Genomic DNA, 230,686 nt, shown 5'->3' with positions numbered 1-230,686 from the left:
CAGCGCCAGATTGAGCAGCTGTGTCACCACGAGCACGACCACCGCAATGCGCACCGGCGTCTTGATGTCCTGGCTGGCATAAAAACCGGGCGCCAGCACCTTGATGGCCACCAGTCCCAGCAGGCCCGCGCCGTAACCCATCAAGGCCGTGGTGGTCTGCTGCACGTCGCGGTCGGTAAAAGCACCATAGTGATAAAGCGTGGCGACCAGCGGCTGGGCAAACGTCATCAGGGCCACGGCACAGGGAACAGCCAGCAGCACCACTATGCGCAGGCCCCAGTCCAGCATGGCCGAGTAGCGGGCCGCATCGCCGGCGGCTTTGGCGGCCGACAGCTGCGGCATCAGCACTACGCCGATGGCCACGCCCAGCATGGCGGTCGGGAACTCCATCAGGCGGTCGGCATAAGTGAGCCAGCTCACGCTGCCGGGCGTGAGGTGCGAGGCAATCTGCGTATTGATAAGAAGCGAAATCTGCGCCACGCTGACGCCCAGCAAGGCTGGCACCATGAGTCTGGTGATGTTTTGGGTGGCCGGATCAGCCCAGGCCGCCTTGATCGCGGAAGGGTTCCAGCCGATGCGCGGCAGCAGCCCCAGCCTGAACAGCGCTGGCACCTGCACCGCCAGCTGGAGGATGCCGCCCACCATGACGCCGCCGCCCAGGGCGTAAACCGGCTCGATCCCGTGCGCCTTGAACCAGGGAGCGCCCAGCCAGGCCGCCAGAATCATGGAAAGGTTGAGCAATACCGGCGTGGCAGCCGGCACGGCAAACCGGCGCCAGGTGTTGAGCACGCCCGAGGACAGCGCGACCAGCGACATGAAGCCGATGTAAGGAAACATCCAGCGTGTCATGAACACGGCAGCTTCGAAACCACGCGCCTCCTGCTTCAGGCCGCTGGCCATGGCCCAGACCAGCACCGGGGCTGCCGCCACGCCGGCCACACAGGTCAAAAGCAGCGCCCAGGCCAGTAAAGTGGCGACCCGGTCTATCAGCAGTTTGGTCTCGGCGTCGCCGTTTTGGGCCTTGCTGGCGGCCAGCACCGGTACAAAAGCCTGGCTGAAAGCCCCTTCGGCAAACAGCCGCCGGAACAGGTTGGGAATGCGAAATGCCACATTGAAAGCATCCGTCATGGCGCTGGCGCCAAAAGTCGAGGCAATCAGCAGTTCCCGCACCAAACCGGTGATTCGGGAGACCAGGGTCAGAAGGGAGACGGTAGAAGCGGATTTGAAAAGTGACACGCATGGAGTTTAGCCCCCGCCAGTCGCCCAGCCCCCTCCCATACCAGCAGGGGCCGCGGAACCGGCTTTGCCGGGCCGCAGGCGCAGCGGCCCCCTCGGGGGGCAGGGAGCTACACGCAGTGAGCGACCGTGGGGGTATATAATCGTGGGCTTTGCTGCAACATCCACAGACTCCTCCCCAGGATTAAAGGAATACATATATGGCTACCGCCAAACCCAAGAAAAAGAACCCGCGCCTTGCGTCGGGCCGTAAACGCGTCCGCCAGGACGTCAAACTCAACGCTGCGAACACCTCGCTGCGCTCCAAATACCGCACCGCTGTGAAAAACGTCGAAAAAGCCGTTGCAGCCGGTGACAAAGACAAAGCCAAGGACCTGTTCGCCAAGGCCCAAAGCATTGTGGACACGGTTGCCGACAAGGGCATCTTCCACAAGAACAAGGCAGCGCGCGACAAGAGCCGCCTGTCCGCCAAGGTGAAAGCCCTGGCACTGGCCCCCGCAAAGGCCGCCTGAGCAATCAGGAAAATCGCCCGGACGGCATCTTGAAAATACCGTCCGCCGTTTTGTAGGGTGCGCTGCAGCAAAGCAAAAAAGCCGTCGAAAGACGGCTTTTTTGTTGGGCGCTTCGAAAACCTCAGTCTTTGCGCGGGGGATCCGGAATTAAACAGGCTTCGGCCACCTGTAAATCGTTGTCTTTGGCAAAGTTGATGGCGAAGTCCCAGGCCATGGGCTCGGCCTCGCGCAGTTCTGAGTTAACGACCACACACTTCACGCCGTTGATGACGGTGGGCACGCACCAGGGGGAGTAGGTCAGGTGGCTGCCAGGCTGCGGGCCGCCCGGGCGGAAATGACTCATCACGCCGCACAACCTGTCAGCCCAGTCGCTGGGCCGGAAGGTTTTGCCGTCGCGGGTAATACCCTGAATGAAGACTTCTTTGGCGGTGTTGGAGACCATCGGATGGAGGGTTTTTTGCGGCGCCTGACGTGGGAGGGGGGATCGTATTCAACCCATGCTGCACCGCACAACAATTCTATCTTATTTGCGACTCTTATATAAGACTTGGCATTTCATTTTCAACATCCGCAGACGCCAGGCGCCTGCATTGCAGTGATGCAGGATCGTCACAAAAGCCTGCAAACTCTGCGCCTAAAATCAGCCCAGGCCTGCTTCACTTGTTGCGGGCCTCCGATTTTCAGCCCTGTTACAGCCCTTGTTCCGGAGTTCTCCATGACCGCAGCCCTTCCCAAGCACATCGAAGCCGCCTCCCCTCACGTGATGAACACCTACGGCCGCCTGCCCATCGCGCTGGACCATGGCCAGGGTTGCCGCGTGTGGGACGTTAACGGCAAGGCCTACCTCGACGCACTGGGCGGCATCGCCGTCAACACGCTGGGCCATAACCATCCCAGGCTGGTGCCGGCCCTGCAGGAGCAGATCGCCAAGCTCATCCACAGCTCCAATTACTACCATGTGCCGCTGCAGGAAACCCTGGCGGCCAAACTGGTGGAGCTGTCGGGCCTGGAAAACGTGTTTTTCTGCTCCACGGGCCTGGAAGCCAATGAAGCCGCGCTCAAGCTGGCGCGCAAGTTCGGCCATGACAAGGGCATTGAGCGTCCCGAAATCGTTGTCTATGAGAAAGCCTTTCACGGCCGCAGCATCGCCACCCTGAGCGCCACCGGCAACCCCAAGGTGCAGGCCGGCTTCGGCCCGCTGGTGGAGGGATTTATCCGCGTACCGCTCAACAACATCGATGCGCTGAAAGCCGCTACGGCCAATAACCCCAATGTGGTCGCCGTATTCTTTGAAGCCATCCAGGGCGAAGGCGGCATCAACAGCATGAAGGACGAATACCTGCGCGACGTGCGGGCGCTGTGCGACGAGCGCGACTGGCTGCTGATGATCGACGAAGTGCAATGCGGCATGGGCCGCACCGGCAAATGGTTTGCCCACCAATGGTCGGGCATCATGCCCGACGTGATGCCGCTGGCCAAGGGCCTGGGCTCGGGTGTGCCGATTGGCGCGGTGGTGGCCGGTCCCAAGGCTGCACATATCTTTGGCCCCGGCAACCACGGCACCACTTTTGGCGGCAACCCGCTGGCAATGCGTGCGGGGGTGGAAACCATCCGCATCATGGAAGAAGATGGCCTGCTCGCCAACGCCGTGAAGGTGGGCGACCACCTGCGCGCGGCGCTGACGCGCGAGCTGGCCGGCGAAAAAGGTTTGAAAGAAATCCGCGGCCGCGGCCTGATGCTGGGCATTGAGCTGACAGTGCCGTGCGGCGAGCTGCTCGCCCGCGCCGCCGAAAACGGCCTGCTGCTGAGCGTGACCGCTGACACCGTGATCCGCATGGTGCCTTCGCTGATCATGACCACGGCTGAAGCCGACGAAGCGGTGGCCATCCTGGTTCCGCTGATCAAGCAGCTTTTGAAAGAGAAAAACGCGTGACCACTGCGATCCCCTCCACGCCTGCTGCCGTGCGGCACTATTTGCAGTTCAGCGACCTGAACGCGGCCGAATACGCCTATGTTTTCGAGCGCGCCGCCATCATCAAGAAGAAGTTCAAGGCCTACGAAAAACACCAGCCCCTGGTCGACCGCACGCTGGCGATGATTTTCGAAAAAGCTTCGACGCGCACGCGCGTGAGCTTTGAAGCCGGCATGTACCAGTTGGGCGGCAGTGTGGTGCACCTGACCACCGGCGACAGCCAGCTGGGCCGTGCCGAGCCGATTGAAGACAGCGCCAAGGTCATCAGCCGCATGGTCGACCTGGTGATGATCCGCACCTTCGAGCAAACCAAGATCGACCGCTTTGCCGAGCACTCACGCGTGCCGGTCATCAACGGCCTGACCAACGAATTCCATCCCTGCCAGATCCTGGCCGACATATTCACCTACATCGAGCACCGCGGCTCCATCAAGGGCAAGACAGTGGCGTGGGTGGGCGACGGCAACAACATGGCCAATACCTGGCTGCAGGCCAGCGAAATCCTCGGCTTCAAGGTGCATGTGAGCACCCCGGGCGGCTACGAGGTCGACCAGTCCATCGCCGGCATCCGTTCGGCCGAAAGCTACAAGGTCTTCAAGGACCCGATGCAGGCGTGCGCTGGTGCCGACCTGGTCACCACCGACGTATGGACCAGCATGGGCTATGAGGCCGAAAACGAAGCACGCAAGAAAGCTTTTGCCGACTGGTGTGTGGACGCCGAGATGATGGCCGCAGCCAAGCCTGATGCGCTTTTCATGCACTGCCTGCCTGCCCACCGCGGAGAAGAAGTCGAAGCCGACGTGATCGACGGCCCGCAGTCCGTGGTGTGGGATGAAGCTGAAAACAGGATGCACGCACAAAAGGCACTCATGGAGTTCCTTTTGCTCGGTCAGATTGCGTAAACGCTGAGGGATCAACGATAGAGCGTGAGTTCTATCGGCACCGCGAGCCGCGTCACCCGTCTCGCGGAACACCAGGCGCTGAAGCGGGCGGACTGTCCAACGCAATTGCGGCACCGCGAAGCGCAGGTGATTGCCCGGACTGAATGACGTACACCGGCACGTCTGCCAGGAACTGTGCAAAGCGGCCCTTTGCCTTGAAGCGTTGCCCAAACGCCGTACGCTCGAAAACTTCTCCCATGCGCGGAACGATGCCGCCGCCGATAAATACCCCGCCGCGAGCGCCGAGCGTCAGCGCCAGATTACCCGCGACCGTTCCGAGGAATGCGCAGAAAAGATCGAGTGCCTCGCGACACCAGGGATCACCCCCATCCAGTGCTGCCGACGCTACGGTCGCAGCATCAAGCCCGGCGTCAGGTGCACAGCCGTCAACTTCTTTGATAGCCAGGTAAATATCGACCAAGCCCTGGCCGCACACGGCTCTCTCGGCCGAAACATGGCCGTAGCGGCGGCTTAGCCAATGGAGTACCGCTTGCTCACGCGGGGTGCAAGCCGCCAAAGTGGCATGCCCTCCCTCCCCCTCGATCGGAATCCAGCCGCCCTGCCCGTCGGGCAACAGCCCCGAAACGCCCAAACCGGTACCGGGCCCGATCAAACCCATCGCAGCGAAAGGGGCGGCCTTTGTGCCCTGAACCTGACGCAACTCCCCTGGCTTCAGCGTGGGCAGCGCCAGGGCCAGCGCCGTAAAGTCATTCAGCACCCGCAGCTTCGCGAATCCGAATTGCTCTTTCAGCGCCTTGATCGAGAAAGTCCAACGATGGTTGGTCATTCGCACCTGATCCCCATGCACTGGATTGGCAATCGCGATTGCGCAGCCAGGAGGGGGGCTTCGCCCCACAACGCCCAGGTAATGCCGGATTGCATCCGCAAGGCTGGCATATCCGGCACAAGGCAATATCACCAGGTCATCGATGGATGCCCCGGCACCGGCCTGCCACGCGAAGCGTGCGTTGGTCCCGCCGATGTCGGCCAAAAGCCGCCCACCGCCGCCAGGACTACCGGGCAATGCAGTCATCTTTTTTTATCGCAACCGGGCCAGGATGAGCCGCTTGTCATTCCATGGTGATTTTTGCGGTCTTCACAATATCGCGGTACAGCGCGGCCTGAGGGCCGACGAACGCACGAAGCTCACGGCCGGTCATCGGAGCGACCGTGATACCGGCTTCCGCCAGCTTTGTGCGCACGTCGGGCTGCGCGAGGGCGTCCAGCAATGCCTTTTCATAAGCGGCCACGATAGAGGGGGACGTTCCCGCTTTCACAAACAGGCCTTGCCAGAGCGGCAGTGAAATTCCGTTGAAGCCCTCTTCCTCGCCAATGCGCCTGACATTCGGCAGTTGCGGGACGCGTGCACTATCCGACACCGACAGGGCCTTGATCTTGCCCTCCTTGAGAAAGGGCATCGCCGTCGACAAGACCAGCACCGCACTGTCCACCTGGCCACCAACAAGGTCATTCACGATCTGGGCACCACCACGGTACGGGATATGCAGCATTTCCACCTTCGCCCGCTTATTGATCAGCGACCCGTAGAGATGTTGCATCGTCGCAATTCCGGGCGTTGCGTAATTGAAGTTTTCTTTCCCGCTTTTGCGCAGCGCGCCTGCCAGGTCGGAAAGCGTCGCGTGGGGCGAACCCGCGGGAACAGCGAATATCAGGGGCACCGTGGTCATGCGCCCAACCGGCAGAAGGTCCTTCTCCCAATCAAGCCTGGTCTTCGGATTGACCATGGGCACCAGCACGGTATCCGTGCCTCCCATGTAGATGAGGTTACCGTCGGCTGGCGCATTGAGCACTTTTTGCGCGGCAATCATGCCGCTGGCGCCCGCAACGTTCTCGACGATGACCTGACGCCCCAGGCGCTTTGACAACTCGGTACCCACAACGCGGGCGACCAGGTCGGCGCTGCCGCCGGCAGAGTACCCGACTATCAGCGATACAGGCTTGTCCGATTGTGCGCGGCCAATGCCCGGTAATAACGCGCCGGCGCCCAGCAAGGCAAGCTGGTTCAACAGCCTGCGACGCCCGGCGCGCTGGCGAGCAAAAAGATCTTCCATGACGTGTCTCCATGTTTTATGTATCCGCTGAATGCAGGGAAATTATATTGTATTTATATTTATTGTAATTGTATTAATTTTAAATTTATTCTATATAAAACATTGAATTACACAAATACAATATGCATCAATAAAAAATTTGTCGGGCATGCCAATAGGCTTGCCGCGTCACAACCCAAGCGTCCATGAATACCAGTATGTTTGAATCATTTATTACCGGCCACTGGTTCAGCGGCGAAGCCAAGCGCATCTGGAGCGACAGGGCCACGTTGCAGGCATGGCTCGATGTTGAAGCGGCACTGGCTCATGCCCAGGCCGAACTCGGCGTCATTCCCACCGAGGCTGCGCAAATCATCGGGAAGAAGGCCGATGCCCGGCTCTTCGATCTGGATCGCCTGTCCAGGGACATCGCGTTTGCACAACATCCACTCGTTCCCGTCCTGTCCCAGTTCGAGGAACTGTGCGGTGAACCAGCCGCGGGCTATATCCATTGGGGGGCGACGACCCAGAACATCTTCGATACCGCCAGTTCACTGCAGATGCGTGAGGCACACCACTTGTTGACGGGTCATCTGGATGCAGCCATCGCCGCACTTGGCTGGCTGGCGCAGGAACACCGGGCAACAGTGATGGCGGGCCGTACACACGGCCAACATGCGTTGCCAATGACGTTCGGCTTCAAGCTTGCCGGCTGGATTGACGAACTGGACAGGGACCGCGACCGACTGATGCGGCGCCTGGCGTCGTCGTTCGTCGCGTCCATGGGCGGTGCGATAGGCACTTTCGCGGCGATGGGCAGCAAAGGCCGGGCCGTGGAAGCCCGCATGGCTGAGCAACTCGGGTTACCTGCAGCCGGACTGCCCAGCCGCTCGTCCTACGACCGCGTGTGCGACTACATTTCGGCACTGGGATTGCTTGCAGGTACTGCGCAGAAAATCGCGCAAGACATCGTATTCATGCAGCGCACAGAAATCGGGGAGGTTGCGGAAGCGTTTCACATGGGCAAGGTAGGCAGCTCGACCATGGCGCAGAAACGCAACCCTTCCACCGCGCTGCTGCTGGTCAGCCTTGCGCGCATGATGCGGATGCGGGTGCCTGCGGCCCTTGAAGCCATGGTGCGCATGGATGAAGGCGATTCGTCGGCAACCAACGTGACCGACACCTTGCTTCCAGAAATCGCCATCATCTCGGCGTCCATTGCCGAGACCCTTGCCAGGCTGGCAAAGGGTCTTACCGTGAACACTGAGGCGATGCGGCACAATCTTGAACTATCGAATGGCCTGATCGCTTCGGAAGCCGTCATGATGCGGCTGACCAGGCTGATGGGACGCCACGAGGCGCACAAGGTGCTCTACGAAGCAGCACAACGGTCCCAATCGGAAGGGGTTCCGTTTATAACAAGCATCGGTGAGCATCCGATGTTTGCAAAACATGGGCTTCCCGAGGGCCTGGCCCAGGCACTTGTAGCGAGCAACTATGTGGGCGAATCGGCGGCAATCACGATTGAGACGGTCGAGCGCGTGACGCAACCTCGATAAGCGGTCAACCTAAAAGGGGCACCTAGTGCTTAAAACTCTCTCCGTTGGCATCGTCGGTTACGGTTACGCGACCAAAACGTTTCATGCGCCTTTGATAGCTGGAGTCCCGGGGCTCAGACTTGCCGCGATTTCAAGCAGCGATCCTTCCAAGGTGTATGCGGATTGGCCCGATGTGCAGGTCGAAGCAACTGCAGAGCGGCTTTTTGCGCGTCCGGACATTGACCTTGTGGTGATACCAACACCCAACGACACACATTTTTCGCTCGCTTGCGCAGGGCTGGCCGCAGGCAAGCATGTGGTGGTCGACAAACCCTTTACGGTCACGTTGGACGAAGCGCGGCAATTGCAGGCAAAAGCACAAGCCACTGGGCGCTTGCTTTCGGTCTTCCACAACCGTCGCTGGGATGCAGACTTCCTGACGCTGCGCCAGGTCATTGCCTCCGGTGAGCTGGGGAAAATCGTTCATTTTGAATCCCACTTCGATCGCTACCGGCCGGAAGTTCTTGCCCGTTGGCGTGAACAAGCCGATACAGGCGGCGGACTGTGGTACGACCTTGGAGCACATTTGCTGGATCAGGCGCTGCAGCTATTCGGGCTTCCCGAATCGATTGCGCTCGACCTCGCACAGCAACGCGATGGTGCAAAGACTCCCGACTGGTTTCACGCCGTGTTGCGCTATGGCCAAAGCCGGATCATTCTGCATGGCAGTGCCCTTGCTCTGACCCCGGGGCCGCGCTTCACAGTGCATGGAAGCCTGGGCAGTTTCGTCAAGATGGGTCTTGATCCACAAGAGGATGCGCTGAAGGCCGGAAAGCGTCCGCCCGCCCTGGACTGGGGAGTTGATCACTTGCCTGCCGAGGTTTCAGTTTGGACTGATGGCGCTTGTGCAAGGCGCGAAATAAACTGCGTTGCGGGTGACTACCCTGCCTACTACAGCGCAGTACGCGATGCCATCCACGGCAAGGGAGTCAACCCCGTCACGGCCAATGATGCGATGCAGGTCATCGGTTTGATTGAGCTGGGACTGCGGAGTGCACGAGAGGGTCGCACCATGCCCGTTTCTGCCATCGAATTCCAGGCATGACAGCACGCGTTCGGCAAAATGATCAGGAACCGGTAGCAAGCGCCTCGCCGCGAGTTTTGGCGGACTTCCGCAAACCCTGCTCGTGCGGCTCACCAGCCATCGGCAGGGTGGCTATCGATTGGCCGGCGTAAGTCGTTACAGGAATCAGGCGTACGCCATAGGGGATTGAGGGGTCGGCCCATCGTGCATTGATGGCCTGATACAAATAGTCGATCTGATCGGCCACGCTGCATCCGATCGTGTCAAAGAAGTTGGCGTGCTCGTTCGCAAGATCCGTACGTCCCAGCAACACCACGCTCAGCAGTGCGGGTATGCCAACGCCAGCCTCTTGCAGCAGTTCCCGAAATCTGGCGCCATCTTCGATGCCCCATGCCACCAACGCGGTGAAAGGTAGCTGCCCCGAGGCATCCAGACTGGCCTTGACCATCCTCACAAGCACCGCTTCGTAGTTCTCGTCAGGCAGGTGCGGCACGGTGATCGTCTGCAGCTCAATTCCTGTCAGGGTGGTCTGCAGGTAGTCGAACCGCCGCCGTCCCATCTGGGTTGCCAGGAATGGGTGCGACGTCGTTGCATACGCAATGCACCTATGGCCTTGCTGCTGCAAAAGCGTGATCGCCGCAGCCAGCGGCTCTCCCCATTCCATGCCGACCACCTCGACGTCGGCTCCAGCGAGGGCCGCGCCATCCACGGCCAACGCATCACATTTCTCTTTCAGCGCTGCGAGTAAATCAATCGTGATGGTTTTGTAGCTCGACTGAACCACGCAGGCGTCAAAGCGGGGCGAGCCCTTCAATACAGTCCGCGCGTGGGCGGGGTCGGTGTAGGAAACTTCCAGTACGCGGTGGCCGTCGGCGGTAAAGCGGCGCTGAAGCCCTTCTATCAACACACGGCCGCGGGCAATGCTGATGGAACGGCGCAGCAGCAGCACCGACCTTCCGGCCGGCGGCGAGACGCCCGGGCCGACACCAGCTTCGCCTTCCACGCGAAAATAGGTCCCCCGCCCTACCTGCGATGCAATCAGCCCCCTGGCTTTCAGGCCCTGAAAGGCCCGCTGAATCACCATCTGGGACACCGCGAACCGGCGCATCAAATCCCGAATGGTCGGAAGGCGATCCCCGGGGTGGGCAGTACGTGCCAACTCTTCGAGGTACTGTTCCAGATCAGATGCTGTATTGCTCATATACATACAATACAACACATTTCACGCAACCCTCAATTGCCCTGGCTATGCGCCATGCATACCTTGAGCAATATGCGCCGGGCTCAACACAACATCCCTCAACCGCGGCCCACAAACGGCATCTTCGTGGCCATGATGGTCATGAACTGCACATTCGTTGACAACGGCAACGATGCCATGTGCACCACCGCATCGGCCACTTCTTTCGCATCCATCATCGGCTCAATGGCGATCTCGCCGTTGGCCTGGGGCACGCCCTTGGCCATGCGGGCCGCAAGCTCCGTCATGGCATTGCCGATATCGATCTGGCCGCAGGCAATGTTGTACTTGCGCCCGTCCAGCGAGATCGACTTGGTCAGGCCCGTGATGGCGTGCTTGGTTGAGGTGTAGGGCGCTGAGTTAGGCCGTGGCGCGTGGGCGGAAATCGAGCCATTGTTGATGATGCGGCCGCCCTGGGGCAACTGGTCTTTCATCAACCTGATGGCGGCCTGCGCGCAGAGGAAGGAGCCGGTCAGGTTGATGTTGACCACATTGGTCCACTGCTCAAACGTGATGTCTTCGAGGTTGACGGGCGGCGCGCCCACACCAGCGTTGTTGAACAGCAAGTCCAGCCGGCCGAACTTTTCCTTGACCCTGGCGAATGCCGCCGCCACGGAGTCGGGCTGGCTCACGTCGGTCGGCAAAGCCAGCGCGCGGTCTGTGCCCGACTCTTTGGCAACCTCGTTGAGCGGCTCGGCGCGACGGCCCACCAGCGCCACGCTGTAGCCTTCACGCAGCAGGGCCAGGGCCACAGCCTTGCCAATGCCGGTGCCCGCGCCGGTGACGAGTGCGACTTTGCCGCTGAACTTGTTCTCGGAATTCATGTTGTGCCTTTGTCTCTTTGAAGGGGTTGTAAAGGCGCTCTGGTCAATCGGTGCCGCAACGAGCGCTACAGCCTTTAATTGTGCCCGAGGCTGACGGGTTCCACAGGCCGCACCCGACGACTGCGCGGCCCGCTTTTGCCGGGTACTTTAGGTTTCAACTATTTTTGAGATTGTTGGAAATAACCGACACCACGGCTTTTTTGCCGGTGCTACCTTTGCACCCATGACAGCCCGCACCTCCGCTTCCACCACTTCACCACCGCGAAAACTCTGGGACATCTCACCGTCGGTGGATGAAAACGCCGCGGTGTTCCCCGGCGACACGGCCTATTCGCAGCAGTTGCATTTTTCACTGGCGCCGGACTGCCCGGTCAACGTCAACAGCATCACACTATCGCCCCACACCGGCGCGCATGCCGATGCGCCGCTGCACTATGCCAACGGTGAAACCAGCGTCGGCGAGCTCGACCTCGCGCCCTACCTCGGGCCGTGCCGCGTGATCCACTGCATGGACTGCGGCCCGCTGGTGCAGCCGGAACACATCGCCCATGCGCTGGAAAACCTGCCGCCCCGCGTGCTGCTGCGTACCTCAGCGGCAGCCAGTCAGTCATGGGGATCATTTACGGCCATAGCCCCCGCCACGCTTGCGCTGTTAGCTACCAAAAACATAGCACTTGTCGGCATTGACACGCCCAGCGTGGACCCCGCCACCAGCCAGGATCTGCCCAGCCACCACCAGTTGCTGGCGCACGGCCTGCGCGTGCTCGAAAACCTGGTGCTCGACGACGTGGCCGAAGGCGACTACGAACTCATTGCCCTGCCGCTCAAACTCACCCGGGCCGACGCCTCACCCGTTCGCGCAGTCCTGCGTGAACTTCCATGAAGACCACTCCATGACCACTCTGCAAGACTGCCGCGCCCTCGATGCGCAAGACCCGCTGCGCACGCTGCGCCAGCAATTCACATTGCCCGAAGATGTGATCTACCTCGACGGCAATTCGCTGGGCGTGCTGCCCAAAACGGCTGCCGCCCGCGTCGCTGAAGCTGTGACCGCCGAATGGGGCCAAGGCCTGATCCGCTCATGGAACAGCGCCGGCTGGTTTGAACTGCCACAACGCCTGGGCAACAAGATTGCCCGGCTGATAGGTGCTGCCCCCGGCGAAGTGGTGGCCACCGACAGCACCTCCATCAACCTCTACAAGGTGCTGAGCGCCGCACTGCACATCGCGGCCCAGGACGCGCCCACGCGCAAGATCATCGTCAGCGAGCGCAGCAACTTCCCGACCGACCTCTACATCGCCGAAGCCCTGTGCCGTGAACGCGGCTTTCGGCTGCGACTGGTCGAGCCCGAAGAGATTGCCGCCGCGCTCACCAGCGAAGTGGCCGTGCTGATGCTGACCCACGTGAACTACCGCACCGGCGCCATGCACAACATGGCCGCCGTCACCGCCGCAGCGCATGCAGCAGGCGTACTCACCGTCTGGGACCTGGCGCACAGCGCGGGCGCCGTGCCGGTAGACCTGAATGCGGCGAAAGCCGATTTCTCGATTGGCTGCGGCTACAAATACCTTAACGGGGGCCCCGGCGCGCCGGCCTTTGTCTGGGTCAACCCCAAACACGCCGACCGCTTCTGGCAACCACTCGCCGGCTGGTGGGGCCATGCGGCGCCATTCGAGTTCACGCCCGACTACCGGCCCGCCACAGGCATCTCCCGCTATCTCTGCGGCACCCAGCCCATCCTGAGCATGACGGCGCTCGAATGCGGGCTGGACACGGTGCTGGCTGCCGAAGCGATGGGCGGCATGCAGGCTTTGCGCAAAAAATCGCTGGCACTGACCGATCTGTTTATTCAACTCGTGGAGGAACGCTGCGCAGGCCACGGCCTGGGTCTGGCCACGCCACGTGAGCACGCAATGCGTGGCTCGCAGGTTTGCCTGACAAGAACTCAGGGCGCGTACGCCATCGTGCAGGCGCTGATCGCGCGCGGCGTCATCGGCGACTTCCGCGCCGGTGACGGCGATGTCGGCAAGCACCTCGACATCCTGCGCTTCGGCTTCACACCGCTTTACATCGGCTTTGAGGACGTCTGGAACGCGGTCGAGCATCTAAAGCAGGTGCTGGAAACCGCCGAATGGCAACAAGCCCAGTTCAATCAGAAGCACGCGGTCACATGATGACATGGGCCCCATGGTCGTCCACTGCGTGCAGTCTGCGGCTTCTCCCTGCCCCTTTCATCACAAGAGGGACCGCTGCGCCTGCGGCCCGGCAAAGCCGGTTCCGCGGCCCCTGCTTGTTTCAATACCCAGATTGCTTTTCCGTGAAAGATCATCCATGAACACACAACGGCCGGCAGACATCGTGCGCGACGAAAAAGCGCAACTCGACTTCAGTCAGTCGATGAGCTATGGCGACTACCTGCAGCTCGACGCGATCCTCGGCGCGCAAAAGCCGCTCTCGCCCGACCACAACGAAATGCTGTTCATCATCCAGCACCAGACCAGCGAGCTCTGGATGAAGCTGATGCTGCACGAGCTGCGTGCGGCAATAGCCAATGTGGCCAAAGACGAGCTGGGCACCGCTTTCAAGATGCTGGCCCGCGTGAGCAGGATCATGGAGCAGCTGGTGCATGCCTGGGACGTGCTGGCCACCATGACACCGCCCGAGTACAGCGCGATACGCCCTTACCTGGCCAACTCCAGCGGCTTTCAAAGCGCGCAGTACCGCTGCATCGAATTCGCGCTCGGCAACAAGAATGCCGCCATGCTCAAGCCCCATGCGCACCGGCCCGACCTGCTCGCACAGGTACAAGCCGCGTATGAAGCTCCATCGCTCTACGACGAAGCCCTGCGCCTGCTGGCCCGCCGCGGCCTGGCCGTGCCGGCCAGCCACACGCAGCGCGACTGGACGCAAGGCTATGCCGAAAGCGATGAGGTTGAGCAGGCCTGGCTCATGGTGTATCGCGACCCCAAGAAGTACTGGGACCTGTACCAACTCGGCGAAGAACTCACCGACCTGGAAGACGCCTTCCGGCTCTGGCGATTCCGGCATGTGACCACGGTGGAGCGCGTGATCGGGTTCAAGCGCGGCACCGGTGGGACCGGTGGAGTGAGTTATTTGCGCAAGATGCTGGATGTGGTCCTGTTCCCGGAGATCTGGAAGTTACGGACTGACTTATAGGCGCGATGGATACAGGTGGGGGACCCGGGGCTTTGGTGATCAGCAAGCGCCGCTGGCGCGATTACGCGCTGCGGCCGCTGTCCTGGAAATGCCCCGGGTCGATCCGGTATGCCTCTGGACTTCCTTCCCCGACAGACGCCCTGAGCTGGCGAGGATTTCCGCCTGTTCACACCGCAAGCTGTTGAGTGCGGCTATGGGGCCCATACTGAAGTTTTCCGCAAACTTGCGCTGAAAAGTGCGCCGGGACATATTGCACATATCCGCCATCTCGTCGACGGACCATTCATGATCAAGCCGGGCCTGCAACAACTCGATCAACTGGCGAAATGGTGCAACGGCCCGATCCTGAATCCTCAGGGCCTGGCTGTACTGGCGCTGATCGCCGTCCCTGCGTAAATAGACAAGCAGCCGCCGCGCAACACGCTGCGAGATGTCGGCGCCATGGTCGCGCTCGATAAGGGCCAGCGCGAGGTCGATACCGGCGGTAACACCCGCCGTGGTCCAGTACTTGCCGCTTTCGCAGTAGATCTTGTCGTCGTTAACCCTGAGGTCCGGGAAGTCCCGCTGCAATCTCTCGGCGGATCGCCAGTGGGTGGTGACCTCCCGGCCACTCAACAGCCCGGTGGCGGCGAGCAGGAAGGCCCCCGTGCAAACGCTGCAGGTTCTACGTGTGGCCTGGTCTCTTTCCCGCAGCCAGTTGACCAATTGAAGATCGGCACATGCCGCATGGATACCGCCACCGCCCGGCACCACCATCGCATCGATCGGCAAAGCCGCGGTACCCTCCAGATCATGGTCCACATGGATTTTCAGTGCACCATCGGCGCTCGTTACAGCGCCCTTTTGTGCCACGGTGATCAGGCGATACGCCGGAACGCCCACCTCTTCATTTGCCGTGGCAAATGCCTGCCACGGCCCGGCGAGGTCAATGGGCTGGAAGCCGTCAAACAAAAGAAATGCCACCCATTTTGGCGCACATTCGCCCGCTTTTGGCACTTGCCCTGCAGCACCTGGCCTTACCGTCAGCGTCTTAAGGAGGGTGTTCATGAAAGTTAATATTATTCTCTTCAATGCCTTGACACAACTTGATTTGACAGGGCCTTTTGAAGTCCTGGCACGTGTGCCGGGGGTGCATGTCGAGCTCGTAGGGAGGTCACTGGAGCCAGTCCGCTCGGACCGCGGCCTCATGTTGATACCCACCACGACCATCGCAAACGCACCGCCCTGCGACCTCCTGGTGGTGCCGGGGGGACCTGGAACCGACGACGCCATACTGGATGCCGAGTGGGTCAATTTCACCCGCCGGCAAGCAAAGTCGGCGAAGTACATCTTCGGCATCTGTACGGGCTCGCTGCTGCTCGGCGCCGCGGGCCTTCTCAAGGGCCGGCGAAGCACCTGCCACTGGCAGGCCATTGATTTTCTGCCGGCGTTCGGTGCCATCGTCACCAGAGAGCGCATGTGTGTGGACGGAAATATCTTCACTGCTGGCGGCGTGACATCCGGCATCGACATGGCCTTGAAAGTCGTCGCAACGCTGATGGGAGACGAAGCAGCCAAGCAAATCCAGCTCCAGATCGAATACGACCCCAAGCCGCCCTTTCCGGGTGGTACACCCTTTACATCGGAGCCGGCCATCATCGAGAAATGCCTGGCAGCGACTCAGGCGCGACGGGCCCTGCGGGCCTCGGCTGTCGGCCATGCGGCCCTTCGCATGCCAGCCTGAAAAGTACCGGTAACCCTGGAGAAACTTATGAGCAAGAAACTGTTTTCACTGGTTTTTTGGGCCTTGCTGGCATGCGGCATGGGCGCGCAGGCGCAAGGTGTTTACCCCTCGAAACCGGTGACATTGATTGTTCCCTACCCCGCAGGCGGTCCTATGGACAAGCTCGCGCGGGAGCTGGCCTTACCGCTGGAAAAGCAGTTAGGGCAATCCGTCATCATCCAGAACCTGTCAGGCGCCGGAGGCAACCTGGGCAGTACCATCGCCTTGCGTGCGACTGCCGACGGCTATACCCTGCTGTTGAACCACATCGGGATGGCGACAGCCCCTGCGCTATACCGCCGCCTCGGTTTCAACCCGGAAACAGATTTCGAACCTTTGGGCATCATGGCTGAATCGCCGCTGATGCTGGTGACGCGTCCACAGATAGCTACGGGCTCAGCGGTTGAGCTGGTGCGGTGGATAGCCACGCAACCACAGGTCAAGCTTGCCAACGGCGGCATTGGGTCGGCGTCACATCTGTGCGGCCTTCTCCTCCAGTCTTCGCTGGGCATCGGCATGACCACCGTTCCCTATCGTGGGACCGCTCCGGCGTTGGCGGATTTACTGGGGGGCCATGTAGACCTGATGTGCGATTTGACAGCCAATGTGCTCCCTCATGTATTTAACGGAAAAACCAGGCCCGTCGGCGTGACATCAGCCAAGCCGCTCAACGTTCCCGGTGCCTCGGCGATCCCGACGCTCGAGAAATTCGGGATTCCCTCCGTCCGGCTTGGCGTCTGGTACGGCTTGTATGCGCCGAAGAACACGCCTCAGGCGGTACAAACCAGAATCAACGCTGCTTTGCTGGGCGCAATCCAGACGGACGCATTCAAACGGGCACAGCTCGCTTCAGGAATCGATGTGGTTCGGGATGCGCGCAACACGCCCGCGGGTCATCGCGAATACTTGCGCAGCGAAATTGCACGCTGGACGCCGGTGATCAAGGCAGCAGGGGCGTACGCGGACTAGGGCTGGCCGGAAACGTAATCCATAACAACCGAAGAAAATCCAACATCTTCTCCCCCAACACCTTCATCGCCACATCCCGCCCCATCGCACCATCCCGCGGCCCACGGCATGCTGGCGGGCACCCGATCAGGTTGCGAATCAGCGTGCCGGCAATGGCGTAGGCCACCACCAGCAGCGGCATCGGCGGCGTCAGCTACCTGCGCAAGATGCCGGATGTCGTGTTGTTTCCCCAGATATGGAAGCTGCGCACGGATTTTCAGGAAATCCGTAAGAATAGTAGCCAGAGCCTTTGCAGGACGTGCGCAAGCAGCTACTATTTTTATAGCAAATACCATAACAAAGCGTTCCAGAAATCGCCATTTTCATTGTCGATCTACCATTGCAATGCATCATCCAGGATGACGCGAGTCGGGGGGGAAACCTCGAGCGCCGACTTTGCTTTAGGGTGATTCGATCCATGCTTGAACGCAATCCTGTCCCGTTGTGCCAGTCAAAATAGTCAGCGATACTTCGGCGGTCCGTTTCAATTCTTGACTGTATTTCACGATAGCTGCCCTTCCATCAGCAGACTTGTTCGTCTGTTGCCTTAAATACCTGCACCCATCTGATCCATGAATTTTTCGACGCTATCCAGGACCAAAAAGACTTTAGCGGCGCTTGCATTGCTTGTGTTTGCGCTCGCCTGTTTTTTTGCCAAGAACGATTTTGAATATTTCAAACACTACGTCTACGACTTTACGCACGAAGCGGATAGATATGCCGTGTTGGCGGATACGACAGGAAATACAACGGGAAATACAACGGGAGATGCGGCGGCAAGGGCTGTCGCCGAGTCAAAGACACTTGCCATTTTTACCGGTGATACCGGTCATATCACCAAGGGCAAGCTCCTGGATGCAAGCTACAAAAAAGAGTACGACCAGCTTCCTGAAAAACTCCACACCCTCAGTTTTGGTGAAACCATTTATTGCGCTACCTGCAAAGACGGCAAAGGCGAAAAGCAACGCGGGTACTCCGTGATTGAAACAAATACGCTGCAGGATCTGGAAAAGTATCAACCGAAGGTCGGCCAGGAAAACTGGAAAGCGTATTTAAAGCTCGCGATGAAAGGGGCTGTCGAATACCCCACCCTGCTGCCCGCCCTGCTTAATGACAACTACCTGATTTCAGCAGAAGACTTCAGCAGAAAATACGGCAGCGACTTCGATGCGTTTTATCTCAAGGAATTGCCGTACGGCGTCAAGGAAAAGCTTCTCGATTTCTATTCATCCGATGAAGGAGCGGCCTATCGGTTCGTGAATTCCGGAAATCTCAAATACTCAAGCCTGTTAAGGGAAGGCGATTTCAGCGGCCAGGACAAGAAAGAAATCGCCATTCTGCTCAAGGACACGCGGGAAGGACTGAACGATGCCTACCTCCTCCTGGTACTCCTCAGAAAGAACGATCCCTCCCTTCATCCGGAGTACTACATCGCATTTAACGAAGTTTTCCCAGGCAAGGTCATCATCGAAACTGTTTATAAAGACCCGGAAGAGCGGTGGGATCACAAGATTTTTATGAACACTGAAGAGAAAGTGGAAACCAGGTACAACAGCTTGAGAATTCTGCGGCCCGAACAGAGGGACGTTGTGCTGGTTTACGATGAAAAATTCGACAGGATGAGGAAGTACATACAAGTTCCAAAGTCCGAGAAAAACAAGATCCCGTGAATAAATAGCGACCGCATCCGAGCGTCCCCAAAACTTCACCCAGGCGTGACCGCGGTCCCGCGAATTTTTTCCCAGTCCGGGCGGAATTCCTTGCCGTCATGAAGCCCGGACCACAAATTGACGCACCGCCCGCGGTGAAAGCGCGTATCAACCGTGCAAGGCCTGCGCAAACAGCCGTCGTCCTATGGGCTCAATGCCCATCAAGGTAGGTTGGGCTTGCCCCGTAGAGCCAGGGCATATCCAGCAGCTTCTCACCCAACAGACGCATTGCGGTATCCCTGCCCCACCGTGACACCCCACTGGCGTGAAATATCTGCCCATTACGCAAAGCCCGCGCCTGCACGCGCGCATTGCGCTGCCAGCGGTTGAGCGCATAGCGCTGCATCATGGTGGGTACGTCAAACGCCGGATCCAGCGCCTGGGCCAAAACATGGCCTAGCTCGGCGGCGTCTTCGATCGCCATGCCGGCGCCTTGCGCGAGGTAAGGCCGCATCGGATGGGCGGCATCGCCCAATAAGGCCACACGGCCTACGGCGTGCTGATGGGCGCCTTGCATGGGCGGGCGGTCGTGCAGCACCCACAAGCGCCAGCCCCCGATGGCATCCAGTACTTCGCGCAGCGCGGCACAGCAGCCGGCCGTCGCCGCGCCCAGATCGGAGGTGTTGGCACTGTGGTCCCAGAGGTCGGCTTCGGCAGCGGCTTCACCCTGCACGATGGCCACCACATTGAGCCATTCACCGCCGCGCACCGGGTACTGCACCACGTGCATGCGCGGCCCCAGCCAGACCGTGATCTGCCGGCTCCTGAGCAATTCAGGTAGATCGGATTGCCGCACCAAGGCGCGGTAAGCCAGGTGGCCGGTGCGGCGTGGCAGACCGTCACCCAGCAGCTCCTGGCGCACTGTGCTCCAGATGCCGTCAGCACCTATGAGGGCGTCGCCTTCAATGCCAGGACCGTCGTCGGCCTGCACCGTGACGGCTTGCGCGGTCTGGCTGAAGGACTGCAGAGGCCGGCTCAGGTGCAGCCTTACGTCGGCATGCTGCTGCACGGCCTGCAGCAGCAGGCCGTGAAGGTCGGCGCGATGAATGGAGAGATAAGGCGCGCCATACCGCTGGACCATTGCCGCACCCAGGCCCAATTCACCCAGCTGCTTTCCGGACATCGCACTGCGTATCTGCAAGCGTTCCGGAAAGGCGGCCACGGCCTGCAGTGCATCAGCCAATCCCCAGCTGTGCAGTATCTTGACCACATTCGGGCCGAGCTGAATGCCGGCACCGACCTCACTGAACGCGCTTGCGCGTTCAAACAGGCGCACATCCCAGCCCGCGCGCGACACTGCCAGTGCAGCCGCGAGCCCTCCGATGCCGCCACCGGCTATCAGGGCTTGTCTGAACATCAAGCGAGCAACTGCCGCAGCACAAAAGGCAAGATGCCGCCGTTGCGGTAGTAATCCACCTCGATGGGCGTGTCGACACGCAGTATCACGGTCACTTCTTCACGCGAACCATCGGCGCGCGTGATGACCAGTTTGGCTTCGCTTTGCGGCTTGAGCTCAGGGTGCGGAATCACGTCAATGACTTCATTGCCGGTGAGCTTCAAGGTCTGCCACGAATCACCCGGCTTGAACTGCAGGGGCAGCACGCCCATGCCGACCAGGTTGCTGCGGTGGATGCGTTCAAAGCTGCGCGCCACCACGGCCTTGATGCCGAGCAGCTGCGTGCCTTTGGCGGCCCAGTCGCGCGACGAACCTGTGCCGTATTCCTCGCCGGCAAAGATCACGGTGGGCGTGCCTTGGTCCATGTACTTCATGGCGGCGTCGTAGATGAACATCTTTTCGTTGCCGGGCTGGAACAACGTGACGCCGCCTTCTTCGCGCGAGCCTTCCGCATCGGGCGGGATCATCAAATTCTTGATGCGCACATTGGCAAACGTGCCGCGCATCATCACGTCGTGGTTGCCGCGGCGCGCACCGTAGCTGTTGAAGTCGGCCTTCTGCACGCCGTTGGCCTGCAGCCAGAGGCCTGCCGGCGAGCTGGCCTTGATGGAGCCGGCCGGCGAGATGTGGTCGGTGGTGATGGAGTCGCCAAACAGCGCCATGATGCGCGCGCCCTTGACCGACACGCTGCCGGCCTCGCCCGCCTTCATGGTGAAGTCCTTGAAGAAAGGCGGCTCGGCGATGTAGGTGCTGGCCGGCCAGGTGTAAGACGTGCCTTTGACGCCCTTAATGTTTTCCCAGAGCTTGCCAGGCTCGGTCTTGACCTTGGCGTAATTGGCGCGAAAGGCCTTGCCGTTCATGGCGTACTTCATGAGCTTGTAGATTTCGTCGCTGGTCGGCCAGATGTCGCCCAGGTAGACGTCCTTGCCGCCCTTGCCTTTGCCGACGGGTTCGGTCATCAGGTCGCGCATCACCGTGCCGGCAATGGCGTAAGCCACCACCAGCGGCGGGCTGGCCAGAAAGTTGGCCTTGAGGTTGGGGTGGATTCGAGCCTCGAAGTTGCGGTTGCCCGACAGCACGGCCGCGCAGACCAGGTCGCTCTTGCTGATGGCCTCATTGAGTTCGGGCGTCAGGTCGCCGGCATTGCCGATGCAGGTGGTGCAACCGTAGCCGGCCAGTGCGAAGCCGAGCTTCTCCAGGTAAGGCAGCAGGCCGGTCTCGGTGAGGTACTCGGTCACGATGCGCGAGCCGGGCGCGAGCGAGGTCTTGATATGCGGCTGTACCTTCAGGCCCGCTTCCACCGCCTTCTTGGCCAGCAGGCCCGCGGCCAGCAGCACACTGGGATTGGAGGTGTTGGTGCAACTGGTGATGGCGGCGATCAGCACATCGCCGTTGCCTACCGTGATGCCGGGGGCGGAATGCACCACCTCGGTCTGTGCCTTGGCGGGCGCGTCGGTGGTGTTGCTGGCGCGTGCGTGCGCCAGCGTGGGGCGGTTGCCTTCCATCTCCATCACGGGGCGTGCGGCACCGGCCGGTGTGGGCGGTGCAGACGGCAGCGTGTCCAGCCGGCCTTCGTCGGTGCGGCGCACCAGGTGGCGGGTGTTGAGCATGCCGGCGGGCTGGTTAAAGCCGTTCTCGGCAATCGATTTGCTGAAGAGCGATTTGAACTGGCTTGCGACGTTGCCAAGCTCGATGCGGTCTTGCGGGCGCTTGGGGCCGGCCAGGCTGGGCGTGACGTCGCCCAGGTCGAGTTTGACCACGTGCGAATAATCAATCTCGCCGGCCTTGGCCACGCCGAAGAGGCCCTGCGCCTTGAAGTAGGCCTCGAAGGCTTCGATCTCTTCCTTGGTGCGGCCCGTGCCCTTGAAGTAGTCAATGGTTTTTTCGTCGACCGGGAAGAAGCCCATGGTGGCGCCGTATTCGGGCGCCATGTTGCCGATGGTGGCGCGGTCCGGCAGGGCCAGCGTGCGCGTGCCTTCGCCGAAAAATTCGACAAACTTGCCGACGACCTTTTCCTTGCGCAATTGCTCGGTCACACGCAGTACCAGATCGGTGGCGGTGACGCCTTCGCGCAGGCGGCCGGTCAGCTCAAAGCCGACCACGTCGGGCGTGAGGAAGTAGACCGGCTGGCCCAGCATGGCGGCTTCGGCCTCAATGCCGCCGCAGCCCCAGGCCACCACACCGATGCCGTTGATCATGGTGGTGTGGCTGTCGGTGCCCACCAGCGAGTCGGGGTAGTACACGCCATCCTTGCTTTTATGCACGCCGCGCGAGAGGTATTCAAGGTTGACCTGGTGCACGATGCCGAAGCCCGGCGGTACCACGCCAAAGGTGTCAAAAGCCTGCATGCCCCATTTCATGAACTCGTAGCGCTCGCGGTTGCGCTGGAACTCCAGCTTCATGTTGAGGTCCAGCGAATTTTTCTTGCCGTAGTAGTCGACCATGATGGAGTGGTCGACCACCAGGTCGACCGGTACCAGCGGCTCGATGGCTTTGGGGTTCTTGCCCAGCTTCAGCGCCACGCTGCGCATGGCGGCCAGGTCGGCCAAGAGCGGCACACCGGTGAAATCCTGCAGCACCACGCGCGAGACAACAAACGGGATTTCTTCGGTGCGCTCGGCCTGGGGCAGCCAGTGGGCCAGTTGCGCCACGTGTTCGGCCGTGACCTTTTTGCCGTCGCAATTGCGCAGCACCGACTCAAGCACGATGCGCATGGACACTGGCAGGCGGGAAACTTTGGGAAACTGTTTGGCGAGTTCCGGCAGGGAGTAGAACTTGCCGGTTTTGCCGGAGGCGGTCTTGAAGCTTTTGAGCGTGGAGGAAAAAGCGTGGGGAGGCGGTTTGGCCATGGCGGACTCCTTTTTATTGACGGCAGCCCCCATTCTGGCAGGCACTGCGGCCCCGTGGGAGTCCGGCGCCGCATACCCTGCCCCTCTACCGAGTCTTGTGCGTTCTCACCAGGCCGGCTGCGGCGCTGCGCGGCGCAAGCCGAAGTACTGCAGTTCGGCCAGCACCGCCACCGTCAGAGCCTGCATCACCACATAGGCCACACCCAGCATGGAGGGCGACACACGGCCGCTGGCCAGCATCAGCACGCAGGCCAGCGCCCAGCCGATATTGCCCGCCACCAGCGCCCAGATAACGCCACGCGGCAAAGGATTACGCGTTGAAACAAACGCAACGACTGCCGCATAGACCAGCAGGAACTCCCCGGTGTAGGCAATCAGCCCCTCGGGCAGGTTCAGCAAGCGGGCCATCGCAGCCGGAAAGGCGACCTGCAATACACCGCAAGCAATGCACGACAGCGCATCCACACGCAGCACATTGCGCAGGAAGTTGGGAGAGGAAAGGATGGAACTCGAAGACATGGCAAAACTCCTGAAAGTAGCAGCCGGTGATATTGATCAGCGCTCCGGGCCGCCGGTCGGTGCGCATGGAGGTCATCATTCCTGCGCAGCAGCGACCCGTCGATAACCTGGCAGGTAATGGAAAACTGCTCACATAGCTTTACGATGTGACCATGACCGCCAGCACCCACCACCCCAGCCGCCCCGCGCAGCGCAGTGCGCCCCAGCCTTTTGGCGACCACCTGCGCCACTGGCGGCAGCACCGGCGCCTGAGCCAGCTGGACCTGGCCCAGGAGGCGGACATTTCGACACGCCATTTGAGTTTTGTGGAAACGGGGCGCTCGGTGCCCAGCCGCGAGATGGTGCTGCGCCTTTCAGAACGGCTGGACATCCCGCTGCGCGAGCGCAATGCGCTGCTGGTGGCGGCCGGCTACGCACCCATGTACCGCGAACGGCCGCTGAATGACCCCGCGCTGGATTCGGCCCGCCAGGCGGTGGAGCTGCTGCTCAAAAGCCATGAGCCCTACCCGGCGCTGGCGGTGGACCGGCACTGGAACCTCGTGGCTGCCAACCGCATGGTGCCGCACCTGATGGAGGGCGCCGATGCCTCGCTGCTGCAGGGGCCAGTGAATGTGTTGCGCCTGAGCCTGCATCCTTTGGGCCTGGCGCCGCGCATCGCCAACCTGCTGCAGTGGCGCGCGCATATATTTGAACGGCTGCGCCAACAGGTCGCGGCCACCGCCGACGCGGTGCTGGCGGCCTTGCTCGAGGAACTCAAGGCCTACCCGGTGCCTGACGAAGCGAAAAACGAACACCTCGAAGGCGAGCACCCGGGCGTGGTCATGCCTTTCCTGTTCAAGACACCCGCCGGCATGCTGAGCTTCATCAGCACGACCACCATCTTCGGCTCACCAGTGGATGTGACGCTGCAGGAGCTGGCGATGGAGACCTTTTTCCCGGCGGATGATTTCACGCGCCAGGCGCTGCACGCGCTGGCGGCGCAGAGCTAGAGCCCACGCGCCCGGGCTTTAAAGCTCGACGATGGTCTTGAAGCCGCCAAAAATCATCCGCTTGCCATCGAATGGCAGATTCTTCGGATCCATCATGGCCTCCAGGCGTGGGTCGGACATGACCTTTTTGTTGACGCTGTCGCGCTGCTTGCGTGACTTGTAGGTGATCCACGAGAACACCACCACCTCGCCGGCCTTGAGCTTGACGCTTTGCGGAAAGGACGTGACCTTGCCGGGTTTCACGTCGTCGGCGATGCACTCGGTGTATTCGATCGCGCCGTACTCCTTCCAGATCTTGCCGGCCTTGCGGGACAGCTTGCGGTAGTCCTCCACTTTCTTGGCGGGGACGGCAACAATGAATCCATCTACGTAACGGGCCATGGGAAATCTCCTTGGGTAAGCGGTTGTCACCTGAAACGCTGCAACAACCGATCAAGCTGCCGGCGTGCAAGTGCACAACCATTAATTTGTGTACACCGTACACAATATACCCAAAGACCTGTGTAAGACGCCTTAAAGATTCGTAACAAGGCATGTACTGGTCGAGCCATGCCCCTTTGCGCGGGGCGTGCCGGGTAAACGTCCGCCTCCAGCTGGGTTCATCGCATCCGTAGAAGTAGGAAAAATGCTATTAATTTAATAGCTGCTTGCGCCCGTTCTTATTGGGCTACGGCCACTATTTGCTTAAATTCCCGGGAACCGGCACGCAGGCCGGTCTATCCGAACACATGGGCCTGGCCAGCCACCGTGATGCGGACCATGGCGCCCGGCGCCGGGACATGCAGGCCGGAGCTGCGCACCAGCAGCGGCGCGTCCCACGCAGCAAGCTCCGTCGCCGCGGGTGTTTCTTCTGCCGTGCCCAGTCCAGCGCCGCGCACCAGGCGCACCGACAGCACGCAGACCGGACCGCCAAAATCGCTGTCGATGACCGCGCCGTAGCACGCGGCGGCATCCGCACTGTGCGCGGCCGCCTGCGCCGGGACTTCAGCCACCTGCAGTTGCTCTGGCCGCAGCATGATCTGCGCCGCACCACTGCGCTGGCCGTCGTTGACCGCGATTCGCCCCAGCGCGCAGTCGGCCCAGCCGCCCGCCAGCTGCGCGGGCAGCACGATGGCTTCGCCCAGGAAGCCGGCCACCGCGGCATCACGGGGCCGCAGATAAAGATCCACCGGGCGGCCAGCCTGCACCAGCTGTCCTTCACGCATCACGGCCACCTGGTCGGCAAATGACAGGGCTTCCGCCTGGTCGTGCGTGACCAGGATGGTGGTGATGCCGGCACCGCTGAGCAATTGCGCGACGGCCTTGCGGGTGCTGGCGCGCAGGCCCGTGTCCAGGGCGGAAAAAGGCTCGTCGAGCAACATCAGCTGCGGGCGCTGGGCCAGCGCGCGGGCCAGCGCCACGCGCTGCTGCTGGCCGCCAGACAACTCATGCGGGCGACGGCTGAGCATGGCGATGTCGAGCGCGACCATGTCCATCAGTTCGGCAATGCGTTCAGCGCGCCGGGGCGTATTGCGCGGCAGGCCAAAGCCGACATTGCCCTCAATCGTCAGGTGCGGAAACAGCGCGCCGTCCTGCGGCACAAAACCGATGCCGCGCTGGTGTGCCGGCACGGCTTCCGGCCCGTCTGCCAGCTGCCGCCCACCCAGCACGACGCGGCCGGCGTCGGGCACTTCGAAGCCGGCAATGATGCGCAGCAAGGTGGTTTTACCGGAACCCGACGGACCCACGATGGCGGTGCGGCTGCCGGCCGGCACGTGCAAGTGAACGCCGCACAGTGCTTCCACGGGACCATAGTGTTTGCGCAGGCCGTTCAGTTCAAGAGAAGTTGTCATCGTCCCGCCGTGCGTTTGGATTGGGTATAGAGCAGCCAGGTCATGGGCAGCGACAGCAGCATCATGATGAGCGCATAGGGCGCGGCGGCGGCGTAGTCGATCTCGCTGCTGTAGGCCCAAAAGGAAGTTGCCAGGGTACGCGTGCCGTTGGGCGCGAGCATCAGCGTGGCGGTGAGCTCATTGGTAATGCCCAGGCCCACCAGGGCCGCGCCGGCCGCTGCGCTGGGCGCAGCCAACCGCAGGGTGATGGCCCACAGCGCCTGCGCGGGCGTGCGGCCCAGGCTGCGCGCGGCCTGCTCCAGCTCCACCGGGGCCTGCGCAATGCCGGCGCGCAGGCTGATGAGGGCGCGCGGCAAAAACATCAGCAGATAGGCCAGCAGCACCGTGATTGCCGTCTGGTAAATCGGCAGGCGCACCGTCACCGTGACGAGGGCCAGCGCCACCACCACACCGGGCAGCGAACCGACCATGTAGTTGCAGGCCTCCAGCACACGCTGCAGCCGGCCCGGTGAGCGTATCGACAGCCAGGCCATGGGCACGGCAGCCAGTGTGGTCAGCAACGCACCGGCCAGCGCCAGCCCCAGGGTCTGGAAAATCGCCGGGCCGATTTCATCCACGCGCCATACGGCAGCCCCGCCGGCCACCAGCCAGCGGCCCAGGGTAACCAGCGGCACGCCCAGCGCCAGAGCGGTGACCAGCGCGGGCAGCAGCAGGCACAAGCCAGCAAAGCGGCCCAGCTTGCGTTTGAAAGGCATGCGCGCCGCGCCGGAACCTACGCGCGCATAACGTTCCTTGCCGCGCGCGACCGACTCCAGGCCCAGCAACGCGAAGCAGCACACCACCAGCACGCCGGAAAGCATGTTGGCCGCAGGCCCGTTGTAGGTCGACTGGAACTGGTCGACGATGGCCGTGGTGAAGGTGTCGAAGCGGATCATCACGTAAAGACCGTACTCGGCCAGCAAGTGGAGTCCCACCAGCAGCGAGCCGCCGCATACCGCCAGCCGCAGCTGCGGCAGCACCACGCGGAAAAACACCGCCAAAGGGCTCAAGCCCAGCGAGGCGGCGCTGTCTTCCATACCCGGATCCAGCCGCCGCAAGGCTGCGGCCACAGGCAAATACAAAAATGGAAAGTAAGCGATCACCGAAACCATCACGCCGGCGGGCAAGCCGTGCAGGCCGGGGGCGACCGTCATCCAGGCATAGCTGTGCACAAAAGCCGGCACGGCCAGCGGCGCGACGGCCAGCCAGGCCCAGGTGCGTGCACCGGGCAGGTCGCTACGCTCAGTGAGCCAGGCCAGGGCCACGGCCAGCACGGCGCATAACGGCACTGTCAGCGCCACCAGCAACGCAGTGTTGACGAGCAGTTCACCCACACGGGGCCGGAAGATCAACGCAAAGGCCGTGTCCCAACCCGCCTGGATGCCGACCCAGATGACAAAACCCAACGGCAACAAAGCCAGCAACGAGACCAGCAGGGCCGCGCTACCCACCCACGACAGGCGCCAGCCGCCGCGCCCGGCCGCAGGCAAAGGCCGCAGAGCCACACTCGCCGGCTTCAGGGAGTCGGCGCCGACATCAAAGGGCAAGGCACTCAAGGCAGGTGTCAGATCCGCGGACCTGAAATGGTTGGAAGCGATTGGAGGTGGTTTACAGCAGGCCGGCCTGGGTCATCAGGTCGGTGACTTTTTTGCTGTTGAGTTTGGAAGGCTCCACCTTGGGCGCCTGCAGCTCAGCCAAAGGTACCAGTTTGGGGTTGGAGGCCGCGCCCGTGCCCACGGCGTACTCATACGCGTCGCCGGTTTTCAGGATGTCCTGTCCGCCTTTGCCGGCGATCCACTTCACGAAGGCCTGGGCTTCGGGCTGGTGCTTGCTCGAGGCCAGCACGCCGCCACCGGAAATGCTCACAAAAGCGCCAGGGTCCTGGTTGCGGAAGTAATGCAGCTGGGCGTTGTTGCTGTTCTCGCCGGTCTTGGCCTGGTCGCCGTAGTAGTAATAGTGGTAAATCACGCCGCCTTCGATCTGGCCGGCATTGACGGCCTTGAGCACCGTGCCGTTGCCTTTGTAAGGCGTGGCGTTTTCCTTCATGGCCTTGAGCCAGGCGGCGGTGGCGGCCTCACCTTTGAGCTCGAGCAATGCGCTCACGATGGCCTGGAAGTCGGCGCCGGAAGGCGATGCGGCCCAGCGGCCCTTCCAGGCGGGCGTGGCCAGGTCCAGCATGGACTTGGGCAACTGCGCCGGCGTGAGCTTGGCCTTGTTGTAGACAAACACCGTGCTGCGCGCGGCGATGCCCGTCCAGCGGCCGTGCGCGGGGCGGAAGTTGGCAGGCACTTCAGACAGCGTGGCCGCGTCCAGCGGAGCGAACAGCCCTGCCGTGTCGACCAGCGCCATGGCGGGCGAATTCTCGGTCAGGAACACGTCTGCGGGCGAGGCTTTGCCTTCCTGCACGATCTGGTTGCCCAGCTCGGTGTCGCTGCCGTTGCGCAGGGTGACCTTGATGCCGGTTTCCTTGCTGAAGGCTTCAGCCCAGGCCTTGGTCAGGCTGACATGCTGGGCGTTGTAGACCACGATGCCTTCGGCGGTGGGCGTGACGGTTTGGGCGGTGGAGGCCAGAGGCGCGGCCAGCAGGCCGACGGCCAGCACGGCGCCGGCAAAAGAGGGGAACGACAGTTTCATGAAACACCTTTTAGAGATGAAAGCGGCCCGGTTCGCCCGAACTGGGCCGGGCGCGAAGGCCTTGAAGCCCTTGGGCGTCTGTAAGCAAGCCGTAATACAAATACGAATTACTTGCATCTATCTATATGGTAACCGCTCGCGCCATTAGTTCCCCTGTAGAGCGATGGTTTACACAGGCTGCGGCTGGAAGCCGGGGGCTGTCGGCACTTGCTGACAGCTGCCCGCGCCGCCCGCTGATGAGCGGCCCGCGGCATGATGCCTAGCATCGACGCATTGGCCACCACCCACGGGAGTTTTCATGAGCACAACAAAATCAGACCACGACACCCTTTGGGAGCTGATCCAGGGCATCAAGTTCGGCATGCTGACCCACCGCCAGGCCAGCGGCATGTTGCACGCCCATCCCCTGACCACGCAGAACCAGTCGCTTGACGCGGAATCGCATCTGTATTTCTTCATCTCACGCAAAAGCGAGATGGCCCAGCGGCTGCAGCAGGACGGCAATGTCAACGTGTCCTACGCCGACCCGGGCGCCGACAGCTACGTATCGGTGTCGGGCCAGGCGGCGATCGCGGAAGACCAGGCCAAAAAAGAAGAACTCTGGTCACCGCTTGCCCGCGCCTGGTTTCCTGCGGGCGTCAACGACCCGGACCTGGCGCTGCTGGAAGTGCGCATTCATCACGCCGAATACTGGGACGTGAAGGAAAGCAAGATGGTGCAGCTGGCCAAAATGGCCAGGGCGGCCATCCTGGGCGAGTTGCCGCGCAAGCTGGGTGAGCACAAAGAGCTGCATATTTCCTGAGAATTCGCCCGAAAACCTGTCCCCAACCGGCCCTATCCATGCCCTTTATCTCTTTCAACAAAGCCACTGAGCCCAGCGCCCCCGACGATTTGCGCATCAATACCGCGGCAGTCTTGTACATAGAAGCCTCACGTCCCGACCTGATGGGCCAGACCACCATCCACATGCTGGGCCAGGGCACCACCGTCAATGCTGTCACCGAGTCGATAGGCACCGTGGTTTCCACCATAGGCGGGTTGGTGGCGGTCAAGCGCCACTACCTGGCACCCCCGCCCGACGACGGCGCGAGCACGGTCTATGTGCTGCCCGCCAATGTCAGCCACATACGCCCCAACCTGCCGCTGTCACCGGAGTTCTGGTACCTGAAGTTTGTCGACGGCTCGGAATTGCGGGTGGTAGACCCGCTGCCGTCGGGGCTATAGCCTCCCCCAATGAAAAATCCCCGCAGGAAACTGCGGGGATTTTTTGCATACGCAAGGGGCAAGCCCACTTCACTTCTTTTCAGTCTGCGCCGGCACATAGCGCACGGGCTCATCACCCACGCGCAGGTAATTCACCACGCCCATCACGTCATCGACCAGCCAGACGGCTTTTTCAAGCGCCTCTGATTGCTCGCGCGTCTTGACGCAACCCTTGAGAAAGACCAAACGCCGCTCGCCCTGCACCCACACACTGGTGTCGTCGAACCGGCCGTCAAGCTTGATGTATTGCGATACGCGCGGAATGATTTCCTGGTCGTACCAATACGAGTTGGCCAGGCGGCAACGCCCCACCCGATAGCAACTGCCGCCGTGCTGCGCCCGCACATGGGCCACGTCGCGCACTTCCTGCTCGGTATAGAGCGGCCCCTCCGGCACAGGGCATGGGTTGATTGCCGAAGTGACCTGCAGGAAGGGGTCATTGAAGGCGTTCTTGCGCGCTTCCTGAGCTTGAGCGGCTGAACCGGTGGCAAAAAAAAGAACAAAAAAAAGGAAGGAAAGAAGTGACGGTTTCTTCATCACTTCATCCTTCCATTTCAGCTTGCGGCTGTCAAGCCGCCGGCAGGGTGTCCACTTAAGCGGCCACGCCGTCCTTCACAGTGTCAGCCATGTCGGTGTAGTCCTTGACCTGGTCGAAGTTGAGGTACTGGTAGATCTTGTCGCTGGCGGCGGTCAGCACACCCATGTCGGCCATGTATTCGGCCTTGGTGGGGATGCGGCCCAGCTTGGAGCAGATCGCGGCCAGCTCGGCGGAACCGAGATAGACGTTGGAGTTTTTCCCGAGTCGGTTCGGGAAGTTGCGGGTGGAGGTGGAAAACACCGTCGCGCCCTCTTTCACCTGCGCCTGGTTGCCCATGCACAGGCTGCAACCCGGCATTTCCATGCGGGCACCGGCCGAGCCGAGCACGCCGTAGTGACCTTCTTCGGTCAGCTGCTTGGCATCCATCTTGGTCGGCGGCGCCATCCACAGTTTGACGGGGATGTCGCGCTTGTTTTCGAGCAGCTTGGAGGCCGCGCGGAAATGGCCGATATTGGTCATGCAGCTGCCGATAAAGACTTCGTCGATCTTGCTGCCGGCCACTTCGCTCAGCGTCTTCACGTCGTCAGGGTCGTTCGGGCAGGCCACGATAGGCTCATGAATGTCGGCCAGATCGATCTCGATGACGGCGGCGTATTCGGCGTCCGCATCGCCCTTGAGCAACTGCGGGTCGGCCAGCCAGGCTTCCATGGCGGCGATGCGGCGCTTGATGGTGCGCACATCCGAGTAACCCGTCGCGATCATCCATTTCAGCATGGTGATGTTGCTGTTGATGTATTCGATGATGGGTTCCTTGTTCAGGTGCACCGTGCAGCCGCCGGCAGAGCGCTCTGCGGAAGCGTCGGAGAGCTCAAACGCCTGTTCGACCTTCAGGTCGGGCAAGCCTTCGATTTCCAGGATGCGGCCGGAGAAGATGTTCTTCTTGCCTTGCTTGGCGACCGTCAACAGACCGGCCTTGATGGCGTACAGCGGGATCGCATTCACCAGGTCACGCAGTGTGATGCCGGGTTGCATTTCACCCTTGAAGCGCACCAGCACGGATTCAGGCATGTCCAGCGGCATGACGCCGGTGGCTGCGCCGAAAGCCACCAGGCCGGAACCCGCGGGGAAGCTGATGCCGATGGGAAAACGCGTGTGGCTGTCGCCGCCGGTGCCAACGGTGTCGGGCAGCAGCATGCGGTTGAGCCAGCTATGGATGATGCCGTCGCCCGGACGCAGTGGAATGCCGCCGCGGTCGCTCATGAACTCGGGCAGCTCGTGGTGCATCTTCACATCGACCGGCTTGGGATAAGCCGCCGTGTGGCAGAAAGACTGCATCACCAGGTCGGCGCTGAAACCCAGGCAGGCCAGGTCTTTCAGTTCGTCGCGCGTCATCGGGCCGGTGGTGTCCTGCGAGCCGACAGAAGTCATCTTGGGCTCGCAGTAAGTGCCGGGGCGTACGCCCTGGCCTTCGGGCAGGCCGACCGCACGGCCAACCATTTTTTGTGCCAGCGTAAAGCCGCGGCCGTTGTCGGCCGGATTCTGCGGCAGGCGGAACTGGGTAGACACGGGAAGGCCCAGCGCAAAACGTGCCTTGGCCGTGAGGCCGCGGCCGACGATCAGCGGAATGCGGCCACCGGCGCGCACTTCGTCAAACAGCACGTCGCTCTTGAGTTTGAACTCGGCGATGACCTTGCCGTCTTTCAGCGCCTTGCCGTCGTAGGGGCGCAGTTCGATCACATCGCCCATGGCCATCTGGCTCACATCGAGTTCGATCGGCAGCGCGCCCGAATCTTCCATGGTGTTGTAGAAAATCGGGGCGATTTTCGAGCCGAGGCAGACGCCGCCGAAACGCTTGTTCGGCACATAGGGGATGTCTTCACCGGTGAACCACAACACCGAGTTGGTCGCGGACTTGCGCGAGGAGCCGGTACCGACCACGTCGCCCACATAGGCCACCAGGTTGCCCTTGGCTTTCAGCTCTTCAATGAACTTGACCGGGCCGCGCTTGCCGTCTTCTTCGGGCGTCACGCCGGGGCGGGCATTCTTGTGCATGGCCAGCGCGTGCAGCGGAATGTCGGGGCGGCTCCAGGCATCGGGTGCGGGCGACAGGTCATCGGTGTTGATCTCGCCGGCCACCTTGAAGATGGTGAGCTTGATCGACTCGGGCACTTCCGGACGGCTGGTAAACCACTCGGCATCGGCCCAGCTTTGCAGCACGGCCTTGGCGTATTTGTTGCCCTTGCCGGCCTTTTCCTGCACGTCGTGGAACTGGTCGAACATCAGCAGCGTGTGCTTCAGGCCGTTGGCCGCTTGCGTGGCCACGCTGTCTTCTGCGTCGTCGAGCAGCTCGACCATCGGGCTGATGTTGTAGCCGCCCAGCATGGTGCCAAGCAGTTGCACGGCTTTTTCGCGCGAGATCAGTGAGCACTTTTCGGTGCCGTGCGCCACGGCAGCGAGATAGCTGGCCTTGACCTTGGCGGCCGCATCGACCCCGGCCGGCACGCGGTGCGTGATCAGCTCCACCAGAAAGGCCTCTTCGCCCTTGGGTGGGTTCTTCAGCAGCTCAATGACCTCACCGGTCTGCTGGGCCGACAACGGCAGCGGGGGAATACCCAGCGCGGCGCGCTCGGCCACGTGGTTGCGGTAGGTTTGTATGAACTCGGGCATCATGGTTTTCTTCTCCTGTACTCAAATATTTGCACGGTCGATGCGCGTGCGGTCGCGGTCTGTGTCTGTATTGGGCTTTATGGGGCTTTACGGGGCTTTGGCCGGGGCAGTTTCTGGCTGAGCAGAACCCGTGCCAGCCTGAGCTGGCGCGGCTTTGGCAGGCAAGGCCTCCAGAATGCTGGTCGGGGGGTTCTTCTTCATGTCGTCGGCAAAAGTCACCTGCGCCGGGCTCATGCACTCGTCAGCCAGACGCTGGCCCATTTTCTGGCTCATCAGCATCGACTTGTTGCCCAACTGGAGCCACATGGCGCCTGCACGGCCGTCTTCCAGGCGGATGGCACCGGTGCGGCTTCCGACCGGGTGCATGCGAAAGCGCATCTTGCCCGTCTGCACCAGGAAGAAGCCCGGGCGTTTTTCATTCGGCGTGATGGTGACGGAGGCACCCAGTTCGCAGGGAATCGTGCCGATGTAAACCCGCTTGGCGAGCTCCAGGTCTTCAGGGGTCAAGGTGACAGACGGGTCATCGTCAATGGGCGTCCTTTCTTCGACCACCTTGGCGGCAGAGCGCCTGATCGGTGCGCGCTTGGCGGCCTGGGCGGGCTGGTCAGCTGTGGCGGCAGCCTTGGGCGCGGCAGCTTTAGGGGCTGCCGTCTGGGCCAGCAACAGGGCCGGGGCGGCCAGCATCAGGGCAGAGAGAGCGAAATGTTTCATGGGGGTCCTTTGGAACGGTCAACAGTCAATCGGGGAAATCAGTGAAGCGGCGCAGAAAAATACGCCTGCGCCTCGTGCGGCAAAACACGGCCGGTCTGGTGCGCGCGCTCCAGAACCTGCCAGAAGTAGCGGTAGCTCGCGCGGTCGTGCAGCTTGCCTTCAAAACTGATGGGAGCCCAGTCTGAACGTGCGGCAGCAGCTATTATTTTTGTAGCACTTTCAATCTCGCCTTCGGTAGGCGCAAAAGCCGCCAGGATAGGCCGGATCTGGTTGGGGTGGATGCTCCACATGCGGGTGTAGCCCAGTTCACGGGCAGCATGGCGTGCGGCGGAAGTCATGGCCTCAGTGTCATTGAACTCTGTGACAACACAATGCGACGGCACTTTGCCGTGGGCATGGCAAGCCGACGCGATTTCGAGCTTGGCGCGCATCACCAGCGGATGTGTGAACTGGCCGCGGCTGCTCATGCCGTCGGCGGGAATCGCACCGCCATGCGCCGAGACAAAATCCATCAGGCCAAAACTCAACGACTGCACGCGCGGATGCGCCGCAATGTCGAAAGCGTTTCGCACCGCGAGTGGAGACTCGATCAGCACGTGCAGTGGCAGGCCGCCGGCCGATGCCGCGAGCAGAGCCTGCTCGGCCCGGACTACATCGGCAACCGACTCCACCTTGGGGACCATGATGTGTGAGAGATGGCGGGACAGCTTTCCGGCAATGACAGCCATGTCGGCATCAAAGGCGGGGTGGTCCACCGAATGGATGCGTACCGCAACGCGGGCCTTGTCGCTGGCCAGGGCCGCCAGCGCCACGACCATTGCGGCATGGTCGGCTTCGCCGCCCACGGGTGCGCCGTCTTCGCAATCCAGCGTCACGTCAAACACGCAGGCGCCGAACTCCTCGATCATTTCGGCCTGCAACTGCAGGCTTTTGCGCATGCGGGCTTCGACACCGCTGTAGTGATCGCAGACCGGAAGAAACCCGGCTTGCGCTTGGGCACCCAACAGAACGTCGCGCGGATGTTTCATTGAATAAACGCAAGTTCTCGGGCCGTAGCGAGCGGCTCGCGGGCCAGGCGCGGGTGGCAGGCAACCGGAGTGCACTTAAGGTGCATGAGGATTGCCTGACGGGCTCCGCAACAACGCCCCCGAGTCGCGCAGTAGGCCATTACAAGAGGTGTTTGACGCCGTCTTGCTCACCCTTAAGCTCGTCCAGGGTCTTGGTGATGCGTTCCTGGCTGAACGCATCGATCTCCAGGCCTTCGACCAGTTTGTATTCGCCGTTTTCGCAGGTCACGGGGAAGCCAAACATGACATCCTTCGGGATGCCGTACTGGCCATCGGACGGGATACCCATGGTGACCCACTTGCCGTTGGTGCCCAGGGCCCAGTCGCGCATGTGGTCGATGGCGGCGTTGGCTGCGGATGCAGCCGAGGAGAGGCCGCGCGCTTCAATGATGGCGGCGCCGCGCTTGCCGACGGTGGGCAGAAACACGTTGGCGTTCCATTCCTGGTCGTTGATCATCTTGGCGACGCTTTCACCCTTGATGGTGGCAAAACGGTAGTCAGCATACATCGTGGGCGAGTGGTTGCCCCAGACGGTGAGTTTTTCAATGTCGGCCACGGCCTTGCCGGTCTTGGCGGCAATCTGGCTGGCGGCGCGGTTGTGGTCCAGGCGCAGCATGGCGGTGAAGTTCTTGCGCGGCAGGTCAGGGGCGCTCTTCATGGCGATGTAGGCATTGGTGTTGGCGGGGTTGCCGACCACCAGCACCTTGACGTTGCGGCTGGCCACGGCGTTGAGCGCCTTGCCCTGCGCCGTGAAGATGGCGCCGTTGACGGCCAGCAGCTCGGCACGTTCCATGCCGGGGCCGCGTGGGCGCGAGCCGACCAGCAGCGCGTAGTCGGCGTCCTTGAAGGCGGTCATTGGGTCGCTGTGGGCTTCCATGCCGACCAGCAGCGGGAACGCGCAGTCGTCGAGTTCCATCATCACGCCCTTGAGCGCTTTTTGCGGGCCTTCAACCGGCACTTCGAGCAGTTGCAGGATGACGGGCTGGTCTTTGCCGAGCATTTCGCCGGAAGCAATACGGAACAACAACGCGTAACCGATTTGGCCTGCTGCACCGGTGACTGCAACGCGGACGGGTTTTTTGCTCATGATGGGAGGACTCCAGGAAGTTGAAAATCGGTTGAATGAGGGATGTAGCGTGAGATGTCTGGCGCGACCCTGGAATATCTGGAAGTGATTGCTAACGGGTCTTATGCTTTTACCCGTCAAAATCACCGCAAAACAGCAGGCCGCGCGCTGGCTCAGCCAAAGATTTTACGCTTGAAAAGCAGCGGGCGTCAATTTGTCTTATGTCTTATATAAGATATGATACGGCCAGCCAGAATCCAACCCATGACCGCCATTCCCGCCCTACCCGCCGATGACTTTGCAGGTGCCACGCCGGCGTTCAGTCCGCTGTACCAGCAGATCAAGGCCCTGATCCTGCAAAGCCTGCAATCAGGCGAATGGAAACCGGGCGAAGCCATCCCTTCCGAGATGGACCTGGCAGCGCGCTACCGTGTCAGCCAGGGCACGGTGCGTAAGGCCATCGACGAGCTGGCCACCGACAACCTGGTGGTCCGCCGCCAGGGCAAGGGCACCTTTGTTGCCACCCACGCCGAGCAGCATGTCCAGTTCCGCTTTCTCAAGCTGGTCCCCGACAGCGGCACGCCGGGCAGCGAAGGCCCGGCCCAACGCGACATCATCGACTGCCGGCGCGTGCGCGCCAGCGCCGAGATTGCACGCACGCTGGCCTTGCGCACCGGGGACGCCGTGCTGCAGGCCCGACGCGTGCTGAGCTTTGCCGGCACACCGACCATTCTTGAAGACATCTGGCTTCCCGCCGCGCCCTTCAAGGGCCTGACGGCCGAGCGGCTGGCCGACTACCACGGCCCCATGTATGCGCTGTTTGAGACCGAATTCAACGTGCGGATGGTTCGCGCCGAAGAGAAAATACGCGCCGAAGCAGCCACCGACGGGCGCGAGCTGCTATTAAAAGTAGAGCACGGAGCACCGCTTTTGAGCGTGGAGCGCATCGCCTACACCTACAACGATGCGCCCATGGAGCTGCGCCGCGGCTACTACCGCACCGACACACATCACTATCACAACACCCTGAACTGAACAGCGCCAGCAGGCTCAAGGGCAACAGAAAACCCTGCCAGGCAAACCTGCCGCGGCATGGCCGCGAGAGCCCGGCGGTGCAACCATAACAACATGACCGACGATGAAATCCCTTCAAGCCATGACACCGCCGAAGCGCCAGCAACGGCATATGCGCGCCGCTGAATTGCCGTCCGGATGGGGTGATTTGTAATCGTCATGTCAGTTACGACGACCTTCGCGCAGCAATTGCGAACTGTTGTGCCGGCAAACGCGCTTTTCCCGACAAAAATTTCCGGCCATCACCCGAAGCAGCCGGGATTGTTGCTGCATTGCAATAGAATTTCGGGTTGAGCCGCTTTGGCAGTTACAAAGCCGTTACTCAAAAACACAGAAAGCCAAGTATGTCCGAATCAGCGACAACCGTAGCGAAGAAGCGGCCCGAGTTCCGCAACATCAACGCCCTGACCGATCTCCCCTCCTATCGCCTCCCCCTCGCAGGCATTGTCTCCATCCTTCACCGTATCAGCGGGTTCATCATGTTTTTGCTGATGCCCTTCATCATCTGGATGTTCGACACCTCGATCTCTTCGGAAATCTCCTTCGAGAAATTCAAGGCAGCCTTCAACGTCGGCATGCTGGGCCTTCCCGGCATCATCTGGAAGCTGGTGGCACTGGCCCTCATCTGGGCTTACCTGCACCATTTCATCGCCGGCCTGCGCCACTTGTGGATGGACGTGAGTCATGCCGCCGTCAGCAAGGAGTTCGGCAAGTCGTCCGCCCTCTTCACGCTAGCCGTGAGCGTCATCCTGACGCTCGTCCTGGCCATCAAGCTGTTCGGCTTTTACTGATCTGAAGGAGCACAAAAAATGGCAGTTAACTACGGCTCCAAGCGCATCGTTGTCGGTGCCCACTATGGCTTGCGCGACTGGCTCGCGCAGCGCATCACGGCCGCCCTGATGGCCCTCTTCACCTTGCTGGTCCTGGCCCAGGTCATCTTCAGCAAAGGCCCCATCGGCTACGACAAATGGGCCGGCATCTTCTCGTCCCAGTGGATGAAGACGCTGACGTTTGTGGTCATCGTCGCACTGCTTTACCACGTGTGGGTCGGCATGCGCGACATCTGGATGGACTACGTCAAGCCGGCCTCCATCAAGCTGGTCCTGAATGTTTTCACGATTGTCTGGCTGGTGGCCTGCGCCGGCTGGGGCATCCAGGTCCTGTGGCGCCTTTAAGCCCTCGCTGACTCCACAGACCCGACAAGAAGACCGACACCCCACAAAAATCATGACAGCAACATCCAAACTCCCAAAGCGCAAATTTGACGTCGTCATCGTCGGTGCCGGCGGCTCCGGCATGCGCGCATCGCTGCAACTGGCACGCGCCGGCCTCAACGTGGCCGTGCTTTCCAAAGTGTTCCCTACCCGCTCGCACACCGTTGCAGCCCAGGGCGGCATCGGCGCATCGCTCGGCAACATGAGCGAAGACAACTGGCACTACCACTTCTATGACACCGTCAAGGGCTCCGACTGGCTCGGCGACCAGGATGCCATTGAATACATGTGCCGCGAAGCACCCAAGGTCGTGTATGACCTCGAGCACATGGGCATGCCTTTCGACCGCAACCCCGACGGCACGATTTACCAGCGCCCCTTCGGCGGCCACACCGCCAACTACGGCGAAAAGCCCGTGCAACGCGCCTGCGCGGCGGCCGACCGCACCGGCCACGCCATGCTGCACACGCTGTACCAGCAAAATGTCAAGGAAAAAACCAGCTTCTTCGTCGAGTGGATGGCGCTGGACCTGATCCGCGACTCGGCTGGTGACGTCGTGGGCGTGACCGCCCTCGAAATGGAAACCGGCGACGTCCACATTTTTGAAGCCAAGACCACGCTGCTGGCCACCGGCGGCGCAGGGCGCATTTTTGCCGCGTCAACGAACGCCTTCATCAACACTGGCGACGGCCTGGGCATGGCGGCACGTGCCGGCATCCCGCTGGAAGACATGGAGTTCTGGCAATTCCATCCCACCGGCGTGGCCGGCGCCGGCGTGCTGCTGACCGAAGGCTGCCGCGGCGAAGGCGCAATTCTGCGCAACAGCAACGGTGAGCGTTTCATGGAGCGTTATGCGCCCACGCTGAAAGACCTGGCACCGCGCGACTTCGTCTCGCGCTCCATGGACCAGGAAATCAAGGAAGGCCGCGGCTGCGGCCCCAACAAGGATTACATCCTGCTGGACATGACCCACCTGGGCGTGGACGCCATCATGAAGCGCCTGCCCTCGGTGTTCGAGATCGGCCACAACTTCGCCAACGTCGACATCACCAAGGAACCGATTCCCGTGGTGCCCACCATCCACTACCAGATGGGCGGCATCCCGACCAACATCCATGGCCAGGTTGTCACGCAGGACGCCAACAACCAGAGCCAGGTGGTCAACGGCCTGTATGCGGTGGGCGAATGCTCCTGCGTCAGCGTGCACGGCGCCAACCGCCTGGGCACCAACTCGCTGCTCGACCTGCTGGTGTTCGGCAAGGCCGCCGGCAACCACATCGTCGAGTTCGCCAAGACCACCACGCACAAACCGCTGCCGGCGGATGCCGCCGACAAAACCCTGGCCCGCATCGCGCGCCTGGACAACGCCACCGACGGCGAATACGCGCAAGATGTGGCCAACGACCTGCGCGCCGCCATGCAGCAGCACGCCGGTGTGTTCCGCACACAGGCCATCATGAACGAAGGCGTGACGAAAATCGCCGCGCTGCGTGCCCGCGTCAACAGCATCGGCCTCAAAGACAAGTCGAAGATTTTCAACACCGCGCGCATCGAAGCGCTGGAAGTGGAAAACCTGATCGAAGCAGCGCAGGCCACCATCGTGTCCGCCGCAGCCCGCCAGGAAAGCCGCGGTGCGCACTCCGTCGACGACTACGGCGACACGCCCGCGCACCCGAACGGCCGCAACGACACCGACTGGCACAAACACACGCTCTGGTACAGCGAAGGCAGCCGCCTGGCTTACAAGCCGGTGCAGATGAAACCCCTGACGGTCGATTCGGTACCGCTCAAGACGCGTACTTTCTGAAGACGTTGCCCTGACTGCCCTGACGCCCTGCGACCCCACAAGAAGCGAGAACCCCATGACCAAACGCACCTTCAAGATCTACCGCTACGACCCGGACACCGATGCCAAGCCCTACATGCAGACCATCGAGGTGGAGCTCGACGGCCACGAGCGCATGCTGCTGGACGCGTTGATGAAGCTGAAGGCGCAGGATCCGACCATCAGCTTTCGCCGCTCGTGCCGCGAAGGCGTGTGTGGCTCCGATGCGATGAACATCAACGGCAAGAACGGCCTGGCGTGCCTGACCAACATGCGCACGCTGCCCGAGGTCATCATCCTCAAGCCCCTGCCCGGCCTGCCTGTGGTGCGCGACCTGATCGTCGACATGACGCAGTTCTTCAAGCAGTACAACTCGATCAAGCCCTACCTGATCAACGACAACGTGCCGCCCGAAAAAGAGCGCCTGCAAAGCCCCGAAGAGCGCGATGAGCTGAACGGCCTCTACGAGTGCATCTTGTGCGCCAGCTGCTCCACCTCCTGCCCCAGCTTCTGGTGGAACCCCGACAAGTTCGTCGGCCCGGCCGGCCTGCTGCAGGCCTACCGCTTCATCGCCGACTCCAGAGACGAAGCCACCGCCGAGCGCCTGGACAACCTGGAAGACCCGTACCGCCTGTTCCGCTGCCACACCATCATGAATTGCGTCGACGTCTGCCCCAAGGGCCTGAACCCGACGAAAGCCATCGGCAAGATCAAGGAAATGATGGTTTTGCGGACAGTCTAAATATGGCCCCCACGCTCGTCACTTCGTGTACTTCGCTGCCCCCCGAGGGGGCGCGTTTCGCCTTGGGGCGGCCCGGCGGCGAAACCTCCACGGTCTGAACGATATGGAAACCACCGACGCCCTGTTGGACGAGCGAGCCCTGAGCAAGCTCAAGTGGCGTTGCCGGCGCGGCCTGCTGGAAAACGATTTGCTGATCGAGCGCTTCTTTTTGGCACACGAAGCCACGCTAACCGTCAGGCAGGCTAAAGGGTTAAATGATTTAATGGATTTGTCCGACAACGATTTGCTGGACCTGCTGTTAAAACGAAAAGTTGCCGGCCAGCTGCCCGATGAAGCGGCCAAGGCAAGTGCCTCTACTTCTGAAGCCCATGAAGTTTTAAAGTTGCTGCAGCCCGCAGCGCCGGCCCCCGATTACGCGTCCGTCCTCCATTGACACTGATACGAAAGAAAGAAGCACGAAATGAAGCTAGCTGACAACAAAGCCACCCTGTCCTTCAGTAACGGCAGCCCCAGCATCGAGTTGCCGGTGTACCAGGGCAGCGTTGGTCCGGACGTCGTTGATATCCGCAAGCTGTATGCCCAGACCGGCATGTTCACCTATGACCCCGGTTTCCTGTCGACCGCCGCCTGCCAGTCGGCCATCACTTATATCGACGGCGACAAGGGCGAGCTGCTGTACCGCGGCTACCCCATCGAGCAGCTGGCCACCAACTGCGATTACATGGAAACCTGCAACCTGCTGCTGTACGGAGAGCTGCCCAATGTCGAGCAGAAGAAAGATTTCGTCAGCCGCGTGACCAACCACACCATGGTCAACGAGCAGATGCAGTTTTTTCTGCGCGGTTTCCGCCGTGACGCGCATCCGATGGCCATCATGACCGGCCTGGTCGGCGCCTTGTCAGCCTTCTACCATGACAGCACCGACATCACGAACCCAGAGCACCGCGACATCTCCGCCATCCGCCTGATCGCCAAGATGCCGACACTGGTCGCCATGGCTTACAAGTACACCGTGGGCCAGCCCTACATGTACCCCAAGAACAACCTGAGCTACGCCGGCAACTTCCTGCACATGATGTTCGCCACGCCGTGCGAAGAGTACAAGGTCAACCCGGTGCTCGAACGCGCGCTGGACCGCATCTTCATCCTGCACGCCGACCACGAGCAAAACGCCTCGACCTCCACGGTGCGCCTGTGCGGTTCGTCCGGCACCAACCCGTTTGCAGCGATTGCCGCCGGCGTGGCTTGCCTCTGGGGCCCGGCACACGGCGGCGCCAACGAAGCGGCACTCAACATGCTGGGCGACATCCAGAAAGCCGGCGGCATCGAGAAAATCGGTGACTTCATCAAGCAGGTCAAGGACAAGAACTCCGGCGTCAAGCTGATGGGTTTTGGTCACCGCGTCTACAAGAACTACGACCCGCGCGCCAAGCTGATGCAGGAAACCTGCAAGGAAGTGCTCAAGGAAATGGGCCTGGAAAACGATCCGCTGTTCAAGCTCGCCATGGCGCTGGAAAAAATTGCCCTGGAAGACGAATACTTCGTGTCGCGCAAGCTCTACCCCAACGTCGATTTCTACTCCGGCATCGTGCAGCGTGCCATCGGCATCCCGGTGCCACTGTTCACGGCGATTTTTGCGCTGGCCCGCACCGTCGGCTGGATTGCCCAGCTCAACGAAATGATCGGCGACCCCGAGTACAAGATCGGCCGTCCACGCCAGTTGTTCACCGGCTCCACGACCCGTCAGGTGTTGCCGCTGGCCAAGCGCTAAGCCGCCTCGCGTTGACACAAAGCCCGCCCGTGGCAGCATCGGCGGGCTTTTTTACGCCCCAGGCTTTTTATCGCGCAACCCAAGAAGTCGCGATATACCTGTCATTTGCTATACTTTTGATAGCTGCTTGCGCCCGTCGTTATTGGGCTTTAGCCTTAAAATATCCAAAATTTCCGGCGATCTGGGCTGAAAACGCCTCTCGGCAAGCAGGTCATCGCGTTTTGCGATGGCAAAACACCAAGCGCAGTTGCAAAATAGCGCCTACCCATCGTTCAGCACGATGACACTGCGCCCATGCCCATGAAAAGCTCCGAACGCAACTTTGCCCGCCGCATTGACCTGACCTCGCTTCAGCTCTTTGTGGCCGTGTGCGAGCTCGGCAGCATCGGTAAAGCGGCCGAGCGCGAATTCATTGCCGCCTCAGCCGTGAGCAAACGCCTTTCCGACCTCGAAGCCACGCTGGACACGCCGCTGCTGTACCGCCACACCCGCGGTGTTGACCTGACGCCCGCCGGCGAAAGCCTGCTCCACCACGCACGCTCGGTGCTGTTCAGCCTCGAGAAAATGCAGAGCGAGCTCAGCGAATACGCCGACGGTGTGCGCGGCCATGTGCGCGTGCACGCCAGCATCTCGGCCATCGTGCAGTTTTTGCCGGAAGACCTGGGCGCCTTCACCCGTGAGCATTCGGGCATCAAGATCGACCTGGAAGAGCATCTGAGCACCGAGGTGGTCCGCGCGGTGCAGGAAGGCGCGGCCGACCTGGGCATCTGCAATACTGCCGACGGCGCGGGTGACCTGCAGGTACTGCCCTACCGCAGCGATAAATTGGTGTTGATTGTGCCAAGAGGCCACGCCCTGTGTTCGCAAGGCGCTATCAAATTTGAAGCAGCACTGGACTACGACCAGGTCGGCCTGCACTCCAACAGCTCGATTTACCTGGCCATGCGCGAAGCGGCCGCCCGGCTGGGCCGCACCATCAAGCTGCGCATCCACGTCACCGGCCTGGACGCCATGTGCCGCATGATCCACAACGGCCTGGGCGTGGGCGTGATGCCGCAGCGCGCCTTTGAGCTCATGCATGGTGTCGGCGAGCTCGAGTCCATCCCGCTGCTGGATGCCTGGGCCGAGCGCCAGATCCAGCTGGTGGCGCGCGACTTTTCCACCCTGCCCCTGACGGCGCGGCTGCTGGTGGAACACCTCACGCAGCCCGCCGCACCGCACACCAGTGCAATCCAACCCGCCAAAACCGCAGCCATGGCTGCGGGTGCAGCGGCCTAAAATCACCCCCCTACGACAGACGATAACGAGAGACCACGAAAGAAACCCATGGGACGCACCCTCTACGACAAAATCTGGGACGAGCACGTCGTTCATACCGAAGACGACGGCACGGCCATCCTCTACATCGACCGCCACCTGGTGCACGAAGTCACCAGCCCGCAGGCTTTTGAAGGCCTGCGCGAGGCCAGCCGCAAGGTCTGGCGCATCAGCTCCATCGTCGCCACGGCCGACCACAACACGCCGACCACCGGCTGGGAGCTGGGCTACGACGGCATCACCGACCTGGTGAGCAAGGAACAGATCACCACGCTGGACAGCAACATCAAGGAATTCGGCGCGGCCGCCTTCTTCCCCTTCCTCTCCAAACGCCAGGGCATCGTGCACGTCATCGGCCCCGAAAGCGGCGCCACGCTGCCCGGCATGACGGTGGTCTGCGGTGACTCGCACACCTCCACGCACGGCGCTTTCGGCGCGCTGGCGCACGGCATCGGCACCAGCGAAGTCGAGCACGTGATGGCGACGCAAACCCTGCTGGCCAAAAAAGCCAAAAACATGCTCGTGAAGGTTGAAGGCAAGCTCGCCCCCGGCCTGACGGGCAAGGACATCGTGCTGGCCATCATCGGCAAGATCGGCACGGCAGGCGGCACGGGTTACACCATTGAATTCGCCGGATCGGCGATTCGTGCGCTCAGCATGGAAGGCCGCATGACGGTCTGCAACATGGCGATTGAAGCCGGCGCCCGCGCCGGCCTGGTGGCGGTCGACCAGAAAACCATTGATTACGTCAAAGGCCGCTTGCTCTCGCCCACCGGCGTCGAATGGGATATGGCCGCCAAATACTGGAACACGCTGCACTCGGACGCCGACGCGAAGTTCGACGCCGTCGTCGAGCTCGACGCCAGCCAGATCCTGCCGCAGGTCACCTGGGGCACCTCGCCCGAGATGGTGCTGTCGATTGACGACCGCGTGCCCGACCCCGACAAGGAAAAAGACGCCAACAAGCGCGATGCCATCGAACGCGCACTGAAGTACATGGGCCTGGAGCCCGGCAAGGCGCTGAACGACCTGTACATCGACAAGGTGTTCATTGGTTCCTGCACCAACAGCCGCATCGAGGACATGCGCGAGGCAGCCGCCGTCATCAAGAAGATCGGCCAGAAGGTTGCCAAGAACGTCAAGCTCGCACTGGTCGTTCCGGGCTCAGGCCTGGTCAAGGAACAGGCCGAGCGCGAAGGCCTGGACAAGATTTTTGTGGCCGCCGGCTTTGAATGGCGCGAACCAGGCTGCTCGATGTGCCTGGCCATGAACGCTGACCGGCTGGAGCCGGGCGAGCGCTGCGCATCGACATCCAACCGCAACTTCGAAGGCCGGCAAGGCGCTGGCGGGCGTACGCATTTGGTCAGCCCGGCCATGGCCGCGGCGGCGGCAGTGCACGGTCACTTCGTTGACATCAGAAAATTCTCTTAAAGAGCCGCACCATGCAGAAATTCACCGTACACAAGGGCCTCGTCGCCCCGATGGACCGCGAGAACGTCGACACCGACGCCATCATCCCCAAGCAGTTCCTCAAGTCCATCCGCAAGACGGGCTTTGGCCCCAACCTGTTTGACGAATGGCGCTACCTGGACGCGGGCTTTCCCGGCCAGGACCCGGCCACACGCAAGCCCAACCCCGACTTCGTGCTGAACCAGCCGCGTTATGCCGGCGCCTCCATCCTGCTGGCGCGCAAGAACTTCGGCTGCGGCTCCTCCCGCGAACACGCGCCCTGGGCGCTGGACCAATACGGTTTTCGCGCCATCATCGCGCCCAGCTATGCCGACATCTTCTTCAACAACAGCTTCAAGAACGGCTTGCTGCCCATCGTGCTGCCCGAAGCGCAGGTGGCCCAGCTGTTCGACGAAGCGCTGGCCTTCCCCGGCTACCAGCTCACGGTCGACCTTGAACGGCAAGTGATCGTCAAGCCGCAGGGTGAAGAACTGCCGTTCGACGTGCAGGCTTTCCGCAAGTACTGCCTGCTCAACGGCCTGGACGACATTGGCCTGACCTTGCGCCAAAGCGACAAGATCAAGGCCTTTGAAGCCGAGCGCCTGGCAACCAAACCCTGGCTGAACCACACGGTGGCGGGCTAAATTAACAACAAAATCGCGCTCCAGCCCAATAAGGTCGGGCGCAAGCAGCTATAAAAAAGATAGTAAAAATGAAAATCGCAATCCTCCCTGGTGACGGCATCGGCACCGAAATCGTCGCTGAAGCCGTCAAGGTATTGAAGGCGCTCGACCTGAAGTTTGAAACCGAAAGCGCACTGGTCGGCGGCGCAGCATACGAGGCCCATGGCCATCCCTTGCCCGAAAGCACGCTCAAATTAGCCAAGGAAGCTGACGCCGTGCTGTTTGGCGCGGTCGGCGACTGGAAATACGACACGCTGGACCGGCCGTTGCGGCCCGAGCAGGCCATCCTGGGCCTGCGCAAAAACCTTGGCCTGTTTGCCAACTTCCGTCCGGCGATTTGTTATGCCCAGCTGGTAGATGCTTCCAGCCTCAAGCGCGAGCTGGTGTCAGGCCTGGACATCCTCATCATCCGCGAGCTGACCGGCGACATCTACTTCGGTCAGCCCCGAGGCCGGCGCGTCTCACCCGACGGGCATTTCCCCGGATCAGAAGAAGCTTTTGACACCATGCGCTACTCGCGTCCCGAGATCGAACGCATCGCCCACGTCGCCTTCCAGGCTGCCCGCAAGCGTGACAAGCGCGTCACCAGCGTCGACAAGGCCAACGTGCTGGAAACCTTCCAGCTCTGGAAAGACGTGGTCACCGAAGTCGGCAAGCAGTATCCCGACGTCGCGCTGGACCACATGTATGTGGACAACGCCGCGATGCAGCTGGTGAAGGCGCCCAAGAAGTTTGACGTGGTCGTCACCGGCAACATGTTCGGCGACATCCTGTCTGATGCCGCCGCCATGCTCACCGGCTCCATCGGCATGCTGCCTTCGGCCAGCCTGAACGACAAAAACCAGGGCCTGTACGAGCCCAGCCACGGCAGCGCACCCGACATTGCCGGCAAAGGCGTGGCGAATCCACTGGCCACCATCCTGAGCGCGGCCATGATGCTGCGCTTCAGCCTGAACCAGCCCGAAGCCGCCGCCCGCATCGAAAAAGCCGTGGACGCCGTGTTGAGCCAGGGCCTGCGCACGCCTGACATCTATAGCGAAGGTACGACAAAAGTCGGCACGGTGGAGATGGGCAACGCAGTCGTAAAAGCGCTGGGATAACTGGAGCCCCCACGCTTTTTCACTGCGTGTAATGCGCTGCCCCCCCGAGGGGGCGCATTTTTCCTTGGGGCGGCCCGGCGGAAAAACACCTCTGACGTTTTTTTGCAGCAAACCACCTCAAACCAGCGCCAAAACACGGGTTTGAGGCGGCTGTCAGCCCCGATAAAGCCAAGCCTGGCTACAATTAACACCATGCGTAAAAACCCCGCACCCACCCGCCTGATCGCCGCTTCGCGCGCGATCGGCGCTGCGCCGGTTTTTGCCCAGATCACCAAAACGACCACCATTAAAGGCTAGCAAGCCTGGTTCGTCGTGCCCTGCCGGCTCGATGAGCCGGGCCAAAAAGCCTTATTTTTGACTTTTTGAAGGGCAGTTCCAATGAAACTCAAAGGCAACCTCACAGGACTCGTCGGCTGGCGCGGCATGGTCGGCTCGGTCCTGATCGACCGCATGCAGGCCGAAGGCGACTTCGACCTGATCGAGCCGGTTTTCTTCTCGACCTCCAACGCCGGCGGCAAGGCCCCGGCCCAGGCCAGGAACGAAACCACGCTGAAAAACGCCTTCGACATTGAAGCCCTGAAGAAGTGCGACATCATCATCACCGCCCAGGGCGGCGATTACACCTCCGAGGTTTTCCCCAAGTTGCGTGCAGCCGGCTGGAACGGCCACTGGATTGACGCCGCCTCCACGCTGCGCATGAACGACGACGCCATCATCATCCTGGATCCGGTTAATCTCCCGGTCATCCAGAACGCCATGGCCAAGGGCGGCAAGAACTGGATTGGCGGCAACTGCACGGTGAGCTGCATGCTGATGGGCGTGGGTGCGCTGTACAAGGCGGGCCTCGTCGAATGGATGACCAGCATGACCTACCAGGCGGCGTCCGGCGGCGGCGCCCAGCACATGCGCGAGCTGCTGACGCAATATGGCACGCTCAATAGCGAAGTCCGCGCCTTGCTGGACGATCCCAAATCAGCCATCCTGGAAATCGACCGCCGCGTGCTGGCCAAACAGCAATCACTGAATAGCGATGAGACGGCCAATTTCGGCGTGCCGCTAGGTGGCTCGCTGATCCCCTGGATCGACAAGGACCTGGGTAACGGCATGAGCAGGGAAGAATGGAAGGGCGGCGCAGAAACCAACAAGATTCTGGGCCAGGGCGCTGGTTTCGGCACGGCCGAAACGCCGGTCGACGGCTTCTGTGTGCGCATAGGCGCGATGCGCTGCCACAGTCAGGCCCTGACCTTCAAGCTGAAGAAGGACGTGCCGCTGGCCGATATCGAGGCCATGATCGCCGCAGACAACCAGTGGGTCAAAGTTGTACCCAACACACGCGAGGCCTCCATCAAGGACCTCACACCAGTCGCCGTGACGGGCACCATGCAGATTCCGGTGGGTCGCCTGCGCAAACTGGCCATGGGTCCCGACTACCTCGGTGCCTTCACCGTGGGCGATCAGTTGCTCTGGGGTGCGGCCGAACCGCTGCGCCGCATGCTCCGTATACTGCTTCAGGGGTGAATAATTCGGGGTGAGCGGTTGCCAACATGCGGCCACTCATCCGTAACCACTTGTTTCCGTGCGTTGTCGTCTGACAACATCCTGAACATGTAAGTTGATGCTAACTCGATGTGTCAAAACTTAAGTGGTGTCTTAGCTTGTCAGCCTAATGCCTTGATGTTAAGGTTGTTTTTCGAAAATTCGCATCGAGGTTTTTGTGCGCTTAAGCAGAATAAAGTTACATGCAGACCGAGCACTGGAGGCTCCCAACCCCATGAATAAACGCGGTCGTTGGCGTATTGGCGCCCTGGCGAGTGCCATTGCATTGCTGGGCAGCCTGGCAAGTCTTGAAGCCCATGCGCTTGCGCTGGGCCGGATCACCGTTCAATCGGCACTGGGTGAACCCCTTCGCGCCGAAATCGAGATCACGGACCTCAAGCCCGATGAAGCAGCCAGCCTTCGGGCCGGCGTTGCACCGGCAGAAGCCTTCAGGGCAGCAGGCATGGAATACGGCACGGTGGTCACCGGCGTCGAAGTCAGCCTGCAACGCCGGACGGACGGACGGTCTTTCCTGCGATTGAGCAGCAACCGCCCCGTTACCGAGCCTTTCGTGGACCTCATCCTGGAGGCCAATTGGTCGAACGGGCGAATTACACGCGACTACACCATGCTGTTTGACCCGCCGGCCCTGCGGTCCGGCAGTAGCGGCACAGCAGCTGCGCCAACTGCACCTGTGCTGTCGCGCCCCGGTTCGCCCAATGCCGCGCCGCCCGCCAAAGGCATTTCGTCCATCCCCTATTCCCCGTCAGGCCCCGGCTCCAGTGCTACCAGGCCCGCCCCCGTAGCCAAGGCACCTGCGGCAAAGGCGGAAAAAGCCCCCGCCGGCGACACGCAGGTCACCGTCAAATCCGGTGACACCGCAGGCAAAATCGCTGCCCAGAACAAGCCGTCCAGTATTTCACTGGACCAGATGCTGGTCGCCTTGCTCCGAAGCAACCCGGATGCCTTCATCGGCGGCAATGTCAACCGCATCAAGTCCGGCGCCGTGCTGGACATCCCGACCGCCGAATCGGCCGGCGCCGTCTCCCCCGGCGAGGCTACCCAGACCATCGTCGCGCAAAGCAAGGACTTCAACACTTTCCGCCGAAAACTCGCAGAAGGCGTGCCGGCGGCACAGGTAGCCGGCGCAGACCGCCAGGCCGGCGGCAAGGTAGAAGCCAAGGTGGAAGACCGGGCACCTGCCAGCACCACCCCCGACAAGCTCACCCTGTCCAAGGGAGCCGTCAAGGGCAAGGCAGCGACAGCCGCCGAAGAAAAGATTGCCAAGGAACGGCAAGCCAAAGAAGCCTCGACACGGGTCGCGGAGCTGTCCAAAAATATCAACGAGCTCAACAAACTCGGAAGCGGTCCGGCAGCGGCACCCGCGGTCAGCGCGGCCAGCGCGGCCAAAACGCCAGGTGTGGCTGTTCCAGCCCCGTCCAGCGTCACGGTGCCCGCGGCGGCTCCGGCAGCTTCGGCGCCTTCCATCGCCGCATCATCGGCAACCTCCACCAAAGCAGCCGCTACAGCCACACAAGCGGCCAGCGCAGCAGCAGTTGGCACGACGCCTGCGATTGCCATGGCACCCGCCTCTGCAGCCTCAGCGACGGCCGCAAGCGCCGAGCCGCTTGTAGCGGCTTCACAACCAGCCCCTGCGGCCAGTGAACCCGCCGCTCCGGTCGCAGCCGCTCCAGTAGCGCCCAAAAAGCCGGTTGTTGCGCCACCGCCGCCGCCACCTGAACCCAGCCTGCTCGACGAACTGATGGAGAACCCCCTGGTATTGCCGGGCGTAGGCCTTCTGGTCGCGTTGCTCGCCGGATTCGGCTTTTACCGGTACCGCCAGCGTGCCGGCGGGGCCCAGGTTGACAGCTCTTTCCTTGAAAGCAGGTTGCAGCCCGATTCTTTTTTCGGCGCCAGCGGCGGCCAAAGAATTGACACGAATGAAGGCAACGCCACGGGCTCATCCCTGGTGTATTCGCCCAGTCAATTGGACGCCGCTGGCGACGTAGACCCCGTAGCCGAAGCCGATGTGTACCTCGCTTATGGACGCGACCTGCAAGCGGAAGAAATCCTCAAGGAGGCGATGCGCACCAGCCCCATGCGCGTGGCAATTCACGCCAAGCTGATGGAAATCTATGCAAAACGCCGCGACGGCAAGGCATTTGAAACTGTCGCCATCGAAGCCTTCAACCTGACCCACGGCAATGGCCCGGAATGGGCGTACATCACCGAGATGGGCCGCGAGCTCGACCCTTCGAACCCGATGTACCAGCCTGGCGGACAGCCCGCCGGCACAGCCTCTGCCGCCGGGACATCGGCGTTCAGCCCGGGCGGTACCGTGGCCATGGTGGCTCAACCGGTCAATGTCCCTGCGCCAACACCCGCCGTGGACGTTGATCTTGACCTGGATTTCTCACTCGGTGATGAGCCTGATACAGCCACAACCCCTGCGGCAATATCAGCGCCCGTTGCACCAAAACCAGTTGCCCCGCCCGTTGCCAAGAAACCGGAACCCGCCGCCCTGAACATGGATTTCAGCAGCGCAACGGTTGCCATGCCTGCGGCCACGCCACCGGCACCTGCTGCGGCCAAGCCCGCCGAAGCTGCCCCCGAGATTTCCTTTCTGTCCGAAGGCCTGAACTTCGAACCCGAGCCGTTCGTCCCGCCAGCCAAACCGGTCCCGCCGGTCAAGGCTGCTCCGGCCCCGGCCCCGGCAGTAGCCGACAGCGGCATGCTGGAATTCGACCTGGGCGCGCTTTCACTTGACCTGAATGGCCCAACAACGGAGAGTCCCGCTCCTGAGTTTGAAGTATCTTCTTCGTCGGATGACCCGCTTGAAACCAAGTTCATGCTGGCCGAAGAATTCCGCTCGCTGGGCGACACTGACGGTGCCCGCTCGCTGGCCGAAGAAGTGCTGGCCGAAGCCAGCGGCCCGCTGAAAGTCAAGGCGCAGGCGTTTCTGAACGCCTTGGCGTGAGCGCAGCCTGAACGCACCGCGTTCACTGCGCGCCGGCCGGGGTTCAACCGTGAGGATTGCCCTCGGCGTCAGCTACAGCGGTAGTGCTTATGAGGGCTGGCAAAGCCAGCTCTCGGGCAATACCGTGCAAGACAAGCTCGAGCTGGCTTTGGCCAAGTTTGCTGCCCAGCCAATCCGTACCCTCTGCTGCGGGCGCACTGACGCTGGCGTGCATGCGCTGATGCAGGTCGTGCACTTTGACACGCCGCTGCAGCGCGACATTGCCTCATGGGTGCGCGGCACCAACACCTTTTTGCCCGGTGACATCGCAGTGCAATGGGCACGCGAGGTTCCCGACGAATTCCATTGCCGCGGCAGCGCCATCGCACGCAGGTACGCCTACGTGGTGCTGGAATCGCCGGTGCGGCCCAGCGTGGAAGCCGGGCGTGTCGGCTGGGTGTACCGGCCACTGGACGGCGCTGCGATGCGACAGGCCGTCACGCACCTCATTGGCGAGCACGATTTCAGCTCTTTCCGGGCTGCGCAGTGCCAAGCCAAGTCTCCCGTCAAAACCATCAGCCGGATCGACATTTCCGAGCGCGCGGGTCATGGGTCCAAATATTGGCGCTTCGAGTTCGAGGCCAACGCCTTTTTGCACCACATGATCCGCAACATCATGGGCTGCCTGGTCGCAGTCGGCCAGGGCAACTATCCGCCGGGCTGGCTGGCCGAGGTAAGAGACGCGCGCAGCAGGGATGTTGCGGCGCCCACCTTTTCACCAGATGGCCTGTACTTCCTGGGACCGATTTACGAAGACCACTACGGCCTCCCAAATCGCACAGCAGCCTATGATTGGTTGCCATGACACCCACCACCCGCACCCGAATCAAGATCTGCGGCCTCACCCGTGAGGAAGACGTGGATGCAGCCGTGGCGGCCGGAGCCGATGCGGTCGGCTTTGTGATGTACGAGGCCAGCCCACGTTACGTGACGGCCGGACGCGCTGCCGAGCTGGCTCGGCGCCTGCCCCCCTTTGTCACGCCGGTGCTGCTTTTTGTGAATGCGCCTGCTACAAAAATCATAGCTACGTGTGCAGGCATACCAACGGCTTTACTGCAATTTCATGGTGATGAAACACCCGAAACCTGCCTGGAGGCGGGCCGGCCCTTCATGCGCGCCGCACGCATCCCATTAGGTGAAGAAAACACTGAAAACACGCCGAAAACCCCTGCCGGCTTCGATCTCGTAAAATACGCACAAGACTTCAAGGCCGCACAAGCCATCCTGCTCGACGCTCATGTCGAAGGTTATGGCGGCGGCGGGAAAACATTCAATTGGTCACTTCTTCCTCCAAACGTCAACGCTCACCTCGTTTTGTCTGGTGGATTGACGCCTGCAAACGTGATCGATGGCATTTTGCAAGTCAGGCCGCGTTGCACAACGCTGGCCGTTGATGTCAGTTCGGGCGTCGAGATTTCCAAGGGAATCAAAAGCGCCGACAAGATCAACCAGTTTGTAGCGGCCGTTCGCGCCGCCGACGAACTACTTGCAAAGAGTCTTAACCATGTACGAGTACCACCAGCCTGACGTTTCAGGCCATTTCGGAATTTACGGCGGCAGTTTTGTTTCAGAAACCCTGACGCATGCCATCAACGAGCTCAAAGACGCTTACGCCAAATACCAGCACGACCCGGAGTTCCTCGCTGAATTCCACTCCGAGCTGGCGCATTTCGTAGGCCGCCCCTCTCCGATCTACCATGCCGCACGCATGAGCCGTGAACAGGGGGGCGCGCAGATTTACCTCAAACGCGAAGACCTCAACCATACCGGCGCGCACAAGATCAACAACACCATAGGCCAAGCCATGCTGGCACGCCGCATGGGCAAGCCGCGTGTCATCGCCGAAACCGGCGCCGGCCAGCACGGTGTGGCCACGGCCACCATCTGCGCGCGCTACGGCCTCGAATGCGTGGTCTACATGGGCAGCGAAGACGTCAAGCGCCAAAGCCCTAATGTCTACCGAATGAACCTCCTGGGCGCCACCGTGGTGCCGGTCGAAAGCGGCAGCAAGACGCTCAAAGACGCGCTCAACGAAGCCATGCGCGACTGGGTTGCCAACGTGGACAACACCTTCTACATCATCGGCACGGTGGCGGGCCCCCACCCCTACCCCATGATGGTTCGCGACTTCCAGAGCGTGATCGGCACGGAATGCCTGCAGCAGATGCCGGAGTTCATCGGCACCAAACAACCCGACGCAGTGATCGCCTGCGTGGGCGGCGGCAGCAATGCCATGGGCATCTTCCATCCCTACATCCAGCACGCCAAAACCCGCCTGATCGGCGTCGAGGCTGCCGGTGAAGGCCTGGACAGCGGCAAGCACTCGGCGTCGCTGCAGCGGGGCTTGCCCGGCGTGCTGCACGGCAACCGCACCTATGTGCTGCAAAACGACGATGGCCAGGTCACTGAAACACACAGCATCAGCGCGGGCCTCGACTACCCGGGTGTCGGCCCCGAGCATGCCTTCCTCAAAGACATCGGCCGTGCCGAATACGTCGGCATCACCGACACCGAAGCGCTGGAAGCCTTTCACTACCTGTGCCGCACCGAAGGCATCATCCCGGCGCTTGAATCCAGCCATGCCGTGGCCTGCGCGATGAAGATGGCGCGCACCATGCGTCCTGACCAGAGCCTGCTCGTGAATCTCTCGGGCCGGGGCGACAAGGACATCGGAACCGTGGCGGATCTCTCAGGCGCTGAGTTTTACGACCGGCCTTCCATGCGCGGCTTTTCCGTCAAGGGCGGCGCGGCTTCGGCCGCATCGTTCGACGCCAGCGGCGCCAAGGGCAGCGGGGTGCAATCATGAGCCGCATAGCCACTACTTTCTCCGCGCTGAAGAGCCAGGGCCGCAAAGCCTTGATTCCTTATGTCACGGCAGGCTTTCCCTTTGCCGACATCACCCCCGAGCTGATGCACAGCATGGTGGCTGGCGGCGCCGACGTCATTGAGCTGGGCGTGCCTTTTTCCGACCCGAGCGCCGATGGTCCGGTCATCCAGAAGGCCGGTGAAAAGGCCTTGTCCCTTGGTATCGGCCTGGCTCAGGTGCTGGAGATGGTGCGCCAGTTCCGCACCAAAGACAGCACCACTCCCGTGGTGTTGATGGGTTACGCCAACCCGGTTGAGCGCTATGACATCAAGCATGGCGACAGCAAAACCGAAAGCGCCTTTATCCGCGATGCCGCGCAGGCCGGCGTGGACGGCGTGCTCATCGTTGACTACCCGCCTGAAGAGTGCGTGGAATTCGCCGCCCGGCTGCGCGTCCACGGTATGGACCTGATCTTTCTGCTGGCCCCCACCAGCACCGATGCACGCATGGCCCAGGTGGCCGAAGTCGCCAGCGGCTACGTGTATTACGTGTCGCTCAAGGGCGTAACAGGCGCCGGCACGCTGGACGTGGACGCCGTGGAAGCCATGCTACCGCGCATCCGCAAGCATGTGAACGTGCCCGTGGGCGTGGGCTTCGGCATCCGCGACGCTGCCACAGCCAAAGCCATCGGCAAGGTGGCCGACGCCGTCGTGATCGGCAGCAAGATCATCCAGCTGATTGAAAACCAGCCGCGTGACAAGGTGGCGACGGTCGCCCATGACTTTTTGAAAGAAATCCGTACTGCTTTAGGCTGACTTTCGGTGCCTCTTTTACTGGGTGAAACCGGCGCATAATTGCGCTTTTCGCCCGGCAAAAAGCCCAAAAGGCATTGAAGCGATAGGCGCCCAGGCGCTGCACGACACAACAAGGACTGACACATGTCTTGGTTAGAAAAACTCCTCCCGCCCAAAATCAGCCCCACTGACCCGACCGAGCGCCGCAGTGTGCCCGAAGGCCTTTGGATCAAATGCCCGAGTTGCGAGGCCGTGCTCTACAAGACCGACCTGGAGAAAAACCAGAATGTCTGCCCGCAGTGCAGCCACCACCACCGCATAGGGGCACGCGCCCGGCTGGACGCCTTTCTGGACCCCGAAGGCCGCTATGAACTCGGCCAGGAAGTGCTGCCCGTAGACGCCCTCAAGTTCAAGGACAGCCGCAAGTACCCTGAGCGCCTGAAAGAAGCCCTCGAAAACACCCAGGAAACCGACGCGCTGGTGGTGATGGGCGGCGCCGTTCACAGCATCGGCGTGGTGGTCGCCTGCTTTGAGTTTGACTTCATGGGCGGCAGCATGGGCAGCGTGGTGGGCGAGCGCTTTGTGCGCGGCGTGCATGCGGCCATTGAGCAAAAAGTGCCCTTCATCTGCTTTACCGCCACCGGCGGCGCACGCATGCAGGAAGGCCTGCTAAGCCTGATGCAAATGGCCAAAACCAATGCATCGCTGACCCGCCTGGCCAAAAAAGGCCTGCCCTACATCAGCGTGCTGACCGACCCGACCATGGGCGGTGTGAGCGCCGGCTTTGCTTTCGTGGGCGACATCGTGATCGCCGAGCCCAAGGCCCTGATCGGTTTTGCCGGCCCGCGCGTCATTGAGTCCACCGTGCGCGTCACGCTGCCTGAAGGCTTTCAGCGCGCCGAGTTTTTGCAGACCAAAGGCGCGGTTGACCTAATCTGCGATCGCAGGGAACTGCGCAGGACCGTGGCCAATTCCCTGGCCATGCTGCTGCGCCAACCGGCTGATGCCGTCAGCTGAGAACCTCCCCTCGAAAAGCCCCTGGAGCAAAGCGTATTAGACGCACGAGAAGTTCACCGCTCGGGTCACATGGGATGATGTGGTTCACCGCACTCCAAAGCACGATGAGACCATGCCAGAAGCCTTGACGCTGAGCTCCCTCCCCCTCTTCCCGCTGGGTGCGGTGCTGTACCCCGGCGGCGTGCTGCCGCTGCGCATCTTTGAGGTCCGCTACCTTGACATGATCGGCAAATGCCACAAGGCCGGCGCGCCTTTCGGCGTTGTCTCGCTCACCGAAGGCTCCGAGGTGCGCCGGCCCGCCGATGCCGGAGCTCCCACGGGCGACGGCTTTGCAAACGAGGCCTTCAGCACCGTGGGCACCCTGGCCACCATCACTGAATTTTCCATCCCCCAGCCGGGCCTGATGGTCATACGCTGCACCGGTGCACAGCGCTTTGAAATCACCCGCCGCGAAAAACTCAGGCATGGCCTGTGGATTGCCGACGTCACCCGGCTCCAGGACGACCAGCCCGTCGCGATTCCGCCCGACCTGCAGGGCACCGCCGACGCGCTGGGCAGTTTGATCAAAAGCCTGCAGGTGCGCGACATACCGCAGGCCCAGATGCCGCTGCTGGTGCCCTACCGGCTGGACGATTGCGGCTGGGTGTCCAACCGCTGGTGCGAGCTGTTACCCATCCCGCTGGAGCTCAAGCAGCGCCTGATGGCGCTGGACAACCCCTTGATGAGGCTGGAGCTGGTGAGCGACATTCTGGAACGCACAGGAATTTCGCTGTAGGATCTCAATAGATTTGGGGGCGATATTCCGGCAAGTGGCTGCAGAGCCAAGCCCGAAGATCGCTACTCAGAGGCGACGGACCCGCCTTAGCGATCCAATCCGTTACGCTTTCAATGGCAACCGCTTGACGCCCCGATATCTTGGCAATGCGCAGTTTGGGATGGGGTGTCGGTTCGGTAGTCTCGTCATCAGCCAATAATTCCTCATAAAGCTTTTCTCCCGGTCGCAAGCCGGTAAATGCGAGAGGGATATCCTGTTCAGTCTTTCCGGAAAGTCGAATCATCATGCGCGCGAGATCGGCGATCTTGACCGGCTCACCCATGTCCAGCACGTATATTTGCCCGCTTTTTCCCATTAGCCCAGCCTGCAGCACAAGCTGGGCCGCCTCCGGTATGGTCATGAAATAGCGCACGATATCAGGATGGGTGACAGTGATCGGCCCTCCCCGTGCAATCTGCTCCGTAAATAGTGGAACAACCGAACCACTGGAACCAAGCACATTGCCAAAACGGACGGAAACAAATTGGGTTGTTGAGTGATCCAATGCAACCCCCCCCACGACCAGTTCGGCCATGCGTTTGGTTGCACCCATGATATTGGTCGGATTGACCGCCTTGTCCGTAGAAATCAGTACAAACCGCGCAGCGCCGCATTCGCCAGCGACTTTCGCCACATTCAAAGTCCCCAAAATATTGGTGCGGACCGCTTCGATTTCATTGTGATACTCCATCAATGGCACATGTTTATAGGCCGCGGCATGGAACACCACAGATGGTTTGTACAGCACCGCGATAGCGCGTATGCGCTCGATCTCGCGCACATTTGCCGTATAGTAAAGACCCTGCATTTGGGGATAGGCCTGCCGCAAATCCTGTTCCAGCTTGTAAATCGCAATCTCGGAAGAGTCTATGCACACCATTCGCGCGACGCCGAGCCGCGCGATCTGGCGGCACAATTCAGAGCCAATAGACCCCCCCGCACCCGAAATCATCACCGTCTTACCGGAAAAAAGCTCTGCGAGGGTTTTGACGTCGAGTTGTACCGAATCCCGACCCAACAAATCCTCGAGTTCGATTTTTCTGACGGCATTGTCTCCACCTCCAAGCCATTCGTCAGCCCGCGGCATTGTCAGCAAAGGCAGTCCGGCTGCGCTAGCTTGAAGCATCAGGGCTTGCCGTCCCAGTGTTCCCTGTGGGCAAGCAATCAACGCTGCTTTGGCATCAGTGGTCTTGACAATATCTGCAATGTTTTCGGCCACTCCCAAAACTGGAATCTGGTGCACATAACGTCCCTGCTCGGACATTAGCGGCGACACGATACCGACCGGATACCATTGCCGCGACTGACGCAACGCGTTAAATGCTGACGAGGCATTTTGCATGGTACCGACTATAAGAATAGGGTTGGCACCGATGATTGAATGCTTCTGCTCAAAAAGCATCCGCCAACCAACGCGTGTTCCACCAAGCAGCATCAACACCAAAATCGGATGCAATAGCAGCACCGAACGCGGAAAACTGGGTAAGCGCAGCATAAGTACGATGGCAGCTGTCAGCAACGAACCGACGACGCAGGCCATCATCAATCGTCGTAGCTCAGGAATGCCCGTGTAACGCCAGACATGGCGATACAGGCCTCCAAACATCAGGGGGATACCGTAGCCAACAACGACCAGAGCGTAACTGCTGCGGATTAGAGCGTCAAAGTCCTCTGGAATATCGAGGTTGAAGCGAAACCAGAATGCCAACCACCAGCTGACCAGCAAAAACGCTACATCAAACGAAAGCATGGAAAGGCTGGCAGAGTGATAGTTTATTTTTTTCACGCTTTTAATTCCGAGGCGATAAAAACCGCAGGCGCCCAGCGGCCATTCATATAATGGCCAGGACTTCATACATTGTGCTCGTACCCGCTATCCTCCTGAGCTAGGGAGCATTTATCCGGCCATCCTATGCTGAACAACAAATCCATTCTAATTACCGGCGGCACGGGGTCGTTCGGCAAAGCTTTTGTGCGAACAGTGCTGGAGCGCTACCCCGAGGTACGCCGCCTGGTGATCTTTTCGCGCGACGAACTCAAGCAATACGAAATGCAGCAGGTATTTTCGGAACGCCAGTATCCAGCCCTTCGGTATTTTATTGGCGACGTCCGTGACGAGTCGCGTCTTACTCGAGCGCTGGAGGGCATCGACATCGTGGTTCACGCTGCGGCACTCAAACAAGTGCCAGCCGCCGAATACAACCCCTTTGAATGTATTAAGACCAATGTACTTGGCGCACAAAATCTGATCGAAGCTTGCTTCTCCAACGGCGTTCAACGCGTTGTGGCGCTATCGACCGACAAGGCTGCGGCGCCGATCAACCTATATGGAGCGACCAAGCTTTGCTCCGATAAGCTATTCACGGCTGCAAACAACATACGCGGCAACCGCGACATACGATTGTCAGTTGTGCGCTACGGGAATGTAATGGGAAGCCGGGGTTCTGTAATTCCTTTTTTCCTCGAGCGGCGTAAAACCGGCGTTCTGCCAATAACCGATGAACGTATGACCCGTTTTAACATCTCCCTACAGGAAGGTGTCGATATGGTGCTGTGGTCACTTGAGAATGCCTGGGGTGGCGAAGTACTCGTTCCCAAGATACCGTCCTATCGCATTACGGATGTGGCCACGGCGATTGCGCCCGAATGCCGTCAGGAGATAGTCGGGATTCGGCCCGGTGAGAAGATCCATGAAGAAATGATCACGTCGAGCGACGGTCCGAATACGGTCGACATTGGCCGTTATTACGCAATTCTGCCTTCGGCCGGCGCTTTCTCGATCGAGTCCTATTGCGAGGCTTTCAAGGCCAGCAGGGTTCTCCCCGGTTTTGCTTACGACAGCGGCAGCAACCCTGACTACCTCAGTGTAGATCAGCTTAGACGATTGATCGGAGAACAGGTTGGGAAGATCGAGGCATGAAAATCGCCATTATTCCCGCGCGTGGCGGCAGTAAACGCATTCCACGCAAAAACATCAAGCCGTTCTATGGCACGCCAATGATCGCGCGCACGATATCCTCTGCACTACAAAGCGGCCTGTTCGAGCATGTGGTGGTCTCGACTGACGACGCCGAAATTCTGGCGATTGCACGTTCGGCCGGAGCCGAAGCGCCGTTCACACGGCCAGCCGAGCTCGCTGATGATTTCACGCCGACCGTACCGGTGATCGCCCATGCGGTGCAGGCCTGCAGGGATTATGGCTGGCAAGTCGAACATGCATGCTGCATCTACCCCTGCGTGCCGCTGCTCAGCGGCGAAGACATGGCTCGCGCGTTACGCCTTTGCCTGGAGCGCGACGCCGACTTCGTGTACCCGGTGACCGAATATGCGCACCCGATCCAGCGTGCTATGCGCCGGCTCGACAGCGGGCAGATGACATTTTTCAGTCCGGAACACGAAATGACGCGAACCCAGGATCTCGAGAAGAGTTTTCACGACGCCGGCCAGTTTTACTGGGGCAAGGCCGCAGCCTGGTTGGCGCACAAAAAAATGCATACGGCAGGGCTTGGGCTGCCGATTCCACACTGGCGCGTCGTCGATATAGACTCTGAAGACGACTGGCGCCGCGCTGAACTGATTTACCAGGCTCTCGGCTCCAGTCTGCGTTGACGATGAAGATATTGGTGCTAGGCGCAAGTGGCATGCTCGGTACCTGTCTCGTGCCGCACCTGACGGCGCACGGCCACAGCGTTGGCAGCCACGGCCGATGTGGCGCGATGGCCGCCGATCTGGGCGACGCGGTCGCGACCTTGGCGCTGATGCGCCGGGTTTCTCCGGAAGTGGTCATTAACTTAGCTGGATTGACCGACGTAGACCGCTGCGAGACGCATCCACAGGAAGCCTGGCGGGCCAATGTCCTGGGCGCGGAAAATGCCGCAGCCGCTAGCACAGCAGTCGGCGCGCACCTGATCCATATCTCGACAGACCAAGTCTACAACCGCGATCCTTCGAGCGATGAGAGCCAGGCTTGCCCCGGTAACTACTATGCGATGAGCAAGTACGCAGGCGAACTGGCTGCGCTGGGCGCAGATGCAACCGTGCTGCGAAGTAATTTTTTTGGCCTGAGCCGGCATCCGACCCGGCGCAGCTTGACTGACTGGCTATTCGATGCGCTGAGTGAAGGCCGGCCGCTGCAGGTATTCGACGACGTACGCTTTTCTCCCTTGTCGATGGCCACCCTTTGCGAGATGATTGCAATTGTCGCGTCGCAGCGTAAGCACGGTGTCTTCAATCTGGGCTCGCATGGAGGCATGAGCAAGGCGGACTTTGCGTTCGCGTTCGCCACTGCTCTCGGCCTGCCGACCGCAGCGATGAGCCGGAGCCTTGCTGCCAATGCGACCTTTCTAAAAGCTTGGCGGCCCAAAGCAATGTGCATGGACAGCCGTCGTTTCGAAGAGATCTTTGGCCAAGCCTTACCTAACCTCGGATCCGAGATTCAACTCGCCGCAAAGGATTACCGTGAGCTTCACTGAAAACACCCTCAATATCAACGGCAAGGCGATTGGCAAGGGCTTCCCAACCTACTTTATCGCCGACATCGCAGCCAATCACGACGGCGATCTCAAGCGCGCAAAGGACCTGATACATCTTTGTGCCGAGGCCGGTGCCGATGCCGCCAAGTTCCAACACTTCACCGCCGCAACGATTGTCAGTGACCACGGTTTTCGGAGTCTGGGCGGGGACCAGTCGCACCAGGCAAGCTGGAAAAAATCGGTGTTCGAGGTCTACAAGGACGCGAGCGTGAGCCTCGACTGGACTGAGACGCTCAAGGAAACCTGCGACCAGGCTGGCATCGCTTTTTTCACGAGCCCCTATTCGATGGCGCTGGTCGAGCATATCGACCCCTTCGTGCCGGCCTACAAGATCGGCTCGGGCGACATCACCTGGACCGCGATGGTCGAATACATCGCTCGCAAGGGCAAGCCCTATATCCTGGCCACTGGTGCATCAACCTTCGACGACGTGCACCGCGCGGTGTCGGCCGGACTCGCGATCAATCCACAGATGTGCCTGATGCAATGTAATACCAACTACACGGCCAGCCTCGAGAACTTCCATTACATCAAGCTCAACGTGCTGAACGCCTACCGTTCCATGTACCCAGACCTTGTGCTCGGCCTGAGTGACCACACACCCGGCCACGCGACGGTGCTCGGCGCCGTGACGCTAGGTGCGCGCATGATCGAAAAACATTTCACCGACGACATCGGCAGGATTGGTCCCGACCACAAGTTCTCGATGGACCCTCGCAGCTGGCGTGAGATGGTCGAGCGCACGCGCGAGCTTGAGAACGCGCTTGGTGACGGCGTCAAGGTGGTCGAACCCAACGAGCGCCAGACAGTCGTACTGCAGCGCCGTGCGATCCGCGCGAAAGCTGCGCTGGGCGCTGGCGCGCTCCTCACGGATGCCGACCTTGAGGTATTGCGGCCCTGCCCGGCCGATGCCATCCCACCCTACCACCTGTCCGAATTGCTTGGACGCAAGCTGCGTCACGACGTTGCCGCCGGAGGCCACCTGAAGTGGACCGATCTCGAATAGCCCTTGTGATCCCGGCGCTCAACGAGGCGGCGAGCATCGCCGCTGTAGTGAGCGGTGCGCGCTGCTACGGTCAATGCATCGTCGTCGATGACGGCTCCACCGACGATACTGCCGAAGCCGCGCGTGTGGCCGGTGCGCTGGTCGTTAGCCATGCGGTCAATCGCGGCTATGACGCAGCACTCAGCAGCGGGTTTGCCCAAGCCGACCGGCTCGGATGCGAAGCCGTCATCACACTAGACGCCGACGGTCAGCACAATCCGGAGCTTCTGCTTGACTTCATCGCCGGCCTCGAATCCGGCGCCGACGTGGTGCTCGGCGTGCGCGACCGAAAGCCGCGGGTGGCAGAGCATGTGTTCGCCTGGTACACACAGCGCTTCGGCATCGCCGACCCGCTCTGCGGCATGAAGGCCTACCGCATCGGTGTTTACCGCGCACTCGGACATTTCGACGCCTACCGCTCGATCGGTGCGGAACTCGCGCTATTCGCGGCGCGCAATGGCTACCGGCTCGCGAACGTGCCGGTCAAGGTACGCGACCGGACAGGGGAGCCGCGCTTTGGTCGCAAGCTCTCGGCGAACCTGAAGATTTTTCGCGCGCTCGCGCTCTCCTTATGAACGAAAAGGCAGACAAACTCCGGGTGTTGCTGATCGGTTGCGGCAATATCGCCGGTGGTTTTGACGCTGACACCGCAACCGGTGCCCCACCGCGCACGCACGCCGGCGCTTACCTTGCCCACGGTGGTTTCAGCCTTGACGCATGCGTGGAACCCAACGCACCGAAACGCGCTGCCTTCATGCGGCGCTGGGGCGTTGCGCTTGGCTATGCGAACATCGCCGAAGCCAAGTCGGCCGGCGCCAGATTTGATGTAGTCAGCATCTGCTCGCCCACTGCAACCCATCACAATGATGGCATCGCAGCGCTGGCGTTGGACCCGCGGCTGCTATTCTGCGAAAAACCGGTCTGCGCCGGCCTCCCGCAAGCGGAAGACTTGGTGCAACGCTGCGCCACGCAACAGGTGCTGCTTGCAGTCAACCACAACCGGCGCTGGGATGCCGAGGTGGTGCGCTTGCGCGGCGAACTCGCGAGCGGCCACTGGGGAGCGCTTCGTTCGGTCAGCGGCCACTACAACAAGGGCGTGCTCAACAACGGCAGCCACATGATCGACCTGCTGCACGACCTGCTCGGCCCGCTCGAGGCGCGCCACGCGGGCGCACCGCTTTACGATCACTGGCCTGCCGACCCGACTGTGCCAGCGCTGCTGCGCACACGCGACGGCGTCGAGGTCAGCCTCAACGCCGGCCACGCGGCCGACTATTCGCTGTTCGAATTGCAGTTCGTGACCGAGCGCGCAGTGATCGCGATGGAGGACGGCGGCATGCGCTGGCGCCACCGGCTTGCCGAACCGAGCCCGCAGTTTGCTGGCTACCGCGCGCTGCCCGAAGGCGAAATCCGACCCGGCGGCTACCTCGCGACGATGTCGAACGCAGTAACCAACATCCATCGAGCGCTGCGCGCGGACACCGCGCTCGCCAGTGACGGCGACAGCGCGCTGATTGCGCAGCGCCTCTGTGAACTCCTGCGCGCCATGTCACTAGAATCATCACCGTCAACCCCCCCCGGGACACCCGGACCCTTTCAGGCCACCGCATGAACACACAGACCCTCGCCCTGCTCGGCGGCACCCCCGCAGTACAAACCCATTTCAAGCCCTTCAATACTATCGGCGAGGAAGAGCTCGCGGCCGCAACCGCAGTGATCCGCAGCGGCGTGCTGTCGGCCTATATCGGCGCGCCGGGCGCGGCATTCATGGGAGGTCCACGTGTGCGCGCATTTGAGGACGCCGCCGCGAAACATTTCGGCGTCAAGCACGCAATCGCTGTCAACTCCTGGACCTCGGGCCTGATCGCAGCGGTCGGCGCGATCGGCCTGGAGCCCGGCGACGAGGTCATCACCAGCCCCTGGACCATGGTCGCAACCGCGACCGCGGTGCTGCAGTGGAACGGCATACCGGTATTCGCCGACATCGATCCGCAGACCTTCAACATCGATCCGGCAAGCGTCGAAAAACTCATCACGCCGCGCACGCGCGCGATCATGGCGGTCGATATCTTCGGCCAGTCCTGCAACATGCGGGCGCTGCGCGAGATCGCTACGCGCCACAACGTCAAACTGCTCTGCGACACTGCACAGTCCCCCGGCGCGACCTACTACGGCCAAGCTACCGGCACGCTGGCCGACATCGGCGGCTTCAGCCTGAACTACCATAAACACATCCACTGTGGCGAGGGGGGCATCCTGGTCACCGGAGACGACCGCTACGCCGAGCGCCTGCGCCTGATCCGCAACCACGCCGAGGCCGTGATCGACAGCAACGATCCGCACGAGCTCTCCAACATGCTCGGCTACAACTTCCGGCTCGGCGAGATCGAGGCGGCGATTGCTACCGAACAACTCAAGAAGCTTGGCCCCAACATCGAGGGCCGGCAGCGCGTCGCGGTCCAGCTCAACGCCGGCCTGGCCGCGCTGCCGGGCCTGACCACACCAAAGGTTTCCGACGGCTGCACCCATGTCTACTACGTCTACGGCATCACGCTCGATACCGCCTTGCTCGACGTCCCGCGCGAGAAGATCGTCGCCGCGCTGCGCGCCGAAGGCCTGCCCGGCATCATGAACGGCTACCAGAACGTCCACCTCTACCCACTATTCCAGAACCGCATCGCCTACGGCAGCAAGGGCTTTCCATGGAACTCGCCGTACTGCGAGCGCGAGGTTAGTTACGCGCACGGCATCTGCCCTGTCGCCGAAAAACTCCACAGCGAGACCTTCATGGGCATCAACATCTGCCTCAACGATTACTCGAGCGACGACGTCAAAGTCGTGATCGGCGCGTTCGAGAAGGTCTGGCGTAACCTCGACGCGCTGCGCGCGGCGACCTGAGCCCGATGTCACAGCCGTTGATCGAAGGCGACAAGGTCGTGCTACGGCCGTTCAGCGCGCACGACATCGCCGACGACTACCTTGGCTGGCTCAACGATCCGCTGCTGATGCGCTACAGCAACCAGCGCTTCGTGCGACACGACCGGGATAGCAGCCTGCGCTACCTCGCTTCATTTGAGGACTCGCCGAACTTTTTTTTCGGCGTGTGCGATCGGGTCGACGAGCGCCTGCTGGGCACCATGACGGCTTATGTCGCGTCCCAGCACGGCACCGCCGACATGGGCATCATGATCGGGGCGCCCGCCGCGCGCGGCCGCGGTTTCGGCTTTGACGCCTGGTCGACCCTGATGACCTGGCTGCTCGAGGCACGCGGCCTGCGCAAGGTCACGGCCGGCACGCTGGGCTGCAACACGCCGATGCTGCGCCTAATGCACGGCTCCGGCATGCAGCCCGACGGCGTACGTCGCGGCCAGGAGATCGTGGACGGCGCAGCCCAGGACATCCTTTATTTCGCGCGTTTCGGCGATGCTTGAGCTGCCCGCTCCGGTCGCCGTGGTGTGTCACGACGCGGGCGCCGCCAACATCATCGTCGCGGCGCTGCGAGTCGAAACCCAAAAGGTCTGGTTGCCTGTGATGCAAGGGCCGGCCGCCGCGATCTGGCGCGCCAGCGGCTTGGCGCCGCTGCAGCCGCTCGAGCTCGACAGCGCGCTCGCCAGTGCCGGCTCGCTGCTCAGTGGCACAGGCTGGGCCAGCGATCTCGAACATGAGGCACGGCGACGTGCGCGCTCCTTAGGCCTGCAGAGCGTCGCGCTGATCGACCACTGGGTAAACTACGCGGCGCGTTTCGAACGTGCCGGCGAGCGGGTGCTGCCCGACGAGATCTGGGTCGCCGACGCCGACGCGCTGGCGATCGCCGCCAGCACATTCCCCGGCATGCCCCTGCGGCAGGTCGAGAACCTTTATCTGCGTGATCAGGTCGCGGCGATCGCTGCGCCGGCACCGACGCAGGCCGGTCGCATCCTCTATGTGCTCGAGCCTCTGCGTTATAGCTGGCCTGGCCTGGCTCAGCCCGGTGAATTCGAGGCGCTCGATTATTTCGTCACAAATCTGGCGCGGCTCGGCGCGCGGCGTGACTGGTCGATTCGGCTGCGTCCGCACCCGTCCGACGAAGCCGGTAAATACGACGCCTGGCTGACACGCCAGAATGGCCTGGACGTCGCACTCGACGATGCGCCCAACCTCGCAGAGGCCATCAGCCGCGCTGAATGGGTGGTTGGCTGTGAAAGCACGGCGCTGGTGATTGCGCTGGCCGCCGGGCGCAGGACTCTGTCGACTCTGCCGCCGGAAGCGCCACCCTGTAGGCTACCGCAGGCCGGCCTGTGCCACATGCGCGAGCTCGTCGCGCTCTAGATTAGACCGGCGCGGTCGGCGTCAGCAGCCCATGCGTACCGGCTTCAGCGATAAAGCGGAACAGCAGGGGGTCGTTGTACCGGCGCGCCACCAGTTGCAACCCGAATGGCAGACCCTCGGGCGACGAAAACACCGGCGCGCTGACGGCCGCAAGCTGCGTCAGGGTCCACATGAGCGCCGAATCGGGCGCCTCTTCCTGATCGCGCGGCGGCGCCACGCCGGCCGTGCTGAGCGTGACGATCACGTCGGCATCGGCGAAGAAGGCGTCCATGTCGCGCGCCATCGCGACCTGCTCGTCGAGCGCTGCCTGGTATTCGGCCGGCGTCACGAGCTGGCCGGCCGTGATGAGGCGGTTCATCACAGGCGAAATCAGCTCGGCGCGCTTGAACTCTTCCTGGAAATAGTAGGCCAGCGCCTTGTTGTAGATCGTCTCGTGCACGATATGCGAACGCAGCATCGACGGCGGCAGCGCCGCCTCGCACAGCTCGAAGCGCGGGTTGCGGGCCAGGCGCGAGCACCAAGCGTCAAACGCCTTCGTCGCGTAGGCTGGCGCGTGACGCCAGACATGCGGGCGCACCACAGCGATCCGCCAGGGCCGGCCGACGGGCGCCGCCTGACGCGCCACGTCGCTGAGCGCCGCATCGCTGATTGGAAAGTTGCGACCATGCACGCGCAGCGCCTCGAATACCGGTTCGAGGTCGGCTGCGTGGTTGACGAAGAAACCGATGCTGTCTAGGCTATCGGTGGTTTTGAGGGTACCTGTGCGCGGTACCAGCCCGAACGAGGGCTTGCAGCCCCAGATACCGCAGAAGCTCGCGGGTCGGATGATCGAGCCGGCAGTCTGCGTGCCGAGAGCGACCGGTGCCATGCCAGTGGCGACCGCGACTGCCGAGCCGCTCGAGGAGGTGCCCGGCGTGCGGTCAGCCGCGTGCGGGTTGATGGTCTTGCCGAGCGAATGCACGGCGAACTCGGCCGTCACGGTCTTGCCGGGCACGATCGCGCCGAGGCGCTTGATGTCGTAAAGCACGCGCGCATCATTGCCAGGGGTGAACCCGCGCCAAAGTTCGCTACCCATCTGGGTCGGGAAGTCGGCCGTGTTGAAGATGTCCTTGACCGCGAACGGGATGCCTTCGAGCGCGCGCGGCGCCTCGCCCGCGTGCAGGCGCTCGGTCGCGGCACGGGCGGCCGTCAGGAACAACTCAGGGTCGAAGCATTCCCAGGCGTGGTAGCGCGGCTCCTGCGCGGTGTAGACCTCGATGTAATGGCGCGCGACGTCGAGCGGTGTCAGGCTGCCGTCGCGGTAACCCTGCAGGATCGCGGCGATGCTGGGCAAGCGGCCGCTCATGCGGCGGCCTCGTCGTCAGCCGCTGGCGCACCGGTATCGGCCTGCACGCGCGCTATCAGCTGCTGCGGATGCGGCACGAGTTTTTCTTCGTTCGGCGCCGGCTTCGGGTAAATAGGGATCACCACATTTTTCATTTCGGGCCGACGGTGGCCTTCCATCGTGGCATGGAACTCCCCTTCGGTCATACCGGTGATCTTCAGGTAATAGTCGAGGCCCTCGGGGCGCACGCCGTCGTTGTCCCGAATCAGCTGCCAGGCCTCGTCGCGGCTCAGCAGGCCGGCGCGCACGTCGACGCTCGAATGGAAGGTCGCCCGGCCGTAACCGCGCTTGAGGTAGTTCGTGTAGTCGTGCACGCCCGGCATGATGCATTCGGCGCTCTTGTAGCGCTTATAGGATCCCTCTATCTGGGTTTCACGCCAGCCATAAACGTCGCGCACGAATTCGGTCTGGCGCTCGTCGTCCCAGAAGATGTAGTCGCCGAGGTGGATGCCGTAGACGCCGACGCGCTCGCACTCCTCAGCCGATGGCACGTTGAACGGGTAGAGATCGCGTTCGCTGAGGTCGTCGCGCACCATCTGGTCGGGCCGCAGCTTGGCCGAGACCTTGGTGAAGTACTCCCTGTCGAACTTGCGCACCGGATTCTTGTAGGAGGCACGGCCCGAGCTCTCGGCGATCGACTCGCCCCAGACCAGCAGCGGAATGTTGAAGCGAACCGCCGCCTGGAGCGGGAATGCGCCGACGCCGGCATGGCAGTGCCAGCAGGAATCACCGATGCCGGCCAGCGAATGTTTCGCGATGCGGTTCACGACGCTTCGGTTCGGCGTGAACATGATGTGGTCAACGTTGAACTGCTCGAGCGAGTTTTGCAGGTTGTACCAGCCAGTCTCGCTGTACCAGTTGTGGCTGAAGGTCACGGCCAGCGGTTTCATGCCGTAGATCTTGGTCAGCACATGCAGCTGAAAGGTGCTGTCTTTTCCACCGCTGATCGGGATGATGCAGTCGTAATTATTGCCGGCCGAGGCCTTCGCGGCCTCCAGGGTCGCGCGCAGGTCGCGCTCACGCGCGGCCCAGTCGATGTGGATCTTCTGCTCCGCCGACTGGCAGGCCTGGCAGACGCCAAGCTCGTCGAACACTACGCCCTCCTGCGTCTGCGGCACGCAGCAGCGTACGCAGTACTGGAGATGAGGGAAAGGTTTATCGGCAAACGGTGGGGTCATGGAGCGCTCGCTGAAAATAGGGATATCAAGTCGGAAGCGGAAACTGCCGGTCACGCGCACTGGCCAGTGCCAGGATCTCCGCCGCTACGCGCGGCGTCGCAAGCCCCGGCGGCGGAAACACAGAACGGTCGATCGGACGAAACGGCTCGCGTTCGAGAGTCGGCAGCAGATCCGCGGCGCATGCCACGGATTCTCCCAAACCGAGCCGACCATAGTCAAAATCAAGGTTAATGACCATCGGCGACCAGGACAGGCTCAGCACGCGCCGGCCGATCAGTGCTGCCTCGAAACCGACCGTGCTGGTCTGCACCACCAGCGTGTCGGCCAGGTGCAACTGCGGCGCCAGTGCGTCCTCTGTCGGCACGCTCCGGTAGATCCGGGGATGCGCGCCCAGGTCCGGAAACAGATGGTATTGGCTCGGATGATAGCGGATCAACAACGCGACGTCGGGACGCGCCTCGACCCATGTGCGCAGCCGGCGTTCGACGTCGAGCGCCAAGCCTGTACCGAGGTTCTCCGCGCTCACACCGGGGCCGGGTTCCTCGAAATTGCCGGCCCACATGACCGCCTTGAGGCCCTGCCAGCCAAGAGTGCGGCGAAGCACCTCGCCGGCCAGCGCATGCGCCGGATCGAACAGGCCTTCGTAGGCGGGACAGCCAGTCACCGCAATGCGCGAATCGGCGATCCCCGCGGCCAGCAAGTTGCGCCGCACAAAATCCGACAACACCGTGATGCGGTCCGCGAACACCTCGTTGCGCAAGTAGGCGTCGTGCGGCAGGCCGAACAAGTCGACCATCGTCAGGCTGGGCACGCCGCGCTGAACGGCGGCCTCGATCGCGGCCTGTTCGGAGCGCGGCGACCCGGTGCTCACGACCACCGCAGGGCGCAGTTCGTCAATCACGCTGCCGATGAAGCGCACCGGCAGAAAACCGCGGCGGCCCGTGCTGGCGTATCGGCGTGCGGCCTCGGCCTCACCATGGGTCTGCACCCACTCCTCGTAGTTGATCCCCAGATAACACTGACTTTCGAACGGGTCGACGTCGGGGTGGCTGTTGCCATCGAGCAATTGGCGGCCGCGCGCGAGCACCGCTTCGCGGTCGACCAGGTGCAGGAAATCCGCGTAGCCGCGCGGCTCAACACCAAGCCGCCGAGCTTGCTGGTAGCCCAAGGTCAGCGCCAGTAATTCGCAACGGGCGCCCAGTGACTGCAGGTGCTTCATGACTGGAGCCACCTTGCCGATATGGCCGCTGCCGTAGACCACGAAAAGCACGTCGCAGCCGGTGGCGGAAACAGCGACATCGCTCATGAGATCGGCCGGTCGGGCATCTTCAGAAAAAATCGACGTAACGCCGGAACTCGGCCGGCGATACATTGAGCAGCAGTTCGTCGCATTCGAGGCGCTTGAGCCTCGCGAATTCGTCGACGAACCGCTGGCCGAGAGCGGCGCACAGGGCGGTGTCGGCTTCGAGAGCATCAAGCGCGTCGGGTAGCGAGGCCGGCAGCCGCGCGATGCCGCGCGCGGAGAGTTCGTCAAGGTTCAACGCGTAGAGGTTTTCGTTGCAGGCTTGGCCCGGGTCGAGCTTGCGGCGGATGCCATCGAGGCCGGCGTGCACGATCGCCGCCGTCAGCAGGTAGGGATTGGCCGAAGCGTCCGGTACGCGCAGTTCGAGCCGGCCGCCCGGCACCCGTACGAAAGCGGTGCGGTTGTTGTCGCCCCAGGCGATGTTGACCGGCGCCCAAGTCGCGCCGGAACGCGACCCGCGTGAGACCAGCCGCTTGTACGAGTTGACACAGGGCGCGGCGATCGCGGTCAGGCCGCGCGCGTGCGCCATCAGACCGCCAAGGAAATGGCGAGCGAGCGCGCTGAGCCGCATGCCGCTGGGGTCAGCTGGATCCTCGAACGCGTTATCGCCGAAAGCCTTGCCGGCCGACATGTGCATGTGCAGACCACTGCCGGAGCGTTCGGCGAATGGCTTCGGCATGAAGCTGCAGAGCATGTCGTGCTTCTTCGCGATCGCCTGTGCAGCCATCTTGAAATAGGTCAGGTTGTCTGCCGTGCGCAGCCCGTCGGCGTAAGTGAAGTTCATCTCGAACTGGCCGTTCGCGTCCTCATGGTCAATCTGGTAGACATCAATGCCTGCGCCCTCGAGCGCAGCACGAAGTTCCATGAGGAACGGCGTAACCGAGGAAAGGTGGCGGAAGTCGTAGCAGGGTTTGTCGAGCGACTCAGACTCGGTGGCAACGGCATAGGAGCCGCTATCGTCCTTGCGCAATAGGAAGAACTCGGGCTCAAGGCCGGAGAAGAAGGTTAGCCCGGTCTCCTCACGGAATTCGGCCAGCGCTTTCTTCGCAATCACGCGCGAATCGAGCGCGTGCGGCTTGCCCTGGACATGACCATCGCAGGCGACGACCGCAGTACCCGGCAACCAGGGTACCGGCCGCACATCGCCGCGATCGCCGATCGCCATGAACTCCTGGCCGTGAGGCCCCATGCCCATGCCGGCAATGGCAAAGCCGGCAAAGCCGGCGCCGGCGCCAAAGATCATGTCCTTGTGCTTGCCGGGTACCAGTTTGGCCTTGGGCCGCCCATGAATGTCGACAAACTGCGCCAGGTAGTAATCAAAATCCGCCATGTCCAGCCTATGTTTTTGTTTATGCGTTTTCGGGAAAAAACTCCTGCAGCCAGAGTTTGGTCATCAACAGAGTACGCAGCTGTTTCGTGTGGTTGTGTAGACCACTACGGTGCTCCTCCAGCATTACCAGCAGCTCATTACGGTCGAAACGGCCACCATCAGGCAGATTCAGTACATCGCGTGCCCAGGTATAAAGTGGTCCTTTGATCCATTCGCCAATCGGCAGGGTCGGCATGGTCTTGGGGCGGAAGACGAAATCGTGGTCGAAATAGCTCGCTGCGGCCTGCTTCAGAAAATGCTTGCCGATGCCATCACGGAATTTTGAAGTCACCGGAAGGCGTGCAAACATTTCGCTAACGCGGTGGTCGAGAAAAGGCGCGCGACCCTCAATTGACCAGCAGGCCCCCATACGGTCACCCTTGACCGAATTGTTGCCCGGCATCAGCGAGTTGAGTTCATAGGCTGCAACCTGCTCTGCCGGCTCAAGGTCGCCGAACGGTTCGATGATTTCCATGAATCTGTCGAGGGCGCCCTGAGTGTGCGGGAAAAAAGTCGGGCTCATCATCCGATGACGGTCTTTTTCGGTGCTGTAGCTGATCAGGTCGAAGTAGCTGCGCATCGGAAAATTGGTGCGTGTCATTTCCGAGAAAAACTGTTCGTTGTGACGGAAGCCGAGCATGACCTCGTCAGGCCCGTCACCCGTGAACATCACGATCTTCCCCTGCTTGTGAGCCTCGCGTGAGAGAAGGAAGAATAAAAAGAATGAAAAATCACCGTGTGGCTGTTCCGCGTGCCGCACCACAGTTTGTGCAATCTCAGGAATGTCGGCTGGCTTGATATCAAGCGGCTTCAGATTGATATCGAGCTCCGACGCCACGCGCTCAGCATAGGAGTACTCCGAAAATCCTTTGTCCTCGATGCGCAAGCCGATTGCATCGAGCTGCGGCCGGTTCCATTGCGGCACCAGCCGATTGGCGATCACCGACGAGTCGACACCGCCAGAAAGAAACAGGCCACCGTCGACGTCAAACCTCATCTGCAGCTTGATTGCCTCGTTGAGTGCCTGCTCAAGCTGTTCCTGAGACGCATCAACACGAGGGCCATCGAGAGGCCAGTTCCAGTAGCGCACCGGCTCGGAGAGCTTGCCCGCACCGTAACGCATAAAAGTGCCGGGCGGCAGATGGCGAATGCCCTCAAAGCAAGTCTCCGGCGGAGGGCAATAGTTGAAGGTAAAGACATTGCCAAGCGCGGATTCATTGACTTTGCGTTTAAATTTCGGCAACGCAAGGATGGCCTTTATTTCACTGGCGAAAGCCAGGCCCCCTTGATAAGAGGCATAAAAGCACGGCTTGATACCTTGACGATCTCGCGCAAGCATGCCGGTTTCCGTTCGCTGATCCCAGATAAAAAAAGCGAACATGCCGACCAGGTCGTCGAGCATTTTTTCGCCCTTTTCGCACCACAGATGCACCAGCACCTCGGTGTCGCAGCGCGACTTGAACTTGTAGCCCTTGGCCTTGAGCTGTTCGCGCAACTCAATGAAATTGAAGATTTCGCCGTTGAAAACAACCCAGACCTTGCCGTCGGTACTCGACATGGGCTGCATGCCGTTTTCGGGATCCACCACCGCAAGTCGTGCGTGACCCAGCACCGCCTGCCCAAGGTCCTCCACACCCTGCTCATCGACCCCACGATACTTGATGCAGTCGATCATCTTCCAGACATCATCTTTGGTCGTACCCGCAGCGTTGACCACGCCAGCTATTCCACACATGGCAAATCCTTAAGTCTTCAAATCAATTCGTGCAATTTTTCGGCTCAGCGGTGCACTTTCGACAAGCGCTTCGTCGGTAGCATCCTCATCAAAGACCCGCTGGAAAATTTCCACCTGGTAGTCCAGGCTGGCCTTGGTCTCTGTTTCGGTCGGCTCGATCAACATCGCAGACTTGAGGTCACCCGGGAAATAAACGCAGCCCGCACCTACCAGCGTTGGCGGATGGATGCCGTAATCGATGAGCCGCTTGGCGAACTGGCGTGCCGATGTATTGAGCTTCTCGCCCGACAACAGGGTTTCATGCTTGCAGAACTGGTCGTAAACCGGCGGCAACATTGGCGCCAGCCGGTGCTGCAGGTAATTGGCATTCAGCACCGCGTTTTCGGACGCCTGTCGCAAGCCGGCCCCACCCATAGTGCGCAAGTAGCCGTAAGCACGCAGCAACACACCAACATGGCCGTGGAAGTTTTTCATGCGACCGATGGAAAGCGGCCTGTCATCGTCTCGTTGAGCCACGCCGTTCTTTCGAACTGCGACCGGGCTCGGCAGATAGGCAGCCAGCGCGCCCTTGACCGCGACCGGACCGGCGCCCGGTCCACCGCCGCCATGCGGCGTTGAAAAAGTCTTGTGCACATTGACATGAACCACATCAAAACCCATGTCGCCGGGACGCACGATACCCATCAACGCGTTGAGGTTGGCACCATCGTAATAGAGCAACGAGCCATTGGCATGAACCGCGTCAGCAATCTCGACGATCTGGTCCTCAAACAGGCCCAGGGTTGAAGGATTGGTCAGCATGAAAGCCGCGACATCGGGAGTCAGCATTCCGCGCAGCACTGCAAGATCGACCCGGCCCTTGACGTCGGATGGCACGATACGGCAGTCAAAACCCGCCATGGCAGCCGACGCCGGATTAGTGCCATGCGCCGAGTCGGGTACCAGCACCACTGGACGACGGTTATTCAGCTGTGCAAAATGTGCGCGGATCACCAGCAGGCCTGCGAGTTCGCCATGGGCACCGGCAGCGGGCGCCAGGCAGCAGGCGTCCATACCCGTAATCTCGCAAATCATGGCCTGCAACCGCTCGTACATCTCCCATACGCCGCCCAGCGTGTCGGTGTCCTGCATCGGGTGGGCATTGGCAAAGCCCGAGAGGCGTGCAAGCTCGTCATTGCGCTTCGGGTTGTATTTCATCGTGCAGGAGCCAAGCGGATACGGTCCGTTGTCAACGCCGTGCGACTCCTGGCTCAGGCGGGTGAAATGCCTGACGACGTCGACCTCGCTGACTTCGGGAAGTCCAATGGCGGTACGGGCTCGTGCAAAAGCCGGCGGCGCAGGGGTCTTCCCGGACAGGCGTCCGGCAAAAACATCGCTGGCCGCGCCAGAGCGGTGCAATTCAGTGATGGTCTGGGAAGCGGACGTAGCGGCCATCTCAGCACTCCTGCAGGCAAGCCCGCGCATGCGCGGCATAAGCCTCGATATCGGCGCGTGATTTGGTTTCAGTGACCGCAACCAGCAGGCCACGCTCGTGGCCCGCCAACTCAGCCGCGACTGGCACACCCGCAAAAAGTCCGAGCTTGCGCATGCGCGCACAAAAGACCGTGGCGGCAACAGGCAACTCGATCGAAAATTCGTTGAAAAAAGCGCCACTGCGCAGCGGCTTGACGCCGTGAAGCGCAACCAGCAGTTCATGCAGCAGGGCCGCATTGGCCGCATTGGTCTCGGCGATTCGCATGAAATTTGCATCACCCAGACAAACTAGGTAGATCGCAACGCGAATCGCATTGAGTGCCTGGTTGGAGCAGATGTGGCTGGTAGCCTTGTCGCGTGCCACGTGCTGCTCGCGGTCTTCCTTGACCAGCGCATAACCAAGTTTGCCGTTGAGGTCGTGCACCCGGCCGACAAGCCGACCCGGCAGATACCGTTCAAGCGGCTTGCTGCAAGCAATGATGCCGACATAAGGCCCGCCTGCACTGAGCGGCAAGCCAAGAGGTTGGCCTTCGCAGACGACGATGTCGGCTCCGAGTCTGCCAGGCGCTTCGATCCACCCGCAAAGCAGCGGGTTGACACATACGCCAAGCAGTGCCCGCCCCTGTTTGCAAATCGGGGAAAGTGCTGCAACGTCCTCGATAACGCCAAGGGCATTGGGGCTTTGCAACACGACGCCGGCAGTATCGCCGGACGCCAACAATGCGGCCACGGCCGCCGCGTCGATCCGGCCAGTGCCAGCGTCATTCCCTACGCTGTCGAGCCGCACACCACGCGGCTCCAGATAGGTTGTCAGCACTTCGCGGTATTCGGTCCAGAGGGCTTGCGCGACCACGATGCGGCGCTTGCCGCTGGCTGAACACATCATCCAGCACGATTCGGCAAGCGCCGTCGCGCCGTCATAAACCGAGCAATTGACGGATTCCTGGCCCAGCAACCTGCCCACGAGCACCTGAAACTCGAACAGGGCTTGCAACAGGCCCTGGCTCATTTCGGGTTGATAAGGCGTATAGGCCGTTAGGAACTCGCCGCGGGAGACGATGGCGTCGACAACGGCTGGGATGTAATGTTCGTAGGCACCGCTACCGAGAAAATTCGAATGCGTGAGCACTGTCTGGTTCAGCCCGGCCATCGCCATGACATCACGCATCAGCTCCCATTCACTGAGCGCGGGAGGGATGTCAAGCTCGCGCCGAAGGCGAACCTGCTTCGGCACGTCCGCAAATAACTGCTCCACCGAAAAAAGCCCTATGGCCTCAAGCATCGCCCGCCGGTCGGAGCCCGTGTGAACGTTGTAGCCGATCGGCTTTTGCTCCATGACGGATTCAGCTTGTCTTTGGTTCACGTAATTGCAGCGGTCGAGGCGCTGTTGGGAATCGCGATAGCCGGATTATAGGGTTTGGCACCTGAGTATGCGCCGTGCACGCAACGATGGACCGTTCAGTTGGACTGCTTCCCACCGAGCTGGCGCGCGGTCATCCACATAATCTGCAAGTCGCGCCACCAGGTTGCCTGGCCGACGTATTCAAGATCAAAGTGTAGACGCAACTCGAACGTACTGTCCGAACGGCCATTCACCTGCGCCAATCCAGTGATTCCTGGCCGCACACTACAGCGCCGCGCCCAGTCATCAGCGGTATAGAGGCCACGCTGGGCCGGCACATCGGGCCTCGGGCCTACCAGGCTCATATCGCCGCGCAGGACATTGATTATTTGAGGCAGTTCGTCAATGCTTGTACGGCGGATTAGGCGACCGACCCGGGTTATCCGGACATCATTTGTCTCGGTGAAATAGGGGCCGGTGGCCGCGGCATTCTTCCTCATGCTTCGAAATTTGAACATCTCGAACTCGCGTCCGCCCAGACCAATACGAGTCTGCCGGAAAATCACCGGGAAACCCCCTTCCATTGCGATAGCCATGGCCGTCAGAATCAATATCGGGCTTAAGGCAAGCAACGCGGCCAGCGAAAAGACAATATCCATCAGCCGCTTCATGCGCCTTGTCCAACAGGTTTAGCCAGCAAGCGGATCAAGTCCGCAATTCTGGCGCGATCAGCCTCGACCTGAGCAACGGTCCGGTCTGCAAGCGCCTGCTCGGCTTTGCGAAGTTCCTCAACCCCCTGGCGGAAAGAACGCTCCCCGCCGCCGCCGCTGAAGGTGCGAGACAAGATAACCGCCCGCGATCCCAGCCGCAGGTGTTCGGCCAGCACGTCCTGCCCCGGCAACTGTCCCTCCCCGACACGCGCAATGCCGCCAAAGCCAAAACGGAGATTTTGTTTGTGCGCGGCAACCGCAACCCGCTCCACGTGCCCTCGCAACAGCGGTTCGAACATAAAGTGGTGTCCCAATGAAAGGTGCAGGTCGTTAAGGCCCACGAAGACCTCATGGAGCCCTGGCGTGGCTATCCATTCATCCAGCGACGCCAGCGCTCCTGCGGTTTCCAGCAATGCCACAACAGGCACACGCCCAGCCACCAGACCAATAAACGCCTGAAGTTCACTTGCATTGGTAAACATCGGCAGCATCACCAGGTCAGCACCTGCAGCAAGCACTTCATCCACCTCGGTTTTACTGGCGTTCGGGTCCGATGGTTGGTAGGGATTGACGCGAACCATCAGCGGCGACCGCTGCAGTACATCCCGGATGACCGACACATCATCCATCCGGTGCGTACTGATAAAGGTGTTTCGCCCTGCCTGGCGTTCTGCCTTGCCGTTGCGTTCTAGGTCCACAAAGATGCGTATGCCCGGCATCTGGTCGCACTGTTGCGCGAAGTCGGCTTGGTTGGTAATGGCTAGAAAATCAATCATGGGACAGCTTTGGCGCAATTATTGAACACGTCCGGCCGCTTTATGCCCTACTCTGGAGAGAACCAATCCCCGCAGAATTGGGCTGGCCGCCACCGCAGCAGCCATCACGGCAGTCGCATATAAAAAGCAGGCCAGCAACATCCCTGGCTGGCTCCATATGGGTAACCAGGGTTTCAAGGCGACCAGCCCTACGCAAACCAGCAGCGGCGCCAGCATAGCACCCCATGGCAAGGCCCGAGAAAGGCTGCGGCGCTCGATCAGCATCATCATGACCGCCACACTGCCAAGCACTGTATTAAGGGTCCACATGACCCGCATCCCGCTGGCCAACCCGGCCCAGGCAGTAAGGGCCAACGCCAGAGCACCGGCAGCATATGCCCAAACCGCGATATGCATACGCCGCTCTGTAGCCATAACGGTCAGCAGCACGGCCATCAGGGCCTGCGGCAGCAATGACCATATACCAACAGCGCCCCCATCTGCAATTACCTGCAAATACGCAGCATTCATGCGGCCCCAGCCAAACAGCACCGCGGCGATCGGGAACGAAAACGTGGTAACCACAGCGATCGACATGCAGGCCAGCGTCCAGGCCAGCAAAAAGGCCGTCTGCAGTGCCCTCTCGCGCGCGCCCGTGCCTGACTTGGTACGTGCAATGGCGGGAAAGGCCAGAGCGGCTACCAGCTGTATCGCCAGCACCAGCGGCAACTCCACCAGCTTCCACGCATAGTTAAAGCTTGCCAGTACGCCCTCCCCGGCCTGGGAAGCCATACTGCGGCCCATCAGTGGAAGCAATAGCAGCAACCCTGAAGACAGCGCGGCCCAAAGCCAGATGCTAGCGCCGGGCAAGGAAGCGGCAGGCTGATCGGCATCTACGGTATCGCGGGCCGCTTTCGGCAGCCGCCAGGCAAGCCAGCCGAGGCGGCCCGCCATGGCCAGCCACAGCACGCAGCCTAGTCCCATCACAATCTGCCCGCCCGGCACTGCAGACGGAACAAGAAACAATGCGCCCACCAGCATCAGGTTGATGATCAGGTTACCCGCATACATACCGGCAAAATCGCGCTCGTGTTGCAGGCGTGTGGCCCACAGAGCCCCAAGAAGGGCCAGCGGCAAGGCGGCTGCGCTCCATCCCAGGGAACTGGCACCAAGTGCCGCCATCTCGCCGCGAAGGCCCGGCGCCAATGCACAAACCACAGCATCCCGGAGCAACCAGATCAGCAAAGCCAGAACAAGACCGGTTCCGAGCAGCACCCGCGCAACCTTTTTCTGGCTGGCATCCTGTTGCGCAGGCGTTTGGCGCGCCCATTCCGGCAACAACACATAACCCAGGGCGCCGCTGAACAATATGCCGACCAGCAAGTCCGGCAGGGTGAACATCACAATCACCGCGTCGCCAAGTCCGGTGGCGCCAAAAGCAGCGGCCTGGGCCGATTCCCGCAGGAGGCCGAGCAGGCGGCTGGCCATGAGCAAACCCAGGGAAAAAACGCCGGCGCGCAGGTACATAGGCGGGATTATCAAGGCTTAAATGGGGGCAGCCGGCCCTGAATGGGGAAACCAGCCACTTAAAAAACTAAAATCAACGGTTTGGCGCTTTGTCCGCAACAGCTGCAAACCGGCTTTGGCAGCGCCCCCGATCGTTTTTACACCTTCTGACCATGTCCGATAACAACACCGTGCCCCCTGTCCAAGACGAGAACCAGCTGATCGCCGAACGCCGCGAAAAGCTCAAGGCCATGCGCCAACGGCAGGCCGAAGGCCGGGGCGTCGCCTTCCCCAACGACGTCAAGCCGACGCACCGGGCGGCAGAGGTTTTCGAAAAGTACAGCGACAAGACCAACGAGGAACTCGAGCCGCTGGCGATCAAGGTTCATGTCGCAGGCCGCATGATGCTCAAGCGAGTGATGGGCAAGGCGAGCTTTGCGACGCTGCAGGATGCTTCGTTCGGCCCTACCGGCGGCCGCATCCAGCTCTATATCAACAATGAGGGCGTCGGCGAGGAAGTCCACAGCGCCTTCAAGCACTGGGACCTGGGCGATATCGTCGAGGCGACCGGCACGGTGTTCCGGACCCGGACCGGTGAACTTTCGATCCATGCGACCAGCCTGCGCCTGGTCACCAAAAGCCTGCGCCCCCTGCCCGACAAATTCCACGGCATGGCCGACCAGGAAGTCAAATACCGCCAGCGTTATGTCGACCTGATCATGGATGCGGACGCGCGCAAACGGTTCATGGCGCGCAGCAAGGCGGTCAGCAGCATCCGTGAATTCATGGTCGCAAACGATTTCCTTGAAGTCGAAACCCCCATGCTGCACCCCATCCCGGGCGGCGCCAATGCCAAGCCGTTCAAGACGCACCACAACGCGCTGGACCAGGAGATGTTTTTGCGCATCGCGCCTGAGCTCTACCTCAAGCGCCTCATCGTCGGCGGTTTCGAGCGTGTTTTTGAGATCAACCGCAGCTACCGCAACGAAGGCATCAGCGTCCGCCACAACCCCGAGTTCACCATGATGGAGTTCTACGCCGCCTGGTGGAATTACTCGGACCTGATGACGTTTACCGAAGCGCTGATCCGTGACGTGGCACAAAAAGTTTGCGGGTCGCTCGAGCTGAACTATGGAACCGGCCGGCTCGGGGGACCAATTGATCTGAGCAAGCCCTTTGAACGCCTGACGATCCGTGAAGCCATCCTCAAGCACACCGAGGCCGGCAAGCATGTGGACGATGCGGCCTGGCTGATGAACGCCCTCAAGAAGCTCGGCATGAGCGAGGAAAAAGACCGCCTCTCGACCCGTTCGCTGGCCAGCCTGCAGGTGCTTTATTTTGAGGAAACGGTGGAAGAAAAGCTCTGGCAGCCGACCTTCATCATGGAGCACCCGACCGAAATCTCCCCCCTGGCACGCGCAAACGACAGCCGCCCGGAGGTGACGGAACGCTTTGAGCTCTACATCACCGGCCGCGAATTCGGCAATGGTTTCAGTGAGCTGAACGACGCTGAAGAGCAGGCCGCGCGCTTTAACGCCCAGGTAGCCGCCAAGGACAGCGGTGACGACGAAGCCATGTTTTATGACCACGACTTCATCCGCGCGCTGGAATACGGCATGCCGCCGACCGGCGGCTGCGGGGTCGGCATAGACCGGCTGATGATGCTGCTGACCGACAGCCCCAGCATCCGCGATGTGATTCTGTTCCCCGCGCTGCGACGTGAGGTTTAGCCCACGATCGCGCACTTCGCCATACGCGATTCCACACCAGCAGGGGCCGCGGGACTGGCTTTGCCAGACCGCTGGCGCCGCCCCCTTGAGGGGGGAACAGGCTACACGCAGTGAGTCTGGACGGGGGTGAACCATATGCCACTCAAATACCTTCTCGGCTACCCCGACAGTCTTCAGACGCAGGTGCGGCAGCTGCTGGCACAAGGCCGGTTGGGTGCGATGCTGCTTGCCAAATACCCCCTCGCCCATGGCGTGCGGACGGACAAGGCCCTGTACGACTACGTGATGGGGCTCAAAAGCGAGTTTTTGCGCAGCTCGGAACCGCTCTCCAAAGTCGCGTTTGACAGCAAGCTGCACGTGATTGCCCATGCGCTGGGCACGCACACCACCGTCTCCAGGGTTCAGGGCAGCAAGCTCAAGGCCAAGCGCGAAATCCGCGTGGCCACGCTGTTCAGGGAAGTGCCCGAAGAGTTTTTGCGGATGATTGCGGTGCACGAACTGGCCCACATGAAGGAAAAAGCGCACGACAAGGCTTTCTACCAGCTCTGTACCCATATGGAGCCGCACTACCACCAGTATGAATTTGACCTGCGGGTGTACCTGACGCACATGGATGCGGTGGGCCGGCTGGAGTGGCCTTCAGCCTGAAGATGACGGCTCCGTCAGGTTCGATTCGTACGGACCTGCAGTGGGGCCATATTTATGAAAAATAGGCCTGAAAGCCAATGCGAACGGGCGCAAGCAGCTATATATTTAATAGCAACCTGGAGCCGCCTCAAGGCACTCTCAGGGAATCAGTCCCATCGCGTGCATATAGGCAGGGTGCAGCATCAGCTCATCCCATTCGTGGGCAGGCGTTGCAGGCAGCAGGTCCAGCCGGCGCAGCTCGCTGGACTCCAGCGCTTCCCACCGACCCTTGAGCAGCGCCTCGGCCATACCGTCCAGCAGTTCGTCCACCGGCTTGCCCTCCCCTACCGACTGGTTGCACAGCAGGACCATGTCGCAGCCGGCGTTCAGCGCAGTGATGGCAGCCTCGGTGTAGCTGACTTCCTTGCCGTCGATGAGCCGGGCGCCAGCCATGCTCAGGTCGTCGCTGAAAATCGCGCCGCCAAAACCCAGCTGGCCGCGCAGGATGTAAGTAAGCCATTTTTCCGAAAAACCTGCCGGCCGGGCGTCCACCTTGGGGTAGATCACATGCGCCGGCATCACGCTGGTGAGCGTGGTGTTCAACCATTCATAAGGCGCGGCGTCGTCGGCCAAGAGGGCCTTCAGGCTGCGTTTGTCGACCGGGATGTCGGTGTGTGAATCAGCCTTGACGAACCCATGGCCGGGGAAGTGCTTGCCGCAATTGGCGACGCCGGCTTGCAGCAAGCCGTGCATCAGGCTTTTGGCCAGCAGCGTGACGACGCGCGGGTCGCGTCCAAAGGCGCGGTCGCCGATGACGCCGCTTTCACCCCAATCGAGATCCAGCACCGGCGTGAAACTGAAATCAACGCCGCAAGCGCGCAACTCGGCGCCCAGCACGTAGCCACAGGCGGTGGCGGCGTTGGTGGCCGCAAGCTGGTCCTTCATCCACAGCGAGCCCAGCGCGCGCATGGGCGGCAGGTGGGTAAAACCATCCGTCCTGAAGCGTTGCACGCGGCCGCCCTCGTGGTCCACGCAAATCAGCAAGTCCGGCCGGATGCTCTTGATCTCAGCACAGAGCGCGCTCAGTTGCCGGCGGTCTTGCCAGTTGCGGCCAAACAGGATGATCCCGCCGGTCAATGGGTCCTTGAGGCGCCGGCGGTCGGCTTTGGTCAGCGTAAGGCCGGCGATGTCGATGATGAGGGGGGCGTGCTGGGTCATGGGATTGAAACTCAGGAATGAATTACTATTAAATTGATAGCTGGTGGCGCACGGCTGGCGGGCGCTAGAGGCTGTTTTTCTCTACAACCACAAAACTGGCGGCGTAATCGGTTTCATCGGTGACGGACACATGGGCGGTGAGTTGGCGGGCTTCAAACCAGGCCTTGAGCGTGCCGTGCAGCACGATCTCGGGTTTGCCGCTGGGCGCCTTGGCGATTTCGCAGCTGCGCCATGTCATGGGCATGCGCATGCCGGTGCCGATCGCCTTGCTGAAAGCTTCTTTGGCCGAAAACCGGGTGGCAAGGTAGCTGACGCCGCGGTCGGGCCAGCGCGCGCTGCGGTGTTTCCAGGTGGCGAGTTCACCGTCGCTCAGGATCCTGCGGGCAAAACGTTCGCCATGCCTCTCAAGGCTGGCGCGGATGCGGCGCACGTCGCAGATGTCAGTTCCAATACCGTAAATCATCTAGCACCCAGTCGCCGCAAAGTGACACGCAAAAAGCCAGCATGAGCCGTGGAACCGGCTTTGCCGGGCCACAGGCGGGCGGCCCCTTTCGTGATGAAAGGGGCAGGGAGATGCCGCAGGCTGCGCGCAGTGGGCGACCGTGGGGGCTCCAATCATGCGGGGGCAAACGCCTGGGAGATGCAATGCAGGTAACGCCTGGTGGTCGCGGCGTAACCCAACTCGAGCGCGTCGGCAACAAAAGCGTGGCCTATCGACACCTCCAGCACGTTGGGGACTTCGCGTACAAACTCCGTGAGGTTGTCGCAGTTCAGGTCGTGGCCGGCGTTGATGCCCAGGCCGGCTGCGGCAGCGGCCTGGCCCGCACGGGTAAAGCGTGCGAGGACTTCGGCCTTTTCAGGGGTTGCCCAGGCGCGGGCGTAGGTTTCGGTATAAAACTCCACCCGGTCGGCGCCCACGGCCTTGGCCGCTGCCATGGCTTCGGGAATCGGGTCCATGAACAGACTGACCCGCACACGGCGGTCATGCACCTGTTCTATCAGGGGCAGCAGGCGCTCAGCATCTTCGGGGAAATTCCAGCCGTGGTCGCTGGTGAACTGGTCCTCGCTGTCCGGCACAAAGGTGCACTGGTGCAGCGGCAGGCCCCGGGCGGCCAGGTCGTGCACAAAGCCCATCAGGTTCTGGAACGGGTTGCCTTCGATGTTGAATTCGCGGTCGGGCCAGTCTTTCATCAGCGCAGCGAGTTCAAAGACGTCGTCAGGGCGAATATGGCGCTCGTCGGGCCGCGGGTGCACCGTGATGCCCTGGGCCCCAGCCTCCAGGCAAAGCTCGGCGGCGCGGCGCACGCTGGGAATATCCAGGTGGCGGGAGTTGCGCAGCAAGGCGACCTTGTTGACATTGACCGACAGTGCGGTCTTGTCGTAGGTGTGGGACACGAGGGGAGCGGGTGAAAGAAGTTTCATGGCGGTTGCTCGTTAGAAAGCTTGCAGGTCCATCATCATCTGCCGGGTTTTCAGGACCTTGACGCCACAATGGTAGTGCAGCAGGCTGCGCAACTGGGTTTTGAGCTCATTAAAACCGGGGATACAGGCCCGTACGGTGTCGGAAAACAGGGCCTCGTCGCCCAGCGCCTGCTGCAGCGCCTGCCATTGCCCGCCGGGCAGGCTGACGCGGTCGTCGTCATGCGCCTGCCGTAGCCCGGCCTCGGGTACAAGTACATAGCGGGTGCCCGGGACCAGCGGCGCCAGCGTGGCGGTTTCGGCGTCCAGCAGGGGTAAAAGACCGATGTCGCGCAGCAGCCGCAACTCGAATGCGCGCAGCGCCAGCTGCAGGGTTTCGGCACTTTGTGCAGCGATCAATTGCACCGTGGCGGCGTAGGCGTCAAACAGCACGGGATGCGGGTCGTCACGCGCCATCAGGCGCATGAGCAGCTCGTTGAGGTAATAACCCGACAGCAAGGCATCGCCAGTGGGCATGACATGGCCACCCTGCCATTCGGCGCTTTTGAGGGTACGGATTTCTGCGTCACCGCCGAAGGCGATGTGCAGCGGCTGCAGCGGCAACAAGATCGGCCGGAAACTGGAACTCGGCTTTTTGGCCCCCCGCGCCACCAGAGCCACCCGGCCATATTTGCGGGTGAACACCTCCAGGATCAGGCTGGATTCACTCCAGTCGTAGCGGTGCAGGACGTAGGCGGGCTCGTCACCTATACGCTTGGTGGCCATGTTCAGGGATTCAAACGGTTTAAAGAAGGCAGGCCAGCATGAGCCGCGGAACTGGCTTTGCCAGGCCGCAGGCGAGCGGCCCCCAAGGGGCTGGAGCCCGCGGCTCCGAGCCTGCCTGCGCAGGCTTGGACGGGCGACAGAGGCGAAGCGTCTCGCGAGCCGCGGCCTGCAAGGCCTCGGGAGCTACACGAAGTGAGCGACCGTGGGGGCCTCATTCATACCCGAAGGTCTTGACCCTTGCCTCATCGTCCGCCCAACCCGAGCGCACCTTGACCCAGATCTCCAGGAACACCTTGCCGCCAGTGAGGGTTTCAAGCTCATGCCGGGCTTCAGTGCCGATGCGTTTGAGCTTTTCGCCCTTCTCGCCAATGATCATGCCTTTGTGCCCGTCGCGCTCCACCACGATGGTGGCGGCAATCTTGCGCAGGGCACCCTCTTCTTCATACTGGTCAATGATGACGGTGGAGGTATAGGGAAGCTCGTCGCCCGTCAGGCGGAACAGCTTTTCGCGGATGATTTCGGCCGCCATGAAGCGATCACTGCGGTCGGTCAATTCGTCGGCACCGTACATCCAGGGCTGCACCGGCAGGTATTTTTCGCAGATGCCGAACAGGCGCTCGATGTCCTTGGCATTGTTGGCCGACATGGGCACGAACTCGGCGAAATTGTGCCGCTCCTGCATTTCCTTGAGCCAAGGCGCGATTTCGGCACGGCGGTGAATCAAATCGAACTTGTTGGCCAACAAAATTGCGGGTGTCTTTTCGGGCAGCAGGGCCAGAACCTTGGCGTCGGCCTGGTTGAACTGGCCGGCTTCCACCACAAAGACAATGAGGTCCACATCATTGACGGCACCGACCACGGTGCGGTTCAGTGAACGGTTCAGCGCGTTGCCGTGCCGGGTCTGAAAGCCCGGCGTGTCCACGAAGACATACTGCGTCCCCTTGACCGTGCGCATGCCGGTGATGCGGTGGCGCGTGGTCTGGGCCTTGCGTGAGGTGATGCTGATCTTTTGCCCCACCAGGGCATTGAGCAGGGTGGACTTGCCCACGTTGGGCTTGCCGACAATGGCGATCAGGCCGCAACGCTGCTCGCCGGCGGGAGGTGTGCCAGTGCCGGTGGGCACGGCCGCGCCGCGCGAGGACAGCGCCTGCGCCAGCATGGCTTCCAGCGCATCGGGCGGCTGCACGGCTTCCGGGGCTTTGGCTTGACGCTTTTTCGGCGCGACTGCAGAGGGAGTCGCCGCAGCAGCTACCGGGGTTTTCGGTTCTTTTTTACCTGTACTCATAATCTTGGTGTGTTGGCCTGCGGCCTTCGGGCGGCTGCCGGCGAGGAGTCAGGAATCCAGTGTCTTGACAAACATCAGCATGGCGGCGGCGGCGGCTTGTTCGCCGGCCCGGCGGGAGCCGCCGATCCCGCGCTCGGCCCGGCCATACTCGGTGATCTCGCATTCCACATCGAAGGTCTGCTTGTGGGCCGCACCCATGGTGCCCACCACGCGGTAAATCGGCAGGTTCATTTTGCGCCCCTGCAGCCACTCCTGCAATTCGGTTTTCGGATCTTTGCCGATGGCCTGCATCTGGGGGTTGATTTCCACGTCCTTGAACAGCCGGTGCACCAGCAGGTTGGCCGCCTCAAAGCCGGCGTCCAGGTAAACGGCGCCTATCACAGCTTCCAGCGCGTCAGCGAGGATGGAGGGCCGTTTCTGCCCGCCGGATTTCGCCTCACCTTCACCCAGCCGTACCAGGTCCGGCAAGCCAAGCACGACGGCAAGTTTATGCAGGGTGTCCTGCTTGACCAGGTTGGCCCGTACGCGCGAAAGGTCGCCCTCAGGCAGGGTACTCAGTTGCTCGAAGAGCAGCCCCGCGACAGCCAGGTTCAGGACGGAATCGCCCAGAAATTCGATACGCTCATTATGGTCGGTCGAGAAGCTGCGGTGCGTCAGCGCCTGCTGGAGCAGCCTTGGGTCGGAAAAATCATGCTGCAGGCGCTTTTGCAGTGCCAGCAGACCAGGACTTGAGGTAGCACTCGCTCGCACTTACTTGGCACGGCCGTTGTACTTGAGCAGCAGATAAGCTGGGCCAACCATGTGAATTTCCTTGTTATAGGCGAAAGCCACCACGGTTTTGTCGCCCTCCTTGGTCACTTCCAAGTCCTTACCGGTAATCGACTTGATATCGTCAATCTGGGCGGCCTTGTCAAATATTGACTTGGCTTCGCCGACAGTGCTGCCCTCCCTGGCTTTGCCCGCAGCTTTAAGAATGGCCTGGTACTCCACCAGCGTCGGAAGAACCTGGGCGGCCAGAATACCGCTACACACCAGAACGACGCCTACAAACAGAATGCCAATAAAGGAAATTCCACGTTGACGATGTTTCATTTTTTCTCCTGCTTTGACTAGGAAGTTCTGTCGCATTGCCTCTTGGTACACCAAAGTGTGCCAAAAAGGGGGCTATTCGAAAGAACCGATACGCTTGAGGTTGCCGAAATTCATCCAGACAAAAAAGGCCTTGCCGACAATGTTTTTATCGGGAACAAACCCCCAATAGCGGGAGTCCAGCGAATTATCGCGGTTATCGCCCATCATGAAATACTGCCCCTCAGGCACCTTGCAGACAACGCCCTCGCTACTGTAACGGCAATTTTCCTTGAAAGGAAAGTCCATGACCTCCCGCTCATCGAGGCCCGCCCGCCGGGAGTCGTCATTCAGCAAGCGGTATTTCTTTGTCCCATTGACCTCTTCGAACTGTTTGGCGTAACGCAAAATATCTTCGTCAAAAAAGTCGGGCAAAGGCGTCTTGACCAGAGGCTTGCCGTTAATGGTCAGCTTCTTGTTCAGGTAGGCCACCTCATCCCCGGGCACACCCACCACCCGCTTGATGTAATCCAGGCTCGGTTTTGGGGGATAGCGAAACACCATCACATCCCCGCGCTGCGGGGTGTTGTTGTCCAGTACCTTGATATTGAGCACCGGCAGGCGAACGCCGTAATGGAATTTGTTGACCAAGATCAGGTCGTTGACGAGCAGCGTCGGGATCATGGAGCCGGAAGGAATCTTGAAGGGCTCAAACAGGAAGGAGCGCAACAGGAAAACCACCACGATCACCGGGAAAAGACCGGCGGTCCAGTCCAGCCACCAGGGCTGCATGATGAGGCGGGTTCTGGCTTCGTCAACATGGTTGTCGACCTGGCTGATGCCTTTGCCGGCGAGTTCAGCCTGCCGCCTGGCAGCACTTTCCTCGAATGCCGCCGCCGCACGGTAGCGCTGCGGCAAAAAGTAAAACCGCTCGGCCAGCCAGTAAATCCCGGTGACCACCGACGCCAGAAACAGCAGCAGGGAAAAGTTTCCGTCCACGACGCCGAAGTACCAGGCAGCGCCATAACCCACAAAGGCGGCCAGCACCACGGCCGTGATCGTGCTCATTGCGCCGCGCATCAATCTTCCACCTGCAAAATGGCCAGGAAGGCTTCTTGGGGGACTTCAACGGAACCGATTTGTTTCATGCGTTTTTTACCCGCTTTTTGTTTTTCAAGGAGCTTGCGTTTGCGTGAAATATCGCCTCCGTAGCACTTGGCGATCACGTTTTTGCGCAGCGCCTTGATTGTCTCACGCGCAATAATGTTGGCCCCGATCGCCGCCTGGATGGCCACATCGAATTGCTGCCGGGAGATGATCTCGCGCATTTTGGCCACCACCGCCCGGCCGCGGTAGGCTGACTGGCTGCGGTGGACGATGATGGACAGCGCATCGACCTTCTCGCCATTCAGCAGGATGTCCACCTTCACCACATCGGATGCCCGGAACTCCTTGAATTCGTAGTCCATCGACGCATAGCCGCGGGAGACGGACTTGAGCTTGTCGAAGAAGTCCAGCACGATCTCGCCCAGCGGCATTTCATAGGTCAGCATGACCTGCTTGCCGTGGTAAGCCATGTTCAGCTGGACGCCACGCTTCTGGTTGGCCAGCGTCATCACGGCGCCCACGTAGTCCTGCGGCATATACAAGTGCACGGTCACGATGGGCTCGCGGATCTCGTTAACCTTTCCACCGTCGGGAATTTTGGAGGGATTTTCAACCTTGAGGAGGGTTCCGTCGGATTGGAGAACTTCATAGACCACACTGGGGGCCGTCGTGATCAGATCCTGGTCGAATTCCCGCTCGAGCCGCTCCTGGACGATCTCCATGTGCAGCAGCCCCAGGAACCCGCAGCGAAACCCAAAACCCAGCGCCTCGCTGACTTCCGGCTCATAGTGCAGCGACGCATCATTGAGCTTGAGTTTTTCCAGTGCGTCGCGCAGGGATTCGTATTCACTGGCCTCTGAGGGATACAGGCCGGCAAACACCGCAGGCTGGATTTCCTTGAAGCCGGGCAAGGCCTCGGTGGCAGTAAAGGCTGCGCCGCCTGTCCCGGGCTTGATCAGGGTCACGGTGTCGCCGACCCGCGCCGCCTGGAGCTCCTTGATCCCAGCGATGACAAAACCCACCTCGCCGGATTCGAGCGCCTGGCGAGGCTCGGTATGCGGAGTAAAGACGCCTAATTGCTCGGCGTTGTACATCGCCTCGCTGGCCATCAGCTTGATACGGTCACCCTTGGCAAGCCGGCCGTCCACAACACGCACCAGCATGACGACGCCCACATAAGCGTCGTACCAACTGTCAATGATCATGGCGCGTAACGGGCCGCCTGGATTACCTTTGGGCGGCGGAATCCTGGCAACGACGGCCTCCAGGATTTCATCGATGCCCATGCCCGTCTTGGCACTACAGGGAATCGCATCGGTCGCGTCGATGCCGATCACTTCTTCGATTTCCTGCTTGGCGTTATCAGGGTCGGCTTGCGGCAAGTCCATCTTGTTGAGCACCGGCACGACTTCCACGCCGAGGTCCAGCGCGGTGTAGCAGTTGGCGACGGTCTGCGCTTCCACACCCTGGCTGGCGTCCACCACCAGCAGCGCCCCCTCGCATGCGGACAGCGAGCGGCTCACTTCATAAGAGAAGTCGACGTGGCCCGGCGTGTCGATCAGATTGAGGTTGTAGACCTCGCCGTTGAGTGCCTTGTATTTGAGCGCAGCGGTCTGCGCCTTGATGGTTATCCCACGCTCTTTTTCAATATCCATCGAATCCAGAACCTGCGCACTCATCTCTCTGTCCTGCAAACCGCCGCAACGCTGGATGAGACGGTCAGCCAGCGTGGATTTGCCGTGATCAATGTGGGCAATGATCGAAAAATTTCTGATGTGATTCATCAACGAGAACGCCTAAGTACTTGAAAGTATTGCGAAGAGATTGGATGGAATTCGCGAGGGCCATAAAAAAGGGCGCGTCGAGTAGCGACGCGCCCTGAACCAACAATCTATGGCAACTGCGATAGTTGGAACTTCATTGTAGGCAAAAAGCTGGAGCCGAACAGTCCCGAAATGGCCATATTTTTGTCGTTGCAGGCTAGCAACATGGATCTTATGCACAACTTATTCACAATTTTATACTGCTTGTCTCTGGACAACTTGTGGGTGATCTGTGGAGCGTTCGGTATTACTCAAAATAAAGAGAGAAACCGGGTCTTTAGCCATTCCGATATATCGAAATAGCGCAGAGGGGAGCTCATATTCTACCGAAAATGGTCCATGGACCACTTTATTGTGAGTAATCACTAACAAAAATCAGGTCTGGTCCCTCGCAAAAATATATTTTTGCGAAGCACCAGATTCCGCGTCAGGCGGCAAAAACCCCCATAGCCCGGCAGGGTATGGGGGTTAAAGGCAGCTTCACACGCTCCTTGCCGCGCCGCCGCGGGAAAGCGCCCCTAGGTAGCGCCTTCAGCGGGAAGGCCTGATCAATGCGTATTGCGCCCACTCGCCCCGGCGGAACAATACGTTGATGGCCTTGGACTTGTCGATTTTGGCAAGGGCCGCTTCAAATTCCTTGACGCTGGTGACTTCGGAGTTGGCAATCGCCACAATCACGTCGCCTTCTTTCAGGCCGGCCCGCGCAGCAACCCCTTCAGCGGTGTCCACCTTGACGCCACCCTTGATCTTCAGCTCTTTCTTCTGCGCGTCGGGCACTTCACTGACGGCCAGACCTAAAGCTTGTGCGGCCCCCGCCACCGGAGGCTTGGGTTCGGGTCCAGCCGAAGCCTTGCGCGCGGGTCTTTCGGCCTCGACCTCACCGATCGTGACCGAAAGGTCCTTGCTCGCACCGCGCCTGAAGACAGTCACCACGGCCTTGGTACCCGGCTTCACGTTGCCGACCATGCGCGGCAAGTCGCTGGATTTTTCAATCGGCTTGCCGTCGAACTTGATGATGATGTCGCCAGCCTCAATGCCCGCTTTTTCTGCAGGTGCGCCGCTCTCAACACCCCTGACCAGTGCACCCTGGGCCTTGCCCAGGCCAATCGATTCCGCCACCTCTTTGGTGACCTGGTCGATCTGCACACCGATACGGCCCCGCGTGACCTTGCCGCTCGTGCGCAGCTGATCGGACACGCGCGCTGCCTCATCTATGGGAATGGAAAAGGAAATGCCCTGGAAGCCGCCGGAGCGCGAATAAATTTGGCTGTTGATGCCAACCACCTCACCGCGCATATTGATCAGGGGCCCGCCGGAGTTGCCGGGGTTGATGGCCACGTCGGTCTGGATAAACGGCAGGTAGTCGCCGGTATCCCGCTGCTTGGCACTCACGATACCTGCGGTCACGGTGTTTTCCAGGCCAAATGGCGAACCGATGGCCATCACCCATTCCCCGACCTTGAGGCGGTTGATGTCGCCGATCTTCACTGCGGGCAGCCCCGTCGCCTCAATCTTGACGACGGCAACGTCACTGCGCTTGTCCGCACCGATGATTTTGGCTTTGAATTCGCGCTTGTCGGTCAACGTGACGATGACTTCATCGGCGCCTTCGACCACATGCGCGTTGGTCATCACAAAGCCGTCGGCCGTCAGGATGAAACCCGACCCGACGCCGCGTGGCTGATCTTCGTCAGGCTGAGGGCTGCGGTCCGGCCGGGGTGCGCGGGGCATATTGGGGGGGATCGGTATGCCAAAACGCTTGAAGAATTCCAGCATCTGTTCGTCGGCACTTCCGGAAGCCGCTGCCTTGACTTTCTCCAGGGTGCGGATATTGACCACCGAAGGACCCACCTGCTCCACCAGGTCCGTGAAATCCGGCAATGTGCGGTTCTGCGCCCAGACCGGCACGACCGGCAGCACCGCCAGGACCGCAGTGCTTCCCACGATGGCCGCCGTCAGGCAGGAGCGCAGGGGTTTCCAGTTCAATTCAAGCATCATCAGCCTCGTCATAAATGTTGTCATCCGGCAATCACACCCGGCGGCAACCCAAGGCCGGCGCCGGAGAAAACTGTTGCTGCACGTGGGCCCCGAGAAAGGTATCAGGACACCAGAGCATATTATTTCTTGCGCTCCAGCCCGCCCGCAAAAAGCTTCAAGGTACCCATGGGGACTTCACCCATCACGGTGACCCAATAGGCGTCGAGCTGCCGGGTAATCGTCTGGGTGGCGCCCATCGACAGGCTCGATTCCTGACCGTGGCGCTGGCGGTCGAATGGTTCTACAAAAATCGACACCGATGCCAAACCATCCGAAAAAATCCACTGCAGGGGCTCTTCACCGGCCGCAGTGCCAGCAGGCGCCAGTGCCGTCGCCGGTCGCTTGTAGCAACTCATGGGTTTAAAGCCCGCCACAGGCGCCTTCAGGAGCCAGCCTTCCGCGCTTGCCGTGGTCTTCATGAGAACAGGCTTTTCCACACGGTAACCGTCGACCTTGCCCATCATCTGGAGGAGCTTGTCCATTTTGACCGGAGCATCGAGCTGCAATTCTGAAAATGCCGCCTGTTCCAGGACCTTGCCGTCGGTATCGAGCGTCTGCAGCTTCACGACCAGGCCTTTCTTCTGTTCTGTCCAGACCCGGTAGCCAAACCGCATATTGTCTTTGGGCGCCAGCAGCACGATATCGGCCTCGACGCCCGCCACGCGCTCGGTACCCTCCTGACGGACCTTGTAATAGTCGGCAATCCGGTTATCGGTTGACTGCAGCAACTGGGGGAACATACCCAGCGACTCACGCTTTTCACTGCGAACCACCTTGTGGTCCGGCATGAAGGTGACCACCTGGTCGTTATGGCGAAAAATCGAGCGTGGTGCCCCCGTCAGCGTTTCTACCCGCTCCATTTGCTGGTCGCCCTCGCAAACATGCCAAATCTTCGCACTGGACATGGCGCCACCGGAAGAGACGACAAAGGTGCCAATGTACGAGCGCTTTTTGGAAGCCTCGTGCATGCGCATCAGCCAATCGTTGATGTTGCGGGATTCCACGGGCGTCGCAGCAGGGGCCGGCGGCGGCACCTGTGCCGCTACAAAATTCATAGCTGGCAGCGCACATCCCGCAAGGGCTAGAAGGCGAAATAGCTTGAATTTCATGAAGTTTCCAAAGCCCGGCAGCAAGCAAGCGTCCGCTCAGCGTCCTGCATTTTGCGGCGTTTCAAAGGTGGCATTGCGCAAGAAACCCGAAGGCTCCTGCAGGGCCGACGTGCCCCCCAGCTGCTTGTGCGCAGCCAGCAGTTCCTCCAGCCGGGCATCCCGCACCATTGGGCCTTGGGGCGAAGCAACCAACACCTGTTGTGACAGTGGCGCCTGGGCAAGCTGCGGCGCCGAGCCAGGTGCCAGCAAGCCAGAGGCATTCCACGCAATGGCAGCCACCGCGGCGAGTGAGGCAAATCCTGCTACCAGCTTCCAGCGGAAATCGCTGTCATTGGCGGCTTCGCCATGCGGTTGAGACATTGCTTGCACGGGGACCTGAACAACATCCAGAGCCGGAGCACCAGGATGAAAACTCGAACCGGCCGGAGTTTCCTGGGCAAGGCGCTGGTTCAGGCGCGCCAAAAAGGCCATGTCCGCCCCTTTGGTCCGAAGCGCAGGAGATCGCAAAGCATCGCCAATCAGGTGATAGGTGTCCCAGGCGGCGACCGCTGAATCGTCGTGCCGGCTGGCATCGAGCGCAGCCACAAGTTCTTCCCCGTTCAATTGACCATCGGCCAGGGCAGACATGAGTTCACTGGTTTGCATTGACGGTTTCATCATGTTCGTGGGCAGCGGAACTGCCGTTTTGAAAGGCTCAAAATACAGGATCTGATTCGTGGGTTCATAGATGGCTCCTGGGTGCTGCGGCTTCACCAGCGCTTGCCGCTCTGGTTTTCCAGCAACGGTTTCACCTTCTGCGAAATTGCCTCGCGCGCCCTGAAAATCCGGGACCGCACTGTACCGATGGGGCAATCCATCGCCTCTGAAATCTCTTCGTAGCTCAGCCCTTCTATTTCACGCAGGGTAATGGCCTGGCGAAGCTCCTCAGGCAAGGCTTCCATGGCGGCATTGATGATTTCCGCAATTTCCTTGGTGGCCAGCACGGCTTCCGGCGTTTCCGAGCTTGTTAGTTCGTTTTCAAGCGGGGAAGTTTCATCGCTTTCATCGCTTTGGCCCGATTTAAAGGAGTTTTCAGAGACGGTTGGATCCCGTTTAAGGTCCATCAGGGCCTTTTTGGCGGTATTCACCGCAATCCGGTAAAGCCATGTGTAGAACTGGGCCTCGCCCCTGAACTGCGCCAGGGCCCTGTAGGCGCGGATGAACGTTTCCTGGGCGATATCTTCCACCAGGTCCACATCGCGCACCATACGGCCTATCAGGCGCTGGATGCGCCGCTGGTATTTGATGACCAGCAGCTCATATGCCTTCTGGTCGCCTGCAACGGTGCGCTCCACCAGCATGGCATCGCTGTCGGTTGCTTTTTCCAGTTGCGGCGGAGGCAGGTCAGCGCTCATGGGTTTTGTGACGTGACTTCAACTGGGCGCATAGACCCCGATACTGCCACAGCCGGCACGGGTTCTGCCGGCAGAAAATCGTGCGGCGATAAGGTGGAAGATGACTTGTGCGGCGAGTAGACCGCCCGGCGCAGGTCCAGCCATCGCTCCGGCATGACACCGCGCTCCACCCAAAGCCACAGCCGTGCGTGAACAGAATTTTCAAGCCGAAGCAGTAAATAGTGCTGAAAATCGGCAAGGACTGAAAGCTCATATTCGGCAACGCCCGCCTGGTAACCCGGGCCCTCCCAGCGCCACACTTCGCCATCCCATGCCAAGTGGCCCGCCGGAGAATTTCGCCAACCAATATGTGCTGCCACACCAGCGCCTAACGCGGCAGTAAGTGCCAGGCCGATGCGCCAATCCAGCTGACGGTTTCCATTGAAATACCAGAGCATGGCTAAAAGCAGCCCGGACAGCCATAAACCCAACAAAAGAGTACCCAGAAAACGCGAACGCCCCAGCGGATAAACAACCGGCGGGGCGTTGTGCAGGCTCAAGGCAGGCTGTTGGACGTGCGTGAGCCGGGAAATCAGGCGCGCTTGAAGACCAGCGTACCGTTGGTGCCGCCGAACCCGAAATTGTTTTTGACGGCAACCTCGATTTTTGCGTCACGCGCGGTATTGGCACAGTAGTCCAGGTCGCACTCGGGGTCCTGGTTGAAGATATTGATGGTCGGCGGAATTTTCTGGTGATACAGCGAAAGCACCGTAAACACCGACTCAATGCCGCCGGCGCCGCCCAAAAGGTGACCCGTCATGGATTTGGTCGAGCTGACCACCATGTTTTTAGCGTGGCTGCCGAACGCAGCCTTGACGGCGTTTGTCTCGTTCAAGTCGCCCAACGGCGTGGACGTGCCATGCGCGTTGAGGTACTGGACTTCGTCGGCATTGACACCTGCGTTCTTCAACGCCATGACCATGGAGCGACGCGGTCCGTCGACATCGGGCGCTGTCATGTGATATGCGTCTGCGCTCATGCCGAACCCGGTCAGTTCAGCATAAATTCTGGCGCCGCGCGCTTTGGCATGCTCGTACTCTTCGAGAACCAGCACACCGCCGCCTTCGCCCAGCACAAAACCATCACGGTCCTTGTCCCAGGGGCGAGACGCTGTTTTAGGGTCTTCGTTGCGGGTGGACAGGGCACGCGCTGCGGCAAAGCCGCCTACGCCCAGCGGAGAGACGCAGGACTCAGCGCCACCGGCCACCATCACGTCGCAATCGCCATATTCAATCATGCGAGCCGACAGGCCGATGGCATGAAGTCCCGTCGTACAGGCCGTTACGACCGCGACGTTGGGGCCTTTAAAGCCGAATTTGATGGATACATGCCCGGAAATCATGTTGATGATCGAGGCAGGTACAAAGAACGGAGACACCCGGCGCGGGCCGCGATTGACCAGCTCGGAATGCATTTGCTCGATCATCGGCAAACCGCCTATGCCCGAACCTATATTGCAGCCAATGCGGGTCGCCAGTTCGCCGTCGAGCGCCTCGCCTGTCGGCAAGCCGCTGTCGGCCACCGCCTGGAAAGCTGCAGCCAGACCCAGATGAATGAAGCGATCCATGTGCCGCGCTTCTTTTTCGGGAATGTAATCCGCGATATTGAAGCCTTTGACCTCACCGGCAAATTTGCAGGCAAAGTTGCTTGCATCAAACTGCGTGATCAGATCGATTCCGGGCACACCGGCAATCAGATTGGCCCAGGATTCAGCCACGGTATTACCTACCGGGCTGACACAACCCAGACCTGTCACGACGACACGACGACGGCTCATTCAGAAATCCTGAGAAAAACCCGAAAAGTCCTGGAATGACTTTTCAGGCTTGATGACGGCGGAGGCAGGCGAAAGCCTTGCCTCAAGCCTTTTGATGGGTGTTTGCGTAGTCAATCGCGTTCTGGACGGTGGTGATCTTCTCGGCGTCTTCGTCGGGAATCTCAATGCCGAACTCGTCTTCCAGAGCCATAACCAGTTCTACGGTGTCAAGGGAGTCAGCGCCCAGATCGGCCACGAAGGCTTTTTCGCTGGTGACCTGGCCTTCTTCCACGCCGAGTTGTTCGGCAATGATTTTCTTAACACGTGCTTCGATATCGCTCATAGTTCCCTCTGAGGGTTGTAAATTAATCCGTGATTTTACCGCGTTAGAGTCGTTTCCCTAAGCACCGTGCCGGACGGATAAAAACCGGCTTCGATTTCCCGTGTTTTACCACTGTCAGCCTGCCGTTTTCATGAAACTGCGGGGCTGACGCCTCAAGAGCTACATATACATGCCGCCGTTGACGTGAATCTCCTGGCCTGTGATGTAGGCCGCCTGCGGACTCGCCACAAAGGCCACAGCGTGCGCAATGTCTTGCGGCTTGCCAAGATGGCCCAGCGGGATCTGCCCCAAAAGTGCTTTTTGCTGCTCTTCCGGCAAGCCGGCGGTCATGTCGGTCTCGATAAAGCCCGGCGCGACGCAATTAACGGTGATGTTACGCGAGCCTAGCTCGCGCGCCAGTGCGCGCGTCATGCCGGCCACGCCGGCCTTGGCTGCCGCGTAATTGGATTGGCCCGCATTGCCCGAGGCACCAACGACGGATGTGATGCTGATGATGCGGCCGTAGCGCTGCTTCATCATGGTGCGCATCACGGCGCGGCTCATGCGGAACACGGCCTTGAGATTGGTGTCCAGCACCGCATCCCAGTCGTCATCCTTGAGCCGCATTGCCAGCATGTCGCGTGTGATGCCCGCGTTGTTGACCAGCACCTGCAGGCCACCGTGCTCTTTGACGATGGCGTCGATCAGCGCTTCGGCGGCGGTAACATCGTTCACATTCAGGTTTTTGCCGGCGCAACCCGGGAAAGCCGCAAGGGCCTGGCCGATTTTGGCCGCGCCTTCATCGCTGGTCGCCGTGCCTATCACTTTGAGGCCTTTCTGGGCCAGCTCCAGCGCAATGGCCGCGCCAATACCGCGCGATGCGCCGGTGACCAGTGCGACCTGGCCTTCAAACTTGACTTCGCTCATGCCAGTAACTCCTTCACTTCCGCCAGGGAGGCGGGATCAAACAGGGGGACACCCGTCAATTCGGGATCGATTCTTCTGGCCATGCCGGCGAGCACCTTGCCAGGCCCGCACTCGACCAGCGTCGTGAGGCCGCGTGCCTTGATGGCCTGCACGCATTCCACCCAACGCACGGGGCCGAAAGCCTGCCCGTACAGCGCCGCACGAATGCGGTCAGCGTCGATCTCGACGGCGACCTCGATATTGTTGATGACGGGGATCTGCGGCGCCGCGAAATCAACGGCGGCCAGCTTTTCGCGCAGCTTCTCGGCCGCGGGCTTCATCAGGCTGGAGTGGAAGGGAGCTGACACCGGCAGGGGCAAGGCGCGTTTGGCACCGTTGGCCTTGAGCACTTCGCAGGCCTTTTCAACCGCAGCCTTGCTGCCCGCGATGACGGTTTGCATCGGGTCATTGAAATTGACGGCTTCGACCACTTCGGTGGTGCGGGTCCCGAAGCTGCGCGCGGCCTCGGCACAGCCTTCAATCACTTTGGAAGCGTCCATGCCCAGAATGGCCGCCATCGCGCCTATGCCGACCGGTACTGCGTCCTGCATGGCCTGCGCACGAAAGCGCACCAACGGCGCGGCTTGCGCGAGTGTCAGCACACTCGAGGCCACCAGAGCAGAGTATTCGCCCAGCGAGTGACCCGCGACGGCGGCCGGCGCGGTACCGGTTTCGGCCATCCAGGCACGGTAAGCCGCCACACCGGCGACCAGCATGACAGGCTGCGTGTTGGTGGTCAGCGCCAGCGCCTCCTTGGGGCCGTCCTTGATCAGCCGGCCGACATCCTCGCCCAGCGCCTCGGAGGCTTCGGCCAACGTCTGCGCAACCACCGGATGGTCGCCCCAGGCGTCCAGCATGCCGACCGACTGCGAACCCTGGCCGGGAAAAACAATAGCAAACGATTTCAAATGATTACTCCATGGGTCGAATTCTTGGATTGCTGAAAAGCATCCGCATGCATTTTAAGAAGATGAACGGTCATTTTTTGAAGCACAGCCTGTCAGACTGACGACGGCATAGCGCCATTGTGCGCACCACGCAGCCGTGCAACCCCCCATCCGACAGCCGATTTGACGCACTGATAAATTGCCGCAACGGCCAGCCAGGGGTCTATCAGGTAGTCCCACAGATTGGTGGACTCCAGCGCCCCCGCAGTCCAGGCCAGTAAAGCCAGAGCGGCCAGCACGGGCAGCAAACGAAATCCCCCGGCCCAGCATGCCAGCGACAGCGCCAGAAGCGCCGCCCAGAGAACTGGCGAACCCCAGCCGAGCCGGTAGGCATCCCAGTCACCCCAGCCCAGGGCCAACGGGTACAAAAACAATGCGCCCACAGCAAAGACAACACTCACCAGCATGCACTCGCGGTTATCTGTCAAGCGGACGCCCGACAGGCGCTGATACATGCCCAGGCAGGCGAGCGCCACCAAAGAAATGCTCAGGTCGGAACTGATGCCGCGCACATAGGCCACGAGCGGTAAACGGGCCGGCCCCACCGGGCACCACAGAAGTACAAACACCGCGGCAGTAGCAAACATGCCCCACGGCGCGACGCCACGCCGCCAGCCCAGCAGCCGCAGGCAGCCGGCGCTGAGCACCAGATCAATGCCGAGCAAGGCGATCAGATCATTTGCCGGAGGAAGCATGGCCGGTCGCCGCTTGCGCGGCCTGGAGGGTTTGCAGGGGATCCAGCCGCACGTGCTTGATGCGCGTGCGATGCCAGGTATAGACGAGATGCAGGTAGCCGTCGCGGGTTTGCAGCAAGTAAGGATAAGAAAATTCCTGGGAGCAGCTCTGGTCTCCGCACAACTGGCGCCGGGCACTGGCTACATAGGACTGGGCTTCGCCGTCACTGGCGCCGCGGGCTTTGAGCTCCCGAGTCAGCAGGCGCTCATAGTCGACGAGGGACGTGCGCGACTGCGGGTTGGCTGACGATTCGACGATCCATGGGCTTAGCCCATCAAACGAGCCACCCGCCGCCGTTTGCAGCAAGGCCAGCATTTCGCGGTTTCGGGGCGCCGGGTTCAGGGCCAGCCATTGCGTACCGGTGTTCGTCACGACGCCGGCCACAGCGGAGTCCGGATTGGGCCAGGTGCTTGCATGCGCGCGCGACCAGGTCTTGCCGGCATCCGTGGTATTTGAAGCCATCAGCGCCGTGGCATTGCCTGAGCGCATATAGACCTGCGCCTTCTCTGGCCCCGAAACCAGCACAACCGGCTGCAGACCGGTGCGACTACCGGGAACGCGAACTTTGTCGACGACCTGGCCCAGAGCATTGATGCGCAGGACTTCGCCGAATTTGGTGACGAACTCGTGGTACACCGGCAAGCCGATCTCGCCGCTTTCAAAGCTCACGGGTGCTCCTTTGACCAGCGTACTGATGTTCAGGAAGGGCGACGTCACCAGGCGGCGCGGCACGCTCCAGGTCGCGCCATCATCCGTGGAACGCGCCCAGCTGATGGAGCTGCCCGCCCATCCGCCCAATGAAACGTTGACCATCCACAGGCAGAGTGAGCCATCGGCCGCGCGGGCGATCACCGGATTGCCCAGCTTCTTGACATAGCGCCACAGGCCCTGCTGAAGTGTTTGACGGTTAAACAGCGTGCTTTCCGCACTCCAGCGCAGACTGGCGGGGTCCATCACCGCGGTCTGGATGGTGACATCCCCCGCGCCTTCGCGCGTGCCCGAAAACCAGACCGCGCGCAAGCGACCATCGCGCAACTCCACGAGGGAACCTGCATGCACAGCCTGGCCGGGAGAAGATGAGACAAATTGCGCGTCAAAACGAAAACGGCCATCCGGCGAAAGTTGCTGTGCCGGCAAGCCGGCGCGAGGCAAGGACTTGACAGCATCAGCTGAAGGGCTGGACGGCAATGCCGCAAAAGGGGTGGCCGGCGAGCGCTGCAGGATTTTCCACCCAGCCAGGGCAAAGGCCAGCACCAGCAAGGCTGCTGCAAGGCGATCCCATGCACCGGAAGGTCTGAAGTTCAAATGCCCACCTGTCTGTGAAAGCCTGGCAGATGGGTGGGAGCCACTCAGTAGTTGAGAAGCACCGCACCCCAGGTAAAGCCGCCGCCCACGCCTTCGAGCATGAGGGTGTCGCCTTTTTGGATCTTGCCGCTGCGCACGGCCACATCCAGCGCGAGCGGGATAGAAGCCGCGGAGGTGTTTCCATGCTGGTCGACGGTGACAATCAGCTTCTCGAGCGGCATCTTCAGTTTTTTGGCCGTGCTTTGCATGATGCGGATGTTGGCCTGGTGGGGAATCAGCCAGTCGATGTCGGCATCGGTCATGTTGGCTTTTTCCAGCGTAGCGCGCGCGGCGCTTTCGAGCACGCCCACAGCCAGCTTGAACACGGCTTGGCCATCCATCTTGAGCAAGGGGTCGCCCAGGATCTGACCACCCGAGACATTGCCCGGCACACACAGGATGCCGACATGCTTGCCGTCGGCATGCAGGTCGCTGGCAAGAATGCCCGGCGTGTCCGAGGCCTCCAGCACCACGGCGCCGGCGCCGTCCCCGAACAGCACGCAGGTGGTGCGGTCCGAAAAGTCCAGGATGCGCGAGAACACTTCCGCACCGATCACCAGTGCTTTGCTGGCCGAACCGGTGCGAATCATGGCGTCGGCCACGGTCAATGCATACACGAATCCGCTGCACACGGCCTGCACGTCAAAGGCCGGGCAACCAGCGATGCCCAGTTTGTTCTGCAAAATGCAGGCAGCGGACGGAAACACCATGTCCGGGGTCGACGTCGCCACGATGATGAGGTCGATGTCGGAAGCCTGCAAGCCCGCGGCTTGCAAGGCGTTTTTGGCGGCTTCCACGCCCAGATCGCTGCTGGTCACGTCGGACGCGGCAAAGTGGCGGGCCCGGATGCCGGTGCGCTCCACAATCCATTCATCGGAGGTTTCCACACCCCGGGTCGCCAGGTCGGCGGCCAGTTCGGCATTGGTCAGTCGGCGCGGCGGCAAATAACTACCGGTGCCGGTGATGCGTGAGTAACGGGTCATTAATAAGTGGCCGGTGTTGAGACTGCTGAGTCAACTGGCATTGAGGAGGTGTCGACAGGCGCATCAGCAGGGGGCGCCGCCTGCGCTGCCACCAGCAAGGGGGCCGCATGGGCTATGCGTTCGCGCACTCTCTCAAGCAAATTGTTCCGAGCCGCATCATAAGCCCGATTCAGCGCCGTCTCAAAAGCAAAGGCGTCCGCTGAGCCGTGGCTTTTGAAAACCAAACCTTGCAGACCGAGCAGGGCGGCGCCGTTGTACCGCCTGTGGTCAACCCGATTTTTAAACGCAGTTAGCACCGGATAAGCAATGATGGCCGCAGTTTTTGTCAAAACATTGCGGGAAAACTCAGCTTTTATGAAGCCGCCGATCATGCTTGCAAGACCTTCGCTGGCCTTGAGCGCGACGTTGCCCACAAAACCGTCACAGACGACGATATCGGTCGTTCCCTTGAAAATATCGTTACCTTCGACATTCCCGTAAAAATTCAAATCACCGGAATTAGACGCAGAACGCAACAATTCGCCGGCTTTTTTTATAATTTCACTACCTTTTATCGCCTCTTCGCCAATATTGAGCAGACCGACACTGGGCGTGGGGTTGCTGGTGATGGCTGCCACCAAGGCGGATCCCATCACTGCAAACTGCAGCAGGTGATCTTCGGTGCAGTCGACATTGGCACCCAGGTCCAGCACCGTGGTGGCGCCGCCCAGGGCATTGGGCAGCTGGGTAGCAATGGCCGGACGGTCTATGCCCTCCAGGGTTTTGAGGACGTAGCGGGCAATGGCCATCAAGGCGCCGGTATTGCCGGCCGATACGGCCGCTTGGGCCACACCATCCTTGACCTGGTTCATCGCGACCCGCATCGAGGAGTTCTTCTTGCGCCGCAAGGCGATCTCGATGGGATCGTCCATGGTGACGATCTCGCTGGCCGGAACGATCTGGCAGCGCGGATGGGCTTGAAGGCGGGGGTACAACGGGTGCCCCGCGAGGACTTCAGGCTGGCCGACCAGCACCACAGCAGCATCCGGATGGCCATCCAGGAAAGCCAGGCTGGCCGGGAGCGTGACGGCTGGGCCGATATCGCCGCCCATGGCATCGACAGCGATCCTGATCATGGGGCGACCGGTGCAGTCAAGAGAGAGTGGAATTCAGGCAAAAGAAAGGCCCGCAGGATGAGTGCGGGCCCATGCTCAAAGCGTGGAATTACGCTTCGGATTTGGTTTTCAGCACCTTGCGGCCACGGTAAAAACCGGTAGGGCTGATGTGGTGGCGCAGGTGGGTTTCGCCGGTGGTGGATTCCACGGCAATGCCTGGCACGGTGAGTGCGTTGTGCGAGCGGTGCATGCCGCGCTTCGAAGGTGACTTTTTGTTCTGCTGGACGGCCATGATCCGCTCCTGATGGGGTGTAAGGTTGGTAAATTACGCACCAAAATCCGAGTTCAGACAGCTGGACCTGAATATCGGCCCAAGGCGGTCTAAACGCCATGTAACCGTATTCACCGCATTGGTACGCGAAGCCTTTGATTATAGCTCGATGCGAGACAAATTTCATCACCTTAACCCGCGACTGGTGAAATGCCGACAAATGCAGGAGCTTTACCTGAGAAATAAGTAATTCTAAATTACTACTTTTTTGCTTTAAGCTGCGCCAGAACCGCAAAGGGATTGGGTTTTTCACTACCCTCGCCCACCGAATCTGCGTTGTCACCAAGGTCGCCCGCCTGCAGTTTGGGCGCGACAGGACACACCTCGTGCATGGGCACCAGCGGCAGGGCCATCAGCAATTCATCTTCCACCACAGCGAGCAAATCGAACTGGGGCTCCATCACCAGCAAATCCTCTTCAGACTGGTCGTCCTCGGCCATGGCAATGTCTTCATTGGCCACAAAGCGGTACCACTGGTCCACCTCTACAGGTGTGGCAACCACACCCATGCAGCGCTGGCAGGTTAAAGGAACAACAGCCTCAGCCGTCAGATGCAGCCATACGTCGTCTTCGACACCCGGGCGCGGGCGCAACTCGCCGACCGCCTGCCATTTCACTGCTGAATCAGCCTGCAACCCTTGCGCTTCGTGCGCAAGGCGCTCCATATTTCGTAGCAAAGTAGTCTCGGAAAGCGCCACGCCATCCTGGGCGAAAGCGGTCATGTTGAGTCGGTTGGGCTGCAGGGATCTGGACATGAGTGCAGTGTAAGAGAATCAAGGCATGAATCCTGTCCCCGACCTCGCCGCAATCGCCAGACACACCGGGCAAAACCGCCCCCTGATTTTGGGCTCGACCTCCCGCTATCGCCGGGAATTGCTGCAGCGGTTGCATATTCCGTTTGAGGTGGTCGCGCCCGACGTGGACGAAACGCCCCATGCCGGTGAACTGCCCGGCCCACTGGCCCAGCGGCTGGCTCTGGCCAAGGCCCGAGCTGTCGCCGAGGCATTTCCCGGCGCGGTTGTTATCGGTTCCGACCAGGTTGCAGACCTCGACGGCCAGCCGCTCGGCAAGCCGGGCACCCACGAAAACGCCGTCATCCAGCTGCGCCGGATGCGAGGGCAAACCGTCATTTTTCAGACGGCTGTGGCCGTCGTGTGCCTGGACAGCGGTTATGAAGCGCAAAGCCTGGCCGCAGTGAGGGTGAAATTCCGCACGCTGACAGATGACGAAATTGAAAACTACCTGCGCACCGAGCAACCGTACGATTGCGCGGGCAGCGCCAAAAGCGAAGGCCTCGGCATCGCGCTGCTTGAATCGATCGACAACGACGACCCGACTGCGCTGATCGGCTTGCCGCTGATCCGCACCTGCAGGCTCATCGAAGCCGCAGGCGTCAAGCTGCTTTCAGCCCGTGGGAGCCAGCCATGAGCGGCGCGACAAAAGGGAAACTTTACCTGGTGCCTGCGCCGCTTGACTTCGGCTGCGACGACCTTGCCCCTCTGCAGGATGTCATGCCGCTGGGCACCGTGCAAATCGCCGCCAGGCTCTCCTGCTGGATCTGCGAAAACGCCAAAAGCACGCGCGCTTACCTCAAGCGTATCGACGCGCTGCAGCCGCTCAGCACGCCGCTGCAGTCGCAGCAAATCCAGGAGCTGCCACGGGAGGTTCACAAAAAAGGCGACCACACCGGCAACTTCGACGCACGCCCCCTGTTGATGGCAGCCGTGGAAGGCCGCGACATGGGACTGGTCAGCGAAGCCGGCATGCCTGCCATTGCCGACCCCGGATCCTCCGTGGTACGCGCCGCCCATGACCTGGGGCTGGAGGTTGTACCGCTGACGGGCCCGATGTCGCTGATGCTGGCGCTGGCAGCGAGTGGTCTGAACGGCCAGAATTTTGCGTTTACGGGCTACTTGCCGCAGGCACCGGCCGAGCGCGTCCAACGCATCCGCGAACTGGAATCCCTGGCGCTCAAATCCGGCCAGACCCAGCTCTTCATCGAAACACCCTATCGCAATGCGGCCTTGTTCCAGTCACTGCTGCAAACGCTGCAGGGCAACACCCGGCTGGCGCTGAGCTGCGGCCTGACAATGACCAAAGGCTGGTCCCGCAGCGCGCAGGTCAGCGGCTGGAAATGCGACAAACTCCAGGCACCACTGGAATTGCCAACCGTTTTCTGTATCGGCCGCTAAAGCGCCAGACACGAACAAAAAAGCCCGCGCGAAGCGGGCTTTTTGACAATGACCACGCTTTCTCAAGTCGCCCTAGCGAAGCGCCGGGATCGCCTTGAAGGCCTTCATGGCACCCTCGCCCATCGCCGCGCCAAACTTCTTGGCCAGCCGTTCGGCTACATTGTCGCGGCGGGTGTAGTCAATAATCTCGTCTGTCTTGACCACTTCTCGGGCCACATACTCCAGGTTGCCTAGCTGATCGGCCAGCCCCAGTTCCACCGCCTGCTGGCCGCTCCAGAACAGGCCGCTGAACATTTCGGGCGTTTCCTTCAGGCGTTTACCACGGCCGGCTTTGACCACCGCGATGAACTGCTGGTGGATCTGGTCAAGCATGGCCTGTGCAAAGACCTTTTGTTTTTCGCTTTGCGGACTGAACGGATCAAGGAAGCCCTTGTTTTCGCCGGCCGTCAGCAAGCGGCGCTCCACGCCCAGTTTGTCCATCAAGCCTGTGAAGCCAAAGCCGTCCATCAGTACACCGATGCTGCCCACAATACTGGCCTTGTCGACGTAAATCTTGTCGGCCGAGACGGCGATGTAATAAGCGGCGGAAGCGCAGGTTTCTTCGACCACAGCGTAAACCGGCTTCTTGTGCTTGGCCTTCAGGCGCAGGATTTCGTCATTCATCATGCCGGCCTGCACCGGGCTGCCGCCGGGCGAATTGATCAGCAACACGACCGCCTTGGCGCCTTCGTCTTCAAAGGCGGCACGCAGCGCCGCGTTGACAAACTCGGCGCTGGCGTCGGCGCCCGCGGCGATTTCACCCTTGATTTCCACCACGGCCGTGTGCGGAACAGTCGCATCGCTGGCAGGCGTGCCGCGGTGCAGTGCCATCCATACCAGGGCGATGAAAAACGCCAGCCAGGACAGGCGCACAAAGGTTTTCCAGCGCCGCGTCGCCTTTTGTTCGTTGAGCGCAGCAAAAGCCAGTTTCTCAAGCGTCGCGCGCTCCCAGCCGGGGGTGGCGGAAGGGTCAACGGCGGATTTTCTGGCCTGGGGATAAGGCGGGACGGATTCCGGCTGGTTGGGCCGGAAATCCGATTCGCGCAGCGAATCAGAGTCCATGGGAGGGTCGGGGCGATGGGGGTCGTTCATGGGCGATAGTTTAGAGAGGTATTAGAACTGTAGCGGTTTAAGGTTGTAAGCAGAATGCCAATAAACAACCCCTTCGATTTCTGAAAGCTCGATTTTCACCAGGCCTCCCTGGCAAGGCCCACCGGCACATTGGCCGGTATCAGGACGGTAGGCGGCGCCGTGGCTGGCGCATAACAGCCACTGCCCCCCGGCATCAAACACCCGGTTGGGCTGCCAGTCCAGCTCCATCGCGACATGGGTGCAGCGATTGAGATACGCGTGGACCATTCCCTCGTAACGGACCGCAAAGGCGCGGCAGGTCTGCCCGGCATAAATGACATCGAACGGCACTGCCAACCCGCCTTCAAGCAGGTCGCGGCTATTGCACAAAGCTTGCCGGGGGTCCGTGGACGTCATCGAAAGGCTACCCGTTGGCCAGCAGCCAGTCGTGCAGTTCCTGCACCGAATGCGCGACATGGCGCGGCGACAGCGCGGTAAATGTGTCCGGCTCATGCGCGCCATAACTCACCCCCACACTGGCACAAGCAGCATTGACCGCCATCTGGAGGTCATGGGTGGTGTCGCCCACCATCAGCACGCGCCCCGCGGGAATACCGAACTCCGCCATGAGCTCATGCAGCATGCGCGGATCGGGCTTGCCTGCCGTCTCGTCAGCCGTGCGGGATCCGTCGAACACGCCTTTGAGCTCCACGGTGCGCAGTACTTCGTCAAGGCCGCGGCGCGACTTGCCGGTGGCCACCGCGAGCAGGTGACCGCGCGCTTTCAAAGCGTCGAGCAGGGGAAGCACGCCCTCAAACAGGCTCAGGTCGTCGTAATGCGCAGCATAGTGATGGCGGTAGCGCTCGCCCAGTTGGGGATACTTTTCAGGCGGCACATCAGGCGCTGCGTGAGCCAGCGCCTGCATGAGGCCCAGGCCGATGACGTAGCCGGCTTCCTTGTCGGTGGGGACCGTGCCGCCCACATCACGCACTGCGGCCTGGATACAGCGCACGATGATTTTGGTCGAATCAAACAGCGTGCCATCCCAATCGAAAGCGATCAGGTCGAAATTTCGGGTTTGCATGGGGATATATTGTCTTAGGGAACGCCGGCCTATGCGCGCACATGGACAAACGTTGAAATGCAGGCGTCAATTGTTCCGGTTTTTACGGAGCCACCACGACGAGAACCCGTGAATTGCGCCCAAGAAGACGCTTGCCAGGCCGAGCACCGTCAAATGGAACAGCGGTCCATAGTTTTCAAGAAACCCCCACCCTGAGTCGTCGAACGGATGCCGGTTGTGGGGGTTGTAAAAATACAGCGCATCCCATCCTTGTGTCACTGTCCCCGGATTCAGGGCCACAAAAGCGCACACACAAACCACCAGGCAGATTGCCGATCTGGAAACAACAAAACGAAATGCAGACACGGCGTTCAAGGAAGGCACCACCCGCCTGTTCAACAGCCAAAAAACCGCGGCCGCCAAAAGGGTGGGGAGCGGAAACAGAAGCATCGTTTCAACACGCCCCCACGACACCCAGAACATGAACTCCGTCAAAAGCGGCCAAAAGATGACCGAGGGCACTTCGCTCCACCGGAATTCGCCGCGCCCCAGCTCACCTGCCACCAGGTAATACGCCACACCGTACAGGGCAGGACCGGCAAAAACAAACATCAGCACTGTTCCGGCCAGGCCGCTGAACTTTCCCCGTATCGGCTTGGCTGCGCTGTTTGAGCCAAGCGCTTCAGGGCCCCCGCGAATCATGTAAAAACCTGCGCCGGTAAAAACTGTTGCAGTTCAGGCGGCAAAGGCGCCTGCAGGTGCACGACCTTGCGCAGTTTGGGGTGGTTAAATTTCAGGCTCCAGGCGTGCAGAAACATGCGTTTGAGCGATACCGTGCCCGGGGCGGACCTCTGCAGCGCCCGGTTCAGTTCAAAGTCGCCATACTTGTCGTCGCCGGCAATCGGATGACCTTCATTGGACAGGTGCACGCGGATCTGGTGGGTGCGGCCGGTCTTGATCGTGACTTCGAGCAAGGTAAAGGGCGTTGCGGGCGCCAGCAGACTGGCGGGAAAAGCCGACTTGACCTTGACCAGCGTCACCGAGCGCATGCCGTCGGGGTGATCGTTGGGCACCACTTTCACACGCCGCTCGCCATCGGGCAACAAATACTTGTGCAACGCCTTGTCGATCACGCGGTGATTGGCCGGCCAGTCGCCTCCGACGAGGGCCAGATAGACCTTGTCGGTTTCACGCTCACGGAACTGCTCCTGCAGCAGTTTGAGCGCCATACGTCGCTTGGCGATCAGCAAGATGCCGCTGGTTTCGCGGTCCAGCCGGTGCACCAGCTCCAGAAAGTCAGCCTCGGGCCTGGCCATGCGCAGCTGTTCGATCACGCCGAAGCTCACGCCGCTGCCACCGTGCACCGCCACACCGGCCGGTTTGTCGATAGCCAGCACAAAGTCGTCTTCAAAAAGAATCGGAAATTCGCGGGACGGCGCATAGCCACCCGTGGTCGAACTCGCACCGTGGCGGGCGATTTCCTGGGCCATGGCCTCGGCCTTTTGACCGGCCCGCTCGGAAGTGCGAACCGGCGGCAGGCGCACGATGTCGCCGGTTTCCACCCGCGTATCGGCCTGCGCCCGGCCTTTGTTCACCCTCACTTCGCCGCTTCGGATGATGCGGTAGACATGGGTTTTGGGCACGCCCTTGAGTTGGCGGATCAGGAAATTGTCGAGGCGCTGGCCCGCATAGTCTTCATCTACCGTCACCAGCGTGGCCTGCGGCGCAGCCGGGGCCGCCGCCTGGGGATTGGATGGTGCCGGGGTGGGCGCGGACACGGCTGCGGGCGGCCATACCGGTGTTTTCCCGGGTTTCCTTGCCAAGCCCTTTGCTGACCCTATAATGTGTTTCACTAGCGATGCGCTGTAAGTGGTTGATTTGTCTGGAGTTTAGTCCACGCAAGTCCCCGGCCCTGAAAAGGCAAACAAGCAGCCTCGCTGGAAGGTCGATGCCCACGCCGGCAATTGCCCGCAAGCGACGAGTGCCAGGCACCTCGCGGCGAGCGTCTTTGCACGGTAGAAGAGTCGACGTTTTGCGAACACAACCACGGAATACCATGTGTGCAGCCCAAGTCATGAACAACAGGCTGCATGCGGATCCAGTCGAGATCAAGTCCTTAACGGTAGCCCTCTGATGACAACACTGGTCAGTCTGATTTATATGTGCCTGCGGCGCCTCACGACATTCGTGGGCCCTGCTTTTGGCATAAATCAGCCGCCAGCCCTTGTACAGTGGGCGCAAGCAGCTACTCTTTTTGTAGCACCCACCCGTTTGACCCCTGCTCGCTCCATCCACGCGCCTACGCCCAGACCACGTCGCTGACCGATTCACTTCGGTCGGCCGCGCGCTGTCAAAAGCTCTCCGGCAATTCCTCCAGTTCGCACTGCGTCCCTCCGGCGTCGTTGGCCCATTTTGGGCATGTGATTGATGTTCAAGAGATGACATCAAAACGAAGAACGATAAGGAAGGCTACCCATGAAACGGATGCTGGTAAACGCCACACAGGCTGAAGAACGCCGTCTGGCGATCGTCGATGGACAAAAACTCCTCGACTACGAAATTGAAATTGAAGGGCGCGAACAGCGCAAGGGCAACATCTACAAGGCCGTCGTCACCCGCGTCGAGCCTTCGCTGGAAGCCTGCTTCGTCGACTACGGCGAAGACCGCCACGGCTTCCTGCCGTTCAAGGAAATCTCCAAGCAATACTTCGCCCAGGGCGTGCCCGTCAACCAGGCGCGCATCAACGATGTGATCCGTGAAGGCCAGGAACTGCTGGTCCAGGTCGAAAAAGAAGAACGCGGCAACAAGGGCGCAGCCCTCACCACCTTCGTGTCGCTCGCAGGCCGCTATGTGGTCCTGATGCCCAACAACCCGCGCGGCGGTGGCGTCAGCCGCCGCATCGAAGGCGAAGACCGGGCCGAACTCAAAGAGAACATGGATCAGCTGGAGTACCCCAACGGGATGTCCATCATTGCGCGCACCGCCGGCATTGGCCGCAGCGCGCCTGAGCTGCAGTGGGACCTGAACTACCTGCTCAAGCTCTGGACGGCCATTGATGGCGCCGGCAAGGGCGGCAAGGGTGCTTACCTGATTTACCAGGAATCCAGCCTCGTCATCCGCGCGATCCGCGACTACTTCAACAGCGACATCGGCGACATCCTGTTCGACACCGACGACGTTTACGAGCAGGCCCGCCAGTTCATGGCGCACGTCATGCCGGAGCATGAGCACCGCGTCAAACGCTACCGCGACGACGCGCCTCTGTTCAGCCGCTTCCAGATCGAGCACCAGATCGAGTCTGCCTATGCCCGCACCGTGCAGCTGCCTTCGGGCGGCGCCATCGTCATTGACCACACTGAAGCTCTGGTGTCGGTCGACGTGAACTCGGCCCGCGCCATCAAGGGCGGCGACATCGAAGAAACCGCCACCCGCACCAACCTTGAAGCCGCCGATGAAGTCGCGCGCCAGATGCGTTTGCGTGACCTGGGCGGCCTGATCGTCATCGACTTTATCGACATGGAAGAGTCGCGCAACCGCCGCGACGTGGAAAACCGCCTGCGCGACGCGCTGCGGCAAGACCGCGCCCGCGTGCAGTTCGGCACCATCAGCAAGTTCGGCCTCATGGAAATGAGCCGCCAGCGCCTGCGCCCCGCCCTGTCGGAAGGCGCATCCATCCCCTGCCCGCGTTGCGGCGGCTCCGGCCATATCCGCGACACCGAAAGCTCGGCGCTGCAGATCCTGCGCATCATCCAGGAAGAGTCCCTCAAGGACAGCACGGCCTCGGTGCTGTGCCAGGTCCCTGTCGACGTGGCCTCTTTCCTGCTGAACGAAAAGCGCTCCGAGATCGCCAAGATCGAAGTCAAACAGCGCATCAATGTGCTGCTGGTGCCCAACAAGACGCTGGAGACCCCCAACTACCGCCTGGAACGCCTGAAACACGACGACCCGCGCCTGGACAATATCGCCGCCAGCTACAAGATGGCCGACGAAATCGAGGATCCGACCACCGTCACGCGCCGCAGCCAGGAAAAGCACAACAAGCAGGAGCCCATCATCAAGGGCGTCTTGCCCGACGCACCCGCGCCTGTGGCCCCGCCCAAGCCGGAAGTGGCGCCGCAAGCGGCTCCCAAGCCCCAGTCACGCCGCCCTGCCCCGGCAGCGGCCGCCCCTGCAGAAAAAGGCTTCTTCGGCTGGATCAAGAGCCTGTTCGGCGGCGCGGAAGCACCAGCTCCGGCACCTGCCGCCAAAGAAGTGAAAAAAGACGAGCGCGGCGAAGGCCGGCGTGAAGGCCGCGATGGCCGTGGTGATGGACGCGGTGAGCGTTCGGACCGTGGCGGCGAACGCGGAGGCCGCGACGGCCGCCGCGGTGGACGTGGCCGCAGCGAAGGACGCGGCGGTGAAGGCCGAGGCGAAAACCGCGAAGGACGCGAACCTCGCCCAGAAGGCCAGGCCCAAGGTCGCGGCGAAGGCCGCAATGAAGGCCGTGGCGGCGAGCGCCGTGAACGCAACCCGGAAGGCCGCAACGAAGCCGGCCGCCAGGAACGCCCAGCCGGTGAAGCCCGCGGCGAAAGCCGTCCTGAAAATGCCGGCGACCAGCCCCGCAGCGAAAACCCCGGCCGCGAAGGCCGCGGCCGCCGCGAGCGCGGTGAACGTGGCGAGCGCGGCGGCGAGCGCATCCAGCGCGACCCCGTCGAGCAGGACCTCGCACTGGCCAACCAGGCCGCCATGGCAGCCGCCATGGGTGGTGAAGCCGGCGAGCCGCGCCAGGAACGCGCGCCGCAAGATGGCGAGCGCCCACAAGGCAACCGTGAACCGCGTGGTGAGCGCGGTGAAGGCCGCCGTGACCGCGGCGACCGCAACGGCCGTCGCAACGACCGCCGAGGCGACCGCCCTGAAGGCGCAGCCGAAGGGCAGAACGCTGCCGCCGAAGGCAGCGCCGGCTTCAACCCTGAAGCCGCAGCGGCAGCCCCCGTGCTGGATGACGCCGGCAATGTGATTGCACCCGCTCAAAACGGCCAGGGCGACGAACAGCGCCAGCCACGCGAACGCCGCAGCCGCGACCGTTATGGCCGTGACCGCCGCGAACGTGGTGAAAACGGTGAGCGCAATGAGCAGCCCGCAGAAGCCGGTGCACCCGCTGCCCAAGGCGAGTTTTCAGAACCAAATCAGCCGCAAGCCCATGAACAGCGTGCGCAAGCAGCTCCTGAATTTGTAGCAGATGTGGTTGCCGCCGCTCCTGTTGCAGCGCCTGCCCCCGCCTATGTGGCACCTGTCGCCGTGGCTGCGCCAGCACCGGTCGCAGCGCCGGCGCCTGCTCGCGCACCCGCTCCAGCCGCTGCGCCGCAAGCCGCCACCCTGCCCAAGGTCCAGTCTTACGACTTGCCTCTGCAGGACCTGGTTCAGGTCGCCCAGTCTTCAGGCTTGCAGTGGGTCAACTCTGACGCTGCCAAGATCGCCGAAGCCAAGGCCGCTATCGCCGCCGAAGTCAAACCCGTCCACGTGCCGCGCGAGCGTCCACCGCTGGTGGTGTCCGACGAAGGCCCACTGGTGCTGGTTGAGACCAAGCGCGACCTGGGCGCTGTGAAGCTGCCTTTCGAGCAGTCAGCCGGTCAGTGAGCACCCTCCTTTAGCCGCGTGAACGGCTGATCTCCCAATAGGCCCGCAGACGCGGGCTTTTTTTATGCCGTGAAACAGGCTCTAGAATCAGCCAATAAAACCGGCAAGAGGGAGAGGACGATGGACAACCCGCAGCACGATGCGCGCTACGCGCCGCCGCAGGCCAATGTGGAAGATGTAGCCGCAACGACCGAAGGCCCGCAACTGGCCGGCCGCGGCCAGCGGCTTGGTGCCGTCATACTTGATACTGTTTTCCTGAGCCTGGTGCTTTGGCTGGTGTCGGTACTGACACCCTACAACCCTTGGGACACCTCAGGGCGTAGCGCGTGGTCCGCCGTCGATCCCGTGGGCATGGTCGTCAGTACCCTGCTTTTCCTGCTGCTCAACGGCTATCTGCTCGCAACGCGGGGGCAGACGATTGGCAAAGTCCTGCTCAAGATACGCATTACCAGGCCTTCGGGCGAAGCCGTTTCCAACGTGCGCCTGGCTTTGCGCTATGGCGTGGGTTACGCGGCCAGCCTCATAGCGGTCGTGATCTGGATCTATTCGCTGATCGATTGCCTGCTGATCTTTCGCAAGTCCCGCCGCTGCCTGCACGACGAGATTGCCGACACCATCGTCGTCAAGGCCTGAGCCCCCACGCCCGTGACAACCGCGCGCCTCGATACGCTGTACACGGCCGAAACGCCGGAGGGCATCACATTGTCCTTACGGCCCGCCGGCATCGTGGCACGCGGGCAAGCCTACCTGATCGACCTGGCCATACGGTCCTGCCTGTTTATCGCTGTGGCCGTAGTGGTCGGCGTAATGGGCAAGGCGGGCGCGGCAATCCTGTTGGTGACCTACTTCGGCCTCGAGTGGTTTTATCCCGTGGTGTTCGAGTTGACCCGCGCCGCAGCCACCCCTGGCAAGCGTGCAATGGGCTTGCGTGTGGTGATGGATTCCGGCCTGCCGGTAACGCCCGCCGCCTCGCTGACCCGCAACCTCCTGCGGGCCGCCGACTTCATGCCGGCGCTATTTGGTGCCGGGCTGCTCTGCGTCCTCTGGCGCAGCGACAGCAAGCGGCTGGGTGACCTGGCCGCCGGTACCCTTGTGGTGTTTAGCGAATCCGTCAAGCTTCATGGCGATGTTCCCTTGGCTGATCCGCTGGCCCCCGCACGGCCGCTATCCGCGACCGAACAGGCCTCGGTGCTCTCCTGGGCCGGCCGTGCAACGCGATTAACCCCTGAACGTTTCGGCGAACTCGCAGCGCTGGCAGAGCCCGTGCTTGGCACGGGTGTGCCAGGCAGCAGCGCCACACAACGCCTGCTCGGGCTGGCGCAATGGCTGATGGGCCGGCGTGAAGGAGACGCGCGCCGATGACGCCTCTGCAATTTGAAGCCCTGTATGCGCCCCTCTGGACCGAACTCGAGACGGTGATCGGTATCGCCGAAACCCAGCGCAAGTTCGACGGTGCGCGGCTGGCCACCCTCTACCGCCGTGTTTGCGAGCACCTGGCGCTGGCGCAGGCTCGCGCCTATCCCGTTCACCTGACGCAAAGGCTCGAAACATTGACGCAAGGCGCGCATCGGCTGATCTACCGGCAGCACGACTACGGCCTGGCGCGCCTTGGACGGCTGGCGCTGGTTGACTTCCCGCAAGCCGTACGCGCACACCGGGCCTACCTGCTGGTGGCGTTCCTGCTGTTCGTGCTGCCGCTGCTGGCTGCCGGCCTGGCGACTTACCGCGACCCCGGCTTCATCCTGCACTTGATGGACGCGGCGCAAGTGCAGCAGTTCGACGGCATGTACAGCGACAGCGCAAGGTCCTTCGGGCGCAACCGCGACGCCGGCGGCGACTGGCAGATGTTCGGCTATTACGTCATGCACAACATCGGCATCGGTTTTCGCTGCTTCGCGGCCGGCATCTTCGGCGGGGTCGGCAGCGCCGGCGTGTTGCTGTTCAACGGCGTGCAGATAGGCGCCGTCGGCGGCTACCTGATCGCCGCCGGCCACGGGCAGAACTTCTGCTCCTTCGTCATCACCCACGGCGCCTTTGAACTGACCGCCATCGTGCTGGCGGGCGCGGCAGGACTCAGGCTGGGCTATGCACTGATCGCGCCGGGCCGGCATACCCGGCTAGAGGCGCTCCGGCTGGCGGCCCGCCACGCTATCGTGGTGATTTACGGCGTCATCGGCCTCCTTCTGATCGCTGCCGCCGTCGAGGCCTTCTGGTCTTCGGCGCGATGGGTCACGCCCACTGTGAAATATGGTGCGGGCGCAGCCTGCTGGGCGCTGGTGCTGGCTTACCTCGGGTGGCAGGGAAGGCCGCGCGCCGTCCCCGCGGACCCCGGAAAACACCATGCAGGTTGATGCACTCGCCGTCGCACTGCGGCCGCGGCCCATGGCCGAAGCCGCCGATCTGGGCGTCGCACTGGTGCGTCGCCATGCCGATTCCATCTGGCGCACTTTCCTGCCCATGTATGTGGTCGTCATCGCGCTGGTTCTGTGCACGGCGGAGTTTGCCGGCTGGCTCCCCGGGCTGTTGATTTTCTGGCTCAAGCCCTGGTTTGACCGTACCTTGTTGTTCATCCTGTCACGCGCGGTGTTCGGCCAGCCCACGCGGTGGAACGACCTCTGGCAGCGCCGTGGGATGGTTTGGGGCGGCCAGTTGCTCCGGACACTGCTGTGGCGGCGCCTGTCCCCCTGGCGTTCATTCACGCAGGCCGTCGATCAGCTCGAAGGCCAACGCGGCGGCGCCAGGCGCAAGCGGCGCGACCAATTGCTGCGCGGGCGCCGTGGTGCGGGCGCCGGCATGCAGATGATTTTTGCCAATGTCGAGATCGCGCTCGAACTCTCGATCCTGTCGGCGCTGCTGTGGTTCGCTCCTGAAGGCAGCTTCGGAGACGTCTGGCGTTGGCTGCTCGACTCGGAGGCTTCAGCGCAAAGCCTGCTTTTTGCCGCGGTGTACGCTTTCGTCGTCGGTTTGATCGAGCCCTTTTTTGTGGCCGCCGGATTTGCGATGTACCTGAACCGGCGCGTCGAGCTCGAGGCCTGGGACATCGAACAGGAATTCCGCCGTGCTTTCACCTCCGCAGCGGCTAAAGGCCGGCCATGATGGCTTCTCGCCACGCCGCCGCAAGGTGCTTTTCATGGCGATGGGCCGCGGCCTGCGTCGTGATGGCGGGTATGCCATCGTGGGCCAACCCGGCTGCGGCGCCAGCCGAGCCGCCCTCGCGCCAGCAGGTGCAATCGGCCGCCGACCGGGTTCGTGCCGATCCCAACTTGCCCGGCAGCAAGAGCGAAAAATCCCTGCGCTTCAAGAGCCAGGACAAAAAGCCGGAAGACAAAAAGAAGGATCGCGACAGCCTCAACTGGCTCAAGGATTTGGTGGCCAAGGTGTCCGAGGGCGCGCGCCTGCTGGTGTGGGCGCTGGGCGCGCTGGCCCTGGCCTGGCTGGTGGTCGGCATACGGCGCTGGGTGAAGGTGCGGGCCGGCGGCGGTCGGCACCGGATGGCGCCCCTGCCCAGCCATATCGGCAGCCTGGACATACGGCCTGAAAGCCTGCCCGACGACGTGGGCTCCGAGGTCGCCTCGCTCTGGCAGCGCGGCCAGCGGCGGCCCGCGCTGTCACTGCTTTACCGCGGCGCGCTCTCGCGCTTGGTGCACCTGCATGCGGTGCCCATCCGCAACGCCAGCACCGAAGGCGAATGCGTGACGCTCAGCGAGGGCCGGCTGGCGCCCATGTCGCTGGAGTTTTTTTCGCGGCTGGTAGCCGCCTGGCAGCTGGCGGCCTACGGCGGGCGCCTGCCGGCCACGGCCGGCGTGCTGGCGCTGTGCGCCGAATTTGACGCCCGGCTGGGCGCACCGGCCGGGCCGGCGAAGGCGGCGGCATGAGAGACCGGCTGGTGCTGGTCCTGCTGGGCGTGCTGCTGCTGGCGGGCGGCGCCTGGCTGATGTCGGCCACTGAATGGGTCGATGCCGACACGCCCACGCCGGCCAAGGGCGAAGCACTTAGCAACCCGCTTTACGCCACCGAAAAACTGCTGGTCGCCCTGGGTGCGCGGGTCGTGCGACACAAAGGCCTGGATGCCATGCCGCCGCCGCAAGCCCGGCTGGTGCTGGTGTCGCGCAACTGGGACCTGTTCCCCGAACGCGCGCAGCGCCTGCGTGCCTGGGTGGCGCAGGGCGGGCACCTGGTCATCCCGGGCTTCCTGGCCAGCCATAAATCGCTAAAGGACTGGCTACCCGTCACGGAGCAAAGCCCCTTGAAGTGGGAGTCGCCCGCGATGCCGCCGCGCCCATTGGCCAAACCCGTCAAGGACATGGACTGCCGCGCGCTGGAAGAGCCCGCCGAGGTCATCGCGAGCTACGGCGACAGCCGTGTCTATCGCGCCTGCGGCGCATATTTCAGCCCCCAGTACCTGCCGGTGAATCGGCTGGCCGCACCGCTGTGGTCCCTACGCGGCACGGCCGGCACCGAGGCCGTGCGCGTGCAGGTCGGCCAGGGCACGGTCACCGTGCTCGGTGGATGGAACCTGCTTGACAATAGCAACCTGCTGCGCGCCGACAATGCGCAGCTGGCGGCCGCGGCATTGCAGGCGCGCGCCGGCACTGAATTCTGGTTTGTCGCCGAAGAGGCCCGGGAGCCCTTCATGCCCTGGCTGTGGCACCAGGCCTGGGTTGCCCTGTTGCTCGGCTTGCTGGCACTGGCGCTGGCACTGTGGCGCGCCAGCGTGCGCTTCGGGCCGTTGGCAGCGTCCGCAAGCGCTCACCGGCGCTCGATGGCGGAGCAAGTGCGCGGTACGGCGCGTTTTCTGCATATGCACGGGCCGAAGGCCTTGCATACAGCGCAGCTTCGCGCGCTGCACGAGTCGGCCACCCGGCAATTGCGCCGGTTTTCACAGCTTGATCCGAAGCAACGCACAGTCGAGATCGCACGCGCCACCGGCCTGGACGCCCTGTTGCTGGAACGCGCCCAGGCAGTCAGGTCGCGCAACCCCGGCGTGCTGGCCGCCGACCTGGAATTGATCGAAACCGCCCGCCGGCGCCTCGACGCCACGGGGCCCGACACGCGGCCGCCAACAGCTTTCACGTCTCCCGTTTCACCTGGCGCCTCACCCAGCACCTCATCTGCCGCTTCATCTCCTCCTTCATCCTGAACCGAGAAACACCATGTCATTCATTCCCAACGAAGAACTGAGCCGCGCAGCCGAGTCGCTGCAAACCCTGCGCCAGGAGGTCGGCAAAGCCGTGGTCGGCCAATCGGAAGCCGTCGACCAGACCCTGGTGGCGCTGGTCGCATCCGGCCACGTCCTGATTGAGGGTGTACCGGGACTGGGCAAGACATTGCTGGCGCGCGCATTGGCGCAGGCCATGAGCCTGCGCTACGCCCGCGTGCAATTCACGCCCGACCTGATGCCTTCGGACATCACGGGTCATTCCGTGCTGGACCCATCGACCCGGAGCGAAGCCGGCATCGGCACGCTGCGGGTACACCAGGGGCCGGTCTTCACGCACCTGCTGCTGGCGGATGAAATCAACCGCGCACCAGCCAAAACCCAGAGCGCCTTGCTTGAAGTGATGCAGGAATACCAGGTCACGCTCGAAGGAAAGGCCATGCCGCTGCCCCGTCCCTTCATGGTGATGGCGACACAAAACCCGATCGATACCGAGGGCACCTACCCTCTGCCGGAGGCGCAGCTGGACCGGTTCCTGCTCAAGATCAACATCGACTTCCCCAGCCATGCTGAAGAAAAGGCGATCGTGCAGCTGACCACCGGCCAGCGTGCCGGCAACCAGTTGCCGCTTGATGCGGTCAGGCCGTGCCTGGACGACGCGCAGGTGCTTGAACTGCAGCGGCTGGCCAGCCTGGTGCAGGCGCACGAGCAGGTCATTGACTATGCGGTCCGCATCGCCCGCGCCACACGCGACTGGCCAGGCCTTTCGTCGGGGGCAGGGCCGCGCGGCACCATGGCCCTGGTACGGGCTGCGCGGGCCGGCGCGCTCATGCACGGACGGGACTTCATCACGCCCGACGATGTGGCACGGCAGGCCCTGCCGGCCTTGCGCCACCGGGTGATGATTTCGCCCGATGCGCAGCTGGAAGGACTGGGTGTTGACGACTTGCTGCGCAGTGCCTTGGGCAGCGTCCAGGCCCCCCGTCTCTAGGCCGCAACTCATGCGCTGGTTGGTGATCCCCGCAAAAACGACTGTCAGGGTGCTGGCTTGCATCACGGCGGCCGCCGCACTGGCCTTGCTCGGGGGGTTGCCGGTTGACCGGGTCGCGATACTGGCCGGCGCCGTCTTGCTGGCGGCGCTGGCAGGCGCCATTTTTGATCTCTGGCGCAGCCTGCGCCTGTGGAGGACAGCGCCGCTGCGCATTGAGCGCACGCTGCCCGGCGCTTTTTCACTGGGCGTGCCAACGGTGCTGACACTGGCGCTGGTCAATGACGGTCACCTGGCCTGGGCAGTGACGGTGTTCGATGAGGTCGATCCGCGGTTTACCTTTGAAGGCCTGCCACAGGCCGTCACCGTACCACCGGCTTCGCGCGCCGAGTTGCGATACACAGTGACCGCGAGAGAGCGTGGCGTCGCCCTTTTCGGCACGACCCAGCTGCGCTGGCACACCCGCGGCGGCTGTTTTGAGGTGCAGCAGGCGCTGGGCCAGCCCGGGAAGCTGCGTGTCTATCCCAACTTTGCAGCACTGGCCCGCTATGCGTGGCTTTCCGGTGACCGGCGGCTCGCCCAGATCGGCATTAAGACCTATGTCCAGCGCGGGCTGGGCACTGATTTCCGCCAGCTTGCTGATTACAAAACCGGGGACTCCCTGCGGCACATCGACTGGAAGGCCACACTGCGCCACCAGCGGCCCATCGTGCGTGAATTCCAGGACGACCGCGATCAGTGCGTGTTCTTCCTGCTCGACTGCGGCCGCCGCATGCGCGCTGATGAAAGCAGCCCGGAGCAAGAGCTGCGCGGCAGCAGCCATTTCGACGAGGCCCTCAACGCCCTGATGCTGCTGAGCTATGTCGCACTGAAAGAAGGCGACGAAGTCGGCGCAATGACTTTCGGCGGTTTGCCTGGGCATCGGCGTGACTTTGCGCCCCGCAAAGGCGCCGCCACACTCAATGCCCTCATGAACCGCCTGCACGACATCCAGCCCGGCGCCATGCATTCGGACTATCTCATGGCGGCGCAGGAACTGCTGCGTGTACAGCGTCGCCGTGCACTGGTGATAGTGCTCACAAACTTCCGCGACGAGGATTCGGCTGAGCTGCGTCCCGCGCTCAAACTGTTACGCCGCAAGCACCTCGTCCTGGTGGCGAGCCTGCGCGAGCGGGTGCTTGGCCGCATCGCCGGCCAGGCGCTGTCCAGCCCGGCGGATGCCGTGGATGTCGCGGCGGCCCACCTGTTCGGGCAGTCGCGGCGCGATGCCTTTGCGCGGGTGGTCGGCAATGACCCGCTGTCGATGGATGTGGAACCGACGCAACTGGCCGTCTCGCTGGTGAACCGCTACCACGCGGTCAAACGCGCCGGCCTGCTGTAAGCGGGCATTGCATTCAGCCCGGCAGCGGTTATTCTTCGTTTTTCAACAACAGGAGGGAAAGAGAAATGTCTGAAGCCATGAATCCTTATGCCGCACCGCGCGCGGCTGTCGCTGATGTCTATGACCGTGAGGGAGATACACAACCCGTCAAGTGGTTCTCTGCCAGGGGTCGCGTCGGACGCATGCGGTATCTGGCCCGCACCTTTGTCGGCTACCTGCTTTTGCTGGTAGGCGTCTTCGGACTCAGCATGCTGGCAGGCGCTGCCGGCGCCGGCGCCGCAGCGGGCATTGTTGGTTTCGTGGTCATGATTCCCTATTTTCTTTTTCTCATCCTGCTGACTATCCAGCGCAGCCACGACATGGGATGGAGCGGCTGGACGGCGATCCTGGCCTTCATCCCCCTGGTGGGATTGGTCTGGATTTTCAATTCGGGAACCCAGGGCAGCAACCGCTTTGGCGCCCCTCCGCCTCCCAACACCACGCTGGTCAAAATCGGCGCCCTGATGTTTCCCATCATCATGGTCATCGGCATCATCGCCGCCATCGCTTTGCCGGCTTACCAGGGTTATGTGCAGCGGGCCAAAGCGGCCCAGATGGTCAAGCCCTAAACCTGCCACGGCGGGCGGCATGCCCGCCAGGAGCGAGGCGCGCGCTCAGAGCCTGTCTTATATCTGCGCGGCGCGCTTGTAGGCTTGCGCAGCGCCCGCCTCGTCCTCACGCTGCTCAGCCAGCAGCGCCAGGGCGCGCCAGGCATTGCGGTGAAGCGTTACATCCTGAAGCGCCGGTGCCGCCTGCGTCAGCAACTGGCGGGACTTGCCCCAGAGCTGGCGGCTCAGGCAAGCCATGCCCGCCAGGTACTGCAGGTTGGCATCGCGTGGACGGCTGAGCTGTGCGTTTTCAATGCGGGCCAGCCAGGCCGCGTCCAGCGAATCCAGGCCGGCTTCGAGGACACCGATCAGCTTGATGCGCAGGTTGTCGCCGATCTCCGAGCGCGGCTGCATCGTGCGGTCCCAGACCTGCAGGAGCCAGCTGCGGGCCAGTTCCGGGTCACCGTGCAGCGCCATCAGGCGCGACGCCGCATGCACCACCAGCTCGGGCATGGCGCGTTCGGTGTCATCCAGCGAGAACCAGGCCTGCTGCAGCTGCGCGGGGTCGTGCGCATCGTTCAGCAGCTCCAGGGCCAGGCCGCGCACAATGCTTTGCGCCGCCGCCTGTGAAAAAGCGCGGTGCTTGGCCAGCAGGCGCGCGGTTTCCAGCGCTTGCGCCGTGTGCCGCGCATGCCGCGAGGCGCGCAGCTTCATGCGCAGGGCCAGCGTGCGGCGCGATGCCCCCTGCGGAAGCTGGCCCAGCCAATCCAGTGCCGCACCCGCGTCACGATCGTCCAGCGCCCAGCGAGCCGCACGGAACTGCACGCCCTCGCGCACTTCCTGCGCATGGCGTGAACTCTTCAACGCCAATTGCAGGTGCTGGTCGCGCAAGCTCTTGTTTTGGAGCGCCTGCGCGGCTTCGGCCACCAGAAGATGGGCCAGCGAACGCAACTGTCTGCCGCGGCTGGTGCTGTGGCCTGTCACATGGCCGGATTCGTCGGTCAGCAGGTTCAGGCTCTTTGCCTGCGCAAGCGCATTTTGTGCCGACTTGGTCGAACGGATGTAGCGCCCCGCCAGCAGATGCGCCAGAGAATCCATGAGAGCGCCGTACATGGCACGCTCTTTTTGCTGGGCACGCCAGCGCCTGGCTTCCGCCGGCAGCGAAAACACCGCCGACAGCGCGCGCAAGGCCAGATACAACACCAGGAAAAGCGCTGCCAGCAGCATCACCATCAGGTTGAAGGAAATATCGACACGGTGCGGCGGCCAGAAGATGGTGACCACGGCCTGGTTGTTGCCCGTAAACAGGGCCACGGCAACAGCCACGCCAAACAGGGCCAAAAGCCAGAGGGCGGCGCGCATGCTGGTTCCTGCCTTTTCCCGCTCAGCGGCCTGCGGCCGCTGTGGCCAGCGCGGCCATGGTTTCGTCCAGGCGCGGAAGCTCGCTGGTTTTCAGCTGGCCCTGGACCTGGGCCAGCAGCTGCGCTGCGGCCTGCGTTTTGCGGGAAGAAGCATCAAAATATTTGCCCAGCCAGGCATTGGCACTGCCAAGGTCAGCGCGCACCGAATCCGTCTGCCGCGACAACAGGCCCAGGCGCGCATTGAGCAGACGCAGCTTGAGGTTCTCCCGCAGGAAAAACGACTGCTCCGGCGACACAAGGGCGGCCTCGGGCTGGTCAATGCGGCTCACGCGCAGCAACTTGCGTGCTTCTTCGCGCAGGTTGTCCAGCGTGCGCTGCGACCAGGCGTCGAGAGCCAGCTTGTCGAATCCCAGCATGGAAGACTTTCCGGCGGAAGACGCGGCCGACGCTGCAGTGCGCGGCGCGGAAGCCGGCGCGGCCGCAGCGGGCAATGCACGCTGGCCGGCTGCCACCATGGCGTTGGCTACCGGCAGGTCGTCTGCCATGCGGACCAGTTCGTCGAGCTTGAGCATGAGAACCGGCACGTCGGTCAGCGTTGCGGCCTTGATGCGGTCCATGTCCTTGGCAATGGCGCGTTGCAGCGGGTTCAGGCGCGGCTGCGCGGCACGCGACAGGCGCTGGTCGGCCGACTTGAGCGCGGCCAGCAGCGGTTCGGCGCTGCCGGTGAGCTGGGCCTGCTGCTGGGCCAGGCGCAGGGCCGACTCCACATCAACCACCAGATTCTCATCGCGCGAGCGCGACAGGCTCTGCATGAGTTCTTCAAGCTGGGTGCGCTGCAGGCTGACTTCACTGATGCGGGTTTCCTGGATGGCCAGCCGTGCGGAGAGTTCGCGCGTACCTTCCTGGGCCTGGCGCGCCAGTGTGCGCGCTTCAATGGCCTGCGCGCCGGAATCAATGCTGCGGCGGGCCAGCTCTTCCTGGATATTGCCGAGCTTTTGCCAAAGCAAGCCGCTCACGAGCAAGCCCGCAGCCGCCAGCACGGCAACCAGCAGTGCCCATTTGCGCGGCACCACCCAGACGTCTGGCGAAACGGGTTGCGGGGGAAGCGGCACCAGCGCGCGCTCCAGCACCGGCTCGTTGTCTGGCGTGGAGGATGGAGGCTGGGCGTTAGGACTGTCACTCATGGATAAAGAGATTCTATCGAGGCAAGTGTGTCCCTGATGTCCTTCAGGGCAGGACGTGACGCCACAACAACACCCCAACCGGCAGCACGCACGGCTTCCTCAATCCGCGGATGCGTGGCCACCGCGCGGGCGCGGCGCCAGTCCACCCCGGCCAGCGCAGGCAAGGCCGTCAGGTTGGCCACCGCTTCAGAGCTGCTGAAGAGCCATACAGACCCATCCACGCTGGCGGCGCGCGCGCGCTGAAGTTGGGTTTCGCTAAGCACAGGCGCAAGGCGCCGGTAAACCCCCACAAAATCCACCCGCGCACCGGCAGTCTCCCACTGGCGGGCGATCCAGTCGCGTCCGGAAGATGCCGTGGCCCCAGGCAAGGCAGCCCCCTCCCCCCGCACCACCAACACGCGCTTGCCTTGCCAGTCGCGCTGGCCTGTCACCGCCCACAGGGCTTCCGAATCAAACTGGGCCGCATCGGCCGGCGGCGCATCGATCTGCCCGGCAGGAACCCCGGCGGCCACCAAAGCCGCCACAGTGCCCGGCCCGGGCGCCAGAAAACGCAACGCTGCCGGCAGCACTGCATCGGCATTCGCTATGCTATTGATAGCTGCTTGCGCTCGTCCTGTATGGGCTGCAGCCATTTTTTGTTTGAAAAAGTACTCCACCGCATTGCCGCTGACAAACATGCAGGCGGCGTATTGGCCAAGTGTTTGCCAGGCGTGCTCCAGCGCAGCCGTTTCCAGAGCGGGGGCAATGTCAATCAGCGGCAGGGCCTCGGCGGCAAAGCCCCCCAGCTGCAGTTGCTGCACCCAGTGCTGCGCATCCTGCGCGGGCCGGGTCACGATGACGCGGGTCGCAGCGCCACTCGGAGGCACCGGCGCGTGTAGCATCAGGCGCCCGGGGCTTTGCCGGCCCACACGGCGCCACCGGCGCGCAATTGCGCCGCCACGGCCTCACCCAGGGCCTCGGCCTCGGCAAAATTGCGCACTACGGCGGTCTGGTTGACCTGCACCAGCGGCGCCAGCGGGCCTGCAACGGCGGATGGCGCCTCGGCGGTGGCCGGGTCGCCCCAGGCGGCATTGAGTTGCATGACGTCCCCGTTAGCAGCACCCAGCGTAAAGGCCGCCAGCGGCATGGAACAACTGCCGCCCATGGCGCGCGACACCGTACGCTCGGCCGTCACGGCCAGCCAGGTCGGCTGGTGCGCCAGCGTGGCCAGCGCGGCCATCAGGTCGGCGCGGTCAGCGCGCACCTCAATACCCAGGGCGCCTTGGCCTGCGGCCGGCAGCATCTGGGCGGGCTCAAAGGTGCAGCGGATTCGCGACTCCAGGCCGAGACGCTTCAGGCCAGCAGCCGCCAGCACGATGGCCTGGTACTGGCCTTCATCGAGCTTGCGCAGGCGCGTGTCGAGGTTGCCGCGCAGCGGCTGTATGACCAGGTCGGGACGCATGGCCTTGAGCAGCACCAGCCGGCGCAGGCTGGAAGTGCCCACCACGGCGCCCTGCGGCAGCTCCGCGAGCGTGGCAAATTGGTTAGAGACAAAAGCATCGCGTGGGTCTTCACGCGCCAGCACACAGGCCAGCGCAAAACCTTCGGGCAGGTCCATGGGCACATCCTTGAGCGAATGCACTGCCAGGTCGGCCCGCCCTTCGCTGAGCGCCACTTCGAGTTCCTTGACGAACAGGCCCTTGCCGCCGACCTTGCTCAGTGAGCGGTCCAGTATCTGGTCGCCCTGTGTGGTCATACCCAGCAGCTCGACCTGCCAGCCCAGGCGCGACTCCAGCAGCGCCTTCACATGCTCGGCCTGCCACATCGCCAGACGGCTTTCGCGGGTGGCGATGACCACTTTTTTCATATCATTCGGTCTGGATTCAAACGCTGCGGACACTCGTAACCTGCTTGTAATACTTGGGGGGAAGTGAATGCTAGCATGCAAGGCTAAAGAACTAGAGGGTAGAGATGGTCACTTCCGCGCGCGCCAAGAGGATTAAGCCAAACGTCAACGAGGGCGCCAAAGACGCCGCCGCGGCCGGTGCAACCAAAACGTCCAGTCGTTCCAGGGACAACGAACGCCCGCTGGTCGAGGACATCCGCCTGCTGGGCCGCATCCTGGGCGATGTGATCCGCGAGCAGGAAGGTGTTGCCGCCTACGAGCTGATCGAGCAGGTGCGCAAGCTCTCTGTCAGCTTCCGGCGCGACGCCGACGCCGACGCCGACAAGTCGCTCAAGAAGCTGCTCAAAGGCTTGTCCGGCGACCAGACGGTCAGCGTGATCCGCGCCTTCACCTATTTCAGCCACCTGGCCAACCTGGCCGAAGACCGCCACCACATCCGCCGCCGCGCGGTGCATGAGCGCGCGGGCGACACGCAGGAAGGCAGCATTGACGTGGCACTGGCCCGACTGCGCTGGGCCGGCATCTCGACCAAAACCATTTCCACCACCCTGGCGCACAGCTTTGTCTCGCCGGTGCTGACCGCCCACCCGACCGAGGTGCAGCGCAAAAGCATCCTGGACGCCGAGCGCGACATCGCCCTGCTGTTGACGGCGCGGGACGACATCAAGGCGCTGGCGCAAGCTGTCAATGCCGCCAAGGATGCGCTGACGCCGCGCGAGCTGGCCGCCAACGAAGCACAGCTTCGCGCCCGCGTCATGCAGCTGTGGCAAACCCGTTTGCTGCGTTTTTCCAAACTCACCGTCGCCGATGAAATCGAAAATGCGCTGAGCTACTACGAAGCCACTTTCCTGCGCGAGATTCCCAAGCTTTACGCCAACCTGGAACGCGAGCTGGGCAACCAGCCGGTGCACAGTTTTCTGCGCATGGGCCAATGGATAGGCGGCGACCGCGACGGCAATCCCAACGTCAGCGCCGACACACTCAATTACGCACTCGGCCGGCAAGCAGAAGTGGCGCTGCGCCACTACCTGACCGAGGTGCATTTCCTGGGCGGCGAACTCTCGCTGTCAGCCATGCTGGTCGAGTTCAGTCCCGCGATGCGGCTGCTCGCCGAAAGCTCACCCGATACCAGCGAACACCGCAAGGACGAGCCCTACCGCCGCGCCCTCACTGGCGTCTACGCGCGACTGGCCGCCACGCTCAAGGACCTGACCGGCGGCGATGCCGCGCGCCATGCCGTGGCGCCGCAAAACGCCTACCTCAAGTCGGAGGACTTCCTGGCCGACCTGCGCACCATTGAAGACTCCCTCAAGGCGCATCACGGCGAGGCGCTGATCGCCCAGCGCCTGCACCCGCTGATCCGCGCGGTCGAGGTGTTCGGTTTTCACCTGGCCACGGTCGACTTGCGCCAGAGTTCCGACAAGCACGAAGAAGTGGTGGCCGAACTGCTGGCCGTTGCGCGTATCGAGGCGAACTACGGCAAGCTGGACGAAGCGGCCAAACGCGCGCTGTTGATGGGCCTGCTCAACGATGCGCGCCCGATGCGCGTGGTCGGCACCGCTTATTCGGCCCACGCGCGCGGCGAACTGGCGATTTTTGAGGCGGCCCGCACCGCGCGCGCCCGCTTCGGCAAGGAAGCGATCCGCCACTACATCATCAGCCATACCGAGACCGTGAGCGATCTGCTCGAGGTGCTGCTGCTGCAAAAAGAAGTCGGCCTCATGCACGCCACACTCGACAGCCACGCCACCAACGACCTGATCGTCGTGCCGCTGTTTGAAACCATCGAAGACCTGCGCAATGCCGCGCCCATCATGCGCGAGTTCTACGCCCTGCCCGGCATCGCGCAGCTGGTCAAGCGCAGCGGTGCCGAGCAGGACATTATGCTGGGGTACTCCGACAGCAACAAGGACGGCGGCATATTCACCAGCAACTGGGAGCTGTACCGCGCCGAGATCGCACTGGTGGAGCTGTTCGACGTGCTGGCCAACTCGCACAACATCCAGTTGCGCATGTTCCACGGCCGCGGCGGCACGGTCGGACGCGGCGGCGGTCCGAGCTACCAGGCCATCCTGGCGCAGCCGCCCGGCACAGTGCGCGGCCAAATCCGTTTGACTGAGCAAGGCGAAGTGATCGGCTCCAAATACGCCAATCCGGAAATCGGCCGGCGCAACCTGGAAACGCTGGTGGCGGCCACGCTGGAGGCCACGCTGCTGCAGCCGACTAAGCCCGCCACCAAGGCCTTTTTGCAAGCCGCCGCTGAGTTGTCACAGGCCAGCATGGCGGCCTACCGCAACCTGGTGTACGAAACCCCGGGATTCACCGAATACTTTTTTGGCTCCACGCCGATCCGCGAGATTGCGGAACTCAACATCGGATCCCGCCCGGCGTCACGCAAGGCTTCGCAAAAAATTGAAGACCTGCGGGCGATTCCGTGGGGTTTCAGCTGGGGCCAGTGCCGCTTGACCCTGCCCGGCTGGTACGGCTTCGGCTCGGCCATCGAGCAATTCCTCCAGCAGGGCGGTACGCCCGCCAGCCGCAGGGAAGCGTTGGCATTGCTGCAAAAAATGTACAAGCAGTGGCCGTTTTTCCGCACCCTGCTCAGCAACATGGACATGGTGCTGGCCAAAAGCGACCTGGCGCTGGCCTCACGTTATTCGGAGCTGGTGGGCGATGCGCGCCTGCGCAAAAAAATCTTCAGCGCGATCGAATCCGAATGGCATCGTACGGCCGAGGCGCTGACGCTGATCACCGGGGAAAAGCAGCGGCTGGCGGGCAACGCCGCCCTGCAGCGCTCCATCCGCCACCGTTTTCCGTACATCGACCCCCTGCACCACCTCCAGGTGGAGCTGGTGCGGCGCTACCGTGCCGGCCAGGCCGACCAGCGGGTGCAAACCGGCATTCACATCTCCATCAACGGGATTGCTGCGGGCTTGCGCAACACTGGCTGAACGGCCGTGAACAACGGGCAGCCATGCAGCGCGTGAGAGGTTCCCCGCTGTAGGGGTATTGCCAGGGGCGCATACTGTAGGCCTTGTCCTAGACAAACTCCAGCGTCTTCTGATGGCCCCGCGAGGTGCCGGTGCGTAGCATGGTGTCAGACACGGAGCAATGCGGGTATTTCGCCACGCGTTGCCCAAACCAGCTACCCCGGAGCGCAAAATCATGACTACCCTGGAGATCATGGCCGACTCACCGTCCGCCATTCAAAACGATTTTGTTTCCACCGACGCCGCCGATCTGGCGTCACACATGGATCAGTGCGCGCATTCGCGCAGCCGGTTTTTTACGCTCCAGTCCGGGCTTCAGTCCGCGCACTCCCTGGCCTCACCGCGCATCATCACAGTTGCGGCCATTCTGGCTATTTTTCTTGGCCTGTTAGCCGTAGCCTGAGCGCGTGACCCCCGCTGTCATCGAGCGGCTGGACACCCTAAGCGCCTACGCCCGGCAACTGCTCGCCTCCCGCCAGGGCGGCGCAGAGCAGCCCATCCGCGCTGAACTTTTCGGTGCGCAGCGCTTTGAAGAACACGGCCGCAGCCTGGCCGCAGCCCAACCCATCAGGCCTGCCGGAAGCCCTGATCACGGTCCGCCTTTTTTCCCGCGCGTGCAGGAAAACATCGCCGCGATCCGCCTTGCTTACGACTACATCGCCCTGACTTCGCTGACAGGCCACTACGTAACGCCGGCCGCCGAATGGCTGCTCGACAATTTCCACCTTGTCGAAGCCCAGCTGCAACAGATCCAGGATGGCGTCCCCCTCCGCTACTACGCGGATTTGCCCAAGCTGGCGAGCAAGCCGCTGGAGGGCCTTCCCCGGGTGTACGGTATTGCATGGGCCTATGTAGCGCACACCGACAGCGTGCTGGACCCGGAGCTTTTCACGGCCTTCCTGCATGCCTACCAGGAGGTCAGTGAACTCAATCTCGGCGAACTCTGGGCCTTGCCGACCACGCTGCGTGTGGTCCTGCTGGAAAACCTGCGCCGCATGGCCGACCGCATCGCCTGGAACAAGGTGGCCCGCGAAGTGGCGCATGCCACCTGGGACAAGGCCGGCGTACTGAGCCTGCAGGAACTCGACGAGCTGTACGGCCTGATGCAGGCCCATGGCCTTGAACGCAGCTATCTCACGCAGCTCTGGCAGCGCATGCCTGCCGAACGTGCAGAGCCGGACTCGCCTTCGGCGCCACCCCTCGTCCGCTGGACCGAAAAGCATTGCGGCGATGCCCTGGGCATGATCGGCGAAGGGCAAACCACCCAGGTCGCCGCCAACCTGACCGTCAGCAACATCATCACCACTCTGCGGCTCATAGGCCAGGTGGAATGGGTGGAGCTGATCGAGCCGGTCAGCCATTCCCTGCAGGTCTTGCGCCGGCTGCCAAGCTTTTCCCGCGAAAGCGAGATGACGCGCCAGCAGATCACGCGCGCCATGGAGCGTCTGGCGCAGCAAACCGGCAAATCCGAGCGCGCCGTCGCCGAAGCGGTGCTGGCTGCTGCGCACCAGCCCAACAACGCCCCGGCGGCACACACCGCCGGCTACTACCTGATTGGGCCGGGCCGCCCCCTGCTGGAAGCAGCATTGCAGCCCGACGCAGCGCCCCACAAACCATCGCCGGCCCCCGAAACACCGCGCGCCTGGCGCCTGCCGCTCTACGCGGCCGCATGGATTACCGGAACCGCTGCGTTGCTCAGTTGGGCTGCGCACCCCCTCACCACACTGCCCTGGACGGCGTGGGCAGCCCTGGTGCTGATGGCCTGGCCCGCGTCGGAAGTGGTCGCCGCGCTCATCCACCGGCTGATCGCTGAATCCACACGCATACAGCCCCTGGCCCGTCTCGATTTCAGCACGGGCATCCCGGCTGAACACCGCGTGCTGGTGGTGATACCTTCGATGCTTTCTTCAGCTTGCGCCAACAGCGAACTGGTGCACCGCCTGCAGCTGCACTGGCTGGCCAGCCGCGAAACCCATGCGCAGTTTGCCCTGCTGACAGACTGGGCTGACGCCGACGCCGAGAGCCTGGCCGGCGATTCAGAGCTGCTTGAGGACGTCCTCGTCAAACTGCGCGCGCTCAACGCAGCCTGCCCGCCGGAGAGCTCCGACTTACCAGCAAGATTTTTACTGCTGCACCGCCCGCGCAGCTGGTCCGCAACGGAGCGCCGATGGATCGGGGCGGAACGCAAGCGAGGCAAGCTCGAAATGCTGTTGCGGCAACTGGCCGGACACTCGTCATCACCGTTTGTCCCTGTGGACGGCAACATGCGGTTGGCGCCGGGCATACGCTACGTGCTGACGCTCGACAGCGACACCAGCCTGCCGGCGGGCTCCCTGCGCGAACTGGTGGCCATCGCTGCGCACCCGCTGAACACGCCGCACGTCAATCGCGAGACGCGGCGCGTGACCGCCGGCTACGGCATCCTGCAGCCCCGCGTGGCCATGCCCCTGTCGGCCCACCACGAGCGTTCCCCTTTCCATGCGATGTTTGCAGGCCAGCGCGGCCTGGACCCTTACAGCAACGGCACCTCCGACCTGTACCAGGACGTGTTCGGCATGGGCAACTTCATCGGCAAGGGCCTGCTGCATGTCGAGGCCGTGCATGCCGTGCTGGACAGCCGCATGCCCGAGGGTGCCATCCTGAGCCACGACCTGCTGGAAGGCAGCATTGCCCGCTGCGGCTACGCAGGCGACGTCGTGCTGATGGAAGACCACCCACATCACGCGGGCGTGGCCGCATCACGCGTACACCGCTGGACGCGCGGCGACTGGCAATTGCTGCCGCTGATGCTGCATGCGAAGCGCTACGGCATTGATGCCCTGGGCCTGTGGCGTATGGCGGACAACCTGCGCCGCTCGATGATCGCCCCGGCCTGCTTCGCGCTTCTGGCCTGGACAATATTCACCGGTGCGCTGCCTGTGGCGACGGCGCTGGTTTTCACTGTTCTGGCATTCCTGGCCGGCCCCTTGATGGGTGCGCTGGCAGGGCTGGTTCCCACGCGGCGAGGCATCGCCTGGGGGCACTTCTTTGACGTCGGCATGCGCGATGTGGCGCGCAGCATGGCGCAGGCGCTTTGGCAATTGAGCCAGCTGCCCGCCCTGGCCGCCCTGTCGTTCGACGCCATCACACGGGCCCTCTGGCGCATGGCCATCAGCCGCCGCCATCTGCTGCAGTGGACCACCGCAGCCCAGGCGCAGGCTTCCGCCCAGTACACGCTGGGCGCATTTGTCCGCAACCATGCCCCGGTGTCCGCGTTGTGCCTGGCGCTGGGCACGGCCGCATGCTGGGGGGCGCACCCCCTGATCGGTCCGGTGCTTTTCCTGCTGTGGGCGCTGGCGCCCGCAGTGGCCTGGTGGGGCAGCAAGCCTGCTGTTCGCGCGCCGTATCTGTCGCTCAGCGCCGCAGACCGCGCCTACCTCATGAAGCTGGCGGCACAGACCTGGCGCTTCTTTGAACGCTGCGTCGGCCCCGAAGACCACCACCTGCCGCCGGACAACCTGCAGATGGAGCCGGAACCGACGATCGCACACCGCACCTCGCCGACCAACATCGGCCTGTACCTGATGGCTGCAGCCTGCGCGCGCGAGTTCAACTGGATATCCACCACGGAGCTGATCGCGCGGCTGGGCGCCACGCTGGGCACGGTCGAAGCCCTGCCCAAGCACCAGGGCCACCTGCTCAACTGGTACGAAACCCGGTCGCTGCAGGTGCTGCCTCCGGCCTATGTTTCCACCGTAGACAGCGGTAACCTGGCGGGCCACCTGCTGGCCGTCGCGCAGTGCGTTCGCCAGCTGGCGGCGCACCAGGAAACATCGCCAGGCGAATCTACCGCACTCCTTGAATTGGGTGCCCGCTGTGAAAAGCTTTGTATGGCGATGGACTTCGGCGGCCTTTACAGCCCCAAGCGCCACCTGTTCCATATCGGGCTGCGTGTGCACGAGCAGGCACTTGACGCCAGTTATTACGACCTGATCGCCTCGGAGGCGCGCCTGACCAGCTTCCTGGCGATCGCCAAGGGGGATGTGCCGCGGCGCCACTGGCTGGCGTTGGGCCGCGCCTTCCTGACGGTGGGCGTAACGCCCGGCCTGAAGTCCTGGTCGGGCTCGATGTTTGAATACCTGATGCCTTCGCTGGTCATGAGCGAGCCCGACGAAGGCCTGCTGCATGTGTCCGGCCTTGCGGCCGTCAAGGAGCAGCAGGCCTGGGGCCAGGCACAGGGCCTGCCATGGGGTGTTTCAGAGTCTGCCTACTTTGGGCAAGACCACACCCTGGCCTACCAGTATTCGCCCTTTGGCGTCCCACGGCTGGCCCTTCGGCGGACACCACCGGCCGACCGCGTCGTGGCGCCCTATGCCAGCATCATGGCGACCCAGTTCACGCCGCAGGAGGCGGTGGCCAACCTGCGCCAGCTTGAGCAATGGGGTGCGCGCGGCGAATACGGCTTTGCCGATGCGCTGGATTTCACCGTCGCCAGGCAACCGGGCGCCCAGGCGATGAGCCTGGTCAACACCTACATGGCGCATCACCAGGGCATGTCGCTGGTGGCACTGTGCAATGTGCTGTGCAACGAAGCACCGCGCCGCTGGTTCGCCTCGGCACCACTGGTGCAGGCTTTCGAATCGCTGCTGCATGAAAAGACACCGCGCCAGATCATCGAAAGCGCAGACCCGCGGGCATTGCCCGAACCCGCGGAGCTGGCCGAAGCCCGGCTGTACCATTCGCGTGAGATCGACCCGGCCATGCCCGGCTGGCAACCTACACAGTTGCTGTCCAATGGGCGTTACAGCGTCGCCCTGCGCGCCAATGGGGCCGGTGTCAGCCGCTGGCGCACCGCAGGCAAGACCTACAACATCACCCGCTGGCGCGACGACCTGCTGCGCGATGCCTGCGGCACCTTCATCTACCTGCGTCCGTCCGGCCAGGAGCAGGCCTGGTCCCTGACGCAACATCCGGCGCCGCATCCCGGCTGGCAATACAAGGCCACCTACCTGCCGGACCGCGTGCAATTTGACGTGAGCTCCGATCAGCTGGAGGCAGGCACCAGCGTGCTGGTCAGTCCCGAGGACGACACTGAAATGCGCAACGTCACGCTGCGCAACCTGTCGGCTACGGAGATGACGCTCGACGTGATTTCATGCTTTGAAGCGGTATTGACCGACCCGCGCGCCGACGAGGCCCATCCGGCATTTTCGAACCTGTTTGTCCAAACACGCTGGCATCCCGAATGGCGCGCCCTGCTGCTGTCGCGCAAACCCCGGCTGCAGGGCGATCCTGTCATGGCGGTCGCACACTTCCTCGCCAATTCAGAAGCCAACGTACGCGCCATCGATTTCATCTCGGACCGGCGCGCCTTTCTGGGCCGTAACCGGGAGCCCGGCCACCCGGCACTGCGGGCCGAGACGCACGGCCAGGACGGCTCACCCATCAACGGGCTGGACCCGGTTGCGGGCCTGCGTCTTCGCATCCGCATTCCGGCGGGCGGCGTGGCCCGGCTCAGCTTTGCCACAGCCGCCGCGTCCAGCAGTGACGAACTCGCGGCACGCATCGACAAATACCTGCAGCCCATGCACGTGGAGCGCGCTACCCGGATGGCCGCCACGCTGGCCCAGGTGCGCCTGCGCGACCTCGGGGTCGACCCCGAGGAAAACGCGGCGTTGCAGGACCTCAACACTGCATTGATGTACAGCTGCGCACGGCCGATGGCGGAACGCGGCCTGCTGGACCAGCGCCAGCTCTGGCGTTTCGGCATCTCGGGAGACAAACCCATCGTACTGGTGCTCATCCACTCCAGCAACGGGATGGCGCTGGTGCATTCATTGCTGCGGGCCCAACCCTGGTGGAGTTTCTGCGGGCTGGGTACCGACGTGGTCATCCTCAACAGCGAAGTCAACTCCTACCTGATGCCCTTGCAACGCGACATCCTGGCGCTGCGCGACCGCACACTGCAACAAACGGAAAACAGCTTTCCGCGCAGCGACGCCGGTGGCTTTTACCTGCTGCGCGACCAGGAAATCGTGCCCTCGGAAAAAGCCGCACTGACGGGATTGGCACGCGTCATTCTGGTGGCAGACGGCAGGCCGCTTGAGCAACAGGCCGCAGCGCTGCGCGTCACGGCCAACGCCCAGCGCCGTGCGGGCTTCGCTACGCGTCCGCTGCCGGCACTCTCATCCGGTTCTGCCGGCGCCACCGGGCAGCCTGGTGCACTGCAGACACCCCAGGGACACTTCGATGCCGGCACCGGCGAGTTCCGATTTGACGTTGACAGCCTGCATCGTCCGCCCCGACCGTGGATCAACGTCATCGCGAACCCGTCTTTCGGCTTTCAGGTGTCGGAGACCGGCGCCGGTTACACATGGGCAGTCAACAGCCGGCTGCACCAGGTCACGCCCTGGTCCAACGACCCGGTGGCGGATCCCACCTTCGAGCACTATCTGCTGCAAGACGTGGACACGCAGCAAGTGCTGGCATTAAGCCCGTCGGCACAACACGGCCCGGCGCCTGCCTGCCGTGTGCGTCACGGCCAGGGCTACACCGTCTTCGAATGCCGGCACGGTACGCTTCATGCGGAAACCACTTTTTTTGTTGATCAGACTGATCCGGTCAAACTGGTGCAGGTCAGGCTTCATAACCAGGGCAGCGCCACGCGCAAGCTGCGCGCCCTGGCCATGGTCGAATGGCAGATGGGTGCTGCACGTCACGAACGCCGCACCATCCATGCGTGGAAAGACAAAGACAGCCTGCTGACAGCCGTGTTTGCACAGCAGCGTGAAAGCCGGGCGGGCTTCGGCGGCAGCACGGCGTTCCTGTCGCTGACCGGTTTGCCCGGCATACCCGAGTGGACCTGCGACCGAAGCGAATTTTTCGACGCAACGGGCCGGCTGGTGCTTCCCTCCGCCCTGGGCCAGAATGCCGCCGGCGGCGCGGACCCCTGCGCTGCGCTGGCAAGCGAGTTCTCCCTGCTTCCCGGCCAGACTCTTGCATTCACCTTCCTGCTCGGCCATGCCGGCGACGCCACGCAGGCACTGCAACTGGCCCGCAGCTGGCAAGGCAAAGATGCGGCGCAGGCGCTTGAACAGGTCAAGGCTTATTGGTCCGGGTTGCTGGGCAAAGTACAGGTGCAGACGCCCGATCCGCTGTTTGACGCCCTGGTCAACCGCTGGCTGCTCTACCAGACCCTGGCATCGCGCCTGTGGTCCAAGGCCGGTTTCTACCAGGCCGGCGGCGCATTCGGCTTTCGGGACCAGTTGCAGGACGCCATGGCCTTCGCCGTCATTGAACCGGGCCGTCTGCGTGCGCAAATCATGCTGAACGCCTCGCGCCAATTCCCCGAGGGGGATGTCCAGCACTGGTGGCACGCGCCCGGCGGTGAAGGCGTGCGCACCCATTTTTCGGACGACTTGCTGTGGCTGCCCTATGCCTGCGCCTGGTATGTCCAGGTCACAGGCGACACCAGCATCCTGGATGAAGAGGTTGCCTTCATCGACGGGCCGTCGATTCCCGAAGGTGCGGAAGACGCGTATTACGCGCCGCAAACCAGCGGGCAAACCGCCACGGTGTTCGAACACTGCGCCCGTACCCTGGACCGCAGCCTGGCCATCGGCGCACACGGCCTTCCGCTGATGGGCACGGGTGACTGGAACGACGGCATGAACCGCGTGGGCCACGAAGGCCGCGGCGAGTCTGTCTGGCTGGGCTGGTTTTTATGCCGCGTGGTCAATGACTTTCTGCCCCTGGCCGCATCGCGCGGCGACGACGGCCGCGCACAGCGCTGGCGCCAGGCCCGCTCCGGCTGGGTTGCCGCCCTTCACGACGCGGGTTGGGACGGCGCCTGGTTCCGCCGGGCGTTCTTCGACAACGGCGCACCGCTCGGTTCCTCCACCAATGACGAGTGCCGCATTGACCTGATTGCACAAGCCTGGTCGGTCCTTTCCGGCGCTTCCACCGAGGCTTTCATCGGCCCGGCCATGCAGGCCATGAACGAACAGTTGGTAGACCACGAAGCAGGTCTGCTGCGCCTGCTGACGCCGCCGCTGGAAAATTCGGACAACAACCCGGGCTACATCCAGGCCTACCCGCCGGGGGTGCGTGAAAACGGTGGCCAGTACTCGCATGCTAGCGTCTGGGCCATGATGGCGCAAGCCCTCACCGGTGACACCGAAGCCGCCTGGGAAAGCTTCAAGGCACTGAGCCCGGCCCACCGCAGCGAACACCCCGTTCGCGGCCCCGCCTATGAGCTGGAGCCCTACGTGATGGCGGGAGACATCTATGGCGCGGCGCCCTATGTAGGCCGCGGCGGCTGGAGCTGGTACACCGGCTCGGCTGCGTGGCTGCACCGCGCGGCGGTGGAAAACATTCTGGGCCTCAAGGTGCAGCAAGGCGCGCTGTCGCTGTCGCCCCGCGTGCCGGCGCACTGGCCTTCGTTTGAAATCACGCTGCGCCTGCAGGAACGCGTGGTGAAGCTTCGCTGGCAACGCGCAGGGCTTGCCGCAGAAGACAGCTTCAGGCCCGACATGGTGATCAAGCCGGGACAGGTGGTGATGCTGGCCGAGCTGCCGGCGCAAGCGGCGTTGCTGGTGCAGGCTGAAGCAAGCTGAATTTCGGGTCGCTATTGATTTAATAGCTGCTCGCGCCCGTCATATAAGGTCTATCGGCAGTTTTCCTTATAAAACACTCCTCTTCGGAATTCCAGGGTACCTCTGGCGTCCGTCAGGTCGCCGAACATCGACGGCGTGCGGCGCCTCGCCCGCATCCACGGTTTCAATCAAGCCCAGCGCCAGCAACGAGCGCAAGGATTCGTCAAGCGATCGGGGCGGCATGAATTGCTGCAACTGCTCAAACCACACGCCCGTGCCGCACATTTCCAGTACATCGTGCAAGTAGCGTGACAACGAGCCTGTGGCCTGCGCTTTGGTATTGACCGTGTCCACACAGGCGCGGCCTCCCGGCGTCAGCCGGTAACAGCGTGAGGCGAGGCCTGGAAGAGGGAGCGCGTGGGTCGAGGTCATGGGTGTCTCCTTCGGCAGCACTCATGGTGAACCTGCGGCCGTGAAGTGCTCTTGACAGAAATCAAGAGCAGGCCTCACCTGACACGGCTTTCTTGACGGCAGTCAAGATTTGGGGTTTTAGAGCGCGCCGGCGTGAGATTCATCCGGTTTGTAAAGTGCCGTCAGGTGCTGATGGCATTGGTAAATGTCAGGCGGTTGCCAAAAGGGTCCCTGATCGACATGTCCCGGCTCCCCCACGCGGTGTCTTCAATGCCGGGACGGGCGTGCTTGTAGCTCTTCGCCAAAAGCTGCTGGTGATACGCGCCAAGCTCGTCCGTTTCAATCCGCATCGCAGCACCCGGACTACAGTCACCATGGTGCTCCGACAAATGCAGCACACAGCCGTCTTTGGAAATCTGTAGGTAGAGAGGCAAGCCTGGCTCAAAGCGATGCTCCCAATCGATCTTGAAGCCGAGAAAGTCGATGTAAAACTCCCTGGCTTTGGCTTCATCGAAGATGCGAAGGATGGGGGTAGTTTTTCCAAAACTCATCTCTGCAATCTCCTCGTCAAATAAAGCAGCTAGCCAATGTAAGGCCCCTTGACCTCACCCCAGCCCCATCGCGGCATGGGCGCATCAGCGTCCACCGTGGCACCCGGCTGCGAATTGATCACGGCCAGTCGCGAACCCCACTCAAGGTATCCCACCAGCGCCGACCTGAATTCCGGGTCGTCGGGCATGCCCAGTTCATCCGCCGTTTCAAGCAGCAAGGCCACCCAGCGGCGCCGCTGCTCCTGCAGCAGATGCCGGTTCAGGTGCTGCCGGATCATGTGCGGATGGCCGCCATGCTGCTCCGAATAGGTCGCGGGTCCACCCAGGACTTCGCCCAGAAATGCGGCGACATGGGCCGGGTGGCCGTCGTCCATGTGAGCGAACACAGGCCCCAGCAAGACGTCCTTTTTCACATGCTCATAAAAGCGCGTGGTCAACCGGGTCAGAGCGTCTATACCGCCTACCCATTCGTACAAGCTTGGAATGACACGTTCCGGCATGGCAATGTCCTGGCAGGTTCAATGGAGAGATGTCTCAAGGAAAACGCAGATTAACATTGCCACCGGCATTCATGCCACCACATTCCTAACGTCCATCAGCCCCCGTCAAATACCCACCATGCTCACCATTGAAGGACTGTGGTTCCGTTACCCCAACCCGCAAGTCGAAATTCTTGGCAACTGGTCCGGCGAAATTCTGCCCGGCGTCACGCTGGTACAGGGCGGCGATGGGCGTGGCAAGAGCACCCTGCTTCGCCTGCTGGCGGGCACCTTGCCGGCCGATGAGGGGCAGTTGCGGCTTAACGGTATTTCCCTCAAAGACAGGCCGCATGCGTATCGCCAGCAGCTGTTCTGGGTAGAGCCGCGCACCGACACGTTTGACCAACTCACGCCGCCGCAGTATTTCGAAGCTGTTCGTGACCAGTACCCGGGTTTTGATGCGGATTTGATAGCCCCGCTGATCGAAGGCCTGGGGCTGGAGCCGCACATGGGCAAGCAGCTGTTCATGTTGTCCACTGGGTCGAAGCGCAAGGTCTGGCTGACGGCGGCGTTTGCGTCGGGTGCTGCGGTGTTGTTGCTTGACGAACCTTTTGCCGCGCTGGATGCACCCTCGATTGCCTTTGTCAAAGAGCGGCTTCAAGACATCTCAACGCATGCAGGGCGGGCGGCAGTCATTGCGGACTATGCGGCTCCTAGCGGTGTGCCGCTGGCCGGTGTGATCGACCTGGGCGACTGAACGGGAACCGAATTACTTCGGAACGAAAGCCAGCTGCTGCGCGACAAACCCGTCAAAGGCTTTGAGCAGCGGCTGGTATTTTTCGGGATCACTTTCCAATTGCGCCAGTGCCGCGCACGTTGCCTCCAATGTTGAGAGCTGCCCCGGCTTGTGCGCCTTGCGGATCAGGTAGTTTGAGGCCGGCATATCCTCCAGCGACAAGCGAGGGAGTTGCCGCAGCACCGGGCTCAGGTGCAGCATCTTGCGGCTTTTGCGCCAGGTGCTGTCCAGCACCACGAGCCGCACGCGCGACGGGTCTTTGAGTCGCGCGGTATCCAGGGCCGGTGCTTCATCTTCCGGCGTCTGCGGGTACAGGAGCAAGGTGTACTTCGGCTCTTTCAGCGCATCATGCAAGTCAACCTCGTCAAAGGCCTCACCCGTCAGCATGCGGCTGCGCAGCAGACTCAGGTGCAGCAGGCGGGCGCTGTTTTTGGCATGGTCGACCTCCCGCGGGTGCTGGAGGATAAGCACTTCCGCTTCATGCGCCGTCGGCGTGATCCAGGCGCAGATGCAGGCGCTTTGTGGGCGAAGGCACGCGGCGCAGCGCGGGCGTGTCACGGGCAGCGACCCGTCTCAGGGCTTGCGCTTGTCGACCACGTCTGCCTTGTCGCCATTGACATAGGCATTTCTCAGATGCACCGGCTTGCTCTTTTTCTTGCGCATGCGGATGTTGAGCATTTCCACCGCCACAGAAAACGCCATGGCAAAGTAGACATAACCCTTGGGTACATGATGGTCCAGGCCCTCGGCGATAAGCACCACACCCACCACAACAAGGAAAGACAGTGCCAGCATCTTGATGGTCGGGTGGTCGGAGACAAAGCGGCCGATGGCCGGCGCGAACAGCATCATCAAACCCACCGAAGCGATGACCGCGGCAATCATGACCGGCAGGCTGTCAACCATGCCGACTGCGGTGATGATGGAGTCCAGCGAAAATACCATGTCCACAATCATGATCTGCACGATCACGGCCGCAAACGTGGCCTTGACGGCGCTGGAGGCATGGCCCTCTTCACCTTCCATCGACTGGTGGATTTCGCCGGTGCTCTTCCAGATCAGGAACAGGCCACCGGCAATCAGGATCAGGTCGCGCCCCGAAATTTCCTGCTTGAAAATGGTGAACAGCGGATCCACCAGCCCGATGATCCACGACAGCACAAACAGCAAGCCGATACGCATGAACATCGCCATAAAAAGGCCCAGGCGCCTTGCCAGCTCCTGTTTGTCCTTGGGCAATTTGTCGACCAGGATGGAAATAAAGATGATGTTGTCGATGCCCAGCACCAGCTCCAGCGCAGTGAGCGTGGCAAAAGCAATCCACATTTGCGGATCAGTCAGCAGTTCCATCATGACTTTTTCTCTTTCTCATCAATTTAGTACAACAAGATCATAAAAGTACCCCAGACGCTCCAGGCCAGCCGGGGCCGCGGGACTGGCTTTGCCAGACCGCAGGCGCAGCGGCCCCCTCGGGGGGCAGGGAGCTACACGCAGTGAGCGACCGTGGGGGTCATGATCCAAGAAACTCACCAATCGGCTTCAGGTCATCGATGCGATCACAAATCGATTTGACAATCATCAGGATGGGGATGCCGAGCAACAGGCCCCACACCCCCCAGAGCCAGCCCCAGGCCAGCAAGCCGACGAACACCGCCACCGGACTCATGCGGCTGGCGCGGCTGGTAAGCCACGGCGTCAGCAGGTTACCCACCACGGTATGAATGGCCAGCGAGGCCCCACCCACAGCCAGCGCCATGTTGAGCGAACCAAATTGCATAAAGGCCACCAGGGCCGACGTCGCCGCCGTGACCAGCGAGCCGACGTAAGGAATCAGGTTCAGCACGGCAGCGGCAACGCCCCACACGGCGGGGTTTTCCAGCCGCAGCGCCCAAAGCGCCAGCCAGGTCAACACCCCGACCAGCGCACTGGTCAGGAGCTGCACCTGCAGGTAGCGCTGGATCTGGTCGGTGATCTCATTGAGAGCCTGCAGCGTGATCTTTTTGCTGCTGATGCTGGAGCCCGCAAGCTTGATCAGCTTGCGCCGGAAGCTGTCGCCCGAAAGCATCAGGAAGTAGGTAAAGAAAACCACCACGGTCGCCTGGCCGATCAGTGCAATCAGCCCGATGGTGCCTGACCAGAGATAATTCTTGATGTTGAACCGGGCAGGCTCCACCACGACACGCATCGCCCCACGCGTGTTGCTGGTCGCCGCACTTTCCTGCGCGGCCTGTTCAAGCTGTGCGGCGGCTTTCTGCACGGTTTCCAGCGCACTGTCGGACTGGTTGGTGCGCACCTTCACGGCCTGGCGGAATTTCTGCGCCGCAGCCGGCAGCGCTTCCAGCAGCTGCGCCGCTTCGTCGCTGAGCGAATAGGCCGTCGCACCGATGCTGCCCACAATCGTCAACAACACCACGGCAGCGCTCAGCCAGCGTGGAACGCGTTTCGTTTCAAACCAGTTGACCACCGGTGAAAAAGCATAGCTGAACAAAACACCCAGCATCACCGGAATAAAGACGGCCTTGGCCCAGTGCAGCACAACCAGGCAGGCGAGACCCGCCAGTACCACCAGCGACATGCTGCGGATATCAACCGGAACCCGGACATGCAGCTGTTCAGGATCGCCCGGCACTGCTGGTGATGCCGCGCGTACGACACGCTCTGCGGGTTCTTCGGTCATATGTCTCCCATATTCGTTTTTGCGCCTCGGGCGTGACAAAAAAGCACACCACAATTCCCAGGCTGTACTTACATATTGCAACCGATATGCCCCGGAAAATTTGTAGGACGCTTTCGCTGGAACTGTGTTCCCAAACCGGATTGACGCTGACGCACCTGCTCGCCCTGGCAGCCGTGACTCCATCCTGACGCGGAGAAGCAGGCTCAGGCCGCGATGGCTTCCCGAACGGCGCTCAGCTGCCGCCTGGACACCGCCAGCAGCTCCTCAATACCATTGAGCCGTACCGCCCAGCCCTCGCCCTCTTCGGGGTCGAAATGTTTTTCCAGCGCGCGCACGGCCCGGCGCGCAATCAGCGCGTTGCGGTGAATGCGCATGAAACGGGTCGCATGGCGCTCTTCCAGCTCGCTCAGGGAACCATCGAGTATGTAGCTGCGGGTCGCGGTACGCACAGTGATGTATTTGAGTTCGGCTTTGAAATACAGCACCTCGGCCAGCGGCACACGTTCGGTGCGGCCGCGGTCCTGGATGATGAGCGTTTCTTCCGCTGCATCCGCCGCGGACACCCTGGACTGGCCCAAACGCTCTACCTTCTGCAACGCCTGCTGCAGGCGTTCCAGGCGTACCGGCTTCGTGAGGTAGTCGACGGCCTCCAGTTCAAAGGCCTGTACGGCATGTTCGGAATGGGCCGTGACAAACACCAGGGCGGGTGGCTGCGCAAGTGAAGCAATGGTGCGCGCCAGCGCGATGCCGTCAACGCCGGGCATGCGGATGTCAAGCAGCACCGCATCGAAAGATTCACGCTGCAAGGCCTTCATGGCCTGAACAGCATCGGCGGCTTCAGCTGCCGCCACTGCGGCCGGGGCGGTGCAATCGCCCAGCAAGGTGCGCAGGCGCGAACGCGCCAGGGCTTCATCGTCAACCACCAATACCTTGAGCGTCATGCGGGAATCTCCAGTCGAACCTGAAATATGCCGTCCTTGAACACCGTCTTGAATTTCGCCTCGACATCATGCAGCAGCGCAAGGCGTTCGCGCACATTGGCCAGCGCCAACCCGTGGCCGCGCTCACCGGCGCCTGCGGGGGTTGAATTGGTCACCTTGATCACCACCGTGCTGCCTCGCCGGAGGGTGGATATTTTCAGCTGCGCGCCGCTGGCACTGGGTTCCACGCCATGCCTGACGGCATTTTCCACCAGCGGCTGCAACAGCAGCGGCGGCAGCTTGGCCTGGTCCGCTTCGGTGTCCAGGCTCCACTGCACCTGCAGCCGGTCACCAAAGCGGATCTGCTCAATGGCAAGGTAACGCTGCGCCAGCGCGATCTCCTGGCCGAGCGTCACGGATTCGGCCGGATCGGCCAGTGCATGGCGAAAAAGCTCACTCAGGTCTTCCAGTACAGCCTCGGCCTTGGCGGGCTCGGCACGCACCAGCGCAATGGCGCTGTTCAGGGTATTGAAAAGGAAATGGGGGCGAATGCGCGATTGCAGTTCGGCAAGGCGTGCCGCCGTGGCTGCCGGCGTACGCGCCTTGGCCCGCCAGAACAGCCCCGCCAGCATCATGGCGGACAGCAAGGCACCCGCCGCCGCACTGGCCCACCAGGGCACCGGCTGGAGCAGGCCCAGCAGGGCCAGCAAGCCACAGCCGTACAGCCCCGACACAACACCCAGTGCAATACCCGCCGCCCACTGGTGCGAAGGCTCCAGCCGGTTCAACTGCCCCTTCAGCGCACACACTGCAATCAGCCAGGCCAGGGTGGCGGGCAGCACACCGCCAGTGAGCAGCGAAAAGCTCAGCAGCCAGTCCAGGGGTTCGCTCGCAGCAAACATCACACACACGCCGGTCACCGCCTCTACAAAGAGCACGGCACGCAAAACCACACCCACATGGCAAGCATCAAACATGCTGGTGCGGGTGGAAGTGCGCGGCACCGCTTCCTCATCGCCCGGAATAAAGCTGCCCAGCAACGTGGATTCGCTGAAATTCTTCTGATCGGGCACAGGCTTCATGGACGTCGGCGGCTCTTCGGCTATCGTGGAAAAACGGATCAGCTGGGGCAGCGCACGGCAGGGGTTTCCCACGGGGCCCGGCACCCAGATAAAATCATTGGGAAGAGTATTGCACTGCCCAAGGCGATTCGGCCATGGGTTAAACACTATTTAGGCCCGGCGGGCTGCGCAACTGCCCGAAATGGCGTGCTTTACCCCACAGACCGGCCAGTGACTGCCTCAAAGAAAGCCTGACGTGAATCAATTCGACAAAAAGTCCCAAGCCTGGTCCGCCCTTTTTTCCGAACCCATGAGCGACCTGGTGAAGCGTTACACGTCCAGCGTGTTTTTTGACAAGCGCCTCTGGCAAGCCGACATTGCCGGCTCACTCGCTCACGCCGAAATGCTGGCAGCGCAAAAGATCATTCCCGCCGCCGACTACGCCGACATCCAGAAAGGCATGACGCAAATCACGTCCGAAATCGACTCCGGCGCTTTTGAGTGGAAGCTGGATCTCGAAGACGTGCACTTCAACATCGAAGCGCGCCTGACCCAGCTGGTGGGCGACGCCGGCAAGCGCCTGCACACCGGCCGCAGCCGCAACGACCAGGTCGCCACCGACGTGCGCCTGTGGCTGCGCAGCGAGATCGACCTGATCGGCGGGCTGCTGACCGATCTGCAAAAAGCGCTGGTTGACATCGCCGAGAAAAATGTCGAAGTCATCCTGCCGGGCTTCACCCATTTACAGGTGGCCCAGCCGGTGAGTTTTGGCCACCACATGCTGGCCTATGTGGAAATGTTCAGCCGCGACGCCGAGCGCATGATGGAGATCAGGAAGCGGGTGAACCGCCTGCCGCTGGGTGCGGCAGCACTGGCCGGCACCAGCTACCCGCTGGACCGCGAACGCGTGGCCAAAACGCTGGGCATGGTCGACGAAAGCGGCCAGCCGCAGGTATGCCAGAACAGCCTGGACGCCGTGAGCGACCGTGACTTCGCGATTGAGTTCACGGCGGCCGCGTCGCTCGCCATGGTGCATATCAGCCGCATGAGCGAAGAGCTGATCTTGTGGATGAGCCAGAACTTCGGCTTCATCCACATTCCCGACCGCTTCACCACCGGCTCGTCCATCATGCCGCAGAAGAAAAACCCCGACGTGCCCGAACTGGCGCGCGGCAAGACCGGCCGCGTGGTCGGCCACCTGATGGGCCTGATCACGCTGATGAAGGGCCAGCCCCTGGCCTACAACAAAGACAATCAGGAAGACAAGGAGCCGCTGTTCGACACCGTCGACACGCTCAAGGACACGCTGCGCATCTTTGCCGAGATGGTGGCCGGCATCACCGTCAAACCCGAAGCCATGGAAAAGGCCGCGCTACGCGGCTACGCCACCGCCACAGACCTGGCCGACTACCTGGTGAAAAAAGGCCTGCCCTTCCGTGATGCCCACGAAACCGTGGCCCACGCCGTCAAGGCCGCCACAACCCATGCGGTGGACCTGTCCGAGTTGCCGCTGGCCGTACTGCAGGAATTCAACCCCAGCATCGAAAAAGACGTGTACGACTGCCTGAGCCTGCGCGGCTCGCTGAACGCCCGCAACATCCTGGGTGGCACTGCGCCGGCACAAGTCAAGGCCCAGATCACGCGGCACCGGGCGCGGCTGGCCTCGCTCTCCTGACCCCTGGACGCGCTAGGCGCCGGTTATGGCGCGAACCGCACTGAAGCTCGGCCCATAGCCGCCGTACAGAACCGGGCAGGCAGCGAGCGCCTGAAAACGCTCCACCAATGCCGACGCCGAGCGCAGCGGCGGGCCTTCATACACCGGCTGCGCTCTCGCCAGCAAAGCTGTCAGTCTCGACTGGTGCTGCAGGTCATGCCCGTTGCCGGGTAGCAGACGCTCAACCAGCCCGCTGCCACGTTCACGGCCTTCCCCATGGGCGATTCTTTGGCATAACAGGGCGTCGCCAGCCTCAGGTGCCGCTTCGTACGCGGTGCACAGGTTCACGCCGCCGCCAGGCAAGCCGGCGTCAAATACATCCAGGTGACTCAGTAGCAGGCCATCGAGCTTTCCAGTGATCTCCAGCGCATAACGCAGCAGCACCGCATCGGCATGCCCCCTGCGAAAACGCCCTTGCCAGCCGTCACCCGTGTTGTGGGGTTCCGCCAGCACATCGAGCGCAGCATCAAACGTGGGCAGGGGTCCGTTGCCGTGCCTTGTGAGATAGCTTCGCAAGATGCCCAGGTGCATGATAGGGCCGGTCAGCCCCAGATCGGCGGTCACCGACTCTACCGAGGCGGGATGGATGCTGCTCCAGGTCGTATGCGGATGAAAGCCATGCCATTCATCCAGCAGAACACCTTGTGCGCCTTCAAAGAGCACAGTGCCGCATCCCTGGAGTTCCCGGGCGATCTCCGGGCTCTGCGCGGGTTTGCATTGCCGGGCCAGTTCTGCCACGGAGGCGAGCCAGCGGGCGGACACACTGGCATCTCTCAGCAACCCTTGCTCTTGCTGCCACGCGGCTGGCTGCGTAGCCGGGCCGGCCGGTGCGTCAAACCCGGCCAGCAGGCGCCGCCGGATGGCTTCGAGCTTGTCGTGCGCGCGGGCCGGCGCCAGCAAGTCGCCATAGCACAGCACTTCGCCCGGATGCGCCAGTGCGTGGCGCACGGTTTCCCCCACGCCAACCCCGCAGGTACCGTGGCTGGCCGCGCCGCGCCGCAATTCGCGCAGCCGGCCGGCCGCCTGGTGAAACGGTGTGTTGATACGGCAGCGCGCGTCAATGCGCAAACGCGCGAGCGCATCCGGGATCCCGAGTGCCTGCAACGCGGCATGCTCGACCAGCAAGGCCGTCGGATGCACTACCACCGGGCTGGCGAGGACGCTCAGGACGCCCGGCACCAGGGTGCCCGCGCAAAACTGGGAAAAGGTATGGTGCCGGCCGTCGGGCAAGACCACGTTGTGACCGGCCTGCGCGCCGCCGTTAAAACGCACTACCGCCCCGGCCTGCCACCGGCGGCACAGGAAATCGGTGAACAGCCCCTTGCCGCAGTCGCCAAAGCCAAGGCCTAGCAGCGACACCAGCCGGGACGGGGCCGCGCCACGACCGTTCAGCACACCCGCCACCGCCCGAAAGCGCTCAACCGAAAAGGCGCCGCCACCAGCTTGACCTGACCGGCGCCGCGCCGGTCGCCTGCGCATGCACGTGACGAATGCTGGACGGATCCAGGTGAGCAGCATAGGCATCCAGGCAACGCAAGACCGAGCCTGTGCGCTCGGGCGTGGCGCCGCTGGCCTTGAGGACGCGCGCCACAGCACCCAAATCCGGCAAGGCGCGCTCCGTCAGCCCGACGATGGCCGCCGCGACTGCGCATGCGTCTTCGGGAGACTCCATGCAGATGACGTTTTCTCCGAGCAGCTCGCGCCAGCGCTTTTCGCAGTTGCGCCGGCGCTCCAGGTCGGGGATCAGGAAAAACAGGTGGTAGTTTTCGGCGGCTGCCGCAATGACTTCCTCGATCGGGATGTCTTCATCCAGTTTTTCAGAGAAAAGGGCCTCCACCTGGTGCCGTGACACGGCCGGATAGGGAAGCTCGTCACCGGTCATGAACAGGTAGCCGCGCTTTTTTCGCTTGGCCCAGCAGTCCAGGTCGGTGTGCTGGGCAACGGTGTAGAAAGCCAGCTCGTAGCTTTCACTGCCCGAGCCGCCACCGCCTCCCTCCAGATAGCTCCAGGTCAGCCATTGGTCCATCAACTCGGCGGTGGATTCAAACTGACCCACCTGCAGCGGCGCCCGGTCAGATGTGGCGTCACCGATGGCCATGAACATCAGCTGCGGATCGGGGATGTTGCAATCGCCCAGCAGCTTCATGAACGTCGGCAGCTCCTGCTGCGCCAGGATGCGGGGGATGTCTCCCATCGAGCCGGTAACGTCCAGTGCGAACACGACGGCCAGCGACGCCGGGTGGTCGGCACTGTCGCGCGACTCCCGGACCTTGAGCCCGCGCGGGTCCATCAGCGCGTGGCAGGCCCGTTGGGTAAAGACCTCGGTGTGTGGGCTGGCAGATCGGTTGGCCACCATGGCCGCATGTGCCGCGTATGAATAATTTCCGTGTCCCATGAAGTCGGCTCCTCTTTTGGTAATTCAGTAATTCTGATTCAGTGCAGAGCGGACGCTGCAGTCGGGTGAAAAACGACAAAACGCGACACGCCAAAAGACTGCTCGGCCGCCTGACCCAGTTGCGCCAGCAACCCGCGCGCGCCATGCTGTGCGCACCAACGGGCATCTTCGCTGCCAGCCAGCAATAGCGCGGCCAGCGGCGCAGGGGTGGTTGCGGGCAGAGACGGCGGATGCTCGCCGCTGCCGGCCTGGCCGCTCAACAGCATGCGTATGCTCCACGCCAGCTGCATCAGGTCCTGCACCGCCCCATGCCCGCCATGCCGCGCCCGCGCCCAGCCAATCATCTGGACGCCATGGTTGCGCGGGTGCACGAGCAAATGCTCCGGGCACAGGTCGCCATGCTGCCAGCTGTTGTCATGAAGATAGGCCAGTACCTCCAGCACACGCCGCCACATCCAGACGGCATGGCGGGCGTCCACGCCCGTTGGATGCCCACGCATGACGTCGGCAAGGCTGCCCCAGAATCCCGTGGGATGCCTGAGCGCCAGCGCATGCCGCTCGGGCGACGTGCCGTCCCGCGCGGTGCCTGAAGCAACGAGCTGCGGCAGGCGCTGGCTGAAGTAAGCCGAGCCTGCTGTTTTAAGCGCCTGCAATTGCCTGATGGTCTCCGCCTCTTGCTGCAGCACGGCAGATGCGCCGGCGTCACGCGCCAGCTTGAGCGTCACGCGCTCGCCGAAAGGATGCACGCGCTGCGCGAGAAAGACCTGCGACGACTCGCCGCCGCCCAGGCCGGCCAGCAGGCCATATTGCCGTTCGCCGACGGACACCACGCGCGCCGGGAGATCGACCGCCTGGTGCACCCGCAGCCAGGCTTCGTGAAACGAGGCGGCACGGATGGTTTCCGCGCCGCGGCTGACGGTGGCCCCGCAGTAGCTGCAGGTGACCGTGCGCCAATAAGCCGCACGCGGCAACGGTGCGGCGCATTGGGGACACATCAGGCTGACAAAGGGCATGGTGTAAACGTCATGTTGAACAAGGCGCCTGCCAGGGCAGTCACGGCTGCCGGAGTATGGCATGGCCCCGGGCGGGCCACTTGCGCTCCTCGCCGCGGTATGGCGGCTTTGCTTTTTTCGTTTAAGGCTGACATAAGCCTTGGCCAGGCATTGGCCGGATAATCCGGCCAATGGCCCCCAATGGCCCACCAGCTTGCGGGCTCCCCGGCAATTTTCTCCAAAACCGTACATCTTCCAATGCGATTACTGCTCGTTGAAGACGACGCCATGATCGGCGAGACCGTGCTGCAGGTGCTGCGCGGTGAGCACTATGCCGTCGACTGGGTGCGTGACGGCCGCATGGCCGACGAGGCCCTGAACAGCGAACAGTACGACCTGGTGCTGCTGGACCTGGGCCTGCCCAAACGCGACGGCCTGGAAGTGCTGCGCGCTTTGCGGGCTCGCCGCAACACCACCCCGGTGATGGTGGCCACGGCGCGCGATGCGGTCGGCGACCGCATCGCCGGGCTGGATGCCGGCGCCGACGACTATGTCGTCAAACCCTATGACACCGACGAACTGCTGGCACGCATCCGTGCGCTGATACGGCGCAGTGCGGGCCGGGCCGAGCCGGCGTTTGAACACAAGGGCGTAAGCCTGAACCCCGCCACGCGCGAAGCCAGCCTCAATGGCCAGCCGGTGTCGCTCTCGGCACGGGAATGGGCGGTGCTCGAACCGCTGCTGGCGCGCCCGGGCGTGGTGCTGTCACGCGCGCAACTCGAGGAAAAACTCTTCAGCTGGAAAGACGACATCAGCAGCAACGCGGTCGAGGTCTACATCCACGGTGTCCGTAAAAAACTTGGCAACGACGTGATCCAGACCGTGCGCGGCCTTGGATACTTGGTACCCAAACAATGACAACTCCCGCAGATCAAACACCAGCAGGGGCCGCGGAACCGGCTTTGCCGGGCCGCAGGCGCAGCGCCCCCTCGGGGGGCAGCGACCACACGAAGTGGAGAGCGTGGGGGCCTATTCAGCTCGGCAACGACGTGATCCAGACCGTGCGCGGCCTTGGATACTTGGTACCCAAACAATGAGGAAGCCGGCGAGTCACTCCCTGAGAAGAAGGCTGCTATGGTTCGTGCTGGCCGCCATCTTCCTGGCCGCCCTGCTGCAGGCGGCCACCGCCTATCGCGGCGCCTTGCAGCAGGCCGACGCGATGTTCGACGACCATTTGCAGCAAATGGCACGCTCCCTGCGCAGCGGCATTCCGCTCAATATTCCCCTGGACGAAGCCGACGAGGACGACCGCTTCGAGGTCTATGTGCAGATCTGGGGCCAGGACGGCACACAGATATTCCGCTCGACCCGCTCAGCGCTTCCGCCACGCGCAGTGCTCGGTTTTTCGGACGTCGAAGCGCACGGCAACCGGTACCGCGTCTACACCCTGCAGACTGCGTTGCAAACCGTGCAGATCGCGCAGGACCTGGACGCCCGCTCGGCGCGCGCCCGCACGCTGGCTGCGCGCGCCGTGCTGCCCTTTGCCTACCTCACCCCGCTGCTGATGCTGGCCGTGTGGTGGGTCATCAGCCGTTCGCTGGCGCCCATCGAGCGTGCCCGGCGGCAGGTGGCCGGGCGCCCGGCCGACGATTTGTCGCCGCTCGCCGACGATGGCCTGCCCGACGAAGTGCGGCCGCTGGTTGAAGAGCTGAACCTGCTGTTTGGCCGGGTGCGCGGCGCGTTCGAGGCGCAGCGGCATTTTGTGGCTGATGCGGCGCACGAACTGCGCTCGCCGCTGACGGCGCTCAAGTTGCAGGCACAGGCTCTTCGCCGAAACGACGAAGAGCCTGCCGCGCGGGAAGCCGCCATTGGCCGGTTGAACCAGGGCATAGACCGGGCGATACGGTTGGTCGAGCAGCTGCTGGTGCTGGCCCGCGAAGAAGCCGCCGGCACGGCACAAGCCGAAGCCGATTCAGGCCAGGCAGCACCTGCCGCTGCCACCCTGATTGACCTGCGCGATGTGGTGAAGCTGGCCGTGGCCGATGTATTGCCCCATGCCGGCCACAGGCAAATTGACCTGGGCCTGGCGGGCAGCGAGCCTCAGCAGCCTGTGCAGGTGAATGGCCAGAGCGAGGCCCTGCGCATCCTGCTGCGCAACCTGCTGGATAACGCTGTCAAGTACACGCCGGTGGCGGGCCGGGTCGACGTGTCGCTGGACTTGCAGGACGGCCAGCCGGTGCTGACGGTGGAAGACAGCGGCCCGGGCATCGCCGCAGAAGACCGCCACCGCGTATTTGACCGCTTCTTTCGCGCCGCCAGCGTCACGGACGCGGCGGGCGCGCCGGCTGGATCGGCGGCATCTCCGGAAACCGGCAGCGGCCTCGGGTTGGCCATCGTCAAGGTGATTGCCGAGCGGCACGGCGCGACGCTGCAGCTCGGCACCTCGGAGTCCCTGGGCGGGCTGCGGGTTGAAGTCCGCTTTCCGGTGAATGAAACCGCCGGTTAGCAGCCGTCACCTGCTACTATTTTAATAGCTGCTTGCGCCCGTCCATTCTTGGCTGCAGCCACTTTTCATCAAAATTCACGCCCGCAACGCTGCCCCTTCCGCCGTCGCGCAAATTTAAGCCCCGCCTAAGGCTGCCACCCCATAGTTGTACCCATCGGCACCGGTGTGTGCCCTCAACGCAAGGAAGCCCATTCATGAAATCTGAAGCATTGAAAAATACCCGGCTGGTCGCTGCGCTGCTGGCTGCGGGCGCCATCGGTGGCGCCGGCGTCAGTGCGCTTAATGCGGTGCACCCTGCCGCCACGGCGGCCGTCCCTCCGGCCATCACCGCCGGCACCACAGCCTCCGTGCCCATGGCCCTGCCGGACTTCTCGCAGATCACCGAACGCTACGGCCCGGCGGTCGTCAACATCAGCGTGACCGGCACCACCAAAGTACGAAACGACTCCCCGATGGCACAGGATGACGGCGATGACGACGACACGCCCTCCGGTGATCCGTTCTTCGAATTCTTCAAACGCTTCCAGCAAGGCCCGGGGGCCCGAGGTGGCCGCGGGGGCCAGCAGCAGGAAATGCCCACACGCGGCCAGGGTTCGGGTTTCATCGTCAGCCCCGACGGCATCATCCTGACCAACGCCCATGTGGTGCGCGATGCAAAAGAGGTCACCGTCAAGCTGACAGACCGGCGCGAATACCGCGCCAAGGTGCTGGGCGCCGACCCCAAGACCGACGTGGCCGTGCTGCGCATTGACGCCAAAAACCTGCCCGTGGTGACACTCGGCAAGATCAGCGAGCTCAAGGTCGGCGAATGGGTGCTGGCCATCGGCTCGCCCTTCGGTTTTGAAAACACCGTCACTGCCGGCGTGGTCAGCGCCAAGGGCCGTTCACTGCCCGACGACAGCGCCGTGCCTTTCATCCAGACCGACGTGGCCGTCAACCCGGGCAACTCGGGTGGCCCGCTGTTCAACGCACGCGGCGAAGTCGTGGGCATCAACTCCCAGATCTATACCCGCAGCGGCGGCTACCAGGGCGTGTCTTTCGCCATCCCGGTCGACGTGGCGGTCCGCATCAAAAACCAGATCGTGGCCACCGGCAAGGTCGAGCATGCCCGCCTGGGCGTGGCGGTGCAGGAGGTCAACCAGTCCTTTGCCGACTCCTTCAAGCTGGACAAGCCCGAAGGCGCGCTGGTTTCGAGTGTGGAAAAAGGCGGCCCGGCAGACAAGGCCGGCCTGCAGTCGGGTGATGTGATCCGCGGCGTGAACGGCCAGCCCATCGTGTCGTCGGGCGACCTGCCCGCGCTGATCGGCCTGGCGGCGCCCGGCGACAGCATCCGGCTGGACATCTGGCGGCAGGGCGCCGCCAAGGTGGTCACTGCCAGGCTGGCCAATGCCGACGAGAAGACGGCCCAGGCCGCAGCCAAAAAGGACACGCCCAACCAGGGCAAGCTGGGCCTGGCGCTGCGCCCACTGCAGCCCGATGAAAAGCAGGAAGCCGGCGTGGACAACGGCCTCGTGGTTCAGCAGGCAAGCGGCCCGGCGGCAATGGCCGGGGTGCAGGTTGGCGATGTACTGCTGTCCATCAACGGCATTCCGGTGAAAAACATCGACCAGGTGCGCGCCACCGTGGCCAAAGCAGAGAAATCCGTGGCGCTTCTGATACAGCGGGGCGACAGCAAAATTTTTGTGCCGGTGAACTTCAGCTGAGCATCCTGACGCAGGGGCCTTCCGCTTTTCGCTGAAGGCCCTCTGAAAATCACCCCAGCGGGCTTCAGGCCCGCTTTTTTTTGGCCGGTTTTGCCCATTTCACGGGACATTTTGTTACATCCAGATCGGCTACGCTTGGCCTCCCGAAGGAGAGGAAAACGTGAGCCCAATAATGAAAAAAGCCGCCCTGGCACTGATCGCGGCTGTTTCGCTGCATGCCCATGCCCTGCAAATCACCAGTCTTTCGCCGCAGGGCGAAGTCGCGCGTGTCAGGCAAATCGTCGCCAAATTTGACGAAGGCGCCGTCAATTTCGGCGACCCCAAGGCACCGGCCCCGCTGTCACTGAGCTGCAGTGATGCGCAGGCCACCAAAGGCTCCGGCCGCTGGATCAATGAACGCGAATGGGCTTTCGAATTTGAAAACGACCTGCCGCCCGGCGTAAGCTGTTCGGTGCAGGTGGTCAGCACTTTCAAGTCTCCCAAGAGCCAGCCCGTGGGCGGCAACTCCTCCTACAAATTCAACACCGGCGGCCCCTTCATCCAGAACCTTCGCCCCGGCACCTACGAGCGCATCGACGAAGAACAGTACTTCGTGCTGCAGTTCAACGGCGCCGCCACACTGGCCAGCATTCGCGAGAACGTCTGGTGCAACGTGGAAGGCCTGGGTGAACGTGTTCCTGTCAAGCTCATCGACGGTAACGAGCGCAACGAACTGCTCAAGTCGCTGGGCCTGGAAAAGGCCGCAGCCCAGGATCCGCTGCGTTACGCCACCCTGACCTGCAACCGGCGCCTGACATCGGCTGCCAAAGTGCAGCTGGTGTACGGTAAAGGCGTCAGCACACCCAGCGGCATACCCAATTCGGTGGAAAAACGCTACAACTTCCAGGTACGCGAGCCGTTTGCGGCCAGCTTCACCTGCGAACGCGAAAACGCCCAGTCGGCCTGCCTGCCGATGCGGCCCATGACCCTCAACTTCAATACCCCCGTGCCGCGCAAGCTGGCCGAGGCCATTCGCCTGAAGGGCGACAAGGACACGTTCAAGCCCGCCTTCGAGGAAGGCAACAGTGACGGTGACAGCCTGGTCAGCAACGTGACCTTCAAGCCGCTGTTTCCTGAACAGGGGCAATTCATGCTGGAGCTTCCCAGAGGTTTCAAGGACGCCTCTGCGCGCACGCTGCGCAATGCCGACAGCTTCCCCCTCAAGGTGGCGACCGGCTCCATGCCGCCGCTGGCCAAATTCGCCGCCTCTCCTTTCGGCATCGTCGAACGTTTTGCCGAACCCAACACCAAGCCGGGCGACCCGGCCCTGTTGCCCGTCACGTTGCGCAATGTCGAAGCCCTGCTGCCCGTGAAAGGGCTCACGCCCGGCACGGCACCGGCCGGAAAGGTCAGTGACCTCCAGCCCCGCACCGACGCCGAGATCATTGCGTGGTTCCGCAAGGTGCAGCGTTACGACGACTACCAGGTTTCGCGCAAGACGGCTGCTGCCGACATCAAGGGGTCCCTCCCCAAACCGCTGGAGTCACGCGACCGGGACTATGTCCAGTCACGCATGGTGTCGCTGCTGGCCGGCCAGGCTGGCGTGAAGACGCTGGACCTGCCCAAGCCCGCCGCAGGCAACGACCCGCGCCCGTTTGAAGTGGTCGGCATCCCGCTGGCACCCGGTTTCCATGTGGTCGAGATCGCTTCGCAAAAACTGGGCAGTTCCTTGCTCGACGAACGTTATGGCAATAGCCGGACCATGTATGTGCGTACTTCCGCCCTGGTGACCAACCTGGGCGTGCACTTCAAGCTGGGCCGCGAGAACTCGCTGGCCTGGGTCACCACGCTCGACAAGGGCGCCCCGGTGGCGGGCGCCACGGTGCGCGTCTCGGGCTGCAACGGCACCGAGATCGCCAAGGCTGTCACCAACGCACAGGGCATCGCCAATTTCAGCGGCCTGTCTTCCGAGCCGCCTCGTTGCCCGGGTAGCGACTCAGTCAATGCCTATTTCGTGAGTGCGCGCAGCACAGTGGCCGGCATTGAAGACCTCGCCTTCACCTGGAGCGACTGGCACAAGGGCATTGAGCCCTGGCGCTTCAACGTGCCGACCAGCCGCGACCCCCTGCCCAACGAACGGGCACACACGGTCTTTGACCGCACGCTGTTCCGCGCCGGCGAAACGGTGTCGATGAAACACCTGCTGCGCACCGAAACCAGCAAGGGTTTTGGCCTGCCCGAGGACGCGCCGGCCACATTGGTGATCACGCATGTCGGCAGCGGCCAGCAATACACCCAGCCCATCACCTGGCGCAAGACCGCCACGGGCGGGCAAAGCGCCGAAAACACCTTTGCCATTCCGCCTGCTGCCAAGCTGGGTGTGTATGAAGTGCAGCTCAAGGGCGAACGCGGCAGCCGCGAGCGCAGTTTTTCCAGCGGGCAGTTCCGTGTGGAAGAGTTCCGTTTGCCGGTGCTTGAAGGCCGCATCAATCCTTCCGATAAAAAGCCACTCGTCAATGTGAAGTCCGTGCCAACCGACGTGCAGATCAATTACGTGGCGGGCGGCGGCGCCGTGGCCCTGCCCGTACGGGTGTCGGCGCTGGTGCGCGGCAAGTCCCTGAGCTACAGCGATTTCGACGAATTCAACTTCTCGCCACCGAGCACCGGCCGCGGTAGCGCCGGCAACCAGGGCGAAGAGGAAAGCACCTCTTCGCAGGACCAGCGCGTGATTGCCGACAAACTCCCGCTGACGCTGGACCGCAATGGCGCAGGCAAGCTCACCATCAACGACATCCCCGAGCGCAGGCAGCCGCAGGAGCTGCTGATGGAAGCCACCTATGCCGACCCGAACGGTGAAGTGCAGACCATCCGCAGCACTTCCACCGTCTGGCCGGCGGCTGTGGTGGCGGGCATCAAGACTGAAGGCTGGGTTTCTTCCAGCCAGAAGATCAAGTTCCAGGCACTGGCGCTTGACCTGACAGGCAAGATCGCCCCTGGTGTCTCGCTGGAGGTCAAGGCCGTGGCGCGCATCACCACCACGAGCCGCAAGCGCATGGTGGGCGGCTTCTACACCTACGACAACAAGACCGAGATCAAAGACCTCGGCAGCGTCTGCAGCGGCAAGAGCGATTCGCGCGGATTGCTGCTGTGCGAGACCAAGCTCGGCGAACCCGGTGAGGTCGAACTCATCGTGACGGCCAAGGACAAGGACGGCAACACCATCCAGGCCGCCAGCAATGTGTATGTCACCCGCCAGGGTGAACTCTGGTTCGGCGGTGAAGACCATGACCGCATGGACGTGCTGCCCGAGAAGAAAAGCTACCAGCCCGGCGAGACCGCCAAGTTCCAGGTGCGCATGCCCTTCCGGTTTGCCACGGCACTGGTCGCCGTTGAGCGTGAAGGCATCGTCGAAACCCAAGTGGTACAGCTCAACGGCCAGGACCCGACGGTGAACCTTCAGATCAAGGAAGGCTGGGGGCCGAATGTGTACGTGAGCGTGCTGGCCCTGCGCGGCCGGCTGCGCGAAGTGCCCTGGTACAGCTTCTTCACCTGGGGCTACAAGGCACCACGTGAATGGTGGACATCCTTCTGGTACGAAGGCCGCGAATACGTCGCGCCCACTGCGCTGGTCGATTTGAGCAAACCGGCCTTCCGCCTGGGCGTGGCCGAAATACGTGTCGGTACCAAGGCGCACCAGCTTGACGTCAGCGTGAAAACCGACAAGGAAAGCTACGCCGTGCGCAGCCAGGCCAAGGTAACCATTACCGCCAAGCTGCCCAATGGACAGCCGGCCGCCAATGCCGAAGTGGCGCTGGCCGCGGTAGACCAGGCCCTGCTGGAGCTGATGCCCAACAGCAGCTGGAACCTGCTGGACGCGATGCTGCAGCGCCGCGCCTGGGGCGTGGAAACCTCGACCGCGCAGATGGAGATCATCGGCCGCAGGCATTTCGGCCGCAAGGCTGTAGCAGCCGGCGGCGGCGGCGGGCGAAGCAACACGCGCGAACTGCTCGACACCCTGCTGCTGTGGAACCCGAAGGTGCAGCTGGATGCCAACGGCCAGGCCGTGGTGATGGTGCCGCTCAACGACGCGCTGACCACCTTCAAGATTGTGGCGGTGGCAGACGCGGGCACCGGCCTCTTCGGCACGGGCCAGACCAGCATCAAGGCCACACAGGACCTGCAAATCATCAGCGGCCTGCCGCCGCTGGTGCGCGAGGACGACCAGTTCCGCGCGCAACTGACGCTGCGCAACACCACCAAAGTAGCCATGAAGGTGGAAGTGAGCCCGCGCGCCACGCTGCTTGACCTGAAACCGCAGACGGTGGACATCCCCGCAGGCGAAGCGCGCGAAGTGGCCTGGATGGTCACCGCACCGGCGCAGCTCGCGTTCACGCGCGCCGAAGCCATCCTGTGGGAGATCGAAGCCAAAGACACGATTTCCGGCGCGCGCGACGGCCTCAAGGCACGCCAGCGCATCATCCCGGCGGTGCCACTGACCGTGCAGCAAGCCACACTGGTGCAGGTCGACGGCAGCTTCACGCTGGACGTGAACCCACCGGCCGACGCCCTGCCCGGCCGCGGCGGCCTGAAGATGTCGCTGCAGCCCAAACTGGCCGAAGGCATGGACGGTGTGCGCGACTATTTCGCGATGTACCCTTTCATCTGCCTGGAGCAAAAAACCAGCAAGTCGGTGGGACTGCGCGACAGCAAGCTCTGGCAGACCGTGCTGGCACAACTGCCCAGCTACCTGGACAGTGATGGCCTGGCCAACTACTTCCCGCCGCGCGACGGCGAAGCGAATCGCGGCAGCGATGCACTGACGGCCTACCTGCTGGCCGCCACGCACGAAGCCTCCGGCATCAACCCGGCGTTTGCCCTGCCCGACGATGCGCGCGCCCCGATGGAGCGTGGCCTGATCGCGTTTGTGGAAGGCCGTATCCAGCGCGAGTTCTGGAGCCCACGCAAGGACCTCGACGTGCGCAAGCTGGCCGCGCTGGAAGCGCTCTCGCGCTACGGCAAGGCGCAGGGCCGCATGCTGGGCAGCATCACGATTGCGCCCAACCAGTGGCCCACACACGCTGTGATCGACTGGCTCAATATCCTGAAACGCGTGGCCGATGTGCCGCAGCGTGAGCAGCGCATCGCCGAGGCCAACCAGGTGCTGCGTTCGCGCCTGTCCTTCCAGGGCACCAAGCTGGTCTTCAGCACCGAGAAGGATGACTACTGGTGGTGGCTGATGACCAACGGTGATGTGAACACCGCGCGCCTGATGCTGGCCGTGATGGACGACCCGGCCTGGAAAGACGACATGGGCCGCCTGGCCAACGGCTTTATCGCGCGCCAGCAAAAGGGTGCGTGGCACACCACCACGGCCAACCTGTGGGGCGGCCTGGCCCTCGACAAGTTCTCGGCCAGGTTTGAAGCCACACCCGTGGCCGGTGTGACCAAAGCGACGTTGGCAGCGGCAACCGCCAGCGTAGCGGGCGTGGACTGGGCCAAGGTCGACCGCGTCAAGACCACCGATGCAGCCGGCGCACCCAACCAGACCACCTTCTTCGGCGCACCGGCCTCGCCCGGTAACCTGCGCAACAACAGCATGTTCCTGCCCTGGGGCAGCGCGGCCAAAGACACCTTGACCGTGACGCATCAAGGCCCTGGCAAACCGTGGCTCACGTTGCAGTCCATCGCAGCCATCCAGCTGAAGGCGCCTTTCAATGCCGGTTACCAGATCAAGAAAACGATCACCCCGGTGGAGCAGGCCGTCAAAGGTATCTACACGCGCGGCGACGTGATCCGCATCACGCTGGAAGTCAACGCCAGCGCCGACATGACCTGGGTCGTCATCAGCGACCCGGTGCCGGGCGGCGCAACGATCCTGGGTGGCGGTCTTGGCCGTGATTCCGAAATCGCCACCAGCGGCGAAAAGAAAACCGGCGCAGGCTGGCCCGCGTTTGAAGAGCGCAGCTTCGAAGCCTTCCGCAGTTATTACGAATACCTGCCCAAGGGCGTGGTGAAGATGGAATACACCGTGCGCCTGAACAACGTCGGCGACTTCGCGCTGCCGCCTAGCCGGGTCGAGGCCATGTATGCGCCCGAGATGTTTGGCGAATTCCCGAATGCGCGGGTGAAGGTGGAAGCAGCAAAATGATCCAGCGGCGTTCCCTGGCCGTCGCACTGGCTGCGGGCATTGCCCTGCCGCGCGTGGCGGCCGCGGCCGCCGCCGACTGGCAGCAACGCTTCGCTTACCCGACGGGCTGGGGCGGCAACCGCAACTGGACCGACAAGGACTACCGCATTGGCAATTATTCCGGCGGCTACGAAGCCATGCTCCGGGCGCGGCCCATCGCCGCGCCCGCACAGGCTTCCACGCTGAAGGCGGCATCTGCCGAAAGCCTCAAGGCATTCGCGCCCATTGCGGAATCGGCGGCGGACTACCTCAAGGCCTGGCCGGTGACTGGCCTGCTCATCGCGCGCAAGGGCACGACTCTTCTGGAGTCTTACCAGTTCGACCGCAAGCCTGACATGCGCATGACGAGCTGGTCCATGGCCAAGAGCGTGACGTCGTTGCTGCTGGGCATCTGCCTGGACCGAGGCCTGATCCGCTCCATGGACGACACGCCGCAGATGTATGTGGACGAACTCAAGGGCACACTGCACGGCGGCATTGCCCTGCGCCACCTGGCCAATATGTCCAGCGGCGCGGCCGTCCTGCACGACCGCGACAACCCCACCATCTACCCGCGCGCCTTCCTCGGCAGCGGCAGCGACCTGGAGACCGTGGTGCGCAGCTGGAATGCGGTGCAGGAGCCGCCCGGCACACGCTACAACTACAACGAACTGTGCCCACTGACCATCGGCATGGTCATCCGCCAGGTCACCGGCAAACCGCTGGCAGCCTTTTGCGAAGAAGCCCTGTGGCAGCCGCTGGGCGCAGAGGGCGGCGCCAGCTGGCTGTGCGACAGCAAAGGCAAGGAGTTCAACTGCATAGGCTTTGGCGCGCGTCTGCGCGACTGGGCGCGGCTGGCGCAGCTGATCGCGCAGGACGGCATCATGGAAGGCCGCCAGGTCGTCAGCAAGAAGTGGATTGACGAATGCGCCTCATGGTCGGCCGCAGATGCGCAAGTCCGGCACGGCACGGCCATGCGCGGCTTCGGCTACAAGAATTTCTTCTGGCATCCCAAGGCCGACGGCAGCTGGATGATGATGAATGGCCACCACGGACAGCGCGTGCTGGTAGACCGGGTGACGCAAACTGTGCTGGTGCAGACCGCGGTGGAATCCGAGGGGCCGTGGCAAGCGCAGCTGTTCCAGCTCTTCAACGCGGCGACGAAGATTGGGTTGCCGGCATGAAACAGGCTGGAGGCGTCAAAGTGAAACTTGCCTTTTATGCATTCATGCTCCTGAGCGCCAACCTGGCCCTTGCACAGTTCAGCACGCCTGCCGAGGGTGAATACGTGATCAGTGACGGTGCATCGGGCACGCTGCGGGTTCAGCCGCGCGGAAAGTTCGCGATAGAGACCACGGGAGCCAACGCGCACGTATGCGACCTGGACGGCGTGATCGTCGATGGCAAGTCGAAAATCGGGAAATCCGCATGCCAGGTGAGCTTCAAGACCGAGGGCCAGGATGTCAAGGTCTCAACCAACGGCGCCGACGCATGCCGCGATTTCTGCGGCATGCGGGCATGGTTTGAGGGGACGTACCGCAAGCCTGAGCCTCTTTGCGTGCGCAAGAGCATTAATGAGTCGAAGAAGAATTTCAAGAAGAGTTATGTGGCGAAAGACTACGCTGCCGCTTTGGCTGTGATCCAGCCTGTTGCAACGCAGTGCAAGCCATTCCTCTATTGGATTGAATCGGCCTGGGTATTGAACGACCTGGCTCTCACCCAATTCAAACTGGGTGATCGTGCGGCCTGCATCAAGACTTTGCAAGACCTCGCGCCTGACGCCGCAAAGTCTGACGATGAAATCAAGGGGAGCTACCCTCCTAGCGATTCAGAGGCCTATCTGCCGGTGGTGCAAGCCACCCGGACCAACCTGAGACTTTGCACAAAGAAATGAATCGCGAGCCGAAACGCATTTTCACAAGCTTGACGCTGGCCCTTGCTCTGGCGGGCGGGGCGATCTCGCCTGCCCATGCCGTCGCCACCTTCGACGAAGTCAAACGCGACTTCCGCCCCTCCGACACGCTCATCCTCGACCGCAGTGGTGAAGTCATCCAGCGGCTGCGTATCGACAGCGCCGTGCGGCGCGGTCAGTGGGTGGCGCTGCCCGATGTGTCGCCGGCCCTGCGCACGGCACTGATTCTGAGTGAAGACAAGCGCTTTTACGAGCACAGCGGGGTGGACTGGCGGGCTGTCTCTGCGGCGGCCTGGGGCAATCTGTGGAATACCAAGACTCGCGGCGCCTCCACTCTCAGCATGCAGCTGGCGGGCCTGCTCGACGAAGACTGGCGTGCCGGTGCGGGTGGCCGCAGCATGGTGCAGAAGGTGGGCCAGACGGTTTCGGCACAGGTGCTGGAAGCCCGCTGGCGAAAGGACCAGATTCTTGAAGCATATCTGAATCTCGTGCCTTTTCGCGGCGAGATGGTGGGCATTGATGCACTGAGCCGCACGCTGTTCGGCAAGGCTGCGCATGGGCTCGATGAACGCGAGGCCGCGATTGCCGCCGCGCTGGTGCGCGCGCCCAATGCCAAAGTTGCACAGGTTTCGCAGCGGGCCTGCGGTGTGCTTAAAACCATGCAGGCCCCGGCCAAAACCGACTGCGAAGGCCTGGATCTGTTTGCCACCGCCGCACTGCAGCGCAAGGCGTTTGACCCGAGTGAAGGCGTGGCGCCGCACCTGGCGCGCCGGCTGCTCGCGGCCCAGGCCGATACCCCCGGGCGTACGGGCGTGCCCCGCACGCTGGTTTCTACCGCACGCGCGCCGCTGCAGCGTTTTGCCGTGCAGACCCTGACCCAGCAGCTGCGCGAGCTGCGCGGCCGCCACGTCGAAGACGGCGCCATTGTCGTGCTGGACAACGCCACCGGCGAAGTGCTGGCCTGGGTGGGTTCGTCGGGTGAACTGAGCGGCGCCGCCGAAGTCGACGGTGTGATGGCGCTGCGCCAGCCGGGCTCCACGCTCAAACCATTTTTGTATGCTGAGGCCATTGCCGAGCGCCGCATCACCGCGGCTTCGCTGCTCGAAGATTCCTCTTCGCAGATCCAGACCGCGGGAGGGCTTTACATTCCGCAAAACTACGACCGGCAGTTCAAGGGCCTGGTGTCGGCGCGCACCGCACTCGGTGCTTCGCTGAACGTGCCGGCCGTGCGCACACTGGTGATGGTGTCGCCCGACGCTTTTCACAAACAACTGAAGGCCGTCGGCCTGCCGCTCAAGGAATCCGGCGACTACTACGGCTACAGCCTGGCGCTGGGCAGCAGCGAGGTCTCTTTGCTGTCCCTCACCAATGCCTACCGCACGCTGGCCAATGGCGGTCGCTACAGCGCGCCTTCACTGGTAAAGAACCCCAAGCCCCAGTTCAAGCCAGCGCTGGACGCCCGCGCAGCCTTCATCGCCACCGACATCATGGCCGACCCGATGGCGCGCGCCCGCACTTTCGGCACCGACAGCATCCTGGCCACCCGCTTCTGGAGCGCCGTGAAAACCGGCACCAGCAAGGACATGCGCGACAACTGGGCCATGGGTTTTTCGCAACGCTACACCGTGGGCGTGTGGGTAGGCAACGCCAGCGGCGCGCCCATGTGGGACGTCAGCGGCACCACAGGCGCCGCCCCCATCTGGGCCGCAGTGATGAATTACCTGCACAAAACCGAACCCAGCCGCGCGCCGCTGCCACCTGCCGGCCTGGTGCAAAGCCAGACCCGGTTTGGCAACCAGGGCGGCACGCCGCTGGAGGCATCCCGCAGTGAATGGTTTCTGAAAGGCACGGAGCAGGCCGTTTTTGCTATGAATTCAGGAGCTGGTGGCGCCCGTTCTGAAAGGGTCGCAGCCAGAAATTTCTTGAAAAAACCGGTTGCCGAGCCCGACGCCCCGCCCCGCATCACCGCCCCTGCCTCCGGCACCATCATTGCGCTGGACCCGGACATTCCGCCCAAACACCAGCGTGTGAGCTTCAGCGCCGAAGGCCGCGGCACCCGCTGGCTGATGGACGGCAAGGAGTTTGCGCGCGGGCCCCAGGCACAGTGGCTGCCCTGGCCAGGCCGGCATGTGGTGCAGCTGGTTGACGCCGGCGGCAAGGTGGCTGACGAGATCAGGCTCGAAGTGCGCGGTGCCGGTGTGCGCGAAGCCAGCGTACGTGGCGGCGCGACTGCGGCACGTTGATTTTCCGCGGCCCCGACATCCGGCAGCGCTGCGCCCGCCCTTCTCGCCCCGCTCTCCTTTACCCCAGACCCTTCGTGCAACATTCTCAAGCTGCCGTGACATCCCCGGCGCCAACAACATGGCGCCTCTTCAAGAGCCTGGTCGTGCTGTGGGCGGCGCTGTGCATGCTGCCCGCCGGTGCCCAGCAAACAGCCGTGCCGACCGATGCCGCGCAGGTGGCCGCGCCGGCCGATGCCGCGCAAGTGCCCGTGCAGTCCCAAGCCGGGCGGGTGCCCGTGCCGCCCTACAGCGCCCGCGTCCTCGACACCACCAGCACACTCAATACCCAACAGATCGCGTCGCTGAACGAACAGATCCTGGCAATCGAAGCAGACACGCGCGCAGCAGTCGTCGTGTACATGCTGCCGACCACGGGCGAAGACTCCATCGAGGAATACGCCACGCGCGTGTTTGAGAAATGGAAACTCGGCGACACCCAGCGCGATGACGGCATCCTGATCCTGGTGGCCCTGAAAGACAGGCGCATGCGCATCGAGGTCGGCCAGGGCCTGGAGGGCACCGTGCCCGACGTGCTGGCGGGCCGCATCATCGACCAGGACATGAAGCCGCGCTTTAAGCGCAACGACTACGGGGGCGGACTGGAAGCGGCCGTCAGCCACATCGGCGCACTGTTGCGAGGCGACATTGAGCCCCCGGACGCGAGCCGCGGTGGCATCACGCGCTTTGGCTGGGCCTTTCTTGCCGCACTGCTGTGGGGTTTCGCCGTGGGCGTAGTCCGGGCGCATCGCACCTGGAAGTGGCCTGTGACGATCGGTATCGTCGCGGCCGCCCCGGCGGTGGCGGTAGTTGTCCTGAAGAATGTCGCCATCGGAGCCATCCTGCTCACCTTCCCGATGCCTTTGGCGTTTGCGCTGGGCTTCGGCTGCGGCCGCTCCCGCACGGTGCGCAGGATTGCCGCCGGTATCGGGCTGGCGATCGGCGTCATGGTCGGTATTGCCTTCGTGGTGGGCTCCGAGCGGTTCGGCGTGGGCCTGCTCTACGCCCTGGGGGGCGGTATAGGCTGTTTGCTGCTCGGCCTGATCGCCATGGGTATGCGCGCGGCCTACAAACGCAGCCTGGTGGAGTTTGGCGTGCGCAGCGCCCTGGTGGCCTGCGTTGTGGGGTATGTGGCGTTTCAAAACCCGCCAGACCTGCTTCTAACTGACTGGGAATCCTGGATGCCGACAGGCATGGCATTCGGGCTGGCGATGCTGTTCGGCTTCTTCACCGGTGGTGTCGGCAGCAGCAGTGGGCGCGACGACCGGGATGGCAGCAGCTCGTCGGGCAGCAGTTCGAGCTCCAGCTCCAGCAGCCGGAGTTCGTCGGGTGGCTCCAGCAGCGGTGGTGGGTCGTCCGGCAGCTGGTAAGAGGCACCGGCAGCGGCTGGGATGTGGAAATAATTTCAGCCCTGCCAACGCCGGATGTGCGTCTGGCCCAGGCTCACTTTGCGTTCACGATGCCCTTGAAGTCATAGGGCACCACAATGGTATGCACCTTGCCTGCGGCAACGCCTTCGGCGATCTTCAGGTTGGCCATGGCGTTCATGTAGCCGATCGCCCCCGCATTGGCGTTCAGCGCGGCAATGCGCTCAGCTTCTTTTTTGGCGGTCTGCACTTCGACCTCCTTGGTTTTCAGCTCGTTTTGCGCCCGCACCAATTCGTTGGCACTCTGAACAATCACATCGGCAGGGGTAATGGCACGCACCTGGATCTGGGAAACCGTGATCTTGTCCGCCAGCTTTTCCTCGGTCAGCGTCTTGATGACGTTTTCGCGGATTTTCTGCTCAATCGCCGGCCGGTTGTCGGCCATCTTGAGCGATTCATATTCGCGCGCCACCTTGTAAGCCGCATTGCGCGCGCTCATCGCCACATAGTTCTGCATCAGCAGGATGTCGCCGCCTTTGTCCGACAGGCCATGGAAGGTCCGGTTTTTGGTGGTCCATAGCTCGGAAACGGCCGTCGGGTTGACGTTGTAGACCACCGTCATGTCAAAGTCCTTGACGGTGGAGTTGTCGGACGCCAGCGGGGTCATGTTATCGACGGCAACCGCCACGTCCTGAATCTTGAAGGTCAGGATATCGCCGATCAGCGTCTGGTTAAAGGAGCCCGGCAGACGCTCGGTCGGGTCTGTGGTTTTGTCAAAGTTGATGCGCAAGCCCACCTCGCCGGTTTCAATGCGGGTACATCCGGCCAGCAGTGCGAGCGTCAGGACTGGAATCAGTGTGAAGAGAGTGCGTTGCATAGGTAATTCCCTGGTATTGGCGAACAGGCCCTGGTCGCCGCTTTTTGTTGAGGTAGCGCCCCCAGGGGCGCACCGGCGCAGATTATGCGGGACAGTGGCTTATCAATAATTTCAAAGCCTCGGGACCAGAATTCACGCAAGAACGCAAACACGGGCGCTACCATGGCGGCAGCTTCCCTCAAAAAACTGTCGTCTGGAGACTCCATGCCCGTGATCACCAATATCGAAGACCTGCGCGTCCTGGCCAAAAAGCGGGTGCCCCGCATGTTTTACGACTACGCCGATTCGGGTTCATGGACGGAAAGCACCTACCGCGCCAACGAGAGCGACTTTCAGAAGATCAAGCTGCGCCAGCGCGTGGCCGTCAACATGGAAAACCGCAGCACAGCCACCACCATGATCGGCCAGCCCGTGGCCATGCCGGTGGCGATTGCGCCCACGGGCCTCACAGGCATGCAGCATGCCGACGGCGAAATCCTGGGCGCCCGCGCCGCCAAAAAATTCGGCATCCCCTTCACACTGTCGACCATGAGCATCTGCTCCATCGAAGACGTGGCCGCAGGCACAGACCGCCACCCCTTCTGGTTCCAGCTCTACGTGATGAAAGACCGCGCCTTCATTGAAAGCCTGATCGACCGCGCCAAGGCGGCAAATTGCTCGGCACTGGTGCTCACGCTCGATTTGCAGATTCTTGGCCAGCGCCACAAGGATCTGAAGAACGGCCTGAGCGCCCCGCCCAAGCCGACGCTGTCCACCATCCTCAACCTGATGACCAAGCCGCGCTGGGGCCTGGGCATGCTAGGTACCAAACGCCACGGCTTCGGCAACATCGTGGGTCACGTCAAGGGTGTCGAGAACATGGGCTCGCTCTCTGAGTGGACGGCCAAACAGTTCGACCCGGCCCTCAACTGGGGCGACGTGGAGTGGATCAAAAAGCGCTGGGGCGGCAAATTGATCCTCAAAGGCATCCAGGACGTTGAAGACGCCAAGCTCGCCGTCAATTCGGGCGCCGATGCGCTGGTGGTGTCCAACCACGGCGGCCGCCAGCTCGATGGCGCCATGTCTTCCATTTCCTGCCTGCCCGAGATCGTCGCGGCAGTGGGCAACCAGATCGAGGTCCACATGGACGGCGGCATCCGCTCCGGCCAGGATGTGCTGAAAGCCACCGCCCTGGGTGCCAAGGGCACCTACATCGGCCGCGCCTTCCTCTACGGCCTGGGCGCCATGGGTGAGGAAGGCGTGACCAAGGCATTGCAGATCATCCACAAGGAGCTGGACCTGACCATGGCCTTCTGCGGGCGAACCGACATCAAGTCGGTGGACACCAGCATCTTTGTGCCCGGTACTTACTGAGCCTGAGGCGGTAAACACCATGGCCTTCCTGGGACAAGCCGCCGTCGCCATGTGGTGGAACATGGCGGCAGAGCACCGCGAGGAGTTCGAACACTGGCATTCGCACGAGCACTTTCCCGAGCGCATGGGCATCGAGGGTTTTCTACGCGGCTCACGCTGGTCCAGCGTCGACAGCGCAGAAGGCTTCTTCGTCCTGTATGAACTCGAGGATTATGAGACTCTCACATCGCCCGGCTACCTGCAACGCCTGAACAACCCGACACCCTGGTCCACGAAGATGATGCCGCACCATCGTGACATGGTGCGAAGCCAGTGCCGGCTGCTTCACAGCGCCGGGGGCGGCATCGCCTGTCATGCATTGACCTTGCGCCTCTCGCCCGCCGAAGGCCGGCATGCAGAACTGCTGGACCACCTCTCGGAGCTTGGGGCGTCATTCGTCAGCCAGCCAGGCGGCGTCGCATTTCACGTGCTGCGCACGGAGACGCCGCAGGCCGCAAGCACCAAGGAGCAGCAAATTCGCGGCGGCAAGGACAAGGCGGCCGACTGGGTCGTGGTCGCCATTGCCTATGAAGCGTCGGCGCTGGATGTCCTGCAGCGCGAGCCGCTCGGCAAAGACATCGAGCGCCACGGCGCCCTGTCCGGTGCGCTGGCAGGCCACTATCAGCTGGCCTATGCAGCCAGTGCCCATGACCTGAGGTGAGGGCCGGCAATCCGCGGACGGGCCACCAGCCAGTGCAAGGTCACTCGCCGGCTATGACTATTCCGCTATCTCAAGCCTGAGGCGATATCTCATAGTCCATCGCATACGAATGCTTGCCGTCGGCAATCTGGATGGTGAGCGTGCCACTCAGGCCCGTGAGTTCATCGGTTCCTGAATCCGGCACCACGCTGACAGTCAACTGCGGCGCACCGCGGTTCATGGTGCCGCTGTGCTGCAATACAAAGCTGCCGCTTTTGCCGTGCAGCGTGCCCGTCACACGCTCCATCGCAACATAGCCTGCCGAGCCTTTGACTGCGGTACCGGCGCTCAGCATCTCGCCCTGGCTGGTGGCCTGCAGGTCGCCGCTGAAGGTCTTGTTGATGGACAGCCGTCCCATAAAAGGCCCGGCCTCCGCGTTCGCAAGTGGCTGAGGCAGGAGCTTGACTTCAAAGGTTCCGGTGGCATGGGAGGGCATGGCATTCACTTTCAAGGGATGTACAGTGCCGGCCATGATGCCAGAGCGCGATCACTTGCCTTCTCTGGGCATGATGCCGGGCGCTGCCTGGTTCAGACCGCCCAGGGATCGTAGCTTCCGAAATTCCAGATATGGCCCTCGGGGTCCCGGCAGGAGTAGCCTCGCCCCCCGTAATCTTCATCCTTGATGTCGATCACGACGACTGCCCCCGCAGCAATGGCCTGCTTGTAGTGCGCATCCACATCCTGAACCTGGATGTAAGCACTTTGCGACCCGACGCAGCCGGACTCTGACGGCGACTTGACGAGCTGGTGGAAGTCGTTGTTGGTGGCGGAGCCCAGCATGATCATTCCATTGCCGTAAACCAGTTGGGCATGTGCAATGGCGCCGTCCTTGTCGGGCACCACCAGGTGCTCCTGAAAGCCGAAAGCGCGGCACAGCCATTTGACCGCTGCGGCACCGTCCCGGTAACGCAGCGTGGGAATGATGGTTGCGTGTGTATTTTTTTGGTCTTCGGTCATGGCAACGGCCTTCTTGGAAAAACCAGCCAACGGGTGGATGGCAAAAATAAGCCAATGGGTATGCCACCCGGCGTGGTCACCCGTCTGGCGTGGATCCGAGTGTTTATCAGGGCAATTTGTGTCCGCGTAAGGAACGAGGAAGAAGCGCCGTAAGCCCGGGCCTACTCTGCCAGGCGCTGGCCCTCCGCCACAACCTTTGCCTGCGCGCTATGCTTGCGAAGTGGCCCATTCACCCGTTTCATCTCCAGCCAAAATCCGCCGCATTGCCCACCTCGACATGGACGCGTTTTTCGCCTCCGTCGAGCTGCTGCGCTACCCGCAGCTCAAAGGCCTGCCGGTCGTCATAGGCGGCGGCTGGCGAAAGGTTGACGAAGAGCTGCGGGCCGCACAGGGTGAGCGCGCGCTGCGCTTCATTCCGGTGGAAAGTTTTCCGCTGCTCAAGGACTATGTCGGCCGCGGCGTTATCACCACCGCCACCTATGCGGCGCGGCAGTTCGGCGTGGGTTCGGCCATGGGCATGATGAAGGCCGCCAAGCTGTGCCCGCAGGCGATTGTTCTGCCGGTCGATTTTTCGGAAATCCGCAAATACTCGCAGCTCTTTAAAAGCACCATCACCGACATTGCGCCGCTGATGCAGGACCGCGGCGTGGACGAGGTCTACATCGACTTCACCGACGTGCCCGGCGGCCAACGCGAGGGCGGGCGTGTGCTGGCCCGGCTCATCCAGAAAGCGATTTTTGAAAAGACGGGCCTGACCTGCTCCGTCGGCGTGGCGCCCAACAAGCTGCTGGCCAAGATGGCGAGCGAGTTCAACAAGCCCAACGGCATTTCCATCATTTACGAAGCTGACCTGCAGGAAAAAATCTGGCCATTGCACGTACGCAAGATCAACGGCATCGGCCCGAAGTCCGGCGACAAACTGGCGAAGCTGCACATCCACACCATCGGCGAGCTGGCCGCGCAAGACCCGGGCTGGCTGATCGATAACTTCGGCAAAGCCACCGGCGCCTGGATGCACGAGGCTGCCTGGGGCCGCGACGACCGACCGGTGGTCACCGAGAGCGAGCCCGTCAGCATGAGCCGCGAAACCACTTTTGACCGCGACCTGCACGCGGTGCGCGACAAAGCCACGCTGGGCGCGATCTTCACCGACCTGTGTGAGCGGCTGGGCGAAGACCTGCAGCGCAAGGGTTATGTGGCCAAGACCATCGGCATCAAGCTGCGCTATGACGACTTCAAGATCGCGACACGCGACCAGACCTCAGACACTTACACCGCGGATGGGAAAACCATCCGCCAGCTGGCGGGGCTGTGCCTCAAGCGGGTGCCGCTGGACAAAAAACTGCGCCTGCTGGGTGTTCGCGCTTCCACGCTGGCCAAGCCCGGCGAAGAAGGCATTTACGAACAGAAATTTCCTGTAACCCAATCAGGACGGGCGCAAGCAGCTCCTGAATCGATAGCAACCGACCAACTCTTCTAGCGCGCCACCAGGACGATCTCATCCTGATGGTTGGCGATATGGAAGGTGTGGGCAAGTGAGAAATCAGCCTTGCTGAGCGCGCCGTACGCAAAGTGCGGCTTGAGCGGGCCCTGGTGCCCTGCAAAACGGGCAATGGCAGCGCGCAGCCGCGCCGATGCGGGCCTCCAATCGCCTTCACGGCTGAGAGCCGCAGCACCCGGGATGGGCTCGCTCAGGCTGTGGCTCATTTGCCCGCGCCATTTGAAAAAGGCAAAAGCCGCGGCGCCCGCCGTGTTCTGGAACACCGCACTTTTCGGCTGCGGAAAGCCGTCCAGGCTCATTTCCACGCTTTGCGCCATGTGCTCCAGCACCGACACCAGGGGCCATTGGCCGGTGGTTTTGACGCTAGCGGCCTGGTCGACCTTGTCCAGCCAGCGCAGCGCTTCATCCAGTGACTGGACTTTGGGCAGATCAGCCATGGCAAATCCTCCGGTGAAAGCCAGTGTGGTGGTGGCCAGAAAGTCGCGTCGTTTCATGGCTGCGATGGTAGCAGTCGCCACAGGGGCCTCATTGCTGCGGCATCAGGGCGGGCTGGCGTTTCCTCCATCAGCCATGAAAGGCAGAATTTATGAAGAAAAAGGTCTTCAAGCAATCAGGACGAGCGCAAGCAGCTCCTGAATTGATAGCAACATGCTTATTTCAGCGTGGCCAGGTAGGCGATCAGGTCGGCGCGCTCCGCCGCGCTTTCCACCTGAAAACCCATGCGCTGGCCGGCCACCAGTTGCTCGGGGTCTTCCAGCCAGGCGTTGAGGGTTTGCGGCGTCCAGCGCAACCGCGACCGCGCCAGTTCGTCCGAATATTTGTACCCAGGCAGGCTGCCCACGCGGCGGCCCATCACGCCGCGGTGCGCGGGCCCGATCTTGTTGCTGTCGACGGCATGGCATGCCGTGCAGCGCGCCTGGTACAGGGCCAGGCCGCGCGCCACGTTGCCGGGTGGTGGCGTGACCCACTCGCGCTCGGACGCCGTTTGACCCCATAGCGAGGCACTGCCGGTGCCAAAGAGCGTCAGCGCCACCAGGGTTTTAAAAAGACGCGTATTGCGCAGGAACAGGAAGGAAACAGGCATTCAGCACTCCTGGAACTGGTTTTTGATAGGTGGGAAAGCCATGCAATCTGCCAGGCCATCCCGCAAGCTGTTCTGAATACGTTGACGGCCGGCCTGCGGATTCAGCCTTTCGAAGAGCGACCCAGCTTCTTTTCGCATCTTTTTTTTTGTTTCATTGAATCCAGTGAATCCGGTTTGCCGTATTCCACACAGGTTTACTTCCATTGACGCCGGCAACCGGCTTTTCCTTTCCACCCACAGGATCACCATGCGCCACTCCGTATCACCCCCCCTGATTGCCAGCCTGCTCACCCTGCTTTGCGCCGGCGCCCACGCCGACACCGGCAAGCTCCTCCTGACCGGCGGTGTCAGCACCATTGAAGGCGCGGCCGGCGGCGGCCTCACGCCCTGGGCCGTCATCGGCAGCAACGCCACCGCCGGCGAAATCGGTGGCTCTGCCTATATCACCCACGCCGGCACCACCGACTACGGCCTGAATGTGTACGGTGCGGCTGTCGGCATCCATGACCGCTACGAACTGTCGATTGCGCAGCAGGACTTCAACACCCGCGGTACCGGCGTGGCGCTGGGCCTGCCCGGGCTGCACCTGAAGCAGACCATCGTCGGCGCGAAGGTGCGCGTGCTGGGCGACGCCGTCCTGGACAGCGACAGGCTGATGCCGCAGGTGGCGGTGGGCGTGCAGTACAAGACGCTGGGCTCCACGGGGCTGGACCCCACACTCAATGCACTGGGCGCCAAACGCCACGGCGTCGATGTGTATGTCAGCGCCACCAAACTCTTCCTGGGCCAGAGCCTGCTGCTCAACGGCACGCTGCGCGCAACCAAGGCCAACCAGAACGGCCTGCTGGGCTACGGCGCCACGTTGGGCGGCAACGAAGACAAGTACACGCTGCAGCCGGAATTCTCGGTGGCTTACCTGCTCAGCAAAAACATCGCCATCGGCGCCGAATACCGCTTCATGCGCAACAAGCTCGAGGGCGCCGGCCGCGCGGCCGGCCTGGGCAACGGCCTGCGCTCTGAAGACTGGAAAGACATCTTTATTGCCTGGGCGCCGACCAAAAACCTTTCGCTCACGCTGGCGTATGTGGACCTGGGCGTGATCGTGCCCGCCACCACCGGCAGCCGAAAGCAGACCGGCTACTACCTCTCGGCCCAGGTCGCTTTTTAAGCCCGACGAACAACCCCCTTCAAGGAACCGCCCCATGAAAAACCCTTTTGTTTCTTTTGCCCTCGCAGCAGGCCTTCTGATGGCCGGATATGCATTTGCCCAGACGGCGCCCAAAGACGACCAGCTCTACAAGGCCTTCGGTGAAAAAGCCGGCCTGGTGGCGCTGATGGACGACTTCATGGTTCGCCTGCTGGCCGACCCGCGCACCGGGCCGCATTTCAAGCCGTCGAACCAGCAGCGCGTGAAAGAGCAGCTGGTCGACCAGCTCTGCGCCCTGAGCGGCGGCCCCTGCATTTACAAGGGCGCGGACATGAAAAGCGCGCACGCCAACCTGGACATCAAGAAGTCGGACTTCCACGCCCTGGTGGAGGTGCTGCAGCAAAGCATGGATGCCAGGGGCATTCCTTTTCGCAAACAGAATGAAATGCTGGCACTGCTGGCTCCCATGAACCGCGACATCATCACGCCCACCGAGACGGCAGCCAAACCATGAAACAAATAATCCAGCTCACAGCGATCGCCGCGCTCTTCGCTTTCGGCGCAGGGGCTCATGCGGCCAGCCTCACGGTGTCGGTGCTCGACAAAGACGGCAAACCGGTGCCGGATGCCGTGGTCGTGGTGGCACCCGCCAACAAAAGCGCCCAGCCCAGAACGCCGCCGGCTGCGCAGGCCACCATTCACCAGGAAAAGATGCAGTTCGTTCCCGCAGTGACGGTGGTTCCCGTGGGGGCAAAAATTCAATTTGTGAACAACGACCCCTGGGACCACCACGTGCGCAGCTCACCTGCCGGCATGGGCCAGTTCAACGCGACGAATGCCGGCTTCGAGCTGCGGCTGGAAGGCAAGCCCGACGGAAAACCGGGCAAGTCCAGTGAAGTGACGCTGGACAGGGCCGGCGTTGTCGGGGCCACCTTGCTGGGCTGTTTTATCCATGGCTCGATGCGCGGCTATATCTACGCCAGTGAATCCCCCTGGGCAACCAAAACCAGTCCGGAAGGCATTGCGAGCTTTGAGGACCTGCCTGAGGGCGCCGCGCAGCTGAAAGTCTGGCACCCCGACCAGCTGGTGGACATTGCGCCGCAGCAGGTCACGGTGAGCGCCTCCCCGGCCAAAAGCGTTATGCAGCTTACCGTGGTGCCGCGGCGGCGCAGGTCTTGAACGGCCGGCCCCGAGGTTGTTAGCGCCGGCTGTCGTCCTTCTGGGAATCAGGCTCCAGCGGCGACAGGTCGGACGAATAGACCCGGTCGCCGATATGCAGCGCCCGCCCCTTCTCCCAGGCGGCTTCAAAGGCCGCGAGTTCTTCCGCCGTGGCTCGCTCCCGGCGTTGTACCGGTGGCGGTGGGCTGGCCGCATCCTGGCTCGCGGGCAAGGAGACGGGCCGGCTGGGCGCGAAGGCCTGGATCTGCTCATTGATCTGCCAGTACACGCCGCTGACCAGCAGGTTGTAACGCGCAGCGGCATTTTTGGCGATAGCCGCACCCACCTCGACCAGCCGGGCGGGCCCACCTTCCCGGTTGTCCAGGAAGTCGGTGGAAAGGTCCACCAGCACCATGTACTGGTGGCCTCGCTTGTCGTTACGCACCACGCGGAATTTGTAGCTGGCCGACAAAATTCCGTGGGCCTGCATCGTGACCTTGATGGCCTCGAACAGCATCTCGCGCCGGAACGCCATGCGCTCGTCAAGATTCATCTTGACCGGACCCGTCTCAGGCCCCGTGGCATCGTGCCTGGGACTCTTGCTGGCGCTGAAAAGGTTCTTGAGCACGGACATGTCAGGCCTCGCTTCCTCTGGCTTTTGGGTCAGGCTTTTTGGGCGGTGAAAAACACGTAGTCGGCGGTATAGCCTTCCTTGACGCGTTTGCCCGCATCGGCCGGCGCGGTGCAGCCTTTGGCCGGCGCATTGCCACCCTCGGTGTTCAGCCGCTGCACGCTGGTGACGGTGGCCATCTTGCCGGGCATGCCGGCGGATTTGGCCGTCAGCAGCAGCAATGGGATGTCCGCGGGACGCTCGCCGTCGGCGCGTGCTTTTACCGTGCCCACAGTTTTGCTGCCGTCCAGCGCGGTCCAGTTCGGGCCGGCGCCATGCGTGCCGACTTTTTCGTCTTTCTGGTTGAAGAGGTCCGCCTCTGGTGCAACAAACACCCAGGCCCAGCCCTTGTCGCCGGAGCGGCATTCGTAGATTTGCGAGCCCACCGCGTGCCAGGTGAAGGCCACGCGTTCGCCGTCGGCCGGCTTGAGCGCGGCGGGCACCGGCTTGGCATCCATTGGTGCGGCCGGGCCACCGGCGCAGGCGCTTAGCAGCAGTCCAGTACACAACGCGGCAGCGGCAAGGCCTGCGTGAAGCCTGGGTTGGGTGGCGGTTGCTATCGGTGTCATGGCGATCTCCTGAGAGGAGTCCTGCAAATATTGACAGGTCTCCGGGTTAAAAGAAAGTAAAAAAGTCCCAACAACCACATGGCGGAAGGGGGCGTGGGCCGGCGCGGCGCCCGGCCTACCAGGGACAAACGACAGCAAGCGCCGATTGGATGCAGGTTTTTCTGAGAAAAATGCCATAACCGGGGAAGATTTGCCGCTTGGGCGTAACTCCCTATACTCAGCCGCATGAAACTGGCCCCCGACACAGACACCCGCAGCCTGCAGGCGCTGATTGCCGGCGCAGGGCAAGGCGACCACGCCTGCTTTGCGCAGGTCTATGAACGCACCCACACGCATCTGTTTGGCGTTGCCGTACGTATATTGGGACAAGGACACGCGGCCGAAGATGTGCTGCAAGAGGCTTACGTGAGCATCTGGAAAAACGCTGCCGGCTACCGCAGTGAGGTAGACGGGCAAACCATTCAACCCATGACGTGGCTGATTGCCATCGTCCGCAACAAGGCGCTGGACGCCCTGCGCTCCCGCACGCGCCGCAAGGAAAGCGAGTTGCCCGACTCCGGTGATGTGGATGAGGAAGACACCGAAACCACCGCCACACCCACCCCCAGCGCCATGCAGCTGCTGGAGCAGGCCACAGAGGCCCTGCACATCGAAGGCTGCATGAACGCACTGGAAGGCAGCCACCGCCAAAGCCTGGCGCTGGCGTATTACCAGGGCCTGTCGCATACCGAAGTGGCCGCGCAAATGGGCGCGCCGCTGGGCTCGGTGAAAGCCTGGATACGGCGCGGACTCGAAAAACTCAAGGGGTGTCTGGCGGCGCAAGGGGTGGTGGCGTCATGAGATATTCCAGCCCCGAATTGCTCGAACACCTCGCATCGGCCTATGTGCTGGGTACGCTGAGCGGCGGCGCGCGACGCCGCTTTGAGCGCCTGCAGCGCGACCGTACCGATGTGCGCGTGCGCGTCACACAATGGGAGGCCCGGCTGGGTCAACTCGCCATGTCGGTGCCCGCGCTCAAGCCGTCTCCCAGGGTGTGGGCTGCCATCGCAGCACGCACCAAACCTGCGGCGCCGCAACAGGGGCCGCAAACAAAACCGTCCTGGCTGGGCTGGCTCAAACCTGCTGGTTTCGGCTTCGGCGGCCTGGCCGCCGGGGTGATCGCGGCCAGCGTTTTCTTTATCGCCATGCCCACCCTGTTCATGTCCAGCGACCAGATCGCGATGCGCTCGGGCGAAAGGCTGCCGCAAAGCTATGTGGGCCTGCTCACCGACGCCCAGGGCAACGGCAAGCTGCTGGCCAGTTCGCTGCGCCACGGCAAGACCATGACAGTCAAGGTCATAGGCCCGATCACACCGCCGGCCACCGGAACACTGGTGCTGTGGGCCGTGCCGGCCGATGGCCCGGCGTTCTCGCTGGGCACCGTGCCCACGAGCGGATCGGCGGTTTCCATGCTGCCCGATACGTCGGAAAAGCTGCTGTCCAAGGTCAGCAAGCTGGTGGTGACACTGGAAACCAGCGCCACACCCGCCAGTCCGAGCGGAACGGTGGTGTTCAGCGGCAATTGCGCCAAGCTGTGGTGAGCGTGGCGGCATCCGGGGCCTCAATCCGGGTAGGTACCGTAAAAAGGAGAACCAGCATGAACGCCAGCCTCAAATGGTTTCTATCCCTCGGTGTGGTCACCGCCACCCTCCTCGGGTGCGCAACACCACCGCCAACCACAGCAACGTCTGCAATCAAGCCCACGGAGTTGCGGCTGGAGTGCGCGGTAGCGAAAGCAGATGTCCCGAACGCCGATTACATCGGCCCCTATGCGGGCGTTGAAAACATCGTCCCCGTGAAACTGATGGCTCAGGACACCTACTGCTCTGACGCCCTGAAGGCCATGCATTTTCCGCGGGGCTTTGTCTCCATCTATGGCAGCTCCCGTATCCGCGAGAAAAATGCCGCCTGCGACGCGCGCGGTGAGAACTGCAACGACACCATCAGGGCGGCAAACGATGCCATCTACGCAGACATCCGGAATTTTGCTCACGCATGGACCACGCGTTATGGCAAGCAGTATCCGATAATGACGGGTGCGGGCCCGGGGCTGATGGAAGCCGGCAACCGCGGCGCAAAAGAGGCGGGAGGCCCCAGCGTCGGGTACACCACCTACTACGACCGCTCGACGGCCAACGACACGCTGAAACCCTATGGTGGTGACCCCAAGCAGGCCTTGAATGCCTATGTGACCCATGGCCTGATTTTTTCCAGCGTGTCCATCCGCGAGCTGGCGATGATCAAGCACTCGGCCGCCATCGTGATTGCACCAGGAGGGACCGGCACCGAATGGGAAATATTCCAGATCATCGAGATCATCAAAAGCAGGCAGCTGACCAGGGTTCCGGTGTATCTCGTGGGCAATCGCCAAATTCACTGGCAAAGCCTGGACGCGCGCCTGACCGACATGATGGCGCGCAAGACCATCAACAAGGATGAGGTGGCATTTTTGAAGTATGTGGAAACGAGTGCAGAGCTGGTCAAACAACTCAGTGCAGACATGCGGCTCAACTGAGTTATTCAGGCACTCACTCAATGCGGCGGATCCGATGAACCTTGTTCGTGGCCTTTTGGACCGGATCATCCTGATTGGCGGGGCGCGCTGCGGGGGAAGACGCCGAGTTTCATGGTGCGCCGCACAGTGACTGTTTTTCTGGTGGTCATGGTGCTCGCTTACCTGGGCATCTGCGCGGCGCTGTTTGCGTTTCAACGTTCGCTGATCTACTTCCCGCAGCCGAGGTCATGGGGCGGCCCGGCCACAACACTCCACCTCCAGACACCCGACGCGGCGCTCGTCGTCACGGCCCGGCAAACGGCCGGGCCCAAGGCCATCATTTACTTCGGCGGCAATGCCGAAGACGTTTCGCCGAATTTGCCGTCTTTCTCGGAAGCATTTCCAGGCCATGCCCTCTACCTGCTTCACTACCGCGGTTACGGCGGAAGTACTGGAAGCCCCACCGAGGCGGCGCTTCAAAGCGACGCCCTGGCCTTGTTCGACCATATCAGCCGGACACATTCGGATATCACTGTGGTTGGCAGGAGTCTGGGTTCAGGCGTTGCGATCTGGGTGGCCAGCCAGCGGCCGGCCTCGCGCCTGATTCTGGTGACGCCCTACAACAGCATCCAGGAACTGGCCGCGCAGCGCTTTCCCTGGTTTCCCATCCCCTGGCTTCTTGTCGACAAGTTCGAGTCCTGGAAGTACGCGGCCAAAGTCACCGTGCCCACGCTGCTGATTTCGGCCGAACACGATGAAGTCATTCCGAAAGCCAGCACCGACCAGCTGCATGCGCACTTCAAGAATGGAACAGCGGTCCTGAAGATGCTGCCCGGAACCTCCCACAACACGGTCTCGCAGCATCCGCAGTATCTCTCGCTGTTTCAGTCAATGCTGTGAGCATTCAACACCTCTTTGCAAAACAAGCCGGGATGGACCACGCCGCATTCACCACTCAGGGCTTCGCACTTGTTCCGCAGGTGCTGACTGCCGCCCAGTGTGAATCGGCCGCTTCGCGCCTTGCCGGGATTTCCGCCGACTCGGCGGGAACACGTTGCCTGCTGTCGGAGGCCTGGTGCCAGGCGCTCGCAGCAAGAGTGCGCCGGCATCCGTCGCTAGCCTCGATGATTCCGGCCGATTTCGCTGCGGTGCAGTGCACTTACTTCGAGAAGTCGGTGTCCCGCAACTGGCTGGTGCCGGTGCACCAGGACCTGAGCATTCCAGTGGCAGATCACGTAGAGCACGCGAGCCTGGACGGCTGGTCCAGGAAGGAAGGCATTCTTTATGTCCAGCCGCCCGCCGAGCTGCTGGAGCAGCTGGTGGCGGTGCGTTTGCACATCGATGCCTGCGGCCCGGGGGACGGTCCACTGCGCGTGGTTCCGGGGTCACACCTGTACGGCCGCTTGCAGGCGAAGGACGCTGCAGCAGCTCGCCAGGCCCAAACCGGGTTCACCTGCACGGCCGGGCAAGGCAGCGCGATGGCCATGCGCCCGCTGCTGCTGCATGCTTCGTCCAGATCCACCAGCGGCAACATGCGCAGGGTGCTGCATTTTTTGTTCGGACCGCGAGTATTGCCTTTCGGCCTCCGGTGGCAGCGCGCAATATGAATTGCGACGGACACGCAAGCAGCCCGCCTTCCATTTCACAAGGAAAACGATGAGTGTCTTGAAGATTGCAGCCTTTTCTGACGGAAACACCGGCGGCAACCCCGCCGGCGTAATGATCGCCGGCCAATTTCCGGATGACCGTGAGATGCAGCGGATCGCTGCGGAGCTAGGCTTCTCGGAAACGGTTTTTGCCGTTGCAAGCGGCGCCGGCTGGCGGGTGCGCTATTTCTCGCCGGAATCCGAAGTACCCTTCTGCGGCCATGCAACGATAGCCCTGGGCGCAGCACTGGCCCTTCAGCATGGCGATGGCGTGTTTGCGCTGACCCTGAACCAGGCCAGCATCACGGTTGAAGGCCGGCGCAACGGGGAGACGATCACCGCCGCGCTGCAGTCGCCGCCCACGCGCAGCCAGGCTGCCCCACAGCCGCTGGTGCTGGCCACCCTGGCGCTGTTCGGCTACACACCGGATGACCTGGATCCCCGTATTCCGCCCGCATTGGCCCATGGCGGCGCAGACCACCTGATATTGGCTCTGAAAAGCCGCGACAAACTGGCGGCCATGCAATACGACCTGGACACGGGCCGCGAGCTGATGAACAAGGCGGGGCTGGTGACCATCCTGCTGGCCCATGCACAAACTCCCCGGTTTTTTCACACCCGGAATCCGTTTGCTTCGGGCGGCGTGTATGAAGACCCCGCCACAGGTGCAGCCACAGCCGCTTTTGCAGGCTACCTGCGCGACCTGAAGTGGCCGCACGGCGGCGCCATCGATATCGTGCAGGGTGAAGACATGGGCATGCGCTCCTGCCTGCGCGCGGAAATTCCACCCGCTTCCGGGGCCTCGATCAAGGTTTCCGGAACGGCCCGGATCATGCACGAGCTGGTTTAGGCCATTTACAAATAAATTACAACTCACCTGCATCTGTTTTACGGTTTTCCTCGTTTGTCATAGGTGCTGGTTTGCAGCGCGTTTCAACAACTGATATCTCAAGGAGCCCGACATGAACACTTCTTTCATCCGCAACTTCGTCGCATTCCCCGTGATCGCCCTGGCCCTGGCCGGTGCAGCGTTGGCAGCCGACATCGAAACCACACCAGCCAAAAATGCCCAGGTCGACGACTTCGCGGCGGGTAAAAAAGCCATCAGCACCAAGAACTGGTCGGAGGCCGTGAGCAGCTTTAACAAGGTGGTGGCCAAGGACCCGAAAAATGCCGACGCCTACAACTACCTCGGCTATTCCAACCGCTGGATGGGCAAGTACGACGATGCATTTGCCGCCTATGGCAAGGCGCTGGCGCTGGACCCCAAGCACAAGGGCGCGCTGGAATACTCGGGCATTGCCTACCTGAAGACCAACCAGAAAGCCCAGGCCGACGCGCAGCTGGCCAAGCTGCAGGCGATTTGCGCCACCTGTGAAGAAACCCGCGATCTGGCCAAGGCCGTGGCCGAGTACAAGCCGGCTGCCAAGTAAGCCGCCCTTGAAGAACCACCATTGCGGCGCGGCACGCGCTGCAATGGGTTCCTGTTGCCGTTCACCTCCCAGGCGATGCCCCAGGGCTTTTCGCCTCCCGGCGCACACAAGAGCGTGGCTCCGAGTGCGCGAACTCTGAAGATCCGAAAGAAAACAATGATTGACGCTGATCGCATCAAATACCTGCGCATTGCCCTGGTGCTGATAGGGGTGACGTTCACTTTCGGCTTGTGGCCGCTCACCGTCGTCTGGCCTTCAGGCTGGTCGTGGCATGCGGAAGGTCGTTCGTACTACCTGGAGATGATCCTCGCCCTTTACGCAACGCTGGGGATCTTCCTCATGCTCGCCGCCCGTAACCCTCTCTTGCACCGCAGCCTCATCTGGTTTACCGTCTGGTCCAGCATTGCACACGGCGGGGTGATGGCAGTGCAGTCGTTTCAGGGCCACCACAACATGGGGCACCTCTGGGGTGATGTCCTGGCGCTGTTCGCGGTGGCGGCTGTGCTGGCATTGCTGACTCCCCGCGAAGCTTAAGCCGAAAGAAATCCCATGCCCAAGCTGACACGCCCTGCCTTCCGGATGCTGCCAACTGCTCTGTTTTTCATAGCTGCTTGCGCACTACCTATATGGTCTGCAGCCGGAAACATTTCCATTCAAGTGCTCGACAAGGAAGGCAAGCCGGCGCCGGACGCCGTAGTCGTCGTGGTGCCTTCCGCCAAAACCGGGGCGCCCCAAAACCCTTTGCCCGCCCAAGTGACGATCTACCAGGAAAAGATGCGTTTTGTGCCGGCCGTCAGCGTGGTGGCGCTGGGCGCCAAGGCCCAGTTCGTCAACAACGATCCGTGGGAACACCATGTGCGCGGCTCGGCCGCCGGCGCGGCGCAGTTCAACGCGACGCCGGGTGAGGGGTTCGAGCTCCGGCTCGACGGCAAGCCCGAAGGCAAACCCGCCAAAACCGCTGACGCCACTTTCAACAAGGCCGGCGCCGTGCTGCTGGGCTGCCATATCCACGGCTCCATGCGCGGCCATGTCTACGTGAGCGAATCGCCCTGGGCCGTGCTGACAAACGCCGACGGCGTAGCGCAGGTCGAGCAGTTGCCCGAAGGCGCTGCGCAGATCAAGGTCTGGCATGCCGACCAGCTGATCGACATTGCGCCGCAGGCTTATACCGTGACAGCCTCTCCCGGCAAGCTCACGCTGCAGCTGAGCGTGGTGCCGCGCCGCCGCCGGATTTAGCCGGCCGTATCCAGAAACCTTTCGACGCTTTTTTGGCGTCTTTCAGGCCTTTCGGATCATTGACAGCACCTTTCATGAAACTTACATTGAAGCTTCCGCACGGAGGCTTTATGTCTGATCCCTCTGACCCGTCCAAGGCATCACTACCTGCCCGGTCGCCGTACTGGCACCCCATCACGCTGGCGCAGCTGCAACGCGTCAAGGACTGGCGCGAGGCGCAGCGAGCGGCGCACCCGCTTGAATGCCAGCTCTGGGAGGTGGTGCTGACGGCCTGGGTGATGGGCTGGATGGGCTGGCTGCCGGCCTTTACCTTTGAGGCGGCCTGGGCCTACCCGCTGTGCGTGCTGGGCACACTGGCGCCGCGGCTGTATGTCTATGTACGGGCACGGGCGCACATTGCGCGGCGTCTCAGGTGTGACTGGCTGGACCTGGTCGCCTGACTTAGAGTGTGGGCATGAACGCCTCCTCCCAACCTGCCCTCACCTGCTTCACCCTCAACACCACCGGCCACGTTGCCCACCTGGTGCTGAACCGCCCCGAGGCGATGAACACCATGCACCCGACCTTCTGGCGCGAGCTGGATGCGGCGCTCACGCACATCCACAAGGCTGGCGAGGCGCGCGTGCTGGTGATATCCAGCACCGGCAAGCACTTCAGCGCCGGCATGGCACTGGAAACCTTTGGCAGCGACATCGCCATGGACGACCGGAGCCCCGAGGGCCGCGCCGCCATCTTTGACATGCTGGGCGACATGCAGGCCACCTTCACCAAGCTGGAGACGCTGCGCGTTCCGGTGATTGCGGCCATCCAGGGCGGCTGCATAGGAGGGGCGGTCGACATGGTGACGGCCTGCTGCCTGCGCTACGCCACGGCCGACGCATTCTTCTGCATCCAGGAAATCAACATTGGCATGGTGGCCGACGTGGGCACCCTGCAGCGCCTGCCCAAGCTGGTGCCGCTGGCGGTCGTCAAGGAACTGGCCTATACCGGGCGCCGGCTGCCGGCCGCAAAAGCGTTGGGCTACGGGCTGGTCAACGAGGTTTTTGACTCAGCCGAGGCGATGCTGGCGGCTGCCATGCAGTGCGCCGGCGAGATTGCCACCAAGCCGCCGGTGGCCATCTGGGGCACCAAGCAGGCCATCCACTACACGCGCGACCATTCGGTGGACGACGCGCTCAGGCAGATGGGCTGGCTGCAGGGCGCGATCTGGAGCAACGTGCATGTCCGTGAGGCGGTTACCGCCATGAAGGAAAAGCGCGCGGCGAGCTTTCCCGGGCTTTCACCGATCAAGAATTTCAATGAATTCGGGCTCTAGCCCATACATGACGAGCGCAAGCAGCTATTAATTCAATAGCAAGCTGCATTGGCAATTATTGGCGGGCTGTGCGAATGGCAGGCGGCAGCGCCTGCGGATGGCTGGTGCGAAACGGATTGATGTCCAGCCCGCCGCGGCGCGTGTAGCGCGCGTACACCGAGAGCTTCATGGGTTTGCAGCGCGTCCAGATGTCCATGAAGATGCGCTCCACACATTGTTCGTGGAACTCGTTGTGGTTGCGAAAGCTCACCAGATACTGCAGCAGGCCTTCCTGGTTGATCTGCGGGCCGGCATAGCGAATCTGTACGCTGCCCCAGTCGGGCTGGCCGGTGACCAGGCAATTGCTCTTGAGCAGGTTGCTGGTCAGCGTCTCTTCCACCGGCGGTTCGTCGAACTCGGCAAACAACAGCTCGGGGGTGGGCGTGAAATGAATGCACTCCACGTCGAGCCGGTCCAGGTTCAGGCCGTCGAGTTCATGCACGGGTTCGCGGTCGAACAGCTCGGGGCCCAGCGTCTTGATGCCCACCCCCATGCCGACAGCACCGTTCAGGTCGGCGCGAATGCGTTCCCGCACATCGCGCGCATCGGCAAAACGCGTGTTGTTGAAGCTGTTGAGGTAAAGCTTGAAGGACTTGCTTTCGACGATGTTGGGTGACTCGCAAGGCACGGTGATGTGGGCCAGTGCCACCTGCGGCTTGCCGCGCATATTGAGCCAGCTCAGCTCAAACGCCGTCCACATGTCTGCGCCGAAAAACGGCGGCGTTCCGGTGACGCCGATCTCGGCACGCTTGCCTTCGCGCGGTATCGGGAACAGCAGCGAAGCGTCGTACTGGTCGATATAGGCCGACGATTTGCCGAGCTGGGATTGTTCAGGGGTGTTCATGCACCCATTTTCGCCGCTAACCGCTGCCAGGCTGAAAGCCCCCGCACAAAGCCCCAAGCCATGGGGCTGTATCAGTTTGCCGCCTTGAAGTGGGGGATCAGCAGCGCCAGCAAACGGTCAACAACACCCGGCGGCAAATCGTGTCCCATGCCTTCAATGCTTTCAAAACGCGCACCGGGAATGCGCCTGGCCGTGTCCTGCCCGCAGGCCATGGGCACCAGCCGGTCCGCCTGGCCGTGCACCACCAGCGTCGGCGCCGTCACCCTGGCAAGTACCGAGGCGCGCGCACCGTCAGCGGCAACGGCCACCATCTGGCGCAGAACGCCCTGCGGATGGAAGCTGCGCTGCGCCGCGGCAGCGACTTTTCCGCGTATCTCGGCATCGTCCATGGGAAAGCCGGGGCTGCCGATGGCCTTGAGCAGCTTCACCGTATGGTCGATGGCGGCCTGCACACCCCTGCCGGCAGGCCGGCTGAGCAGCACGCGGGTCACCGCCGGGCTGGCTTCCGGCAGGCCACGCGCACCGCTGGAGCTCATGATGCTGGACAGGCTGAGCAGGCGCGATGGAGCCAGCACCGCAACGCGCTGCGCGATCATGCCGCCCATGCTCACACCCACCACATGTGCCTTGCCGATTTTCAGCGCATCCAGAACGCCCACGGTGTCGGCTGCCATGTCTTCAATACCGTAGGGCGGCCGGATGCGCCAGCCCATGCGGAACTTGAGGCCCTCCCACATCAGGCTGGGCGAGCCAAGGTGGTCGAAGTGCTGCGAAAGGCCGATGTCGCGGTTGTCAAAGCGCACCACACGAAAGCCCGCATCAGCGATCGCCTGCACCATGGCCGGCGGCCAGGCAATCAGCTGCATGCCCAGCCCCATGATGAGCAGCACCACCGGCCGGCCGGTTGCGTCACCTGGGTGGGTGTCTTCAATCTCGATATCGATGTTGTTGGCGCGTATTTTCATAACTGATTATGGTCTGCACTCCCCGAATCGCGTCAATCACCTCGTCCCCCATGCGTCACGCAGGCTCACCCGCAAGCAGGGGCCGCGGAACTGGCTTTGCCAGGCCGCTGGCACCGCCCCCTTAAGGGGGAACGGGCTACACGAAGCCTGGACGGGGGTGAAACTATTTCTCCGCGGAACTGGCTTTGCCAGGCCGCTGGCGCCGTCTCCTGCAAGGGGAGAGGAGGCTACACGAAGTGAGCCTGGACAGGGGTGTTACACGAATTCTCTTTCTCGTAGCCATTTGGTGGCAATCCATTTCTCGCCAGTGGTAACCGGCTCGCCGCCATGCAGCGTGAGGCTGGAAGGCAGCGCTTGCGGATAACTGAAAAACACCGCATTGCCGCGCCGCGGCGCCACTCGGACCTCGATATCCGGGAACACCGTGGCGCCGCCTTCCTCGGGCTCATGCAGGTACATGATGAGCGTCGCCACCCGCTGGCCGCCGCGCTGCAGTATGGCGGGCGTGCCGGGTTCGGTCGGGTCAAAGTAGTCGTAGTGCGGCTTGTATTCGGTGCCGGGCCCATAGTGAAGCACCTGCAGCCCTTCGCCGTTTTCCTGCGGCCAGCCGAAGATTCTGGCAATGCGTGCCTCCACCTGGCGCACCACGGCGTTTTCAGCGCGCCTGAAAAACATGCCCTCGCTGGTACGGTCAGGGTTGAGTTCTTCGCCGCCGGTCTTGGTGTCGACCGTCAGCGAACGCACCAGACGCGGCCGGGCGGCCTCCATCAGCGCCTCGCATTCACTCGGGCCCAGCAGGTTGCCCAGTACGATGACATTGGGCACCTGGGCGAAAAAAAGTATTTCCACCCACTTGTCGCCGGCATCGACCATGTTGTTGGTGACCGGCAAAGCCAGCGCAGGCACAACCACTGCGGCGAGATCTTCGGGCGTCAGGCGCACCGCCCGCGTGGCAGCGTCGCGGTTCCAGCCAGCTGCCAGCATGGCGTTAAAAATCTCGTCTCTGGAATGGCCGAGGTTTGCCTGCGCCGTCATCCACGCCAGCACTTCCGGCGTGAGCTGCTGATCGGTGCGGGCGGGCGTGCTCATGCGGGGCTGGGCCGCTCAGGCGGCCTGTTTGCGGCGAAACACCAGCCGGTCGGGTTCGGACACTTTGGGATCAAAGCGGTAGCCTTCGACGTCAAAGCTCTCGAGCTTCTTGACGGTAGACAGCTTCTTTTCAATCGCATGGCGCACCATGAGACCACGGGCGCGCTTGGCAAAAAAACTGATGACCTTGTACTTGCCGGCTTTGTATTCTTCAAACACGCAGCTCACCACACGCGCCTTGAGCGCCTTGCGGTCCACGGCCTTGAAGTATTCCTCGCTGGCGAGATTGACGATGACCGGTGTGGTGTGGGCGGCCGCGCGCTCGTTCAGATAGGCGCAGATTTGCGAACCCCAGAACTGATAGAGATTTTTGCCTTGGGGCGTGGCCAGCGGCGTGCCCATTTCAAGCCGGTAGGGCTGCATGCGGTCCAGCGGGCGCAGCACCCCGTAAAGGCCGCTCAGGATGCAGACATGGTCCTGCGCCCAGGCGAGTTGTGCGTCGCCTAGCGTTTTTGCATCGAGGCCGCCATACACATCGCCGTCAAATGCCAGCGCGGCCTGTTTGGAATTCTTCGCGGTGAATTTCGGCGACCAGGCCTGGTAGCGCGCGACATTCAGGCCTGCGAGCGAATCTGACAGCTTCATCAGTTCGCTGATCTGCTGCGGGGTCCGTGTTTTGAGCACGTCAATCAACTGGGCCGACTGGCGGGTGAAGAGGGGTTGGGTGTGGGTCGCGACGTGCGGCGGCGTGTCGTAGTCCAGGGATTTGGCCGGCGAGATGAGAAACAGCATGCTTTGAGTCGTAGGGGTAAGGCAAGTAAGGCGAAACCCCCACTTTACGACAGGAGGATGGCGCCACGGCCATGAACCTTCAACTACTGCAGATCGCTGGCCAAAGAGGCGAGCGTTTCCGCTGCAATCGTCGTATGCGCCGGGTAATGCGTGTGGTCGCAGCCGAGCTTGACACTGGCGCCTGCCTTGACGGCCGCGCACATGGCCGGGTCCAGCTCAAAGCGCACAAAGTGCACGGCCGAGGTCTTCTCGTCGTTTTCGCGGTCCATGTCTTCGTCAGCAATGGCGTAAACACGCTTGTGGCCTTCGACTTCGACGAACATGCGGTCTTCCACACCGATGAGCCGGGCCAGTTCGCGCTTGCGTTCGTTGACATCGGGGTACTCCAGCATCAGCGTGCCCTTCCAGTTGCTACCGTCGGGCATAAGGGGCGCGTAGGCTTCGATCTCCTGCTCTATGCCCTCCTCTTCAAAGATTTTCTCGACGCGCAGCATCTCCTGGATCTGGTAGCGGATGCTGGTTTCGCTTTCAAACTGGAGGTTGATATGTTCGCCCAGACGCACGCTGCGCAGCTTGCGGTGGGCGATGATGGCCGGCTTGTTCTCCTTGCGGTACTTGCTGTAGGCCTCCAACGTCATGAGGGATTCGCGGGTGATCTTTCCGGTGGTCTTCATGGTGTGATCTCATTTCAGACCGTAGGCCGTGCGTATCAGAGTGAGCGGGTGCTTCTGCGGCGGCGCGCCCAGGCTGTTCACGTCAAAGCCCTGGGCAATGTGGTGGCCACCCAGCGGGCAGTCGCTGCTGATGACGTCAGGCAGGCCGCCGTCTTTGTGGCTGGCCATGGCTTTAAAGAGCGGCTTGCCGATCTTCATGGCCTGCTGGTGGTAGGGCACCTTCACGCCAAAGGTGCCGGCGTGGCCCGAGCAGCGCTCGTGCGTGTGCACGCTGGTGCCGGGCACCATCTTGAGCATCTCTTCGGTTTTTTTGCCGATGTTCTGCACCCGGCCGTGGCAGGGAATCTGGTAGCTGATCTTGCCCAGCGGCACGCTGAATTCAGTCTTGAGCAGGCCGTCTCGCTTGCGGGCCATCAGGTATTCAAACGGGTCCCACATGTGTTCCTTGACGAGCTGCACGTCGGCGTCGTCGGGGTACATCAGCGGCAGCTCCTGCTTGAACATCAGCGTACAGCTGGGTACGGCGCTCAGGATGGCGTAGCCCTCTTTGGCGTATTTCACCAGCACCGGGATGTTGGCCTCCTTGCTGGTGTTCACCGAGGCCAGATCGCCCAACTCCAGCTTGGGCATGCCACAGCATTTCTCTTTTTCGACCAGCACATAGGGCACTTCGTTGTGGTCCAGCACCTTGAGCAGGTCGTGGCCTATGCCGGGCTCGTTGTAGTTGATGTAGCAGGTGGAATAGATCACCACCTTGCCGGGCGTCTTGGCGCCGTCTTTCACCGCATGCGGTGGCGACTCAAGCGCGCCTGAGCGAAATTTTTTCGTGGCCAGGTCGGGCAGCCAGGCGTTTTTGTCGACGCCCAGCACCTTTTGCATCACAGCGCGGGCCGGTTTGGTTTTGTTGACCGCGTTGGCCACCTGGACCACGATGGGAATGCCGGCGAACTGGCCGTGCACGTCGGTGGACGACAAAAACTTCTCCCCCGCGCCCACCTCGCCCTTCTTGAACTTGATGGCTTTGGCGCGCAGCATGGTGTGGGGGAAGTCGAGGTTGAACTCGTGCGGCGGCACATAGGGGCACTTGGTCATGTAGCAGAGGTCGCACATGTAGCACTGGTCGACCACTTTCATGTAGTCCTTCTTGTCCACACCATCAACCTCGCCGGTCTTGCTTTCGTCAACCAGGTCAAACAGTGTGGGAAAGGCACCGCACAGGCTGACACAGCGGCGGCACCCATGGCAGATGTCGAAGATGCGCTCCATCTCGTGCAGGGCCGCGTCTTCGTTGTAGAAGTCCGGGTTCTTCCAGTCGATCGCGTGGCGCGTGGGCGCCTGGAGATTGCCTTCTGTGGCCATGCTTGCCTCTTCTTTTTGAATCTCGGGTGGGGTTTGAGAAAAGACTCTCGCGCGGAATCTTTTCCAAAACCCGCCACGCCTTGCGACGTAGCGAGGGACACGCTTGTCCAGTCAGTCAACCAGTTCGGCGAGCGCTTTGCTGTAGCGGTTGGCGTGTGAGCGTTCCGCCTTGGCCAGGGTTTCAAACCAGTCGGCCACTTCATCATGGCCTTCGTCGCGTGCAGTTTTGGCCATGCCGGGGTACATGTCGGTGTACTCGTGGGTTTCACCGGCCACAGCGGACTTGAGGTTGTCGCGCGTGGCGCCAAACGGCAGGCCGGTCGCGGGGTCGCCGCACTGTTCCAGCCACTCGAGGTGGCCGTGGGCGTGGCCGGTTTCACCTTCCGCAGTGGAGCGGAACAGTGCCGCGACATCGGGCTGACCTTCAACGTCGGCCTTGTTCGCGAAATACAGGTAGCGGCGGTTGGCCTGTGATTCGCCGGCAAATGCGGCTTTCAGGTTCTCTTCCGTCCTGGAGCCTTTGAGAGCAGCCATGGAAATCTCCTTCGTGGGTTGATGAACGAACAAATCGTCAATGCTTCAAACCCACGCCCGACTTCTGGCGCAGGACCGAAGACTAAGGCCTGTTAAAGCTATTTATGCAAGATGCGTTGCGAGTCAAAAAGGCTTTGAGCAAGGCGCAAAACGCAGGCGGGGTGAACCCCGTCAAGGTTTTGCAACGCCGCGCAAGGCCTTTTTGATCGCAACCCGGAGGGAGTGGGGTGAGAAAGCCGCCACTCGCATTTGCATAAATAGCTTCAACAGGCCCCAAACACCATAGACCTGTTGGAGGGATTCGTCTAATTGCCGGAATCAATGCATGACATTGATAAAAACTATCAAATTAATACCATCAATAAATTTAACAAATTAAATAAGAGGCAACTATAGGAAGGGGCAACCATAGCCAGCGACGTGCGGCAGAAAATCATCGTTTTAATTACGTTATGGTAAATTTATTACGGATAGGTAAACAATACATCAGAGCTGCCGACGGCACCGGGCCTCTGGGAAAAGTGCATGCCGGCGTCCCGCAGTTGCTATTTTTTTGATAGCTGCTCGCGCCCGTCCAGTATGGCTAAAACAGCCGAAACACCTAAGACGCAGGAACAATCCATGCCAGAGACAAGCACAAAAGGCAGCGCCGCCGCGGCCACACTGGCGGCCGCGTTTACCAACGGCTATGAATTTGCCCAAGGCACGGGCTACACCCTGCCCGAATACCCGTTCGTGGAACCGCCCGAGCTGCAAACAGACGAGGCCAAACGGCACGGTGTCGTCATCGTGGGCGGCGGCATCACCGGTCTCACACTGGCCTGCGCGCTGGCGCAGTACGGCATCAAGGCTTTGCTGCTGGACGAAGACAACACCGTGGGCGTGAAGGGCGCGTCGTCGCGCGGCATTTGTTATGCCCAGAAAACCCTGGAAATCTTCAAGCGCCTGGGCATTTACGAGCGCATTGCCGCCAAAGGCGTGCAGTGGAGCGTGGGCCGCACCTTCGCGGGCGCCGACGAGGTGTATTCGTTTGACCTGCGCCAGCAGCAGACGCATTCACTGAGCCGGCAACCGCCCTTTATCAATATCCAGCAGTTTTATGTCGAGGGTTTCCTGGTGGAGCAGCTCTACCGACCCGCGCCTGAGGACCGCCTCATTGATCTCCGCTGGAGCCACCGCGTCACGGCCTTCGGGCAAAACGACGACTTCGCGACGCTGCAGCTTGAAACGCCAGCGGGCGCCTACACCCTGCAGGCCGAACATGTGATCGATTGCACGGGCTCGCGCAGCCCGTTTCGCGCCTGGTGCGGCGCGGCAATCACCGCGCAAAAAGGCGACGACCGCTGGTGCATTGCCGATGTGCGTTTTAAAAACCCGCCGCCGGTGGAACGCCACACCTGGATCGAAGCGCCTTTTAACGAAGGGCGCGCCGTATGGCAGCACCTGATGGCCGACGGCGTCTGGCGCATCGACTACCAGATGCCGCCGCACGCCAACCCCGAAGAAGTCAGCCGCGAAGACGTGGTGCGCGCACGCCTGAAGGCGCAGTTCAAAAGCCAGGCCGGTCAGGCGCTGGACGATGCCGACTACGAGATCGTCTGGGTCGGCCCCTATGCCTACCGCAGCGAATGCCTCGACAACCTGCGCCATGGCCGCGTGTTCTTTGCCGGTGACGCAGCCCATGTGATGAGCCCCTTCGGCGCACGCGGCGGCAACTCGGGCGTGCAGGACGCCGACAACCTGGCGTGGAAGCTGGCCGCTGTGCTGCAAGGCCGCGCCGCACCCGCATTGCTCGACAGCTATCACCACGAAAGGCATGAGGCGGCGAAGCACAACGTGCTGGTCACCAACCGCACCGCGCGCTTTTTGCGGCCGGCCGACGGCGCGGAGCGGCTGTTTCGCACGGCGGCATTGGGGCTGGCGCGTGAACACATGTTTGCCCGGCAGCTGGTGAACACCGGGCGCATGTCGACGCCCAACCACTACACGCGGTCCGGCGTCTGCGGGCCTGCGGGCGGGCGGGCCACGCAGAACGCGGGCTTCTCCTGGGCCGATGGCAGCTCAGGCGAGCTGCTGGACTTGTTGACGTGGGCTCATGGGCGCCTGCTGCTGCTGGTGTTTGGCGATGTATCCGGCGCCGGGCTGGCGCGGCTGGCGGCGCTTTCCAGGGAAGCGGACGTGCGCTGCGTGCAAGTGCTGGGGCCCGGCGAGAAAGCCGCCGCAAGGGAGCACGTGATCGACCGCGAAGGCCATCTGCAGGCGACCTGCCATGTTTTTGGCCATGCCTGGGCGCTGCTGCGGCCCGACGGACACGTCGCCGCAACGGGCGAAAGTACGGATGCCTCGGTGGTCCACGCCGTCGCAAGCGCCATGGGTGCGGGCGCCGGCCACGAAACAAGGGATGCATCATGATGAAGCCAGACACCCCCCTGATCACCCGCCTGCATTTTCAGGACGCCGACGCGTTTTACGAATACCTGCTGGACGCCCACCAGGGCCTCTCCCGGGAGGAATCCGAGCTGCTCAACGCCCGGCTGATCCTGCTGATGGCCAACCAGCTGGGCGACACCGCGGTATTGCAGGCTTGCGTGGCCGCGGCCCGCCAGGCCTGAGCACTGCAGGGCCAACGGCCGGCAAGCCGCAGCGGCCAGCCCCAGTCGAATAAAATCAGCGGAGTTTCACCCAACCCAAGGCGGCATCCCTTCGATGCCGTTTTTCATTGCCCCATGACCAACGCTGCCGCCCCCACCCTTGCCACCCCTGCAGATACCGCCAACACAGCCGCTGAGGCCGTGAAAGTCGCCACACCGGGACTGGACGGCCTGGCCAAGTCCTTCGAGCCGGCCGCGATTGAAAGCCGCTGGGGCCCCGAATGGGAGCAAAGCGGCCAGTACGAGCCTACGCTGGATGCGTCCAAACCCTCGTTCTCCATCCAGCTGCCGCCGCCCAACGTGACGGGCACGCTGCACATGGGCCATGCCTTCAACCAGACCATCATGGATTCGCTCACGCGGTACCACCGCATGCGCGGCCACAACACGCTGTGGGTGCCCGGCACCGACCATGCCGGCATCGCCACGCAGATCGTGGTGGAGCGCAAGCTTCAGGGCGAGGGTAAAAGCCGCCACGACCTGGGCCGCAAAAATTTCGTCGCCAAAGTGTGGGAATGGAAGGAAGAGTCCGGCACCACCATCACGCGCCAGATGCGCCGCATGGGCGACTCTGTGGCCTGGAAGCACGAGTACTTCACCATGGACCCGAAGATGTCGACGGTCGTCACCTCGACCTTTGTGCAGCTTTACAAGCAGGGCCTGATTTATCGCGGCAAGCGCCTGGTGAACTGGGACCCGATCCTCAAATCCGCCGTGTCCGACCTGGAAGTCGAGAACGAAGAGCGCGACAGCTTCATGTGGCACATCGAGTACCCCTTCAGCGACGGCCCGCAGAAAGCCGCTGACGGCTCGGCGCTGCGCGGCATGCACATTGCCACCACACGGCCGGAAACCATGCTGGCCGACGGTGCGCTGGCGGTGCACCCGGACGACGAGCGCTACAAGCACCTGGTCGGCAAGATGGTCGACCTGCCGCTGTGCGACCGGAAAATTCCGGTGATCACCGATGACTACGTTGACCCCGAATTCGGCAGCGGCGTGGTGAAGATCACCGGCGCGCACGACTTCAACGACTACCAGGTCGCCCTGCGCCACAACCTGCCGCTGATCACCATCTTCACCCTGGACGCGAAGATCAACGAAAACGGGCCCGCCCAATACCAGGGCCTGGACCGTTATGACTGCCGCAAAGCCGTGCTGAAAGACCTCGAAGAGCAAGGCTTCCTCGAAAAAGCCGTGCCGCACAAAAACATGGTGCCGGTGTGCGCGCGCACCGGTGCAGTGGTCGAACCCATGCTGACCGACCAGTGGTTTGTGGCGCTCAGCAAGGTGAGTGAGCAGGACCCGACCGGAAAATCCATTTCGCAAAAGGCGCGCGATGCGGTGGCCAGCGGCGACGTGAAGTTCGTGCCCGAGCAGTGGGTGAACACCTACAACCAGTGGATGAACAATATCCAGGACTGGTGCATTTCGCGCCAGCTCTGGTGGGGCCACCAGATCCCGGCCTGGTATGACGAAGACGGCAAGGTCTATGTCGCTGAAAACGAGGCAGCAGCACAGGCCCAGGCCCCCGGTAAAAAACTCACGCGCGATGAAGACGTACTCGACACCTGGTACTCGTCGGCGCTCGTTCCTTTTTCTTCATTGGGCTGGCCCGAAAAGACGAAAGAGCTCGACCTCTTCTTGCCATCAAGCGTGCTGGTCACCGGCTACGACATCATCTTCTTCTGGGTCGCCCGGATGATCATGATGACCACGCACTTCACCGGCCAGGTGCCCTTCAGACACGTGTACATCCACGGTTTGGTGAAAGACGCACAGGGCAAGAAGATGAGCAAGTCCGAAGGCAATGTGCTGGACCCGGTCGATTTGATCGACGGCATCGAGCTCGCGCCCCTGCTCGAAAAACGCTCGCAAGGCCTGCGCAAGCCCGAGACGGCGCCGCAGGTGCGCAAGAACACCGAAAAGGAATTCCCCGCCGGCATTCCAGGCTACGGCGCCGATGCGCTGCGTTTTACCTTCGCCTCGCTTGCCAGTCTGGGCCGCAGCATCAACTTCGACAGCAAACGCTGCGAGGGCTACCGCAACTTCTGCAACAAGCTCTGGAACGCCACGCGCTTCACGCTGATGAACTGCGAAGGCCAGGACTGCGGGCTGGAAGAGCACACCAAAGAGCAATGCGCGCCCGGCGGAGAGTTCCACAACTACCTGAGCTTCTCGCAGGCCGACCGCTGGATTTCATCGACCATGCAGCGCGTGGAAGCCGACGTGGCCAAAGGCTTTGCCGACTACCGCCTCGACAACGTTGCCGGCAGCATCTACCAGTTTGTCTGGGACGAGTTCTGCGACTGGTACCTCGAGATCGCCAAGGTGCAGATACAGACCGGCACCGATGCGCAAAAGCGCGCCACACGCCGCACACTGATCCGCACACTCGAAGCAACCCTGCGCCTGGCGCATCCGGTCATTCCGTTCATCACGGAAGAGCTGTGGCAGACCGTGGCTCCCGTCGCCGGCAAAGCAGGCAAGTTCATCGGCGTCGCGCCTTACCCGCAAAGCCAGCCCGAGAAAATTGACGTGGTAGCGGAAGCGCATGTCACCAAACTCAAGACGCTCGTGGATGCCTGCCGCAACCTGCGCGGCGAAATGAAGGTGTCTCCGGCTACCCGCATGCCGCTTTATGTGCTGGGCGACACCGCCTTCATGCAGGGCGTCGCCCCGGTGCTCAAGGCCCTGGCCAAGCTCAGCGAAGTGAAGGTGTTCGACGACGAAGCCAGTTGGGCCGCTGCGGCGCAGTCTGCACCTGTGGCCATCGTCGGCGAAGCGCGCCTGTGCCTTTACATGGAAGTCGACCTGGCGGCGGAAAAGGTTCGCCTGCAAAAGGAAGAGGCTCGCCTGGCAGGAGAGATCACCAAGTCCGAGACCAAGCTCGCCAATGAAGCCTTCGTCAACAAGGTGCCCCCGGCCGTGCTGGAACAGGAACGCAAACGCCTGGCCGATAACCAGGCGGCCCTGGCCAAGATTCGCGAGCAACTGGCACGCCTGAAATAAGCGCCAGGCCACCGCCAGAAAAAAGCCCCGCAATGCGGGGCTTTCTTTATTGATCGGGATGCGAAGCGAGCCCTGGTAAGACCCGCGGGCTGCGTATACGCCAAGACCAGTCAACTGCAACGGTCAAAGATAGATGCCTCTTCACCAGCAGGGGCCGCGGGACTGGCTTTGCCAGACCGCAGGCGCAGCGCCCCCTCGGGGGGCAGAGAGCTACGCGAAGCGAGCGAACGTGGGGGCCAACATCTATCTGGTCATGAATTCGGGTTCAGACCACTGCGACGGCGGGACACTGCCCGGCGACTCCAGACCCATGGGGGTGCTGGTCAACTGGTCCATGCCGCTGTGCTGCGTGCCCAGAGCTTCATGCATACGGTGGGCTACATACCAGCTCGAGCGCAGGCGTGCCTCGCGTGTGTGGGAGCCCAGGCGCGGCGTAACAAACAGGTTCTTCAGCCCTTTGAGCGGGGAGGTGTCACCCAGGAAACTTGCTTCGGCGCCATCCAGTATGCAGGCCTCAATGCGGCCGTCACACAGCGCAGCGGCCAATGCGCCTTCATCAAACAATTCGCTGCGGCTGATGCCAACCCACAACTGGCTGCGCTTGCAGCCCGCCAGCAGTTTGTCGTTCACGAAACCCCGGAACCGGGTGGCATACAGCATCTGCACTGACACGGCATCAGACTGGCTGACCAGCTCTGGCAAGGAAACAGGCTGTATGCGAAGGCGCTCCCAAATGGGCGCAGTGTGATGAACCGCAGGGTCGTAGCCGACAAGCCGCACGCCGAGCCCGCTCAGCATGCCGGCCAGCGTGTGCGCCGTCGGGGCCAGGCCCAGAATGCCCACGGTGCTGCCATGAAGCTCGCGCCCCATCTGCGTCGTGGGATGACGGCGTCCCATCAAGGCCGAGACAAGGCCGCGACGGTACAGCAACAACAGGCTGCTCAAAAGGTATTCTGCGTTGGAGCGGACGTTGGCGCTGCTGGCATGCACGACCTTGATGTCGCGCTCCTTGCAGGCCTCCAGGTCGGTGTTGTCGGTTCCCACGTGCAGGCGCCCGATGGCCTTGAGCCTGGGCAGGAAATCGAGGAACTCGCGCGTGACCACAGTCTGGCGCGGAAAAACAATGCCTTTGGTTTTGTACGCGATCTTGCGCAGCGATGTCAGATCGTCGGCAAGCTCTGGATGGTAGGCGACGCCATGCCGGGTTTCAAGCCAGGCCATTGCTTCGGGCACTAACGCATCAAGAAGTAAGATGTCCACTCAGTCAATCCTTTTTCCTGCAAACTCTCGATTGCGTGCTGTGCTCACGCAGATTCGGGCATTTGTCCGACCCACGCGCTGTACCAACAACGCAACACTTTAGGCTTTTATTCGGTCAAAGTCGATGCAAAAATTTACATTAAATAAAGCCGTTTTCCCGGTTGCTGGTCTCGGCACCCGTTTTCTGCCAGCCACCAAGGCCCAACCCAAGGAAATGCTCCCTGTGGTGGACAAGCCGTTGATCCAGTACGCAGTGGAAGAAGCCTACGCCGCAGGCATCCGACACATGATTTTTGTTACTGGACGCAATAAACGGGCCATCGAAGATCACTTCGATACTGCTTATGAACTAGAGAATGAACTTGAAGTAGCCCAAAAGCACGCGTTGTTGTCACTGGTGCGCTCAGTCCAACCGGACGACATGAATTTTTCCTATGTGCGCCAGCCCCGCTCGCTGGGCCTCGGCCATGCCGTGCTGTGTGCCGAGCACCTGGTGGGCCAGGAGGCTTTTGCCGTGTTGCTGGCCGACGACCTGATGGTCGGCCCGAAAGGCGGCCAGCCCGTGCTGGCCCAGATGGCGGCGCAATTTGCCGAGGTCCAGCAATCCATCCTGGCGGTGCAGGAGGTCCCTCTCGATCAAACCCGCCGTTACGGCATCGTGGCCACTGAAGGCGCCAGCACCGGCCTCATGAAAGTCAAAAGGATTGTCGAAAAGCCGGCGCCTGAGGTGGCACCTTCACGCATGGGCGTGGCCGGGCGCTACATCCTGACCCCCGCGATTTTTGGGCACATCCGCAAGCAGACATCCGGCGTGGGCGGCGAATTGCAGCTCACCGACGGGATCTCGAGCCTGCTGGGCCAGGAGAGCGTGTATGCCTTCCAGTACGAGGGCAAACGTTATGACTGCGGAAGCAAGGAAGGCTTCCTGGAAGCGACCGTAGAGTTGGCTCTGGAGCACCCGGAAGTGGGTGTGTATTTCCGGAATTATCTGGACAACCTGCAAATTGGCTGGTCCGGCCGGGAACGCCGCAAACAGGTAGCCTGATAACCGCCTGTTACAGAATCAACGGCGCTTTAAAACGTGAATAAAGTCACTACCGGCAACCTGCTGCTCGACCAGTTCGTTGCCGGTTTGTTTGGCAAATGCCTGGAAATCACGCGTAGAGCCGGCGTCGGTTGATACAACTCGAAGCAGCTGGCCGCTGAGCATTTCCGTCAGCGCTTTTTTGGCTTTCAGGATGGGAAGCGGGCAATTGAGGCCGCGGGTGTCGAGTTCTTTGTCGATGTTCATGAAGATCCTTGGGTTGCCGCGATTTTAAGCAAAGCGCAAAGCCCCTTCTACCCGGCAATATCCGGTTTTACCCGGCCTTGCCGTCGCCGTCCGGTTCCACCTTGCTCAGCACGGTAGCCCAATCCACAAACTCAGGTTCATGGCCGCGCGTGCGCAGCCAGTCGGCCAGCGCGTAGCCAGTGCCCGCAGGCCAGCATTTGAGCTTGTCCAGGTCGTAGAGCCGGTAGTCCACCAGCTCCGGCGACAGGCTGACATCCCCCGTGCAAACTGCGTGGTAGGCAATGATGATCTGGTTCATGCGCTGGAAGTCATAGACGCCAATCAAATCAAGCGAGGTGGTGTCCAGGCTGGTTTCTTCCTTGATTTCGCGTGCTATGCCGCCTTGGGGGGTTTCCCCGGCCTCCATGAAGCCGGTGATCAGCGCATACATTTTGCCGGGCCAGGCGGCATTGCGGGCCAGCAAAACCTGGCCCTTGTATTCAATCACGGCGGCCAGCACGGGCGTGGGGTTGTTCCAGTGGGTGTAGCCGCAGGCCGGGCAACGCAGGCGCGCCTTCTCGCCGCCGTCTTCCATCTGCGACACCATGGCCAGCGGCGTCGCGCAGTTGGGGCAAAACCTGAATTCGTGGGTCATGGTGAAGAAAGGAAGATGAAAAAGAAGGGCTAAGCGGCATCGTTCGCTATTGTTTTTATAGCTGCTTGCGCCCGTTGCATATGGTCTACAGCTCGTTTTATGCTTTAAAAACGGCTCAAGCCGGAAATACGCCGGTAGACAGGTAGCGGTCGCCGCGGTCGCATACGACAAAGACGATCACGGCGTCTTTCACGGTTTTGGCTATTTCCTGCGCGACCCAGAGCGCCCCTGCCGCCGAGATGCCGGCAAAAATACCTTCCTCGCGCGCCAGGCGGCGGCACATGTCTTCAGCGTCAGCCTGGCTCACCAGTACCAGTTCATCGACCTGGCGGGGGTCGTAAATCTTGGGCAGGTACTCCTGTGGCCATTTGCGGATGCCGGGAATGCGCGAGCCCTCGCTGGGCTGGGCGCCGATGACCTTGATGGCCGGGTTTTTCTCTTTCAGATAGCGAGAAACGCCGGTAATCGTGCCGGTTGTACCCATCGCACTGACAAAATGTGTCACTTTGCCTGACGTATCTGTCCATATTTCGGGCCCGGTGGTCTCGTAATGGACGCGCGGATTGTCCGGGTTGGCGAACTGGTCCAGCACCCGGCCTTTGCCTTCTTTTTGCATCTGATCGGCCAGGTCGCGCGAATATTCGATACCGGCGCTTTTGGGCGTCAGGATCAATTCGGCGCCAAAAGCCTTCATGGTCTGGGCGCGTTCAATGCTCAGGTCCTCCGGCATGATCAGGACCATCTTGTAGCCCTTGATCGCCGCGGCCATGGCCAGGGCAATGCCCGTGTTGCCGGAAGTGGCTTCAATCAGCGTGTCGCCCGGCTTGATGTCGCCGCGCTCTTCCGCGCGCTTGATCATGGACAGCGCCGGGCGGTCTTTGACGGAACCGGCGGGGTTGTTGCCTTCGAGCTTTCCCAGGATAACGTTGCCGCGGGCGGCGTTCTCGGCGGCATAAATACGTTGCAGTGCGACCAGAGGCGTTTTGCCAATCGCGTCTTCAATGGTTGGATAGTTCATGGCCACACTGTGCCATAATTTGAGGCTTCGCTCATTTGCGCCCGGGTGGTGAAATTGGTAGACGCAGGGGACTCAAAATCCCCCGCCGCAAGGCGTGCCGGTTCGATTCCGGCCCCGGGCACCACATCCCGAAAGCCGGACGGTTTCAAACTGATCCGGCTTTTTCTTTTCATAAGCGTGGTGGTGACAATCGGATGGTTTGCGCTTGCAGCCTGACGCCCGCGCCGCCTCACACAGGCCTTGCCCAGTCGCCAAGCATTTGAAGACTCGTACGCGACGATCATCGGGGCAGATCCGCGAGGCCGACTTGTGCACGTGCTTGAGGTCGCCTTCCGCTGGATATATGCAGCACTCTTGAAGAATGTTCAGCACGGTGAACGGCCGAGGCTTGTCAGAGTTTTCGCCGCCGGGCTTGACGCCATCTCCAGCGAAAAGCAGCAACAAGGGCGTGCGGCATGCATATACTCAAACCCTTGCCCGGCTCAGGACCGCACATGAAAACCAGGCAAGCCCTTATTCATCTCCAATACAAGACGGTCAAGTTGCCATGCAAAAAGCAAACTGTTCCCGAGGCATCTTTGAAGACCTTCTTTGCCAGAGTCTTTTTGAGCCGGAGCTGTTGAAGAATGTGGCGACCCTGCTGGACCAGGACCCTTACTTCATGCGGGGACATCTGGAGATGTTGTGGAGTGCCCAGAAAAAAGACCATCAAGAACTCTATGCCGGGGTTTTGCATGATGCCTTGGCCTCAGCGGCCGCGCTTTACCGCGGCGGCGAGCTTCAGCTGAACACCATGGCGCATTGGACACTCTCGGATTTCGAAAGCCTGCGGGAGGTTTTACGGATGGGACTCCAAAGGAAGGAGCTTTCCCTGTGGAAACGGGCAGGCATCTTTCGCCAGCTGAGAAGCCTGTCCCGCGCGATGCAGTCCATGCCGCCCGCAGACACTTGCGAGCAAAAATACCTTGTGTTCCAGAAGACTGTGGATGTGCGCGAAATTGCCGCGGAGGTGAAGGGCATTGCGCCTTACTGGTGGGGCGTCCACACCCGCAGGCAGGAGACCCTGGACCACCATAGGCACACGCAGTCTATTGTGGTCAGGAACAGAAAAGTGCATGAGCGAGATTACCTTCCCGCCGATGGCGTCCACGAGAGCGAGGAGACGGCTTTCTCCAGGAAATACCCCAAAACCAATGCGCTCGTGACCTTGTTGGCGCAGGAACTGGGTCTGGCCTTGGGTCGCGTTGTGCTTGTCAGGCTACCGGCCCACCACCAGGTTTACCGGCACTACGATGACGAAGAGTACCTGGAGAAGAGAGACCGCTACCACTTGGTGGTGAGCTGCGGCGAGCGCAATGTATTGGAGTCCGGCAACAATCGCTTTAACGTGAAACCCGGCGAGCTCTGGTTCTTTGACAACAAGGTGATGCACAGAGCCGCGAATCCATCCGGCACGCCGCGCGTGCATATTATTTTTGATGGGTATCCACTTGGGAAACTGGGTCAGTCTCCCGTGGAACCACCCTAGGCTCGTGTGGAGGCTTCGCTCCTCGCAGCCCGGGTGGTGAAATTGGTAGACGCAGGGAACTCAAAATCCCCGCCACAAGGCGTGCCGATTCGATTCCGGCCCCGGGCACCACATCCCGAAAGCCAGACGGTTTCAGACCGATCCGGCTTTTTCTTTGGCCACTGCCGCGAGCACAGCGCACCCGGCACCGGTGAACATGACGACTAAGCCGACGCCAGCCGCCAGAATTTAAAGACCAGCACGCGCCGGTCATTGGGGCAAATTCGCGATACCGACCTTCCAACGTGCTTCGGATCCCCTTCGGCTATCACCACGCGGCCGGGTTTCGGCATCACAGCACCGGTGATTTCGTCCTGCTCGTCAAAGAAAAGTGTTTCGCCTGCCCACGCAATATTCCATTCCTTGCTGCAGTACACGAGCACCGTCACGTGGTTGGCTCGATGATCCTCTTCAACGATGTCCTGGTGCACCTGCCCCTCAGTGCCGAAAGTGTTGGCGCTCAACATGCATTCATAAAGACGCACGGGAAACCCCAAATGGGCTTTGACCTGACTCCAGCATTCAACAATTGAGCGCAGGCTTTCATCCAGCGCCAGCAATTTCGGTTCTACATCCTCCTCAAATGGCTTTTCGGTGAACGCGATGGGATAGTACCAATGCATGTCCAGCTCGTGGGACTTGAAGCGCTCCCAACGATTGAGGAAATACATGGGCATCCAGGAAACCGTTTCGATTAACCGGCCCTTGAATTCATCTGAAAACAGATCGTCAGAGACTCTGACATTCGACCCTAAAAGCATGCGTGAGCCCCGAAATAAAAAAACCGCAGAACGCGGTGAGAACGCCGAAGCGATCTCACCGGCCCGGCCCGATCAGCGCTCGATGTTATCGCCACCGCCACCACAACCCAGAGGCAGGCCGACCTTGTGCGGCAAACGGACGCGTTGCACCGCGCTCCACTTGCTATGGGTGCTTAGCGTGTTACCCACGGGATTGATCTCCTGTTCACGTGACGGAACGCCCTTGGCGGTTTGAGGTTTTGGGGTCTGGTTTTTTTTCATGAAATCTCCTGTGAAAGTTAAGGAAAGGGATGCGGGAATTTTGATCCAGGATGGACGCGAGGAACCATTCCCAAAGGTTCTCGCAGGTGACCGAAAGAAATAGGCAGCAACCCGGGGACCAGTACTTTTACCACCGAAAGTGGCGTCCGGCCCTGGTCGACAAAGCAATGCCGGGGTGTGATGTCCACCATGACAGGGCTCAACCCACGGGCCGTAAACCGTTTGATCAGTTGCGCGGCTGTCTTGAATTGCAACGGGGCAATACGTACGTCGGAGGCATCCGTAGCCGGGAAAAGAACATGGTCGGCGTGCCTGAAGTAGCGCTTCAAACCGTACAGCTCAAAATGATGGTCTGTAGTGGTGACGTCTGCCGGCCCTATGATCTGCGGCTCATGGCCGTGAATCCACGCATAGACCCGTGCCTCCGTCTCATCCAGCGCGCCCTCGAGCGCCCTCCTGAAATCCGCGCTGGCCGCAGTCCCCATGGTGGTGAAATGAAGTGTTTCGTTCTGGACAGCAACCAGGCACACATGGGCCCAAAGGGAATTCAGTTTCTGAATCACCACCTTGCAGCCGGCTTGCTCAAGTGCCTGAATACGGCTGCGGACTTGCGGTGACAAGGAAGCCTGCTTTACAACATGGCCGGGCGACTGGGCGAGCCAGTGCCTCATAAAGGCATCGCGCTCGATGACTTCCAATAACGCCCGAAAAACCGCATCGTCCAGTGACGTACTTGCTGCACAACCTGACGATGTCACCTGGGAAAAAGGCCGCCGCTGGATCTTTGCATGGGGCGCCAGACTTGCGCGCGAAAACACCAGTTCGGCCAGAATTTGCACCGCTTCCCCGGACCTCAAATCAACGCCGGCAGTCCACAGATGGGGCACTTCGGCATCGAAGCGTTCATACGGAAATTCCGGATCTGCGTATTGCTTGTCGGTGTATTTGACGAACTGGGCCGGATCGAGTCCGTTCGGAAAAGAGTCCAGCCGGCCCCAGGCAAGCTGGCGGGGCTCCCGAAATCCTTCACGCTCAACGGCTTCCGCAGACGCCTTGCGAAAAGCAAGCCAGGGGTCGGCGTCCCTGCCCCAGGTGTGGGGGCGGTTGTCGTCGGACTTGACCAGCTTGGCCCTGCCGAAGTGGAAGGGCATGGCAAAGCGTGCCGAATCACCGTCTACCCACGCGAAGTCCAGCTCCGGTGAGCGATCAATCAGGCGTATCTGTTCAGGCGTGGGCTTTGCACCAAATATCGCCGACCCCAGCACCAACTCTCCCTGGAGCCGGCACATCTTGCCAACGATGGTTTCGTAATAACCCCCGATCGTCGCGAAACCCAAGCCGAGTTGCGATGCGCTCAGGCCGGCATTGTGCAAACCGGCCCCTGCTTCCATAAAGAGGTACTGCAAGGAACGGTTGCGATACCGCATGGCCGCCACTTGGGTGTCTGCCGCCAGAAAAACGGCTCCGGTGGCATAGGTCAGCTCCCAGGGCTTGGAAAACGCCCTTGGCATCAACTGTTGACCATCACCGAGGAGTTCCAGCGCAACCATCCCTTCATCCGGATAGCTGACGCGGTAGACACCAGGCTTGTATGCGCCCACGTTTTTCTGCAAGGCCACGAATACCTGCACGAGCTGCATTCCACCGGCCGAAGCAATGGTTCGCTTGGGTGTGACATAACCGACGCGCTCATGCTTGACGCTCACCACACCCGCCACTGCCCACAGCAAGCCCAACAGGGCGCGCTCGGAAATATCCCTTTCGTCAAAGGTGTACGTCGACACACGCTCAGCGAAAAAATCCCGCAATGGCTGCGCCGTTACCTTGCGGGTGCCAGGTGGAAGCCCTGCTGCCACACCTTCTTTATTCCAGAGGAATCTCCGGCAAATCTGGTTCGTAATGGCTGCATCCGCCGCCAAGCCAAAAGGGCTGCCCTGGAACGCATAACGCGCCGCATGCGCGCTGACCAGATTGGCATCAATCAGCGCGCCTTGGTCCAATAAAAATTCAATGAACTGCTTGAACTCCACTGCATCAAAGCCCGCGGGTAAGCGCTGCAATATCTCGGTGACTGTTCGCGTGCCGTCGCACAGTTTGAATACCTGTGCCAGCATGTTTTTGGGCGCCTGTACTTCGACATCTTGCGTCGCATTGCGAACCACAAGCAGCATTCCCTCAAGTCGGCAAGAGCCAGCAAGCATCGGAGACAGGCGACCGGGATCCTTAAAGCTCATCCTCACATCCGTGGGCGTGGCGTCATTGAGCACTCTGTTGAGCGCCAAAGCAGGTGGCCTGCGGGAAGGCGATAAGGAAGACGTCTCAGCCATATCAGGATTTCTTGTCCGCACCGAACAGGGACAAAAAGACGAACGGATATCCCTCTGGGGGAAGCATTGGATTTGAGTTGATCTCCAGCCACCACACCTTGCCAGCTTCGTCGACCACGCCATCGATTGCATAAAGCACCGGTGCCTTGAAGCGACTAAAGCTTTCCTGTGCAGCTTTCACGCCAATCGCATCAATCTGCTGCCTGACCTGCGCATTGACGCGGCCCAGGTCGTTGTCCGACTCCGCACGAGGTGCTGTAGAGGCGTAATGGCGGCCGTAGCGGAAGTCGATCCAGACCTCGCGCCCCACATCCAAAACCTGCGTGGGAAGAACCTGCTGGAAGGCAAGCGAAGAAAGTACGTTCCCATTGCCTCCGTCAGCGCCAAGTGTTTGACCCGTGCGCGCCAGTCGCGCTTCGATCAGTGCTTGTGCGGTCGATACGCCATCGCCGACCACGGTGGGATAGGCATGAACGTGCGCATAAAAAGCCGTTGCCCCCCAGAACCAGACTTTCAGGTTGGTACCAACAATAAATTGCTCGGCAAAATCAACACCACGATTCTGGCTCTCCGGTCCCGCATACTTGATCTTTGGCACTTCGCCAGCATCCCGGTAAGGACCCAGAATCTGGTAACCGAACGACCCCGTCGATTGCTTCACCAGGAAGCCACCTTTGGCATCGCTGATAGATGGCCACGTTTCCGGAAAACCGAGTCCGGCCTTTTTCAGAAACTCCTTGAACACCAATTTGTCCTGCGCAAAATCCCATCGCAGGATGTCATAAGGCAACCAGCCGATGAAACCTGTCACGTTTTTAGCCAGTTCCGTCGAATAGGCCATCTGCCCATTGTTATTCAACAGAAATCTGGGTTTGAGCGTGTAGTAGCGATTACGGAGCTTCACCTCGAGGTTAAAAGTTCTGACGTCCAGGTCGACCTGGGCGTCGGAACTGTCGGCCCAGGCTTTGAGGGCCCGGAAATGATTCAGGGTAACGGGTATGTAGGACATTAATAAAGAGGAGTCTTGCGGTTACTGCCAGTTGGCGGCAATCACCGGCGCAAGCGCGGTTGAATAGTTGGAAGGCAAGGTAGTTTGCCCTGCCGTCGGCGGAGAGAAAGAAGCCATCGCACTTACCAGGTTTTGCACCTGGCTGGCCAACAACGTCTTGCTTCCGTCAGTGGTCTTGAACTCCTCCACCCTGTATTGCGCGCCCAGGTACCAGTTCGAAATGATGAATTTGTCACCTGTCCCTACGATGCTGGCCTCCAGGTCGTTGTTGACCTGGCGGAACCAGATCTGGTCGGCGGCCACTGAAGGCATGAACTTCACAACGTCATTGTTACCCGCAGTGCTGTCGTTCTCCTGGATGGTGTCGGTATTCCCTCCTCTGCCCAGCAGATAGGTATCGTTACCGCCTCCTCCAGCCAGCACATTATTGGCGCTGTTGCCGGTCAGAACATTGTTCAATGCGTTGCCGGTGCCATTGATCGCCGACGTACCGGTCAAAACCAGGTTTTCCAGATTGACACCCAGCGTGTAGTTGAAGTTTGCGTTGACGGTATCTGTGCCTTCGTTTGCCACTTCCACCACCGTATCCGAAGTGTCGACGATATAGGTATCGTTACCTGCACCACCCATCAGCGTGTCTGCCCCAGCGCCGCCGTCCAGCGTGTTCGCACCGGCGTTGCCGGTCAGCACGTTGTTCAAGGCATTGCCCGTACCGTTGATGGCCGCGCTGCCGGTCAGCGTCAGGTTCTCCTGGTTCGTGCCCAGCACATAGTTGACAGAGGCATTGACGGTGTCTACACCGCCCGAGTCCGATACCACCGTCTGCGCCACCACGTTGGCCACCCAGTAGGTATACGGGACCATCACCGATACCCACTCAGGTGTGTACATCGGGTTCCCATATTCGTCATAGCCCTGAGCTGAGAGATAAACCACGCTACCTTCGTTGTAGTAGTAGTACCGGTAGTAGCCCTGGTCGGTGTAAGCCGTCGCGTAGTGCCCCTGGTCCACATAGGTCGTCGTGCTGGTGGTCTCCACCACGCTGTCGCCGGCGTTGTCCACCACATAGATGTCGTCGCCTGCGCCGCCGTTGAGCACGTCCGCACCCGTTCCGCCGTCCAGCAGGTCGTTGCCTGTGCCTGCGTTGAGTGTGTCGTTGCCGTCCAGCCCGTACATCAGGTCTCGTCCCGCCGTTCCGGTCAGTGTTTCTGCAGAAGCGGTACCGTTGATCACGTTGGCAATATCAAGCGAGAACCCTGCCAGCACAAAAGCCCCGGCAGCATCGGTCGCCTTGATCGAAAGGCTCACAATGCCGGATGCCGTGTCGGGTGGGGTTCCGGACAGTGTGCGCGTTGACGAATTGAAGGTCAGCCATGAAGGCAAGGCAGCCCCACCGGCCAGCGTTGCACTCAGAACCAAACTGTCACCGACATCCACATCACCAAACGTACCAACAGGCAATACGTAACTGAATGCCTGGGTTTCGTTGGCTTGCTGATTCTGCAATGGTGCCAAGACCGTGGGTGCATCATTGGTATTGGTGACCGTCACGTTGAAAACGCTGCCGATCGCGGCTCCAGCCGTATCGGTTGCAGTTACCTTGAGCGCCAGGGCACCGACGTCGGCATTCAGTGGCGTGCCGCTGAACGTACGGGTTGTCGCATTGAACGACAGCCATGCAGGCAACGCGGCGCCAGTGGCCAGGCTGGCGCTGAAAGTGAGCACATCGCCTGCGTCCACATCACCAAAAGCACCCGCTGGCACCACGTAGCTGAATGCCTGGTCTTCGTTCACCTGCTGGTTCTGCAAGGCGGTGAGAACCGTTGGCGAATCGTTGGTGTTGGCAATCGTCACATTGAAAGCGCTGCTGACTGCAGCCCCCGCCGAGTCTGTCGCGGTGACCTTGAGCGCCAGGACACCCACATCGGCATTCAGCGGCGTTCCGCTGAACGTGCGGGTTGCCGCATTGAATGTCAGCCATGAAGGCAACACAGCGCCATTGGCCAGGCTGGCGTTATACGTGAGGGTATCGCCCAGGTCCACATCGCCAAACGTACCCATTGGCACGACATAACTGAAAGCCTGGTCTTCGTTCACCTGCTGGTTCTGCAGGGAAGCTATAACAGTCGGCGCATCATTGGTATTGGTCACCGTCACGTTGAAAGTACCACTGACAGTCGCTCCTTGCGTGTCGGTCGCTGTTACCTTCAAGGCCAGCAGGCCCACGTTGGCGTTCAGGGGCGTTCCGCTGAAGGTGCGGGTCGCGGCATTAAAGCTCAGCCAGCCCGGCAGCGCACTGCCATCGGCCAGGCGGGCGCTGTAGCTCAGCACATCGCCTGCGTCCAGGTCTGCAAAGGTACCGGCCGGCAGCGTGTAGCTCCACACGGCGTCTTCCGCCGTGCTCTGGTCGGCCGGCGCGGCAAACGTCGGTGCCCGGTTGCTCATCAGCAGCAGGTCGCTGGCTGTCCAGACTGTTCCGTCGGCAAACTCAACACGTTCAATCCGTTTGCCGCTGGCCACGTCCCAGTCAATCAGCACCTGGTCTGAGGCGCTCAAGCTCAGCACCATCTGGGTGGCCGTTCGGCTCACCGCCACATCGCTGGCAGCAATCCCTGCCTGCATGACAAGTGTGTCCACGTTGTTGGCGGTGGTGTCAGTGTCGGAGACCGTATCCCGGCCATAGCCGCGGGCATAGATATAGCGGTCGTTACCTTGCCCACCGATCAACAGGTCGTCACCGGCGCCGCCGTCGAGCGCGTCGGCCCCAGCGCCACCGTCCAGCGTGTTGGTGCCGGTGTTACCGGTCAGCACGTTGTTCAGGGCATTGCCCGTACCGTTGATGGCCGCGCTGCCGGTCAGCGTCAGGTTCTCCTGGTTCGTGCCCAGCACATAGCTGATGGAAGCGTTCACGGTATCTACACCGCCCGAGTCCGACACTACCGTCTGTGCCACCACGTTGGGCACCCAGTAGGTATACGGGACCATCACGGATACCCATTCGGGTACATACATTGGTTGCCCATACTCGTTATAGGCCTGAGCGGGAACGTAAATCACGCTACTTTCGTCGATGTAGTAGTACCGGTAGTAGCCCTGGTCGGTGTAAGCCGTCGCGTAGTGCCCCTGGTCCACATAGGTCGTCGTGCTGGTGGTCTCCACCACGCTGTCGCCGGCGTTGTCCACCACATAGATGTCGTCGCCCGCGCCGCCGTTGAGCACGTCCGCCCCCGCTCCACCGTCCAGCAGGTCGTTGCCTGTGCCTGCGTTCAGCGTGTCGTTGCCGTCCAGTCCGTACATCAGGTCTCGTGCCGCCGTTCCCGTCAGTGTTTCTGCAGAAGCAGTACCGTTGATCACGTTGGTGATGTCCAGCGACAGGTTCGCCAGAACAAATGCACCGGCGCTGTCGGTTGCCTTGATCGCAAGACCAAGGACACCCGCAGCAGTGTCTGGCGGTGTTCCGGAAAGGGTGCGGGTCGCCGAATTGAATGTCAGCCACGACGGCAGAGCGGACCCATTGGCCAGTACTGCACTCAGCACCAGGGTATCGCCTACATCCATGTCGGTAAAGATATTGGCCGGCACCACGTAACTAAAGGCCTGTGTTTCAGTTGCCAATTGGCCTGGCAGAAGAACAAGCACAGTCGGCGCATCATTGGTATTGATCACCGTCACATTGAAGGTGCCGCTGACAGTCGCTCCCTGCGTATCGACCACCGTCACCTTCAAGGCCAGCAGGCCTACATTGGCATTCAGGGGCGTTCCACTGAAGGTGCGGGTCGCGGCATTAAAGCTCAGCCAGCTCGGCAGCGCACTGCCATCGGCCAGGCGGGCGCTGTAGCTCAGCACATCGCCTGCGTCCAGGTCTGCAAAGGTACCGGCCGGCAGCGTGTAGCTCCATACGGCGTCTTCCGCTGTGCTCTGGTTGGCCGGTGCGGCAAACGTCGGCGCACGGTTGCTCATCAGCAGCAGGTCGCTGGCCGTCCAGACTGTTCCGTCGGCAAACTCAACACGTTCAATCCGTTTGCCGCTGGCCACGTCCCAGTCAATCAGCACCTGGTCTGAGGCGCTCAAGCTCAGCACCATCTGGGTGGCCGTGCGGGTCACCGTCACATCGCCGGCGACGATCCCCGCTTGCATGACCAGCGTGTCCACGTTGTTGGCAGTGGTGTCGGTGTCCGAGACCGTGTCCCGGCCGTAACCGCGGGCGTAGATGTAGCGGTCGTTGTTCAGACCGCCCACCAACAAATCGTCGCCAGCGCCGCCGTCCAGCGTGTCGGCACCGGCGCCGCCGTCCAGCGTGTTGTTTGCAACATTGCCGGTCAACACGTTGTTCAAGGCATTGCCCGTGCCGTTAATGGCCGCGCTGCCGGTCAGCGTCAGGTTCTCCTGGTTCGTGCCCAGCACATAGCTGATGGAAGCGTTCACGGTATCTACACCGCCCGAGTCTGACACTACCGTCTGCGCCACCACGTTGGGCACCCAGTAGGTTTGTGGAACCATCACTGATACCCACTCAGGGGTGTAAAGCGGATGCCCATACTCGTCATAGTTTTGGTTTGAGGTGTAATAAGGAACCCCACTTTCGTCGAGGCCAACGTAGTACCGGTAGTACCCTTGGTCAACGTAAGTCGTCGCGTAGTACCCCTGGTCCACATAGGTCGTCGTGCTGGTGGTCTCCACCACGCTGTCGCCGGCGTTGTCCACCACATAGATGTCGTCGCCCGCGCCGCCGTTGAGCACGTCCGCCCCCGCTCCACCGTCCAGCAGGTCGTTGCCTGTGCCTGCGTTGAGCGTGTCGTTGCCGTCCAGCCCGTACATCAGGTCTCGCCCCGTCGTGCCCGTCAGTGTCTCAGCGGCAGACGTGCCGGCCATCATGTTGCCGATATCGAGCGAGAAACCGGTCAGTACATATGCACCAGAGTTGTCAGTAGCCCTCACTGAAATCTTCACCGTCTCATCTGCATTGGCGGGCGGGGTTCCAGAAAAAGTACGGGTCGCTGCGTCGAAGGTCAGCCACGACGGCAGGGGTGCGCCATTTGATCGCGTCGCCTCCAGCGTCAGGGCATCCCCCACATCAACGTCCGCGAAAGTGTTGCTCGGCAACACGTACACAAACGGCTGGTTTTTGCCTACCTGCTGGTTAACCAGCGCTGCGGCTGTCGGGGCGTCATTGATGTTGGTTACCAGGAACTGCACCAGCGTGCTACTGACCGCACCGTAAGAGTCCTTGGCGTACAAGCGAACTTCAAACGCGGCAACGTCTCCATTCTGCGGAAGTCCGCTGAACTTTCCGCTGACCGGGTCAAGGGTCAACCAGGAAGGCAGCGCATCTCCATTGCCAAGCTTCGCCCAATACGTCAGTGACGGAGAACTGGTCGTAAACCAGGTACCCGGCGAGGTATCTTCAAACAGCAGGTCTTCTGTCGCTATCCGGAAATATCCAGGTGCCGCAGAAAGCGGAGCTGGGTTAGGCACGACTCTGGACATGACCGCGGCCTGGTCCCAGTTTGTTCCATCTGCAAACCGCACAGACTCCACACCAATACCGCCGCCAGCCACGCGCTGGATGGCCAGGCGGTTGGTGCCATCGACCAGGTTCAGATACACGTAATTTGCATCTGCGCTTACCCAGACGTCGCCAACAGCGACACCGGCCATGAATTGAACCCTGTCAGTGCCAGCCCCGGCTTCTGCACTTTCAACCAGCGTGTCGTGACCGCTGCCAAAGCCAAACAGATAGACATCGTCACCCGCGCCGCCCGACAAAATGTTGTCAGCACTGTTGCCGGAAAGCACGTTGGCCAGGCTGTTACCTGTGGCGTTCACAGCCAGAGGGCCTGTCAGCGTCAGGTTTTCGAGGTTGTCACCAAGCGTCCAGTTTCCAGAAGAAAAGACCGTGTCCAGCCCTTCATTGGCTCTTTCGACCACCACGTCCAGCGCATCAACCACATAGCGGTCATCACCCAGACCGCCAATCAGGCGATCGGCGCCTGCCTGTCCGTCCAGCAAGTCGTTGCCCGCATCACCCCAGATGTATTCGCTGTATGCCGACCCATTGAGCACGTCGTCAGCGGCCGTTCCCTGGATCATTGAGGCTACGGTCATCAAGGTGGACGTCGAAACACCCGCCAGATCGGTCGCGGTAACCCGCAGCTGCAGCGGTGCAGAGATTTGCTCCGCTGTGGGGTTCGCAGAAAGTGTGCGCGTCGCGCTGTCATACGTCAGCCAGGCAGGCAAAGGGGAGCCGTCTGCCACAGACACGCTCAGCCGCAAAACGTCCCCGAGATCCTGGTCTGCAAAAAGATTCTGCGGCATGACAAAGCTGTTGGCCACCCCGGCCGTCATGCCAATGGTGGGCACCGGCCCGGTCAGATAAGGCGCATCGTTGATGCCTGCAACCACGATCTTGAAACGGGTGTCTGCCGTGGCATTCGCTTCATCCGCGGCGGTTAGTTTGATCTCAAGGGTACCAACATGGCCCCCACCCGGGGTGCCATAAAAACGCATCGCCTGCGCATCAAAATGCAGCCAATCCGGCAAAGGTGAACCATTTGCCAGCGTGGCACTGAAGTGGAGCTGGTCACCCGTGTCCTTATCTATGAAGAAGTTGGGCGCTATATCAAGGGTAAACAACTGGTCTTCATCGGCAAACTGGATGGGAACATTTCCGTACTCCACCGGCGCCTGGTTGAACTGCGCGACGCTCAAGGTCATCACACCTGCGCTGACCGCGTTACCCGCGTCCGTACCAATTACCTTGATCGTCCATTCCCCGGCTTGCCCCTCTGTGGGGGAGCCGCTCAATGTGCGTGTTGCCGCGTCAAAGTGCAACCAGGCGGGGAGCGGCTGGCCGCTGGCCAGCGTTACCGCGTAGTGCGCACCCGCACCCAGATTTGTAAACAGTGCTTCCGGCAACACATAGCGGTAAGACTGCCCGGTCAGGACCTTCTGGTCACGCAAAGCACCGCTGAACTCCGGCGACCCGGCACGCATGGCTGCCGCCTGCTGCTGTTGCTGCTGTTGCGCCAACGCCTGCACGTCGGTTACTGCAACCACTTGCGCCTCTTGCTGCGATTGCGTCGGCGTATTGGCGACAGGAATTTGCGAAAGATCTTCAATATCAAGCTGCACGTCGCCTGCCTGCAACATGCGCCCGTCTGTCATTTCGGCCCGGGTATAGCCCCGTACCAGCACGTCTTCGCCATACCGGCGATTCAAGACATTGGCATTCAGGTGAAGTGCTTTTAATCCGGCCTCAGCCAGCGTCTGCAACTCTCCCGCATCGCTTACCCCGTTGCCGTTCAGGTCGCGCCAAAGCTTGAACTCAGACCACTTGGCATCCGAGCTGTCAAATTTCCCATCCTGGTTGGTATCAAATTCAGGCCGCGCCAGACTCTGAAGATCGGTGCGTGCCGGGTCTTGGGGGTTGACATGCGACCAGAATTCAACTTCGTCGGCCTGGTTGATCTGATTGTCGTGGTTATGGTCCCATGCCAGGATGCCTTCGTTGGCACCAATCCATGCGACTTTCTGCGCAACGCCATCGCCGTCCCGGTCGACGCTCACGTGGCTTTCATCAATATCCAGGAACTCCAGCCCGTCTCCACCCAAGTCAATCACCACCGGGTCATAGCCCTGGATGAAGAAATTCACTGAACGAAAATTAAACCCTCCCTGCGAATCGGTGATGCGGAAGGTTGCAGAATCATTGGCGCTCTGCCCCACCCGAAACATGGGAAAGCCAAAGTAATTCGCAGGAGCCGCAACCTCCCTCCATCCACCCTCGGTCAACGTGATGACTTCGCCGTTCTCTCCGATGTATGTATCGAAAACATAGGCACCAGTCACCCCTTGCCGCACCGGCGCCCACAAGGGATTTCGCTCAATCGATACCGTCGAATTCGAACCGTCTTCCACGTCGTAGGTGTCAAGACGGTAGTATTGATTCCATCCCCCCGCGCTCAAGACGGCTGGCGTGCCAAGTACAACAACGTTGGCTGTAGGCAAATCATTCACCGCAACCACATTGCCGTAAGCTTTTTGGGTCGCTTGCCCGCCGTGCCCATCACCCACCGTAAAGTCAAAAGTGATGGCACCGTTGTAGTTCAGCGGAGCCAAAATGCCGACGCGGTTATTGGCCGCATCGTTAACGATATTGACGAATCGACCGTCCAGGGTGCGCCCATTGATGGCGCCCAGGATGCTCAGCACGTCACCTTCCGCGTCGCTGGCGCCAGACAGCAGGCTGCTGTATGAGATATAGCTCCACGCCTGCAGGCCCGGGTCGTTATAACCTCCGTCTTCCAGCATCTGGAAGCCCACCGCGTTCACAATGGGTGCGTCATTCAGCGCCTGGATACCAATGTCCAGACGTTCGTATGCGCTGTAAACGCCGTTTGAATCCTGTACCCGCACATCAAACTGGCGCGTGCCATTGGCATTCGCCTTGGCCTTGAACACAATCTCTTGCGTCTGCGCATCAAAGCGGATGGTGTCGCCGCTGTTGATGGCCACCAGATTGGCGGTGTCCACCGTAATCGCGTCGCCATCCACGTCCACAAACATCTGCTTGAGCGCTGAGAGGGAGATGCGAAGTTCCTGGTCTTCCTGGCCGGTCTTTGCCAGATGGCTGCCCGCCACAAAAACCGGCGCATCGTTGACGTTGTTAAAGCTCATCGTCACGACGGCAACGGACTCATTGCCCTGCGCATCTTGCACCACATAGTCAAAATGCGCGGCGCCCGTGAAGTTGGCGCCCGGCGTGAAGGTGAAGGTGTCTCCGCTTCTTTCAAGCGTTCCGCCCACTGCATTGCGGGCTTCCACCAGGCTGATGCCGGCCGCGCCGTCTTCAGGGTCAAGCACCCCTGCGAGCAGCTGGCTGACAGTGATGTTGAGCGGCGTTTCTTCCGTGCCCTGGAAGGCCCGGTTGAACAGGGTTGGCGCATCGTTGACGGCTGCGATATTGACTTTGGCCACGGCTTGCGACAAACCCCCCGCGCCGTCGCTGACGGTATAGCGGAAGCTGGCTTCACCCGAATAATTGGAAGCGGGCGTGAACACAATGTGCCCGCCTTCCAGCGCCACCGTTCCGTTGACGGCCTGGTCGACAGCCACCACCATCAGGCGCTGCTGTTCACCGCGCTGGATATCCGCATCTTCTTCATTGGCCAGCAGCAAGTCGGGGTCGATGACGAGTTTTTCGTCTTCGTTGCTGGTAATGACCTCACCGAAAGCGCGAGGCCCGTCATTGACGGCGCCGACTTCCACCTCGGCCTTACCGGTGGTCGATAGCCCGGTGTCGTCCGTGACCGTGTATTCAAACGTGGCTGTGCCGTTGAAGTTCTCATCGGGTACAAAAATGATCTGGCCCGTGCCATCCACAAAGGCCTGACCGTGAACGGCATTGCCCACTGCCGTGATATGCAGCGGCGCAGCGCCGGCCTGGGCGTTGAAGTCAGGGTCAAAGTCGTTGGCCAACAGCAAGGCCGCGTCAATGCGCAGGTTGGTGTCTTCCTTGGCGTTGCGAATCACTTCGCTGACCACCGTTGGCGCATCGTTCACCGCCGTCAGCTTGATCTTGATGACCGCCACGGCGCTGGCGCCGCGCGAGTCCTGCACGATGTATTCAATGGTGTCGGTCACGCCATACAAGTCTGTAGGCGGCTTGTAACTGATCTGGCCGTTGGCCAGCAGCTCGGCGCGGCCCATGCCCACGCGGCCTATGCCGATGATGGTGAGCGTGTCGCCTTCCAGATCGGTATCGTTGGCCAGCAAGGTGGCCGCGTCCAGCAGCAGCGGCACATCTTCCTGGGCCTGGATGGTTTCACCCAGCAGCGTCGGCGCGTCATTGACTTCCACCAAATTGAAGTTGATGCGCCGCTCCATCACCTGGCCCTGGCCGTCCATCACGGCGTAGCTGAAGCCGGCCTCAGTGCCAAAGTAATTGGCATCGGCAATAAAGCGGATGCGCCCGGTGACGTCATCAACCTCGACATAACCATGACGCACTTCGCGCACACCCAGCAGGCGCACCGTGGTGTAAGGCGTGGCGCCGGCAATCAGCGTGCGGGCTTCCTGCTCCAGCTGTTCATAGCCGAAGGCGAACTGCTCGTCTTCCTTACCGGCCACGACGGCCGTTCCCAGGGATGACGTGGGCGAAGCAGTCGTGTAAACCTGTATCGTCTGTGCCGGCGCGCCGGGCGTGGCGGCATTGCTGGCAATCACCGCCTGCTGCGTCACCAGGCCGCCCAGCTGCGCGCCCTTGACCACGTAGTCCAGCGTGTAGACATCGGAAGGCAGCACCCACTGCTGCGGGTTGGGCGGTGCCGGTGGGCCTGCCGTGGCCGTGTCGCTGGTGACCTCACCGGTCGTCACGTGGTGGCTCAAGGCCCACTGGTCATCAAAAACAGGCGTGTCTGTGCTGGGGCCGGCCCAAACAGGCGGGCTCAGGTGCACCGTGCCAAACACGTCGGCGCCGCCCACGGTCGATGCCGCGTGGAAGCTGAAGCGCATCTGTTCCAGTCGATGGCGGACGTTCTCATCCACCCAGACATCGCTGTCACCAATGTAAATCGCCATGCCGCTGGCGCCGATGTTCTCTCCGCCCACGCGCAGGCTTTTGACCACATTGATGAAGTCAGCCGACTGCGTGTTGAGGCCGTAGCGCAAGGCCAAGGTTTCGAGCTCCGCACGTCGGGCCGTGGTGATGTTCGCGTTCTGCAACTCCAGCAGCACGCTCATGTCTTGCACCAGCGTGATGTAGTTTTCACGCAGGCCGTTTTCGTGCAGGATGCTGACGTTTTGTGTGGCCTGGTCTACCACCACCGCAATGCCTTCGGTCTGGGCCTGCAGGCCGACCTCGCTGGCTTGGGCGTCAGTGCCATCAGCCAGGCGCAGCTTGAAGGTCGTCAGGTCAATCGACTGCACAGCGCTGCCAGCCAGCGCATCCATGGCCGCCTGCCCTGCCGCATCAAGCCGCGCGCGCAACGCCGCCATGTCTACACCGGGGTGGCGCATCTGCAGGTCATAGGTTTCCATACTGCCGGCACTGCCGTCGCCGTTCAGGTCTATCCACAAACGCAGCAGCTTGTACACCGGGTCCGACGCGTCGATCTTGCCGTCGTTGTTGCTGTCGTAATACTTCAAGCTGGCCAAGCCGCGCTGGTCAAACGGCGTGCTCACGCCGTTGAACAGTTCGCTGGCCGTGTCGATCAGGCCATTGCCGTCGCGGTCTATGCCCAGCATGGCTTCCGTTGGTGCGATCCATTCAGTCGCCTCACGAAAACCATCGTTGTCCGCGTCAAACCGGGCCACACCATCATTTAGCAGACTGTCGTAGTCCTGCTTGACGACGGCGGGCAGTGCCGTCTTGGTAACGCCATCACCACCCAGGTCAACCGCAATGACTTTGAGCCACTGACGTGAGGCGTTCTCAATAGCGGCTGCGCGCAATGCCGGGTCAACGATGCTGGCATCAACTATGTGCGCCGCTAGCTGCGAATCGCCAGGGTTTTGCGCTTCAAAGGTGTTCAACGCTGCATTGGCTGCAGCCAGTCCTGCTTCGGCCGCACTAACTGCGCTGGCCATACTAGCCGTGCCGTGCTCCACATTTCCCGTAACCTCACCTACGGCCACCCAACTGCCAAGAACAAGGTTGGACTGCTTGGCACTTTCAAGCGTGGCATTGGCATTAGAGAGCGCTTGCTGCAAGGTATGCCGCTGCTGCTCAATAGGACTCATGGCCGAAAGCCATTGACCTTCGGTTTTCCAGTTGGCCTCATCAACGCCAAACTTGGCTATTAAATGAGTGACCTGCCATTGACTAACTATGGCTTCCGGGAAAACCAGAGCCTCCGCATAGTGTTTGACAATGTCTTGCCTTGCGATGCCGTTGTAGATACTTCCACCCGTCTGGGGATGCGTTTGTTCCAGCAGGAAGAAGAAATTGCTAATGCCGTTGTCCGTTTTACTAGGCCAGCTTTGTATTGACACTTTTGGCATGCGACTTGCGACAAGCGTCAGGGCAAGATCGGAGTCAGTATTGCCGTTGTTAGCTTCAGCCACTTGCTGATTAAGTTTTTCCAGCAATGCGTCCATCTTGGCGGCAAGAATTTCGGCGCCACCATTGCCAGCATTCAGAATTTCATATCCCAGATTGCCATCGGCGAGACGCTTGAAAACAGCCTGCCCAAAAGGCGGCGGTGGAGGCGCTTCTTCTTCATCTGCAAAGAGGCCATCGATGATGATCACGGCCGCAATCCAGATGACCAGGGTGGTTGCATCCATTGGAATGAATGCCCCCGCACCGCCAGCACTTACAGTCGCACCACCACCAGCGATGGCACCACCGGTGATCGTGGTTGTCGAACCGGCCAGAAACGCCGCACCATTAATGGCATTGGCGGCAGCAAACGCGGCTGACCCGTAATGACCGCTATCGATCATGTCACCCAGGTTCGCCAGATTGGCAATGCTTAGAACTGCGCCAATCGAGTTAAGAACGCCAAGAGAGGAAGTATCAAGGAAACCTTCGGGGGCTCCTGTGATCCGCATGACCAAATCATTGGAATTCTTGAGTAGACCGACCGCACTACCGATTTGGGTAAGCGCGTTATCAGATTTCAGGCCCTGCAAGGCTCCGAGAATCCCCACAACCTCCGTTGCCCCACCTAGAAAGCTGTCTAGTTGCCCAGGGGCAGCCAGAGAGTCGCTTCGTGAGAAAGCGAGCGCCATCTTTCCACCGGCAAGCAACATGCCAACCTTGTCTTTGGCACGGGCAGCATTAAGAAAGTCCGCCGCGCCACCGTACATGCTGTCGGTGATTCTTTGTCTTTTAATACTGTCGTCAAGATTGTTCCATCCATCCCCAGCCCTGACGAGAATCGTGTCTCTCGTTTCAGCACCTGGGCCCGTACCCACTGTTGAACGCAGGATCACCTCACCGGTCAAGTGGTTCGTGATCTCGTCGAGGAAACTCTGACCATCTGGATCATCGAAAAACCGACGTCGCGCAGTTGAAATAACTCCAGATTCATTCTGAGTGGTTATCCGCTGGCTACCATCAGAATTCAAAGTGGTAACTATTCTTAACTGCTCAGTTCCGTTTGCTCCATATATCGATAAATCACTGAGTTTTAACAATCCCGAGCTGCCGGAGATCACTACTAGATTTTCACGACGCACTATCTCATTTGGTACCGGTCCATAGATGACTGTGTCCGTGGTAACAACGGTATTTGTCTCTGAGTTAACAAATTGCGACTCAAATTGACGAGTTGCCGACGAAACCATCTGTCCACCAGAAAATGCCTGCACCGACTCACTCTTGATTCCATTCGTATCACCTGTGGCAACGTACACTCGCCGCAGCTGATTGGTAATTGCATCGCGCTCAGTCACACTCCATGTAAAACTAACGATTTGATCTGTGCCATTGAGAACAGGGGTGAAATTTTCCGTATAGGAAATTCCAGTCTTGGAATCTACGTATGTAGTGGAGGCAGGTACCGCAGTCGTAGACGGGTCTAGGACCCAATGCGAAACAGGAACCACGTAATTGGGCACCACAGCCTCGTACCCTATTTCGGCTCCCAACCCCGCTGCTACATACTTTGGTGGCGCTGTGACATTACCTCGCGCGTCGCGCCAATATTTCCCATCGAACCTAGGCCCCATTAAAAGATTTAGCGGCCCAACCCCTTGGCGCAAATCCCTCTCAAATCCCGGTGCACCTACCGATTTACCGTCAGTTCCCAACGGAAGAGTCCGAGGTACATCGAGGAAAGTCAGGATATTGCCCGCAAAGGTATTGGAGTTGTTATAGACTGGGTTGTATTCCAGGCGCGCATCTTCAATTTGCTGGGCCACCTTGAGAGCGCTTTTCACTTTTCCAGCTAACTGGGCATCATCACCTGTCCATAGAATGCGCTGCTCATGCTGCTCACCGCCCTGAGGCCAATCGGCTGGGGGGACGACAATCTGACTTCGGCCCTGCGAGTCGGGCACCACAACCATCCCTGCTTTAAGCTGTTCCTGAGGGATAAAGCCTATTCCTTGAACATTCACAAGCGTTTTGTTAGCGGCCTGCCCGTCAATCAGGTATGCCTCAAAGTTCACATGAATAGCGCCATACAAATTCAAACCGGATCCACCAGACGTAGCTGGCAGGATTGCAGCTGCGCTTGCATTTGCAGAAGGACCTGCCCGTAGAACGTACTGGTCCCCGTTTTCTTTCGTAAATAGGAGGTATGCATGGCGCTGACCAAGTGCTACAGGGGACGTTCTGATCTCAATAGAAGCTGGCATATAAGTCTTCCCTAATTTATGAATGTTTGTAATACGGGGTCGCGACGATTAGAAGTAATCGCTGTTCCTTATCAAGCTCAGCATCTATCGTGATGCTCTGAAAATTTCTAGACGGAAGCCAATTGGGAGTTGTGGCACACCGCACACGAAACTCCTTGATGTCCTCGATTCGTTTGGCTGATTCGGACAACGTAACTCCATCCGGAAGAATCAGCTTGACGTATGGTTCTACAGGACTACAAGACACTCCGCTCCTAGCAAGTCGCTCAGCGATAGTTCCCCAGGAGGTTCCAACGGGAAATTCAGAGACCAAAGTTTTCTGAATCTTCTCAATACTCGAGAAAGAGTCAAACGGAATTGGGGTTTCCTTCTTTTTCGCGTTGGCCATGGCTTGCCCTTCCTCTAAATTCAAGATCGTGCCGACAACTATCACTAGGAAAATTGCTAGCCACCAAAAAAATCTGCTTCTTTTTGATTTCATACAACGCCTAAATAAAGAACTATCTTGCGCCCAACTAAGAGTGCAACCTCATATCGATTTGGTGTGCATACGCGCACTGCAACGAAATCCATGAGTGCTCATCTCTCTCTCAAACTCTCACTACCAGCCCGCTGAATCGGGCTCAACAAATACTCAATCACTCGCCGCTGCCCGGTCTTGATCTCTGCAGTCAGGTTCATGCCGGGTACGAGCTGGATCATCTTTCCGTCTACGTCGATCTGCTTGGTCTTTAGGGCCAGCGTGACCGGGAAAATCGCGCCACGCTTTTCGTCGTTAACGGCATCGGCTGTGACGCGGTCTACGCTGGCCTGCACGGTGCCATAGCGGGTGTAGGGAAAGGTTTCGAGCTTGATCTCGGCGCCGTTGCCTACGTTGACGAAGCCGATGTCTTTGTTTTCCAGCGTGACTTCTGCCGTGACCTGCGCACCCTCCGGCACGATGATCATCAGAGCTTGCGCTTCGGTGACGACGCCGCCTGTGGTGTGGATGGCAAGTTGCTGCACCACGCCGGCGACGGGCGCTTTCAGTGTGGTGAGGTTTTCGCGTTGGGTGGCTTTGGCTTGTTCTTGCGTGGCTTGCTGGCGTTTGAGGTCGGCCTGGGCTTCGCGCTCATACAGCGTGCGGCGCACTTCGGCCAAATAGGCGGCGCGGCTGTTCTCGCTTTCGCGCAGGGTGGCCTGGGTTTGCAGCAGGTTGGCGCGCTGGGTGGCCAGGTCGCGCTCCAGCTCTACGCGTTCGCGGGTTTTGTCTTGGGTGGCGTGGCCGGAGATATAGCCCTGATCTACCAGCTTTTTGAAGTCTGTCTCGCGCGCTTGGGCCATGGGCACGGTGGTTTCGAGTTTGGAAACCACGGCGCGCGCCGTGACGATTTCTGCCTGACGGCGACCGATTTCTGCTGACAGTTTGGCGAGCTTGGCCGTCACGTCGCCCCACTCGCCTTGCAGCTGCGCCTGTGCGGCGGCAGTCTCGGCTGCAGACCATTCTTTGGGGAATTCAGGCATGTATTTGACCGGCAACCCAATGCTGGCGGGCGCAAGCTGCTGCAGATTTTGTAGCGCCTGCTGGATGGCGCGGGCGCGCAGCACTTCCGAAAGGGCTGATTTTTGCTGGTCGTGCGCTGTGGTTTTGTCGGCGCTCGCGGCGGTTGGGTCAAGCTCTACCAAAGGCTGGCCAGCCACCACATGGTCACCGTCATTAACCAGCACGCGCTTGACCACGCTGCGTTCCAGCGGCTGGATGAGCTTGGTGCGCTCGCTCACCACCACGCGCCCGGGCGCCACGGCCACGATGTCGATCTTGCCGAAGATGGACCAGACCAGCGCTATCACAAACAACCCCATGATGAGATAGGCCAGACGCCGCGGTGCGGGGTGCACGGGCGTGTCTTGCAGGCTGAGTGCGGCGGGCAAAAAGGCGGCCTCGTCGCTCAAGCGGCGCGGGCCGGCGAGTTCGTCGCGATGCGCCCAGGCGGCGCCAAAGATCGCGCGGTAGCGGGCCAGCAGTTCGATGACCGGATGGCGGGGCTTGGCGGGTACGGCGGCTTCCTGGGGGACTTCGGCCGGTGCTTCACCTTTGGCAGTTATGTCTTCCACGTCAGGCGCTGGTTGCTTCATCTGATGCTTCTCTCGCCCGTCAGCGGCAGCGGCTTCGGCCGGTGAGGAGCCCACGGCTACCGGTTTTTGATCTTCAGGACCGGTGCTCATGCCGAGGCCCCTTCCATCGGTTGTTTGCCGTCCTGCATGCGCCACAGGTGCGCATACAGGCCTTGCGGTTTCTGGATCAGTGCGTCGTGCGGGCCGGCTTCAACGATCTTGCCTTTGTCCATCACGATGATGCGGTGCGCGTGGCGCACGGCGCTCAGGCGGTGGGCAATGATGAGCACGGTGCGGCCTTTGCAGATGTGGGCCATGTTGCGCTGGATGATGGCTTCGCTTTCGTAGTCGAGCGCGCTGGTGGCTTCGTCAAAAATCAGGATGCGCGGGTTGGTGAACAGCGCACGCGCAATGGCGATGCGCTGACGCTGGCCGCCGCTGAGTGAGCTGCCCTGCTCGCCCACATGCGTGTCATAGCCTTCGGGCAGCTCGCTGATGAATTCATGCGCGCCGGCCAGCTGCGCGACGCGCACCACAGCCTCAATCGGCGCGGCTGGGTCGGTGATGGCGATGTTCTCGCGCACGCTGCGGTTAAACAGCAGGTTTTCCTGCAGCACGACGCCGACCTGGCGACGCAGCTGCGCGGCGTCGATCAGGCTGATGTCGATGCCGTCAACCAGCAGGCGGCCGCCTTCGGGTGAATACAGGCGCTGCACCAGCTTGGTCAGCGTGCTTTTGCCGGAGCCGGAGCGGCCGACGATGCCGATGATCTCGCCGGGTTTCACATCCAGGCTGATGCCGTGGAGCACGGGTGGCGCTTCGGGCCGGTAGCGGAACACCACACCGTCGAGCGTGATGCGGCCCTTGATGGGCGGCAGCTGCGCGGCGCTGGTGGGCGGCACTTCGGTGCGGGTGTTGAGGATGTCGCCCAGGCGCGCGACAGAAATACCGGTTTGCTGGAAGTCCGTCCACAACTGGGCCATGCGCATGATGGGCTGGGCCACGCGCTGGGCAAACATGTTGAAGGCAACAAACTGGCCGACGGTGAGTTCGTTGTTCATCACCAGGTGCGCGCCGTACCACAGCGTGGCCGCGTTCACGAGCTTGCCGATCAGGTTGATGCCTTCATGCGCCCAGGTGGCGAGGTTCTGCGTCTTGAAGCTGGCGCTGACATACGCGGCGAGCTGGTTGTCCCAGCGTTTGCCAAAGCTGGGCTCAAGTGCGCTGGCTTTGACGGTCTGTATGCCGGTGATGGTTTCGACCAGCATGGACTGGTTCTCGGCGCCACGCGCAAACTTCACATCCAGCCGCTGGCGCAGGATGGGTACCACGGCCAGGCTCAGGCCAAAGTACAGCGGCAGGCTGACCATGACGATCAGGGTCAGCGGCACGCTGTAGAACAGCATGACGGCGATGAAGATGACCGAGAACAGCACGTCGAGCACCACGGTGAGCGCGTTGCCGGTCAGAAAGCTGCGAATGTTCTCCAACTCGCGCACACGTGCCACCGAGTCGCCCACGCGCCGGGCCTGGAAGTAGGCTAGCGGCAGCTGCACCAGGTGGCGGAAGAGCCGCGCGCCCAGCTCCACGTCAATGCGGCTGGTGGTGTGGCTGAAGACGTAGGCACGCAGGCCGTTGAGGATGCTTTCAAACAGCACGACCACCACGAGGCCGATGACCAGCACGTCGAGCGTGGTGAGGCCGCGGTGTACCAGCACCTTGTCCATCACAACCTGGAAGAACAGCGGGCTGACCAAAGCGAACAGCTGCAGCATGAAGGAAATCAGCAGCACCTCGCCCAACAACTTGCGGTATTTGACAAGGCTGGGCACAAACCAGGAAAAGTCGAACTTGGCGAGCTCACCCGCCAGCGCGGCATGGCTGGTGATGAGGATCAGCTCGCCGGTCCACTGGCTTGCGAAGACTTCTACCGATTCGATCGTTGGCCTGTTCGAAGGTGTGGCCGGGTCCTGAAACAGCACACGCTGGCCATCGCACTGCGCCAGGATGACCGTACGGACTTGCTTGCCAGCGGCACCGGTGCTGCTTGCTGCGTCGTCTGCGGGCTTCAGGAAAGCGAGGGCCGGCAGCGGAACCAGCTTCAGGCGGTCGGGTTTGGATTTGGAGAGCTTGGCTTTGAGCCCGAGGTGTTTGGCCGCACGCAGCAATATGCTGGCGTCAACATCATCGCTCGGGGAAACGCCCAGTTGATGGGCAAGGGTATGGGGGTCTGCGGCAACCTGGTGAAAGCGGGCCACCAGGCACAAGGCAGCCAGCGCGTTGATCGGGGGTGCTGGTTCGTCAGCCCCCGGCGCCGCTGACAGTGTGGGCGGGGACTCTTGGGCTACTGCGCTCGCAGCTGTCAATTGAAGCCCCGGTCACAGCGAAGGAATCGCTGTGAACGCACAGGTGCCATCGCACATGTGGCTGGCGCAAATCTTCCGCAGTAAGCTTTTTTGTATGGCATGTCTCAAGGCGCCCTTACGGGGCCCCTCCCTGTTATTTGTTCCAAACTGTATCGCAATACACAGAGCTTGCAGCAGCCAGTTACGTTATTTTCAATACCAATTTGGGTACTAATTACTTAGTCATTTCCAAACTACGGAAATAGATATTGCTTTTGAACTTGGTGCCGTCACTACTTAGCTGGCTAAGAATTTTTTTCGCCCGTCCCCCCTCCTTTTGCAGACCCCGTTGAGGTCAACAAACAAGACCTGGCAAGTTGGGTAGTGAATGCGCTGAATGTTTGTTACGCACTTCCCAAGATTCTTTTGACCCTGCCGCTTGTAACGCCATTTATTAGCGTGCATTCTTGAGCTGCGTTGGGATTGTTCCTTCCGTTCAGGAGTCCGTCATGTACACCTTGCGTCAGTGGCTCTGCATCGTCCTTTCAAGCGCGTTCATGTCTGCGTTAGTGCCCGGCATGCCGTGGCTGGCCACCGCGCACGCGGCCACTGTGCAACCGCCGGCGGCACAGGCCATGATGGATGCACTGACCCGCGCCACGACAGCAGTGGTCGGCGTCAAGGTCACGGCGATGGAAGATGCGCGTTCGGCCGAAACGCTGGGCTTGCGCCGTGCCGGCTCGGGTGTGCAGATCAGCCAGGACGGGCTGATCCTCACCATCGGCTACCTGATGCTGGAGGCCGAACACATTGAGATCGTGACGCAAGACAACCGCACGTTGCCGGCGCGCGCCGTCGCCTATGACCTGGCTACCGGCTTCGGGCTGTTGCGCCCGCTGCTGCCGCTGCGTGGAGTGGGCGTAGCGGCCCTGGGAAATGGCAAAGACCTGCAGCCCGGCGAACCTTTGATGGCCGTCACCGGCCCGCAAGCAGATGACGACGGCGACGTGAGCATGACCCGGCTGGTCAGCCGGCGCGCATTTTCCGGCAGCTGGGAATACCACATCGAATCGGCGCTGTTCACCAGCCCACCCATCATGGCCAGTGGCGGCAACCACAGTGGCGCCCCGCTCTTCAACCAGAAAGGTGAGTTGATGGGCATAGGCTCGTTGCTGGTGTCCGATGCAACCGGCGAAAACCGCCGCCTGCCGGGCAACATGTTTGTGCCGGTCGATTTGCTGCGCCCCATCCTCGCGGAGCTGCAGCGTTCAGGCGCCAGCACGAAAAGCCGCAGGCCGTGGCTGGGCATCACCTCCAATGACCAGGGCGGGCGCATACAGATTCTGCGGGTCAGCAAGGAGAGCCCCGCGGATCTGGCCGGGCTGGAGGCGGGCAACGTGGTACTGGCAGTAGACGACGCCAAGGTTGCCACGCTCGAGGCTTTTTATAAAAAGCTGTGGGACCGACCCGCGCCCGACGCAGAAGTCAGGCTGACGGTGCTGCAAGGTGCGGAAGTCAAAACCATTGTGCTCAAGGCCCAGGACAGGATGCTGACGCTCAAGAAGCCCGCCGGCATCTAATTTTTGCAACAAAATAGGCTGTAGCCCAGATAAGACGGGCGCAAGCAGCTATTGATTTAATAGCACTACAGGGCTACGCCAATTGGCACCCTGGCACCACAAGCCAGGAATGGGCACAAGCAGCGCAGCGTTCAAAAACGGTAGGCGACCTCGGTCCACATACGCGTTGAATCTGTCGTCCTGACCAGCTCGGGTGTCGGCCCCAGGGGCGAGGCCAGATAGGCACGGGCCCGCCACTGGTTGAGCCCGGTCCAGTCAAGGCCGACCCCCGCTCCGCTGAGCGTTGCGCTGTTCGCACCTGTCACCCACGGCCGTTGATTGACCTTCAGGTAGGCACCGTCCCAGAACGCCACCGCCTGGAGCTTGCCGCCGACAACCTGCCCCAGGTCGTAGCGCAGCTCAACGCTTGTGCGGTAACCCGTATCACCCGACAGCGCACCCACATCGTAGGCGCGCACCGAGTAGGGTCCGCCCACGGACATTTTTTGCGACGAATCGAGGTTGGTGTTGGCCCACTGGCCTGCCCATGAAAAATGCAGCGTGCTGTTTTGCCCCAGGCGCTGCAGGCGGGAAAAGCCCAGATTGGCCTTTGAAAACCAGCCCTGCGTTCGTGCGCTGGCCGCATCGTCCAGCTGCGCCTCCGCGGCGTCGAAAACCACCCTGCCCCGGGTCCATCCCAGGCTCCAGGTGTTGATGCCGCCGGACAGCAAGGTGTCCCGCCAGTCCCCGGTCAGGCTCGACGTCCAGGAGTCGAGATGCCGGTCTGTTTTTATTCCCGCTACGTCGACACGCTCGCGCAACTGCACCGTGTCGTACTGAACCTGTCCGTAGAGGTTGACCGTCTGGCTTCGCACCAGCGGATGCTTGCCCCAGAGGCTGCCGGTCTCGGCGGAACCGTGCGCGCCGAGTATTTCAAGAGACCCGCCAACTTTGTAGTCCAGCAAGGAATAGGCGGCTCCTGCGCGGGTGCCCTGGCCGTTCAGCAATGATTCGTAGCCCACCCGTCCGTAGTTCAGCCCCTTCCCGGAATTCAGGCCGCTCAGGCTCAGGACATCGCCATGCTTCAAGGGGTTGTTGACGTACACCGTACCGCCCAGGCGGGCTCTTCCCGTATAGCTGTTGCCGTAGTCGTCTACAACCAGGCTTCCTGAAACCGCCGGGCCGGGCGTGGTATCGATACTCAGATCGGAGGTGCCCATCCCGTCGCCGGGTCTTAAGGTTGCCTGCACCACCACGCTGGGTATGTCCGACAGCAACAGCAGGGACTTGTCCAGCAAGGCCTGGTCGACTGGTTGCCCGTTTTTCAGCGGCGCTACCGTCGCCTGCAGCAGCAGGTCGTTCACGCGCGTCTGGTTGTTGACACCGACCTTGCCGTAACGCGCCTCGATCACCAGAAAGCGAACAACGCCCGACTGGATCACCTGCGCAGGCACCACGGCCCGGGCAAAGGTCTGGCCCCTGCTGTGGTAGTACTGGCTTATGCGCCCCGCCATTTCGTCGAGCTGGTCAAGCGTCAGGCTTTTGCCTTCAGCATCGGCCACCAGTGCATGCAACGTGGCTGTCTCGAACAGGGTGTTGCCGATGATGTTGATTGATTTGACATCCACCGTCACGGCGGGACGCGCGGTTGGCGGCGGGACATTCCCCTCGTTGCTGAGGGGTGGCCTTTCTCCGCGGGGCGATGGGACGGCTTGCTGGGACGGCTGGACCTGCTGGAGGATGGTGCCGATATCAACCGGCATTGGGTCAGCCGCCTGGGCCGCGAACAGAGGCGCGGCTGCCAACAGCAGTACAGCCTGCTTACCGGATACGTTGCATTTCATGAGAAAACTTTTGTGGGTGGCCGTACTTACTTTTGAGCGGCCAGCACACCGTTTTGCAGCTGCACGCCGCCGTCAACGATGTGCAGGCGCGGATCTTTTCTTACTGTGGCAGCCACATCCTGCAACACCTCGACGGCCCCGCCGGAAACCACCAGCTCGCCTCCACCAGAGGCATCGGAGCTTGCGCTGCGGGTAACCCGCAGGACGGGCGATACCTCGACGAGACCTGACTTGGAACGTGTTCCATCCACGGCCTGTTGCATGGCGGCGTCGGCACCATCATCGGCGCCCCCCCTCCCAAGCGTTCCCGCCCGTGCGGGCACAGCTGTGACAGGCAAGGGAGTGATGGATGCCGTCAGCCCGGTCGGTTGCACCACCGTGTAGTTGGCCGCGTCAACCCCGCCCAGGGTATAGCCGGTCACGGTCACGGGCTTTGCGTTGCCCACATTCGCGTTGGCAAAAGCACCGCTGCCGCCGCTGACGCTAACCACGTCACCGACCAGGGCGGCTACGGCGGCGGTACCGCCCAAGGTGGCCGCAGTCGTTCCGTCAAAAACCTTGTTCTGCGCATTCACACCGGTGACAGCCAGGCTGGCCGGGGTGATGTTTGCCGTGACACCTGCAGGTTGCACCACGGTGTAATTGCCGGCGTCGGCTCCGCCCAGCGTATAGCCGGTCACCGTCACGACCTTGCCGTTGCCCGCGTTTTTGTTGGCAAAGGTGCCGCTGCCGGTGCCGCCCACAGTCACCACATCACCGCCCAAAGCCGTGACCCCCGCCGTTCCGTTAAGCGTGGCGGTAGTGGTGGTGTCGTAGACCTTGTTGTTGGCCCCGACGCCTGTAACAGCCAGGCTGGCCGGCGTGATGTTGGCTGCGAGGCCGGTGGGTTGCACCACGGTGTAGTTGCCGGCGTCGGCTCCGCCCAAGGTGTAGCCGGTCACGGTCACGACCTTGCCGTTGCCCACATTCTTGTCAGCAAAAGTGCCGCTACCGCCACTCACACTCACCACGTCACCACCCAAAGCAGCCACAGCGGCTGCGCCATTGAGGGTGGCGGCAGTACCCGCGTCATACACCTTGCTGTTTGCCCCCACGCCCGTAACCGCCAGGCTGGCCGGTGTGATGTTGGCAGTCACTGCCGTAGGCTGCACCACGGTGTAGTTGCTGGCGTCGGCACCGCCCAGTGTGTAGCCGGTAACCGTCACAGCTTTACCATTGCCCACGTTTTTGTTATTGAAATTGCCGCTGCCGGTGCCGCCCACCGTCACGGTATCGCCGCCCAGAGCTGTGACAGCCGCCGTTCCGTTGAGCGTCGCTGTGGTCGTCGTGTCATACACCTTGTTGTTGGCGCCCACACCTGTGACTACCAGGCTGGCTGGCGTGATGTTGGCCGTGACAGCTGTGGGCTGCACCACGGTGTAGTTGCCGGCGTCGACGCCGCCCAGTGTGTAGCCGGTGACGGTGACGGCCTTTCCGTTACCCACGTTTTTGTTGGCAAAGGTGCCGCTGCCGGTGCCGCCCACCGTCACGGTATCGCCGCCCAGGGCTGTGACAGCCGCCGTTCCGTTGAGCGTCGCTGTGGTCGTCGTGTCATACACCTTGTTGTTGGCGCCCACACCTGTGACTACCAGGCTGGCTGGCGTGATGTTGGCCGTGACAGCTGTGGGCTGCACCACGGTGTAGTTACCGGCGTCTGCTCCGCTCAGCGTATAGCCGGT

At 61.7% G+C, this 230,686-nt stretch carries 195 protein-coding genes, 2 tRNA genes and 1 pseudogene (1 of these 198 cut by a window edge); 96 read left to right on the top strand and 102 right to left on the bottom strand.

The window, feature by feature from the left end:
• Nucleotides 1-1,236 carry the 5' portion of a murein biosynthesis integral membrane protein MurJ gene (gene murJ / locus AC1D1J_RS12855; RefSeq protein WP_477687950.1) on the bottom strand. 330 nt of this gene lie to the left of the window's left edge, so 1,236 of the gene's 1,566 nt are visible here — the first part of the coding sequence; the start codon lies at nt 1,234-1,236; its stop codon lies beyond the left edge, outside the window.
• Between the two features lie 200 nt (nt 1,237-1,436).
• Between murJ and rpsT the strand changes: the two genes are divergently transcribed.
• Nucleotides 1,437-1,748 carry a 30S ribosomal protein S20 gene (gene rpsT / locus AC1D1J_RS12850; protein ID WP_007864125.1) on the top strand — a complete coding sequence of 104 codons (312 nt, stop codon included), beginning with the start codon at nt 1,437-1,439 and terminating at the stop codon, nt 1,746-1,748.
• 121 nt (nt 1,749-1,869) lie between these two features.
• On the opposite strand, the gene AC1D1J_RS12845 is transcribed toward rpsT, so the two are convergent.
• Entirely contained in the window at nt 1,870-2,190 is a 321-nt protein-coding gene (locus AC1D1J_RS12845) for a DUF3579 domain-containing protein (protein WP_411885285.1), read from the bottom strand.
• Between the two features lie 273 nt (nt 2,191-2,463).
• On the opposite strand from AC1D1J_RS12845, the gene AC1D1J_RS12840 reads away from it, so the two are divergent.
• Both AC1D1J_RS12840 and argF read left to right on the top strand, forming a co-directional pair.
• Entirely contained in the window at nt 2,464-3,681 is a 1,218-nt protein-coding gene (locus tag AC1D1J_RS12840) for an acetylornithine/succinylornithine family transaminase (protein WP_477687951.1), read from the top strand.
• Nucleotides 3,678-4,622 (top strand): ornithine carbamoyltransferase, encoded by a 945-nt coding sequence (argF, locus tag AC1D1J_RS12835; RefSeq protein ID WP_477694877.1) that lies wholly within the window; start codon nt 3,678-3,680, stop codon nt 4,620-4,622. The genes AC1D1J_RS12840 and argF overlap by 4 nt, the downstream gene beginning before the upstream one ends.
• A 52-nt stretch (nt 4,623-4,674) precedes the next feature.
• Here argF and glk read toward each other — a convergent pair whose 3' ends face one another.
• Both glk and AC1D1J_RS12825 read right to left on the bottom strand, forming a co-directional pair.
• Nucleotides 4,675-5,694 carry a glucokinase gene (glk, locus tag AC1D1J_RS12830; RefSeq protein ID WP_477694876.1) on the bottom strand — a complete coding sequence of 340 codons (1,020 nt, stop codon included), beginning with the start codon at nt 5,692-5,694 and terminating at the stop codon, nt 4,675-4,677.
• A 37-nt stretch (nt 5,695-5,731) separates the two neighbouring features.
• Nucleotides 5,732-6,733, bottom strand: a complete 1,002-nt coding sequence (locus AC1D1J_RS12825; RefSeq protein ID WP_477694875.1) for a Bug family tripartite tricarboxylate transporter substrate binding protein — start codon at nt 6,731-6,733, stop codon at nt 5,732-5,734.
• A gap of 185 nt (nt 6,734-6,918) precedes the next feature.
• Between AC1D1J_RS12825 and AC1D1J_RS12820 the strand changes: the two genes are divergently transcribed.
• Together AC1D1J_RS12820 and AC1D1J_RS12815 are read left to right on the top strand one after the other, a co-directional pair.
• On the top strand, nt 6,919-8,271 hold the full coding sequence (locus AC1D1J_RS12820) for a class-II fumarase/aspartase family protein (RefSeq protein WP_477694874.1): 1,353 nt from the start codon (nt 6,919-6,921) through the stop codon (nt 8,269-8,271).
• Nucleotides 8,272-8,296: 25 nt separating this feature from the next.
• Nucleotides 8,297-9,355, top strand: a complete 1,059-nt coding sequence (locus AC1D1J_RS12815; protein ID WP_477694873.1) for an oxidoreductase — start codon at nt 8,297-8,299, stop codon at nt 9,353-9,355.
• 22 nt (nt 9,356-9,377) lie between these two features.
• Here AC1D1J_RS12815 and AC1D1J_RS12810 read toward each other — a convergent pair whose 3' ends face one another.
• Nucleotides 9,378-10,535 (bottom strand): GntR family transcriptional regulator, encoded by a 1,158-nt coding sequence (locus AC1D1J_RS12810; RefSeq protein ID WP_477694872.1) that lies wholly within the window; start codon nt 10,533-10,535, stop codon nt 9,378-9,380.
• A gap of 98 nt (nt 10,536-10,633) precedes the next feature.
• Entirely contained in the window at nt 10,634-11,398 is a 765-nt protein-coding gene (locus AC1D1J_RS12805) for an SDR family oxidoreductase (RefSeq protein ID WP_477694871.1), read from the bottom strand.
• Nucleotides 11,399-11,621: 223 nt separating this feature from the next.
• Between AC1D1J_RS12805 and kynB the strand changes: the two genes are divergently transcribed.
• The 3 genes from kynB (at nt 11,622) to kynA (ending at nt 14,575) form a co-directional block, all read left to right on the top strand.
• Nucleotides 11,622-12,281, top strand: a complete 660-nt coding sequence (gene kynB / locus AC1D1J_RS12800; RefSeq protein WP_477687959.1) for an arylformamidase — start codon at nt 11,622-11,624, stop codon at nt 12,279-12,281.
• 10 nt (nt 12,282-12,291) lie between these two features.
• Nucleotides 12,292-13,572 carry a kynureninase gene (kynU, locus tag AC1D1J_RS12795; protein WP_477694870.1) on the top strand — a complete coding sequence of 427 codons (1,281 nt, stop codon included), beginning with the start codon at nt 12,292-12,294 and terminating at the stop codon, nt 13,570-13,572.
• A 157-nt stretch (nt 13,573-13,729) separates the two neighbouring features.
• Nucleotides 13,730-14,575, top strand: a complete 846-nt coding sequence (gene kynA / locus AC1D1J_RS12790; RefSeq protein WP_477687961.1) for a tryptophan 2,3-dioxygenase — start codon at nt 13,730-13,732, stop codon at nt 14,573-14,575.
• A gap of 39 nt (nt 14,576-14,614) precedes the next feature.
• Here kynA and AC1D1J_RS12785 read toward each other — a convergent pair whose 3' ends face one another.
• Nucleotides 14,615-15,538: a GlxA family transcriptional regulator gene (locus AC1D1J_RS12785; RefSeq protein WP_477687974.1), complete on the bottom strand. Its 924-nt coding sequence runs from the start codon at nt 15,536-15,538 to the stop codon at nt 14,615-14,617.
• Between the two features lie 82 nt (nt 15,539-15,620).
• Here AC1D1J_RS12785 and AC1D1J_RS12780 point away from each other — a divergent pair, with 82 nt between their 5' ends.
• The 4 genes and pseudogenes from AC1D1J_RS12780 (at nt 15,621) to AC1D1J_RS12765 (ending at nt 19,015) form a co-directional block, all read left to right on the top strand.
• The gene (locus AC1D1J_RS12780) at nt 15,621-16,298 is read left to right on the top strand and encodes a DJ-1/PfpI family protein (protein WP_477687962.1); all 678 of its coding nucleotides are present in this window, start codon (nt 15,621-15,623) and stop codon (nt 16,296-16,298) included.
• A 27-nt stretch (nt 16,299-16,325) separates the two neighbouring features.
• Nucleotides 16,326-17,306 carry a tripartite tricarboxylate transporter substrate-binding protein gene (locus AC1D1J_RS12775; protein ID WP_477687963.1) on the top strand — a complete coding sequence of 327 codons (981 nt, stop codon included), beginning with the start codon at nt 16,326-16,328 and terminating at the stop codon, nt 17,304-17,306.
• A 170-nt stretch (nt 17,307-17,476) separates the two neighbouring features.
• A pseudogene (locus tag AC1D1J_RS12770) lies at nt 17,477-17,560 on the top strand (tryptophan 2,3-dioxygenase); the annotation flags it as partial.
• A 357-nt stretch (nt 17,561-17,917) separates the two neighbouring features.
• Entirely contained in the window at nt 17,918-19,015 is a 1,098-nt protein-coding gene (locus AC1D1J_RS12765; protein ID WP_477687964.1) for a hypothetical protein, read from the top strand.
• Nucleotides 19,016-19,205: 190 nt separating this feature from the next.
• Here AC1D1J_RS12765 and AC1D1J_RS12760 read toward each other — a convergent pair whose 3' ends face one another.
• From AC1D1J_RS12760 to AC1D1J_RS12750, 3 genes are all read right to left on the bottom strand, one after another.
• On the bottom strand, nt 19,206-20,411 hold the full coding sequence (locus tag AC1D1J_RS12760) for an FAD-dependent monooxygenase (protein WP_477687965.1): 1,206 nt from the start codon (nt 20,409-20,411) through the stop codon (nt 19,206-19,208).
• Complete coding sequence (locus AC1D1J_RS12755) at nt 20,411-23,299, bottom strand: aconitate hydratase (RefSeq protein ID WP_477687966.1); 2,889 nt, start codon at nt 23,297-23,299, stop codon at nt 20,411-20,413. The genes AC1D1J_RS12760 and AC1D1J_RS12755 overlap by 1 nt, the downstream gene beginning before the upstream one ends.
• A gap of 105 nt (nt 23,300-23,404) precedes the next feature.
• Entirely contained in the window at nt 23,405-23,818 is a 414-nt protein-coding gene (locus AC1D1J_RS12750) for a hypothetical protein (RefSeq protein ID WP_477687967.1), read from the bottom strand.
• A gap of 152 nt (nt 23,819-23,970) precedes the next feature.
• On the opposite strand from AC1D1J_RS12750, the gene AC1D1J_RS12745 reads away from it, so the two are divergent.
• Entirely contained in the window at nt 23,971-24,807 is an 837-nt protein-coding gene (locus tag AC1D1J_RS12745) for a helix-turn-helix domain-containing protein (RefSeq protein ID WP_477687975.1), read from the top strand.
• Nucleotides 24,808-24,825: 18 nt separating this feature from the next.
• On the opposite strand, the gene AC1D1J_RS12740 is transcribed toward AC1D1J_RS12745, so the two are convergent.
• The 4 genes from AC1D1J_RS12740 to AC1D1J_RS12725 form a co-directional block, all read right to left on the bottom strand.
• Nucleotides 24,826-25,188 carry a DUF1428 domain-containing protein gene (locus AC1D1J_RS12740; protein ID WP_457279322.1) on the bottom strand — a complete coding sequence of 121 codons (363 nt, stop codon included), beginning with the start codon at nt 25,186-25,188 and terminating at the stop codon, nt 24,826-24,828.
• A gap of 335 nt (nt 25,189-25,523) precedes the next feature.
• On the bottom strand, nt 25,524-26,639 hold the full coding sequence (locus AC1D1J_RS12735) for an ABC transporter ATP-binding protein (RefSeq protein ID WP_477694869.1): 1,116 nt from the start codon (nt 26,637-26,639) through the stop codon (nt 25,524-25,526).
• A complete protein-coding gene (locus tag AC1D1J_RS12730; RefSeq protein WP_477694868.1) occupies nt 26,636-28,234 on the bottom strand; it encodes an ABC transporter permease in 1,599 nt (532 codons plus the stop codon). Before AC1D1J_RS12730 ends, AC1D1J_RS12735 begins: the two co-directional genes overlap by 4 nt.
• 52 nt (nt 28,235-28,286) lie before the next feature.
• A complete protein-coding gene (locus tag AC1D1J_RS12725; protein WP_477688109.1) occupies nt 28,287-29,312 on the bottom strand; it encodes an iron ABC transporter substrate-binding protein in 1,026 nt (341 codons plus the stop codon).
• A 298-nt stretch (nt 29,313-29,610) separates the two neighbouring features.
• On the opposite strand from AC1D1J_RS12725, the gene AC1D1J_RS12720 reads away from it, so the two are divergent.
• Nucleotides 29,611-30,114: a pyridoxamine 5'-phosphate oxidase family protein gene (locus AC1D1J_RS12720; protein ID WP_477688108.1), complete on the top strand. Its 504-nt coding sequence runs from the start codon at nt 29,611-29,613 to the stop codon at nt 30,112-30,114.
• Nucleotides 30,115-30,152: 38 nt separating this feature from the next.
• Nucleotides 30,153-30,536 carry a hypothetical protein gene (locus AC1D1J_RS12715; protein ID WP_477688107.1) on the top strand — a complete coding sequence of 128 codons (384 nt, stop codon included), beginning with the start codon at nt 30,153-30,155 and terminating at the stop codon, nt 30,534-30,536.
• Between the two features lie 69 nt (nt 30,537-30,605).
• Here the strand turns inward: AC1D1J_RS12715 and AC1D1J_RS12710 are convergent, their stop codons facing one another.
• The 5 genes from AC1D1J_RS12710 to AC1D1J_RS12690 form a co-directional block, all read right to left on the bottom strand.
• Nucleotides 30,606-31,112 (bottom strand): BON domain-containing protein, encoded by a 507-nt coding sequence (locus tag AC1D1J_RS12710; RefSeq protein WP_477688106.1) that lies wholly within the window; start codon nt 31,110-31,112, stop codon nt 30,606-30,608.
• Between the two features lie 55 nt (nt 31,113-31,167).
• Complete coding sequence (locus AC1D1J_RS12705; RefSeq protein WP_477694867.1) at nt 31,168-33,783, bottom strand: bifunctional aconitate hydratase 2/2-methylisocitrate dehydratase; 2,616 nt, start codon at nt 33,781-33,783, stop codon at nt 31,168-31,170.
• Between the two features lie 84 nt (nt 33,784-33,867).
• Nucleotides 33,868-34,491, bottom strand: a complete 624-nt coding sequence (locus AC1D1J_RS12700) for a hypothetical protein (RefSeq protein WP_477688104.1) — start codon at nt 34,489-34,491, stop codon at nt 33,868-33,870.
• Nucleotides 34,492-34,529: 38 nt separating this feature from the next.
• A complete protein-coding gene (locus AC1D1J_RS12695; protein WP_477694866.1) occupies nt 34,530-35,519 on the bottom strand; it encodes an HpcH/HpaI aldolase/citrate lyase family protein in 990 nt (329 codons plus the stop codon).
• Nucleotides 35,520-35,658: 139 nt separating this feature from the next.
• Nucleotides 35,659-36,645: a malate dehydrogenase gene (locus AC1D1J_RS12690; protein WP_457279332.1), complete on the bottom strand. Its 987-nt coding sequence runs from the start codon at nt 36,643-36,645 to the stop codon at nt 35,659-35,661.
• 243 nt (nt 36,646-36,888) lie between these two features.
• Between AC1D1J_RS12690 and AC1D1J_RS12685 the strand changes: the two genes are divergently transcribed.
• From AC1D1J_RS12685 to AC1D1J_RS12595, 19 genes are all read left to right on the top strand, one after another.
• Nucleotides 36,889-37,659, top strand: a complete 771-nt coding sequence (locus AC1D1J_RS12685; RefSeq protein WP_477688102.1) for a GntR family transcriptional regulator — start codon at nt 36,889-36,891, stop codon at nt 37,657-37,659.
• A 383-nt stretch (nt 37,660-38,042) separates the two neighbouring features.
• Nucleotides 38,043-38,489: a succinate dehydrogenase, cytochrome b556 subunit gene (gene sdhC, locus AC1D1J_RS12680; RefSeq protein ID WP_477688101.1), complete on the top strand. Its 447-nt coding sequence runs from the start codon at nt 38,043-38,045 to the stop codon at nt 38,487-38,489.
• 18 nt (nt 38,490-38,507) lie between these two features.
• Nucleotides 38,508-38,873 carry a succinate dehydrogenase, hydrophobic membrane anchor protein gene (gene sdhD, locus AC1D1J_RS12675; RefSeq protein ID WP_477688100.1) on the top strand — a complete coding sequence of 122 codons (366 nt, stop codon included), beginning with the start codon at nt 38,508-38,510 and terminating at the stop codon, nt 38,871-38,873.
• A 52-nt stretch (nt 38,874-38,925) separates the two neighbouring features.
• Nucleotides 38,926-40,719, top strand: a complete 1,794-nt coding sequence (gene sdhA, locus AC1D1J_RS12670; RefSeq protein WP_477671354.1) for a succinate dehydrogenase flavoprotein subunit — start codon at nt 38,926-38,928, stop codon at nt 40,717-40,719.
• Nucleotides 40,720-40,774: 55 nt separating this feature from the next.
• A complete protein-coding gene (locus tag AC1D1J_RS12665) occupies nt 40,775-41,479 on the top strand; it encodes a succinate dehydrogenase iron-sulfur subunit (protein WP_122955671.1) in 705 nt (234 codons plus the stop codon).
• A gap of 103 nt (nt 41,480-41,582) precedes the next feature.
• Entirely contained in the window at nt 41,583-41,912 is a 330-nt protein-coding gene (locus AC1D1J_RS12660) for an FAD assembly factor SdhE (protein WP_477688099.1), read from the top strand.
• A 27-nt stretch (nt 41,913-41,939) separates the two neighbouring features.
• A complete protein-coding gene (gltA, locus tag AC1D1J_RS12655) occupies nt 41,940-43,250 on the top strand; it encodes a citrate synthase (RefSeq protein ID WP_477657143.1) in 1,311 nt (436 codons plus the stop codon).
• A gap of 300 nt (nt 43,251-43,550) precedes the next feature.
• On the top strand, nt 43,551-44,528 hold the full coding sequence (locus AC1D1J_RS12650) for a LysR family transcriptional regulator (RefSeq protein WP_477695080.1): 978 nt from the start codon (nt 43,551-43,553) through the stop codon (nt 44,526-44,528).
• Between the two features lie 48 nt (nt 44,529-44,576).
• Entirely contained in the window at nt 44,577-45,998 is a 1,422-nt protein-coding gene (gene leuC, locus AC1D1J_RS12645; protein WP_477694865.1) for a 3-isopropylmalate dehydratase large subunit, read from the top strand.
• Between the two features lie 11 nt (nt 45,999-46,009).
• A complete protein-coding gene (gene leuD / locus AC1D1J_RS12640; RefSeq protein ID WP_477688097.1) occupies nt 46,010-46,660 on the top strand; it encodes a 3-isopropylmalate dehydratase small subunit in 651 nt (216 codons plus the stop codon).
• A 68-nt stretch (nt 46,661-46,728) separates the two neighbouring features.
• A complete protein-coding gene (gene leuB, locus AC1D1J_RS12635) occupies nt 46,729-47,799 on the top strand; it encodes a 3-isopropylmalate dehydrogenase (protein WP_477694864.1) in 1,071 nt (356 codons plus the stop codon).
• A 378-nt stretch (nt 47,800-48,177) separates the two neighbouring features.
• Complete coding sequence (gene asd, locus AC1D1J_RS12630; protein ID WP_477688094.1) at nt 48,178-49,317, top strand: aspartate-semialdehyde dehydrogenase; 1,140 nt, start codon at nt 48,178-48,180, stop codon at nt 49,315-49,317.
• Between the two features lie 253 nt (nt 49,318-49,570).
• A complete protein-coding gene (locus AC1D1J_RS12625) occupies nt 49,571-52,312 on the top strand; it encodes a FimV/HubP family polar landmark protein (protein ID WP_477694863.1) in 2,742 nt (913 codons plus the stop codon).
• 49 nt (nt 52,313-52,361) lie between these two features.
• Nucleotides 52,362-53,156 carry a tRNA pseudouridine(38-40) synthase TruA gene (gene truA, locus AC1D1J_RS12620; protein WP_477688092.1) on the top strand — a complete coding sequence of 265 codons (795 nt, stop codon included), beginning with the start codon at nt 52,362-52,364 and terminating at the stop codon, nt 53,154-53,156.
• Entirely contained in the window at nt 53,153-53,878 is a 726-nt protein-coding gene (locus tag AC1D1J_RS12615; protein WP_477694862.1) for a phosphoribosylanthranilate isomerase, read from the top strand. Before truA ends, AC1D1J_RS12615 begins: the two co-directional genes overlap by 4 nt.
• Entirely contained in the window at nt 53,856-55,157 is a 1,302-nt protein-coding gene (gene trpB, locus AC1D1J_RS12610; protein ID WP_477688090.1) for a tryptophan synthase subunit beta, read from the top strand. Before AC1D1J_RS12615 ends, trpB begins: the two co-directional genes overlap by 23 nt.
• The gene (gene trpA, locus AC1D1J_RS12605) at nt 55,154-55,972 is read left to right on the top strand and encodes a tryptophan synthase subunit alpha (RefSeq protein ID WP_477694861.1); all 819 of its coding nucleotides are present in this window, start codon (nt 55,154-55,156) and stop codon (nt 55,970-55,972) included. The genes trpB and trpA overlap by 4 nt, the downstream gene beginning before the upstream one ends.
• A 123-nt stretch (nt 55,973-56,095) precedes the next feature.
• The gene (accD, locus tag AC1D1J_RS12600) at nt 56,096-56,968 is read left to right on the top strand and encodes an acetyl-CoA carboxylase, carboxyltransferase subunit beta (RefSeq protein ID WP_477688088.1); all 873 of its coding nucleotides are present in this window, start codon (nt 56,096-56,098) and stop codon (nt 56,966-56,968) included.
• 112 nt (nt 56,969-57,080) lie between these two features.
• Nucleotides 57,081-57,743 (top strand): LON peptidase substrate-binding domain-containing protein, encoded by a 663-nt coding sequence (locus AC1D1J_RS12595; protein ID WP_477694860.1) that lies wholly within the window; start codon nt 57,081-57,083, stop codon nt 57,741-57,743.
• Nucleotides 57,744-57,747: 4 nt separating this feature from the next.
• Here AC1D1J_RS12595 and AC1D1J_RS12590 read toward each other — a convergent pair whose 3' ends face one another.
• On the bottom strand, nt 57,748-59,637 hold the full coding sequence (locus tag AC1D1J_RS12590; protein WP_477688086.1) for a polysaccharide biosynthesis protein: 1,890 nt from the start codon (nt 59,635-59,637) through the stop codon (nt 57,748-57,750).
• A 57-nt stretch (nt 59,638-59,694) separates the two neighbouring features.
• Here AC1D1J_RS12590 and pseB point away from each other — a divergent pair, with 57 nt between their 5' ends.
• The 9 genes from pseB to AC1D1J_RS12545 are packed head-to-tail and all read left to right on the top strand — an operon-like array spanning nt 59,695 to nt 67,667.
• A complete protein-coding gene (pseB, locus tag AC1D1J_RS12585) occupies nt 59,695-60,702 on the top strand; it encodes a UDP-N-acetylglucosamine 4,6-dehydratase (inverting) (protein ID WP_477688085.1) in 1,008 nt (335 codons plus the stop codon).
• Nucleotides 60,699-61,391, top strand: a complete 693-nt coding sequence (gene pseF / locus AC1D1J_RS12580) for a pseudaminic acid cytidylyltransferase (protein ID WP_477688084.1) — start codon at nt 60,699-60,701, stop codon at nt 61,389-61,391. The genes pseB and pseF overlap by 4 nt, the downstream gene beginning before the upstream one ends.
• Nucleotides 61,392-61,393: 2 nt before the next feature.
• Nucleotides 61,394-62,254 carry a dTDP-4-dehydrorhamnose reductase family protein gene (locus AC1D1J_RS12575; protein WP_477688083.1) on the top strand — a complete coding sequence of 287 codons (861 nt, stop codon included), beginning with the start codon at nt 61,394-61,396 and terminating at the stop codon, nt 62,252-62,254.
• Nucleotides 62,241-63,320: an N-acetylneuraminate synthase family protein gene (locus AC1D1J_RS12570; protein ID WP_477688082.1), complete on the top strand. Its 1,080-nt coding sequence runs from the start codon at nt 62,241-62,243 to the stop codon at nt 63,318-63,320. The genes AC1D1J_RS12575 and AC1D1J_RS12570 overlap by 14 nt, the downstream gene beginning before the upstream one ends.
• Entirely contained in the window at nt 63,302-63,934 is a 633-nt protein-coding gene (locus AC1D1J_RS12565; RefSeq protein WP_477694859.1) for a glycosyltransferase family 2 protein, read from the top strand. The genes AC1D1J_RS12570 and AC1D1J_RS12565 overlap by 19 nt, the downstream gene beginning before the upstream one ends.
• Nucleotides 63,931-64,971: a Gfo/Idh/MocA family protein gene (locus AC1D1J_RS12560; protein WP_477688080.1), complete on the top strand. Its 1,041-nt coding sequence runs from the start codon at nt 63,931-63,933 to the stop codon at nt 64,969-64,971. Before AC1D1J_RS12565 ends, AC1D1J_RS12560 begins: the two co-directional genes overlap by 4 nt.
• Nucleotides 64,968-66,257 (top strand): DegT/DnrJ/EryC1/StrS family aminotransferase, encoded by a 1,290-nt coding sequence (locus tag AC1D1J_RS12555; RefSeq protein WP_477694858.1) that lies wholly within the window; start codon nt 64,968-64,970, stop codon nt 66,255-66,257. The genes AC1D1J_RS12560 and AC1D1J_RS12555 overlap by 4 nt, the downstream gene beginning before the upstream one ends.
• Before the next feature lie 5 nt (nt 66,258-66,262).
• Nucleotides 66,263-66,790 (top strand): GNAT family N-acetyltransferase, encoded by a 528-nt coding sequence (locus tag AC1D1J_RS12550; RefSeq protein WP_477688078.1) that lies wholly within the window; start codon nt 66,263-66,265, stop codon nt 66,788-66,790.
• Nucleotides 66,783-67,667, top strand: a complete 885-nt coding sequence (locus AC1D1J_RS12545; RefSeq protein ID WP_477342318.1) for a hypothetical protein — start codon at nt 66,783-66,785, stop codon at nt 67,665-67,667. The genes AC1D1J_RS12550 and AC1D1J_RS12545 overlap by 8 nt, the downstream gene beginning before the upstream one ends.
• A 1-nt stretch (nt 67,668) precedes the next feature.
• Here the strand turns inward: AC1D1J_RS12545 and AC1D1J_RS12540 are convergent, their stop codons facing one another.
• The 10 genes from AC1D1J_RS12540 to AC1D1J_RS12495 form a co-directional block, all read right to left on the bottom strand.
• Nucleotides 67,669-69,012 (bottom strand): amidase, encoded by a 1,344-nt coding sequence (locus AC1D1J_RS12540; RefSeq protein ID WP_477688077.1) that lies wholly within the window; start codon nt 69,010-69,012, stop codon nt 67,669-67,671.
• Nucleotides 69,009-70,229 carry an N-acetyl sugar amidotransferase gene (locus AC1D1J_RS12535; RefSeq protein WP_477688076.1) on the bottom strand — a complete coding sequence of 407 codons (1,221 nt, stop codon included), beginning with the start codon at nt 70,227-70,229 and terminating at the stop codon, nt 69,009-69,011. Before AC1D1J_RS12535 ends, AC1D1J_RS12540 begins: the two co-directional genes overlap by 4 nt.
• A gap of 25 nt (nt 70,230-70,254) precedes the next feature.
• Complete coding sequence (locus tag AC1D1J_RS12530; RefSeq protein WP_477688075.1) at nt 70,255-71,535, bottom strand: UDP-glycosyltransferase; 1,281 nt, start codon at nt 71,533-71,535, stop codon at nt 70,255-70,257.
• Nucleotides 71,536-71,557: 22 nt separating this feature from the next.
• A complete protein-coding gene (gene glnT, locus AC1D1J_RS12525) occupies nt 71,558-72,862 on the bottom strand; it encodes a type III glutamate--ammonia ligase (RefSeq protein ID WP_477694857.1) in 1,305 nt (434 codons plus the stop codon).
• 19 nt (nt 72,863-72,881) lie between these two features.
• Nucleotides 72,882-74,636: an asparagine synthase (glutamine-hydrolyzing) gene (gene asnB, locus AC1D1J_RS12520; RefSeq protein WP_477688073.1), complete on the bottom strand. Its 1,755-nt coding sequence runs from the start codon at nt 74,634-74,636 to the stop codon at nt 72,882-72,884.
• 9 nt (nt 74,637-74,645) lie between these two features.
• Nucleotides 74,646-76,070: an aminomethyl-transferring glycine dehydrogenase subunit GcvPB gene (gcvPB, locus tag AC1D1J_RS12515; protein WP_477694856.1), complete on the bottom strand. Its 1,425-nt coding sequence runs from the start codon at nt 76,068-76,070 to the stop codon at nt 74,646-74,648.
• 1 nt (nt 76,071) lies between these two features.
• On the bottom strand, nt 76,072-77,472 hold the full coding sequence (gcvPA, locus tag AC1D1J_RS12510) for an aminomethyl-transferring glycine dehydrogenase subunit GcvPA (protein WP_477688071.1): 1,401 nt from the start codon (nt 77,470-77,472) through the stop codon (nt 76,072-76,074).
• Nucleotides 77,473-77,567: 95 nt separating this feature from the next.
• Nucleotides 77,568-78,122 carry a sugar transferase gene (locus AC1D1J_RS12505; protein ID WP_477688070.1) on the bottom strand — a complete coding sequence of 185 codons (555 nt, stop codon included), beginning with the start codon at nt 78,120-78,122 and terminating at the stop codon, nt 77,568-77,570.
• Nucleotides 78,119-78,937 (bottom strand): aldolase/citrate lyase family protein, encoded by an 819-nt coding sequence (locus AC1D1J_RS12500; RefSeq protein ID WP_477694855.1) that lies wholly within the window; start codon nt 78,935-78,937, stop codon nt 78,119-78,121. The genes AC1D1J_RS12505 and AC1D1J_RS12500 overlap by 4 nt, the downstream gene beginning before the upstream one ends.
• An 18-nt stretch (nt 78,938-78,955) precedes the next feature.
• Nucleotides 78,956-80,443, bottom strand: a complete 1,488-nt coding sequence (locus AC1D1J_RS12495) for a lipid II flippase MurJ (RefSeq protein WP_477694854.1) — start codon at nt 80,441-80,443, stop codon at nt 78,956-78,958.
• Between the two features lie 152 nt (nt 80,444-80,595).
• Here AC1D1J_RS12495 and lysS point away from each other — a divergent pair, with 152 nt between their 5' ends.
• Entirely contained in the window at nt 80,596-82,152 is a 1,557-nt protein-coding gene (gene lysS, locus AC1D1J_RS12490) for a lysine--tRNA ligase (protein ID WP_477688067.1), read from the top strand.
• Nucleotides 82,153-82,287: 135 nt separating this feature from the next.
• Entirely contained in the window at nt 82,288-82,800 is a 513-nt protein-coding gene (locus AC1D1J_RS12485) for a YgjP-like metallopeptidase domain-containing protein (RefSeq protein ID WP_477688066.1), read from the top strand.
• 138 nt (nt 82,801-82,938) lie between these two features.
• On the opposite strand, the gene nagZ is transcribed toward AC1D1J_RS12485, so the two are convergent.
• The 24 genes from nagZ to AC1D1J_RS12365 all read right to left on the bottom strand — a co-directional run bounded on the left by nagZ (nt 82,939) and on the right by AC1D1J_RS12365 (nt 105,276).
• Nucleotides 82,939-83,997, bottom strand: coding sequence for a beta-N-acetylhexosaminidase (gene nagZ / locus AC1D1J_RS12480; RefSeq protein WP_477688065.1), 1,059 nt, complete (start codon nt 83,995-83,997; stop codon nt 82,939-82,941).
• Between the two features lie 64 nt (nt 83,998-84,061).
• On the bottom strand, nt 84,062-84,460 hold the full coding sequence (gene acpS, locus AC1D1J_RS12475; RefSeq protein ID WP_477688064.1) for a holo-ACP synthase: 399 nt from the start codon (nt 84,458-84,460) through the stop codon (nt 84,062-84,064).
• A 152-nt stretch (nt 84,461-84,612) separates the two neighbouring features.
• Nucleotides 84,613-85,419, bottom strand: a complete 807-nt coding sequence (locus AC1D1J_RS12470) for a pyridoxine 5'-phosphate synthase (RefSeq protein WP_477688063.1) — start codon at nt 85,417-85,419, stop codon at nt 84,613-84,615.
• 12 nt (nt 85,420-85,431) lie between these two features.
• Nucleotides 85,432-86,181 carry a DNA repair protein RecO gene (gene recO / locus AC1D1J_RS12465; protein WP_477694853.1) on the bottom strand — a complete coding sequence of 250 codons (750 nt, stop codon included), beginning with the start codon at nt 86,179-86,181 and terminating at the stop codon, nt 85,432-85,434.
• Nucleotides 86,182-86,392: 211 nt separating this feature from the next.
• Nucleotides 86,393-87,340, bottom strand: a complete 948-nt coding sequence (era, locus tag AC1D1J_RS12460) for a GTPase Era (protein ID WP_477688115.1) — start codon at nt 87,338-87,340, stop codon at nt 86,393-86,395.
• A gap of 174 nt (nt 87,341-87,514) precedes the next feature.
• Nucleotides 87,515-88,216 (bottom strand): ribonuclease III, encoded by a 702-nt coding sequence (gene rnc, locus AC1D1J_RS12455; protein ID WP_477688061.1) that lies wholly within the window; start codon nt 88,214-88,216, stop codon nt 87,515-87,517.
• Nucleotides 88,217-88,558, bottom strand: a complete 342-nt coding sequence (locus tag AC1D1J_RS12450) for a DUF4845 domain-containing protein (protein ID WP_477688060.1) — start codon at nt 88,556-88,558, stop codon at nt 88,217-88,219.
• Between the two features lie 72 nt (nt 88,559-88,630).
• Complete coding sequence (lepB, locus tag AC1D1J_RS12445; RefSeq protein WP_457279377.1) at nt 88,631-89,602, bottom strand: signal peptidase I; 972 nt, start codon at nt 89,600-89,602, stop codon at nt 88,631-88,633.
• An 11-nt stretch (nt 89,603-89,613) separates the two neighbouring features.
• A complete protein-coding gene (gene lepA, locus AC1D1J_RS12440; protein WP_477671322.1) occupies nt 89,614-91,425 on the bottom strand; it encodes a translation elongation factor 4 in 1,812 nt (603 codons plus the stop codon).
• Nucleotides 91,426-91,995: 570 nt separating this feature from the next.
• The gene (locus AC1D1J_RS12435) at nt 91,996-93,459 is read right to left on the bottom strand and encodes a DegQ family serine endoprotease (RefSeq protein ID WP_477688059.1); all 1,464 of its coding nucleotides are present in this window, start codon (nt 93,457-93,459) and stop codon (nt 91,996-91,998) included.
• Nucleotides 93,460-93,581: 122 nt separating this feature from the next.
• Nucleotides 93,582-94,610 carry a MucB/RseB C-terminal domain-containing protein gene (locus AC1D1J_RS12430; RefSeq protein ID WP_477671321.1) on the bottom strand — a complete coding sequence of 343 codons (1,029 nt, stop codon included), beginning with the start codon at nt 94,608-94,610 and terminating at the stop codon, nt 93,582-93,584.
• A gap of 36 nt (nt 94,611-94,646) precedes the next feature.
• On the bottom strand, nt 94,647-95,255 hold the full coding sequence (locus AC1D1J_RS12425) for a sigma-E factor negative regulatory protein (RefSeq protein WP_477694852.1): 609 nt from the start codon (nt 95,253-95,255) through the stop codon (nt 94,647-94,649).
• A 104-nt stretch (nt 95,256-95,359) separates the two neighbouring features.
• Nucleotides 95,360-96,004 (bottom strand): RNA polymerase sigma factor RpoE, encoded by a 645-nt coding sequence (gene rpoE, locus AC1D1J_RS12420; RefSeq protein WP_457279382.1) that lies wholly within the window; start codon nt 96,002-96,004, stop codon nt 95,360-95,362.
• Nucleotides 96,001-96,543 (bottom strand): hypothetical protein, encoded by a 543-nt coding sequence (locus AC1D1J_RS12415; RefSeq protein ID WP_457279383.1) that lies wholly within the window; start codon nt 96,541-96,543, stop codon nt 96,001-96,003. The genes rpoE and AC1D1J_RS12415 overlap by 4 nt, the downstream gene beginning before the upstream one ends.
• A 32-nt stretch (nt 96,544-96,575) precedes the next feature.
• Nucleotides 96,576-97,820, bottom strand: coding sequence for a beta-ketoacyl-ACP synthase II (gene fabF, locus AC1D1J_RS12410; RefSeq protein WP_457279384.1), 1,245 nt, complete (start codon nt 97,818-97,820; stop codon nt 96,576-96,578).
• 82 nt (nt 97,821-97,902) lie between these two features.
• Nucleotides 97,903-98,142, bottom strand: a complete 240-nt coding sequence (acpP, locus tag AC1D1J_RS12405) for an acyl carrier protein (RefSeq protein WP_011484542.1) — start codon at nt 98,140-98,142, stop codon at nt 97,903-97,905.
• A gap of 159 nt (nt 98,143-98,301) precedes the next feature.
• A complete protein-coding gene (gene fabG, locus AC1D1J_RS12400) occupies nt 98,302-99,048 on the bottom strand; it encodes a 3-oxoacyl-ACP reductase FabG (protein ID WP_457279385.1) in 747 nt (248 codons plus the stop codon).
• Entirely contained in the window at nt 99,045-99,995 is a 951-nt protein-coding gene (gene fabD / locus AC1D1J_RS12395; RefSeq protein WP_477688055.1) for an ACP S-malonyltransferase, read from the bottom strand. Before fabD ends, fabG begins: the two co-directional genes overlap by 4 nt.
• Nucleotides 99,996-100,087: 92 nt before the next feature.
• Nucleotides 100,088-100,729: a hypothetical protein gene (locus AC1D1J_RS12390; protein ID WP_477688054.1), complete on the bottom strand. Its 642-nt coding sequence runs from the start codon at nt 100,727-100,729 to the stop codon at nt 100,088-100,090.
• Nucleotides 100,710-102,074: a sialidase family protein gene (locus tag AC1D1J_RS12385; protein WP_477688053.1), complete on the bottom strand. Its 1,365-nt coding sequence runs from the start codon at nt 102,072-102,074 to the stop codon at nt 100,710-100,712. The genes AC1D1J_RS12390 and AC1D1J_RS12385 overlap by 20 nt, the downstream gene beginning before the upstream one ends.
• A gap of 44 nt (nt 102,075-102,118) precedes the next feature.
• Nucleotides 102,119-103,096, bottom strand: a complete 978-nt coding sequence (locus tag AC1D1J_RS12380) for a beta-ketoacyl-ACP synthase III (protein WP_477694851.1) — start codon at nt 103,094-103,096, stop codon at nt 102,119-102,121.
• A complete protein-coding gene (gene plsX, locus AC1D1J_RS12375) occupies nt 103,096-104,211 on the bottom strand; it encodes a phosphate acyltransferase PlsX (protein WP_477694850.1) in 1,116 nt (371 codons plus the stop codon). Before plsX ends, AC1D1J_RS12380 begins: the two co-directional genes overlap by 1 nt.
• 88 nt (nt 104,212-104,299) lie before the next feature.
• Nucleotides 104,300-104,482, bottom strand: a complete 183-nt coding sequence (gene rpmF / locus AC1D1J_RS12370; protein ID WP_007873878.1) for a 50S ribosomal protein L32 — start codon at nt 104,480-104,482, stop codon at nt 104,300-104,302.
• Between the two features lie 239 nt (nt 104,483-104,721).
• On the bottom strand, nt 104,722-105,276 hold the full coding sequence (locus AC1D1J_RS12365; protein WP_477688051.1) for a YceD family protein: 555 nt from the start codon (nt 105,274-105,276) through the stop codon (nt 104,722-104,724).
• Nucleotides 105,277-105,301: 25 nt separating this feature from the next.
• On the opposite strand from AC1D1J_RS12365, the gene AC1D1J_RS12360 reads away from it, so the two are divergent.
• Entirely contained in the window at nt 105,302-105,949 is a 648-nt protein-coding gene (locus AC1D1J_RS12360) for a Maf family protein (protein WP_477688050.1), read from the top strand.
• Entirely contained in the window at nt 105,946-106,713 is a 768-nt protein-coding gene (locus tag AC1D1J_RS12355; protein WP_477694849.1) for an SAM-dependent methyltransferase, read from the top strand. The genes AC1D1J_RS12360 and AC1D1J_RS12355 overlap by 4 nt, the downstream gene beginning before the upstream one ends.
• Nucleotides 106,714-106,785: 72 nt before the next feature.
• Here the strand turns inward: AC1D1J_RS12355 and AC1D1J_RS12350 are convergent, their stop codons facing one another.
• From AC1D1J_RS12350 to AC1D1J_RS12330, 5 genes are all read right to left on the bottom strand, one after another.
• A complete protein-coding gene (locus AC1D1J_RS12350; protein WP_477688048.1) occupies nt 106,786-107,844 on the bottom strand; it encodes a S49 family peptidase in 1,059 nt (352 codons plus the stop codon).
• Between the two features lie 21 nt (nt 107,845-107,865).
• A complete protein-coding gene (locus tag AC1D1J_RS12345) occupies nt 107,866-108,240 on the bottom strand; it encodes a Rieske (2Fe-2S) protein (protein ID WP_477688047.1) in 375 nt (124 codons plus the stop codon).
• A 7-nt stretch (nt 108,241-108,247) separates the two neighbouring features.
• Entirely contained in the window at nt 108,248-108,907 is a 660-nt protein-coding gene (locus AC1D1J_RS12340) for an HAD family hydrolase (RefSeq protein ID WP_457279396.1), read from the bottom strand.
• Between the two features lie 66 nt (nt 108,908-108,973).
• A complete protein-coding gene (locus AC1D1J_RS12335; protein WP_477688046.1) occupies nt 108,974-109,588 on the bottom strand; it encodes a hypothetical protein in 615 nt (204 codons plus the stop codon).
• Entirely contained in the window at nt 109,585-110,739 is a 1,155-nt protein-coding gene (locus AC1D1J_RS12330) for an RluA family pseudouridine synthase (protein ID WP_477688045.1), read from the bottom strand. Before AC1D1J_RS12330 ends, AC1D1J_RS12335 begins: the two co-directional genes overlap by 4 nt.
• 622 nt (nt 110,740-111,361) lie before the next feature.
• On the opposite strand from AC1D1J_RS12330, the gene AC1D1J_RS12325 reads away from it, so the two are divergent.
• From AC1D1J_RS12325 to AC1D1J_RS12280, 10 genes are all read left to right on the top strand, one after another.
• Nucleotides 111,362-114,502 carry an Rne/Rng family ribonuclease gene (locus AC1D1J_RS12325; RefSeq protein ID WP_477688044.1) on the top strand — a complete coding sequence of 1,047 codons (3,141 nt, stop codon included), beginning with the start codon at nt 111,362-111,364 and terminating at the stop codon, nt 114,500-114,502.
• A 120-nt stretch (nt 114,503-114,622) separates the two neighbouring features.
• Complete coding sequence (locus AC1D1J_RS12320; protein WP_477688043.1) at nt 114,623-115,135, top strand: RDD family protein; 513 nt, start codon at nt 114,623-114,625, stop codon at nt 115,133-115,135.
• A 12-nt stretch (nt 115,136-115,147) separates the two neighbouring features.
• On the top strand, nt 115,148-115,864 hold the full coding sequence (locus AC1D1J_RS12315; protein ID WP_477666230.1) for an RDD family protein: 717 nt from the start codon (nt 115,148-115,150) through the stop codon (nt 115,862-115,864).
• Nucleotides 115,861-116,853 carry a stage II sporulation protein M gene (locus AC1D1J_RS12310; RefSeq protein ID WP_477694848.1) on the top strand — a complete coding sequence of 331 codons (993 nt, stop codon included), beginning with the start codon at nt 115,861-115,863 and terminating at the stop codon, nt 116,851-116,853. The genes AC1D1J_RS12315 and AC1D1J_RS12310 overlap by 4 nt, the downstream gene beginning before the upstream one ends.
• Nucleotides 116,843-117,598: a hypothetical protein gene (locus AC1D1J_RS12305; protein ID WP_477688042.1), complete on the top strand. Its 756-nt coding sequence runs from the start codon at nt 116,843-116,845 to the stop codon at nt 117,596-117,598. The genes AC1D1J_RS12310 and AC1D1J_RS12305 overlap by 11 nt, the downstream gene beginning before the upstream one ends.
• A complete protein-coding gene (locus AC1D1J_RS12300; protein WP_477688041.1) occupies nt 117,595-118,377 on the top strand; it encodes a DUF4129 domain-containing protein in 783 nt (260 codons plus the stop codon). The genes AC1D1J_RS12305 and AC1D1J_RS12300 overlap by 4 nt, the downstream gene beginning before the upstream one ends.
• Nucleotides 118,374-119,642, top strand: coding sequence for a DUF4350 domain-containing protein (locus AC1D1J_RS12295; RefSeq protein ID WP_477688040.1), 1,269 nt, complete (start codon nt 118,374-118,376; stop codon nt 119,640-119,642). The genes AC1D1J_RS12300 and AC1D1J_RS12295 overlap by 4 nt, the downstream gene beginning before the upstream one ends.
• A 13-nt stretch (nt 119,643-119,655) precedes the next feature.
• Nucleotides 119,656-120,651, top strand: a complete 996-nt coding sequence (locus tag AC1D1J_RS12290) for an AAA family ATPase (RefSeq protein ID WP_457279406.1) — start codon at nt 119,656-119,658, stop codon at nt 120,649-120,651.
• Nucleotides 120,652-120,661: 10 nt separating this feature from the next.
• Entirely contained in the window at nt 120,662-122,029 is a 1,368-nt protein-coding gene (locus AC1D1J_RS12285; RefSeq protein WP_477694847.1) for a DUF58 domain-containing protein, read from the top strand.
• Between the two features lie 65 nt (nt 122,030-122,094).
• A complete protein-coding gene (locus AC1D1J_RS12280; RefSeq protein ID WP_477688038.1) occupies nt 122,095-122,637 on the top strand; it encodes a DUF805 domain-containing protein in 543 nt (180 codons plus the stop codon).
• A gap of 57 nt (nt 122,638-122,694) precedes the next feature.
• On the opposite strand, the gene AC1D1J_RS12275 is transcribed toward AC1D1J_RS12280, so the two are convergent.
• From AC1D1J_RS12275 to hemC, 4 genes are read right to left on the bottom strand one after another with little or no spacing between them, the layout of a single operon-like run.
• Nucleotides 122,695-123,978, bottom strand: coding sequence for a heme biosynthesis HemY N-terminal domain-containing protein (locus AC1D1J_RS12275; protein ID WP_477694846.1), 1,284 nt, complete (start codon nt 123,976-123,978; stop codon nt 122,695-122,697).
• Nucleotides 123,979-124,000: 22 nt separating this feature from the next.
• On the bottom strand, nt 124,001-125,161 hold the full coding sequence (locus tag AC1D1J_RS12270) for a uroporphyrinogen-III C-methyltransferase (RefSeq protein WP_477688036.1): 1,161 nt from the start codon (nt 125,159-125,161) through the stop codon (nt 124,001-124,003).
• Nucleotides 125,158-126,042, bottom strand: coding sequence for a uroporphyrinogen-III synthase (locus AC1D1J_RS12265; RefSeq protein WP_477694845.1), 885 nt, complete (start codon nt 126,040-126,042; stop codon nt 125,158-125,160). The genes AC1D1J_RS12270 and AC1D1J_RS12265 overlap by 4 nt, the downstream gene beginning before the upstream one ends.
• Nucleotides 126,042-127,007 (bottom strand): hydroxymethylbilane synthase, encoded by a 966-nt coding sequence (hemC, locus tag AC1D1J_RS12260; RefSeq protein WP_477694844.1) that lies wholly within the window; start codon nt 127,005-127,007, stop codon nt 126,042-126,044. Before hemC ends, AC1D1J_RS12265 begins: the two co-directional genes overlap by 1 nt.
• Nucleotides 127,008-127,111: 104 nt before the next feature.
• Here hemC and ppc point away from each other — a divergent pair, with 104 nt between their 5' ends.
• From ppc to AC1D1J_RS12245, 3 genes are all read left to right on the top strand, one after another.
• Complete coding sequence (gene ppc, locus AC1D1J_RS12255) at nt 127,112-129,997, top strand: phosphoenolpyruvate carboxylase (RefSeq protein ID WP_477694843.1); 2,886 nt, start codon at nt 127,112-127,114, stop codon at nt 129,995-129,997.
• A 214-nt stretch (nt 129,998-130,211) separates the two neighbouring features.
• The gene (locus AC1D1J_RS12250) at nt 130,212-130,439 is read left to right on the top strand and encodes a hypothetical protein (RefSeq protein WP_457279414.1); all 228 of its coding nucleotides are present in this window, start codon (nt 130,212-130,214) and stop codon (nt 130,437-130,439) included.
• Nucleotides 130,440-130,443: 4 nt separating this feature from the next.
• Nucleotides 130,444-138,630 carry a glycoside hydrolase family 94 protein gene (locus AC1D1J_RS12245; protein WP_477694842.1) on the top strand — a complete coding sequence of 2,729 codons (8,187 nt, stop codon included), beginning with the start codon at nt 130,444-130,446 and terminating at the stop codon, nt 138,628-138,630.
• Between the two features lie 66 nt (nt 138,631-138,696).
• Here AC1D1J_RS12245 and AC1D1J_RS12240 read toward each other — a convergent pair whose 3' ends face one another.
• The 3 genes from AC1D1J_RS12240 to AC1D1J_RS12230 all read right to left on the bottom strand — a co-directional run bounded on the left by AC1D1J_RS12240 (nt 138,697) and on the right by AC1D1J_RS12230 (nt 140,071).
• The gene (locus tag AC1D1J_RS12240; RefSeq protein ID WP_477688031.1) at nt 138,697-139,041 is read right to left on the bottom strand and encodes a hypothetical protein; all 345 of its coding nucleotides are present in this window, start codon (nt 139,039-139,041) and stop codon (nt 138,697-138,699) included.
• A 161-nt stretch (nt 139,042-139,202) separates the two neighbouring features.
• Nucleotides 139,203-139,571, bottom strand: coding sequence for a glyoxalase superfamily protein (locus AC1D1J_RS12235; RefSeq protein ID WP_477694841.1), 369 nt, complete (start codon nt 139,569-139,571; stop codon nt 139,203-139,205).
• A gap of 29 nt (nt 139,572-139,600) precedes the next feature.
• Complete coding sequence (locus tag AC1D1J_RS12230; RefSeq protein ID WP_477694840.1) at nt 139,601-140,071, bottom strand: group II truncated hemoglobin; 471 nt, start codon at nt 140,069-140,071, stop codon at nt 139,601-139,603.
• Between the two features lie 118 nt (nt 140,072-140,189).
• Between AC1D1J_RS12230 and AC1D1J_RS12225 the strand changes: the two genes are divergently transcribed.
• Entirely contained in the window at nt 140,190-140,807 is a 618-nt protein-coding gene (locus AC1D1J_RS12225; RefSeq protein WP_477694839.1) for an ABC transporter ATP-binding protein, read from the top strand.
• A gap of 12 nt (nt 140,808-140,819) precedes the next feature.
• On the opposite strand, the gene AC1D1J_RS12220 is transcribed toward AC1D1J_RS12225, so the two are convergent.
• From AC1D1J_RS12220 to AC1D1J_RS12200, 5 genes are all read right to left on the bottom strand, one after another.
• Entirely contained in the window at nt 140,820-141,404 is a 585-nt protein-coding gene (locus tag AC1D1J_RS12220) for a tRNA-uridine aminocarboxypropyltransferase (RefSeq protein WP_477694838.1), read from the bottom strand.
• A gap of 15 nt (nt 141,405-141,419) precedes the next feature.
• Complete coding sequence (locus AC1D1J_RS12215; protein ID WP_477694837.1) at nt 141,420-142,199, bottom strand: TerC family protein; 780 nt, start codon at nt 142,197-142,199, stop codon at nt 141,420-141,422.
• 157 nt (nt 142,200-142,356) lie between these two features.
• Nucleotides 142,357-143,523, bottom strand: a complete 1,167-nt coding sequence (locus AC1D1J_RS12210) for an AI-2E family transporter (RefSeq protein WP_477688026.1) — start codon at nt 143,521-143,523, stop codon at nt 142,357-142,359.
• A 203-nt stretch (nt 143,524-143,726) separates the two neighbouring features.
• Nucleotides 143,727-144,464 (bottom strand): LytR/AlgR family response regulator transcription factor, encoded by a 738-nt coding sequence (locus AC1D1J_RS12205; RefSeq protein ID WP_477694836.1) that lies wholly within the window; start codon nt 144,462-144,464, stop codon nt 143,727-143,729.
• Nucleotides 144,461-145,525: a sensor histidine kinase gene (locus tag AC1D1J_RS12200; RefSeq protein ID WP_477688024.1), complete on the bottom strand. Its 1,065-nt coding sequence runs from the start codon at nt 145,523-145,525 to the stop codon at nt 144,461-144,463. Before AC1D1J_RS12200 ends, AC1D1J_RS12205 begins: the two co-directional genes overlap by 4 nt.
• 235 nt (nt 145,526-145,760) lie before the next feature.
• Between AC1D1J_RS12200 and argH the strand changes: the two genes are divergently transcribed.
• The gene (gene argH, locus AC1D1J_RS12195; protein WP_477694835.1) at nt 145,761-147,179 is read left to right on the top strand and encodes an argininosuccinate lyase; all 1,419 of its coding nucleotides are present in this window, start codon (nt 145,761-145,763) and stop codon (nt 147,177-147,179) included.
• A 12-nt stretch (nt 147,180-147,191) separates the two neighbouring features.
• Here the strand turns inward: argH and AC1D1J_RS12190 are convergent, their stop codons facing one another.
• From AC1D1J_RS12190 to AC1D1J_RS12180, 3 genes are read right to left on the bottom strand one after another with little or no spacing between them, the layout of a single operon-like run.
• Nucleotides 147,192-148,613, bottom strand: coding sequence for an adenylosuccinate synthetase (locus AC1D1J_RS12190; RefSeq protein WP_477694834.1), 1,422 nt, complete (start codon nt 148,611-148,613; stop codon nt 147,192-147,194).
• A gap of 22 nt (nt 148,614-148,635) precedes the next feature.
• Nucleotides 148,636-149,613: a VWA domain-containing protein gene (locus tag AC1D1J_RS12185; RefSeq protein ID WP_477688021.1), complete on the bottom strand. Its 978-nt coding sequence runs from the start codon at nt 149,611-149,613 to the stop codon at nt 148,636-148,638.
• A 38-nt stretch (nt 149,614-149,651) separates the two neighbouring features.
• Nucleotides 149,652-150,626: a lipopolysaccharide kinase InaA family protein gene (locus tag AC1D1J_RS12180; protein WP_477694833.1), complete on the bottom strand. Its 975-nt coding sequence runs from the start codon at nt 150,624-150,626 to the stop codon at nt 149,652-149,654.
• 237 nt (nt 150,627-150,863) lie between these two features.
• On the opposite strand from AC1D1J_RS12180, the gene AC1D1J_RS12175 reads away from it, so the two are divergent.
• The 8 genes from AC1D1J_RS12175 (at nt 150,864) to AC1D1J_RS12140 (ending at nt 166,520) form a co-directional block, all read left to right on the top strand.
• Nucleotides 150,864-151,523 (top strand): response regulator, encoded by a 660-nt coding sequence (locus tag AC1D1J_RS12175; RefSeq protein WP_457279431.1) that lies wholly within the window; start codon nt 150,864-150,866, stop codon nt 151,521-151,523.
• 175 nt (nt 151,524-151,698) lie between these two features.
• On the top strand, nt 151,699-153,111 hold the full coding sequence (locus AC1D1J_RS12170) for an ATP-binding protein (RefSeq protein WP_477694832.1): 1,413 nt from the start codon (nt 151,699-151,701) through the stop codon (nt 153,109-153,111).
• A 194-nt stretch (nt 153,112-153,305) separates the two neighbouring features.
• Nucleotides 153,306-154,814, top strand: coding sequence for a DegQ family serine endoprotease (locus AC1D1J_RS12165; protein ID WP_477694831.1), 1,509 nt, complete (start codon nt 153,306-153,308; stop codon nt 154,812-154,814).
• Nucleotides 154,815-154,986: 172 nt separating this feature from the next.
• Nucleotides 154,987-160,941 carry an alpha-2-macroglobulin family protein gene (locus tag AC1D1J_RS12160; protein WP_477695079.1) on the top strand — a complete coding sequence of 1,985 codons (5,955 nt, stop codon included), beginning with the start codon at nt 154,987-154,989 and terminating at the stop codon, nt 160,939-160,941.
• Nucleotides 160,938-162,143, top strand: a complete 1,206-nt coding sequence (locus tag AC1D1J_RS12155) for a serine hydrolase domain-containing protein (RefSeq protein WP_477694830.1) — start codon at nt 160,938-160,940, stop codon at nt 162,141-162,143. The genes AC1D1J_RS12160 and AC1D1J_RS12155 overlap by 4 nt, the downstream gene beginning before the upstream one ends.
• The gene (locus tag AC1D1J_RS12150; RefSeq protein WP_477694829.1) at nt 162,140-162,853 is read left to right on the top strand and encodes a hypothetical protein; all 714 of its coding nucleotides are present in this window, start codon (nt 162,140-162,142) and stop codon (nt 162,851-162,853) included. The genes AC1D1J_RS12155 and AC1D1J_RS12150 overlap by 4 nt, the downstream gene beginning before the upstream one ends.
• Nucleotides 162,850-165,114: a penicillin-binding protein 1C gene (gene pbpC / locus AC1D1J_RS12145; protein ID WP_477694828.1), complete on the top strand. Its 2,265-nt coding sequence runs from the start codon at nt 162,850-162,852 to the stop codon at nt 165,112-165,114. The genes AC1D1J_RS12150 and pbpC overlap by 4 nt, the downstream gene beginning before the upstream one ends.
• A gap of 74 nt (nt 165,115-165,188) precedes the next feature.
• Nucleotides 165,189-166,520 carry a TPM domain-containing protein gene (locus AC1D1J_RS12140; RefSeq protein WP_477694827.1) on the top strand — a complete coding sequence of 444 codons (1,332 nt, stop codon included), beginning with the start codon at nt 165,189-165,191 and terminating at the stop codon, nt 166,518-166,520.
• 73 nt (nt 166,521-166,593) lie between these two features.
• On the opposite strand, the gene AC1D1J_RS12135 is transcribed toward AC1D1J_RS12140, so the two are convergent.
• Nucleotides 166,594-167,394 (bottom strand): SPFH domain-containing protein, encoded by an 801-nt coding sequence (locus AC1D1J_RS12135; protein ID WP_477671271.1) that lies wholly within the window; start codon nt 167,392-167,394, stop codon nt 166,594-166,596.
• Between the two features lie 204 nt (nt 167,395-167,598).
• Here AC1D1J_RS12135 and AC1D1J_RS12130 point away from each other — a divergent pair, with 204 nt between their 5' ends.
• Both AC1D1J_RS12130 and AC1D1J_RS12125 read left to right on the top strand, forming a co-directional pair.
• On the top strand, nt 167,599-168,747 hold the full coding sequence (locus tag AC1D1J_RS12130; protein WP_457279440.1) for an alpha-hydroxy acid oxidase: 1,149 nt from the start codon (nt 167,599-167,601) through the stop codon (nt 168,745-168,747).
• A gap of 19 nt (nt 168,748-168,766) precedes the next feature.
• The gene (locus AC1D1J_RS12125; RefSeq protein ID WP_477694826.1) at nt 168,767-169,447 is read left to right on the top strand and encodes a hypothetical protein; all 681 of its coding nucleotides are present in this window, start codon (nt 168,767-168,769) and stop codon (nt 169,445-169,447) included.
• A 70-nt stretch (nt 169,448-169,517) separates the two neighbouring features.
• Here the strand turns inward: AC1D1J_RS12125 and AC1D1J_RS12120 are convergent, their stop codons facing one another.
• Together AC1D1J_RS12120 and AC1D1J_RS12115 are read right to left on the bottom strand one after the other, a co-directional pair.
• On the bottom strand, nt 169,518-169,922 hold the full coding sequence (locus AC1D1J_RS12120; protein WP_477694825.1) for a DUF3224 domain-containing protein: 405 nt from the start codon (nt 169,920-169,922) through the stop codon (nt 169,518-169,520).
• 92 nt (nt 169,923-170,014) lie between these two features.
• Nucleotides 170,015-170,443 carry a VOC family protein gene (locus tag AC1D1J_RS12115; protein WP_477694824.1) on the bottom strand — a complete coding sequence of 143 codons (429 nt, stop codon included), beginning with the start codon at nt 170,441-170,443 and terminating at the stop codon, nt 170,015-170,017.
• 277 nt (nt 170,444-170,720) lie between these two features.
• Between AC1D1J_RS12115 and AC1D1J_RS12110 the strand changes: the two genes are divergently transcribed.
• A complete protein-coding gene (locus tag AC1D1J_RS12110) occupies nt 170,721-171,923 on the top strand; it encodes a Y-family DNA polymerase (RefSeq protein WP_477695078.1) in 1,203 nt (400 codons plus the stop codon).
• On the opposite strand, the gene AC1D1J_RS12105 is transcribed toward AC1D1J_RS12110, so the two are convergent.
• The 3 genes from AC1D1J_RS12105 to AC1D1J_RS12095 all read right to left on the bottom strand — a co-directional run bounded on the left by AC1D1J_RS12105 (nt 171,920) and on the right by AC1D1J_RS12095 (nt 173,277).
• Complete coding sequence (locus AC1D1J_RS12105; RefSeq protein WP_477694823.1) at nt 171,920-172,438, bottom strand: DUF1569 domain-containing protein; 519 nt, start codon at nt 172,436-172,438, stop codon at nt 171,920-171,922. The two genes, AC1D1J_RS12110 and AC1D1J_RS12105, sit on opposite strands and share 4 nt — an antisense overlap.
• A gap of 158 nt (nt 172,439-172,596) precedes the next feature.
• Nucleotides 172,597-173,028, bottom strand: coding sequence for a c-type cytochrome (locus AC1D1J_RS12100; protein WP_477688006.1), 432 nt, complete (start codon nt 173,026-173,028; stop codon nt 172,597-172,599).
• Nucleotides 173,029-173,277, bottom strand: coding sequence for a hypothetical protein (locus AC1D1J_RS12095; RefSeq protein WP_477688005.1), 249 nt, complete (start codon nt 173,275-173,277; stop codon nt 173,029-173,031). It lies immediately after the preceding gene.
• On the opposite strand from AC1D1J_RS12095, the gene AC1D1J_RS12090 reads away from it, so the two are divergent.
• From AC1D1J_RS12090 to AC1D1J_RS12080, 3 genes are read left to right on the top strand one after another with little or no spacing between them, the layout of a single operon-like run.
• Nucleotides 173,276-174,196: a DUF3034 family protein gene (locus tag AC1D1J_RS12090; RefSeq protein ID WP_477694822.1), complete on the top strand. Its 921-nt coding sequence runs from the start codon at nt 173,276-173,278 to the stop codon at nt 174,194-174,196. The two genes, AC1D1J_RS12095 and AC1D1J_RS12090, sit on opposite strands and share 2 nt — an antisense overlap.
• A gap of 34 nt (nt 174,197-174,230) precedes the next feature.
• Nucleotides 174,231-174,689, top strand: a complete 459-nt coding sequence (locus tag AC1D1J_RS12085; RefSeq protein ID WP_477694821.1) for a group I truncated hemoglobin — start codon at nt 174,231-174,233, stop codon at nt 174,687-174,689.
• Nucleotides 174,686-175,354, top strand: a complete 669-nt coding sequence (locus tag AC1D1J_RS12080) for a cupredoxin domain-containing protein (RefSeq protein WP_457279449.1) — start codon at nt 174,686-174,688, stop codon at nt 175,352-175,354. Before AC1D1J_RS12085 ends, AC1D1J_RS12080 begins: the two co-directional genes overlap by 4 nt.
• Nucleotides 175,355-175,373: 19 nt before the next feature.
• Here the strand turns inward: AC1D1J_RS12080 and AC1D1J_RS12075 are convergent, their stop codons facing one another.
• A complete protein-coding gene (locus tag AC1D1J_RS12075) occupies nt 175,374-175,967 on the bottom strand; it encodes a hypothetical protein (protein WP_477688001.1) in 594 nt (197 codons plus the stop codon).
• 29 nt (nt 175,968-175,996) lie between these two features.
• Nucleotides 175,997-176,572, bottom strand: a complete 576-nt coding sequence (locus AC1D1J_RS12070) for a DUF3455 domain-containing protein (RefSeq protein WP_477671259.1) — start codon at nt 176,570-176,572, stop codon at nt 175,997-175,999.
• A 225-nt stretch (nt 176,573-176,797) separates the two neighbouring features.
• Here AC1D1J_RS12070 and AC1D1J_RS12065 point away from each other — a divergent pair, with 225 nt between their 5' ends.
• The 11 genes from AC1D1J_RS12065 to AC1D1J_RS12015 all read left to right on the top strand — a co-directional run bounded on the left by AC1D1J_RS12065 (nt 176,798) and on the right by AC1D1J_RS12015 (nt 184,735).
• On the top strand, nt 176,798-177,412 hold the full coding sequence (locus AC1D1J_RS12065; protein WP_457279452.1) for an RNA polymerase sigma factor: 615 nt from the start codon (nt 176,798-176,800) through the stop codon (nt 177,410-177,412).
• Nucleotides 177,409-178,152 carry an anti-sigma factor gene (locus tag AC1D1J_RS12060; RefSeq protein WP_477694820.1) on the top strand — a complete coding sequence of 248 codons (744 nt, stop codon included), beginning with the start codon at nt 177,409-177,411 and terminating at the stop codon, nt 178,150-178,152. Before AC1D1J_RS12065 ends, AC1D1J_RS12060 begins: the two co-directional genes overlap by 4 nt.
• A 56-nt stretch (nt 178,153-178,208) precedes the next feature.
• Nucleotides 178,209-179,126: an LOG family protein gene (locus tag AC1D1J_RS12055; RefSeq protein ID WP_477694819.1), complete on the top strand. Its 918-nt coding sequence runs from the start codon at nt 178,209-178,211 to the stop codon at nt 179,124-179,126.
• A 111-nt stretch (nt 179,127-179,237) separates the two neighbouring features.
• Complete coding sequence (locus AC1D1J_RS12050) at nt 179,238-180,005, top strand: alpha/beta hydrolase (protein ID WP_477694818.1); 768 nt, start codon at nt 179,238-179,240, stop codon at nt 180,003-180,005.
• A 32-nt stretch (nt 180,006-180,037) separates the two neighbouring features.
• Nucleotides 180,038-180,712 carry a phytanoyl-CoA dioxygenase family protein gene (locus tag AC1D1J_RS12045; protein WP_477694817.1) on the top strand — a complete coding sequence of 225 codons (675 nt, stop codon included), beginning with the start codon at nt 180,038-180,040 and terminating at the stop codon, nt 180,710-180,712.
• A 49-nt stretch (nt 180,713-180,761) separates the two neighbouring features.
• Nucleotides 180,762-181,601 carry a PhzF family phenazine biosynthesis protein gene (locus AC1D1J_RS12040; protein ID WP_477694816.1) on the top strand — a complete coding sequence of 280 codons (840 nt, stop codon included), beginning with the start codon at nt 180,762-180,764 and terminating at the stop codon, nt 181,599-181,601.
• 112 nt (nt 181,602-181,713) lie between these two features.
• Nucleotides 181,714-182,184, top strand: a complete 471-nt coding sequence (locus tag AC1D1J_RS12035) for a tetratricopeptide repeat protein (protein WP_477694815.1) — start codon at nt 181,714-181,716, stop codon at nt 182,182-182,184.
• A 156-nt stretch (nt 182,185-182,340) separates the two neighbouring features.
• Nucleotides 182,341-182,718, top strand: coding sequence for a DUF6632 domain-containing protein (locus AC1D1J_RS12030; protein WP_477694814.1), 378 nt, complete (start codon nt 182,341-182,343; stop codon nt 182,716-182,718).
• Between the two features lie 15 nt (nt 182,719-182,733).
• Nucleotides 182,734-183,420, top strand: a complete 687-nt coding sequence (locus AC1D1J_RS12025; protein ID WP_477694813.1) for a cupredoxin domain-containing protein — start codon at nt 182,734-182,736, stop codon at nt 183,418-183,420.
• Between the two features lie 110 nt (nt 183,421-183,530).
• Nucleotides 183,531-183,860, top strand: a complete 330-nt coding sequence (locus AC1D1J_RS12020) for a hypothetical protein (protein ID WP_477694812.1) — start codon at nt 183,531-183,533, stop codon at nt 183,858-183,860.
• Between the two features lie 14 nt (nt 183,861-183,874).
• The gene (locus AC1D1J_RS12015; protein WP_477694811.1) at nt 183,875-184,735 is read left to right on the top strand and encodes an enoyl-CoA hydratase-related protein; all 861 of its coding nucleotides are present in this window, start codon (nt 183,875-183,877) and stop codon (nt 184,733-184,735) included.
• 55 nt (nt 184,736-184,790) lie between these two features.
• On the opposite strand, the gene queF is transcribed toward AC1D1J_RS12015, so the two are convergent.
• The 7 genes from queF to AC1D1J_RS11980 form a co-directional block, all read right to left on the bottom strand.
• Nucleotides 184,791-185,618, bottom strand: a complete 828-nt coding sequence (gene queF, locus AC1D1J_RS12010; protein ID WP_457279464.1) for an NADPH-dependent 7-cyano-7-deazaguanine reductase QueF — start codon at nt 185,616-185,618, stop codon at nt 184,791-184,793.
• Between the two features lie 71 nt (nt 185,619-185,689).
• Entirely contained in the window at nt 185,690-186,583 is an 894-nt protein-coding gene (locus tag AC1D1J_RS12005) for an alpha/beta fold hydrolase (RefSeq protein WP_477694810.1), read from the bottom strand.
• A gap of 255 nt (nt 186,584-186,838) precedes the next feature.
• On the bottom strand, nt 186,839-187,672 hold the full coding sequence (locus AC1D1J_RS12000; RefSeq protein WP_477687991.1) for a 2OG-Fe(II) oxygenase: 834 nt from the start codon (nt 187,670-187,672) through the stop codon (nt 186,839-186,841).
• Between the two features lie 15 nt (nt 187,673-187,687).
• Entirely contained in the window at nt 187,688-188,464 is a 777-nt protein-coding gene (yaaA, locus tag AC1D1J_RS11995) for a peroxide stress protein YaaA (RefSeq protein ID WP_477694809.1), read from the bottom strand.
• Nucleotides 188,465-188,547: 83 nt separating this feature from the next.
• Complete coding sequence (locus tag AC1D1J_RS11990) at nt 188,548-189,138, bottom strand: DUF3501 family protein (RefSeq protein ID WP_477694808.1); 591 nt, start codon at nt 189,136-189,138, stop codon at nt 188,548-188,550.
• Between the two features lie 9 nt (nt 189,139-189,147).
• Complete coding sequence (locus tag AC1D1J_RS11985; protein ID WP_477694807.1) at nt 189,148-190,497, bottom strand: (Fe-S)-binding protein; 1,350 nt, start codon at nt 190,495-190,497, stop codon at nt 189,148-189,150.
• Nucleotides 190,498-190,608: 111 nt separating this feature from the next.
• Complete coding sequence (locus AC1D1J_RS11980) at nt 190,609-191,031, bottom strand: rubrerythrin family protein (RefSeq protein WP_007867167.1); 423 nt, start codon at nt 191,029-191,031, stop codon at nt 190,609-190,611.
• A gap of 621 nt (nt 191,032-191,652) precedes the next feature.
• Between AC1D1J_RS11980 and AC1D1J_RS11975 the strand changes: the two genes are divergently transcribed.
• The 3 genes from AC1D1J_RS11975 to AC1D1J_RS11965 all read left to right on the top strand — a co-directional run bounded on the left by AC1D1J_RS11975 (nt 191,653) and on the right by AC1D1J_RS11965 (nt 196,694).
• Entirely contained in the window at nt 191,653-193,443 is a 1,791-nt protein-coding gene (locus AC1D1J_RS11975) for an FAD-dependent oxidoreductase (RefSeq protein WP_477694806.1), read from the top strand.
• Complete coding sequence (locus tag AC1D1J_RS11970; protein WP_477695077.1) at nt 193,443-193,643, top strand: DUF2783 domain-containing protein; 201 nt, start codon at nt 193,443-193,445, stop codon at nt 193,641-193,643. Before AC1D1J_RS11975 ends, AC1D1J_RS11970 begins: the two co-directional genes overlap by 1 nt.
• Nucleotides 193,644-193,757: 114 nt before the next feature.
• Complete coding sequence (locus AC1D1J_RS11965; protein ID WP_477694805.1) at nt 193,758-196,694, top strand: valine--tRNA ligase; 2,937 nt, start codon at nt 193,758-193,760, stop codon at nt 196,692-196,694.
• Nucleotides 196,695-196,937: 243 nt separating this feature from the next.
• On the opposite strand, the gene AC1D1J_RS11960 is transcribed toward AC1D1J_RS11965, so the two are convergent.
• A complete protein-coding gene (locus AC1D1J_RS11960; RefSeq protein WP_477694804.1) occupies nt 196,938-197,954 on the bottom strand; it encodes an NAD(P)-dependent oxidoreductase in 1,017 nt (338 codons plus the stop codon).
• Nucleotides 197,955-198,078: 124 nt separating this feature from the next.
• Between AC1D1J_RS11960 and galU the strand changes: the two genes are divergently transcribed.
• A complete protein-coding gene (gene galU / locus AC1D1J_RS11955) occupies nt 198,079-198,999 on the top strand; it encodes a UTP--glucose-1-phosphate uridylyltransferase GalU (RefSeq protein WP_457279474.1) in 921 nt (306 codons plus the stop codon).
• 18 nt (nt 199,000-199,017) lie between these two features.
• Here the strand turns inward: galU and AC1D1J_RS11950 are convergent, their stop codons facing one another.
• From AC1D1J_RS11950 to cysM, 3 genes are all read right to left on the bottom strand, one after another.
• Entirely contained in the window at nt 199,018-199,245 is a 228-nt protein-coding gene (locus AC1D1J_RS11950) for a sulfurtransferase TusA family protein (protein WP_007867181.1), read from the bottom strand.
• A 67-nt stretch (nt 199,246-199,312) separates the two neighbouring features.
• Nucleotides 199,313-199,879, bottom strand: coding sequence for an NUDIX hydrolase (locus AC1D1J_RS11945; protein WP_477687983.1), 567 nt, complete (start codon nt 199,877-199,879; stop codon nt 199,313-199,315).
• A 115-nt stretch (nt 199,880-199,994) separates the two neighbouring features.
• Nucleotides 199,995-200,897, bottom strand: coding sequence for a cysteine synthase CysM (cysM, locus tag AC1D1J_RS11940; protein ID WP_477687982.1), 903 nt, complete (start codon nt 200,895-200,897; stop codon nt 199,995-199,997).
• A 39-nt stretch (nt 200,898-200,936) separates the two neighbouring features.
• Between cysM and AC1D1J_RS11935 the strand changes: the two genes are divergently transcribed.
• The 3 genes from AC1D1J_RS11935 to AC1D1J_RS11925 all read left to right on the top strand — a co-directional run bounded on the left by AC1D1J_RS11935 (nt 200,937) and on the right by AC1D1J_RS11925 (nt 202,536).
• Nucleotides 200,937-201,021, top strand: a tRNA-Leu gene (locus tag AC1D1J_RS11935).
• Between the two features lie 423 nt (nt 201,022-201,444).
• Nucleotides 201,445-202,425 (top strand): aspartyl/asparaginyl beta-hydroxylase domain-containing protein, encoded by a 981-nt coding sequence (locus tag AC1D1J_RS11930; RefSeq protein ID WP_477687981.1) that lies wholly within the window; start codon nt 201,445-201,447, stop codon nt 202,423-202,425.
• A gap of 27 nt (nt 202,426-202,452) precedes the next feature.
• Nucleotides 202,453-202,536, top strand: a tRNA-Leu gene (locus AC1D1J_RS11925).
• A 92-nt stretch (nt 202,537-202,628) separates the two neighbouring features.
• Here AC1D1J_RS11925 and AC1D1J_RS11920 read toward each other — a convergent pair.
• The 5 genes from AC1D1J_RS11920 to AC1D1J_RS11900 all read right to left on the bottom strand — a co-directional run bounded on the left by AC1D1J_RS11920 (nt 202,629) and on the right by AC1D1J_RS11900 (nt 218,822).
• Nucleotides 202,629-203,225 carry a 2OG-Fe(II) oxygenase gene (locus tag AC1D1J_RS11920; RefSeq protein ID WP_477687980.1) on the bottom strand — a complete coding sequence of 199 codons (597 nt, stop codon included), beginning with the start codon at nt 203,223-203,225 and terminating at the stop codon, nt 202,629-202,631.
• Nucleotides 203,226-203,297: 72 nt separating this feature from the next.
• Nucleotides 203,298-203,486, bottom strand: coding sequence for a hypothetical protein (locus AC1D1J_RS11915; RefSeq protein WP_477687979.1), 189 nt, complete (start codon nt 203,484-203,486; stop codon nt 203,298-203,300).
• A 17-nt stretch (nt 203,487-203,503) separates the two neighbouring features.
• Nucleotides 203,504-205,813, bottom strand: coding sequence for a YcaO-like family protein (locus AC1D1J_RS11910; protein ID WP_477694803.1), 2,310 nt, complete (start codon nt 205,811-205,813; stop codon nt 203,504-203,506).
• Nucleotide 205,814: 1 nt separating this feature from the next.
• Nucleotides 205,815-206,822 carry a hypothetical protein gene (locus AC1D1J_RS11905; protein WP_477687977.1) on the bottom strand — a complete coding sequence of 336 codons (1,008 nt, stop codon included), beginning with the start codon at nt 206,820-206,822 and terminating at the stop codon, nt 205,815-205,817.
• A gap of 21 nt (nt 206,823-206,843) precedes the next feature.
• The gene (locus AC1D1J_RS11900) at nt 206,844-218,822 is read right to left on the bottom strand and encodes a putative Ig domain-containing protein (RefSeq protein ID WP_477694802.1); all 11,979 of its coding nucleotides are present in this window, start codon (nt 218,820-218,822) and stop codon (nt 206,844-206,846) included.
• A gap of 63 nt (nt 218,823-218,885) precedes the next feature.
• Between AC1D1J_RS11900 and AC1D1J_RS11895 the strand changes: the two genes are divergently transcribed.
• Nucleotides 218,886-219,242: a hypothetical protein gene (locus tag AC1D1J_RS11895; RefSeq protein WP_477694801.1), complete on the top strand. Its 357-nt coding sequence runs from the start codon at nt 218,886-218,888 to the stop codon at nt 219,240-219,242.
• Between the two features lie 2,463 nt (nt 219,243-221,705).
• Here the strand turns inward: AC1D1J_RS11895 and AC1D1J_RS11890 are convergent.
• Entirely contained in the window at nt 221,706-223,331 is a 1,626-nt protein-coding gene (locus AC1D1J_RS11890) for an HlyD family type I secretion periplasmic adaptor subunit (protein WP_477694800.1), read from the bottom strand.
• Nucleotides 223,328-225,544: a type I secretion system permease/ATPase gene (locus AC1D1J_RS11885; protein ID WP_477695076.1), complete on the bottom strand. Its 2,217-nt coding sequence runs from the start codon at nt 225,542-225,544 to the stop codon at nt 223,328-223,330. The genes AC1D1J_RS11890 and AC1D1J_RS11885 overlap by 4 nt, the downstream gene beginning before the upstream one ends.
• A 530-nt stretch (nt 225,545-226,074) precedes the next feature.
• On the opposite strand from AC1D1J_RS11885, the gene AC1D1J_RS11880 reads away from it, so the two are divergent.
• Nucleotides 226,075-227,145, top strand: coding sequence for a S1C family serine protease (locus AC1D1J_RS11880; protein ID WP_477694799.1), 1,071 nt, complete (start codon nt 226,075-226,077; stop codon nt 227,143-227,145).
• 131 nt (nt 227,146-227,276) lie between these two features.
• Here AC1D1J_RS11880 and AC1D1J_RS11875 read toward each other — a convergent pair whose 3' ends face one another.
• Nucleotides 227,277-228,968: a ShlB/FhaC/HecB family hemolysin secretion/activation protein gene (locus tag AC1D1J_RS11875; RefSeq protein WP_477694798.1), complete on the bottom strand. Its 1,692-nt coding sequence runs from the start codon at nt 228,966-228,968 to the stop codon at nt 227,277-227,279.
• A gap of 26 nt (nt 228,969-228,994) precedes the next feature.
• The coding region (locus AC1D1J_RS11870) for a YDG domain-containing protein (RefSeq protein ID WP_477694797.1) at nt 228,995-230,686 on the bottom strand (1,692 nt) is incomplete at its 5' end.

The organism is Polaromonas sp. P1_F8 (genome assembly GCF_056405635.1).
Note: the sequence above shows the minus strand (reverse complement) of the source record. Positions and strands in the feature narration are given on the sequence as shown.

Coding starts and splice junctions, on each gene's coding strand:
- AC1D1J_RS12020 (WP_477694812.1), top strand. CDS start 183,531: ATGTCTGATCCCTCTGACCCGTCCAAGGCATCACTACCTGCCCGGTCG.
- AC1D1J_RS11930 (WP_477687981.1), top strand. CDS start 201,445: ATGCAAAAAGCAAACTGTTCCCGAGGCATCTTTGAAGACCTTCTTTGC.
- AC1D1J_RS12265 (WP_477694845.1), bottom strand. CDS start 126,042: ATGCTACACGCGCCGGTGCCTCCGAGTGGCGCTGCGACCCGCGTCATC.
- AC1D1J_RS12185 (WP_477688021.1), bottom strand. CDS start 149,613: ATGGGACACGGAAATTATTCATACGCGGCACATGCGGCCATGGTGGCC.
- AC1D1J_RS12690 (WP_457279332.1), bottom strand. CDS start 36,645: ATGAGCAAAAAACCCGTCCGCGTTGCAGTCACCGGTGCAGCAGGCCAA.
- AC1D1J_RS12050 (WP_477694818.1), top strand. CDS start 179,238: ATGGTGCGCCGCACAGTGACTGTTTTTCTGGTGGTCATGGTGCTCGCT.
- AC1D1J_RS12210 (WP_477688026.1), bottom strand. CDS start 143,523: ATGACCGAAGAACCCGCAGAGCGTGTCGTACGCGCGGCATCACCAGCA.
- sdhC (WP_477688101.1), top strand. CDS start 38,043: ATGTCCGAATCAGCGACAACCGTAGCGAAGAAGCGGCCCGAGTTCCGC.
- AC1D1J_RS12685 (WP_477688102.1), top strand. CDS start 36,889: ATGACCGCCATTCCCGCCCTACCCGCCGATGACTTTGCAGGTGCCACG.
- pbpC (WP_477694828.1), top strand. CDS start 162,850: ATGAATCGCGAGCCGAAACGCATTTTCACAAGCTTGACGCTGGCCCTT.
- AC1D1J_RS12070 (WP_477671259.1), bottom strand. CDS start 176,572: ATGACACCGATAGCAACCGCCACCCAACCCAGGCTTCACGCAGGCCTT.
- AC1D1J_RS12505 (WP_477688070.1), bottom strand. CDS start 78,122: ATGAAGCGGCTGATGGATATTGTCTTTTCGCTGGCCGCGTTGCTTGCC.
- AC1D1J_RS12075 (WP_477688001.1), bottom strand. CDS start 175,967: ATGTCCGTGCTCAAGAACCTTTTCAGCGCCAGCAAGAGTCCCAGGCAC.
- AC1D1J_RS11880 (WP_477694799.1), top strand. CDS start 226,075: ATGTACACCTTGCGTCAGTGGCTCTGCATCGTCCTTTCAAGCGCGTTC.
- AC1D1J_RS12105 (WP_477694823.1), bottom strand. CDS start 172,438: ATGAAACGACGCGACTTTCTGGCCACCACCACACTGGCTTTCACCGGA.
- AC1D1J_RS12225 (WP_477694839.1), top strand. CDS start 140,190: ATGCTCACCATTGAAGGACTGTGGTTCCGTTACCCCAACCCGCAAGTC.
- AC1D1J_RS12485 (WP_477688066.1), top strand. CDS start 82,288: ATGCCACTCAAATACCTTCTCGGCTACCCCGACAGTCTTCAGACGCAG.
- era (WP_477688115.1), bottom strand. CDS start 87,340: ATGCTGGCGCAGGCGCTGTCCTCGCGCGGCGCGGCCGTGCCCACCGGC.
- AC1D1J_RS12045 (WP_477694817.1), top strand. CDS start 180,038: ATGGACCACGCCGCATTCACCACTCAGGGCTTCGCACTTGTTCCGCAG.
- AC1D1J_RS12125 (WP_477694826.1), top strand. CDS start 168,767: ATGGCCTTCCTGGGACAAGCCGCCGTCGCCATGTGGTGGAACATGGCG.
- lepB (WP_457279377.1), bottom strand. CDS start 89,602: ATGAGCACGATCACGGCCGTGGTGCTGGCCGCCTTTGTGGGTTATGGC.
- AC1D1J_RS12230 (WP_477694840.1), bottom strand. CDS start 140,071: ATGCCGGAACGTGTCATTCCAAGCTTGTACGAATGGGTAGGCGGTATA.
- AC1D1J_RS12175 (WP_457279431.1), top strand. CDS start 150,864: ATGCGATTACTGCTCGTTGAAGACGACGCCATGATCGGCGAGACCGTG.
- AC1D1J_RS12065 (WP_457279452.1), top strand. CDS start 176,798: ATGAAACTGGCCCCCGACACAGACACCCGCAGCCTGCAGGCGCTGATT.
- hemC (WP_477694844.1), bottom strand. CDS start 127,007: ATGAAAAAAGTGGTCATCGCCACCCGCGAAAGCCGTCTGGCGATGTGG.
- AC1D1J_RS11975 (WP_477694806.1), top strand. CDS start 191,653: ATGCCAGAGACAAGCACAAAAGGCAGCGCCGCCGCGGCCACACTGGCG.
- AC1D1J_RS12320 (WP_477688043.1), top strand. CDS start 114,623: ATGGACAACCCGCAGCACGATGCGCGCTACGCGCCGCCGCAGGCCAAT.
- sdhD (WP_477688100.1), top strand. CDS start 38,508: ATGGCAGTTAACTACGGCTCCAAGCGCATCGTTGTCGGTGCCCACTAT.
- AC1D1J_RS11985 (WP_477694807.1), bottom strand. CDS start 190,497: ATGGCCACAGAAGGCAATCTCCAGGCGCCCACGCGCCACGCGATCGAC.
- AC1D1J_RS12240 (WP_477688031.1), bottom strand. CDS start 139,041: ATGACCTCGACCCACGCGCTCCCTCTTCCAGGCCTCGCCTCACGCTGT.
- AC1D1J_RS12625 (WP_477694863.1), top strand. CDS start 49,571: ATGAATAAACGCGGTCGTTGGCGTATTGGCGCCCTGGCGAGTGCCATT.
- AC1D1J_RS12750 (WP_477687967.1), bottom strand. CDS start 23,818: ATGTCTTCGAGTTCCATCCTTTCCTCTCCCAACTTCCTGCGCAATGTG.
- AC1D1J_RS11950 (WP_007867181.1), bottom strand. CDS start 199,245: ATGAACATCGACAAAGAACTCGACACCCGCGGCCTCAATTGCCCGCTT.
- AC1D1J_RS12360 (WP_477688050.1), top strand. CDS start 105,302: ATGAATCCTGTCCCCGACCTCGCCGCAATCGCCAGACACACCGGGCAA.
- AC1D1J_RS11980 (WP_007867167.1), bottom strand. CDS start 191,031: ATGGCTGCTCTCAAAGGCTCCAGGACGGAAGAGAACCTGAAAGCCGCA.
- pseB (WP_477688085.1), top strand. CDS start 59,695: ATGCTGAACAACAAATCCATTCTAATTACCGGCGGCACGGGGTCGTTC.
- lysS (WP_477688067.1), top strand. CDS start 80,596: ATGTCCGATAACAACACCGTGCCCCCTGTCCAAGACGAGAACCAGCTG.
- AC1D1J_RS12500 (WP_477694855.1), bottom strand. CDS start 78,937: ATGATTGATTTTCTAGCCATTACCAACCAAGCCGACTTCGCGCAACAG.
- cysM (WP_477687982.1), bottom strand. CDS start 200,897: ATGAACTATCCAACCATTGAAGACGCGATTGGCAAAACGCCTCTGGTC.
- AC1D1J_RS12100 (WP_477688006.1), bottom strand. CDS start 173,028: ATGCCTGTTTCCTTCCTGTTCCTGCGCAATACGCGTCTTTTTAAAACC.
- AC1D1J_RS12080 (WP_457279449.1), top strand. CDS start 174,686: ATGAAACAAATAATCCAGCTCACAGCGATCGCCGCGCTCTTCGCTTTC.
- AC1D1J_RS12715 (WP_477688107.1), top strand. CDS start 30,153: ATGCCCTTTATCTCTTTCAACAAAGCCACTGAGCCCAGCGCCCCCGAC.
- AC1D1J_RS12165 (WP_477694831.1), top strand. CDS start 153,306: ATGAAATCTGAAGCATTGAAAAATACCCGGCTGGTCGCTGCGCTGCTG.
- AC1D1J_RS12530 (WP_477688075.1), bottom strand. CDS start 71,535: ATGAGCGATGTCGCTGTTTCCGCCACCGGCTGCGACGTGCTTTTCGTG.
- kynA (WP_477687961.1), top strand. CDS start 13,730: ATGAACACACAACGGCCGGCAGACATCGTGCGCGACGAAAAAGCGCAA.
- AC1D1J_RS12005 (WP_477694810.1), bottom strand. CDS start 186,583: ATGAAAATACGCGCCAACAACATCGATATCGAGATTGAAGACACCCAC.
- AC1D1J_RS12380 (WP_477694851.1), bottom strand. CDS start 103,096: ATGACCCGTTACTCACGCATCACCGGCACCGGTAGTTATTTGCCGCCG.
- AC1D1J_RS12780 (WP_477687962.1), top strand. CDS start 15,621: ATGAAAGTTAATATTATTCTCTTCAATGCCTTGACACAACTTGATTTG.
- AC1D1J_RS12540 (WP_477688077.1), bottom strand. CDS start 69,012: ATGAGCGGCCGCTTGCCCAGCATCGCCGCGATCCTGCAGGGTTACCGC.
- AC1D1J_RS11875 (WP_477694798.1), bottom strand. CDS start 228,968: ATGAAATGCAACGTATCCGGTAAGCAGGCTGTACTGCTGTTGGCAGCC.
- AC1D1J_RS12590 (WP_477688086.1), bottom strand. CDS start 59,637: ATGAAGTCCTGGCCATTATATGAATGGCCGCTGGGCGCCTGCGGTTTT.
- acpP (WP_011484542.1), bottom strand. CDS start 98,142: ATGAGCGATATCGAAGCACGTGTTAAGAAAATCATTGCCGAACAACTC.
- AC1D1J_RS12705 (WP_477694867.1), bottom strand. CDS start 33,783: ATGATGCCCGAGTTCATACAAACCTACCGCAACCACGTGGCCGAGCGC.
- leuD (WP_477688097.1), top strand. CDS start 46,010: ATGCAGAAATTCACCGTACACAAGGGCCTCGTCGCCCCGATGGACCGC.
- AC1D1J_RS12115 (WP_477694824.1), bottom strand. CDS start 170,443: ATGACCGAAGACCAAAAAAATACACACGCAACCATCATTCCCACGCTG.
- AC1D1J_RS12090 (WP_477694822.1), top strand. CDS start 173,276: ATGCGCCACTCCGTATCACCCCCCCTGATTGCCAGCCTGCTCACCCTG.
- AC1D1J_RS12700 (WP_477688104.1), bottom strand. CDS start 34,491: ATGAAACATTTCGCTCTCTCTGCCCTGATGCTGGCCGCCCCGGCCCTG.
- AC1D1J_RS12365 (WP_477688051.1), bottom strand. CDS start 105,276: ATGTCCAGATCCCTGCAGCCCAACCGACTCAACATGACCGCTTTCGCC.
- AC1D1J_RS12060 (WP_477694820.1), top strand. CDS start 177,409: ATGAGATATTCCAGCCCCGAATTGCTCGAACACCTCGCATCGGCCTAT.
- AC1D1J_RS12355 (WP_477694849.1), top strand. CDS start 105,946: ATGAGCGGCGCGACAAAAGGGAAACTTTACCTGGTGCCTGCGCCGCTT.
- ppc (WP_477694843.1), top strand. CDS start 127,112: ATGGTCACTTCCGCGCGCGCCAAGAGGATTAAGCCAAACGTCAACGAG.
- plsX (WP_477694850.1), bottom strand. CDS start 104,211: ATGATCAGGATCGCTGTCGATGCCATGGGCGGCGATATCGGCCCAGCC.
- leuB (WP_477694864.1), top strand. CDS start 46,729: ATGAAAATCGCAATCCTCCCTGGTGACGGCATCGGCACCGAAATCGTC.
- AC1D1J_RS12745 (WP_477687975.1), top strand. CDS start 23,971: ATGACCGCCAGCACCCACCACCCCAGCCGCCCCGCGCAGCGCAGTGCG.
- AC1D1J_RS12650 (WP_477695080.1), top strand. CDS start 43,551: ATGAAAAGCTCCGAACGCAACTTTGCCCGCCGCATTGACCTGACCTCG.
- AC1D1J_RS11920 (WP_477687980.1), bottom strand. CDS start 203,225: ATGCTTTTAGGGTCGAATGTCAGAGTCTCTGACGATCTGTTTTCAGAT.
- glk (WP_477694876.1), bottom strand. CDS start 5,694: ATGACTGCATTGCCCGGTAGTCCTGGCGGCGGTGGGCGGCTTTTGGCC.
- trpA (WP_477694861.1), top strand. CDS start 55,154: ATGAGCCGCATAGCCACTACTTTCTCCGCGCTGAAGAGCCAGGGCCGC.
- AC1D1J_RS12040 (WP_477694816.1), top strand. CDS start 180,762: ATGAGTGTCTTGAAGATTGCAGCCTTTTCTGACGGAAACACCGGCGGC.
- AC1D1J_RS12340 (WP_457279396.1), bottom strand. CDS start 108,907: ATGCAAACCCGAAATTTCGACCTGATCGCTTTCGATTGGGATGGCACG.
- AC1D1J_RS12150 (WP_477694829.1), top strand. CDS start 162,140: ATGAAACAGGCTGGAGGCGTCAAAGTGAAACTTGCCTTTTATGCATTC.
- AC1D1J_RS12155 (WP_477694830.1), top strand. CDS start 160,938: ATGATCCAGCGGCGTTCCCTGGCCGTCGCACTGGCTGCGGGCATTGCC.
- kynU (WP_477694870.1), top strand. CDS start 12,292: ATGACCACTCTGCAAGACTGCCGCGCCCTCGATGCGCAAGACCCGCTG.
- AC1D1J_RS12130 (WP_457279440.1), top strand. CDS start 167,599: ATGCCCGTGATCACCAATATCGAAGACCTGCGCGTCCTGGCCAAAAAG.
- queF (WP_457279464.1), bottom strand. CDS start 185,618: ATGAACACCCCTGAACAATCCCAGCTCGGCAAATCGTCGGCCTATATC.
- recO (WP_477694853.1), bottom strand. CDS start 86,181: ATGGCCACCAAGCGTATAGGTGACGAGCCCGCCTACGTCCTGCACCGC.
- AC1D1J_RS12535 (WP_477688076.1), bottom strand. CDS start 70,229: ATGACCCCACCGTTTGCCGATAAACCTTTCCCTCATCTCCAGTACTGC.
- fabF (WP_457279384.1), bottom strand. CDS start 97,820: ATGAGCCGTCGTCGTGTCGTCGTGACAGGTCTGGGTTGTGTCAGCCCG.
- glnT (WP_477694857.1), bottom strand. CDS start 72,862: ATGGCGGATTTTGATTACTACCTGGCGCAGTTTGTCGACATTCATGGG.
- gcvPB (WP_477694856.1), bottom strand. CDS start 76,070: ATGGCCGCTACGTCCGCTTCCCAGACCATCACTGAATTGCACCGCTCT.
- AC1D1J_RS11990 (WP_477694808.1), bottom strand. CDS start 189,138: ATGAAGACCACCGGAAAGATCACCCGCGAATCCCTCATGACGTTGGAG.
- AC1D1J_RS12290 (WP_457279406.1), top strand. CDS start 119,656: ATGTCATTCATTCCCAACGAAGAACTGAGCCGCGCAGCCGAGTCGCTG.
- AC1D1J_RS12280 (WP_477688038.1), top strand. CDS start 122,095: ATGTCTGAAGCCATGAATCCTTATGCCGCACCGCGCGCGGCTGTCGCT.
- AC1D1J_RS12055 (WP_477694819.1), top strand. CDS start 178,209: ATGAACGCCAGCCTCAAATGGTTTCTATCCCTCGGTGTGGTCACCGCC.
- AC1D1J_RS12160 (WP_477695079.1), top strand. CDS start 154,987: ATGAAAAAAGCCGCCCTGGCACTGATCGCGGCTGTTTCGCTGCATGCC.
- AC1D1J_RS11910 (WP_477694803.1), bottom strand. CDS start 205,813: ATGGCTGAGACGTCTTCCTTATCGCCTTCCCGCAGGCCACCTGCTTTG.
- AC1D1J_RS12095 (WP_477688005.1), bottom strand. CDS start 173,277: ATGGTGATCCTGTGGGTGGAAAGGAAAAGCCGGTTGCCGGCGTCAATG.
- AC1D1J_RS12305 (WP_477688042.1), top strand. CDS start 116,843: ATGCAGGTTGATGCACTCGCCGTCGCACTGCGGCCGCGGCCCATGGCC.
- AC1D1J_RS12350 (WP_477688048.1), bottom strand. CDS start 107,844: ATGAACGACCCCCATCGCCCCGACCCTCCCATGGACTCTGATTCGCTG.
- kynB (WP_477687959.1), top strand. CDS start 11,622: ATGACAGCCCGCACCTCCGCTTCCACCACTTCACCACCGCGAAAACTC.
- AC1D1J_RS12345 (WP_477688047.1), bottom strand. CDS start 108,240: ATGACGTCCACGGACCCCCGGCAAGCTTTGTGCAATAGCCGCGACCTG.
- AC1D1J_RS12205 (WP_477694836.1), bottom strand. CDS start 144,464: ATGACGCTCAAGGTATTGGTGGTTGACGATGAAGCCCTGGCGCGTTCG.
- AC1D1J_RS12250 (WP_457279414.1), top strand. CDS start 130,212: ATGACTACCCTGGAGATCATGGCCGACTCACCGTCCGCCATTCAAAAC.
- AC1D1J_RS12820 (WP_477694874.1), top strand. CDS start 6,919: ATGAATACCAGTATGTTTGAATCATTTATTACCGGCCACTGGTTCAGC.
- gltA (WP_477657143.1), top strand. CDS start 41,940: ATGAAGCTAGCTGACAACAAAGCCACCCTGTCCTTCAGTAACGGCAGC.
- AC1D1J_RS12310 (WP_477694848.1), top strand. CDS start 115,861: ATGACGCCTCTGCAATTTGAAGCCCTGTATGCGCCCCTCTGGACCGAA.
- AC1D1J_RS12595 (WP_477694860.1), top strand. CDS start 57,081: ATGCCAGAAGCCTTGACGCTGAGCTCCCTCCCCCTCTTCCCGCTGGGT.
- AC1D1J_RS12775 (WP_477687963.1), top strand. CDS start 16,326: ATGAGCAAGAAACTGTTTTCACTGGTTTTTTGGGCCTTGCTGGCATGC.
- AC1D1J_RS11900 (WP_477694802.1), bottom strand. CDS start 218,822: ATGCCAAAAGTGTCAATACAAAGCTGGCCTAGTAAAACGGACAACGGC.
- AC1D1J_RS12765 (WP_477687964.1), top strand. CDS start 17,918: ATGAATTTTTCGACGCTATCCAGGACCAAAAAGACTTTAGCGGCGCTT.
- AC1D1J_RS12300 (WP_477688041.1), top strand. CDS start 117,595: ATGATGGCTTCTCGCCACGCCGCCGCAAGGTGCTTTTCATGGCGATGG.
- AC1D1J_RS12495 (WP_477694854.1), bottom strand. CDS start 80,443: ATGTACCTGCGCGCCGGCGTTTTTTCCCTGGGTTTGCTCATGGCCAGC.
- AC1D1J_RS12755 (WP_477687966.1), bottom strand. CDS start 23,299: ATGGCCAAACCGCCTCCCCACGCTTTTTCCTCCACGCTCAAAAGCTTC.
- AC1D1J_RS12760 (WP_477687965.1), bottom strand. CDS start 20,411: ATGTTCAGACAAGCCCTGATAGCCGGTGGCGGCATCGGAGGGCTCGCG.
- AC1D1J_RS12285 (WP_477694847.1), top strand. CDS start 120,662: ATGCGCTGGTTGGTGATCCCCGCAAAAACGACTGTCAGGGTGCTGGCT.
- leuC (WP_477694865.1), top strand. CDS start 44,577: ATGGGACGCACCCTCTACGACAAAATCTGGGACGAGCACGTCGTTCAT.
- AC1D1J_RS12430 (WP_477671321.1), bottom strand. CDS start 94,610: ATGAAATTCAAGCTATTTCGCCTTCTAGCCCTTGCGGGATGTGCGCTG.
- fabG (WP_457279385.1), bottom strand. CDS start 99,048: ATGAGCGAAGTCAAGTTTGAAGGCCAGGTCGCACTGGTCACCGGCGCA.
- AC1D1J_RS11945 (WP_477687983.1), bottom strand. CDS start 199,879: ATGACCCACGAATTCAGGTTTTGCCCCAACTGCGCGACGCCGCTGGCC.
- AC1D1J_RS12215 (WP_477694837.1), bottom strand. CDS start 142,199: ATGATGGAACTGCTGACTGATCCGCAAATGTGGATTGCTTTTGCCACG.
- AC1D1J_RS12550 (WP_477688078.1), top strand. CDS start 66,263: ATGTCACAGCCGTTGATCGAAGGCGACAAGGTCGTGCTACGGCCGTTC.
- accD (WP_477688088.1), top strand. CDS start 56,096: ATGTCTTGGTTAGAAAAACTCCTCCCGCCCAAAATCAGCCCCACTGAC.
- yaaA (WP_477694809.1), bottom strand. CDS start 188,464: ATGCTGTTTCTCATCTCGCCGGCCAAATCCCTGGACTACGACACGCCG.
- AC1D1J_RS12575 (WP_477688083.1), top strand. CDS start 61,394: ATGAAGATATTGGTGCTAGGCGCAAGTGGCATGCTCGGTACCTGTCTC.
- acpS (WP_477688064.1), bottom strand. CDS start 84,460: ATGATTTACGGTATTGGAACTGACATCTGCGACGTGCGCCGCATCCGC.
- AC1D1J_RS12235 (WP_477694841.1), bottom strand. CDS start 139,571: ATGAGTTTTGGAAAAACTACCCCCATCCTTCGCATCTTCGATGAAGCC.
- AC1D1J_RS12000 (WP_477687991.1), bottom strand. CDS start 187,672: ATGAGCACGCCCGCCCGCACCGATCAGCAGCTCACGCCGGAAGTGCTG.
- AC1D1J_RS12015 (WP_477694811.1), top strand. CDS start 183,875: ATGAACGCCTCCTCCCAACCTGCCCTCACCTGCTTCACCCTCAACACC.
- AC1D1J_RS12200 (WP_477688024.1), bottom strand. CDS start 145,525: ATGAAGCCTGTGCCCGATCAGAAGAATTTCAGCGAATCCACGTTGCTG.
- AC1D1J_RS12270 (WP_477688036.1), bottom strand. CDS start 125,161: ATGAGTGACAGTCCTAACGCCCAGCCTCCATCCTCCACGCCAGACAAC.
- AC1D1J_RS11965 (WP_477694805.1), top strand. CDS start 193,758: ATGACCAACGCTGCCGCCCCCACCCTTGCCACCCCTGCAGATACCGCC.
- AC1D1J_RS12170 (WP_477694832.1), top strand. CDS start 151,699: ATGAGGAAGCCGGCGAGTCACTCCCTGAGAAGAAGGCTGCTATGGTTC.
- AC1D1J_RS12615 (WP_477694862.1), top strand. CDS start 53,153: ATGACACCCACCACCCGCACCCGAATCAAGATCTGCGGCCTCACCCGT.
- AC1D1J_RS12695 (WP_477694866.1), bottom strand. CDS start 35,519: ATGAAACATCCGCGCGACGTTCTGTTGGGTGCCCAAGCGCAAGCCGGG.
- AC1D1J_RS12560 (WP_477688080.1), top strand. CDS start 63,931: ATGAACGAAAAGGCAGACAAACTCCGGGTGTTGCTGATCGGTTGCGGC.
- nagZ (WP_477688065.1), bottom strand. CDS start 83,997: ATGACCCAGCACGCCCCCCTCATCATCGACATCGCCGGCCTTACGCTG.
- AC1D1J_RS12735 (WP_477694869.1), bottom strand. CDS start 26,639: ATGACAACTTCTCTTGAACTGAACGGCCTGCGCAAACACTATGGTCCC.
- asd (WP_477688094.1), top strand. CDS start 48,178: ATGAAACTCAAAGGCAACCTCACAGGACTCGTCGGCTGGCGCGGCATG.
- AC1D1J_RS12295 (WP_477688040.1), top strand. CDS start 118,374: ATGAGAGACCGGCTGGTGCTGGTCCTGCTGGGCGTGCTGCTGCTGGCG.
- AC1D1J_RS12030 (WP_477694814.1), top strand. CDS start 182,341: ATGATTGACGCTGATCGCATCAAATACCTGCGCATTGCCCTGGTGCTG.
- AC1D1J_RS12325 (WP_477688044.1), top strand. CDS start 111,362: ATGAAACGGATGCTGGTAAACGCCACACAGGCTGAAGAACGCCGTCTG.
- AC1D1J_RS12180 (WP_477694833.1), bottom strand. CDS start 150,626: ATGCCCTTTGTCAGCCTGATGTGTCCCCAATGCGCCGCACCGTTGCCG.
- AC1D1J_RS12390 (WP_477688054.1), bottom strand. CDS start 100,729: ATGCTTCCTCCGGCAAATGATCTGATCGCCTTGCTCGGCATTGATCTG.
- trpB (WP_477688090.1), top strand. CDS start 53,856: ATGTACGAGTACCACCAGCCTGACGTTTCAGGCCATTTCGGAATTTAC.
- asnB (WP_477688073.1), bottom strand. CDS start 74,636: ATGTGTGGAATAGCTGGCGTGGTCAACGCTGCGGGTACGACCAAAGAT.
- AC1D1J_RS11915 (WP_477687979.1), bottom strand. CDS start 203,486: ATGAAAAAAAACCAGACCCCAAAACCTCAAACCGCCAAGGGCGTTCCG.
- AC1D1J_RS12025 (WP_477694813.1), top strand. CDS start 182,734: ATGCCCAAGCTGACACGCCCTGCCTTCCGGATGCTGCCAACTGCTCTG.
- AC1D1J_RS12120 (WP_477694825.1), bottom strand. CDS start 169,922: ATGCCCTCCCATGCCACCGGAACCTTTGAAGTCAAGCTCCTGCCTCAG.
- AC1D1J_RS12825 (WP_477694875.1), bottom strand. CDS start 6,733: ATGGAAGATCTTTTTGCTCGCCAGCGCGCCGGGCGTCGCAGGCTGTTG.
- AC1D1J_RS12805 (WP_477694871.1), bottom strand. CDS start 11,398: ATGAATTCCGAGAACAAGTTCAGCGGCAAAGTCGCACTCGTCACCGGC.
- rpoE (WP_457279382.1), bottom strand. CDS start 96,004: ATGAGCGCTGACCTGCCTCCGCCGCAACTGGAAAAAGCAACCGACAGC.
- AC1D1J_RS11890 (WP_477694800.1), bottom strand. CDS start 223,331: ATGAGCACCGGTCCTGAAGATCAAAAACCGGTAGCCGTGGGCTCCTCA.
- AC1D1J_RS12335 (WP_477688046.1), bottom strand. CDS start 109,588: ATGATTCGCGGGGGCCCTGAAGCGCTTGGCTCAAACAGCGCAGCCAAG.
- AC1D1J_RS12275 (WP_477694846.1), bottom strand. CDS start 123,978: ATGCGCGCCGCCCTCTGGCTTTTGGCCCTGTTTGGCGTGGCTGTTGCC.
- AC1D1J_RS11970 (WP_477695077.1), top strand. CDS start 193,443: ATGAAGCCAGACACCCCCCTGATCACCCGCCTGCATTTTCAGGACGCC.
- AC1D1J_RS12555 (WP_477694858.1), top strand. CDS start 64,968: ATGAACACACAGACCCTCGCCCTGCTCGGCGGCACCCCCGCAGTACAA.
- AC1D1J_RS12740 (WP_457279322.1), bottom strand. CDS start 25,188: ATGGCCCGTTACGTAGATGGATTCATTGTTGCCGTCCCCGCCAAGAAA.
- AC1D1J_RS11905 (WP_477687977.1), bottom strand. CDS start 206,822: ATGTCCTACATACCCGTTACCCTGAATCATTTCCGGGCCCTCAAAGCC.
- AC1D1J_RS12845 (WP_411885285.1), bottom strand. CDS start 2,190: ATGGTCTCCAACACCGCCAAAGAAGTCTTCATTCAGGGTATTACCCGC.
- AC1D1J_RS12135 (WP_477671271.1), bottom strand. CDS start 167,394: ATGCAACGCACTCTCTTCACACTGATTCCAGTCCTGACGCTCGCACTG.
- lepA (WP_477671322.1), bottom strand. CDS start 91,425: ATGAATCACATCAGAAATTTTTCGATCATTGCCCACATTGATCACGGC.
- AC1D1J_RS12085 (WP_477694821.1), top strand. CDS start 174,231: ATGAAAAACCCTTTTGTTTCTTTTGCCCTCGCAGCAGGCCTTCTGATG.
- AC1D1J_RS12425 (WP_477694852.1), bottom strand. CDS start 95,255: ATGCAAACCAGTGAACTCATGTCTGCCCTGGCCGATGGTCAATTGAAC.
- AC1D1J_RS12810 (WP_477694872.1), bottom strand. CDS start 10,535: ATGAGCAATACAGCATCTGATCTGGAACAGTACCTCGAAGAGTTGGCA.
- AC1D1J_RS12720 (WP_477688108.1), top strand. CDS start 29,611: ATGAGCACAACAAAATCAGACCACGACACCCTTTGGGAGCTGATCCAG.
- sdhA (WP_477671354.1), top strand. CDS start 38,926: ATGACAGCAACATCCAAACTCCCAAAGCGCAAATTTGACGTCGTCATC.
- AC1D1J_RS12450 (WP_477688060.1), bottom strand. CDS start 88,558: ATGAAACATCGTCAACGTGGAATTTCCTTTATTGGCATTCTGTTTGTA.
- AC1D1J_RS12710 (WP_477688106.1), bottom strand. CDS start 31,112: ATGAAGAAACCGTCACTTCTTTCCTTCCTTTTTTTTGTTCTTTTTTTT.
- rpsT (WP_007864125.1), top strand. CDS start 1,437: ATGGCTACCGCCAAACCCAAGAAAAAGAACCCGCGCCTTGCGTCGGGC.
- AC1D1J_RS12545 (WP_477342318.1), top strand. CDS start 66,783: ATGCTTGAGCTGCCCGCTCCGGTCGCCGTGGTGTGTCACGACGCGGGC.
- AC1D1J_RS12840 (WP_477687951.1), top strand. CDS start 2,464: ATGACCGCAGCCCTTCCCAAGCACATCGAAGCCGCCTCCCCTCACGTG.
- AC1D1J_RS12110 (WP_477695078.1), top strand. CDS start 170,721: ATGGACGCGTTTTTCGCCTCCGTCGAGCTGCTGCGCTACCCGCAGCTC.
- galU (WP_457279474.1), top strand. CDS start 198,079: ATGCAAAAATTTACATTAAATAAAGCCGTTTTCCCGGTTGCTGGTCTC.
- rpmF (WP_007873878.1), bottom strand. CDS start 104,482: ATGGCCGTCCAGCAGAACAAAAAGTCACCTTCGAAGCGCGGCATGCAC.
- AC1D1J_RS12035 (WP_477694815.1), top strand. CDS start 181,714: ATGAACACTTCTTTCATCCGCAACTTCGTCGCATTCCCCGTGATCGCC.
- pseF (WP_477688084.1), top strand. CDS start 60,699: ATGAAAATCGCCATTATTCCCGCGCGTGGCGGCAGTAAACGCATTCCA.
- AC1D1J_RS12725 (WP_477688109.1), bottom strand. CDS start 29,312: ATGAAACTGTCGTTCCCCTCTTTTGCCGGCGCCGTGCTGGCCGTCGGC.
- AC1D1J_RS12660 (WP_477688099.1), top strand. CDS start 41,583: ATGGAAACCACCGACGCCCTGTTGGACGAGCGAGCCCTGAGCAAGCTC.
- AC1D1J_RS12470 (WP_477688063.1), bottom strand. CDS start 85,419: ATGAAACTTCTTTCACCCGCTCCCCTCGTGTCCCACACCTACGACAAG.
- AC1D1J_RS12665 (WP_122955671.1), top strand. CDS start 40,775: ATGACCAAACGCACCTTCAAGATCTACCGCTACGACCCGGACACCGAT.
- AC1D1J_RS12435 (WP_477688059.1), bottom strand. CDS start 93,459: ATGCTTGAATTGAACTGGAAACCCCTGCGCTCCTGCCTGACGGCGGCC.